We start from the raw sequence: 229555 nt of genomic DNA, 5'->3' as shown, positions 1-229555 counted from the left end.
GTACGGGACGATTTCGTCGCCGCGGCGTGCCGGGCGCGCGACGCCGGCTTCGAGTGGCTGGAGCTGCATTTCGCCCACGGCTACCTGGCCCAGAGCTTCTTCTCCGAGCATTCCAACCAGCGCACCGATGCCTATGGTGGCAGCTTCGACAAGCGCTGCCGCTTCCTGCTGGAGACCCTCGCGGCAGTCCGCGAGGTGTGGCCGGAACATCTGCCGCTGACCGCCCGCTTCGGGGTGATCGAGTTCGACGGCCGGGACGAGCAGACCTTCGCCGAATCCATCGAACTGGCCCGGCGCTTCAAGGAAACCGGCCTGGACCTGCTGAGCGTCAGCATCGGTTTCACCATCGCGGATACCGACATTCCCTGGGCACCCGGCTTCATGGGACCGATCGCCGAGCGGGTACGCCGCGAGGTGGGCATCCCGGTGGCGTCGGCCTGGGGCTTCGGCACCCCGCAGGTCGCCGAGCGGGCCGTCAAGGAAGGCCAGCTGGACCTCGCCATGATCGGCCGCGCCCACCTGGCCGACCCGCACTGGCCGTATGCCGCGGCCCGCGAGCTGGGCATCGAACGTCCGTCCTGGACGCTGCCGGCGCCCTATGCCCACTGGCTGGAGCGCTACCACAACTGAAATCGGCCTTTGTGGCCGCGCCCGGAGGTGCGGCCGTGGAGGGCCTACCCGAAGGCAGGCGGCGACTCAAGGCTGCAGCGCCTCGGCAAAGGACCCGTCGATCACCTCGTCCACCTTGAAGGCCTTGGGCAGGGCGCCGGTTTCCTTGAGGAAGTCGGCGGTCTCCTGGTAGTCGCGGGCGGCCTGCGCGTCCACCGGGGCGACGGTCATGTTGGCCTGGCCGATCCAGTGGCGGGACACCGCCGGGTCGAGGTTGGCCTTCTGCGCCCAGAGCTCGGCGTACTCGCTCTTGTGCGCTTCGACCCAGGCGCGGGCCCGCTTGAGGCGGCCGAGGAAGTCGGCGATGGCGGCGCGCTTGGGTTCGAGGGCGGCGGCGTTGGCGGCGATGCTGGACAGCCCCGGCATCAGGCCCTTGGCGGTGAGCAGCGGCCGCGCGCCGGAGAAGAGGATCTGCTGGGAAATGTACGGCTCCCACACCGGGAAGGCGTCGATGCTGCCCTGCGGCAGCGCGGCGGCGGCGTCGATCGGCATCAGCTTGACGAACTCGACGTAGTCGCCGGGCAGGCCGGCCTTCTGCAGGGCGCGCAGGGTCAGTTGCTGGCTCCAGGCGCCCGGCCAGTAGGCGACCTTCTTGCCCTTGAGGTCCTCGATGGTCTTGGCCGGCGAGTCCTTGGGCACCAGCAGGGCGATGGTGTCCGGGTTCTGCCGGGAAACGCCGATCAGCTTGACCGGTGCGCCCTTGGCGGCGAGGAAGATGAATCCCGAGTCGCCGAGAAAGCCGAGGTCCAGCGCCCCGGCGTCGAGGCCTTCGGCCAGCGGCGCGGCGGACTGGAAGTGTTTCCACTCGACCCGATAGGGCGCGCCCTCCAGCGCGCCGGAGGCCTCCAGCGAGGCGCGCACGTTGTAGTAGTTCTGGTCGCCGATGCGCAGCACGCTGTCGGCGGCCTGGCTCAGGGGCGCGGCCAGCAGCAGGCTGGCGAGGCCGTTACGCAGAAAACGCGGAAACTTCATGGGTACTCCTTGGTGGCCCCGGTTCAGGGCCTGGCCGGCGGCGGGGCCAGGCTCGCCGCCTGTGCGGGCGGGCCGATCCGGAAGCCGTGGTCGAAGGTCGGCGCCACGTCCAGGCGCCTGGGCAGCAGGGCGTGGGCCTGGTAGAAGTCGGCGGTCGCCTGCTGCTGGGCGACGGTCGCCGCGTCCACCGCCTGCCAGCGCAGTTCGCGGCGGGCGAAGGACAGGCGGGCCGCGTCCTCGGGAAAGCCGATGATCCGCGCCAGGGTCCTGGCGTAGTCGTCGAGGTGCGCGTAGGCCCAGTGCTGGGCGTCGTTCAGGCGCTGCAGATAGTCCTGCAGGGCCTCGCGGCGGGCCGGGTCGGCCAGCGCCTTATCGGTGGCGGCGAGGTAGCTGTTGCCGGCCCACAGGCCGCGGCCGTCGACCAGCACCCGGCCCTGGCCGCTGCTTTCGGCCAGGGCGGTGTAGGGTTCCCAGGTCGCCCAGGCGTCCACCGAGCCGTTGGCCAGGGCGATCTTCGCGTCCACCGGGCCGAGGAAGCGGAACTCCACGTCCTGCTCGGCGAGACCGGCCTTTTCCAGCGCCTTGAGGGCGACGAAATGGCCGATCGAGCCGCGCCCGGTGGCGATGCGCTTGCCCTTGAGGTCGGCGGCGGTTTTCAGCGGACTGTCCCCGGCCACCAGCAGTGCGGTGCCGTAGGGGTTGGACTTGTTCACCGCGATGGCCTTGACCTGGGCGCCGGCGGCCAGGCTGAACAGCAGCGGTGCGTCGCCGATGATCCCGGCGTCCACCGCGCCGGCGTTGAGGGCTTCGGCCAGCGGCGCGGCGGCGGGGAATTCCGACCACTGGATGACGTAGGGCAGATCCTTCAGCGCATCGGCCGCCTCCAGCTGGGCGCGCATGTTGCCTTTCTGGTCGGCGATGCGCAGGGTCAGCGGTTCGGCGGCCTGTGCCTGGAAGGCATGCAGGAAGAGGGCGGCGGCCAGTGCGGCCAGGGCGGTGCTTTTCATCACGAGGCTCCTTGCGTCAGAGGGCGAAGCCCGCATCGTCGCGCTCGAGCTGGCGCAGGTAGGCGTCCCAGTGGGATTGCGGGCGGCCCTGGGCGATGGCGAGCTCGAACCCCCGCGCGGCCTTTTCCGCCACCGCCTCGGAGGGGAAGCGCAGCGCCGCGCCGCCGGACTGCGCGGCCAGCTGGGCGGCGCAGGCGCGCTCCAGGAAATAGAGGTTGTAGAAGGCTTCCTCGATGGTCCGGCCGCTGGTGAGCAGGCCGTGGTTGCGCAGGATCAGCGCGTCGTGCTCGCCGAGGTCGGCGATCAGCCGCTGCTGCTCGTCCAGGTCCAGGGCGATGCCCTCGTACTCGTGGTAGGCCAGGCGCTTGTGGAAGCGCATGGCGTGCTGGGAAATCATCAGCAGGCCGTCCCGCTGCGCCGATACGCCGATGCCGGCCGTGGTGTGGGTGTGCAGCACCGCGTGGGTGTGCTCGCGGGCGCGGTGGATGGCGCTGTGGATGATGTAGCCGGCGCGGTTGATGCCAAGGCCGGTAGGGTCGTCGAGCAGGGTGCCGTCGATGTCCACCTTGACCAGGCTGGAGGCGGTGATTTCGTCGAAGGCCAGGCCGTAGGGGTTGATCAGGAAGTGCCGGTCCGGCCCCGGCACCCGCACCGAGAAGTGGGTGTAGATGTGGTCGGTCCAGCGCAGCCGGGCGGCCAGGCGGTAGGCGGCGGCCAGCTTGACGCGGGCTTCCCATTCTGCGGCGCTGACGCGCTCCTTGACCGGGGCGATCCGGGTGATGGCGTTCATGTTGGGGAATCTCCTTAACGGGCCGCCTGCGCGGGCGGCGACTGCAGGTAACGGTTGAAAGAGGCGTCGAACAGGCTGACGGCCGGGTAGCTCTTGATCAGGCCGATCCGGCTGAAGAAATCCACGGTCTTCTGGGCTTCGGCGACCGCCTGGTCGTCGATCGGCCGCACGCGGATGGCCGCGCCGGAGAACCAGCGGCGGGCGATGTCGCGCTCGGCGCGGGTCAGTTCGGCCCTGGTGTCGGCATAGCGCTTGCTGTTGGCCGGGTCCTGGCGGACCCAGTCGCGGGCCTGCTGCAGGCGGCGCAGGAAGTCGCCGAGCAGTTCGCGCTTGTCGGCGATGGACTTGTCGGTGGCGACGACGAAGCTCTGCGCCGGGATCAGGCCCTCGGCGGTGGTCAGGATCCGCGCGCCGTTGCGCACTTGCTGGCTGACGTAGGGTTCCCAGGTGGCGATCACGTCCACCGCACCGCCCTCCAGTGCGTGGGAGGCGTCCAGGGCGCCGAGGTAGCGCAGCTGCACCTCGTCGGGGGAAACCCCGGCCCGCTCCAGGGCGGTGAACAGCAGCTGCTGGCTCCAGGAGCCTTTCCAGATCGCCGCGTTCCTGCCGCGCAGGTCCGCCAGGCTGTGGATCGGCGAATCCTTGCGGACCAGCACGGCCACCCCGTCGAGGTTCTGGGTGCTGACGCCGATCACCTTGATCGGAGCGCCCAGCGCGCCGAGGAACAGCGGCGGCGCGTCGCCCAAAAGGCCCACGTCGAGGCTGCCGGTGTTCAGCGCCTCGGCCACCGGCGAGCCGGCGGTGAACTGCTTCCACTCCAGGGCGTAGGGCAGGTCGGCGAGCACCCCGGCGGCCTCCATGACCGTGCGGTTGTTGAAGCTCTGGTCGCCGACCACCAGGGTGGCGGCGAGGGCCTGGGCGCCGGCGAGCAGGGAGCTGCCGAGCAGCGCGGCGCCGAGCAGGCGTTTGAAGCGTTTTCCGGGCATGGCGTGTCCTCAGGTGTAGGCCCGCACCGGCGGGTACCGGCCGTTCAGGGCGTATTCGCCGACTTCCAGCAGCTTGTGGGCGAGCGGGTCGTGCAGGCTGTGGGTGCGCGTGTCGCGCCAGAAGCGGTCGAAGGCGTAGCGGTTGTGGGTGGCGCGCGCGCCCATCACCTCGAACACCCGGCTGGTGACGTCGAGCGCGGTGCGGGCGGCGAGCACCTTGGCGGCGGCCACCTCGATGGCGGCCTCGCCGCGCAGCTCGGCGGTGAAGGCTTCGTCCGCGGCGAGCAGCTCGTCGACCTTGAGCGCGGCGCGGTCGGCCAGGGCGATGGCGCCCTGCAGGGCGATCCACAGCTCGCCGAACTGGCTGACCAGCAGCGGGTCCTGATGGGCCTTGTCGACTCCGGCGTGCAGCCAGGCGCGGCCTTCGCGGTGCACGTAGGCGCGCGCCGCGCGCAGCGCGCCGAGGGCGCTGCCGAGGTAGAACTGGGTGAAGGCGGACTGGTTGACCGGGGTGCGGATCACCGCGGAGAAGTCGTCGCCGTCCTCCAGGTCGTTGGCGATGATTTCGCCGGGCTCGGCGCGCACCTCGCTGAGGACGAAGCTGCCGCTGTCGCTGCGCTCCACGCCGAAGTGGTCCCAGTCGTCGGCGTAGTGCAGGCCGGGACGGTCGGCGGGGATCAGCGCCATCAGCCGCCGGCCGTCGCGGGCATGCCGCGCGCTGACGCTGAGCAGGTCGGCGAAGGCCGCGCCGCTGCAGAAGCCCTTGCGGCCGTCGAGGCGGAAACCCTCGCCGTCCGGCGTGGCGAGGATGTCGTCGTCGCGCGGGTTGACCACCCCGGCCAGCCACAGCCGGCGTTCGGCGATTTCCGCCAGCAGGCGGTCGCGGCGCGGCTGCGGCTCGCGGCGCAGGTTGACCACGTTGAGCTGGTGGTAGCCGTAGAGCATGCCGACCGAGCCGTCGCCGGCGGCCAGTTCGCGGATGGTGCGGACGATCAGCGACCAGCGCTGGCCGGCACCGCCCAGTTCGCGGGGGATCGCCAGGTTGGTCAGGCCGCTGTCCTTGAGGCGCCGCAGCTGGGCGTCGGGGCGTTCGCGGGTGCGGGTGCGGCGGGCGATGTCGCGGGCGAATTCCTCGCCGATCTCGCGGGCCAGCGCCAGCCAGTCCTCGGCGGTCGTGGGGGTGCCCATTCAGGCCTCCAGGGGGCCGAGGCCCAGGTGTTCGCGCAGGGTCGTGCCCTCGTAGGCGCGGCGGTAGAGACCCAGGCGCTGCAGGTGCGGCACCACGCTCTCGGCGAATTCGGCGAAGGAGCCCGGCAGGTAGCCGGGGGAGATCACGAAGCCGTCGCAGCCGCCGGCGTTGAAGATCTCCGCCAGCTGCTCGGCGATCTGCACGCCGGTGCCCACCAGCTGCGGCACGCGCACGCTGCTGGCGAAGCTTTGCGCGAGTTCGCCGAGGCTCAGCGAGGCGCCCAGCGAGCGCAGCTTCTCGGCCACCGCCGGCGGGGTTTCGGGCTGTGCGGCGATCGCTTCCAGGCGGGTATCCAGGGGGTAGGCGGAGAAGTCGAAGTTGAGCTGCGCGGCCAGGGTCGCCAGGCCGATCTCCGGGCGCGCCAGGGCGTTGTGGCGGTCGCGCCTGGCGCGCGCCTCGGCCTCGCTGCCGCCGATGAAGGGCATCACCGCGGTGAGCACCTTGCACTGGTCCGCCGCCCGGCCCTGGGCGACCACCTGCCGGCGCACGTCGTCGCGGAAGGCGCGCATGGCCGGCAGGTTGCCGTGGATACTGAAGATCGCCTCGGCCCAGCGCGCGCCGAAACGCCGGCCGCGGCCGCTGGAGCCGGCCTGGATCAGCAGCGGGCGGCCCTGCGGGCTGCGCGGGATGTTCAGCGGACCTTCGACCTTGAACCATTCGCCCCGGTGGGCGACGTCGCGGACCCCGGCCGGGTCGGCGAGGATGCCCTGTTCGCGGTCGAGCTTGAGCGCGCCCGGCGCCCAGCTGCTCCACAGCTTCAGGGCGACCTCGACGAACTCGTCGGCGCGGTCGTAGCGCAGGTCGTGTTCCAGATGGCGGTCCTTGCCGAACAGCCGGCCCTCGCTGTCGTTCATCGAGGTGACGATGTTCCAGGCGGCGCGCCCGCGCGACAGGTGGTCGAGGGTGGCCAGCGAACGGGCCACGTGGGCCGGCTCGTAGTAGGTGGTCGAGCGGGTGACGCCGAGGCCGAGCCGGCGCGTCTGGCCGACCAGGTAGGAGAGGATCGGCAGCGGGTCGAGGCGGGTGGCGTCCTGGGCGCCGTAGCGCAGCGCGAGTTCGCGGGCGCCACCCAGCTGGTCGCCGATGGCGAAGCGGTCGGCGAAGAACAGCAGGTCGAACAGGCCTTCCTCCAGCACCCGGGCGCTGCGCGCGTAGTACTCGGGATCGAGGTAGTCGCCGAGGGTGTCCGGGTGGCGCCAGACGGCATGGCTGTGGACGACGGGGCCGGCGAGCAGGAAGCCGGCCAGGTGGATCTGGCGGCTCATCGGTCGGTCTCGCGGTCGGGCAGGGGAAGGAGGCTCGCCGGGGCGAGCAGCGGATCGGTCATCGAGCGTTCTCCACGAAAGGCTGTGGAGCGCTCCGCTGGTGCGGTCGCGCCGGATGTTGCGGCGGGGAAGGGGCTCAGGCGCGGCGGGCGCTGTTCTGCAAGTCGCGTTCGGCCGCCTTGGCGCGGATCAGCGGGATCAGCTCGCGGCCGTAGTCGACGGTGTCGTTGAGCGGGTCGAAGCCGCGGATCAGGATGTTGCGGATGCCCAGGTCGTAGTAGTCGATCAGGGCGTCGGCGACCTGTTCGGGGGTGCCGACCAGCGCGGTGGAGTTGTGGCCGCCGCCGACCAGTCCGGCGATGCCGGTCCACAGGCGCTTGTCGACCCGCTCGCCCTGGGCCACGGTGGCGCGCAGGCGCTGGGCACCGATGCTTTCCGGCTTGAGGGAGAGTTCCGGGCGGGCCACTTCATGGCGCGCGCGGGCGCGGCTCAGGATGACCTCGGCCTTGGCCCAGGCGGCGTCCTCGGTGGCGGCGACGATCGGCCGGAAGGACACGCTGAACTCGATGTCGCGCCCGTGCCTGGCCGCCTCGGCGCGGACCCGCTCGACCAGTTCGCGGGTCTGCTGCAGGGATTCGCCCCACAGCATGTAGACGTCGGCGTGCTTGCCGGCGACGCGGATCGCCGCGTCCGAGGCGCCGCTGAAATACACCGGCAGGTGCGGCTTCTGCTCGCTCTTGACCGCCGAGAAGGCCTGCTCGACCTGATAGAACTCGCCCTGGTGGTCGAACGGCTGCTCGGCGGTCCAGGTCTTGCGCACCACCTCGAGGAACTCGTCGGTGCGCGCATAGCGCCGGTCGTGGTCGAGGAAGTCGCCGTCCTTGCGCTGCTCGGTGTCGCTGCCGCCGCTGATCACGTTCAGCGCCAGGCGGCCGTCGAGCAACTGGTCGAGGGTGGCCAGCTTGCGCGCGGCCAGGGTCGGCGCGACGAAGCCCGGGCGGTGCGCGAGCAAGAGGCCGATGCGGCTGGTGGACAGGCCGGCCAGGGCGGTGACCAGGAAGCCGTCGGGCTGATCGGACCAGTAGCCGACCAGGATGCGGTCGAAGCCGGCGTTCTCGTGCGCCTGGGCGAAGTTGCGGATGTAGTTCTTGTCGAACACCGGACCCACCGGGGCGATGGTTTCCGAGGAAAGTCGATGGCCGATCATGCCGAGAATCTGAACGCTCATGTGCCGGGCTCCTGCCTGTGCGAGGGATGGATAGGACAAGGGCCTGTTCGTCTCTTATAAGAAAAGGATCTTGTCCGGCTGGTTGCTTAGAAGGCTACAGAGCGTGTCTTGATGATGGAAATTCATTTTTTGCATATTCTAATATGTAAAAAATGAATGTAGTGGTGTGAGGAAGGGGCAGAGGGATGTCGCTTTCAACCTCCACTATTGGTGTGAGGTCTGGCTTCGGTGGATGGTGGCCCGTTTCCCGGGGATATGACGAAGCGCTTTCCTCGGCCCCGCCGACAGGTTTCGCCTTGCACGGCGAGTCACTTTTGCCAGTCGCGGCAAAAGTAACCAAAACCGCTTGCCCCTATCATCCGGCCCTGCGCTGCGCTCCGGGTTCCCTCTCTCCGTCGTCGTTCCAGGGGCCCGGCCCGAAAGGCCATCCCTGGCCATCGGGCCTTTCGCCGCATCCATGCGGCTCAACCCCTTCCACGACGACTCCGCTCGGCCTTCTGCAAGGGGCGTTCGGTGCCGCTTGGCAGCTTTGGCGTCAAAAAGCAAAAAGCCAGAAGCCGCCGCCTGAAACCTGAGAGGCTTTGTGAGGGTTCAGCCCACACCCAAGTCCCCTACAGAAGGCCGAGCGCAGGCGCTGTGGAGGGGGACGCGAGGCAGGACGCCGAGCGAGTCGCGAAGGGACAGGGACGTCCCTTCGCGGCGTGCCCCCGGAGCAGTGCCGGAGGGAGGGAACCCGCAACGGAGCGCAGCGCAGTGAAGGGCCGGATGTCGGGTGCCGTTCTTCTTTGGTCACTTTCTTCTTGGGCAAGCAAGAAGAAAGTGACTCGCCGTGCAAGGCGAAACCCGTCGTTGGGGCCGAGGAAAGCGCTTCGTCATGACGCCCGGAAAACGGGCCAACATCCCCAGCCACTCCCCCTGCGTTCAGCCAAGCACCAGCCGAATCAGAGTCCCCTCAGCGGGGAGCGTTTCCCGAAGCAGCTTCATTTGCCGCAGCCCCGGCCGTCGCCGGCGCAGGGGGCGGCGCCGGAACGAGGCTGCCGGCCAGCACCATCGCCACGAACACGGCAATGCACCCCCACACCAGCACCGACAGGCGCTTGGGTACCTGTCCGGTCTTTCGGTTCCTGAACAGCGACGGCGCGATCACGCCGACGATGGTGGCCGCAGCCAGCAGCAGCGCGAGAACGCTGAGAATTCCGGCCAGTAAGGGCATCTACTTTCTCCCGGTTCGAAGGGGTGAGCGCCTGTTCGACTCGCGAGCGCTCGGATCTGTCCGCCCGGGGCCGGTGCTGCAGGGGCTCCAGCCAGGGGGCGGCCTATTCTGGGGGACTGGAGCCGATTTCACCATCCGTGGCCACCGGGGCAGGAAGCCGGGGACGCGGCGCCCGGAAGGCAGCGGCGGGGCGGACGCGGAGGTCGGCGCGGCCCTCAGCCGCGCGCCAGGCGCCAGAGCCGGGCGATGTCGGCGGCGCGCCGGCGCAGCAGGACGGGGGCGTCGGCGAGGGCGGCGGTCAGGCTGATCGGTCCCGGCGCCAGGCTGAAGGCGGCGTCGATGCCGTGGCCGTAGAGGCGCTCGTAGCCCTCGCCGAGCGTGCCGGCCAGGGCGACGACCGGCACGCCGTGGCGCTTGGCGATGGTCGCCACGCCCATCGGCGTCTTGCCGTGCAGGGTCTGCTCGTCGATCCGGCCCTCGCCGGTGATCACCAGGTCGGCGCCGATCACCGCCTGCTCCAGGCCGCTGACCTCGGCGACCAGCTCGATGCCGGGACGGAAGGCCGCGCCGAGGAAGGTCCGCGCCGCGAAGCCGATGCCGCCGGCCGCGCCGCTGCCGGGGTTGTCCCGCGCATCGCGGCCCAGCGCCGTCGCGCAGACGTCGGCGAAGCGGGCAAGGGCGGCGTCGAGCTGGCGCACCTGCTCCGGCGTCGCGCCCTTCTGCGGACCGAACACCTGCGAGGCGCCGCGCGGCCCGCACAGCGGGTTGTCGACGTCGCAGGCGACCTCGAAATCCACCTGCGCCAGGCGCGCATCGAGGCCCGTCAGGTCGATCCGCTGCAGCTGCGCCAGCGCCGCGCCGCCGGGCGGCAGCGGGCGGCCTTCGGCGTCTTCGAAGCACGCGCCGAGGGCGCGCAGCATGCCGCTGCCGGCGTCGTTGGTGGCGCTGCCGCCAAAACCGAGGACGATCCGCTCGGCGCCGGCCTCCAGCGCCGCGAGGATCAGCTCGCCGGTGCCGTAGGTGCAGCTGCGCAAGGCATCGCGGCGGTTCGCCGGCACCCGGTGCAGGCCGCTGGCCGCGGCCATCTCGATCACCGCGCTGCGGTTCCCGGCGACCCAGCCCCAGTGCGCCGCCACCGGCTCGCCGAGCGGGCCGCGCACCAGGCTTTCGCGGCGCTCGCCGCCGACCGCGGCGATCACCGCGTCCACCGTGCCCTCGCCGCCGTCGGCCATCGGCCGGCAGAGCAGCTCGGCCTGCGGCCAGACCTCACCGAGCCCGGCGGCGATGGCCGCGGCCACCTCGGCGGCCGACAGGCTTTCCTTGAACGAATCGGGAGCGATGACGATTTTCATGGCGGACTTCTCTTCTTGTCTTGGAGGATGGGATGCGCGCAGGCGCTGGCCTCATTCTGCGGGGCAAGCATCCGGCGCGCGTCGACGGAACGACCAAGAGCGGCGCGGCATTTCTGTGCAAAAGCACAAAGCCTCAGGCCTCCGGCAGCAGTTGCATGCCCAGGTAGAGGGTCAGCAGGCCATCCAGGCGCAGCGGATCGACCCCGCTCAGCTCGGCGATCCGCTCCAGGCGGTAGCGCAGGCTGTTGCGGTGCACACCGAGGGCATCGGCGCAGGCCTGGCTGTGCCCGCGGTGCTCGCACCAGCTGCGCAGGGTGCCGAGCAACTGGCCGCCGGCATCGCGGGCACGCAGCTGCTGCAGCGGCTGCAGCAGTTCCCTGACCGCCTCGTTGTCGCGGTAGTGCCAGAGCAGTGCCGGCAGGCGATAGCGCGACAGGCCGAGCAGCCGCTGTCGGGAGAGGATCGCCCGGCCGTAGGCCAACAGGTCGCGCACCCGGCGGTAACCGTGGCGCATGCCCTCGACGCCCTCGGCCAGCTCGCCGACGGCGACGCGCAGCACCTGCCAGCCCTGTGCCGCGAGCCGCTCCAGCAGCTGCGTCTGCGCCTGCTCGTCGAGGCTGGCTCCGGGCTGGCACCAGACTAGCGAGCCGGCCGCCGGCGAGACGCACCAGCTGTCCGGATGGCGCCCCTGCAGCCAGTCGCCCAGTCGCTCGGCCGACTGCCCCTCGGCCAGCTCGAACAGCCAGGGCGTGCGCGCCAGCTGCGGCTTGAGACCGAGCAGGCGGGCCTCGTCGAGCAGCCGCGGGGCGTCGCCGCCTTCTTCCAGGAGCAGCGCCATCAGGTCGTCGCTGCGCTGGCGCCGCCAGCGGTGTTCGGCCTGCTGGTGGCGCTGGGCGACCAGCATTTCGGCGGTCATGCGCAGCAGCTCGCCGTAGAGGCGTACCTGCTCCGGGTCGCCGGTGATGCCCAGCACGCCGATCAGTTGCCGGTCGAAGAACAGCGGCAGGTTGATCCCCGGCTGCACGCCCTTCAGGCAGGCCGCCGCCTGGCTATCGATCGCCACCACCCGGGCGTTGGACAGCACCAGCTGCGCGCCCTCGTGGCGGGTGTCGATCCGGCTGGGCTCGCCGCTGGCGAGGATCAGCCCCTGGCTGTCCATCACGTTGACGTTGTACGGCAGGATCGCCATCGCCCGTGTGACGATGTCCTGCGCCAGCTCATGGTCCAGTTCGAACATGCAAGTCCACTCCCGTGGCGAAACCTGTCCAGCCCTCTCGGAAGGGCCTCTTCAATTGTGTACGCCAGTCCCGCGCCGGTGTCCCGAATCCCGATGGGGCGCCCAGCATCGGCTCGTCCCCCGGCAGGGGCATTGTTCATCTGCACAACCGGGCAGGCCGGCTGTCGTGCAGATCGCCGAAGACGATGGCCAGTCGATCGCCGAGACTCCGCAGCCAAGGAGCCCGTGGTGGATAGCGGCTCCGAATAACAACCACAAGAGAGATAAGAAATGTCCCTTCCCGACAGCCCCACAGCCTGTTCCGTCGCTGTCCAGAACGAGCGGAACGCGTTGTATCGAAACGTCTACGGCCTCGGCGCCGGCATCTTCTTCATCGGCTACGTGCTCTGCGGCGTGCCCAGCAACCTGGCGCTGAACCGCTTCGGCCCGCGCCGCTGGATCGCCGTGATGATGATCGCCTGGGGCCTGGCTTCGACTGCCCTGCTGCTGGTCGAGACGCCCGGCCAGCTCTACGCCCTGCGCCTGTTCACCGGTGCCGCCGAAGCCGGCTTCTTCCTGGGCATGGTGCTCTACCTCTCGCAGTGGTTCCCGGCCAGCCGCCGCGGCCGCATCATGGCCCTGTTCATGGCCGCCATTCCGGTGTCCGGCCTGGAGGGCGGGCCGTTCTCCGGCTGGATCCTCAACTATTCGCTCTACGTCACCCTCAGCAGCAGGAAACACTGGCTGTGGCGCGCGCTGGACCAGCACGGCGCGATGCTCGATGTGCTGGTGCAACGCTGGCGCGACAGGCAGGCGGCTCATGCGCAAGCTGCTCAGGAAGCACGGTCGCGCTCCGCGTGTCCTGATCACTGACAAGCTCGGGAGTTATGCGGCGGCGAACAGGAAAATGGGGTTGAACCTCGAACACCGCCAGCACAAGGGGGTTGAACAACCGGGCGGAGAATTCGCACCAACCGACCCGGGTATGCGAGAAGGTGATGCGCCGCTTCAAGTCAGTTGCAACGATTTGCTTCGGTCCATGATCAGGTCGCCAACTTGTTCATGCACTGCTGAGGTTCTGATGGCCCAGGATGGTCTGTACCATTCCCAGCTCGCCCATCGTAGCCAGGAGACGAGGGGCCATTCAGCAGGCCGCCAGACGCCCACCAGCGACGATTTGCGCTCCATTAGAAGGAAAGAAAGCGCTCGAGCTGCCTGTCGCGCCTCCTGTGCGGTCCTGTGGGCCGGCTACGGCCCTTGTCAGAGGTAAGCTGCAGGCACCCTCCGGTATGTTTCAAGCTGCAGCCCGGGGCCGGCTGAGAATGCCTACAGGGGCACAGGCGTATGCGGCGGCTGCCCTGCCGTAAACGCCTCGATATTGGCCAGGACACAGGCCTCCTGCTCCTGCGCCGCCTCGAGGGTGCTACCGCCGATGTGCGGCGTCAGGGCCACGTGAGGAAGCTCGAAGAGTTCGCTGGGGATCGAAGGCTCGTGCTCGTAGACATCCAGCCCCGCGCCGGCGATCTGGCCGGTTTTCAAGGCATGCACCAGGGCCTTCTCGTCCACGGTCGTCCCGCGCGAAACATTGATCAGAAATCCTTGCGGGCCCAGTGCCTGCAGCACAGCAGCGTCGATCGCATGGTAGGTGCTGGCGTCTGCCCGCATGGACACGACCAGCACGTCCGCCCAGGTGACCAGTTGCATGATGGAGTCGAAATACGGATAGGGAGCCTCCGGGCGGGCCTTCCTGCCGTGGTAGCCGACCTCCATGTCGAAGGCCGCGGCGCGCTTGGCGACGTTCAGGCCTATGGCACCCAGGCCGCAGATGCCCAGCCTGCGGCCGGTCAGTCCGCGCACGGGTTGCATGCGCTCGCCGGCGTTGCCTTGCCAGCGCCCGGCCTCCAGGTATGCGCGGGCAGAGGAAAGATTCCTGATGCTCGAGATCAGCAGGCCCATCGCCAGATCGGCCACGCTTCTCGCGTTTGCGCCGGGACTGTTGGTCACGACGATCCCACGTTCCCGTGCGTGATCCAGGTCGATGCCGTCGTAGCCGCTGCCCAGGCAGCAGATCAGTCCCAGTTGCGGGAGCCTAGCCAACGACGCTCCCGGCATGCGCGTCGAGCCGAACGCGACGACGATGCGTATTTCCCCAGCCAGTTCCGGTGGTAGCGCGGCAACTGCCTCGTCAAAGCCGGCGGCCGTTGCCTCGATCACCCTGAAACGGGCTTTCAGGCGTTCATGAAATGGCTCGGAAACACGTGAAGCGAGGAGAATAGTGGGCTGCATGGAGGTTTCTCGTTGGGGGCGATTGCAAGGGTGAGTGCAAAACGACGACTCATAGCATGCCCTCCCATCGTCCCTGCCGTCACCGCTTCGCATAGACGGCACCACGCGCGGCAGAGCAGCCGCGGCGTAAGTCCCAGAGCGTTGGCAAAGCCTCTGCCACTCATGGGAGCCGGGGCTGGGATGCCATATCGCCGCCCAAGGCAGAACTCGCCGGTCCTCCCTCACAAATTTGCGATCCCCCTGCGCTCTGGTCAGTTTTTGACCGCCCCATGCTGGCGCGCATCCCACGTGAGGCCGGCCGCGTTTTCCACAGCCTTATTCACCAAGGCTGGGGATAAAGCCTCATCGAGCTGATGGATGAAAAACACTCAATCCAGCCTTCTACTGCCAAACTTAGCAAAAATTAAAAGTGCTCGAGCATAAGAAATTTATTATGAATTTCTGGCTATCCATTGCTCACGAGCAATTCGATAAAGGCAATGCTCTTGGAGCCAACTACCAATTGGAACTGCTGGGTGCTTAAAAGTCGAAGCACTCTCAATCATACCGAGACGTTTCATTACAGCACGCGTTCTAAAATTGCCGATGGTTGTGAAGGCTACTATTTCTGGCAGTTTCAGCATTTCGAATCCAACTTTAAGTGCGGCATTTGCCGCTTCAGTGGCATAGCCCTTTCCCCAGTAGAGCGATGAAAGCCGCCAACCGATCTTAACACATGGCGAAAAAGGCAACTCAGCAGTTGGGACATGCAAGCCCACAAAGCCAATGAAGCACTTATCTGCTTTTGCTTCAACAGCCCAGAAGCCCCAAGCACGTTGCTCAATAAGTGACTCGCATAGATCAGCCATTGCGTCGCTTTCCTGTCGACTAAGCGTGGACGGAAAATACCTCATTACTTCCTGATCTGCATTGAGCTCTGCAAACGGCAGGTGATCCGAAGTTCTCCATTACCTAAGGAATAGACGGCTAGTCTCAATCTGAATCAACTCAGCCACAAGCATCTCCCTTTCGATAGCTACTAATCTTTTTAAAGGTAATATCATATTGCTGTATATCGGCAGTCCGGGTGGCGGAAAAACGACTTCACCAACTCCGGCAGCTTCTGGATTCTGCGCAGCGCACCCAGGGCCAATTTCTTCATTTCTTCCCGGTTCTGCACAGGACGCCTGGACACACTGCGCCTGACGTGCCCCCAGATCTGTTCGTCCGGGTTCAGGTGCGGCGAGTACGGCGGCAGATGGAAGAGCTTCAGGCGCCCCGCCTGTTCTTCGACAAACGCCCTGACCAGCCGGGCCTTTTGAACCGGATGGCCATCGACGATCACGAAGACCGGTTGCTCGGCACCGACCAGCAGGCGCTTGAGAAACTTGCGGAACACGCTGGCTGTCACCGTCCCGTCGTGCAGCATGAAGCGGAACTCGCCGCGCGTCCCGACTGCCGACAGCATGTTCACCGAGAAGCGCCGGCCGGTCACCTCGAGCACCGGCGTTTCCCCCTGCGCTGTCCAGGCCGTGCCGGCATGGTCGGAGCGAAGGCCCGACTCGTCCGCGAAGTAGATCCTCACTCCCGCCGCGCGGGCCTCGGCCCGAATGGCCGGCCAGATCTCGCTTTCCCACTGGCGCACCAGCGCCGCATCCTGCTGCCAGGCGCGATGCAAGGGTTTCTGTGCGGTGAAGCCGAGCAGCTTCATGATCCGGCTCACCGCCGACAACGACAGCGTCTTGCCGAACTGGTGGTGGATCAGTTCGGCGATCAGCGACAAGGTCCACAGGCCGAATTCGAAGCGGTATTGCAGCGGCGAGTAGTCCCGAACGGCCTGTGCCAGCCAGCGCATTTCCTCGGCACCGATCCTGGGCGGACGTCCGGGAATCGGCTTGGCGAGCAGGGCGTTCTGTCCGCCATTGGCGAAGTCGGACAGCCATCGAAAGACGCTGCGGATATTGACGCCGAAGGCGGCCGCCACGCTTTGGACGGTCTGCCCTTCGCGGACAGCCTTGATCGCCTGTTGACGCATGACCTGGAGGTATGTGAAGACGTGCCGGACGACGAGGTCGCTGCCGTCCGGCTGCTTCGGTATTTCACCAGCTGCTGCCCAGCCCAAGCAGCTCCAGCGCCTGCTGGCGCAGCTCGACCAGGTGCGGGTCGTCGCGGTGGCGCGGGTAGAGGCGCTCGACCTTCAGCTCGGCGAGGATGCGCGCCGGCCGGTTGCTGAACACCAGCACCCGGTCGCAGAGCAGCAGGGCTTCCTCCACGTCGTGGGTGACCAGGAGCGAGCTGTAGCGCTGCTGCTGCCAGAGGCGGATCAGTTCGCCCTGCATGGCGATGCGGGTCAGCGAGTCGAGCTTGCCCAAGGGCTCGTCGAGCAGCAGCAGGCGCGGTTCGTTGACCAGCGCGCGGGCCAGCGCGGCGCGCTGGGCCATGCCGCCGGACAGCTGGCGCGGGTAGGCGTCGCGGAACTCGCCGAGGCCGACCTTGGCCAGCGCCGCGTCGACCCGTTCGCGCTGGCTGTTGATCAGGCCGCGGGCCTGCAGGCCGAGGGCGACGTTGTCCCACACGGTGCGCCAGGGGTAGAGAGTCGGGTCCTGGAACACCAGGATGCGCGACGGATCGGGCGCGCCGATCGGCTGGCCGTCGACCAGGATCTGTCCGGACAGCGGCGCCTCCAGCCCGGCGACCAGGCGCAGCAGGGTCGACTTGCCGCAGCCCGAGGGGCCGAGCAGGGCGACGCTCTCGCCCGGCTGCAGGCTCAGGTCGACCTGGTTGAGCACCGGCAGGCTGGTCTTGCCCAGGTCGAAGGCATGGCTGAGGTTCTTCACTTCCAGGTGCAGGCCCCGCGTCGGGGCTGCGGTCTTCAGGCTGGCGCTCACCATTTCACGGCTCCTTTCTGCCAGGACAGGACGCGGTCGCGGATCAGGAACAGCGCGGTGATCAGCCCCGAGCAGAGCAGCGCCATCACCAGCAGCGCGGCGTACATGTTGGCGTAGGCCGCCCAGCCCTGGGCCCATTGCAGGTACCAGCCGAGGCCGGCCTTGACGCCCATCATCTCGGCCACCACCAGCACCGAGAAGGACGCGCCCAGACCCATGAACAGGCCGACGAAGACGTGCGGCAGGGCCGCCGGAATCGCCACGCGGAAGATCAGGAAGCGCTCGCTGGCGCCCAGGGTGCGGGCCACGTCGTAGTAGGCGCGGTCGACGCTGGCGACGCCCGACCAGGTCAGCACGGTGACCGGGAACCAGGTCGCCAGGGCGATCAGGAACACGCTGGCGCCCCAGCTGCTGGGGAAGATGAAGAAGCAGATCGGCAGCAGCGCGGTGGAGGGCACCGGGCCGAGGATGCGCAGCACCGGGTGCAGCCAGTAGCCGATGCGCTGCGACCAGCCGATCGACACCCCGGCGATGAAGCCGCACGCCGAGCCGAGCAGCACGCCGTTGGCGAGCAGCCAGAAGGAGTGCAGCAGGCTCTCGGCGAGGCGCGGCCAGTCCTCGGCGTAGACCTCCAGCAGTGCCTGCGGCGGGGCGAAGAAGGGCACCGGCAGCAGCCCCAGCTTGGCGGTGGCGAGCTGCCAGAAACCGAGCAGCAGCGGCAGGGCGAGCAGCCACGGGCCGGCCGGGCGCAGGCGCTCGGCGAGCCGGGCGGTCGGGCCGGGGAGCAGGGCGATCAGCGCCAAGAGGGCGGCGATGGCCAGCGAGAGGTTGGCCAGTTCGCGGGTATAGGGCCAGTCGCGGATGGCGTTGGGCGCCTCGCTGCTGTAGAGGGCGAAGGCCAGCCAGCCGGCGGCCGCCAGCAGGCCGGTCTTCCACACGGCGAAGGGGCGGGCGGCGGCCCGGCGCGGCAGTTCAGCTGAATACGTCGGCATGGATGCTCTCCGCGAATTTCCGGGGATCGGTGCTGGCGCGCAGCACTTCCACGGCCTTCAGGTCGCGGGCGTAGACGGCGATCTCGTCGACGAAGGCCTTGCCCACCGAGTAGTGGGCGTGGGTGTGCTCGTTGAGGATGGCGTGGATCTCCTCGGAACTGGTGTTGACCGCGAACTTGAGGAAGTCCTGGGCCACGGTTTCCGGGTGCTGCGCCGCCCAGGCGTGGGCCTGCAGGATGGCGTGGGTGACGGCGGCGGCGACCGGCTTTTCCTTGCGCACCAGATTGCCGCCGACGCCGACCACGCAGCAGCTGAGGTTGGCGTATTCCTCGATCAGGTTGTTGGACAGCTCGCGCTTGCCCGGCTGGTTGCGCAGGCGGTACATCATCGGGTCGGAGCCGCTGGCCGCCTGGATCTCGCCCTTCTCCAGGGCGGTGCCGAGCAGGTCGACCGGGTAGGTCCGCCAGTTCACGTCGCGGACCGGATCTACGCCGTGACGCTTGAGCATCAGCGAGAAGAAGTTCTTGTCCGGGCTGGCCATGTCGGTGACGCCGATGGTCTTGCCCTTGAGTTCCTCGAAGCTGCGCGGGCCGTTCTCCTGGGCGATCAGGCGCAGGCAGCCGCCGTGGGTGCCGGCGGTCAGCTTGACGTCGAAGCCCTGCTCCAGCGCCTTCAGCCAGCGCAGCGCCATGCCGGTGGCGGCGTCGGCCTTGCCGGTGGCCAGGGATTCGAGCAGCACCTCGGTGGAGTGGCCGAAGTTGACGAACTCGACCTCCAGGTTGTGGGCACGGAAGAAGCCCTGGCTGTCGGCCACCGCGACCGGGGCCAGGCAGATGGCGTTGAGGTTGGTCGCCAGCTTGAGCTTGCGTGGCGCCGGCAGCGCCCAGCCCTTGGCGTCGAGCGAGAAGCTTTGTGCCGGCGCGGCATGGCCGGCGTGGGCATGCGGATCGGCGGCCCAGGCGAAGCGGCCGACGGCGGCGGCCGCGGCGGCGGTACCGGCCAGACCGAGCAGGCGGCGGCGGGAGAGGCTGGAGTTGAAGGTCATGCGAATCGCTTCCGTGAGAGTCGGGTGATGGGTTCGGGGTCGGCGGATTTGCTAGAGGCCCAGCGCAGCCTGGCCGGCCTTGACCAGCACGACATCGCTCTGCGGCGTGTGGATGCGTCCGCACAGCACGTCGCGGTAGTGCCGCTCCAGGGGGTTGTTCCTGCTCAGGCCGTGGTTGCCGGAGGCCTGCAGGGCCAGCTCCACGACGCGGATGGCGTTGTCGGTGACCAGGTGCTTGAGCTGGCCGCTGGCTTCGGGCGGCAGGCGCCGGCCGGCGGCGGCCTCCAGCAGGCTGCGGTTGACCAGCAGCAGGCTGTCGATCTCGCCGACCAGCTGCTGCAGGCGCGGCAGGGTGGCGAGCGGCGCACCGAGCGCGCTCGGCGTGCGCTGCTTCAGCCAGTCGATCAGCCAGTCACGGGCGGCGCGGGCGACGCCGTCGTAGAGGGCGCCGAGCAGGGCGCCCATCCACAGCAGGCCCTCGGCGTCGAGTTCGGTATCGGTGCTCCGGCGGCTGGCCGGCGCCACGTTGACTGCCTGCTCCAGCGGCACCAGCACGTCGTCGAAGTCGATGCGGTGGCTGCAGGTGGCGCGCATGCCCAGGTGGTCCCAGTCCTCGACGATGCGGATGCCGGGGCTGTCCTTGCGCACCAGCCAGACGCCGACCAGCGGGTCGGGGTCGTCGCTGCGGGCGAACACGTTGCACCAGGTCAGCCCGTAGCTGCCGGTGGAGTAGAGCTTGCTGCCGCTGATCCGCCAGCCCTCGGGCGTGCGCCGGGCAACGGTGGCCGGCAGGCCGCCGCGCGAGGGCGAGCCGAGCGCCGGCTCGACGCGCAGCGCGTTGATCAGCGCGCCGTCCTCGACGGCTTCGCGGACCACCCGCTGGCGCAGCGCTTCCGGCCACTGCGGGTTGTCCTGCAGGCGGTTGTGGTGGAGGTACTGCATCGCCAGGATCAGCGCGGTGGACGGATCGCCCTTGGCCACCGCGCCGATGGCCTCGACGGCCTCGGCCAGTCCGCCGCCCAGACCGCCCTGGGACAGGGGGATGGTCAGGGCCAGCAGGCCTTCCTGATGCAGGCGGCGGAAATTTTCCTGGGGAAACTCGCCGCTGCGGTCGTAGTCGGCGGCGCGCCCGGCGAATTCCTCGCCGAGACGGTTCAGCAGTGCGGAGAAGCCCGGGCTGCCGGGGCGGACGGGCGAGCCAGCGGTTGCCCGGGAAGGGTTGCGAAGTGGAATGATGCTCATCGGAATGCACCTGGGGCGACTGTCACGATGCCGAGTCGTCCGGTGGTCCGGTGGGCCAGCCATCTGTAGCGCCGGTTCATGGGCCTGCAGGAAGTGGTGGCCCAATACTGCATGCATAAGAGAGCAATCTGAAATTCGATTTTCTTATAAATTAATATTCCTCAGTTTTAACTTTAATCTTCATTAATTTGCTTTATTTGCATTTTGTGCATGGCTTTCATGCGTGCTGCGCGGGTTCGGAGTAGGTAGGGTGGATGGCCGAAGCCATCCACCTTCGTTCGGCTTCGCCATCGGCCTGCTGTTGTTAGGGCGGCGCCCGGATCGGCGTGAATGCGCTTGCATGACAGAAGGCAATACATTGCCTGTTTCGCACGAGTAAGACGTCGAAATGGGTATTTAAATACCTTTTTCATGCTTGGGAAGGCTAAAAATAGGCACTATGATGCCTATCTGGACCGACTCACACGGGGCGCGCAGCAGTCGCTGCCGGACATGCCATGAAGAAGCCGGAAGAAGACCGCGGCGCGGTACTCGACGAAATCCGCCAGCAACTGGCCGACGGCACCCTGAGCTTCGGCGGCGCGATCCGCCAACTGCGCCTGCGCGTCACCGGCCTGAACCAGACCGACTTCGCCCGCATGTGCAAACTCTCCCTGCGTACCCTGCGCCAGCTCGAACAGGACACCGGCAACCCCACGGTAGCGACCCTGGACAGCGTGTTCAGGCTGTTCGGGATGCGGGTGGGGATAGTGGCGGTGAGGAGGAAGGGGACGTGAGGGGGGATCATGATCGGTTCCCCGTTGCCCCCTCAGATGCTGCAGGAGCTGAACGAGGGGGGACTTGCTTGGTCGTGTGGCGCCTCAAGTGGCTGACATCCATTGGCCATTGGCTGCAGTCGACCAGAAGCGGCTAGGCGCGAGAGTACCAATTGACATATAGGCATCATAGCACAATGCCATGTAACTTAATCGGCTGCTACTTACAATGATTACTCTTATAGAAAACGCGGCGGCTTTACAGCGGCAACAGGGGGAGCAGTGTCTATAAAAATCAACGATGAGGTCCACTACAACGCTATCCGCAAAGCATTAGCCAACGGCAATGCCGCAGTCATGGTAGGAGCCGGATTCAGTCGAAATGCAGAAAATGGCGATCAGTTGGCCATGTGGTACGACGTTGCGAAAGAACTATGGCGCGAATTGAACCCGACGGACAGTGATCTGAAGGATTTTTCAGCAGGCATGGTAACGCAACTGGGTGAGCAATATGCCCGCGTTTTTTCTAAGCCCGCACTCGAAGAAGTTTTGAAGCGCCTCATTCCTGACGACAGAGTGCGTCCAGGTATTTTGCACAATCAACTACTTCAGTTGCCATGGTCAGAGATCTTCACTACTAACTACGACACCTTATTGGAACGAGCAGCGGACGACATCGTTGAGCGTGCCCATTATACGGTGATTTGTCGCGAAGACATTCCACAATCGAAAATCCTAGGCAGACGACGCATTGTAAAATTGCACGGATCTTTTCCGTCTCAGAGGCCATTCATCTTTACGGAAGATGACTATCGGCGCTACCCAGAGTTATTTGCACCTTTCGTAAATTTGGTGCGCCAATCATTGCTTGAAAATGTGTTCTGTCTCGTTGGATTCTCCGGTGATGATCCAAATTTCTTGCACTGGATCGGATGGGTTCGTGACATGCTTGATAAACATGCTTTGCCCATCTATTTATTTGTCAGTCGTGCCCCGTCGCTTGGTCAGCGAACGCTACTCGAAGCACGCCAAGTGACCCCAGTGGTTTTGCCTTTGCCAAGTGGGGTAGACGAGTTGGACTACTTCTCCCGATTTGACGCTATGTTTCGGCTATTGGCAAAGCCGCTTGAGGAAGAAGACTCTGAGTGGGGTGACCTTCCCCCTCTGGATCAGGTATCACGCCTTCCTCATCAAGATGTAGACGAACGGCGAAGTCGCCTGTTGAACGTATATGCTCCTGTTGGAAATTTGCGTAGAACTTATCCGGGATGGCTAATAGCACCAATCTCTGTACGCCGGCGCTTTCAGCATAGCATTGATGCAATTCCTGGATTCTTAAATGGCAAAGATCTGCTCGACAAACTAGTACAGGACACGCCGCATGTCGGAGTTGCAGTGCTCGCAGAGTACGCTTGGCACCAGGAAGTACTTCTCCAGTGCTTCGATGACTCATTGGCCTTAGCCGCGCTGGCTTTGATCAAAGCAACAAGCAAGTATTCCGTCACTATGTTCGATAAGCAGAAAACGGAGCTTAAGCGGTTCGGCATTGAATCAACGATAGAATTTCAACGACGCTGGCGTGATCTCGGACTGAGCCTGTTGCGCTGGGCTAGGCAAGAGCTTCGTCGAGATGATTTCAACGCACTGAAAGAACTTCTTGCGTCCGTGCTACCGAAGGATCTTCAGCTTCATGACGAGATTGCGCACGAGTCAATTCTACTTGCACTTTATGAGGGTGACCGTGATATCGCCCACCGTTTACTTAGTGAATGGCACATCCGCTCATCGGACAGCTATATGCGTGTTCGAAAAGGTATGCTTTTGGGAGAGGTTGGCAAACCAGAGGCAGGTATTGCTGTCAGCTTGAAAGGGCTGCAGCAGTTACGCAGCAATCAACGGTTGCGTTCTAATAGCACGCAATATTTATCTCAAGAAGCATGGGCATGCTTGGCGATAAGCTATTTACAAACCTCCAAAAGTTGGCGTTGGCCCTCTACTGAAGAAGACTCGAATAATGCGCTTCCATCCGAGCAGCTTGATCGTCGGCTGGCGGATCTCGCAGCGAAAGGATTTGACTCTCGGCTTGAGCTGCAACAGCTTACCGCTGCCTTAAATGCCGAAACACCTCCCCCATCTCAGCCCAAAAGCTACACTCCCCAATTTGAGTTGGGACGCTATTCAGCAACTGAACAGCTAAACGGCTCTCAGAACTTAAGAGATAAAATATACGCAGCATTCGCCTGGCTAACGTTGAGCGATCGAGTTGCGTTGGTGCCTCGCATTGAAAGTGTGACCTTCGACATTGGCTCATTTGCTCAAGCCGCGTGGTGGGTGCAATACGCGGACTCAATGCAGCGGGTGCTGAGCGTAATGATAAGAGGCCTCAACAAAAATATGTTGAAACCGAGAAATCCAAATCAATTGCTGCACACAGCAGGCTGGCTATCTCGGTACCAAGTTGCTCGCACCGAGGAGTCGCTTGCGCTACAGATTTGCTCTCGCTCTCTAAGCCTTGTCGAGCGTATGTTCAGCGATCCGGTCGATGACGAAGATCTGCAACGTGTGACTGGCTTTCACATGGACGTATTCGCTCGGTTGGTCATCCGCATTAGCGATACAGCAAAAGTATATTCTTTCATGGAACGAGTCATCGCCCTGTACCACCAGCCTTTGCTTTGGCGTCTTCACCTGCTTTGGAAAGAGCTTGCGCTAGTACTTTCACGGTGTTTTGAAGCTCTGCCGGTGGATGACAGGGCGAGAATTGCTCCTTCAATTGCCAGCATTCCTGACGTAACTGCTTTGTTGGTAAGAGATCAGTATTTTGAAGATGATTGGATATGTCTGCACATGCTTCAACGGCGTGACAATGATTTAATTATTTCTAACGAAAATCATAATATTTCGGCCGTTATTGATAATCTAATTTCGAAATTAGAACCGCTACAGCTAAACCAGAATCCGAGCAATGCCCCAAGCACCACAGTGTTGAAGGATGCCTGGCAACGTTTATTCTGGCTGAATAGCTGGGGCTTCATCACAAATAGTCAAAAAGAGGTCATCAGGCAGTTTCTAGTTAAAGGCGAATCCTGGCCACTGATACCTGGCCACTATCCTTGGGCCGCCTTCACTTGGCTAGATGATAATAACGTCGATTTTGACCTCTCTTTTAGACGCTGGATTCTTAGTCAAGAAATAACATCTTTCGCGGCACCATCATCCTTCACGATAAGTTCCCGAAACTCTAGAAAATCCTGGAGTCCCCTTGCTAATAATGACTTGCTACAGAATTGGATTCGTTCACTGGAAAGAAAACCATGGCCGGAAAGCGACATGCTTGCAGGCCTTCAATTAGTAAAGCGGTGGTGGGACAACGAGTGGCAGGACGTACGTGAAGAACTGCTCCATGTAAATGAATTGCGCACAGCAGTCAATCAGCGACTGGACTTATTTGATAGCATTGTCGCAGCGATGGTTGAAAACGAAAACACATCTGGCTCGCTCTGTGACTCAAATATAGGCAAATGGTTTCAGTCAGTCGTTGATCAAAGCGCCGAATTTGGCAATAATTTTTGGCGATTCCGTCTTATGAGAGCATTAAAGCAGCGCGATGAATATGAGCTGCTCCGAGTGGAAGCTGAACTGGTAGAGCACCTCATAGATTCGGATGTTTCCAAAGTAAATAATGCCTCAAACGTAATTTCATACTGGATTCATCGGCCTGATCTAAGTCAGTCTGGGCTGCCAGAGCTGTTGATTAATACGCTTTCTGGAATTATTGCAGCGCGCCGCATGCCAGCACTGCCATGGGGCTTAAGCTTGATGCTAGACATTGCGAAGCACCAGAGCGCATGGATTAGCGAAAGCTCTTTTGCATTAATTGAGTCAGGGCTTAAAAAGATGCTCGTAGAGCTTTCATATGAGCACCGACCGCTTGGCTCGGGAGTGCCAGATGATAATGTACCAACGTTACGCTGGAGTTGCGCGAGACTAGCGCGAGAGCTCGTAAGCAGCAGACCCACGAAAGTTTCTAAAAGCATCACCGCCTGGGTCCAACTAACGTCCTCTGACCCGCTACCAGAATTGCGTTTTCTTGGAGAAACCTCAAAGCTATATTGGGAAAAAACTGATGGCAAATGAGATTCTGAAGTTTTGGTTGACAATGAGAGAGCGTCTGCTTTAGGTCATTGCTGCCAGCGCCGATTGGTAGAAAACCACACCGCGTTTTCTACCAATCCGCTTCCATCCCGTAATGCCCGGTGGAAAAGACCTGCGGTCGTTTTCCACCCTACAGGGCGCCACCCGCCGCGAATGAGTCCGCCCCCCGTTCAGACGCCGCCCGCCACCGGCGGCGAAGCCAGGTGGCGGGCCACCAGGTTGCCGAACAGTTCGATGGCGCCGTGCAGGTTGCCGACGAAGCGCGGCTGCAGCAGCCAGAGGTCGACCGTCGGCTTGAAGTCGGCGAGGGCGACGACCTCCAATTGCTCGCGGTAGCGGCTGGCCAAGAGCAGCGGCTCGGGAACCAGGCCGAGGCCGAGGTTCTTCGCCACCAGGCCGAGCTGCAGTTCGCTGCCGAAGGTTTCCAGGTTGATCCGCAGTTTCAGGCCCTGTTCGGCCATGGCGTGCTGCAGGCCGGCGCGGAAGCCGCAGCCGTCCGGGTTCAGCACCCAGCCGCGGTCGCAGCAGTCGGCGAGTCTGCCGCCGCGCCTTTCCGAGCTGCCGCGGGCGGCCACCACCAAGAGCCGCAGGCGCCCCAGCGAGGTGGCGGCGATGCCCTCGGGAAAGCTCTTGCTGGCGGGAAACAGCGCCGCCACGGCGTCCAGTTCGAGGTTTTCCAGGCGCTCGAGCAAGGTGCTGCCCCAGCCGCTGGAGACCTGGGTCTGTAGGTCGGGATAGGTGTTCCTCAGCTGCTCCAGGGTGTCGAGCAGCACCACGTCGCCGATGGTCTGCGGCACGCCCAGGCGCAGGGTGCCGCTGGGCGGGGCGTCGCGGGCGACGATTTCGCGCAGCACGTCCATGCTGCGCAGCACCTCGCGGCACTGCTCGTAGACCCGCAGGCCCATGGCCGTCGGCTTGAGGGGCTTGGTGTTGCGGTCGAGCAGCAGGGTGCCGAGGTCGTCCTCGAAATTCTGCACGCGGCGGGTGATCGCCGACTGGGTCAGTTGCAGGCTGTCGGCGGCCAGGCTCAGCGACTGGCAGCGGACGACGGCGACGAAGGCTTCGATGTCATCTGTCTTCATGCGTTATCAGCATATTAGCTTATGAATAAAGTGCATTTTGATAATGATATGACGCTTGGTAACGTGGCGCCATCTTGTCACACAATGGATGAGCGACGATGAGTCAATCCCCCCTGCGCCTGGACCGGCTGCGCGATTTCGTCGGTGCCCTGGGCGATCTGCTCGACCGTCACGACGACGAGGAGAGCGTACTGCGCGAAGGCCGGCTGCTGCTGCACGAGCTGGTCCGCCACGACGACTGGCTGCCGGAAGCCTTCGCCCGGCCCGATCCCGAGCGCTACCAGCAGTATCTGCTGCACGCCGACTCCCGCCAGCGCTTCTCGGTGGTCAGCTTCGTCTGGGGACCGGGGCAGACCACCCCGGTGCACGATCACCGGGTCTGGGGCCTGATCGGCATGCTGCGCGGCGCCGAGGACGCCCAGCACTTCGAGGTGAGCGCCGAGGGCCTGCGTCCGCTCGGCGAGCCGCTGCGGCTGTCGCCCGGCCAGGTCGAGGCGGTGTCGCCGCGGATCGGCGACATCCACCGGGTGTTCAACGCCAGCCCCGACCAGCCGTCGATCAGCATCCACGTCTACGGCGCCAACATCGGCGCCGTGCGGCGCGCGGTCTATCTGCCGGATGGCAGCGAGAAGCCGTTCATCTCCGGTTATTCCAACCAAGTCCTGCCCAATATCTGGGATCTGTCCAGGGAGAGTGTTCCCGCATGAGCCGTATCGCCACCCGTTCCTTCGCCGATATCCGCGCCGCCCTGCTGGCGCGCGAGGAGCTGGCCCTGCTGGATGTGCGCGAGGAAGCGCCGTTCGCCGAGGGTCACCCGCTGTTCGCCGCCAACCTCCCGCTGTCGCGCCTGGAGATCGAGGTCTATGCGCGGGTTCCGCGGCGCAGCACGCCGGTGACCGTCTACGACGACGGCGAGGGCCTGGCCGAGCGGGCTGCCGAGCGCCTGCTGGCGCTGGGCTACTGCGACGTCGCCCGGCTGGAGGGCGGCCTCGCCGGCTGGCGCGCCGCCGGCGGCGAGCTGTTCATCGACGTCAACGTGCCGAGCAAGGCCTTCGGCGAGCTGGTCGAGGCCGAGCGCCATACGCCGTCGCTGGCCGCTGAGGAGGTCAAGGCGCTGCTGGACAAGAAGGCCGACGTGGTGGTGCTGGACGCCCGGCGCTTCGACGAATACCAGACCATGAGCATTCCCGGTGGGATCAGCGTGCCCGGCGCCGAGCTGGTGCTGCGCGTGCGCGAGCTGGCGCCGGATCCCGCAACCCGGGTGATCGTCAACTGCGCCGGGCGCACCCGCAGCATCATCGGCACCCAGTCGCTGGTCAACGCCGGGATTCCCAACGAGGTGGCGGCGCTGCGCAACGGCACCATCGGCTGGACCCTGGCCGGTCAGCAGCTGGAGCACGGGCAGAGCCGCAGATTCCCCGAAGTCTCCGCCGAAAACCGCGCGCTGGCCGCCGCCTCCGCCCGCGCGGTGGCGGACAAGGCCGGCGTCGGTCGCGCCAGCCTCGCCGATCTGGCGCGCTGGCGGGAGGAGGCCGGCCGCACCACCTACCTGTTCGATGTGCGCACCCCGGAGGAGTACGAGGCCGGCCACCTGCCGGGGGCGCGCTCCACGCCGGGCGGCCAGCTGGTCCAGGAAACCGACCACTTCGCCAGTGTGCGCGGTGCGCGCCTGGTGCTGGCCGACGACGACGGCGTGCGCGCCAACATGAGCGCTTCCTGGCTGGCGCAGATGGGCTGGGAGGTGCAGGTGCTGGACGGCCTGAACGCCGCGGAGTTCGCCGAGCGGGGCGGCTGGTCGGCGCCGGTGCCGCCGGCGCCGCAGAGCGAGGACATCGCCCCCGAAACCCTGCAGGCCTGGCTGGCCGAGGGCGATACCCTGGTGCTGGACTTCACCACCAGCGCCAACTACGTCAGACGGCACATTCCCGGCGCCTGGTGGGCGCTGCGCGCGCAGCTGCCGCAGGCCCTGGAGAAGCTGCCGCCGGCCGGACGCTACGTGGTCACCTGCGGCAGCAGCCTGCTGGCGCGCTACGCGGTGGACGAGCTGCAGGCGCTGACCGGCAGGCCGGTGTTCGTCCTGGCCGGCGGCACCGCGGCCTGGATCGCCGCCGGCCTGCCGCTGGAGGAGGGCGAAACCGCCCTGGCGGTGCCGCGCAGCGACCGCTACCGGCGTCCCTATGAGGGTACCGACAACCCGCGCGAGGCCATGCAGGCCTATCTGGACTGGGAGTTCGGTCTGGTCGAGCAGCTGGGCCGCGACGGCACCCACGGCTTCTTGGTGATCTGAGCGGCAGCCCTTTCAAGGTCTTTTGCTTTTCGAGGCGTTGATCGTTGCCCGCGCTTCCGCGTGGGCACGCCGCAGGGAGGCGCTCCGGGGGCACTGCGGCGCCGGAACGCCCGGCCCTGGGCTCCCACGCAGGAGCGTGGGAACCATCAACGACGAGGGTGATCGTGCCCACGCTCCTGCGTGGGCACGTTGCAGGGCTGGATCTGAGCGGCCCGCACCGGGCGAGGGACTGTATCGAAAGCGTAAAGAATCACCGCTCGCTGGGTGGCTATGCTCTGATGGGCATCCCCGCATTACCCCAGAGAGGTGAAACATGCTGTACATCCGTCACATCGCGCTGCTGGCCTGCCTGGCCTCGCCTCTGGCGATGGCCGCCGGGGAGGCGCCTGCCGGTCATCCGGGCGGCGAGCACATGGGACCGCCGGCCGCCGCCTTCACCGCCTGCGAAGGCAAGCAGGCCGGCGACACGGCGTCCTTCACCGGTCCCGGCGGCAAGACCATGACCGGCATCTGCCGCGACATGCACGGCAAGCTCGCCGTGATGCCGGAGCACGGCCGCATGGGGCCGCCGCCTTCGGCGGCGGGTTCCGCCAAGGCCTGCGAAGGCAAGAAGGCCGGCGACACCGGCTCCTTCACCGCCCCGGACGGCAAGACCCGCTCCGGCATCTGCCGCGACATGGGCGGCAAGCTGATGCTGATCCCGGAGCCGATGGGCGCGCCGGTCGAGAAGGACTGACGCCACCCGCGGCACAGCCGCCTTCCGCCGGGAGGCGGCTGCCGGGCGTCGGCCCCCGCCTGGCCGACGTCCTTGCCGAAGTGCCGCTCGCCGCAAGGAGCGGTCATTAACTTAGGCAAAAAAGTTATTTAAACAAAAATCTATATTCCATTAGATTGCGCCTGTCGCGTACTTGCCGGTCAACCGCCGAGCCGCATGAAGAGAAATGGATGCGCCATTCGCGTCCACGCCAGTTTCTTCGGGTCATGCCCGATCATGCGTTTGGAGATCCCCATGTCAGCGGTTGAATCCTTGTTGTCCGTTCCTGCCCAGTCGTTCGACGTCCGTCCTTTCGATGGCGTACTGGGTGCCGAAGTCCTCGGTCTGGACCTGTCCCGTCCGGTCAATCCGGAGGATTTCGCCCGTATCCACCAAGCCTTCCTGGATCACCGGGTGCTGGTGTTCCGCGAGCAGCACATCACCCCCGAGCAGCAGATCGCCTTCAGCCGCCGCTTCGGCGAGCTGCAGATCCACGTGCTCAAGCAGTTCCTGCTGGCCGGTCATCCGGAGATCTTCATCATCTCCAACATCGTCGAGAACGGCAGGCCCATCGGTCTGGGTGATGCCGGCAAGCTCTGGCACTCCGACCTGTCGTACAAGGAACTGCCCAGCCTTGGCGCCATGCTGCATGCCCGGCAACTGCCGGCCGAGGGCGGCGACACCCTGTTCGCCGACCAGCAGCTCGCCTACGAGACCCTGCCGGAGGCGCTGCGCAAGGCCGTCGAAGGACGCCGCGCGGTGCATTCCTACACCGCGCACTATGCCGACGAGGTGTTCGAGGGCATCCAGCGGCCGACGCTGACCCAGGCCCAGCTGGAAGAGGTGAAGGAGGTCGTCCACCCGGTGGTGCGCACCCACCCGGAAACCGGACGCAAGGGCCTGTTCGTCAACGAGAACTTCACCACGCGCATCCTCGATGTCCCGGAAGACGAGAGCCGCCGGCTGCTCGCCGAGCTGTTCGCCCACAGCGTCCGTCCCGAACTCACCTACCGCCACCGCTGGCAGGAGCACGACCTGCTGTTCTGGGACAACCGCGCGCTGATCCACCTGGCCACCGGTTGCCCGAACCACCTGCCGCGGCGGATGCATCGCACCACCATCCAGGGCGACGCGCCGTTCTGACCCTGTATGGGGCACGAGTGCGCCGCTGGCCGCTCGCGCCCGTGCGCTCCCGGTCGCACCGGCGCATGAACAGACTCTGACTCTCTATCCCTGTTCGTCACTCATCTATGGAGCTTCCCATGTTTCCAGGCAAACGCTTTCCCGCGATTCGCCGCCTCGCCGGCGGCATCGCCCTGGGCCTCGGCCTTGCCGGCAGCCTGCTGACGCCGGCGGCGGCCCAGGCCGAGGGCCAGATCCGCATCGCCGAGCAGTTCGGCATCGTCTACCTGCTGCTCAACGTGGTGCGCGACCAGCACCTGATCGAGAAGCACGGCAAGGAGCAGGGCCTCGACATCAAGGTCGACTGGAACCAGCTGTCCGGCGGCTCGGCGGTCAACGACGCGCTGCTGGCCGGCACCATCGACATCGCCGGCGCCGGCATCGGCCCGTTGCTGACCGTCTGGGATCGCACCCACGGCAGGCAGAACGTCAAGGGCGTGGCCTCGCTGGGCAACTTCCCGTACTACCTGTTGAGCAACAACCCCAAGGTCAAGACCATCGCCGACTTCGCCGAGAAGGACCGCATCGCCGTGCCGGCGGTGGGCGTCTCCATCCAGTCGCGTTTCCTGCAGTACGCCGCCGCCAGGCAGTGGGGCGACAAGGCCTACGACCGGCTGGACAAGTACACGGTCGCGCTGCCGCACCCGGAGGCCACCGCGGCCCTGACCAGCGGCGCCACCGAGCTGACCGGCCACTTCTCCAACCCGCCGTTCCAGAACCAGGCGCTGGAAAACCCCAACGTACATGTGGTGCTCGACACCTACGAGCTGCTCGGGCCGAACTCGCCGACCGTGCTCTACACCACCGAGAAATTCCGCCAGGAAAACCCGAAGACCTATCGGGCCTTCGTCGACGCGCTGGCCGAGGCGGCCGATTTCGCCCAGAAAGACAAGGCCGCCGCGGCGGACACCTACATCCGCGTGACCAAGGCGAAGATCGACAAGGACGCGCTGCTGAAGATCATCGACAACGAGAAGTTCGAGTTCAGCGTGACGCCGAAGAACACCTATCCGCTGGCCGAGTTCCTCCACCGGGTCGGCGCGCTGAAGCACAAGCCGGCGTCCTGGCAGGACTACTTCTTCCCCGATCCCAGGCTGGCCGAGGGGAGCTGAGACGATGAACGCCTTTCTCCAGAATTCCGCACCCGCCGTGGCGACGGCCTTCCGGCCGCTGTTGCAGGTCGAGGGCGTCAGCCTCGAATACCGCACTGCCGAGCGGCTGGTGCGCGCCACCCACGAGGTCAGCTTCGAGGTCGATCCGGGCGACCGTTTCGTTCTGCTCGGCCCCTCCGGCTGCGGCAAGTCGACCCTGCTCAAGGCGGTGGCCGGCTTCATCCGCCCGCGCGACGGCGCGATCCGCCTGGATGGCCGCGAGGTCCGCGAGCCGGGGCCCGACCGCATTGCGGTGTTCCAGGAGTTCGACCAGCTGCCGCCGTGGAAGACGGTCAGGCAGAACGTGATGTTCCCGCTGCTGGCCACGCGCAGCCTGAGCCGCCGCGAGGCCGAAGAGCGCGCCCTGCATTACCTGGACAAGGTCGGCCTGGCCAGGTTTGCCGACGCCTACCCGCACACCCTCTCCGGCGGCATGAAGGCGCGCGTGGCCATCGCCCGCGCCCTGGCCATGCAGCCGAAGATCCTGCTGATGGACGAGCCCTTCGCCGCGCTGGATGCGCTGACCCGGCGGCGGATGCAGGAGGAGCTGCTCGAACTCTGGCAGGAGGTGAAGTTCACCCTGTTGTTCGTCACCCATTCGATCGAGGAGGCGCTGGTGGTCGGCAACCGCATCCTGCTGCTCTCGCCGCATCCGGGACGGGTCCGCGCCGAAGTCGCCAGCCACGCCTTCGACCTGCACAGCAGCGGCAGCGCCGACTTCCAGCACGCCGCCCGGCGCATCCACCGGCTGCTGTTCGAGGAAGGGGAAAGCCCCGCCGCCGTGCATGCCGCGTGATGGACGGAAGAGGGTGCGGGAGCGGCCATCGCTTTTATGTAGGAGCGGATTCATCCGCGACCTGCCGAAGGCAGCCGGAAACGCCGCGACCTGAGTAACACCCGAAGCCTCGTGCGCATTCGGGTCGCGAATGAATTCGCTCCTGCAAGGGAGCGGGACTCACGTTTTTATCAAGACTCTACGGATACACACCATGAGCCAGACCACGCCTCCATTGCGACCGGAATACGAAATCGCCCTGCAACCCTTGACCGACCTGCCGCTCGAGCGCGAGCTGTCGCTGGCGCAGCGCCTGTGGCAGCAGGGCTGGCTGCGCAAGTCGCTGATCCTCGCCGCGCTGGCGCTGCTCTGGGAGGTGCTCGCCCGCCTGCAGGGCAACGATCTCTTGCTGCCGGGCTTCCTGCAGGTCGCCCGCGCCCTGGCCGAGGGCCTGGCCAGCGGCGAGCTTTTGGAGAAGGTGGCGATCTCCCTGTCGGTGCTGGTCCAGGGCTACCTGATCGGCATCCTGCTGGCCTTCGTCCTGACCAGCCTGGCGGTCTCCAGCCAGCTCGGCCGCGACCTGCTGTCGACCCTGACCGCGATGTTCAACCCGCTGCCGGCCATCGCGTTGCTGCCGGTGGCGCTGCTCTGGTTCGGCCTGGGCGAGGGCAGCCTGATCTTCGTGCTGGTGCATTCGGTGCTCTGGTCGCTGGCGCTGAACACCTACGCCGGCTTTCTCGGCGTCCCGGAAACCCAGCGCATGGTCGGGCACAACTACGGCCTGCGCGGGCTGCGCTTCGTCGCCCTGATCCTGGTCCCGGCCGCGCTGCCGTCGATCCTCTCCGGCCTGAAGATCGGCTGGGCCTTCGCCTGGCGCACCCTGGTCGCTGCCGAGCTGGTGTTCGGCGCCTCGTCCGGCAAGGGCGGGCTCGGCTGGTACATCTTCCAGAACCGCAACGAGCTGTACACCGACAAGGTGTTCGCCGGCCTGGTGGTGGTGATCCTCATCGGCCTGCTGGTGGAGAGCCTGGTCTTCGCCCTGCTCGAGCGCTGCACCGTCAAGCGCTGGGGCATGCAGCGCTGATACAGGCCGTGTGAAAACTACTGCGCTCGGCTATGCCTTCGTTCGCTACGTTTTCACACGGCCTGGAAACCTTCCTTTTTCCCTTTCATGTAGTCGCAACGAGAGCATTGCAGATGAGCAACATCGTCTTCATCACCGGCGCCACCTCCGGTTTCGGCCGCGCCGCGGCGCGCCGTTTCGCCGCCGCCGGCTGGTCGCTGGTCCTCACCGGCCGCCGTCTGGAGCGCCTACAGGCGCTGCAGGACGAACTCGGCGGCCAGGTGCCGGTGCATGTCGCCGCGCTCGACGTGCGCGACGCCGAGGCCGTGCGCCAGGCGGTCGCGGCGCTGCCCGAGGGCTTCCGCCAGGTCAGGGCGCTGATCAACAACGCCGGCCTGGCCCTGGCGCCGCAGGCGGCGCAGCAGGTCGAGCTGGCCGACTGGCACACCATGATCGACACCAACGTCACCGGGCTGGTCAACGTCACCCACGCGCTGCTGCCGACCCTGATCGCCAGCGGCGCGGGGGCGAGCATCGTCAACCTCGGCTCGGTCGCCGGCCAGTGGCCCTATCCGGGCAGCCACGTCTACGGCGCGACCAAGGCCTTCGTCCAGCAGTTCAGCTACAACCTGCGCTGCGACCTGCTCGGCACTGGCGTGCGGGTCACCGACATCGCCCCCGGCATGGCCGAGACCGAATTCACCCTGGTGCGCACCAGGGGCGACCAGGCCGCCTCCGAGCGCCTCTACAGCGGCACCACGCCGCTGACCGCCGAGGACATCGCCGAGCAGATCTTCTACGTGGCGAGCCTGCCCGCGCACATCAACATCAACCGCCTGGAGGTCATGCCGACCCGTCAGGCCTGGCAGCCGTTCGCCGTGGATCGCGACTGATCCGCCGCGCCGTTTCCGTTTTCGCCCGCGCGGGCCTCGCGCGGGTTCGTCCGAGGTTTCCCATGCAGAAAAAACCGTTTTTCCGTCCCGCCCGACTGGCCGCCGGCGTGCTCGCCGGGCTGCTGACCGGCCCGCTGCTGGCCCAGGCCGAGGGCAGCATCGGCATCGCCCAGCAGTTCGGCATCGCCTACCTGCTGCTCGACGTGGTCCGCGACCAGAAGCTCATCGAGAAGCACGGCAATGAGCAGGGCATCGACATCCAGGTGGAGTGGCGCAGCATCTCCGGCGCCACCGCGATGAACGAGGCGCTGCTGGCCGGTGCCCTCGACGTGGTGTCGGCCGGCGTGCCGCCGATGCTGACCATGTGGGACCGCACCCGCGGCCGGCAGAACGTCAAGGCCATCGCCGCGCTGGGCTCGCAGCCCAACTACCTGCTGACCAGCAACCCGGCGGTGAAGTCGCTGGAGGACCTGGGCGAGAAGGACCGCATCGCGGTGCCCGCCGCCGGCGTCGGCTTCCAGTCGCGGACCCTGCAGATCGAGGCGGCCAAGCGTTTCGGCAAGGAGCAGTTCCAGCGCTTCGACGGCATCAGCGTCAGCCTGCCGCATCCCGACGCCACCGCGGCGCTGATCTCCGGCGCCTCGGAGATCAGCGCGCATTTCTCCAGCGCGCCCTTCTATTACCAGGCGCTGGAGAACCCGAAGGTGCGCAAGCTGATCAGCTCCTACGACATCCTCGGCGGACCGGCGACCTTCAACGTGCTCTATACCACCGAGAAGTTCCACAAGGAGAATCCCAAGACCTACCGCGCCTTTTACGACGCCCTTGCCGAGGCCGAGCGCATCGTCAAGGCCGACAAGCGCGCCGCGGCACAGACCTACATCCGCGTGGAGAACTCCAGGCTGGCGCCGGCGCTGGTGGAGAAGATCGTCGAGGACAAGGAAAACGACTTCACCATCGTCCCGCAGCGCACCTTCATTTATGCCGAAAAGCTCCACGAGCTGGGCGTGCTGAAGAACAAGGCGGCCTCCTGGAAGGACTACTTCTTCGAGGAGGCCCACGGCGCCGAGGGGAGCTGAGGTTCAGGGCGCGGGATACTCCGCCACCGCCCGTTCCAGCCACTGCGCCAGGTCGCGGCGCCGGACGCCCTGGCGCCCGGCCTCGGCCAGGCGCTCCAGCATGTAGGCGCGCCGGGCATCGTCGGAGCCGGCCAGCGACAGGGCCAGGTCGCGGTCCATCCAGCGCTTGATGCGTACGTACAGCCACCAGTGGAAATACAGCCCGCTCACGGTGGTGATGAAGATGATGAAGTAGTCCATGGCGATCCTCCGCGCCGCCACCCTAGCCGATCCGCCCGCGGGCGGAAAGTGGGCCGGCGCCGGCCGGAAGTCGTGCGCCCGAGCGCGGACACCGTCCCGGCGCGCCGTGACAACCGCAGGAGGCGGGAGTTAAATGATCGACATGACTTCTGCGGAGTAACTGCAATGCGCAAGCCCCTTCTGTTGATCGCCTCTTTCACTGCCGTGATGCTGACCGTGGGCGGCTGCGTCTCCAGCCTGACCGGCGAATCCTATTCGCGCGGGGAGGCGCGTAGCGTGCAGACCGTGCGCATGGGCACCATCGCGACCCTGCGTCCGGTGCGCATCGAGGGCACCAAGACGCCGATCGGCGCCGGCGCCGGCAGCATCGTCGGCGGCGTGGCCGGCAGCGGCGTCGGCGAGGGTCGTGGCAGCGCCGTGGCGGCGGTGATCGGCGCGGTGGCCGGCGGCCTGCTCGGCGCCGCGGCGGAGGAGGGCGTCACCCGCACCCAGGGCGTGGAGATCACCGTGCGCGAGGATGACGGCAGCATGCGGGCCTATGTGCAGGAAGTGCAGCCGAACCAGGTGTTCCGGGTCGGCGAGCGGGTGCGCATCCTGACCGTCGACGGCACCAGCCGCGTCGCCCACTGAATGCCGTTTTGCTGAGCGATCGGTCGTCTTTGCCGGAAGTCGGCCGGCCGGTCCGTGCTGGCCGGCTTCTGGATAGCTTGTCTGGCGTCTCCTTCCTTTGCCATACCTGTGCCAGCCATGCTTGATTCATACCTGTAATGGAAATCCGAAGCTTCCTTTTTACAAAATAATTCAATTCAAGATGGCCTGCCGATAGATATGGACAATCGCTGAAACCAGTTTCGTTCAGGGCCGGCAATCGGCAGGGGGCTATGCGGGGTCGCGAGTCCGCGTCCGCCGTATGGAAGCCTTGGCGCCACAGGGCCGGTTGCAGGCCAGGACTCAGAAAAGGACGTGCCGATGACGCTTGCATTGATCATTGCCTTGCCGTTTCTCGGCGCCTGCCTGCCGTTGCTGGCAGCTCGCCGCGGGCGTTCGCTGTGCGCGGCGGCCGCTGCGCTGGTTCCGCTGCTGGGACTGATCCTGCTGTTCTCCCAAAGCTCGAAAGTGTTTTCCGGGATGGTCGTCAAGAGCAGTGTCGCCTGGCTGCCGGAACTGGGCCTGAACCTCAGCCTGCGTCTGGACGGCCTTGGGTTTCTCTTTGCCCTGCTGATTCTCGGCATCGGCATCCTGGTCATCGTCTATGCCCGCTACTACCTGGCCAGGCATGAGCCGATGGGGCGCTTCTTCGCCTTCCTGCTGCTGTTCATGGGTGCCATGCTGGGGCTGGTACTTTCGGAAAGCCTGCTGCTGATGCTGATGTTCTGGGAGCTGACCAGTCTCTCCTCGTTCCTCCTGATCAGCTTCTGGCACCACCGCTCGGATGCCCGCCGCGGTGCGCGCATGGCCTTGACCGTGACCGGCGGGGGCGGGCTGGCGCTGCTCGCCGGTGTGCTGCTGATCGGCCACATCGTCGGCAGCTTCGAGCTGAGCGAGGTACTCGTCGCCGGCGAGACGATCCGCGCCCACGGCCTCTATCCGCTGACGCTGATCCTGGTGCTGCTCGGCGTGTTCACCAAGTCGGCGCAGTTCCCCTTCCATTTCTGGCTGCCGCAGGCGATGGCGGCACCGACCCCGGTGTCGGCCTATCTGCACTCGGCGACCATGGTCAAGGCCGGAGTCTTCCTTCTGGCCCGCCTGTATCCGGCCCTTTCCGGCAGCGACTGGTGGTTCTACCTGGTCAGCCTGAGCGGCCTGGCGACCCTGCTGCTGGGCGCGGTGACGGCGCTGTTCCAGCACGATCTCAAGGGCCTGCTGGCCTATTCGACCATCAGCCACCTGGGCCTGATCACCCTGCTGTTCGGTCTCGGCTCGGACCTGGCGACCGTGGCGGCGGTGTTCCACATCATCAACCATGCCATCTTCAAGGCCTCGCTGTTCATGGCCGCGGGCATCATCGATCACGAGACCGGCAGCCGCGACATGCGGCGCATCAACGGCATGTGGAAATACATGCCGCACACCGCCGCACTGGCCATGGTGGCCAGTGCGGCGATGGCCGGGGTGCCGCTGCTCAATGGCTTTCTGAGCAAGGAGATGTTCTTCAGCGAGACGCTCCAGCAGAATCTGCTGGGCAGTTTCCACTGGCTGTTGCCGATCGCCGCGACCATCGCCGGCGTGTTCTCGGTGGCCTATTCGCTGCGCTTCATCCACGAGGTGTTCTTCAACGGCGAGCCGGTTGACCTGCCCAAGGCCAAACCCCACGAGCCGCCGCGCTACATGAAGATTCCGGTCGAGGTGCTGGTGTTCCTCTGCCTGCTGGTGGGCATGCTGCCGGGCTGGACCGTGGCGCCGCTGCTGGCCGTCGCGGCCTCGGCCAGCCTCGGCGGAGAGCTGCCGGCCTATAGCCTGGCGATCTGGCACGGTTTCAACCTGCCGCTGGCGATGAGCATCGTCGCCCTGCTCGGCGGCGTGCTGGTCTATGTCCTGCGCCAGCCGCTGTTCCGCTGGTACGAGGGCCTGCCGGAGCTGGACGCGCAAGGTATCTTCCGCCGCTGCGCCGGCGTGCTGGTGGACTTCTCCCGCGACCTGACCGGGCTGCTGGAGAACGGCTCGCTGCAGCGCTACCTGGGCCTGATGCTGGGCAGCGCCCTGCTGCTGGCGGCGTTCGCCCTGGCGCCGCTGGCCGATATCGACGGCCCCGTGGCGCTGACCCCGATGGACGGCATCACCGTGCTGGGCCTCGCCGCACTGGCCCTGACCGCCCTGCTCAGCGCGGTGTTCCACCGCAACCACCTGGTCGCCCTGATGATCCTCAGCGGCAGCGGGATGATGGTGGCCCTGGCCTTCGCCCGCTATTCGGCACCCGACCTGGCGCTGACCCAGCTGTCGGTGGAGGTGGTGACCATCATCCTGTTGCTGCTCACGCTGTTCTTCCTGCCCGCCCGCTCCCCGGCCGAGTCGAGCAGCCTGCGGGTGATCCGCGACCTGCTGCTGGCGGTCGGCAGCGGCATCCTGGTGGCGCTGCTCGCCTATGCGGTGCTGACCCGTCCCTACGAGAGCATCGCCGCCTTCTTCCTGGAGAACAGCCTGAGCGGCGGTGGCGGCAGCAACGTGGTCAACGTGATCCTGGTGGACTTTCGCGGCTTCGATACCCTGGGCGAGATCAGCGTGCTGGCCATTGCCGCGTTGGGTATCTATGCCTTGCTGTACGGCCTGCATCTGCCCCATCCGGCGCTCGACCACAATGGCCGTCCGTGGTCCACCGACAGCCATCCGATGATTCTCGACAGCCTGTCGCGCGCGCTGCTGCCGATGGCGCTGCTGGTCTCGGCGTTCATCTTCCTGCGCGGCCACAACCTGCCGGGCGGCGGCTTCATCGCCGGACTGATCACTGCGGTGGCGCTGATCCTGCAGTACATCGCCCACGGCGTGGCCTGGACCCATGCCCGCCTGCGCTTCAGCTATCACGCCCTGGCCGGCGCCGGGGTGCTGATCGCCGCCCTCACCGGGCTGGGCAGCTGGGCCTTCGGGCGACCCTTCCTGACCTCGGCGTTCGGCCATTTCAGCCTGCCGCTGGTCGGCGAGTTCGAGCTGGCCACGGCGATGCTCTTCGACCTGGGGGTCTATCTGGTGGTGGTCGGCGCGACCCTGCTGATTTTGTCCAACATCGGCCACGTCAGTCAGGACGAGTCGAGCAAGGAGGTGCCCTGAGATGGAAGCGCTGTTCGCGATCACCCTCGGCGTGCTGACCGCCAGCGGCGTGTACCTGCTGCTGCGCGCGCGGATCTTCCCGGTGGTGATGGGGCTGACCCTGATTTCCTACGCGGTGAACCTGTTTCTCTTCGCCATGGGTCGTCTGCGCACCGGCGTCGCGCCGGTGCTCGGCAAGAGCGCCGAGTATGGCGACCCCCTGCCGCAGGCTCTGGTGCTCACCGCCATCGTCATCGGCTTCGCCATGACCGCCTTCGTGGTGGTACTCGCCCTGCGCGGCCTGGGCGAAGTGCACAGCGACCACGTGGACGGACGGGAGCCGGACCAATGATGCACGCACCGATCCTGCCGATCCTCCTGCCGCTGTTCGCCGGCAGCCTGCTGCTGCTCGGCCATCGCCTGGGGCGCGGCATCCAGCGCCGGCTGTCCCTGGCCGCCACCTGGGCGCTGCTGCCGCTCTCCGTCTGGCTGCTGGTCCTGGCCGGGGACGACCAGCTGCGCGTCTATGCGCTGGGCGACTGGGCGCCGCCCTTCGGCATCGTCCTGCTGCTCGACCGGCTGAGCGCGCTGATGCTGCTGCTCACCGCCCTGCTGGCCGGCTTCGCGGTGCTCTACGCGGTGCGCGGCGACGACGAGCGGGGGCCGAACTTCCACGCCCTGTTCCAGTTCCAGCTGCTCGGCATCAACGGCGCCTTCCTGACCGCCGATCTGTTCAACCTGTTCGTGTTCTTCGAGATCCTGCTGATCGCCTCCTATGCGCTGCTGATGCACGGCAACGGCGCCGCGCGGGTACGGGCCAGCATGCATTACGTGCTGCTCAACCTGCTCGGTTCGTCGTTCTTCCTGATCGGCGTGGGCACCCTCTACGGCCTGACCGGGACCCTGAACATGGCCGATCTGGCCCGTCAGGTGGCCAGCGCCGATGCGACACAGGCACCGCTGCTGGCGGCTGCCGGCTACCTGCTGCTGCTGGTGTTCGGCCTCAAGGCGGCGATCCTGCCGCTGTACTTCTGGCTGCCGCGCGCCTATGCGGCGGCGACGGCGCCGGTGGCAGCGCTCTTCGCGATCATGACCAAGGTCGGCCTGTATGCCATCCTGCGGGTGTTCACGCTGATCTTCGGCAGCGGGGCCGGCGAGCTGGCCGATCTGGCGCAGCCCTGGCTCTGGCCGCTGGCCGCCATAACCCTCGCCGCCGGGGTGTTCGGCGCCCTGGCGGCGCGCAACCTGCAGACGCAGCTGGCCTACCTGGTGGTGGTGTCGGTCGGCACCCTGCTGGTCGGCATCGCCCTGGGCACCGCCGAAGGCTTTGCCGCCGCACTCTACTACCTGCTGCACAGCACCCTGGTCAGCGGCGGCCTGTTCCTCCTCGCCGACCTGATCGCCCGTCAGCGCGGCGAGCTGGGCGGCGAGCTGCAGCACGGGCCCAGCCTGCGCCAGCCGGCGCTGCTCGGCGGGCTGTTCTTCTTCGCGGCGATCTCGGTGGCCGGTCTGCCGCCGCTGTCCGGCTTCCTCGGCAAGCTGATGCTGCTGCGGGCGGTACCGGTCGGTTCCCCGGCACTGCTGATGTGGTCGGTGCTGCTGATCGGCGGCCTGGGGCTGCTGATCGCCCTCAGCCGCTCCGGCAGCACCCTGTTCTGGCGTACCTCCGGGTCGCCGGTGGCCGAGGCCGGCGCCGACCACCTGCGCATCCTGGCCTGCGCCGGCCTGCTGCTCGGCAGCCTGCTGATGGTCGTGGCGGCTGCGCCGCTGCAGGCCTACGTGCAGGCCACGGCACGCCAGCTGCTGGATCTTTCGCCCTATCTGCAGATCGGCATGGGAGGTGCTGCATGAAGGCGCTGCGCGGTTTGCCGCATCCGCTCCTGAGCCTGTTGCTGACGGTCATCTGGCTGATGCTGGTGAACACCCTGAGCTTCGGCCATCTGCTGCTGGGAGCCTTTCTCGGCTGGGCGATCCCGCTGCTCTGCCGCGATTTCCTGATCGAGGTGCCGCGGGTGCGCCGGCCGCTGCAGCTGGGCCTGTTCGTACTCAAGGTGTTCGGCGACATTCTCGTCGCCAACCTGGCTGTGGCGAAGCTGGTGCTGGGGCCGAAGGAGCGGCTGAACCCGGCCTTCGTCGAGGTGCCGGTGGCCATCGAGGACAAATTCGTCCTGGCGGTGCTGACCAGCATCATTTCCCTGACACCGGGCACGGTGTCCGCCGATCTCAGCGCGGATCGCCGGACCCTGCTGCTGCATGCCCTGGACGCGCCGGACCCCGGGCAGCTGGCTGCCGAGGTGAAGCGCCGCTATGAGGCGCCCCTGCTGGAGATCTTCCAATGCTCGCCTACGTGATTCCCTTCTGCCTGGTGGTCATCGGCCTGGCGCTGGCCCTCAACCTGGTTCGTCTGGTCAAGGGGCCGAGCCTGCCGGACCGCATCCTGGCGCTGGACACCCTGTACATCAACGCCCTGGCGCTGATCGTGCTGTTCGGCATCTGGCTGGGCTCGGACCTGTTCTTCGAGGCGGCGCTGCTGATCGCGGTGATGGGCTTCGTCGGCACCGTGGCGGCCGGCAAATACCTGCTGCACGGCGATATCATCGACTGAGGAGTCGTCATTCATGCCCTTCTGGATCGAAGCGCTGGTCAGCCTGTTTCTGGTTCTCGGCAGCCTGTTCGCCCTGGTCGGCGCCATCGGCCTGTACCGCCTGCCGGACTTCTACACCCGCCTGCACGGCCCGACCAAGGCCACCACCCTCGGCGTGGGCGGCATGGTGATCGCCTCCATGCTGTTCTTCGCCGGCCGGCCGGAAGGGCCGAGCCTGCACGAGCTGCTGATCACCCTGTTCCTGTTCATCACCGCACCGGTCAGCGCGCACATGCTGGCCAAGGCGGCGATGCAGAAGAAGCTGCCGCTGGCCGAGCGGACCCGCGGCAAGCCCTGGTGACTCAGTCGTCGCGGCCGCCGCCGAAGTAGGCGCAGCCGCGCTGCACCTGGCCGTCGAGGCGCAGCTCGGCGCTCATATGGCGGATCGCGCCGCTCATCGAGTCGATGCAGTGCTGCGGCGCCACCCAGAGTTCCAGACGCTGGCCATCGGCCTCGCTGGTCAGGTTCAGGCTGCCGCCGGGCAGCTGCTCCTCCAGATAGGGCAGGGCCAGCGGCGGCTGGCCGGGGCGCTGCAGCAGCAGGCCCTTGCTGCCGACGCTGACGCTCCACGACGGCTCGTGGCCCGCCGCGCGCAGCAGCATCCGGGGAAAGTCCGGGTCCTGGCAACTGCGCCCGCCGAGTTCCAGGCGATAGATCTTGCTCGTCTCGAAGCGCCCGTCGACGCCGGGCCTGTCGCTGGAGCCGAGGGTGCCGCGCAGGTCGGCGAACAGCGGGTCGCTGCCGCCGCCCTGCAGGCCGCGGACCTCCTCGGCCAGGCCCAGCTCGCCGGTATCGACCAGCACGAAACGGCGCTGCTCGTCGCACGGGCGCAGCAGCAGCTCGCCGTCGCGCACGCTCAGCTCGCCCTGCAGACGGACCTGTTCGACCCTGGACGCGTCCTTGCTTGCGGCGAACGACAGGCTGGCGGTGAACAGCGGCAGAAGGCAGTACAAGAGGGGGCGGGCAAGGCGCATCGGCGGTCTCCTGGAAGGGGCGCCCACGTTAACCAGCGGGGCGGTCGATCACAAGTCCGGCGACGACTCGCCGGGCGGGCGCAGCCGCGTGCTGTCTACACTGAGCAGGGTGGAGTCCGGGGGGCTTGCCCCCGGCGAGGAGGTTCCCATGTTCAAGCCGGGCCACCTGCATCGCGAGCAGCTGCCAGACAAGTCCAACCCGCAGACCTTCGTCTACGACGTGCATTACGAGGTGCGCGAGGCGCCGGAAAAGAGCCGGGTGCTGCACCTGCACATGGACGGCGAAATCGACGGCCAGCCCTTCGCGGAGGACTGCGAGCTGCCGCGCGACCTGGCCTTCGACTTCATGAACGCGCTGACCCGGATCGCCGTGCGCCACGGCCTGCATCCGCGCTTCGGGCCGATCCTGCGCGAGCATGACGAATACGACGCGATGTTCGAGGACATCCGCCACAAGCTGGAGCTGCAGCCGGGCGAGCCGGTCGACCTCGGCCATCTGCCCGGACGGTAGTCCTTCGCGGCGGCTCAGCCGCCCAGGTAGGCCTCGCACACCCGCGCGTCGCCGAGCAGCTCCTCGCCGCTGCCGTGCATGACGATCCGCCCGTTCTCCAGCACGTAGCCGCGGTCGGCCAGCTTCAGCGCCTGGTTGGCGTTCTGCTCGACCACAAAGACCGTCACGCCTTCTTCGCGCAGCTGCTCGAGGATCGCGAAGATCTGCCGGATGACCAGCGGCGCCAGGCCCAGCGAGGGTTCGTCGAGCAGCAGCAGGCGCGGCCGGCTCATCAGCGCGCGGCCGATGGCGAGCATCTGCTGCTCGCCCCCGGACAGGGTGCCGCCGCGCTGGGCGTAGCGCTCGGCAAGCCGCGGGAAGAGTGCCAGCACCCGCTCCAGGCGCGCCTCGACTTCTTCCCGGCTGGCGAAGAAGCCGCCCATGGCGAGGTTCTCCTCGACCGTCAGGCGGGCGAAGATGCGCCGGCCTTCCGGTACCACGGCGATGCCCTTGCGCATGATCGCGGCGGTGTCCTGGCCGACCAGCTCCTCGCCGCGGTAGCGGATGCTCCCGGCGCTGGCCCGCGGCGTGCCGCAGAGGGTCATCAGCAGGGTCGACTTGCCGGCGCCGTTGGCGCCGATCAGGGTGACGATCTCGCCCTCGCGCACCTCCAGGCTCACCCCGTGGAGCGCCTGGATCTTGCCGTAGCAGGTGGAGACGTTGTCGAAAGTCAGCATCAGGCTTCTCCCAGATAGGCCTTGATCACCTCGGGATGGCAGCGGATCTGTGCCGGCGTGCCCTCGGCCAGCGGGCGGCCCTGGTTGATGACCACGATCCGGTCGGAAATGCCCATCACCAGCGGCATGTCGTGCTCGATCAGCAGCACGCCGAGACCGTGCTCGTCGCGCAACAGGCCGATCAGCGCCTTGAGGTCTTCGGTTTCCCGCGGGTTGAGGCCGGCGGCCGGCTCGTCGAGCATCAGCAGGCGCGGGCGGGTCATCATGCAGCGGGCGATTTCCAGGCGGCGCTGCTGGCCATAGGCGAGGGTGCCGGCCAGGCGGTTGGCGCCGTCCGCCAGCCCGACCCGCTCCAGCCACTGGTGGGCGAATTCCAGGGCCTGGCGTTCGCTGCGGCGAAAGGCCGGGGTCTTCAGCAGGCCGGCGAAGAAGTTGGTGTTCAGGTGGCGGTGCTGGGCCACCAGCAGGTTCTCCAGCGCGGTCATTTCCCTGAACAGGCGGACGTTCTGGAAGGTGCGCACGATCCCCTTGCGGGCGATCCGGTGCCCCGGCAGGCCCTGGATCGGCTCGCCGTCGAGGAGGATCTCGCCGGCGCTGGGCCGGTAGAAGCCGGTCAGGCAGTTGAACACCGTGGTCTTGCCGGCGCCGTTGGGGCCGATCATCGACAGTACCTGCCGCGCGCCGAGACTCAGGCTCACGCCGTCGACCGCCAGCAGGCCGCCGAAGCGCATGGCCAGGTCGCGCACCTCAAGCAGGGCGCTCATGATTTCAGCTCCAGGTGCGGGCGCTGCATGGGCAACAGGCCCTGCGGCCGCCAGACCATCATCAGCACCAGCAGGGCGCCGAACAGCAGCATGCGGTACTCGCTGAACTCGCGCATCAGCTCGGGGAGCAGGATCATCACCACCGCGGCGAGGATCACCCCCAGCTGCGACCCCATGCCGCCGAGCACGACGATGGCGAGGATCACCGCCGACTCGATGAAGCTGAAGGATTCCGGCGTCACCAGCCCCTGGCGGGCGGCGAAGAAGCTGCCGGCGAACCCGGCGAAGCAGGCGCCCAAGGTGAAGGCCGAGAGCTTGATGACCGTGGGATTGAGGCCGAGGGCGCGGCAGGCGATCTCGTCCTCGCGCAGGGCTTCCCAGGCGCGGCCGATCGGCATGCGCAGCAGGCGGTTGATGACGAACAGGGTGAGCAGCACCAGCGCCAGGGCGATCAGGTAGAGGAAGATCACCTTGTCCGCCGAGTCGTAGGGCAGGCCGAAGAAGCCGTGGAAGGTCTGCAGGCCCTCCGCGGCGCGGCGCTCGAAGGTCAGGCCGAAGAGGGTCGGCTTGTCGATGCCGCCGATGCCGTTGGGGCCGCCGGTGACGTCGGTGAGGTTGCGCAGCAGGATGCGGATGATCTCGCCGAAGCCCAGGGTGACGATGGCCAGGTAGTCGCCGCGCAGGCGCAGCACCGGAAAGCCGAGCAGAAAGCCGAACAGCGCGGCCATCGCCCCGGCGATCGGCAGGCAGGTCCAGAAGCCCAGGCCCCAGTACTCCGAGAGCAGGGCGTAGGTGTAGGCGCCGACCGCGTAGAAGCCGACGTAGCCGAGATCGAGCAGGCCGGCGAGGCCGACCACGATGTTCAGGCCGAGGCCGAGCATGGCGTAGATGAGGATCAGGGTGGCCAGGTCCACCGCGCCGCGCGAGGCGAAGAACGGCCAGACCAGGGCCGGCACCAGCAGGGCGAGCAGGCCCCAGCGCTGGGTCGCGGGCAGGCTGAGGACCTCCTTCAGCCGCCCCGGCACGGCGGGCCGCGACGCTGCTCCGCTCCAGAGGGCGGCGAGGCGGTCGCGGCCGAGCTGCCAGCAGAACATGCCGAGGGCCGCGGCGGCGATGCTCCAGAGCATCGCCGGGCTGGCGTTGTGCACTTCCAGGCGGATGCCCACGGTGGTCAGCTTGAGGCCCAGCACCGGCCAGGCCACGGCGAGCACCAGCAGGGCGCTGAACAGGGCGGTCCTCAATCGGGTGCTCATACCTTCTCCACCTCCGGACGGCCGAGGATGCCGGTGGGACGCAACAGCAGCACCAGCACCAGCAGGCTGAAGGCCACCACGTCCTTGTAGGCATCGCCGAACAGGTCGGCGCCGAAGGCCTCGGCGACGCCCAGCAGCAGGCCGCCGAGCATGGCGCCGGGGATGCTGCCGATGCCGCCGAGCACCGCGGCGGTGAACGCCTTGATCCCGGCGAGAAAGCCCATCTGCGGGTTGATCACCCCGTACTGCAGGCCCAGCAGCACCGCCGCCACTGCCGCCAGCACGGCGCCGATGACGAAGGTCAGGGCGATGATCCGGTGGGTGTCGATGCCCAGCAGGCCGGCCATCTTCAGGTCCTCGGCGCAGGCGCGGCAGGCGCGGCCGAGGCGCGAGCGGGAGATGAACAGGGTCAGGCCGAGCATCACCAGCAGGATGACGGCGAAGATGAGGATCTGCGTCCAGGAGATCACCACGCCGTGCATGGCGCTCTCGCCGATCACCAGGTTGCCCGGCAGCAGGCTGGGGATCGCCTTGTCGCGGCTGTCCTGGGCGAGCAGCACCTCGTTCTGCAGGAAGATCGACATGCCGATCGCCGAGATCAGCGGAATCAGCCGGTTGCCGCCGCGTAGCGGACGGTAGGCGAGGCGCTCGATGGAGTAGCCGTAGGCGCTGGCGACCACGATGCTGGCGGCGAAGGCGGCGGCCATCAACAGCGGCAGATGGTCCAGGCCGAGCATGGACAGCCCGGCGATGGCGATGAAGGCCACGTAGGAGGCGATCATGTACACCTCGCCGTGGGCGAAGTTGATCATGCCGATGATGCCGTAGACCATGGTGTAGCCGATGGCGATCAGCGCGTAGGTGCTGCCGACCGTGAGGCCGTTCACCAGCTGTTGCAGGTAGTGGTAGAGCTCGGGCATGGCCTGGTTCCTCGAAGCCCGCGCAGGGCCGGCAATGGGGCAGGATGTAGGAGCCAGTCGTAGGGTGGGTCAGGCCAACGGCCGTAACCCACCAACGGCACCGCAGATGCCGCTTTCGCAGACGGGCGTGGCTCGACCTACTCGACGCGGGTCTTGCTCGCGTCCCGGTGCCACTCATAGACCTCGAAGCCGAAGTCCTTCAGATCGCCTTTGTCGTCGAAGGCGAGCGTGCCGGTCACCGTGTCGAAGGTGTTGCCGCGCAGGGCTTCGGCGACCGCCTCGGGCTCGCTGCTGCCGGCCTTTTCGATGCCCTGGGCGATCAGCTGCACGGCGGCGTAGGCGGGAAACACGAAGGGGCCGCTGGGGTCCTGGTTCTTGGCCTTGAAGGCCTCGACCAGCACCTGATTGTGCGGGTCCCGGTCGAAGGCACGCGGCAAGGTGAGCAGCAGCCCCTCGGAGGCCGGTCCGGCGATGGCGGAAAGCTCCTTGTTGCCGACCCCTTCCGGCCCCATGAAGCGCACCTTCAGGCCCTTCTCCGCGGACTGGCGCAGCAGCAGGCCGAGCTCCGGGTGGTAGCCGCCGTAGTAGACGAAATCGACGCCGGCCTGCTTGAGCTTGGCGATCATCGCCGAGAAGTCCTTGTCGCCGGCGTTGAGGCCCTCGAACAGCGCCACCTCGACGCCGCGCTCCTGCAGGGTCTTCCTGACCGCAGTGGCGATGCCCTCGCCGTACTGCTGCTTGTCGTGCAGCACGGCGACACGCTGCGGTTTGATCCGCTCGGCGATGAAGGCGCCGGCGGTCGGTCCCTGCAGGCTGTCCAGGCCGATGGTGCGGAAGATCAGCTGATAACCCTGGGCGGTGATCTGCGGGCTGGTCGCGGCGGGGGTGATCATCAGCACGCCCTCGTCCTCGTAGATGTCCGCGGCGGGCTGGGTCGAGCTGGAGCAGAGGTGGCCGACGACGAAGGCGATGCCGTCGTTGACGATCTTGTTGGCCACCGCGACGGCCTGCTTGGGATCGCAGGCGTCGTCGTAGACGCTGCCCTCGAGGAGCTGGCCGTTCACTCCGCCGGCCTCGTTGATCCGTTCGATGGCCAGTTTCGCGCCGATGAACTGCATGTCGCCGTACTGCGCCACGGGCCCGGTGACCGGTCCGGCCAGGGCGATGCGGACCGGCTCGGCGGCGGCCGCGTGGAAGGTGGCTCCGGCGAGCGCCAGGGCGGCGAACAGCCGGGAGAGATGTCGGGTGGCCTTGTGCATGGTACTCCTCATTGTTCTGTCGTTGCGGGGGGCGCTCGGCCCGGCCCTCTTCTGCGCAGGGCGTTTGGGCACAGTTTAAGGGGCTGCTTCGCCGCTTGGGAACCTTGCCGGGCGGCACTTGCCTGGCCCGGCCGCGCCGCTATGATGGCGCCCCTTCCGCCCGGTGAATTTGCCATGACAGACACTACCAATCCCCTCTACGCCAAACTGCTCGGCGAAACGGCCCGGATCAGCTGGGAAGAGCTGCAGCCCTTCTTCGCCCGCGGCGCCCTGCTCTGGGTCGCCGCCGAGGCGGATCTGGTGGCGGTGGCGCTGGCCGTCGCCGAGGACGATCAGGCCAGCGTGGCCGCCTGGCTGACCGGCGGCCAGCTGGCCAAGCTGGAGGAGACCCGCGCCGAGGACCTGCTCGCCCGCGATCCGGAGCTCTGGGCGGTGGTGGTGGCGCCCTGGGTGCTGGTGCAGGAGCGTGCCGAGGGGTCGCCGTTGCACTGACCGGCAACGCCCGTGTGGGAGCAGATTCATCTGCGATTGGCCGCGGCGTATGGCCAGGCACTGCTATCGCGAATGAATTCGCTCCTACCCAAACGTCCCGCGCTAGGCGCTTACCCAGCGCTGGCGGCCCCAGCCGCTCAGCGCATCGACGCCCAGCACCAGCAGCAGCATGGCGAGGATCACCGTGGAAGCCTGGGCCTCCTGGAACAGGCTGAGGCTCAGGTAGAGCATCTGCCCCAGCCCGCCGGCGCCGACGAAGCCCAGCACGCTGGCCATGCGGATGTTGTTCTCCCAGCGGTACAGGGTGTAGGCCAGGAGCTGCGGCCAGACGCCCGGGAGGGTGCCATAGCAGAACGCCGCGATCCGCCCGCCGCCGGCCAGGCGCACGGCTTCGGCGGGTTCGCCGGGAGTGTTTTCCAGCGCCTCGGCGAACAGCCGGCCGAGCACCCCGGCGGTGTGCAGGGCCAGCGCCAGGGTGCCGGCGTTCGGGCCGAGGCCGGCGGCCAGCACCATCAGCGCAGCCCAGACCAGTTCCGGAATCGCCCGCAGGGCATTGAGCAGCAGGCGTGCGACGCTGGTCGCCAGCAGCCCGCAGCGGCCACTGGCGGGCAGCGCCAGCAGCAGGCCGAGGCCGGCGGCGAGCAGGCTGCCGATGGCCGACATGGCCAGGGTTTCCAGGGCGCCGCGGCCGGTGGCCTGCAGGTGCGCCGGGGAGAAGTCGGGGCTGAGGAAGCCGCCGGCGTAGTCGCCCATCTGCCGCAGGCTGTCCGCGCCGAACAGTGCGCCGAGGTCGATCTCCAGCCAAATGAAGGAGGCCGCGACGGCCGCCAGCAGGCCCAGCAGGAGCAGGGCGTTGCCCGGGCGCCTCATGTCAGCCTCCCGCGCAGCAGGCGGCTCAGCTGGTCGGCCATCAGCACCAGCAGGAAGAAGGTCAGCAGCATGCTGGCCACCTCGCCGCCGGCGAACATGCGCATCGACAGATCGATCTGCTGGCCCAGCCCGCCGGCGCCGACGAAGCCCATCACCACCGAGGCGCGGATCGCGCATTCCCAGCGGTAGACGGTGTAGGAGAGCATCTCCGCCGCGGCGTTGGGCAGGATGCCGTAGAGGAAGGCGACCAGCCGCGGGCTGCCGCTGCCGAGCAGGGCGCGCGCCGGGCGCGGGTCGACCGACTCGAAGATTTCCGCGTAGACCTTGCCGAGCATGCCGGCGTAGGTGATGGCGATGGCCAGCACCCCGGCGCTCGGGCCGAGGCCCACGGCGCGCACGAAGAGCAGCGCCCAGACGATCTCCGGCACGCTGCGCAGGACGATCAAAAGGCCGCGCACCGGCCAGCGCAGCAGGGCGCCCCACCAGGTCGGCCGGCCGCCGCGGTGCAGCGCGGAGAGCGACAGGGCGCGGCTGGCGAGCAGCGCGGCGGGCAGGGCGACGAGCAGCGCCAGGCTCATGCCGGCGGTGGCGATGGCCAGGGTTTCCAGGGTCGCCCGGCCGAGCAGGTCGAGAAACTCGCGGCCGTGTTCCGGGGGCCAGAAGGCGGCGACGAAATTGCCCATGGTCGCGGCGCTGTCGCCGTGCAGCAGCACGCCCAGGTCCAGCTCGCTGAGCGACAGCCCCGGCCACAGCAGGGCCAGCGCCAACACAGTGAGCAGCAGGCGCGGCAGGGCGGCGGGATCGCGGGGGACGGCGAGGGTCAGCATCGGGGAATGTGCAGTACGTGGGGCGCAGCCGGCGGCATGGCCGGCTGTTGCAGCTGTTCGTTGGCGTAGAGCGCGTCCAGCTCGGCCCGGGTCAGGGCGGCGGCCGGGCGGTCGAAGACCAGGCGTCCGGCGCGCACGCCGAGGATGCGCGGGAAGTGCGCCAGCGCTAGGTCCACCGCATGCAGGCTGGCGAGCAGGGTGATGCCGCGGCGCCCGGCTTCCTCGCTCAAGACGCCCAGGGTGTGGCCGGCGAGCACCGGGTCCATGGCCGAAACCGGCTCGTCGGCGAGGATCAGCTCCGGCTCCTGGTAGAGCACGCGGGCGATGCCGACCCGCTGCAGCTGGCCGCCGGAAAGCTGGTCGCAGTGCTCGAACAGCTTCTCGGCCAGGTCCAGGCGCGCCAGGGCGGCGGCCGCCCCGGCGGTATCCAGCGGATGCAGCAGGTTGAGCAGGCTGCGGCCCAGGGACCAACGGCCGAGCTTGCCGGCCAGCACCGCGGTGACCACCCGCTGGCGCGGCGGCAGGGGCGGCGCCTGGTGGATCAGGCCGATGCGCGCGCGCAGCCGCTGGCGGGCCGCGGCGGAGAGGCGCCAGGGATCGGCGCCGAGCACCTCGATGCGGCCGGCGCTGGGCTGCTGGGCGGTGGCGAGCAGGCGCAGCAGGCTGGTCTTGCCAGCGCCGGACGGCCCGATGATCGCCACCCGTTCGCCGGGGGCGATTTGCAGCTCGATATCGCTCAGCGCAACCTGGCCGTTGGCGTGAGTCAGGCCCACGCCGGACAGGTTCAGGGTCACTTCAGCAGGCCGGCGGCGCGCGCCGCTTCCTCGATGCCCTGGTAGTTTTCCGGCTTGGTCTCGATGAAGCGGCTGGCCGCCTGCAGGTCGAGAATCGCCTTGTGCTCCGGCTTGGCCGGGTCGAGGGCGAGGAAGGCCTTCTTGATCTTCGCGGTCAGTTCGGGATCCAGGGTGCCGCGCACCGTCCAGTTGTAGTCGTAGTAGGTCGGCGTGGTGGCGAACACCTTGACCTTGGCGGTATCGACCTTGCCGGCGGTGACCAGCTTGTCCCACACCGAGGCGTTGAGCACGCCGGCGTCGACCTTGCCGGACTGCACCCAGGCGACGGTGGCGTCGTGGGCGCCGGAATAGGCCACGCGGCTGAAGAACTCCTCGGGCTTGATGCCGTCCTTGAGCATGAAGTAGCGCGGCATCAGGCTGCCGGAGGTGGAGGACACCGAGCCGAAGGCGAAGGTCTTGCCCTTGAGGTCCTGCAGGGATTTCACGTTGGCGTCGGCGCTGATGAACTTGCTGGTGAACTTCTCGTCCTGCTCGCGCTGCACCAGTGGAATGGCGTTGCCGGTCTTCAGGCGGGTCTGCACGAAGGTGAAGCCGCCCAGCCAGGCCAGGTCCACGCGGTCGGCGGCCAGCGCCTCGACCACCGCGGCATAGTCGGCCACCGGCACGAATTTCACCGGCATGCCCAGCTCTTTTTCAAGATAGGCGCCGAGCGGCTTGAACTTGCGCAGCAGCTCGGTGGGCGCCTCGTCGGGAATCGCCGAGACGTTGAGCACGTCGGCGGCCTGGGAGAAAACGCTGGACAGGGACAGGGCAAAGCCGGCGGCGAGCGCCAGGGTACGCTTGAGCATGGGGTTCTCCGGTTCAATAGCGGAAAAAAGGGCGGGCGGATTATAGAGGAAGCACGCCGGCTGCGAAGGGGGCGTGATAGCGAATCGGAGGCGAGCGAGAGCGAAACTCCTCTCCCGCGCCGGGAGAGGATGGAGGGGCGGGACGTTACAGCAGGATCGTCGCCCAGACCGCGGCGATCAGCACCAGGGCCAGCAGCTGGGCGGCGCTGCCCATGTCCTTGGCCCGCTTGGAGAGGGGGTGCAGCTCCAGCGAGATGCGGTCGACGGTGGCTTCGATGGCCGAGTTGAGCAACTCGATGATCGGCGCCAGCAGCACCACGGCGATCAGCAGGGCGCGTTCGATCCGGCTCACGTCGAGCAGGCAGGCGACGGGGATCAGCAGCAGATTCAGCATCACCAACTGGCGGAAGGCAGCTTCGCCGACGAAGGCCGCCTTGAGGCCGGCGAGGGAATAGCTGGTGGCATTGAGAATCCGGCGGAATCCTCGCTGCCCCTTGAGGGCCCGACTGTCAAGCAGATTGGATGGCATGGGGATGTCTCTGTGGCGAATGGGGGAGCGCTGCACGGCCGTTGCGATGGACGATGGTACTCAGAATGGGGTGAAAAAAGCGTAGTTCCAGGGGGGCCGTCATCAATTGTTTCAATTCGGAAAACGATGGCTGGTTATAGTCTTCGGACTTCGACCCAAGGAGCCGACCCATGCAGATCGCCGCCAACCTTTCCCTGCTGTTCAGCGAAAAGCCGCTGATCGAGCGCATCGTCGCCGCTGCCGCGGCAGGCTTCGACGGCGTGGAGATCCAGTTTCCCTACGAGGTTCCGGCCATCCGTCTCAAGGAGGAACTGGAGCGCGCCGGGCTGCCGCTGGCGCTGATCAACCTGCCGGCCGCCGATTTTCTGCAGGGCGGCCCCGGACTGGCGGCGGTACCGCAGCGCCAGGCCGAATTCAATGCCGCGCTGCAGCTGGCGCTGAGCTATGCCGCGATGGTCCGGCCGGACTGCGTCAACGTCCTGCCGGGCCGGCTCGCCGAGGGCGTGACCCGGGAGCAGGCGCTGGCGACCCTTGAGGCCAACCTGGCCAGGGCCGCCGAGGCCTTCGCGGTGCTGGGGATCAGTGTGGTCTGCGAGGCGATCAACCCGCTGGACATGCCGGGCTTTCTGATCAACGACGCCGAACAGCTGGACGCGCTGCTGCGCCGCGTGGATCACCCCAACTGCCTGGCGCAGCTGGACTTCTACCACATGGCCCGCCAGGGGCTGGACCTCCCGGCCTGCATCGCGCGTCTGGCCGGGCGCATCGGCCATGTGCAGTTCGCCGATTGTCCGGGGCGGGGCGAGCCGGGCAGCGGCGGGGTGGATTTCGCTGCGGCGCTGGCGGCCTTGCAGGCGAGTGGCTATCGGGGCTGGCTCGGCGCCGAATACCGCCCGGCCGGCGCGACCCGCGACAGCCTGGACTGGCTGGCGCGCTGGCGGGCCGGCGATTATCGGTAAGGCGCGGAGGGCGGAGGCCTGGGCGCGGGGCGACAGGCGCCCCGCTGGAGAGAGGCTATTCGATCGGCAGTGCAAGTCCCGTCATGTCCAGGATCGGGAGGGCCAGCCGCTCGCTCCAGCCCCGCTCCGCCTCCCGGGTCTTGGGCAGCACCGGCAGCTTCAGGCCGGCGATCGAGTTTCGGCTGCGGAACTCGCTGGGGCTGAGGCCGTAGTGCTGCCGGAAGGCGCGGGTGAAATAGGACGGGTCCTTGAAGCCGCTGGCATAGGCGATGCTGGAAACCGGCATCTGGCTGTTCAGCAGCAGGTCATGGGCATGCTCCATGCGCTTGCTCTGGACGAACTCGAGAAAGCCGACCCCATAGACGTCCTTGAATGCGCGGCTGAAGCGGATCGGCGTCATGTTGCAGAGGTCGGCCATGGACTTCTGGTCGAGCGGCTCGTGGAAATGCTGCTGGATGTGCTGCATGACCCGCTCCAGCGGCTGCTGCTTCTGCGCCCTGGCGGTCAGGCGCACGCTTTCCGGCAACTCCTGGGAGCGCTCCAGGGGGCGCTTCTGCCGGCCGCTCGGCGGGTTGCGGCGCAGCTCGCAGAGCTGGCGCAGGGCCTGCAGGTAGCGCTGGCGTTCCGCGTTGGCCAGCGGCAGCACCAGATAGTCCCAAGCGCCGGAGCGGAAGGCCCAGATCGCCAGCTCCTCGGAGTGCTGCACGGTCAGCATGGTGACGGGAATGGACGGCGCCTGCCGCTTGATCGCCAGCAGCCGGTTCAGGCCGAGGGCATCGGGGCTGTCGTAGTGCAGGCAGATCATGTCGGGGCGCAGTCGCAGGTCCAGTCCGGTCAGGCTGACACCTGGCGCCCTGCTGATCCGGCAGCTGTCGGCGAACTGTCCGGGGATATCGTCGCTGGAGTCTTCCTGCGTGAGGTCGAACCACAGCAGGTGAGGGATGGGAGAGCAGGTATTCATCATGAAAATCGCCCGGTACTTCCTGTTGTGCCTTGATGGTAGCCAATGGCTATGGTGGGCGGGATCATTTCCTTATAAACATGCTTTTTTAAGGGAATAAGTCCTGTTTTCATGGAGTGAGTCGCGTTCGAAGACAAAAGCGAAGGAAGGCGTTCGGCAATCTGCGGGCGGCTTTATAGCGAAATGTCTGGCGATTTGCCATGAGCAGATAGTGGCAAATTGCACCATTGGTCGGCGCGGGCCGTGACGCTAGCGCGCTGCCGGGCCTGTTGCCGCAGGCGCCGGATCGGGCCGGCCAAGGCCGCCACCTCTCCGTTGCGTCTTCCGCGGCGCCCGGTCGCCGCCCCTGTGCCGGGGCGAGCGCCGACGTGCCGATTCAGGAGCGGCGCTCTATCCGCGCCGGGGTGCGGCGCATCAGGATCTCCCCGTGGCGGATGGAGACCAGCGCATGGCCCTGGCTGCGCAGCAGCTCGTAGTCGCTGGCCGCCGAGAGGATCAGCAGGTTGGCCGGCCGTCCGACCTCCAGGCCGTAGCGCTCGCCCAGCTGCAGGGTTCTGGCGCTGTGCCCGGTGACCAGGTCGAGCGCGCGCTGCAGGTCGGCATAGCCGAGCATGTGGCAGATGTGCAGGCCGGCTTCGAGGATGCGCAGGATGTTGCCGTTGCCCAGCGGGTACCAGGGGTCGACGATGGAGTCCTGGCCGAAGCAGACGTTCAGCCCGGCGCGGTCGAGTTCGGCGACCCGGGTCAGGCCGCGGCGCTTGGGATAGGTGTCGAAGCGCCCCTGCAGGTGGATGCTCTCGGTGGGGCAGGAGACGAAGTTGATCCGCGACAGCTTCAGCAGGCGGAACAGCTTGGAGCAGTAGGCGTTGTCCCAGGAGCCCATGGCCGTGGTGTGGCTGGCGGTGACCCGCTCGCCCATCTCGCGCACCCGCGCCTCCTCGGCGAGCACCTCGAGAAAGCGCGACTGCGGGTCGTCGGTCTCGTCGCAGTGCACGTCGACCAGGCAGCCGGTGCGCTCGGCCAGGTCCATGAGGAATTTGATCGAGCTGACTCCCTGTTCGCGGGTGTTCTCGAAATGCGGGATGCCGCCGACCACGTCGGCGCCCAGCGCGATGGCCTCGGCCATCAGCTCGCGACCGCCTTGGTAGGACTCGATGCCTTCCTGCGGGAAGGCGACGATCTGCAGGTCGATCAAGTGGCGGGTTTCCTCGCGCACCTCGAGCATCGCCTTGAGCGCGGCGAGCGTCGGGTCGGTGACGTCGACGTGGGTGCGCACGTGCTGGATGCCGTGCTCGACCAGCATGTCGATGGCCTTCCTGGCCCGGGTCTTGGTGTCCTCGTGGGTGACCAGCGCCTTGCGCTCGGCCCAGCGCTCGATGCCCTCGAACAGGGTGCCGCTCATGTTCCAGGCCGGCTCGCCGGCGGTGAGGGTGGCGTCCAGGTGGATGTGCGGCTCGACGAAGGGCGGCACCACCAGGTTGCCGGTGGCGTCCAGCTCGTCGCCGCCGGCGTCGGCGGGCGCCGGCTGGGCGACGATCGCGGCGATGCGCGCGCCGTCCAGTTCGATGCGGTGGAGGCCTTCGCGGCCGCGCAGGCGGGCGTTGATGATCTTCATGGCGAAGCTTCCTTCTGCTTGTGCGGAGATGACCGCCGGTCCGGCGGGCCGGACCATTCAAGCAGCTGGCAGCGGATCTGGCGAGGGGCGGGCTGGAGGTGCGGCCCCGCCGTGGGGGCGAGGGGCCGGGAAGAGGCGATCAGCCGATGCTGATCGGCGGCAGCTGGGTCAGTTCGACGCTCTGCTGGCGGCGCGGGGCGAGGATTTCCGCTTCGCCGTCGACCACCAGCTCGTCGTGCTGGTTGTAGACGCGGGTGGCGATGCGCACGCGGAACTTCGGCAGCTTCTCGAGGATTTCCAGGCGCACGGTGAGGGTGTCGCCGAGCTTCACCGCGCGGGTGAACTGCATGGTCTGGCCGAGGTAGATGGTGCCCGGGCCGGGCATGGTGCAGGCCACCGCGGCGCTGATCAGCGCGCCGCTGAACATGCCGTGGGCGATGCGCTCCTTGTACGGGCTGCGGGCGGCGAACTCGGCATCCAGGTGTACCGGGTTGTGGTCGCCGGAGAGGGCGGCGAACAGCTGGATGTCCTTTTCCTCCACGGTCTTGCTGTAGCTGGCTTGCTGGCCGACCTCGAGATCGCCATAGGGGACGTTGGTAACCTGGCTCATGCAGTTTCCTTGGTGTTCTGTCTATAAGGGGAAAAGGAATCCCCATCGGGGCGATGGGAGAGGGGGAGATTCGGATTCGTTGCGAAAAGTCCGCATTGTAGTGCCGGGCGCCGTGGTTTTCACGGAAAGGAAGGCCGATTCGCACAGGCTTGAACTTCGCGCACCGAGCGCGCCCGTCTGGCAGGGGCAGGCCCGCGGCGTGCGAGCCTTCCGGGCGCCGGGCCTGCCTGCTACTCTCGGGCCGCCTGCCTGCCAGCGGACAACAAGAATTCAACCTGTGCCGATGCATGAAGTGGAGTGGCATTGCATGACCGAGACCCCCTGGAAGGACCATCACCCCGCCGGCCTCGTCCGCGACATCGATCCCGACCTGTACCCCAACATTCCCGCCGTGCTGAAGGCCTCCTGCCTGCGCTTCGCCGACCGGCCGGCGTTCAGCAACCTCGGCCATACCCTCAGCTATGGCGAGCTGTACGCGCTGTCCGGCGCCTTCGCCGCCTTCCTGCAGGGGCTCGAGGGCCTGCAGCCGGGCGACCGCATCGCCGTGCAGCTGCCCAACCTTCTGCAGTACCCGGTGGTGGTGTTCGGCGCCCTGCGCGCCGGGCTGATCGTGGTCAACACCAACCCGCTGTACACCGCCCGGGAGATGCTCCAGCAGTTCGAGGATTCCGGGGCCAAGGCCCTGGTCTGCCTGGCCAACAAGGCCCATCTGGCCGAGGAGGTGCTGCCGCGCAGCGGCATCCGGCACGTGGTGGTCACCGAGGTCGGCGACCTGTTGCCGCCGCTCAGGCGCGTGCTGGTCAACGGCGTGGTGCGCTACGTCAAGCGCATGGTTCCGGCCTACCAGCTGCCGCAGGCGCTGAAGTTCAGCGCCGCCCTGGCCGAAGGCCGCGGCCGGACGCTGCAGGAGGTCGAGGCGGCGCCCGGCGATGTCGCCGTGCTGCAGTACACCGGTGGCACCACCGGCACGCCCAAGGGTGCCATGCTCACCCACCGCAACCTGGTGGCCAACATGCTGCAGTGCCGGGCGCTGGTCGGCGGCGTCTTCGGCGAGGGCTGCGAAACCCTGGTCGCGCCGCTGCCGCTCTACCACATCTATGCCTTCACCCTGCACTGCATGGCGATGATGCTCCTCGGCAACCACAACCTGCTGATCAGCGATCCGCGCGACCTGCCGGGCATGGTCCGCGAGCTGTCGAAGTGGAAGTTCAGCGGCTTCGTCGGCCTCAATACCCTGTTCGCCGCGCTGTGCCACGACGAGGGCTTCCGCCGCCTGGACTTCTCCGCGCTGAAGCTGACCCTGTCCGGCGGCATGGCCCTGCAGCAGGCCGTCGCCGACTGCTGGAAGGCCACCACCGGCTGCGAGATCCTCGAAGGCTACGGCCTCACCGAAACCAGCCCGGTAGTGACCGGCAACCCCTGCGGGCACATCCGTCCCGGCACCATCGGCCTGCCGCTGGCCTCGACCCTCTGCCAGGTGCGCGACGACGAGGGTCACGAGCTGCCGCCCGGCGGCCGCGGCGAGCTCTGGGTGAAGGGACCGCAGGTGATGAAGGGCTACTGGCAGAACCCCGAGGCCACCGCCGCGGTGCTCGACGCCGACGGCTGGCTGCGCACCGGCGACATCGCGGTGATCGAGCCCGACGGCTACCTGCGCATCGTCGACCGCAAGAAGGACATGATTCTGGTGTCCGGCTTCAACGTCTATCCGAATGAGCTGGAGGAGGTCATCGCCAGCCTGCCGGGGGTGTTGCAGTGCGCCGTCATCGGCGTGCCCGACGAGCGCACCGGCGAGGCCATCAAGGTCTTCGTGGTGGTCAAGCCTGGCGCGACCCTGACCGAGGAGCAGGTGATGCGCCACATGCACGACAACCTCACCGGCTACAAGCGTCCGAAACACATCGAGTTCCGCGACCGCCTGCCGACCACCAACGTCGGCAAGATCCTGCGCCGCGAGCTGCGTGACCAGGAACTGGGCCGGACGGCCGGCGCGGAGCGGGCCGGCTCCTGAGCCGGTGCGGCGGGGCGGAGGAGGCGTCTGCCGCCCGGCTCGCCGGCGCGGAACCTCTGCGCCTCCCGACGGTCGATGCACAGGTTGCGCCACATACCAGTCCGGCTGTCTGGTCCAGGGAAAGACGTCCTGTCCGGGCGTTTCCTGCGCCAGCAGGATGTCTCCCCCGCAATCCCACCGACCATTTCCATTCGGGAGACGCTTCATGGACAGAGTCCGGATCCTGTTCTGCACCACCGTATGCTTCGCGGGCATGGCAGCCGTCGGCGTTCATTCCTCCATGGCTCGGGCCGCAGATGCGCCCGCCAGCCCCTGGGGCGCCAGTTCGTCGGGGAGCTCGTTCAGGACCCACCCGCAGTGGTTCCCGAAAATGGCGGAGGCGGGCGTCGCCACGGTTCGCCTGTTCCCCGAGTGGCGGGCGATAGAGCCGGAGGACGGAACCTGGAAATGGGATGCCGCCGACTCGCTGGTCGGCGCCGCCACCCAGAACGGTCTCAAGATCAGCGGACTCTTGCTGGGTTCCTCGCCGGGAACGGAGGCCAGCCATGCCTTTCCGATGAACGATCTGGACGACTGGTCCGAGTACGTCTCGGCGGTCGCCGGCCGCTACCGCGAGCAGATCCGCTACTGGGAAGTGTGGAACGAGGGCAACGGCTCCTTCAACGATGGCGGCAACACCACGTCAGACTACGCGAAGCTCGCCATCGCCAGCTACGAGGCGGCCAAGCGGGTCAACTCGCAGGCGCAGGTCGGCCTGACGGTCGCCAGCTTCGACCTTCCCTATCTCAACCAGGCGATCCTGGCCATGGCCAAGGCGGGCAAGCCGGACAGTTTCGACTATCTGTGCGTCCACCCCTACGAGGTGGCGGATGGCATCTCCAACGACGTCGACGGCGAGATTCCCTTCCTGTGGATGAGCCATCTTCTGCGCGACATGCTGAAGGACAGCGCACCGGAGCGCAGCGACGCCGAGATCTGGATCACGGAAGTGGGCCGCTGGATCGGCACGCGCAACGAGCGCACCGTCAGCGAGGCGGATGCCGCGAAGGCACTCGTCAAGATCTACACGATGTCCATCGCCCAGGGCATCGCGCGGGTCCAGTGGTTCGAGGCGCAGGCCCCACAGGGGGAGGATCAGGGATTCGGCTTGCTGGAGCAGGACGGCACGGCCCGCGACGCCTACCAGACGCTGGCCTTGCTGAAGAAAGCGCTCGGCGCGAAGCCGGCGTACCAGGGCTGGCTGGCCCTGGGCCGCAATGGCCGGGGTTATGGCTTCGTCTTCCAGGGGCATAGCTATCCCGTACTGGTCGCCTGGATGCCGAAAGGGCTGACCGACAAGTCGCTCTCGTTCGCCAGCGATGTGAAGGTGATCGATCCGTCGAACGGCACGAGCAGAACGCTCAAGGCCAATCAGGCTCTGGAGTTGAACGAGGCTCCTGTCCTGGTGGCCGGCCTGCCGACCGATCTGCGCGATCAGGCCAGGCTCAATGCCGGCAAGCGCTTTCCCTGGGGGGGCGATCATGCGGATGTCACTACGGTGAGCATCCGGCCTGGAACGGCGGATGCGGACAAGGGGGTCTTCCTGCTCGGCGAAGGCGAGCGACGCACCTTCGATTTCTCGGACGGCTCGTCGGGCGTCGAGATGGAGGGCGATATCTCGCATCCGGCGAACTTCTACGTCCATCCCTCGTTCGCCTCGCCGCAGACCCGGGACTACTACATCCGCGTCGCGGTCCGCCGCCTGGGCTCGGGCAATGTCGGCATGAACCTGCTCTACGAGGTTGCCGACAGTCAGGGGCGCACGCCCTACGTGAACAGGGGGAAATGGTTCGGCGCCTCGCAGGACAGCGGCTGGCAGACATATACCTGGCACGTCAGCGATGCGTCCTTCTCGAAGATGTGGGGCTACGACTTCAGCATCCGGCCGGAACAGTCGGTCCCCTTCGTCCTGGGCAAGGTCGAGGTCAGCACCCAGCCATTCAAATAGCGCAATGGCCCCGGGTGCTGGAGCCGGACATTCCTTGTCCGGCATTCCGCCAGGGAGGGGCGCAGGACAATCGCATGAACGTGTAGGAGCGAATTCATTCGCGACCCGCGCCATAGGTGCGGCAAATCGTTGAACATCTACGCCCCGCATGCGGGGCGGTCGCGGATGAATCCGCTCCTACAGGGGCGTATGCATGCCGACATTTCGCTGCATGCGATTGCCCCGGGAGGGGGCGGGTTACAGTCCCTGCTGGTACAGGTGTTCGAAGCAGAAGTTGGTCGCCTCGACGAAGCCCTCGGCGCTGCCGCAGTCGAAGCGCCGGCCCTTGAAGCGGTAGGCCAGCACGCAGCCGCTCTGGGCCTGCTTCATCAGTGCGTCGGTGATCTGGATCTCGCCGCCCTTGCCCGGCTCGGTATCGGCGATCAGCTCGAAGATGTCCGGGGTCAGGATGTAGCGGCCGATGATCGCCAGGTTGGAGGGCGCGTCCTCCGGCCTGGGCTTCTCGACCATGCTGGTGACCCGGTAGATGTCGTCGCGGATCATCTCGCCGGCGATCACCCCGTACTTGTTGGTCTGGTCGCGCGGCACTTCCTGGATGGCGACGATCGAGCAGCGGAACTGGCGATACAGCTTGACCATCTGCGCCAGCACCCCGTCGTCCCCGAGGTTCAGGCACAGGTCGTCGGCCAGGACCACCGCGAAGGGCTCGTCGCCGATCAGCGGCCGGCCGGTGAGGATGGCGTGGCCCAGGCCCTTCATTTCCACCTGGCGGATGTAGGAGAAGGTGCACTGGTCGATCAGCTCGCGCGTGCCGGCCAGATACTTCTCCTTGTCGGTGCCGCGGATCTGATGCTCCAGCTCGTAGCTGATGTCGAAATGGTCCTCCAGCGCGCGCTTGCCGCGGCCGGTGACGATGGCCATGTGCTGCAGACCGGCATCGCGCGCCTCCTCGACGCCGTACTGGATCAGCGGCTTGTTGACGATGGGCAGCATCTCCTTGGGCATCGCCTTGGTGGCCGGGAGAAAACGGGTGCCGTAGCCGGCAGCGGGGAACAGGCATTTGCGGATCATGGACGTCCTTGCAAGTGGATCAGGTGTTATTGAAGGTTCTGGCTCTGGAAGCGAGAGCCCTGTGGGTGGAAGTACGGGCCGCTGGCCCGCAGGATGAAACGGGCTGTCGCCTTACTCCGCGTAGCCTTGCGGATTCTTCGACTGCCAGTGCCAGGTGTCGCGCATCATGGCCTGCAGGCCGCGTTCGGCCCTCCAGCCCAGTTCGCGGGCGGCCTTGGCCGGGTCGGCCCAGCATTCGGCGATATCGCCGGGACGGCGGGGAGCGATGCGGTAAGGGACCGGCTGGCCGGAAGCCTCTTCGAAGGCCCGCACCATCTCCAGCACGCTGTAGCCACAACCGGTGCCGAGGTTCCAGATGTGTACGGCATGCTGCCGTGCGAGGGCGCGCAGCGCCTTGAGATGCCCCTTGGCCAGATCGACCACATGGATGTAGTCGCGCACGCCGGTGCCATCGCGGGTCGGGTAGTCGTCGCCGAACACCAGCAACTCGCGCAACTTGCCGATGGCCACTTGGCTGATATAGGGCAGCAGGTTGTTGGGCACGCCGTTGGGGTCTTCGCCGATCAGTCCGCTTTCGTGGGCTCCCACCGGGTTGAAGTAGCGCAGCAGGGCGATGCTCCAGCGCGGATCGGAGGCGGCCAGGTCGTGCAGGATCTGCTCGACCATCAGCTTCGAGCGGCCATAGGGATTGGTCGGCGTGCCGGTCGGAAAGTCTTCGCGGATCGGCATCTGCGCCGGTTCGCCGTACACCGTGGCGGAGGAGCTGAACACCAGGCGGAACACTTCGGCGCGGGCCATGGCCTGGCATAGCGCGAGGCTGCCGGCCACGTTGTGCTCGTAATAGTCCAGCGGCTTTTGCACGCTCTCGCCCACGGCCTTGAGACCGGCAAAATGCAGCACTGCCGATATGCGGTGCTGATGAAAAAGCCCGTCCAGCAGATCGCGGTCGCGAATGTCGCCCTCGACGAACAAGGGGCGTTTGCCGCAAATGGCCTCGATCTGCCGCAGAGAGCTGGGCGAGCTGTTGCAAAGATTGTCCAGCACCACCACCTCGAAACCGCTCTCGAGCAGCGCAAGGGTGGTGTGCGAGCCGATATAGCCGGCTCCGCCGGTTACCAGAATTTTCTCGGTCACAGGAGTTCCCTCTCCAGATCCAGAGCGCAGGCCCTTACGCCGGGCTGTGCGTGGACGGTCCAGTGTTGAGTGTGTGATGAGGTGTCGCTGATGAAGTGCGGCGGGCCTGGAGGCCGGGCCGCGAGAGGTAATGGCGTCAGGGAGAGCTGGAGGCCTGTTTTTCCTTCGCCTCTGTCAGCCCTTGCCGGACAATCGCTTCGTTTGGCCTGGAGATGTCCTCGAAAACCTTGCGGAACATCGGAATCAGCAGACTTCCGCCGCGTTCGCTCAGGTGGTCGTCGTCGAAGTAGATGGGCTGACCCCCTACATCACCCCGGCAACGGCTATCGCTGCATAGATAGGGAATGGGGTCGAGTATCTTCACGCCACAGCGTTCGGCCGCCATATCCTGGGTTTCGAGGACGAAGGCGTTGCGCTGCCGGTATTCCTCGAGAGAGACCGAAACCTCGGCTGGCCGGCCCAGCATCAGCGCGCGCCCCATGGTTTTGGGGACGTCGATCTTCAGTTCCGGTGTCGGACGTACCATATAGACGGGCCGGGTTTTGGCGAACTCGCAGGCTGCTTCTATCATTCCATCGCGCATGGCCTGGAAGAACTCATGCGTGCGGGATTGTTCGGGTGAGCCAATGTAAAAAAGCGGTACTTTGGCTTTGTCCGTTCGATCGGGCTCGTTCGGGCCGCTGATGTAAGCGGCTGAGCGGTTGATGATGAGCATGGGAACGTCGCTCGGCAGGCTTTTCTGCTTGTTCACCGCCTGAGTCAGGAACTCGTCACAGCGATAGTCGCGCTCCCCGGCTTTCTTTATGCCCAGAATCGTTGGGCAACTGGCCAGCGTCCAATCCAGAACATTCAGTGCCCGATCGGGGAGTGCCTTTTCGACCGAGCGGATCATGGCTCCGGCATGACTGTCGCCGATCACGATGACCCCCAGCGTGTCGCCGCCATAAGTGCACTCGGGGACAGGGAGGCTGAAGGCGAGGCATTCCTTGATCCGGGGATTCTTGTTTTCCGCCTCGTTGAACACCGCGCTGATCTGGGCGGGCAGGCGTCCAGGGATGCCTTGCTGCACGCGAACCAGCAGGCTCGGCAGCGCCACGACGCAAATAGCCGCCAGCAAGGCTCCTGCACCGGCCCACTGCGGCATGCGGGTCAGCGTGGTGCGGGCCGGTGTTTCGACCAGCGAATAGGACAGCCAGCCGAACAGCAGGGTCAACGCCATCCCCAGGCTAATGGCGCCCGCATGATCCTGCAGATGCAGATAGGACAGTGCGACGGCGAATGGCCAGTGCCACAGGTACAGCGAATAGGAGCAGTCGCCCAGCCATTGGGCGATCCGGCTGCCGGTCCATGGCGAGCCCTGGCGAGCGGCGATCAGCACCAGCAGGGTGCCCGTGACCGGAACCAGGGCTCGCCAGCCTGGCCAGTTGCTGCTGGCATCGAACAGCAGGATGGCGGCGATGATCAGGCTGAAGCCGCCCGTTTCGAGGGCGATTTGTGTCCGCGCAGAAAGCCGTAGCGGATTGGCAAGCAGATAGACCAGGCCGCCGGCCAGCATTTCCCAGGCCCGTGTCGGCAACAGATAGAAGGCGAACGTCGGTTCGACGGGCGAAACGAAAATGGAAAGCAACAGGGACAGCAGCAGACCCAGGGCGAGCGTCGCGGTTAGAGGCACTCGACCGGGGCGAATCCTCCAGATCGCAATCAGAACCAGCGGGAGGATCAGATAGAACTGCCACTCGACCGACAGCGACCAGGTATGCAGCAGCAGTTTCTCGTGGGATGCCGCGTCGAAGTAGCCCACCTCACGCCAGAGTTTAATATTCGAGAAGAAGCCGAGTGCGCTGATGACGTGCGTGCCGAGCTCCTTGTACTCGAGATCGGACAGGAAGAACCAGCCTGCGATCATCAGGATGAGGGTTAGAAAAAGCAGGGCCGGGATGATTCGCCTGGCGCGCGACAGGTAGAAACCGACCAGGGAAAATGCCGGGCGGGCTCCTCCCTGTTTTGCGGATGTTTCCAGGCCGCTTGCGATGATTCCTGTCATTAGAAAGCCGGAGATGACGAAGAAAACGTCGACGCCGATGAATCCGCCGGAGAATCCGGTGATCCCGAAGTGATAGAGGATCACCGCCAGTACGGCCCAGGCGCGCAGACCGTTTATGTCTTCTCTGAAACTCTTGCCTGTGGTGGTCATGTGATGGTCGCTTGCTACGAAAAGTGTAGGAATGCCGTAAGGTTGTCCTCTGCCTGCCGAGGAGGAGCGCGCATCGGCGCTACGCTGTGGATGCCTGTGGCTGGCATTGAAGTTTTCCTATCGCTTCCAGCAGTCGCATGGCGGATGTTCTCCAGTTGTAGCGCCCGGCATTTGCACGGCCCTTTTCCCGGAGTGTCCTGGCCAGCTCCGGTGTTGAAATGAGCAGGCCTATCTTTTCGGCGATGTCGTTGACGTCGTATGGCGAGCAATACAGGGCCGAGTCTCCACAGACCTCCGGAAGGCTCGCCGCATCCGATACGATGACCGGGCAGCCACAGGCCTGTGCTTCCAGGGGTGGAATGCCGAAGCCTTCGTAGAAGGAGGGAAATACAAAGGCGTCGGCCCCGCCGTACAGGTTGGCCAGCTCGTCGTCGGAAACCCTGCCGAGCAGTCTTATTCGGGGGTTCGATTCGATTTTTCTGGCCAGGTCGGAGTCCGCAAAGATCTTGTTCATCGCTCCGGCAATGTAGAGCTTGTGGGTGTCCTGCCGGAGCAGGCCGAATGCCTCGACCAGACCGTGAAAGTTCTTCTGCCGGCTTATCGAGGAAACCGCCAGTATGTAGCGTTCGCTGGCGGAGGCCGGCGTTTCCCGAAATGCGCTGGAAACGGCGTTGGGGACGACGGAAACCTTTTCGGGGCGGAGCTGGTAGGCCGTGCAGATTTCGCTTTTGGAGAACTCGCTGACGGTCAAAACTTTCAGCGAGGTTTTCATCATCCTGGGTATGGCCAGTCGATAGGCTGTGCGGAATTGCCAGGAAAAGTTTTCCGGGAATTTCTCGAAGGCTATGTCGTGCAGCGTCGATACCTTGTTCCAGTACAGAAGCGGAGCGGTGTTCGCCAGGTTTATCAGTAGTGGCGAGTTCCGGGTTTTCAGGAGTGCCGGAAGGTCGATCTGCTCCCAGGCGTGTCCGGTACGGCTGCCGATCACTTCGACGCCCAGGGCTCTGGCAGTTTCCTGATGCAGTATGTTCTGCGGGGCCACGAATTTGATGGATGGCATTAGCTCGACCAGTTGCCTGCTGATCTCCAATGCATAACGCTGCACGCCGGTTATGGGCTGCGTCAGGAAGCGGGCATTTACATATACCAATCTGAAGGTCCTTTCTTGATCGGTTCGGGAAAAGCCGAATGATTGCTTTCGATGCTCATGGGTTACAGGGCAAGGTTTCTCTCGGGCGATGGCCTTGCCTTGAGGATGCGCTTGCCGATGTTCTGCCCGGTCGTTTCTATATATCTATATGTGACGGTCGAGCAGAGAATGACTGCCGCCAGGATGGCGAACACGAGGAAGTTGTTCAGGATGAGGTTTCCGAAGTCCAGATAGCGTGCTTCGCCCACCATGTAGGAAAACTCTTTCCCGAGGATTTTCTGCAGGACGATGGAGAGTGCTATGACGCAGAAAATGACGGCAATATGGGTCATATAGATGGAGTAGGACAGTTTGCCCAGCGTGGTCAGAAGCGGAGTTCTCAGCAGGTCGGATATTCTTCCCTGTTCGAAGGCGAAGACGATCGCGATGCAGCAGAACACCAGGCTGGTCAGGATCGATTTGTGGTCGATGTCTGCCGTGACGAGCCAGCAGGCAGCGACCAGCAGGAGCGGCTCGAGCGCCATTGTCAGTGCCCTGCCCGGTGGGGCGTTGTTCTTGACGAAAACAAAGACCAGATAGGCGAGGGCGCCTGCGAAGAAGCTGGACAATCCCCGCATGGCCGCTTCGGTGAAGATCTCGCTGCCCGCATACAGGGCGAGAAACATCGATGCGGAGATAATCGTCCAGGCAATGTATCTCGGCCTTGTTCCACAGAGCGTCAGGGCGGCAAAGAATAGGTACATGTAGTATTCGATGCTTATGCTCCAGGAGGGGTAGTTGAAGGACAGCTTGTTCGTTGCATCGGTCCAGGCCTGGACGAGCAGGAGGTTGGGCAGGATTTCCGAGACGGCCCTGTTCGCCGTGAATGGGGCCTCGCCGAAAGAGACCCCATTGCGGTAGGCAAGCAGTTTTGCCAGCTCCAGGAGGATGAAGACCAGCAGCATCGCTATATGCAGAGGGAATATCCTGAAGGTTCTCGAGATGAGGAACTTCTTGAGGTCGATATTGTGCTTCGTGCCATATCCGTGTGCCAGGACAAAGCCGCTGAGCACGAAAAAGAAGTCGACGAAAAGTTCCGCGTTACGAAAGAAGACAAGTTCCGTGAGACTTTGCGGAACGTGCAGGTGATAGAGGACAACGGACAGGGCGCACAGGCCTCTGAAGCTGTCCAGCACATGAAATCTTTCCGTGTGAAGCATGGTTGGGTTTTGCCTGATGAGGTTGGAGTGGCCCAAAGCAAAATGATCGACGATCGTGCCGAATGAATGGCGCGAAATCAGCGCCACTCTTCCGGACAGTCGACTTTCCAGTCGGCGAATGCCGACTCCAGCGGGTACTGGTACGGATAGCCGTGCTCCACCAGGAAGCCGGGGAGAATGTTGTTCGAGCGCACCAGCTTGCGAATCCGCACCGGGCTGAACGGGTGCCTGATGCCGAGCGGACGGGCGATCAGCTCGATGCCGTAGGCCGCACTCAGCAGCAGCGGGTAGGGGATGGCCGGCACCTTGCGGCGGACGCCGGCCACCTTGCAGACGGCTTCCACGTATTCCTGGATCGAGGGGCCGGGGTTCATCGACATGTTGAACAGCGTGAAATGCTCGCCCCGCTCCTTCTGGCGCTGCAGGGCCCACCACATGGCCGCGCACAGCTCCTTCACATAGGTGCCGGCCTTGCGGGTGTCGCGGTTGCCCATATAGAAGAAGTAGCGCTTGAGCACCGCCTTGATCAGGCGCGAAACGTTGCCACCCTCGCCCGGGCCGAAGACCACGCCGGGACGGACGATGACCAGATGGCGCTGCGCCCGGTCGGCGGCCAGCCAGGCCTGGTGGATCTTCTCCGCGGCCAGCTTGGAGCCGCCGTAGGCGGTCACCGGAACCGGCAGGGAACGCTCGTCCTTCTGCTGCTCGCTCGGGCCATAGGGCGAAATGGAGCTGGTGAAGACGAGGTCGCGGCAGCCCACGCGCTCGGCCCAGGCGCAGACGTGCTCGGCGCCGAGCAGGTTGGTCTCGTAGTACTCGAAATCCTCGTGACCCGGCTCGCGGTGCACCGCGGCGAAGTTGGCGATCAGGGCAACCGGCTCTTCGGGCTGCCAGGCGATTTCCTGACGGACGTCGCCCTTGACCTCGACGATCCCCGCCTCTTCACGGACCAGCCGGGTGCGATAGGGGAAGGGCTTGTCGGCCACCTGTTCCTTGTCGAACAGGTAGACCTTTGCAAAATCGCCGGTGGCGAGCAGTTGTTTGGCGAAGAAGACGCCAATGAAGCCGGAGCCTCCGAAAATGACAGCGCAGCTCATCCGATAAATTCCTCAAGCATGAAAGGAGTCTTGCGACTCGGGTTCCGTGGTCGATGGCCGTTCAGGCCCTGCAAGTCGGGAGGTCAGACCCGCCCGTACACATCCTCGAAGCGCACGATGTCGTCCTCGCCCAGGTAGGAGCCGGACTGCACCTCGATCAGCTCCAGGGGGATGACGCCGGGGTTTTCCAGGGCGTGGATCTGGCCGACGGGGATGTAGGTGGACTGGTTTTCCGCCACCAGGTAGGTGTTTTCGCCGTTGGTGACCTTCGCCGTGCCGCTGACCACGATCCAGTGCTCGGCGCGGTGGTGGTGCATCTGTACCGAGAGCTTGGCGCCGGGCTGCACGGTGATGCGCTTGACCTGGTAGCGCTGGCCGTTGTCGATGGAGTCGTAGACGCCCCAGGGCCGGTACACCTCGCGGTGGTTGAGGTGCTCCTGGCGCCCGGACTCCCTGATCCGTTCGACGATCTTCTTCACGTCCTGGACCCGGTCCTTGTGCGCCACCAGCAGGGCGTCCTTGGTTTCGACGATCACCAGGTCCTCGACCCCCAGGGTGGCGACCAGGCGGCTGTCGGCGTGCACGTAGGTGTTGCGGCTGTCCTGGATGAGCACGTCGCCGCGGAACACGTTGCCCTCGGCATCCTTGGCGCTGACTTCCCAGAGCGCCGACCAGGAGCCGATGTCGCTCCAGCCGGCGTCCAGCGGCACCATGGCCGCATCGGCGGTCTTCTCCATCACCGCATAGTCGATGGAGTCTTCCGGGCAGGCGGCGAAGGCGTCGGGATCGACCCGAACGAAGCACGGATCCTGCGGAGCGACGTCCAGCGCCGCGCGGCAGGCCGCCAGGATGTCCGGACGGAAGCGTTCCAGCTCTTCGAGGTAGCGGCTGGCGCGGAACAGGAACATGCCGCTGTTCCAGAAGTAGTCGCCGCAGATCAGGTAGCTGTGGGCGGTGGCCGGGTCGGGCTTCTCGACGAAGCGGCCGACCGCGAAGCCGCCCGCCTCCAGCGCCGCGCCGCGCTCGATATAGCCGTAGCCGGTCTCCGGATGGGTGGGGACGATGCCGAAGGTCACCAGCCGGCCCGCTTCGGCCAGCGGCAGGGCGGTGCGGATGCTGGCATGGAAGGCTTCCACGTCCTGGATCAGGTGATCGGCGGCCAGCACCAGGAGGATCGGGTCGTCCGCCTGGCCAAGGGCCTGAAGCGCCGCCAGGGCGATCGCCGGGGCGGTGTTGCGGCCGACAGGCTCGAGCAGGAGGGGCGCCTGTTCCAGGCCGAGCCGGCGCAACTGTTCGACGACGAGAAAACGGTGCTGCTCGTTGCAGATCAGGCAGGGCAGGGCGACCTGCAGGCCCTGCAGACGCTGGAGGGTGGCCTGCAGCATGGACAGCTGGGCGTCGGCCAGGGCGAGGAACTGCTTGGGGTTGAGCTGGCGGGACAGCGGCCACAGGCGCGAGCCTGAGCCCCCGGCCATGATGACGGGAAAAAGCATGGAGAACACATCCTGTATTCGGCAGTCAGCGGACTGACTGTGCAAGGCTGGAAAATGGAGTTGGTTTAGCGAGCGGGACTATCGATAAAGTCAGGGCAGGTGCGTGAAGCTGAAGGAAGGCCAATAGCGGGGTTTGTTGTTTTGGGAGCGGATGAATCCGCTCCTATACCAGGCTCAGATCCTTCAGGCGGCTGTTCTGGGAGTCCTGAGTGGTGGTCTGGAAGTACTCCTGGCGAAAGATGAAGTTCTTGATCCGTTGCTTGAAAACGCTCTTGTCGAAGGTGGCGGCATGTTCATGCAGGAGCGCCGGGGCGAATTTGTATTCGCCGTTTTCCAGCTGCTGCACGGCCTGCACCAGGGCCTCCACGCTCTGCTCCTTGAACAGGATGCCGGTCTTGCCGTGGATGACCGTCTCCAGCGCACCACCCTTGCCGTAGGCGATGACCGGAGCGCCCGCCGCCATGGCCTCGACGGGAACGATCCCGAAGTCTTCCATCCCCGGGAAGACCAGGCCCCGGCAGCGTTGCAGCAGGTCCTTGATGACCGGGAAAGGCTGGCGTCCCATCAGTCTCACATTGGGCCGGGCCTTGGCCTGCAGGCTGTCGAACAGCTCGCCTTCACCGATCACGATCAGCGGCAGGCCAAGCCTGTTGAAGGCCTCGACGGCCAGGTCCGCGCGCTTGTAGGCGACCAGCTGCCCAAGGCACAGGTAGAAGTCGCCACGTTGGGCGTCAGGGCTGAAGTCGGAGGTATTGACCGGTGGGTAAATGACCTCGGCCTCGCGGTGGTAGAACTTCTTGATGCGCGAGGCGACGAATTTCGAGTTGGCGACGAAGTGGTCCACGCGATCTGCCGAAAGCCTGTCCCACGCCCGCAGCCGGTGGGCGATCCACGGAAAGAGCATGCGAACGATCCGCCCGGCGCCAGCTTGATACTCATGGTACATGTCCCACACATAACGCATGGGCGAGTGGCAATAGCAGATGTGCAGGGCGTCCGGACGGGTGATGACGCCCTTGGCCGGACCGGACTCGCTGCTGAGCACCAGGTCGTACTCGCTGAGATCAAGTTGCTCCAAAGCAAGCGGCATCAAGGGTAAGTACTTCTGGTAGTGCTTTCTGGCGCCTGGCAGGCGCGAGATGAAGGACGTGTGGATCTGTCCCCGGAAGTTTGCCGGGAGTGACTGGCGTACCATTTTTTCATTGCAGACATGGATGAAGAGGTCTGCTTCCGGGAACAGTTCGACAAGCGCAGAGCAAACGGCCTCGCCGCCACGATTGCTGAGCCACCAGTAGTGGACAATTGCGACTTTCATGGGAACTTCCTTATTGAATAAACAGGGGAGGTAAATATCCAACGGTTGTGGAATTCGATGTGTGTGCAGTGCTTTTCTTCAAGTGTTTGGAGACGCTCGGGAACGAGCGGGACTGTTTTTATTTTGTCAGGGCGCGCGACGGCAGGCTGAACAGGATGCGTCCAAGATGACAGTTCAGCAGGGAGTAAATCTGGATGCACAATACGGCATTCAGCGCGACAAGCACCGGTGGCGCAAAGAGCACAAAGGCTTCCGCGAAAAGAGCAGGAAGTTGCAGGGGTGAAATAAGCTGGGCAGCAATATTGATGATGAAAAAGCTGAGCAGGTAAATGGACAGCGTATGGCGACCCAGCGTGCACAACAGCCTCAGCGGGTAACGCCGCGCCAGCAGCGTGAAGAAGTCGATGGCGGCGATTACCAGACAGGTGGCGACCACAAGATTGGCGCCGGGCAGGCCCATCGCATCGTAGTGACGGCCAAGTGCCAATAGCCCTATGGCGCTCACGCAGGCCAGCGAGAAACGCATCCCGTTGAACTGGCTGGCAAGCCGTTCGACATAGGCTTTGCCATAGCATCCGGCGGTGAAGAATATGGCGTTGCCGGCAAGGCTCAGCAGGTTCCAGTGTTGCGTCGGAATGACTTGCTTATAGAAGACGGCCAGCAGGGCGATGAGCGCGAATGTCAGCCCGATATGGCGACTGCCGAGCTTGCAGGCCACGAAGTAGATGACCAAGGCATAGAGATACCAAATGGGAGTATCCCCGACGAGGGCGTGCCGGGCGAGGTCATCGAGCCCCAGTGGAAAGGGAACATTGCCGGGAACCAGGGCCGGATCGAAGTTCGCTATCAGAAAGGCACGAAAGCCCAGTTCAATCGACATCCACAGCAGATAGATCCACAGGAAGGTGGCGATACGTGGCTGAAAGACATCGCGCCAGTTGCGATTGAAAACGGCCGAATGGGCCAGAAAGCCGGAAATAAGAAAGAACAGCGGCATGCGCAGCCAGCCCAGTCCGACAACCATTATCTGCCACACTTTGAAACTGAGCGTGTCGGACAGGGGCGAGTTCAGGAAGATATAAACGACCGTGTGGTAGAGCACTACCAATATCAGGCATGCGCCTTTGGCAGCATCCAGCCACTCGATGCGTGCCGAGGGGGGACTGGAAGTCACTATTTATTCCTGCGAAGTATTTTTCGTTGCCTGGGCGGGTGCCATGAAAATGCAATTGGCTGATCGGCAGCCTCTCACGAACATCCGCCATGGAGCGCCGAAGGCAGCGGCCTAGCTCAGGGCTTTCGCCATGAGCTGGGCCGACATGCACCAGCTCTGGACCTTGCCCGGAGCGTTCGGCCGCTGGTCGGGCGAAACTGCCAGGATCTGCAGCAGCGCCCCGGCGATTTCTTCGGCATTCGGGGCCACTACCCGGCCCTGGCTGGCAGCGGCTTCCTTCAGCTCGGGCACATTGGAGACGATCACCGGCGTGCCCACGGCGCGGGCCTCGAGAACCGGCATGCCGAAGCCTTCGTACAGGGAGGGCATGACCAGCACGTCGGCCAGGGCGAACACGCCCGGCATCAGTTCGTCCGGCACATAGCCCGGCAGAACGATGTCGTTTGCCGGGTTTTCGGCGATCCGGCGCGCCAGTTCCCGGTTCTGCCAGCCGCGGGCGCCGACCAGTACCAGCTTGTGGCCGGCCAGTTCGCCGCGCTGCTTGAGCTGCACGAAAGCGTCCACCAGCGCACCGATATTCTTGCGCGGCTCCAGCGTCGAGACCGCCAGCACGTAGGGCGGCTCGATGCCCAGCGGCGCCAGGGCGATCTGCGCCGCCTGGCGTTCGGCTGCGTCCAGCGGCCGGAACTCCGCCCGGACGCCCGGGCGTACGATGCCGTCCGCCGCTCTGCCGGCCCAGCGCAGCAGGCGGTTCGACGTGCCCTGGGAGTTCGCCAGGATGGCATCGGCGCTGCGCACGTCGCGGTCGAACCAGACCATGTGCGACAAGCGGGTCGCCCATTCCATGGTTTCCGGCACGAGGCGGTGATTGAGGTCGTGCACGGTCGCCACCACGCGGCGGGCGACTCGCCGCCCCGGATGAATGGTCCGGCCGGCCCAGAACACGTCCAGCCGGTCCCGGCGCGCCATTTCGGCTCCGCGGGTTTTCAGCCAGAGGAATGAGGGCAGCTTGCGGGCGAGCGGCGAAGGCTCGCGGCGCACTATCCAGCGCGCGGCGGGCAGGGCGATCTGTTCGGGGGCAAGGCGCGTGTAGACGAAGAACTGTACGTCCGGCAACAGGCGATCCAGTTCACGACACAGGTTGAACACGTACTGGCCAACCCCGGAGAGCGGCGTGCGCAGGGCATCGCCATCGATCCCCACTCTGCTCAGGGGCAGCGATCGACGCGATGCTGTGGCGGCGGACATGTTTCCGCCAGCGGTCAGACGCTGATGCAATTTGCTTGTCCTTCCTCTGTTGTGGGCGAAACCCGGAATTGGCGCTTCATGGCGGCGCTGCGAATATCCGGGGAGCGAGACGGGCCTGCGGTTTTCATATCTCCAGCACGCGCAGCGGATCGAGTTTTCCCGAGAGGAGATGGAGGCAGGCACGCAGGTTGCCCCGCAGGCGTCCGGGGAAGTCCTTGATGCGCACCCCCGTCAGGGTTTTCAGCAGATTGGAGAGCATGTTCTTCGCCATGAGCGTGACCGCCGTGCGCCAGGACATCGTGCCCTTCCTGGCGAGATAGATCGGATTGGAGATCTGCGAGTATCCGAAGCGCACTCCGCTCGTGCGGCCGGAGCTGGCGCCCATGTGAACCCCCTTGCAGGCAGGTACCAGCGCCACTACGCCATGGCGCCGTGCCCGATTGGCGAAGTCGTAGTCCTCCTGCCAGCCATAAAGCGGAAGGTTTTCGTCGAATCGCGTGTTGCGGGCCACGATGCCGCGAAAGGCCATGTTGCAGCCATAGAGCCCCTCGAGAACCCGGGTTTCGGTCGAGTTGGACCAGTGCGGCTCCGGTTGTCTGATTCCGCCGAGATAGTGCGGCACGTCCTGTTCCGGAATCCCGCGCTCGGTCTTGATGCCGTCGGCCAGCACATGGCCGGTGAGGCCGGCCAGTTCCTTCCAGTCCTGCATCGCCGTCGCGGCAGTTTCCAGCCAGTTCGGCGCGGGCCGGAAATCGTCGTCGAAGAACGCCACGAGCCAGTCGTTCGGCGCCAGGGCATCCACATGGGGCAGCAGGGCATCCAGTCCGGCATTGCGCTGGGTGGTCGCACTGGCGCGCGCCAGCAGCAGGCTCACTTGCCCATCGGCGGTCAGCGGATGGTTATCCAGGCCTTGAATGTCGCTGGGTTCGCTGCCGACCACGATGATATGCGAGGGCATGAGCGTCTGGCGGGCCAGATAGTCGAGCAGGACATAGGTTTCCCTGGCGCGCCCTTTGGTGGCGACGATGACGAATGCTTTCATTGGAGAACGTCCATTTATCTGAAGTCGAAGAGGCGGGCGAGGATGCCCATTTCCCGGCATGAACGAATCAGGCCGACCAGGACGACCAGTTCGCCGGCTATCCGGGCGATGGCCATGCCCTGGGCGCCATGGGCAATGCCCAGCGGGATCGCACATAGCAAGTTCACGGCTGCGCCAAAAAGAGCAACTCTGGCCAGCGTGTTTTCCTTGTGAAGCGGAATCAGTACATAGCTGCTCAATACCAGGCTGATGGCGCTCAGCGGGAATACGAAGGCCAGGTATTGAAGTATCGGCACGCTCCTCTCGAAGCCTGCCCCGAAGATCAGCGGCACGATCCAGTGGCCGAGCAGAAGGCTGCAGGCCAGACCACAAAGCCCTATGCCGACCAGAAGGAACATGGCCTTTCTGACCAGGCCATAGGCGGCATTCGCATCCTGGAGGAACATGGCCGTGATGCGCGGGACGAAGATCTGACCCGCGGGGCCCATCACGCTCAGGCCGACCGCGACCAGGCGTTCTGCCGCACCGAAGGCCCCGACCTCCGCCTGGGTGGAGAGGATGCTGAGCAGATAGGTCGAAGAGGCGATCAGCAGCACGGAGCTGCCGCTGTAGAGAAAGATCGTGCTGGAGGAGCGAATCAGGGCAAAGCCGGCTTTCAGGTCGAGCGGCGGCCGTGCGATTTCGTCCCTTATCCACCAGTGCGCAACGGCAAGCGCCGTGAGCCCCGAGCACAGCAGCGAGGCGAGGACCAGATCGGCATCGTCCTGGTTTCGCACCAGTGTCAATATCAGCAGAAGACTGATGGCGAAGCCCAGGACCTCCAGTTTCACCGAGCTGCGCGGGCGGCCGCTGCCGGTGAAATACCATCCCAGGTTGAAGGCCGACACTATTCCCAGCGCCAGGGCCAGAACCGCGGTCAGCGGGTCCGCCGACAGGACGGGGGACAAGACGATGGCGATGGCCGCGCCGAGCACGGCAATGACGCCAAGGATCGCGCGCGCCATGAAATGCTCGGCGAACAGTTCCGCATAGCGTGCAGGAGCCGCGGTGGCAATGGCGCGTGTACCCGTCGTCGAGAAACCCCAGTTGACGAAGAGCCAGACCATGTTCATCAGCGACATGGCGGCGAGCACCAGTCCGTAGCCTTCGACACCCAGCACTCGCCCGTAAAACGGGATCAGCAGCAGGAGATAGAGGTAGCGGAGCGCGTAGGCGATATAGACGAAAACAAAGTCGGCGCGCGACTGCCGGCTGTCGGTGAGTTCCAGGCTGCTCATTTTTGTAGTCTGTAGCGCAGGTTGAAGGGCGGGGCGATGGCTGTGGCGCTGCCTGGGTTCTCGACAGGGCGATGGCCTTGTTTGGCGGCGCTTATCGTGAGTGCCAGGGACACGCCGTAGAGAAAGGCGTTGTAGCTGCCGAAGTCCGCGGTGGTGCCGGCCAGAAGCCCTATGATGAACGCCGGGATATAGGCGAGATGGACGCCCCTGAGCATCGCCCGGCTGACCCCGTCGGCGCTTGAAGGCAGCCTGCTCAGCAGCGTCTGCAATACGAAGGCGAAATACAGCAGGCCGCCGATCACGCCGGTATTGCTGAACACCGCGGCGGCGAAGTTCGAGGTCCGGGTACTGCCGATGCCCACGCCCAGGCCCCAGGTATCGGCAAGCGCCTGCCAGCCTACGGCGGTCCACATGCTGCGCTCTTCATAGGAGCGGGTCTGGCTTTTGCTGAGCACCATCTCATCGATCTTCTCGACGATGGGGTCGAGCAGGGATGGATTGACCAGGAGTACGAGGCTCAAACCCAGTAGCGCCGAAAAGGCCGTCCAGAATTCGAAACCGAGCCTCCTGCGCGCGAAGGTATCCGCAGACTTCGAATTTTTCCGCCACGCCCACTCCATCGCCGCAATCAGTCCGAACACGGCCAGCCCCACATAGGCGCCGGAGGAGGTCGACAGCCAGATGAACAGCACCAGAAGCGCAGCGAGTGCCGGAGAGGCGCGCTCGCGCAGCCAGCGGTCCGTCATGGCATGGCGGAGGAAATAGATGAGGCACAGGAAGGAAATGCACAGTCCGCCATAGGCGGAAGCCTCCGGCATGAGTCCGACGACCCGCTTGCCGCCGAGCGTTTGCGCCTCCGTCATCAGCGCGTAGGTCGCGGTACGGAAGGGGCTCAGCAGGCCATCGAGCGCGACATATTGGGACAGAAAATCCAGAAGGCCGGTAAACACCGTCAGCGCCGCGCCCAGATACATGGCGGACAGGGCGTGCTGGCGCTGGACGGGGTCACGCAGCATGCGGGCGAAGGCGAACACCGCAAAAATCGAGATCGTCAGGTAGGCGAGCTGCGAGAAATTCTGGGTGGTCGGCTTGAGCGGCTCGCCGGTGGTGGCGACCACCAATTGCTCCAGGCGCACCGGGATGATCGAGACCTCGCCTGCGAAAAAGCGCGGCATGAAGATCGTGGTCACTATCGCCACCAGCCAGAAGAGAAACAGCAGCAACAGGCGTTTTCGTGAATATGCCGCCGCAGCGAAGAACTTCAGGCCGCCCCAGCTGCACAGGCTGCGGATGATGATGAGCAGCGCCAGCATGGGGGTCGGCGTCAGGGTCAGGCCGCCGGTCAGCGCCGGCGGTATTACCGCAAAGGCGCCGAATGGCATGGTGCCGAAGAACAGATACAGCAGCACATGACTCTTGCCGGACAGGCCCAGGAGGGCAAGTCCCCAGAACAGCGCGATAGGGATGGCTTCCATGATTTCGAGGATCTTTACCGTGGGGTGCGAATGCTTTGGCGCTTTTTGGTTGCTGGCTGGCCGTTGGCTCGCCAGCGCCTTGCGGCGTGCTCAGTAGATGTCCTTGGAGAGCAGGCTTAGGGGCGTCTTGATCAGGATCCTGATGTCCAGCCACAGCGACCAGTTGTTGATGTAGGCGAGGTCCAGCTCGACCCGCTGCTGCATCTTGTCCAGGGTTTCGGTCTCGCCCCGGCAGCCGCTGATCTGCGCCAGTCCGGTGATGCCGGGCTTGATGCGGTGGCGGGCCATGTAGGCGTCGATCTTGCCGGTGTAATAGTCGTTGTGCGCCACGGCGTGGGGGCGTGGGCCGACCAGCGACATGCGCCCCTGCAGCACGTTGAAGAACTGCGGCAGCTCGTCGATCGAGGTGCGGCGGATGAAGCGGCCGATCGGGGTGATGCGCGGGTCCTCGCGGGTCGCCTGTTTGACCTGCTCATCGGCGTGCAGGCGCATCGAGCGGAACTTGTAGACCTTGATGACCTGGCCGTTCCAGCCGTGGCGCTGCTGCTTGAAGAGGATCGGCCCCGGCGAGGAGCGCTTGACCAGGACGGCGATGACCAGCATCAGCGGACTGAAGGCGAGGATCGCCAGCAGGGCCAGGGTGCGGTCCATCACCGCCTTGCTGAAGGCGGCGGTCGGGTAGGCGGTCAGCGGGCTTTCGTTGAGGTGAAGGGCCGGCAGGCCGTCGATCTCGCCGACCGAGTGGTTGAGCAGCATCAGGCTGGCCAGGTCGGGTATCCACACCACGTCGACGCTGGCGTCGAGCAGGTCGATGTACAGGCCCTTGATCTGCTCGGCCTCGGCCAGCGGCAGGGCTATATAGAGACGGCGGATGTCGTGCTCGGCGATCAGCTCGCGCAGCTGGGTGGTGTCGCCGATGATCGGATGGAGGCTGTGGCCCGGCCGCGCGCCGCCGATCGGGGCGACCAGGCCGAGCAGCGGCTCGTTGTTGATTCTCAGCCGCTCGGCCAGGTCGAGGGCCAGTTCGCCGGTGCCGACGATCAGCGAGGTGCGTTCACCCTGCAGCCTGCGGTGGTAGCGGCGGGAAAGGCGATGCAGCGGCAGGAAGGTGCCGGCCTGCAGGGCGAGGCCCGCCAGGGCCCAGCTCAGGATGACCTCGCGGGAGAAGAGTTCGCTGGTCTTGGTGACGAAGGCGAGCAGCGTGAGGGCGGCGAGCAGCAGCAGCCAGCCGGCGCACAGGCGGGCGAGGCCGCTCAGGTAGCCGTGCCGCTTGTGGTAGACGCCGAGCAGCGAATAGATCGGCACCGAGGCCAGCACCGCAATGACCGCGAGGATCCGGTACGGGGTGTCGAGTTCGCCGTTCTTGAGCTGGGCGAGGCTGCACAGCAGCAGGGTGGCGAGGCTGGTGGCCACCAGCCATTGTCCCCAGAAGGTCAGGCCGCGGCCGCCGGGCAGGGCGAGGTCGGGTTGGCTGGCGATGTGGCGGGCACCGAGCGGGCGGCCGCCCGCGCCGGTGCTTCCCTGGGCGCGCCGGAGCGAGACGCTGGCCGTGGTGCGCGCATGGGGTTCGCCGGAGGCGGTCCTGTGGGGGTATGCCTTGCCGGTTGCGGGGGCTGCGGTGAAGTTGTCGGCTGTCATCCTGAAACCTGCCTTTTCTGGGTAGGGGCGTTCCGTCTGCGACGGAGTACTGCCGGTCTGCGAATCTGTGGGGGCTCTGCTACGCGGCCCGGGTCGGCTGGCTGGCGAGGCCGCCGCTCATGCGAAGTGGCTCTGGGCGATCTGCCAGGGGATATGCCTCACCAGGCGTTCGGCCCGGGCCTCGCCGACGAGGCGGGCGGCGTGCTCCAGGCCTTCGCCCAGCCGCGGCGGGCGGTGCCGCGGGTCGTGGGCGTCGCTGGCCAGGACGCTGACCAGATCCTGCTCCAGCAGGGCATGGGAAAACGCCTGGACGGCAGGACCGAAGCGTCCGGCAACGGAGTCCGCCGTGACCTGCAACAGGCAGCCCTGCAGCAGCAGGGGCTTGAGCTTGGCCGGGCTGCGCATCAGGGCCTTGTTGCGTTCGGGGTGGGCGATCATGGGCACGACCTTGCGCTCCAGCAGCCACTGGGTGAGGCGTTCGGCGGCGAAGGGAAATTCGCCGGGGGGAAACTCGAGGAGCAGGACCCGGTTGCCCTGCCATTCGCCGAGGAAAGGCAGGGTGCCGCGGCTGAAGCTGTCCATCACTTCCAGGCCGAAACGGACTTCGGCGGCCGCGCCCAGGCGCAGGGGGATGCCGGCCCGTTCCAGGGCCGCAGCCAGTCCGGCCCGCGCGGTTTCGATGCCGGCCGGGCTGTTGTCGTGGCGGCCGGGATGGATGTGCGGGGTGCAGACGACGTGGCTGATGCCGTCCTGCACGGCGAGGCGAGCCAGTTGCAGGGCGCTTTCCAGGTCCGTTGCGCCGTCGTCGAGGCCGGGCAGCAGGTGATTGTGCAGATCGATCATGGCGGTGGTCAGGGTATGGGCAAGTTGCGCTCCCGCGCGGAGGCGAGGGAGCGATCGGCAGGGGAAGAACGGTCGGCTCAGGCTTGCTGGTTCTTGCTGTAGCCGTAGTAGTCGTAGTAGCCGCCGTAGCTGTAGCCGTGTTGGTGCGCCTTCTGCACATCGACCTGGTTGAGCACCACGCCGGTGATCGGCGTGTTGCTCTGCAGCAGCTGGCCGATACCTTTCTGCGCCAGCGGGATCGGCGTGGCCTCGGACTTGATCACGTAGATCAGCGCGTTGGCCTGGGTGGCGAGGATGGTGGCATCGCTGACCGCCTGGGTCGGCGGCGAGTCGATGACGATGCGCTCGTACTTGCTCTTCAGCACCTCGATGACCTTGGCGAAGCGCGGCGAGGAAAGCAGTTCCAGCGGATTGGGCGGGACGGCGCCGGCAGCGATCATGTCGATGCCGTCCACGTGGCGGATGCATTCATCGAGCCGGGCGGTACCGGCGATCAGGTTGGCCAGACCGGGCGTGCCGAGCGGGAAGGCGAAGTTCTTCGCCAGAGTCGGGCGGCGCAGGTCGGCATCGATCAGCAGGATTCTCTCCATCTGGCCGAGGGCGAAGGCCAGGTTGCTGGCCACGGTGCTCTTGCCTTCATTGGGGATGGAGGAGGTGATGACCAGGACCCGGTGCGGCCGGTCCATGCCGGACAGGATCACCCCGGTGCGGATGGTGCGGATCGCTTCGGAGAAGGTTTTTTCCTCGTTGTCGCCGTACAGGTGGGCCAGCTGGCTGCGCTGCTTGTTCCTGATCAGCGGCAGGATGCCCAGTACCGGCATGTAGAGCTTGTTCTCGACGTCCTCGGTGGACTTGAAGGTGTTGTTCAGCGCATCCAGCAGCAGGGTGATGCCGATGCCGGCGAACAGGGCAAGCAGACCGGCCATGGCGACGATCAGGGATTTCTTCGGCTTGATCGGGATGCTCGGCACGGAAGCCATGTCGACCACGCGTGCGTTGGCGGTTTCCAGGTCGGCGGTGGCGGTGGTTTCCTTCAGACGGGTCCTGAAGGTTTCGTAGAGGGCGCGGTTGGCTTCCACTTCGCGCTGCAGTTCGCGCACCCTGAACTCCTTGCGCGAGATGTTCTGGATCTGCGCCTTGTTGGTCTCCACCGAGGCGCGCAGCGAGCCTTCGTTGGCGATGGCTATCTGGTAGTTGCGCTGGATGCCGGCGACCACCTGTTCCACCTGGCCGTGCAGGCTGGCGGAGGCGGCGGCGAGTTCGGTCTGGGCGGCCTCCATGGCCGGATGGCGGGGGCCGTAGCGCTTGGCCAGCTCCTCGACCTTGGCCCGTGCCTGGGCTTCGTTGGCCTTGAACTGCTGGATCAGCGGGTCGCCGAGGACCGCCGGAATGCTGGCCAGGTGTTCCCAGCCGGCGCCGCGGCTGGCCTGGACCTGACGATAGAGGCTTTCGGCCTCGGCGCGCTGGCGGCGGGCGTCGATCATGCGGTCGCTGGTGGCCGACAGTTCCGCGGCGCTGATGGTGGCCACGCCGCCCACGTCCACCAGGTTCTCCTTCTCGCGGAAGGCCTGCAGGCGCTCCTCGGCCTCCTTCAGCTCGTTGTGCAGTTCGCCGAGGCGGCTGTTCATCCAGGCAGTGGCGGTCGCGGACATTTTCATGGTCGCCTCCATCTGGCTCTCGATGAAGCCGGTGGCCAGGGCATTGGCGGCGCGGGCGGCCAGGCGGGCGTCGGCCATGTCGACCTGGACCCTGACCATCTGGCTCTTGCCCATCGGTTCGATGTTGATGCGTGCCATGAGGGCCCGGGTGACCTCGCTGAAGATCCGCAGTTCTGCCGACTCGGGGCTTTCTTCCTGGTCTTCCGGCTGGGGCCCGGGAGCGATCTTGCCGAGGGCAACGGCGAACAGGCCGCGGATGTCGAGCAGCGGCTCGGGCTGTTGGCGCGGATCGAACTCCGGATGGCTGGTCAGGCTGAGTTCCCGCACCACGCGTTCGGCCAGGGCGCGCGACTTGAGCAGCTCGAACTGGGTCTGCAGGTAGCCGCTGCCGCTGCCATCGAGGCCGTAGATCTGTTCGATGGAGACCACCTTGGCCTGTTTCTCCTCGATCATCAGGGTGGCGCCGGCCCGATAGACGGGGGTGATGCCCAGGACGGCGAATATCGCGACCGCCACGGCCACCACGACCAGCGAGAGAATGCTCCATTTGCGGCGCCAGAGGGTCCGCCAGAGTTGCTGCAGATCGGTTTCGTCGTCGTCGGCCTGGCTCCGGGCGAGCCAGGGCCGTGCGGGGATCTGGGCGTTCATGTCCATGCTTGAAAACTCTTGAAGATAGTGGGCAGGCCAGGAGCGGCTTGCGAGGTGCGTTCTGGCGGCTGCTGTCGCTTTCCCCGGCCGGGAAGCGGCCTAGAAGAACCCCTGATCGATGGTGATGCTGTCGCCGGGATGGACCGGGGTGTCCAGGCTGGCCTTTTCCGGGGTGCGGCTCGGGTCCTGCTCGCGGATGATGCTGATGCGTCCGGTCGAGGCCAGCTCGGTGAGGCCGCCGGACAGGGCGATCGCCCGGCGTAGGGTGAGGCCGGGCTGATAGGGGTAGCCGCCGGGCAGCTTGACCTCGCCGCTGATGTAAAACTCGCGGTATTTCAGGACGCTGACCGAGACGCGCGGGTCGATCAGGTAATCGCCCTTAAGTTTGGCCGTCAGCAGTTGTTCGAGTTCGGCGGCGGTCTTGCCCCTGGCCTGGACCTCGCCGATGAAGGGATAGGAGAAGGAGCCGGCGTCGGTCAGGCGGATTTCCTCGATGCTGAGGTCCTGTTCGCCGAACACGTTGATGCGGATGACATCGCCCGAGGCCAGCCGGTAGGTGGCGTTGCCTTCGGCCAGGGCCAGGCTGCCATTGAGCAGCAGAAAGCCCAGTATCGGATAGAGGAAGTGGCGGATGACCATAATGCTTGGTTTCTCTCGAGTTGTGCCGGCGCATGCCGCACGCGCCCGCGGTGGCGTGCGGCAGGCTGTCAGAGGCCGGCCGTGATGCTGAACAGGTAGATGTTGCGGTCGTAGCTTTCGCCCACGCGGCTGGAGTCGTTGCTGGCGTACTTGTAGCCGATGCCGACGTTCAGCCAGCGGCGCAGCTTATAGGTCAGGCCGAGCTCGAAGGCGTCGAAGTCGTCGTCGCGATCGTAGTCCTGGTACTCGCGTTCGCTGCGGGTGTAGCCGGTTTTGGAGGACAGGCGCGCGCTCCAGTCGTGCTTCCACTCCAGGGTGGTGCTGGTGCTCTTGACCGCGGAGGCGCCGATGCCCGACTCGTAGTTCTCGTCGATGGCCTGGCGGGTGGCCAGGCTGAAGGTCGAGCGGCTGCGCGGTTTCCAGTCGATGCCGACTTCCCACATGGAGGTCGACATGTCGTCGATGCCGGACTCCTCGAAGCGCTTCTTCTCGCCGCCGATCTTGACGGTGCCGGTGGTCTTGGCCGTGGCCTCCCAGGCCAGGCCGCCGAGCAGGGCGAGGTTCTCGCTGTTGCGCGCGTCGTAGGAGAGGTAGTTGTGGTCCGTGTAGCGGGCCTCCAGCAGGGCGCGGGTCTTCGGCGCTACCCGGACGTAGAAGACGCCGTTCAGGGTGGTCGACTCGCGCTCCAGATCGTCGTTGACGTGATTGCGGTTTTGGTAGCGCAGCTTCTCGTGCTTGACGCCCAGGTCGATCTGCCCGCGCGCCCCCCGGGCGCCGAAGCTGTACAGGGCGCCGGCGCTGATGATGCTGTACTTGTCGTTCTCGTCGTTCGAGGTGTTGTTCGGGCGGTCGTCGGCGTAGTTGTCCGAGTTCTCGGAGTCGATCTGCTCGATCCGCTGGTAGCCGGCATTCAGCTTCAGGCGATGGCGGACGTCGAACTGCAGGGCCGCCTCGGCCGTCAGGTAGTGGTCGGTGTTGTCGTCGTCATGGCTGGAATGAACGATCTCGCTGTCCGAGCGGTACTTCAGCTCGAAATGGCTTTTGTGGCCTTCCGCCTTCAGGGTGAACGTGGGGCTGACGGTGGTGATCCAGGAAGACTCCACGTGATCTTCGACGGCGCGAAAGTTGTCGTCATACCTTTCGTGGACTTGCAGGCTGGGCGTGAAACGCACGCCATCGGCCAGTTCGATGCTGGGCGATTCGACGGCCCAGGCGGTACAGACACTGGTCGCTGCCGAGATGGCGACCGCCAGTCCGTGGAAGTGATGTCTTTGGCTCATGGGGACCCTGTGGCCTTTCCTTGGTTGGTGCCGGGGAAGGAGATGCATGGCTTCGGGCGGAAAATGCACTGCTGCAATGCGGTTCGGTCGAGTGCTTCAGGTCGTTGCGGCCTCACCGCCTCCAGCGCTGCCCGGCGCGTCGCTGGTCGCGCTGGCTCGGCTCGGCAGCGGTACCGGCCGCGAGGGCCGGGCGCTGCGCGGGGAACAGGCTGGAAAGGGTTTGCATGTCGAACATCCTCGTTGAATGGCATGGACGGGCCTTCAGGCACGCTACCGCCCCAGGATTTGGCGTTCGATCCTGAGGACGTGGAAACACTGTTTTTCGTGCAGGCGAGAGCCTGCAGTGGCTCCCTAGAGAGGAGCTGCATCCGGATGCCACAAGGAAGAAGGGGGCTTGTTTCGGGGAGTCTGGGCTCATGGGCCTGTCGGGCAGGCTCTACTTCGAACTACGCGGTCCTTCGCTTTTCTTGAAGCTCCTAGCGCTTTTTATGCCGGTTTTTTGACGAATCTCTTTCTCTTGCGTCTTATGTGTCAAAAAACATGACGGAGCATAGGGATTTGCGAGGGGCTTTAAAGTTCCGTTGAAAAATCGAGTTTTTATGCTCTGGGCCCATTGTTTTTTTGCGGGAGCCTGGATTCTGGAGCTCGCTACGAGTGCCGTGGCTTTAATAAAAATTCAATAAAATCAAGTTGTTATTTGTGGTTTAGAGATGACTGGCCCTATAGGGGTGCGGCAAAATGACATCTGATGGCGCCGTTTGTCGGAAAATCGCATCCGGACGGATCGTCATGGCGAAGGGATGAATCTGGAGAGGGTGGTGGTCGGGCGGCATTGCTCCGGCTGCAGGGATGCCGGGCATGGGGGGCGAAAAGGCGGGGATGTGTCCGTGGCTGGCCACGGGGAGGGAGGGTCGGGTGGCCGTGGAGGCGACCCTGAACTGCCGGCTACCCCGCGTCCGGCTGCCGCTGGAAACGGGGGCGGAGGAGGGGCGCGTACCGAGGCCGGCATCCCGGAGGCGGCCGGCGATTCGCGATTCGGCCCGCATGCGTACCTGGCCTGCATCCATGCTTGCCGGGCAGAATCATTCGGTTATCGCATCGATGTCATCTCCCACGCCTCTTCCTGTGCTGATGAAGGTGGCCGAGGGGAACAGCTGGCTGATGAAGCGGTTCCAGCGAGTGATGCCCGCCGCACCGACGTAGACCACGTCCTGGGGCTCGATCTGGAAGTGCGCGGCCAGCACCATGGAGACCGGCGAGTCGGCATCCAGCTGGAAGATCTGAGCCGTGTCCCGTTCGGGATCCTGCACTCCGCGGATCACGTAGACGGCCTGTGGATCGGAGGTTTCCTGGCGCAGGCCCCTGACCGAGCCGATCACTTCGGTCAGGTTCATGTTGCGGCTCCTGAAGGATAGCGGTCCGGGCGAGTTGACCTCGCCCAGGACGAAGACCCGCCGGCTGTCGCTGCTGGGCAGGTGCAGCTGGTCGCCGTCCTTGAGGTAGATGCGGTCCAGCTCCGCGCCGCCGCGGTTGAGGGCGTCGAGGTCGAGGCGGTACTCCTGGCCGTCACGCTTGAAGATCAGTCTGGCAATGTCGGCTCCCCCACCTACGCCCGCCTGACCGACGGCCGCCGGCAGCGTCATGGGGACGGTGGTCAGGGGAAACGGGCCGGTGGTGCCGAAGGCGCCGGTGAGAATCACCCGGCGGCCGCCGAAGCGGATCACCGCGACGTCCACCTGCGGGCTTTCGATATAGCGGGCCAGCCGCTCGGCGATGCTGTTGCGCAGTTCCTCGATGGTCAGGCCGGCAGCCTCGATCTCGCCGATGTAGGGATAGAACAGCCGGCCGTCGGGGCGCACCGGGCGTCCGTTGGCGTCGGGTGTCTGCTGCGCGCCGGCCGGGGTGGTCAGTTCCGGGTGCTCCCAGACGGTGATGCTGAGCACGTCGCCGACTCCGATCACGTAGGGGCCGGGGGCGTAGCTGGTCAGTTCGGCAGGCAGTGTCTCGACGATGCGGGCCGCCTTCTGGGTCGCCACCAGCCTCGGGGTGATGGGCACCAGCTCGAAGCGGGGGCTGTCCGGCGGGCCTTTGTGCGGAAGGTCGGAAGTGTCGAGGTGCTGCCCGGGGGAGAACATGCAGCCCTGGAGGCCGACGGTAGCGGCCAGTATGACGGCGAGTGTGCGGTGCGCCGGCGAGCTGCCGGTATGCAGGACGGACAAGGCAAATCCCTCCATGGGCCGTGGTGCGCGGGGATGAAGACCTGTTTCGGATGATCGATGGGGAAATGTGGAACCGGGCGACCGGCACACGCGGATGCCACAACCGACCGGCCTGGTCGCTCCCGCTATGGGGGACTCCCGGTGTCCGTCGAGCCTTGGTGGCCGAGGGTTGCAGTGGCTGCCTCGCCGGCAATGGCCTGGCCGGGAAGGCTCGGCAACAGGCAGGGTGGGAGTGTTTTCATGCTTCAGGCTCCATCGCAGAAAAGGAGAGCCCTTCACACAACGTGGGCCATCAAAGGCTAGGTCGTGTCGCAGGTGGCTGCAAACTGGCCTGACAGTCGGACAGGCAGTTGCCACTGGGCTTGGCCGGTTATGGGCATCTGAAGTCGCCAGCCCGGGCCCGGTTTATGACCGCCGGCCGACTGCTGCCAGTGAATGTGATGAGTCTCATGAGGAGTCCGGGCATTCAAGCCACTTCGTCTTTCTGGCCAGTCTTGTTCGTCGTATTACCCGATATTATTTGTGGAGTTGCCGCTTCATGGTGCTTGGTTTGACTTTCAGGAAAGGCGGGCTGGTTGGGCGCCGAAGGTATTAACAGCTTTCTCATTGTCAGCAGCTCCGGGAAAATATGGGGCACAAATTTTCTTATTTTCCTGGAGGTCGGTCTTGTTCTCGAGTACAGGATGATCAGTTTTTTTCTCATGTCATAGGAGAGTTTACCTCCATAAATCACTCTGTATGTGAGCGACGCACGTCTCAGTATGGATTCGACGAATTGATTCAATGCCGCTCCTGTTTCGCTTTTTTCTTTTGTCAGGTCGAATTTTAGCAGTTCTTCGGCGACGACGAGGAATCCCTCTACATGCTTGTCATGTTTTCTTTGAGTCAAGATCGATTCTGGCCGGACACGCCGATTATAAAGCTTGTCGATGATGCAGGTGACTTTTATGTTGTCGTTCTCGAGCAGCAGCCTAGTCGTGAATAAGCTGTCCTCATGCACTATGCCTGGCTGGAATGTTATGTTGCTCAGCTTGTCTTTTCTGTAGATGTAGAGGCATGCCGAAACCTGGTATCTTCTGAGCGTTATCGATTGGGTGAAGAAAGAGTGTGCCGAGCAGGATTCGTTTTGCAGTACGGCAGCTCTTTCAGCCTTGAGTTGGCTCTCCAGAGCTTCGCTGATTCCGTCAAAGAATAGGGTCGTCGAAAAGAAGACTATATCCGTCTGGTGTTGTCTGAGGTGCCTCATGCAGGTGGATACGGTATGCTTCTCTATGAAGTCGTCGCTGTCCAGGAATAGAATGTATTCGCCGGTCGCCATTTCAAGGCCCGTGTTTCTGGCCGTCGACAATCCCTGGTTCGGAATGCTTTTGACAATCATGTTTTCGTGCTTGCTGCGGAACTCCTTAAGTATTGACAGGCTGCCATCGGTGGAGCCGTCATTGATGGCGATGATCTCTATGTTGTCGTAGTCTTGCTGGATGGCGGAGTTCAGGCATTCGGCAAGGTATTTTTCGACATTATAGACAGGTATGATTATGCTGACTTTTTCTGCGTTCATGGCGTTTTCTGGCGTTATAGAACAAGGGGTGAGGTTGGATTGTTTCGTGCGTATGTTGGCTAGCTATAAGGCCTGCCCGAGTTGTCCTCATCGGTGGCCTGTCATTTACGCCAGGCTGCCAGTCTTACTCCATTTCCGGAAAGCCAGCTCTTCAGTTTCTTTGGCGTTAGCCGTGAAGTGATCCATCCGAGGTATTTTTTTACTACGGAAGTCTGGGGTACTCCTAGAAGATGTCTATATTGTTTTGAGAGTTCCTGATATTCGATGGAAGGCTTCAGTCCAACGAAGTGGCATAGGCTCGGAGAAACTCTTCTTTCTTCTTTTATGAATTCGCAAGTTCCGGGTAGGGGAGTAAATCTATGATCCTTGGATCTTATGGTCGAAATCATCAGGCCGTTTCCGTTTTCATCCGTTATAGGGAATGGCACAAGGTTTTCACGGGCGAAGGCTATTCCGAAATACGGCTCATCAGGAAGACCGGTCCCTCGATGGATATGGCCTGTGAAGTTTCCGAGCTCGGTGACAGCCGATATCGCAGAGGCAAAGAATTTTTCTGAAATTTCATTTTTTTTGAAATAGAAAACACCGCTGTTCATCTTCAGGATTCTAGGGGTCTGCGCAATTTCACATATTTTTTCAATGCGCATTTTGTACCACTCTCCCGTGGAGAGATAGTTCCCAGGGGTTGTGACGTCATAGTTGTTCGAGAGTAGCTCCCAGTAGTGATCGATATCGTTCTTCAATAGCAGGCAGTCGGCGTCGACGAACATTGTTTCGGGGTAGATCGAGTGTTCATACATTTTCAGCTTGATCAGGGGGCCGCAGAAAAAAGAATCTGCAGAAATGATGGTTATCGTGTCGAACAGTTTTTTCAGGGTTTTCTTGGTGAGTGTCTTTGGATTGTCTGTCACTAGTTGTATGGGGCGACTTTTATCCCAGTACTTTATGGATGCTGCGCAGTTTATGGCCAGCTGCAGGTATTTGCTGTCGCCTATGGCGAACAATTGATAGCCTTGTTTTATATTGTTCATGATTTATGTTTTTAGGTTTCGAGTCCGTTTGTGATGTTCCGGTGCCGAAGAGCCTCGCCAGCAGGGTTTTGTTTTTCACATGGAACTAAGGATTGTTCGGTTTTCAACCTTGTGCTTGATCCGATGTACTTGATTGAGCTCGGTACTGAGTAGCTGTGGGGTAAGTGCCAGATAGGGGGCGGTTGCAGAAGCTGAGTGCAACACGGTTACTGGATTGAAGCAGGCACTTCATGCTGCTTCGCCATTACTTCCGTCAAGACTTCGATCGGGCATTTGAAGTCGAAGCGTTTGCGCGGCCGGATGCTCAGCTCATAGGCAATCGCATCCAAATGCTTCTGGCTGTAGACCGACAGGTCCGTGCCTTTGGGCAGGTACTGGCGGATCAGGCCGTTGATGTTCTCGTTACTGCCGCGCTGCCAGGGGCTGTGCGGATTGCAGAAATAGATCGCACATCAGCGCTTGACCAGGGAACATCAGGCGATCCTCGATCTCCGGCGGCCGCATGTGGATGCTGACCATGTCGGTGGGCTGGTTGCGCCGGCTCACCCCACCGGAGCGTGGCTTGCGGGTTGTCCTGCCAGCTCATTGCCAGGCAGCCGCTTTCTGTAGCGGCGGCAGACCAACATGAGCTGTTGAGCCTCATGGGTGAGGTAGTGCCCATGAGCTGTACGGTTGCACCGAATCTCGCGGTTGATGGTGGAAGGGCTGGTTCAGCAGGCGGGCAATCCTGCGCTGGCTGAGCTTTTTCAGTAAGCCGATCTAGATCGTGGTGCGTTCGGCAACGCTGAGTTCGTGATAAGACATGGTAACACCCTACCGAAACAGTCAGGTGTTGCACTCAGAATTTGCTGCCACCGGTAGATTTATTGACTGTAAAAGCTTTTAATAAATTTATTATTTCCAATAGCTCTGGAAAGATATATGGCGCAATGTTTTTTAAGGTTCTCAGGGTTGGTCTTGTTTTTGAGTATAGAATTATCAATCTTTTCCTTATGTGATGAGAAAGTTTGTGGTTATAAACAATTCTATATGTGGTTGATGCGTTGCTCAGCATGACTTGAATAAAATGGTTCAATGCCTTCCCTGTTTCGCTTTTTTCTTTGGTTAGTTTGAGCTTTAGGAGTTCTTCGGCGACGATAAGGTATCCCAAGACATGTTTTTCCTGTTTTTTTTGAGTCATGATGGACTCTGGTCGGACACGCCTGTTGTAAAGCTTGTCAGGAATGCAGGTGACTTTTACGTTGTTGTTTTCAAGCAGTAGTCTGGTTGTGAATAGGCAGTCTTCATATAGTGTCTTAGGGTGAAATTTTATATTGCCAAGTTTGTTTTTTTTGTAGATATATAAGCATGCTGAGACTTGGTATTTTTTTAGGTTTATCGACTTGGTGAAAAAGAGGTGTGCTGGACAGGATTCATTTTGTAGATCTGTAATGCTTTCACTTTTAAATTTACGGCCTACATCTTCGCTGACTCCGTCGAAAAATACGTTTGGTGAAAAGAAGACAATATCTGTCTGATGTTGCCTGAAGTGCTTCAGGCAGGTGGATGCGGTATGCTTCTCTATGAAGTCGTCGCTGTCTAGGAATAAGATGTAATCGCCGGTCGCGATTTCTAGCCCTGTATTTCTGGCAACTGACAGTCCCTGGTTTCTTATGCTCCTGACTATCATGTTATCGTGCTTGGCTTGGAACTCCTCGAGTATGGACAGGCTTGCATCGGTAGAGCCATCGTTGATTGCGATGATTTCTATGTTGCCATGATCTTGGGAAATGGCCGAGTTCAGGCATTCGGCAAGATATTTTTCGACATTATAGACAGGTATGATTATGCTGACTTTTTCTGAGTTCATGGCATTTTCTGGCTTTATAGAGCAAAGGGCGAATTTAGGGTAAATTGAATATTTGTGCATTTTTGATTTAATTAAGGGGCCGCGAAAAAATATTCTCTTGCAGAATTCCGGATTATTTTTCTTCAGGCACTTAGATGCACGTTGACATAAGCCCATCAGTTGAGACTGAGGTTTTTGCCATGATTGACAGAAACCGTCTGAGCGGCACCGACTAGTCGTATTTTATACAGTCGGGAGGGCTTTTCTGGTTTGTTTTTGATTTTTCAATGGTGATTATTATTTTGTCGTGGTGTGGATAATTTGATACTTTGCTTGGTCGATTACTGATTTATGATTTATCAAGTAGCTCTTTATCTATTGTGGAAACTAGTTCTGCGCCTTGGATTGAGTTTACCTTTCGTACAAAATATTTATCTGATCCAGATATTTGGTCCCAGTCTTCTAGGGTGAACCATTTTTTCAATGTTGGACATATTAGGTGGAAATTGACAAGTCGCCATATTCCGCGGCCTTGATAGATTTGTAATCCATCAGAATTTGCGGCAAAAGGAGAGTTTCCAATTATTGTGTGAAAATAATGTTCGTCTGGTGCAAATGTATATTTGTTGACCTTGTAGAACCAAGGATTTTTATTGTGAAATTCTAGGATATATGAGCAGCACTCTGGAGTTAATGCGCACCAGGTATGGCCGCAATATGGTATGATTTTATCACTCCATCTGTTTGGTATTCGTAACCGGCGCAGGTACTTTCTGAGTATATTGTCAATTGACTTGATTGATCTTTTTTCTGATCGAAAAAGAGGCTCGAGAAAATATTTTCTGGTTATAAGCTTCATGTAGTGTTCGGGAGACTCTCGCATGTCGATATAGCGAACAAACTCGTGCTTGGAGTTGTTGGTTAGTTTTGTATATATTTCTTTTGGGCTTTTGATTGGATAGTCTGAGCCCGTAATGAAAACAAAATGAGTGTATTGATCTTTAAATCTAAGCGCTTCTTCGATAAGGTTTAGTAAGGCGTCGACCATTGATATGCCAGCCCAAGTGATAGGGAGTCGCCGTTTTGCAAATGTGACTCCGGCAGGGCATTCTGCTCTAAACTGTTTTTCATCACTTTTTGCATCTATGTGCACGTAAGTGTCAGATTGGTAATCAATGGCCCTTACAAGCTTTCCAAAGTGGATGGGGTCATCGTGGGCTAAGATTAAATAGGCTATTTTTTTCATTCGGCTTGAGGTTTTAAATTTTCAATGTAGTAGTGCTGTTTTATGTTAAATGCCTTCAGGGGATGGTAAGTTTTTTGGTTGAGTGCATGGATTCAACTTTCAATTGGGTTGTTTGTGTTTTAACTGAGGCTTCCCGTGGTGGTGCTGTATATATTAATTTTTCTATGTGGTAGATAAAGGAAACTTCTAGTTTCAGCTTCTTCAAATGTGCTTCGGAAGGGTCATAAGGTTTTTGAGCAAAAATCCCATCTGTTGTATGTATTGGTAATGTTTACAATGACGTTGCTCGACTGTTTGGCGCTCTCTTGGCCAATAGAGTGAGGGTGTTCATGCGTGTCTGCCCCATGTTGCCTGGCATCGGCAGTGGCTGTTGTGCAGCATAGGCCGGCCAGTATCGATCACGGGTTTTCGCTGTTCGGCCGTGCCTCCTGCGGCACGACGAGGTGCATCCAGGCGGGTGCTGTGTGGCCGCCGCCCGGCTGTTCCTGCGGGTGCCGTTCGAGGATTTCCGGGCTCGGCCGGTAGCCGCTGACGGTGCCTTGCAGCAGCTCGCGGATGCGCGGGAAGTCGTCGGCCTCGAGCGCTCCGGCCAGGGCCTCGAGGCGCAGCTTCAGTTCCTGCCAGGGCAGGTGCTCCTCGTGGGCGCGCAGGATCCGGCTGTGGCTGGTCGGCGTCGCGCCGTCGCCGATCAGCAGTTCCTCGTAGAGCTTCTCGCCCGGGCGCAGGCCGATGAAGCGAATCTCGATGTCGCCGTCCGGGTTGCCTTTCGTGCGCAGCGAGAGGCCGGACAGGCGCACCATCTTCTCCGCCAGGTCGAGGATCTTCACCGGTTCGCCCATGTCCAGCACGAAGACGTCGCCGCCTTCGCCCATGGCGCCGGCCTGGATCACCAGTTGCGCGGCCTCGGGGATGGTCATGAAGTAGCGGGTGATCTCCGGGTGGGTGACGGTGATCGGTCCGCCGCTGCGGATCTGCTCGCGGAACAGCGGGATCACCGAGCCGGACGAGCCCAGCACGTTGCCGAAGCGGACCATGGTGAAGCGGGTGCGGTTGGGCTGCGGCGCCAGGCCAGGCTCGTCGAACAGCTCCAGCTCGCGCTCCCGGGAGAAGGCCTGCAGCACCATCTCGGCGAGGCGCTTGCTGCCGCCCATCACGTTGGTGGGACGCACCGCCTTGTCGGTGGAGATCAGCACGAAGTTGCGCACCCCGGCGCGCACTGCCGCCTGGGCGGCGCGCAGGGTACCGAAGGTGTTGTTGAACACGCCCTCGCTGACGTTGAGCTCGACCAGCGGCACATGCTTGTAGGCGGCGGCGTGGTAGAGCGTGTCGACGCCCCAGTGGCGCAGCGTGTCGAGCAGGCGGGCGCCGTGGCGGACCGAGCCGAGGACGGGTACCAGGCGCAGCGTCAGGCCGTCCTGGCGGACCCGCTGCTCGAGTTCGCCGTGGATGCTGTAGAGGTTGTATTCCGAGTGTTCGAAGAGGATCAGCGTGGCCGGGCCGTTGGCGAGGATCTGCCGGCACAGTTCCGCGCCGATTGAGCCGCCGGCGCCGGTCACCATCACCACCTGCTCGCGGATGCAGCGCTCCTGCAGTTCGGGCTGCAGGGGCACCGCATCGCGGCCGAGCAGGTCGGCGATGTCCACTTCCTGAAGGTCGTTCACCGTGAGACGGCCGCAGGCCAGCTTGGCGATGCTGGGCATCGAACGCACCGGCAGCGGATGGGCCTGCAGCATTTCGAGGATCTCGCGGCGCCGGCTGCGGCTGGCCGAGGGGATCGCCAGGACGATCTCCGCGGCGCCGGTTTCCTTCAGCATGCGCGGCAGCTGCTCGGGGGCGTAGACCGGCAGGCCGGCGATCGTCCGTCCGGCGAGGTGCGCATCGTCGTCGATGAAGGCCACCGGGCGCAGCGCATGGCCCATCAGCAACGCATGGGCGAGCTGGTTGCCGGCCGAGCCCGCGCCGTAGATGGCCACCCGGGGCAGGCAGTCGTTCGGGCGCCTGAAGGACAGCTCGCGCAGGTTGAACCAGTCGCCGGTGAAGTACTGGCGCATGGCGAGGCGCAGGCCGCCGATCAGCAGCAGGCTCAGGCCCCAGTAGTTGAAGATCATCGAGCGGGGAATCAGCAGCGTCGTATGGGTATGCAGGATGACCACCACCCCCAGCAGCAGCGCCGACAGGCTGACCGCCTTGGCGATGGTCAGCAGCGCCTCGTTGCCCAGATAGCGCATGACCGCGCGGTACATGCCCAGGCGCACGAAGATCGGCAGGGCGATGGCCGGTGCGGAGAGGAATAGCCAGGCGTGACCGCCGAAGGGGCGGATCAGGCGCATGTCTTCCAGACGGATGTAGAAGGCCAGCCAGAGCGCCAGCCAGACGAGCAGGACATCCACGCTGACCTGGATGAGCCGCTTGTGGCCGTGGGACAGGTCCAGCAGACGCTGTCGAATGGGTTGAGAGGGTTCCTTGAGCGGCGATTTCATCGGGCGATGATCCCCCGTGCGTCTTGGTTTGCGCCGATAAGGGCTGGAATGGCGGCTTCCGGCCCGTCTAGCCGGAGCCGCCTGAAGGGGCGTCGTACGTTCCGATGCAGGCCCGCAGCAGCACCAGCAGCAGCGAGAGGTGGCCCGTGACGGCACCGATCTTGGTCGGCACCTCGTCTCTGGGATAACGCCTGACGGTTGGCAGCTCGATGCAGCGATAGCCAAGCCGGGGCGCGCGGCAGGATAGATAGGCGAGCAGCTCGTAGCTCCTGAAGATGTCCCGGAACGGCGCGATCCGGGGATCGAGCAGCATCTTTCGACTGTAGGCGCGGAAGCCTTGGGTGGTATCGGTCCAGCGGAACCCGGAAAACCAGCTGAGCAGCGGCGCATGCAGCAGTCGGATGGCGAAATACCGCAGCCGCGGCGTGTTCTCCGCGCCGCCCCCCGGGATGAAGCGGGAGGCCTGGACGAAGTCCACCCCTTGTTGGAGGGCCTCTATGAAGCGGGGTATCGCCTCCGGGTCGTCCTTGTCGTTGCCGTCGATGGTGACGATGCCCTCGTAGCCCTGGTCGAGGGCGAAGGCGTAGGCACAGCGCAGCTGGGCGCTCAGCCGGCCCGGGCCGGTCTTGACCAGCAGCCCGCATACGCCTTGCCGCTGCAAGGTTTGCGATTCCAGCGAGCCGTCGGTACTGCCGCCATCCACGATCAGCAGATCGGCGACGGCAGCGACGTCGAGGGTCGCCATGCGGGACAGCAGGCTGCGGATGCGGACGCCTTCGTTGATGACCGGGATCACCACGCACCATCGATGGCGGCGGCCGAGCCAGAAGGGCGTTTCGAAGGCGGGAACCTGCCAGTGGCTGCGGGCGGTAGCCGTGGTATCGGAAGTCATCTTCGTTCTTCCATAAAGAAAGGCTCTGGCAAAGCCTGAGCGGCGCGAGCCGGCATCAGGGCGTGGCAAGCGCGCGTGCAGCTTTTTTCAGGCGATAGCGGACCTCGAACAGCCTGGCGAGAAGGCCGACCGCGAACAGTCCGAATGGCAGCGAAAACACCAGAGTCGCATAGCGGGGATGGAACAGCAGATGCCCCGGCTGGATGAAGAGCCAACTGGTGGAGCCGAGAAGCATGAACAGCAGAAAGCCCATCTCCGCCGCCCGAAGCTGATTTCTCGCATGAATCAGGGCGAGAGCGATCACTAACAGGCACACCCCCAAGGGAATGCCATAGCCATTGAGGTCGATGAAATTCATGGTCAACAACTTGGCGGCCTGAATTCCTGGCGTCAGGCCCCGATCCTCCAAGGTCTGGAAGACAGACCACGCTTGCGAACGCCCGAGAAGATGATCGATTCCGGACAGCCCGAAGTCGGCACGGAACAGCCACTCGTAACAGAGAAAGCTGAGCAGGAAGGCTCCAATACTCGAGGCCCCGACAATTGCTGCCCGAAATGCAGCAGCTTTGCTATGGCGAATGAAAAAATCCCAGGCGTACGGGGTCATGGCGGCCAGCACAATGACGGTGATGAATTCATAGCCGGCAAGGAACTTGACGAAAAAGGCCGGAAGCGTGGCGATGAATAGGACGTACCGGTTGCGGATACCGAGCATGTCCAGCAGGCAGGTGACGGCAAGCGGGAGCAAGAACAGCCAGAGCGACCAATAGAGCGACCCGGCGAAAAGGTTCATGCCGGTCGACAAGGTCAAAAAGGCGAGGCCAGCCAGCGAGGGCAGGGCTCCGAGGTTTTTTCTCACCCAGACCAGAAGCACTGCTGCCAGCAAAGAGGCGAAGAGGACCGACAGGGCCTTCTGGAGCTGATAGCTTCCGTCGCGGATGTCCAGCCACTCGGTCAGCCCGGCCCAGAACCAGGCCTGCACGCCGATCTGCGAGCGGTAGGGTGCTCCGTGGAGTTGGTCGAGCGCCGTATCCGGGAACGGGCCGGTATCCGACTGCCGTTCAGCAGGCCCTGTCTGCCTCGGGCCGCTCCGCCACAGATGGAAGTGGTAAGGATAGGGAATATCCCGGGCGGCGAAATCGATCCGGTTCAACACCAGGTTCTCGCTGTTGCGATCGAAATGCTTCTCCCCGTTGACCGGATAGGTCGGATAGTCCTTGTAGAAAAAAGGCAGGGCATTGCCGTCCCGCTGCAGGAATGCCAGGCCGGCAAATAGCACCAGGGCAAACAGGAAGTAGCTTGTGGCCGCGCTGTGCGTGAGCTGTCTGAACATGTCTCGTTTCTTCCGGAAATGAAGATGAGATGCTGAAAGGTTGCAGGGTTTGGGCAATCCTTCGAACAGGGGCTGCTGGCTTTTCAAGCCATCCGTGCCGTGATCAGCGCCACACCCGCGATGACCAGCACGATTCCGGCCCCTGTCGTCCAGTGGAAGGTCTCGCGGAAGATCAGCAGCGAGAACAGGGCTACGGTCGCCACCGCGCCGGCGGTCAGGATCGGATGCGCCACGTTGAGCGGGAGACGAACCAGCGCGGCGGCGTAGAGCAGGAACGCCGCCCCGTAGAGGCCCAGGCCCAGCCAGAACGGCCAGTTCTGCAGGGCCGCCAGCGGCTTGTCGAGGGAGGGGAACTTGCGCGGCGGCATCATCGCCAGCTTGACCAGCACGCTGGCGGAGGCATTGGCGACGATGCCCAGTAGCAGAATGAGCCACTTCATGGCCTGGCTGCACTCCCATGGTCGCGGTAATGGTGGATGGCCACGTCGAGGGCGCGCCCGATCGCGGCGGCGTGCGGCTCGGTTTCGGTGGCCAGCATCTCGATGGTCGCCACATGCTCGGGCAGGAACCGCGCCAGGGCGCCCGCCAGCCCCGGGTGATCGGTGCCCCCGTCGCCCAGCGGCAGCAGGTCGGGCTCGCTGAGGTGGACATGCCCGATCAATGCCGAGCAGTCCTCCAGCACGGCCCGCGGGTCTTCACCGTTGAGGATCAGGGCCCCGGTATCCAGTTGCATCCGTATCGCCGGGTGGGCGAGCAGCCGCACCAGCTGCGCGGTCTCGACGCTGCCGGTCAGGAAATTCGCGCCGTAGCGGGACGGATTGGGCTCAAGGCAGAGGGTCACGCCCTCGGCTTGGGCAATGTCGCCCAGCTGCCGGAAGAAGGGGATTGCCTGCTCCAGCGCCGTTCGGTCGTCCAGGCCGCTGCGGTCGCGGTTCTTCGGCGAGCCGAACACCAGCCGCCGGGCTCCCAGGAGCGCACCGATGCGGCACACGGCGGCGAGATGCTTCAGCATCGCCTCGCGCACTTGTGCCGGGCCGAAGAGGTTCAGGCCCCGGGTGCCGAACAGCAGCGCCTGCATGCCGGTGATCTCGATGCCGTGTTCGGACCACCAGCGCCTGACGTGGGCGATGTCCTGCGCGCTTGCCTGGCCGGGCTCCGGGAAGTACTTGCCTGGAGCGACATCGATCGCATCGACTCCGCGCTCCTGCAGCAGCCCGGCGATCGCCGGGTCCTCGTCGCGGTCCCAGGCGATGTTGGAAATGGCCAGTCTCATGCCTTCTCTTCTGCGGCGGACGTGCGGGCGAACGGCTCGGACTGCGCATAGGCCCTGATCGCCTGCAGGCTCTCCCGGGCGCTGTACTGGTAGCGGCCGGCAGCGCCGAAAAGCCGTGCATGGCGGGTCTGCAGGTCGTAGCGCGCCGGCGGGGCGGCCAGGCGGTTGTCGAAGGGCCTGCCGAAACCTTGGCGTGCGACCTCGGCCACGCCGAGCGGCTCCGCGGTCAGGTGCAGCAGCGTCAGGCCGGCGGCGAGCGCGGTCCGGAGGTCGTACCAGAGGTTGACCATCGGGTAGAACTGGAAAACGCCGCGGCTATCGATCGCCTCGAGGCTGTTGTCGTTCAGGAGGTCGAAGACGACGTTCTTGCGCAGGCCGGGCCCCACCAGTCCCGGCAGGCGAACGATCAGGTGCCCGGGGAAATGCCGTTCGACGAACTGCTCGAGGCGGCGGCGGTGCAGGCCGTAGGGCTGCAGGCCCGACTCGTCGACAGGGCTGTTTTCGTCCACGCCCGAGGGGTTCCTGAAGACGTCCACGGTGCTGATCAGCACGAACCGGCGGCAGCGCAGTCTTTGCAGATGGGCGATCAGGGCCTCGATGTTCCGCCAGTCCGTTTCCGGGTCGCGGTTGGCGATCCATTTCTGCGCGGGGGCGCCGGCGCAAACGACGCTGTCGAAGGTCCGACCCTCGATTTCCCCGATGTTCGTCGAGCGATAGCGGGCATCGAAGCGGGCCTGGGCCAGCAGGGTGGAGCCGACGAATCCGGAAAAGCCGATCAGTGCGTCAGTCATGGCGAGAACTCTTGATTCTATCGGCGGTGAAAAGGGGATCGCTCCGGAGGGGACAGCGCCCTTCACGCGATCTCCTGCTCATCGAGCTTGTCGAGAGCGTCGTAGATGTTGTCGATCTTGCCGCCCAGCACCGAGTAACAGCTCGGCAGTTCGTGGTGCTGCTCGAAGAGGATGGGCCTTCCGTCGTCGCCCTCGTTCTTGACCAGCACGGTCTTGACCTCGAACAGGGAATCGACAGGGGTCGCCTCGAGCATGCCGGGCATGTAGCGGGCCACGCCCCTGAGCATGCGGTCGACCCGGCTTTCATGCGCGTATCCCTTCAGTTTCCGGTAAGGGTCGATGCCGGGCGCATCGTCCCAGTGCAGATGCGGGGTGTAGCGGACATGGCTGAGGCTGTGCAGGCCGCGCGAGGGAAAGGGCATCAGCGAGAAGAAGGGCCCGTCCATGACCGTGATGCCCAGTCCCTGCAGGGGGGAGGGCATCCGTACCAGGGCGATTTCCGCGATTTCCTGCTTGAGCCCGGTCCGGGTCCTGGAAAAGTCCCCCTGGAACTGATTGAGCCCGCTGTAGGTGCAGTTGAACAGGTAGCGGCAGGAAAGGCTTTCCCGTACTCCCCGATTCGTTTCCGTCGTCACCTGCAGCGTGCCGTTTGCGCCACGGAAGATCGCGGTGGCCTGCGTCTCGTAACGAATCCGGACGCCGCAGGCCTGCAGCTCGCGCTCGGCCCAGCTGGCCAGCCGGGTGGCGTCGAAGGCGTACTCTTCGACCATGAACACGTCCTCGATCAGGTGCGGCTCGAACAGCGCGCGCAGCGTCGGGGTTGCCGGCTGAAGCCTGGCGCCGATCTCCCGGCAGAAGCGCTCGAACTGGCGGGCGGTGACCTTCGAGTTTTGACGGGCGATCGCATACAGCTTGGTGAAGTCCTGCTTCACTGCTTCCGGCCACTGGCGCACGAAGCGGGGCAGGTTGACCCGGCTGCGATAGGCCGTGGTGAAGCTGCGCGGATAGTGGTAGCCGTTGTGCACCCGCGCCTGGTTGTTGTAGGAGGCGCGACTGAGCAGGGCCGGTTCGCGCTCGATCAGGGCGATATGCCTGAGTCCGCGCTGCCGCGCCAGGTAAACGGCGATGACGGAGCCATAGAAACCGCCACCGATCACGATGGCATCCTGGTCTGCTGGAGACGTGGGCATCGGACACTCGCTGGCAGGGGATCGATTAGGACAGCGCTTCCTCGACGTTCAGTTTTTCGCGTCGCGTCATGCGCGCGCTGGTGAACTCCTGGCTGACGTAGACGCGCGGGCCTTCGCTCGACAGGCTGGCCATGGTCAGGATGTATTCGCCCAACACCAGCAGGACCAGGGAAATCAGGAAGAACATGCCGGACTGCTGCAGCGAGACGCTGATCCAGCCGGGGGCGATGTCGGACTTGAACAGGGCCACCGCGATCACGTACACGGAGTACAGGAGATTGGCGACCGCGCCGAACAGCGACAGCGAGGTCACCAGGCGCATGGGCGCGTGCGTCGTCGACACCAGCAGGCGCATGCCGCGGTCGATGCTGTCGAACAGGTGCTTGCTGACCCTGCCTCTGGGGCGTGCGCTGTAGCTGAGGTTGGCGCGGGCGAAGCCTCCGCTGGCGGGAAGATGGCGGTAGGTGATGGCCGGCTGGGGATGCTGCAGGATGAAGTTGACCACGCGCCTGCTGAGGATGCGGTACTGCGGCGCTTCCCTGGCCAGGTGAATGTCATTGAAGCAACGATAGAGAACGTTGAAGAAGGCGTAGGCCAGCCGGTAGGCCAGGCCCTGCGCAGGCTTCTGTCGATTGCTGGCGAAGATCACCTCGGCACCGTTCACCGCGCGTTCGAGCATGGCCGGCAGAAAGCCGATGTCGTCGCACAAGGGATCGATGACCGCGATGTAGTCGCCCAGGGCGTTCTCCAGGCCGACCCAGGAGGCGGTATCCATGTCCACCTCCTTGTTCAGGGCGTAGACCTGCAGGTTGGCCAGCCCGTTTTCGCCGGTGAGTCGCTGGAGGACCGCGAGGCTGTCGTCATGGGAGGCGTTGTCGATGATGACCAGCTCGTAGTCGCTGACGAGCGCCGCGATCTCGGCGGCCGCCTCGGTCAGCAGTCCTTCCAGACAGGACGCTTGGTTGCGCATGACGAAGATCACCGTCAGGAAGACAGGAAACACCATCGCTGGAAGTCCTCCAGAAATAGAATGCTTGGGCCGTCGGCAGGCTCAGCGGGCCGCCTCGTTCATCACGGCGCCCAGCACCGCGCAGGTCCGCTCGATTTCCGCGTCGTTCAGGGTGGGGTGGACGAGAAACATCAGGCTGGTCTCGCCCAGTTCGCGGGCCACCGGCAGGCGCTCGGCCGGCCGCCAGGGGGTGCCCTCGAAGGCCCGCTCCAGGTACAGCTCGGGACAGCTGCCAGAAAAGCAGGGCACGCCGCGCGCGACGATTTCGGCGAGGATGCGCTCGCGGTCCCAGCCGTCGTTCAGCCGCTGCGGTTCGACGAACAGGTAGCACTTGTAGGCGGCGTGCTCGATGTCCGCCGGCAGCTCCGGCACGCGCAACGCCGGCAGGCCCCGCGCGCAGCGCCAGATGCGCTCGGCGTTGGCCAGCCGTCTTGCATGCCAGTCGGGCAGCCGGCGCAGCTGGATGCGCCCGAGCGCCGCCTGCATCTCGGTCATCCGCCCGTTGCCGCCGAAGCTCTCGTGCAGCCAGCGAAAGCCCGGCGGATGCCGGCGGGCGTGGACCGCTTCCCAGCTCTTGCCGTGGTCCTTGAGCGACCAGATCCGCGCCCACAGCGCCCGGTCGTCGGTGGTGAGCATGCCGCCCTCGCCGCCGGTGCTGACGATCTTGTCCTGGCAGAACGACCAGGCGCCGACATGCCCGAGGCGGCCCACCGAGCGGCCCCGGTAGCGCGCACCGTGGGCCTGGGCGCAGTCCTCGATGACCTTGAGGCCGCGCGCTTCGGCCAGCGCCATGATCGGCGCCATGTCGCAGGGCCAGCCGGCCAGGTGCACGCAGAGCAGCGCCCGGGTGCGCGGCGTCAGCACCGCGCGGATGCTCTCGGCGGTGATGTTCTGCGAGTCGCGGTCGACCTCGGCGAACACCGGCACGGCGCCGGCGTTGACGATGCAGGCGGCCGAGGCGAAGAAGCTGCGCGGCGTCACCACCACCTCGTCGCCCGGGCCGATGCCCAGGGCCCTGAGCGCCACGTCCAGGGCCACGGTGCCGTTGGCCAGGGCGATGGCGTGGGCGCAGCCGCTCCAGGCGGCGAACTCCCGTTCGAATTCGCGGCATTGCTCGCCGGTCCAGTAGTTGACCCGGTTGGAGAGCAGCACCGCGCGCACGGCGTCGGCCTCTTCCTCGGTGAAGCTGGGCCAGGGGGAGAAGGGGCTGTCCTGCATCTTCGCAAACCCTCGCGTTCAGAGCGGTCGCGCCGGGATGCCGACCACCGTGGTGTCGTCCGCCACGTCGGTCACCACCGCCGCGCCGGCGCCGACCATCACCCGCCGGCCGAGGCGCAGCGACTGGCGCACGCTGGCGCCGATGCCGATCCAGCTCAGGTCGCCGACCTGCACGCCGCCGGCCAGGTGCGCGCCGGGGCTGACGTGCACCGCCTCGCCCAGGCGGCAGTCGTGGTCGACGCTGCAGGCGGTGTTGAGAATGGCGCCCGGCCCCACCTGGGCATCGACGTTCAGCACCGCGCCGGCGAACACCACCGAGCCTTCGCCGAGCCGCGCGTGGGGGCTGACCGTCGCCGCCGGGTGGATCAGCGTGACCAGCGGCGCCCCGGCGTCGCGCAGGCGGCGCAGCCGGTCTTGGCGGATGCGGTTGTCGCCGATCGCCACCAGCACCCCGTCGAAACCGGCCAGGGCGTCGAACAGCACCGCGCCGTTGCCGATCACCACCCAAGAGCCGTTGTGCTGGCGCTTCGGCCAGGCGTCGTCGAAGAACACCACAGAGCGCCAGCCGCAGCGTTCGGCGGTATCCGCCACCACCTTGCCGTGGCCGCTGGCGCCGAGAATGGCCAGTCTTTTCATGATTTGCTCCCTGTGAACCGTGCCATGGTCGCCTCGCCTTCGGCGTTGATGCCCTCGCGCGCCAGCACCCGCTTCAGGGTCAGCAGGAGAATGCGCAGGTCGAGGCGAAACGAACGGTGGTCCACGTACCAGACATCCAGACGGAACTTCTCCTCCCAGCTCAGGGCGTTGCGGCCGTTGACCTGCGCCCAGCCGGTGATGCCGGGTCGGACCGCGTGGCGGCGGGCCTGTTCCGGGGTATAGAGCGGCAGGTACTCCATCAAGAGCGGGCGCGGGCCGACCAGGCTCATGTCGCCGCGCAGCACGTTCCACAGCTCCGGCAGCTCGTCGAGGCTGCTGGCGCGCAGGAAGCGGCCGAACGGCGTCAGGCGCTCGGCGTCGGGCAGCGGCCGGCCGCGCTCGTCCAGCGCCTCGCGCATGCTGCGGAACTTGAGCAGCTCGAACGGCCGGCCGTGCAGGCCGGGACGCAGCTGGCGGAACAGCACCGGCGTTCCGATCCGCCGGCGCACCAGCCAGGCCAGCACCAGCAAGAGCGGGGCGAGCAGCAGCAGGGCGGTGGTGGCGACGAGGAGGTCGAACAGGCGCTTGGGCATCACAGCCCCATCTCCTGCAGCAGCCGGGCGTTGATCCGCTGCACGTCGTATTTCTCCTCGGCCAGCTGCCGCGAGCGGGCGCCCATGCGCGCGGCCAGCCCCGGCTCCTCGATGAAGCGCTGCATGGCGCGGGCCAGTTCGTCCACCGCCTTCACCGGCACGCGAAAGCCGTTGTCGCCGTCGACCACCGTCTCGCGGCAGCCGGGCGCGTCGGTGGTGATCACCGCGCGGCCCATGGCCATGGCCTCCAGCACGGTGCGCGGGGTGCCCTCGCGATAGGAGGGCAGGACGTACACGCTGCAGGCGGCGATCGCCGGGCGCACGTCGTCCAGGCGGCCGAGGTAGCGCAGCGTGCCATCGGCGATCCAGCCATCCAGTTCCGCCTGATCGATGGCGTCGGGATTGTCGTCGATCCAGCCGACCAGCGCGAAGACCGCCGAGGGGCAGCGGTTCTTCACCTGGCGCGCCGCCGCGGCGTATTCGCGCACGCCCTTGTCGCCCAGCAGCCGGGCGATCAGCAGGAAGTGCGGCCGCGCCGGCACGGGCGCGACGGGGTATTCGAGCAGGTCGACGCCGGAGCCGTTGACCACGCAGGAGGGCGTCGCCGGACCGAGGATGCCCTGGACGCGGAACAGCGCCTGGTCGTCGGGGTTCTGGAAGAACACCTTGTGGGTCCGCCGCAGCGCCAGGGCGTAGAGGCGCGGCAGCAGGGCGTGCAGCAGGCCGCGGGCGCCGCGCTCCCCATCCTCGCCGGTGAAGGCGTAGCCCAGCCCGGTGATCAGTGCGAAGCGCTGCGGCACCCCGGCCAGCGCGGCGGCCAGCGAGCCGTAGATCACCGGCTTGGCGGTGTAGCCGAGGACGTGGGTCGGGCGGATGCGCCGCTTGAGCCGCCACAGGTGCAGCAGGGTGGCGCAGTCCTGCAGCGGGTTCATGCCGGTGCGGCGCAGCGGCAGGTCGTGCACGCGCAGGCCGCGCGCCTCCAGGCGAAGGCGCAGGGGACAGCCGGGCGCCAGCTGCGGCGCCGCCACGTGCACTTCCAGGCCGCGGGCGAGCAGGGTTTCCAGCAGCGGGCCGCGGAAGGCCAGCAGCGAGTCGGCGAAGCCGGCGACGAGCAGGAAGATCATGGCTCGCGCCTCTGCTGTCCGGGACGGATGCCGTAGCGCTGGTAGATCTGCATGACCGGCGTCAGCGGCGGGCTCGTTGGACGCACCTGCTGGCGCACCGTGCCGAGTGCCGAGAGGAGCAGGAGGATCAGCATGGGCGTGAACATCCATTTCTGGCGCAGGGCGATGCCCAGGTTGGCCGTGGTCATGCCCAGCATCAGCCAGGCGATCAGCGCATAGCTCCAGAGGAAGAGGCGGTTCTCCTGGTAGCGCCGGCCAGGGTGGCGCAGCATGGCGCGTCCGCCCATGACGAACAGGTAGAGCAGGATCATGTTGTCGACGGCGGCGGCCAGGGCGAAGATGCTGTTCGCCTCGAACGGCAGCGGGCGGAACAGGTAGGTGAACAGCTGCATGGGCAGGCTCATCGAGGAGATGTCCACCGCGCCGCCGCCCTGCATGTTCTGTCCCTGGCGGCCTTCCACATAACTCATCAAGGCTTCGGTGTCGGGGCTGCTCACCCCGGCGTACTCCAGCCCGAAGGGCACCAGGGCCGCCGCCACGGCGAGCGCGACGCTGCCCAGCAGCACCCGCCTGGCCAGGGACGTCCCGGGGTGCAGCAGCAGGGCCAGGCTCACCCCCATGATCAGCATGCCGGCCATGTGCGGGCGGACCAGCAGCATGATGGCGATGGCAATGGCGATCAGCGGGATGCGTCGCTGCAGGTCCAGCGCCGCCCACAGGGCGAGGCCGGTGGCGAGGAAGGACAGGGCGTCCTTGCCGATCCCCGCCGACCAGAAGCTCACCGAGGGCAGGAACACGATCAGGGTGGCCAGCCGGCGGAGCGTGCGCGACTTGTCGCGGGTGACGACGCGCAGGCTGGCGTCGAAGGCCAGCAGGCCGAGGCTGCCGAAGAGGTTGTAGACCAGGAAGGCGCCGAGCAGGGAAACCCCCAGACCCTCGATCAGCAGGCGGGTCAGGTAGACGACGCCGTAGGTGCCGACATGGAAGTAGCGTGTGCCACCGCGGGCCGTGCGGTAATAGCCGATGGCATCGCCGCCGTATTTCAGGACATACCAGCAGTAGACCAGGCAGAACAGCGTGTGCCAGGCGTAAAGGGCCAGGCTGCGGCGCGAGCCGGTGCCGAAATGGCGGCCGGCCCAGGTGATGAGGAGCGCGCCGGCGAGAAACACCAGAAGGGCGCTGATCACGTGCCAGGCGGTGGAAACCAGTGCCATGGCTATCCTCTCCGATCAATGGGCCAAGGCCTTGCCGGCGGCAGGAAGCGCCGCGGCCAGGGTTTCCAGCAGTACCGGCAGCTGGCGCTGGAGGCAGTAGCGGTTCTCCACGGCCTGGCGCCCGGCCCGGCCTAGCCGTTCCCGCTCGGAAGCCGAGGTCAGCAGCCGGGACAGGGCGTCGCTCCAGCTTTCGCTGGAGTCGGCGAGCAGGCCGGCTCCGCTGTACTCGACGATCTCCCGGTTGGCGCCGGTCGGCGAGGCCACCAGCGGCACGCCGCAGGCCATGTACTGGATCAGCTTGTAGCCGCACTTGCCGCGCTCCCAGGGGCCGTCGGGCAGCGGCATGATGCCGATGTCCATGTGCCGGATCAGCGCCGCCTCGCGCTCCTCGCTCCAGGGTTCGAGCTGCACCTCGATGCCGGGCAGGCAGCTCCGGATCTCCGCTGTGGCGCCGACCAGCAGCAGGCGCGCGCCATGCCGGCGGCAGGCCTGCTGCAGGGGCTCGCGGATGTTCAGCAGGTATTTCTGGGTGGACGGCGAGCCGATCCAGCCGATCACCGGGTGCGCGGTCGGCGCCACGATCCGTGGCCGGTAGCGGTTGTGGTCCACCACGGTGGGAATGATCGCCACCCGGGCCGCGCCGGCAGCACGGGCGCGCTCGGCCAGGTAGCGGTTGCCGACGATCACGCCGCTGGCGCTGCGCATGACCGTATCGATCTTGCCGCCCAACAGCCGGCGCACCAGGGGGTTCTTCGCCAGGTCGTAGTTGTGGAACAGCGCATCGTCGTAGTCGACCACCCAGGGCGTGCCGAGCCGGAGTTCGACCCAGGCGGGCAGGTAGGGGAAGAGCTCCTTCTCGATCCACAGCAGGTCGTGCTCGCCGGCCCTGGCGAGTGCCGTCAGGCGACGCAGGTAGAGCGCCGCGGTCCGCAGCGGCGAACGCCGGCCGCTCTGGTAGAGGCTTTCCAGCCAGGCCTCGTCGAACAGGCTCTGCACCCTGACCTCGTGGCCGGCGGCCTGCAGGTGGGGCAGGTACTGCAGGGTGCGCAGCCGGCTGCTGGCGCCGGTGCGCGGGTAGCGGGTGAGCAGGAGGATCTTCATCTCGGTTCTCCGCAGGGACGGCCGTCGGGCAGCGGCGCCTGCACGGGCGTCCGCAGGGGCATCAGGGCCGCCGCATAGGCATTGGCGCAGGCTTCCAGGGAAAAGTGGCGCAGGCCCGTGTTCCGGCAGTGCTCACGCAAGCCCTCCCGCTGCGGCAGGACCTCGTCGCAGAACCAGCGGGCCGCCCGCGCCAGCTCGGCGTCGTCCAGCCCGGCCAGCAGCCGTCCGGCGCTGGCGGCGATGGCGTCAGTGTCGCCGATGCCGGGGCTGGCCAGCACCGGCAGGCCGCAGAGCAGGTACTCGCCGAGCTTGATCGGCGCCACGGCGCGCATCGAGAAGCTGCTCCGGCGCAGCGCCAGGCCCAGGTCGGCGCAGGCCAGGTAGGCCGGCACCGCATGTCCCGGCAGGCTCAGGCTGGACACCGCCGGCGCCAGCGCGGCGAAGCGCTCCAGCAGGGGTTGCAGGGCTTCCGGCGAACCGCTCAGGACGAGCAGGCGTGCATCGGTGCGGATCTGCCGGACCTGCTCGAACAGGTGGAACATTTCCTCCAGGCAGTACTGCGGGCCGAGCGAGCCGGCGTAGACCAGCAGCGGCGCCTCGGCGGCCAGCCCCAGCTGTTCGCGCATCCGCCGGCGCGAGGCTACGTCTCCCGGGCTGAAGCGTTCGGTGTCGCGGCCGTTGCCGACCACCTGGAACTTGCCGGGCGAGATGCCGGCGCCGGCCCGAGCCAGGAGGATCTCCACCGCCTGCCGCGAGCGGGTCAGCACGCGGTCGGCCTGGCGCACGGCCTGGGCCTCGACGTCGCGCAGCAGGCGCTGGATCAGGCCGGACGGCGACTGGCCGGCGAACTCGACGCGCTCGTCCAGGGGCAGGCCGTCGGCATCGAAGACCATCGGCACGGCGCGGCCGCGCAGCGCCAGCAGGGTGGCCAGGGCCGGCAGCGTGCTGCGCGGCATCACCGCGTCGATGCGCTGCTCGCAGATCGCCCGGCGGATCAGCCGGGCGCCCTCGAGCGCGGTCAGCAGGCCGCCGAGGGCGCGGGGGCGGCGCCAGATCCGCTGCGCCCGGTAGGCCAGCCCGGCCTGTCGGCAGGCCTGGCGGCGCTGCTCGATGAGCGGCTCGTCGCCCCAGGTGAACTGCAGGACATGGACGTGCAGCCCCATGCCGGCCAGGCGCTGGAAGATCGGCAGGAACAGGCTTTCCAGGTAGGTGACCTGCGGGCCGTCCCAGGTGACGAAGAGGATGTTCATGGGCCGATGTGCTGCGCGGCGAGCCGCCGGTAGAGGTGGTCGACGTCGCGGACGTAGCGTTCCGCGCCGAAATTGGTTGTGGCCAGGGCCTGGCCGGCCCGTCCCATGCTCTGGCGCCGGGCGGGGTCGCGCCGCAGCGACAGGATGGCCTCGGCGAGCGCCTGCGGCTGGCCGGGAGGCACCAGCAGGCCGCTTGCGCCCTCGTCGACCACGCCGGGGATGCCGCCCACCCGGGTCGCCACCACCGGCAGTCCGGCCTGCATCGCCTCGACCAGCACCAGGCCGAAGGCCTCCATGGCCGAGGCCAGGGCGAAGACGTCCATGAGCGCGTAGCAGGGCTGCGGATCGGCCTGGTAGCCGGCGAAGCGCACCTGGGCGGCGACGCCGAGCTGGCCGGCCAGTTCGCGCAGCATGCCTTCGTCCGGCCCGCGGCCGACGATCAGCAGGCGCGCCTCGGGGCAGGCCGGAAGCAGCGCGGCCAGCGCCCGGATCAGGTCGCTGACGCGCTTGTGGCGATCGAGCAGGCGGCCGACGGTGCCGATCACGAAGTGTTCCGGCGCCAGCTCGAACTGCTCGCGCAGCGCGCGGATCTGGTTCTCGTCGGGCGGCGCCATCTCGGCCACGCCGTTGTTGATCAGGGTGACCTTGCTGCGCGGGAGATGCAGGCGCCTGAGCAGGTACTGCTCGACGGCGGGGGACACCGCCACCATCTGGTGGCTCAGGGCGCCGAGCAGACGCAGCAGCAGGTGACCGCGCCAGCGGCGGTTGACGGGGTCGGAAGTTTCCTCGCCGATGATCACCGGCACCCGGGCGAGCCGGCCGAGGATGGTGGCCAGGGAGACGCCCTCGAACACCGCGCCGTGGATGATGTGCGGGCGGAACTCGCGCACCACGCGCAGGGCCTGCCGGTAGGGCTCGCGGTCCAGCACGCCGCGGAACACCCCGACGGCATGCAGCGGGCAGCCCGCCTCGGCGAAGCGCGCCGGCAGGGCGCCCACGGCCTTGGTGCAGACCAGCGACTGCTCGTAGCGCGCGCTGTCCAGCTGGCGGGCCAGGGTCAGGCGACGCTGTTCGACGCCGCCGGAGCCGACCGTCTCAAGACAGTGCAGAATCCGTATCTTGTCCATGTTCGCCTTTGGCCTTGCGAGGAGCGAATTGCCGGTACAGGGCTTCCAGCCGGCTCTTGTACTCGGCGGGCTCGAAGCGCCCCGCGACCGCGCTCCGGGCCCGCAGGCCCATGGCCCTCAGCTGCTCCGGGCCGAGCCGCCAGGCTTCTTCGAGGACAGTGGCGAGGGCGCTGGGTGTCGTTTCCGGCAGCAGCCAGCCGGTAACGCCGGGTTCGACGATCTCCGGCGCGCCACCTACTGCGGTGGCGATGACCGGAACGCCGCAACCCATGGCTTCGACCAGCGCCAGGCCGAAGCCTTCGGAGCGCGAGGGCTGGACGTAGACATGGCACTGGCGCACGTACTCGTCGGGATGCGGCTGGTAGCCCGGCAGGTGTACGCACTCGTCCAGTTCCTGCGCGCGGATGGCGGCTTCGAGGCGTGCGCGCTCGCGCCCTTCGCCGATCAGCCAGAGTTCCACGGGAATGCCGCGGGCCAGCAGCAGGTCGGCGGCCTCGACCAGCGCCAGGGGGTTCTTGACGGCTTCCAGGCGGCCGACGAAGCCGACGCGCAGCGCTCCCGGCGTCGCGGCCTGCCCGCTGCGTTCGACCGGCAGCTTGACCGGGTTGTAGACCCGTACCGCCTTGGCCGGCGGCACCTCGCCGCTCTCGACCAGCCAGCCGGTCACCGCATCGGAGATGCCGATGACGCAGTGGGCGCAGCGGTAGAGCTGGCGGAACACCCGGCGAGCCCGCCCGCTGTGCGCCGGGATGCCGATCTCCTCGCCGACCCGCACCGGCACGCCGGCCAGCCGGGCGGCGATCAGACCGTGGAAATTGGCCTCGGCGCCATGGCTGTGCACCACCGTCGGGCGCAGCTGCCGGAACAGCCGGAACAGGGCGAGGATGGCGGCCGGGCTGGGAATCCTCACCGGCTGCTGCAGGCACTGGACCGGGGCTCCCAGGGCTTTCAGGCGACGCTCCGCAGCGCCGCCGCCGCCGATGGCGCAGAACAGGTGCTGCATGTCCCCCGTGGGCTGTTCGGCCAGAAGCTCCATGCGCTTTTCGACGCCACCGAAATTCAGCGAGGTGAGCAGGTGGAGGACCGATGGGCGCTGGGTGGCGAGCGTCATGGCCGGACCATGTCCTTGAGGGCGCTTTTCCAGCCGGCGAAATTCCGGTAGCCGCCCGACAGCCAGAAGCGCAGCAGTTCCGGAGGGCGGCGCCAGCGCGGGCGCGAGGCGATCTCGAGACGTTTTTCGAGTGCCGGGAGCTTGCCTTGCAGGGCGGCAATCGTTTGCTCGACGAATTCGCCGGCGCCCAGGGCCTTCAATTGGCGAGCCCTTTTTTTGAGCCTGCCTATGTACAGGTTCGTGGCGATTATCTGGTGCTTCCAGCCGCCGCTGGCATCCCGGATGCCGTAGTGGGTGAGCTTGCTCAGCCGGGAGAGCTTTCCGGCGCTGCTGGTGAGGCTGTGCGAGGTGTTTTTTTCATGTCTTCGGTAAATCTGCAGCGGCTGCTCCACGATCACCCGGAGTTTGCAGAAGTCACCGATGCTATTGATCCAGGCATCGTGCGTTCCGATCTCGACCGGAATGGGCAGCACGACTTCGAGCCAGGATTTTCTGAGCGCCGTGCAGCAGCCGGCTTTCATGTAGGACTTTTCAAGGCCAAGGGCGCGGATGTTTTCCAGGGTGGTGCCGGTGGAGGATTGCAGGTCTTGACTGGCAATTCTCTGATCGTTGGTGACGATCATTTTTTCGGGGTGGGCAAGAAAGGTCTTTTCTATGGTTTCCAGCTTGTTTTCCAGCCAGACATCATCCTGATCGCTCAGGAAGATGATTTCTCCCGTGCACAGCGAGAGCGCCCGCTCGAAGTTCTTTATGAAGCCCAGGTTCTTTTCGTTCCGAGAAATGAACACGGGAAACGGAGCCCGCTTCTGGAAGTCCGTCAGGATGGCGAGGGTCCCGTCCTGGGAGCAGTCGTCGCAGACCACCAGTTCATCGGGCTGCCGGGTCTGGCGGAGAAAACTGTCCAGCTGCTCCGGCAGATAGCGCGATCCATTGTAGGTGGCCATGGCAATGGAAATTTTCATGGCTTGCTTGAGAGTCCTGTGATTAGTTGTGTTATCCGCTTATTTCGATTGTGCGCCATTGGGGCCGATGTAGATCAGGCTGGTCAGGTGCCTGATTATCTTTCTGCAGGCTTTGCGCATGTAGAATGTCGCCCGATACGTCGAGTAACGGTAGTGGCAGGAATAGCGTTCGGCCGGAGGGCGGCGGAGATGTTTTTCCCGGAAGGAAAAGTATTTGCTATTGCCGCGTGCGTTGTCGTCGCCCATGACAGTGAAGTTGAGGTTGTGCTTGAATGCTATATAGTTGAAGGAAAGCTGGTCTCGCCGGCTTCGATTAAGCACCATTTCCCACCAGGCGTTCATGGCCTGTTCCAGTGCTGCGGTCTTTTTTCTGAGCAGGACGTTGCTTTCAATCAGTCCATTGTTTTCCGGGTAGCCTTGTCTTTTCAGGAATTCGACTTGCTCCTTCACGGCATCGATAGAATCCTTTTTGCGCCTCAGGCAGGCCATGGCCTCATCGTAGATGCAGTTTCTGCTGGGGTGCTTGAAGGTAACCAGGTCATGCTCGTCCAGCAGATGGAGCAGCTCATTGATGTTGCCTATTATGTCGATATTCCCATCTATCCATAGGGTGTAGTCGTAATCGTCGAGGGCCGGATGTCCGATTATCTTGAGCTTTCTTGCTTTCCTGACGCTGTCCAGGTGCGAGTACTTGTCATCGAGAGGAATTATCTTCCAGAATCGGGAGCGGATATCGCAGTCGGTGAAAGCCAGGTAGTCGATGTTTTCTGCTGTGGACTTGTAGGTCGGCTCTTCGAGATGGTCGTAGCCTGCCGTTATAGCCGTATATATGGCTATTTTTTTGCGTATGGCTGTGCTGGTCTGGTCCATGTCGATTGGTTCTTGAAGTGGTGTAAGGTTTTTCTCAGTCCGGCTTGAGTCCCAGGTTTTTCAGTGTCTGGTGCAGAAGGGGGCTCAGTCTGTTTCGGCACTTGCTCATGTGCTGTCGCACGTAGGCGCGTATGGGCGTGGTGTTTTTCTTGTACAGCGTGTTCTTCCACATGTCTGTCAGGGAGAACTCCTTTCTGATCAGTCTTGCGTAAGAGGTCAGGAGATAACTGGATGTCTCGTCATAAATATCCTTGTTTCTTTCGCACAGTTCTTCGAGAGCTATATCCAGTGTGATGTTTCGGGATACTCGCAGTGCATCGACTTCGTGATCGTGATGCATGATGTAAAGAGGCGTTCGTTCCCGATAGAATTTTCCCCCGTATCTGCTGCACAGCCGCAGCCAGGTGTCCCAGTCCTGCAGGCGTCTGACGCCCTCCCTGAAGCCGCCGATGTTTTGCAGCCGAACCGTCCTGGTCAGTACCTGATTGGAGGCCAGGTTCTTGAAGAGCAGTTGCTGGAGCGTGAGTCGGCACTCTTCTGCGGCGTAGTACGGCTTGGCTTCCTGGTCGGGCCTTTTGCTCAGGAAATTGCTGCAGACAAAAGCGTATTGGTCGTCCCAGACCTGGAGCAGGCGTTCAAGCCGCTCGGGGAGGAATTCGTCGTCGTCATCCAGGCCGGTAATGAATTCACCGCGGGCGGCGAAGATTCCCAGGTTGCGTGCACTGCAGGCACCGCGTGGGTCTGGATTTCTGAAATAGCGGATTTTGGGATCGTCTTCGGCCAGTTTCGAAATCCATCCGCACGTTTTATCCGTGGAGCCATCATCGCATATCAATATTTCGTAATTTTCATAGGTCTGGTTAAGTACCGACCGCAAGGCGCGCTCGAGTTTTTCGGCCCTGTTGTGAGTCGGAATGTAAATGCTGACCAAGGGATTCGAGCGCATGCCTTGCAACCTTGACGAATTACGTCTTCGCCACTCAGCGGCCGATCGAGTAGTAGGTGATGCCTTTTCTCTGCAGGCGTCCCGGTTCGAACAGGTTGCGCCCGTCGAAGATCAGCGGCTGTCTGAGTTGCTGCCTGATGAACTCGAAGTCCGGGGCCTTGAAGGCCTGCCAGTCGGTGACGATCACCAGGGCGTCGGCATCCTTCAGGGCGGCTTCCTTGGTGCCGCACAGGGTCAGCTCGGTGCGGTTGCCATACAGGCGCTGGGCCTCCTCCATGGCTTCCGGATCGTAGGCCTGCACCCGGGCGCCGGCGTTCCAGAGCGCCTCCATCAGGGTGCGGCTGGGCGCTTCGCGCATGTCGTCGGTCCTGGGCTTGAAGCTCAGTCCCCAGATGGCGAAGGTCCGGCCCTGCAGGTCGCCCTCGAAGTGGTGGCTGATCTTCTTGTACAGGCTGGTCTTCTGTTCCTTGTTGCGCTGCGCCACCGCCCTCAGCAACTTGGCGTCGAAGTCGATGTTCTCCGCGGTGCGGATCAGCGCCTGCACGTCCTTGGGAAAGCAGGAGCCGCCATAGCCGGCGCCGGCGTAGATGAAGTCGTAGCCGATGCGCGGGTCGGAGCCGATGCCGCGGCGGACCATCTCGATGTCTGCACCGAGCATCTCCGCCAGGCTGGCCATTTCGTTCATGAAGCTGATCTTGGTCGCCAGCATGCAGTTGGCGGCGTACTTGGTCAGCTCGGCGCTGTGCGGGTCCATGACGATGATCTTTTCGTGGTTGCGGTTGAAGGGCGCGTACAGCTCGCGCATCACTTCCTCGGCGTCGCGGCTGGTGGTGCCGATGACGATGCGGTCGGGACGCATGCAGTCGGCGACGGCCGAGCCTTCCTTGAGGAATTCGGGGTTGGACACCACGGCGAAGGTCAGCTCCTCGCGCCCCCGGCGGGCGAGGATCTCGGCGACGCGGGCGGCGACCCGGTCGGCGGTGCCCACCGGAACGGTGGACTTGTCGACGATGACCTGGTGGCGCTCCATGTGTTCGGCGATGGTTTCCGCCACGGCCAGCACGTATCTCAGGTCGGCGGAGCCGTCTTCGTCGGCGGGGGTGCCGACGGCGATGAACTGCACCTCTCCGCGCCTGACACCCTCGGCGGCATCGGTGGTGAAGTTGAGGCGGCCGGCGGCATGGTTTTCCCGGACCAGCGTTTCCAGACCCGGCTCGTACAGGGGCACATGGCCCTGGCTCAGGCGCTCGATCTTTTCCTCGTCGATATCGACGCACAGCACGTCGTGACCCACTTCCGCCAGAACGGTGCTTTGCACCAGTCCGACGTAGCCGATTCCGAATACGGTGACTTTCATGGTTATCCTTCTCTTATATGCGTTGAATGGACCGGTGCCGTGCTTCCTTACGGTTCATGTTGATTGCTAGTGGCCTGTGCGGTTAGTTTGTTAACTCAAGTTCGGATGACCATGGTTCCGAGACAAGGCGCCGCGACGAGTCATAGCAGGGCTATGGCGAGGGGTGGCAACGCAGTATCGGGGCCATGGGCGCCGAAATTGACTAACTGAACTAACCAAACAGGCCACTAGGGGTGGGCGGCCGCAAAAACTGAGTGCAATACCTTGCCGAAACGGTCGGGTGTTGCACTCAGTTTTTGCGGCCGCCACTTTCGAGAAATTTAGTGTTCTAGCCCGGATTTCTCATGAAGAAGGTCGCTAGGCAAGCCCAAGTGCTCTCGCGCTAGTTTAATCATATACTCAAGAGTGGGCTTGCCTTTGATGAGGTCGAGCTCATTGAATTCATCCGCGAGAGTATGTTCGACAAACGATGTTGAAAGCAGAACAGAAGCTACAAAGTGGCCGCTAATGAAGCAGGCGCGCGCCTCTTCCACGAGACGGAGTGTGTCTACTGCCCCGAAGTAGGCTTGCAGGACGGGAGTCGTGTTGAGCAAGCCACTCGATCCTTTCCGCACGTACAGTGCGTGTGGACTCATCACTGCGTGAGAGCGCTTGGATGAGATTCTCTCGGATGGGAGTGTTCTCCATTGGGTATCTAACGCTAAAACTCACCTGCGGGGATGAAGCGTAGCGAAATCTCCGTCAGGTGCAGTGCCGAGTTAGGTGCAAACGACTAGAAGACTGACAGGTTTTTCCATGGCGAAGCCTCATAGCCCTCGCAGCACAACACTTTTGCGCTTTCCCATCCCGCCTCAGGATCATAATCGATAAGTGCAAATACCGGACGTTGTTTGAACCAACCACCTTGATTCTCTTGTGAACGTAGTGCAGATGGCGGCAGAGCGTTCGCAAGGTCACCGTGACATGCAATCAATATTGCTTGGGAATTCTCGTTGCGAATCACTGAGACCAAATCTTCAGAAGTTAATATTCCGTCTTGTTTCTCATCCAGCTTCTCGCTAATGCTGATGTCAGACGTCTTCGTGAGATCCCGTAGCTCATCCGCAAACAGGAGGGCGGTTTCGATGCAGCGGGCCTTGGGTGAACTCAGTATTCTTTCGATGCTTAGCTTTTTATCGTATTGATCTCGTAGGATTCTCATCGCGAGTTCTTGAAACCGATTGGCAGCGTGCCTCACCTCTTCTCGACCCTGCTCGGTCAGACTTCGGAATATGTGTGATGCTTTAGTTCGGCGCGCGTCTGCATGGGTGATGCAAATAATTAACATAGCTCGCCTCCAATATTTCATGGCTTAGATGGAATCGTTCCTAGCCACCCGGCTCTCCAGCACCTAACTATTATTAGGCATGGTTTCTACCTGGGCCATGCGTAAACCACCAGGCTGTTTGTTCTGCTTCTCCCAATTCAATTTTCATTAACTCTTCTTTTGTAGAGTTCAAGTTTTTTAGATTTATCCATTTTACTGGAAAAGCCACGTTAGCAAGTTGATATAAGCTAGGGATTACTAGAGTGCTCCAGTAAGGGCGGTGCTTTATTGTTGGATCAGGGGGGCTTATTATTATTTCAGAGTCATCTAGCACGTCTGGATTGTAATCTGAATCCTTAATTATTAGCGAGCTTTCTGGAAGCAGTGACCAATACTCAATAGCTGCAAGAGGAACCCCAAGTTTTATAATGTTCGGATGCTGCGCTTTGTAGCTGTTTGGGAAGGGATATTTTTTGATTTTTTTTTCGCAGCCCGAAGAGTTTTTTCTCGTACTTGACATTTAAAAAATCAATTTGAATCAAATATAAAATTGCTAAGCTTTTTTGATAAGTCTCTACTCCGCATACACGATCTTTAAAATCTAGTGGCACTGTATCTTTGAATTCATATCTGACAAGCTGACGACTTCTTGATGAGTTTGTTGTTTTGAATTCGGCATTAAAAATATTTTTCACTTTAGATGATTGCTCCTGATTTATTCTCCCTCCAACCTTAAAGTTTTTCCATCTCCAAAATGCCCGGTAAGTTCATTTAATATTTTTGCGATTGATTCAGTTTCAACTATTGATTTTTCAATAGTTTCAGTTTGTTGGAATATTTCGGTCTCGATTTCAACCGTTTTTATTCGCTCTTTAGTCATTCCCTCTGGTTTTCCTAATACGTCAAACTTTTTTCCAATACTTGCTGGCCCAGAAAGATGTCTCGAATTCAAGCGAAAGAATGCTCTGGCAACATGATAGTGTGTTCCTGAGTTATTCTTTATGTCCCACCCCTCACATGAGGTAAGACTTTTAAAGAAAGGAATGTCAAAGTAAATGTCAGTCATTTGTGTTTTCCTATTTGTGAGCGCTTAATGCCTGAATTAGGGGAATACCAATGCCCCCTGTCAAATAACCAAAATACCCCACCAAAGTTGCAGAGCCATTCAGAAAAGTAAGCTGCAAACTAACACAGGACACAAACCTAAACGCCTAAAAATGGAACTACCAGAACTGGCACGTTGGCAAAGCCAAAAATAGCACGGTGCTGGTAATTAAAGTACAGAGCCCACAGAAATCAAGACCAGACCTAACGTAATGGAGCTAAACACCGCTCGCGCGCTTTTTGCGAGTGTGTGTTTGAGCGACTAGTTAGCCGACAATACACTCCGTCCCGCGCAGCGGGCTGTAAATGGGGTAGGCGCTCAAGCGCAATAAAAATCGAAAAATTTGCCTCTTCCCCAGCACGGGGCTCCGGCGTGTGCATTAACTTCGTTATGCTCCGCCGGAGCCCCGTGCTGGGTATAACTGTTTTTTTCGGTTTTTCGGCGATTGATTCCACATCATTTACGTTTCCCTACGCCCAATGGTGGATATTGTTGGTTAACTACTATTAGACACCAACTGGTGCATAACTACCCGAGCAGGCGTGGTGGATAATATTTCTGGTCATGCTCGCTCTTCCTGTCTAGGCCGAGGGTTTCGCGGTCGTGATGACCGTTTCGGGGCGTTAAGTACATGAAAGGAAATTTTCCTGGATTTCCGCTGCCTATGCCAACGCAAGCCCAGGTATTTCAGGGACTTGCGTGGGCATGCGTCGAGAAAATGTCGGATTATTTTTCTTCAGGCACTTACTTATGGTGGAGTGGACCAGTGCCGTGCTACTTACGGTTCATGTTCATTGCCAGGGGTGTTTCGGAGTTGGGCTGATTACGAGTAATTCGATTGTTGGCGGATAATGTCTTTCAGTACGCTCTTCCATCCGGAGAAGTTGTTGTAATCGCCGCTTAGCCAGAGCTTCATTATCCTGGGGAAGCGTTTCAGCCGATTTTGCGTGTTGTTCTGGATTCTGGCTTCCAGTGCGCTTATTCTGCGGTCCAGCTTCTGTATGGCTGTCGCTTGTCGTGACAATAGTCCCAGCGCTTTCAGGTTTTCCGTGCTTTCCTGCAGCCGCTTTCGGGTCCAGCATGTTCTTTTGAGTTCCCGGCGCCAGGCCGCAGTCTTGTCGGCAAGCCCATAGATCCTGATGGAGTCGAGTGAATTCATTTGTTCAGGTTTGCTGGCACGCCACTGGGATACATTCTTGTCGTGGCGGCGATAATACTGTTGCGGCGGCAGGCAAAGAGCCCGAACGTCAAGGGCCGAGGCCAGGTTGTGGATCCAGGTGTCATGGGCCGCGACTTCCGTAGGCATTGGAAGCACGATGGAAAGCCAGTCTCGGCGCAGGGCCGTGGCACACCCAGAGACATAGGTTTCGGCTCTGCAGCCAAGGGCGAGGATATTGCCCAACTGTGTCTGCCGAGAGGGAGTGAGATTTTCGTCAGTGATGACCATGTCGGTGTAAATGACGTAAATGTCCGGTCGAGCTGAAAACAGATTGGTCATCTCCAGAATTTTCGTATCGAACCAGTAGTCGTCCTGGTCGCTCAGGAAAATGAAGTCGCCGGTGCAAAGCGAAATGGCTTTCTCAAAGTTTTTCCTGTAGCCGAGTCGGTTCGGGTTTTGTTCGATTCTTACCTCGAATGGGGCGTTCTTTTGGAATTTGTGAAGAATCGCCATGGTCGAGTCGCTGGATCCATCGTCACATATCACAACTTCGTGAGGTGGTTTTTTCTGTCGGATAAAGCTATCCAGTTGTCCCGGCAGGTGTCGGGCACCATTGCAGGTAGCGATGGCAATTGAGATTTTCACAATGAATCGCCTTGTATTTTTGCCTGGATCGGGGTGCGAATGCCTTTGCCTTACGGGTATTCGACGGCTCGCTGCAGTTTTGAGGGGGATGTCGTTCAGGCCGGAGGCGGTTTTTCGGGCCAGCCGAATCGGTCGCCCAATATCAGGTCCCATTCGGGGGGGCTGAGTCTATAGCCGCCTCCACCCGGGGTGATGGTCAGTTCGCCGATGTATATTTTTCCATCGTACAGATAGAAATCCACGCGCAGATAGCCGAAGGGGGCCGCCAGCCTTTTGGCGATGTCGAGCATTTCCGGAAGTTGTCTGGGAGGGGCCAGTATGCGCGGGTCTGTGCCGGCTTTTTTTTCAACACGCTTGAAGGGGGCAACGGACCAGTCTTCGAGGAACAGATTCTGCGTCAAGTTCGCAAACCGGCCTTGCATGACTTGTATGAATACATAAGGGGGGCCGCCGGTTTCACCGTTGAATACGTTGATCTTGTAATCGTCCGGTGGCTTGTCATTGGAGACCAAGGCCTTTTCGAAGATGACTTTCGGCTGGATGCTGGCATAATGTTTTTCTCTGGCCAGTTTGGAGAAATCCTTTTTCAGCCAGTCATTGGCCATCCGGGCCAGTGCCTCCAGATCCTCCTTGTGCTTTTCGGTGACAATTCTGATTTGCCCGGAGCTGTGGTTGGCTTTCATCACGAAGCTATCGGGTAGCGTTTCGAGGGTTTTCACCGTCACTTGTTCGCAGACAAGATAGGTGGGAACCAAATATTGGCCGCCCACGGTTTTTTCTATGTAGTCGCGGACGCGAACCTTATCGGCCAGGATGGAAAATATAGGGGAAGGATAGCGCATCCTATGGAAGATTTTCTCGGAAAAACGCCTGGGCTCTTTGAAGCTGCAAAACTTTCCATGGAGTATGAAATAGCGCCGCTGATAGAAGATCGGTTCGGGAAGGATCAGATCCAGGAGTTTCTGGGCTTTCCTGTGAAAGATGAGAGCCTTGTAGGGAAGCACTTCCCTGAGCGATGCTTTGATGCTTGGCATTTTTCTATCGTACGTACTGTGTATGTTGATCTTTAGCAAGCTTTTACGCATTCAGGTGGCTAGGTCTTGCGAGACAGGGTGCCGGGTTAGGTTGAAGTGGTAGTAACCTGTCATTTCCAGTCGGTCAGGCAGATGGCAGTTTTTCAGGCCAGCCGAATTTTCGGCCCAGTATTAGATCCCATTCTGGAGGTGATAATTTAAACTCGCCAGCAGCTGGTGTGAAAGTTAGTTCTCCAACATATATTTTTCCATCATAAAGATAGAGGTCCACCCGCAAATAGCTGAAAGGAGCCGCCAGCCTTTTGGCGATGTCGAGCATTTCCGGTAGTTCTTTGGGAGGATATGCTAGATGCGGGTCTGTGCTGGGTTTCTTTTCAACGCGATTGAAAGGGGCAGCGGACCAGTCTTCGAGAAACAGATTCTGCGTTAGGTTTTCAAACCGGCCCTGCATGACTTGTATGAATACATAAGGGGGGCTGCCGGTTTCGCCGTTGAATACGTTGAACTTGTAATCGTCCGGTGGCTTGCCATTGGAAAGCAGGGCCTTTTCGAAGATTATCCTGGGCTGGATGCTGGCGTAATGCTTTTCCCGGAAGGTCCGGGAATAGTCTTTTTTCAGCCACGTATTGGCAGTCTGCGCCAGCCTCTGTAAATTCTCCTGGTGCTTGTCGACAACCAGTATGACTTGCCCGGCGCTATGATTGGCTTTCATCGCGAAGCTGTCTGGCAGCGTTTCGAAGGTTTCCACCGTCACCTGTTCGCAGACGAGATAGCGGGTGGGCAGATATTGGCTGCCCACGGTTTTTGCTATGTAATCACGAGCGCAAACCTTATCGGCCAGGACGGAAAATATGGGGGAGGGATAACGCATTCTGTGGAATATTTTCTCGGTAAAGTGTTGTGGTCTTTTGAAGTTGCAGTGTCTTCCATATAGCAGAAAGTATTGTCGCTGATAGAAAAGTTGATCGGGGAGTCTCTGGTGTAGAAGTTTCTGGACCTTTCTGTGAAGAAGGAGCGCTCGCTGGGGAATTTTTTCCCTGATTGTGTGTTTGATGTCTGACATTTTGTTGGCGTGTGTTGCCTTGGATAAAGGGAGGCTTGATTCAGCATGTGGTGTGCACTGCCCTGGCTTTCCATATGCTTCCTTCGATTGCACCTTCTGACCAAGTCGCAAATATAGAGGCCTACAAATGCTTACTGCGTGCTGGATGTGCTTCCAGGGAGATCCTGGAGCTTGGTCGACGAGCCTTTATCCCTGTTGTCGCAGTGGCCGGCATTCGGCACGGCAAGCCACCAAAACCTCAAGCATCTTTGAAAAATCGTCAGGAACTGATCGGCGAACACAAGATCTGCTGGTAATTGCCTATGCGCAACAGAGTCCCACCTTCAAGCTCGTATATGCAGCCACAATTGCTGAGCGTCGATACGCGGTGTGCAATGATCAGTACGGTCAGATCGCTTCCAAGATTGTCGATTGCATCCATCACATGGCTTTCGGTGAGGTTGTCCAGAGCGCTGGTGGCCTCGTCGAAGATCAGCACGTCGGCCTTCTTGTAGAGCGCGCGGGCGATGCCGATGCGCTGGCGCTGGCCGCCGGACAGGCGCACACCGCGTTCGCCGATCCGGGTGTCGTACTGCTCGGCCAGGCCTTCGACGAACTCGGCGATGTGCGCCTTGCCGGCCGCCTCGCGCAGGCGGTTCCAGTCCAGGTCGCGGCGTTCGACGCCGAAGGCGATGTTTTCGGCGATCGTGGTGTCGGACAGGTAGATGCTCTGCGGCACATGGGCGATGTGGGCCTGCCAGTCGCGCCGGTTGGCCGGGGTCAGGGCGACGCCGTCGATGAGGATCTGGCCGCCGGTGGGCTCCAGCAGGCCCATGAGCAGGTCCAGGGTGGTGCTCTTGCCGCTGCCGGTCTTGCCGACGAAACCGACGCGGCTGCCCTTGGCGATTTCCAGGTTCAGGTGCCGGAGCACTTCGGGACCTTCGGGAGAATAGCGGAAGCAGATGTCCCGCAGCTCGATGCTCCGCTCGAAGGGTATTGGCCGTGGCGGTTCCCGTTTCAGGTACTCGGCGGGAATGGGTTGTGCGAGCAGATCCATTACATCCTCGATATTGCCCCGGCTGCCCATGATGGTCGCCCAGCAGTGATAGAGCTGCTGCATCTGCGGCAGCAGGCGCTGCGCGCCGATCGCCAGGGCGCCCAGTACCGGCAGGGCGGCGGCCAGGCCGCCCTCGCGCTGGCTGAGGCCATAGGCCAGCACGGCGAGGGAGAGCATGCCGATGGCTTCGATCAGGTAACGGGGCGCTCCACCGAGAAAGGCATTGGTCACCTGCGCCTTGCGCAGGTCGGCGTCGACCTTGCGAAAACGCTTGACATAGGGCGTCTGGGAACCGTCGATCAGGATGTCGCGGATGCCGCCGAGACCTTCCTGTATGGCCTGCAGGCGAACATTGTGCGCCTGGGCGATGATCCGGCTGTTTTTCCGCAACTTGCGCCGGGTACCCAGGCTGACCAGCAGGTACTGCAGGCCGAACAGCAGGCCGGCGGCGAGGGCGACTGCCGGGTCGATCAGGATCAGGGCGGTAAAGATCGCCAGCGTCATGAGGCTGGCGATCAGGGCGTTGATCAGCGGCATGAGCAGGCCGCCGACCACGCTCTGGACCTTGCCCATGCCGGCGATGATCTGGCTGGTATTGCGCGCCACATGGTAGCGGTAGGGCTGCAGCAGGGTGCGCCGGTAGACCTCGACGCCCAGGTCGTAACCGATGCCGTGGGTGGTCTTGCTGCTGGCCCAGGTCAGGGTGATGCGGATGAGCGCGGCGAGTACCGCCATCGAGCCGAACAGCAGGCTGGCGGGGAGCAGGATGTTCTCGTGTCGCCAGCCGACCAGGCTGAACAGCTGCTGCAGCAACGGATAGTCCTGCGCCTTCTCCGGGTCGGCCAGCAGCGCGAGGAAGGGCAGCACGGCGCTGAAGGTCGCCAGTTCGGCCAGGATGCCGACCAGCATGAGCAGGATCAGGCCGAGCAGCTGGAGGCGTCGGCGTCTGGACAGATGGGCGTAGAGGCGTTCGAGGATATGGCGTAGTGAAGGGGCGGTATCGTGCATGGGCAAGGGCTTGCTCCGATGGTCAAGAGGTTGGCTGGTGAAGGGCATTCACCTGTCATCGTGCGGCCAGTTGCGTGTGCGGCCAGGATGAGCTGGGCGCCGGCGCGAGGTTCTGGGCGATGTACCAGGGCATGGCCTGGGCGATGCCGGCCTGCAGGTCATATTGCGGGGCGTAGCCCAGCAGGCGCTGCGCCTTGCCGATGTCCGCCAGGGAGTGATGCACGTCGCCGGGGCGGAAGTCGCGGTAGCGCGGCGCCTTGGCGTAGCGCACGCCGTTTTTCGCCAGGCTCTGCTTCAGCTTCCGGAACAACTGTTCGAGGTCGGTGCGCTCGCCGACGGCGATGTTGTAGACCTGGTTGTGCGCTTCGGCTCCGGCGCAGGCGGCGAGCAGGTTGGCCTGCACGGCGTTGTCGACGTAGCAGAAGTCACGGCTGGTGCTGCCGTCGCCGTTGATGAACACCTCCTCGTCGCGCAGCATCGCCGCAATCCATTTCGGGATCACCGCGGCATAGGCACCCTCCGGGTCCTGGTGCCTGCCGAAGACGTTGAAGTAGCGCAGGCCGATGCAGGGCAACCCGTAGTTGCGGGCGAAGGTGTCGGCGTACAGCTCGTTGACGTACTTGCTCACGGCGTAGGGGGAGAGCGGTCTGCCGATCTGCTCCTCGACCTTGGGCAGGCCGGGGTGGTCGCCGTAGGTGGCGCTGCTGGCGGCGTAGGTGAAGCTCTTGACCCCGGCGTCGCGAGCGGCCACCAGCATGTTGAGGAAGCCGTCGACATTGCTGGCGTTGGTGGCGATGGGGTCTTCCAGCGAGCGCGGCACCGAGCCGAGGGCCGCCTGGTGGAGGACGTGCTCGACCGGGCGGGGCGGGCTTCCCGTTGCGGCTGGCACGAAGATCAGCGCCTGGCGGCAGTCGTGCAGGTTGCGGATGTCGCCGCGGATGAGCTGGAACCTGGCCCAGCGCTCGGGGGCGATCCGCTGGCGGACCTCTTCCAGGTTGCGCGGGTGGCCGGTGGCGAAGTTGTCCAGGCCCACCACGCACTGGTCGAGTCCGAGCAGGGTTTCCAGCAGGTTGGAGCCGATGAAGCCGGCCACCCCGGTGATCAGCCAGGTGGCGGGCGTTTGCGGCAGCTCGAGGAGCAGGCGTTGGTAGGGTGTCATAGGCGCAGATCCGCTTCGTCGGGCTTGAACAGATACTTGAGGTCGTAGAGGACGTGGTCGGGCTTGCCAAAGCGGCGGATGCTCGACGCGCCCATGCTGCGGAACTGGTGGTGGGCGACGGCGAGGATGATGCCGTCGTAGGCATTGGCCGGCGGAGCGCTCAGCGGCCTGATGTCGTAGGCTTTCTGGGCCTCGTCGGCATCGACCCAGGGATCGTAGACGTCGACCGAGATGTTGTATTGGCGCAGCTCCTGGATGATGTCGACGACGCGCGTGTTGCGCAGGTCCGGGCAGTTTTCCTTGAAGGTCAGGCCCATGACCAGGGCGCGCGCGCCGTCGATCTGGATGCGCCGCTTGAGCATGGCCTTGATCAGCTGGGACACCACGTAGCTGCCCATGCCGTCGTTCAGGCGCCGGCCGGCGAGAATGATCTCCGGGTGGTAGCCGATGGCTTCGGCCTTGTGGGTCAGGTAGTAGGGGTCGACGCCGATGCAGTGGCCGCCGACCAGGCCGGGACGGAACGGCAGGAAGTTCCATTTGGTGCCGGCCGCCTGCAGCACCGCCTCGGTGTCGATGCCCATGCGGTTGAAGATCACCGCCAGTTCGTTGATCAGGGCGATGTTGAGGTCGCGCTGGGTGTTCTCGATGACCTTGGCCGCCTCGGCGATGCGGATGCTGCCGGCCCGGTAGGTGCCGGCGGTGATGATCTGCCGGTACAGCGCGTCGACCAGTTCGGCCACCTCGGGGGTGGAGCCGGAGGTGATCTTGCGGATGCCGGTGATGCGGTGTTCCTTGTCGCCGGGGTTGATCCGTTCCGGGCTGTAGCCGGCGTAGAAGTCGCGGTTGAACACCAGGCCGGAGACTCGCTCCAGCACGGGCACGCAGCCTTCCTCGGTGGCGCCGGGGTAGACGGTGGACTCGTAGACGACGATGTCGCCCCGCTTCAGCACCTGGCCGATGGTTTCCGAGGCGCGGATCAGGGGCGTCAGGTCGGGCTTCTTGTGGGAGTCGATCGGCGTCGGCACGGTGACGATGTAGAAGTTGCATTCGGCCAGGCTGGCGATGTCGGCGCTGTAGCGGAGCTGGCGGGCCTCGCGCAATTCGTGGTCATCGACTTCCAGTGTGCGGTCGTGGCCGGCCTCGAGGGCGGCGATGCGCGTGCTGTCGATGTCGAAGCCGACGACCGGCCGGCGCTTGCCGAATTCGACCGCGAGCGGCAGGCCGACGTAGCCGAGGCCGATGATGGCGAGTTTCAGGTCTTCCAGGTTGTGCATGGCGGTGCCCGTGGCGGTCGGCTGGGAGGGGCTCGATCCGGCAGCGGCTCGAGCGGAGGGCTGTGCTCAGGCGTTGTCCGGCTTGTACTCGTAGTGGTAGTAGGCGGCGTGGCCGTAGCCGTAGGTGCCGGCGCGCTTTTCCATTCCGTTGAAGATGGCGCCCTTGATCTCGATGCCGTTCTGCGCGAAGCGCCTGACGGTCAGCTCGATCTCGCGGGCGGAGCTCACGCCGAAGCGGGCCACGATCAGGGTGGTGGCCGCCTGCCGGCCGACGATGGCGGCATCGGTGACGGCCAGCAGCGGCGGGGTGTCGAGGATGACCAGATCGTGGCTGGCGCTGGCCTGCTGGAGGACGGCGCTGAAGTTGGAATGCATCAGCAGTTCGGACGGATTCGGCGGAATCTGTCCCCGCGACAGCAGGAACAGGCCTTCGACCGGGGTCGCGCGGATCGCGTCGGCCAGGTCGCAGCGTCCGTCCAGCAGGTCGGACAGTCCCGTGCCGGCCTCTTCCATGCCCAGCAGTCTGTGCAGCTGGCCCTTGCGCATGTCCACGTCGACCAGCAGCACGCGCTTGCCGGTCTGGGCGACGACGGCGGCCAGGTTGGCGCAGACGAAGCTCTTGCCCGCCTGCGGGCCTGGGCCGGAGATGGCCAGGCGGTTGTCCTGTGCGCCGAGCATGATGAAGTGCAGGCTGGTCCGCAGGCTGCGCAGGGCTTCCACCGCCGGATCGTGCGGCTGGCCGAGGGCGAGCAGCGGGGAGACCTGGGCGGGACTGCCGGCTGCCCGGCGGCGCCGGGGCTTGAAGTGCGCCTGGTGTTCGCTGAAGGGTACCGCCGCGTAGACCGGCAGGCCCAGCTGCTCGATGGCCTCCGGGGTCTCCAGACCCGGGTTGAGCAGCTTGCGCAGCAGCACGACGCCGATCGCCAGCAGCGCCCCGACCAGCGTGGCGACCACCAGGATGAAGGTCTTGTCGGGGGCGACCGTTCCGCCTTCGATGACCGCCTGGTCGACGATGCGCACGTTGCCGATGGTGGCGGCGCGGACCAGGTCGAGTTCCTGGGTCCTGCTCAGCAGCTGGGTGTAGATCGCGGTGCTGACCTGGACGTCCCGCGACAGGCGCAGGAGCTCCTGCTGGGTTTCCGGCAGGCCCTGCATCCGCCTGGCGATCTCGTTCCTGCGCTGGGTCAGGCCGTGGATCTGCATCAACAGGGTCTTGTAGGCCGGATGCTCGCGGGTGAACCGGCGGTCGAGCTCGGCCTGCTGCATCCTCAGCTCGGAGAGGCGGGTTTCCAGGCCCACGGCCTGGTTGAGCACGGTGCCGGTTTCCATGCCGATGTCGACGGAGCCGTGGCGCTTGCGGTAGTCGTTCAGCGCGTCTTCGGCCTTTTCCAGGTCGCGGCGCACCTCCGGCAGCTGGGTGCGCAGGAACTCCAGGCTGCCATCGACCTCGGCGGACATGCGCTCGACGTTCTGGCGGACGAACAGGCGGCTGATTTCATCCACCACCCGGCTGGCATGCCGAGGGTCGGGATGGTTCATGGCCACGGTGATCAGACCGGTGTCGCCGCCCACTTCGCTGAGCTGCAGCGCCCCCCGGTAGGTGCGGATGGTGCTCAGCCGGCTCCCCTTGCTCAGGGTGAAGCGGGTGCCCGGCCGCGCCTGCAGTTCATGGATCTGCAGCCGGATGCCCTGCTGGTCGATGGCTTCGCCGACCCGTCCCTGGAGCAGTGGTCTGCCCTCGCCGTCCTGCAGGTTGAAGGCGCCGTTGTCCGCGGCCGTCACTACCAGGCGCTTGCCCGCCCACTGCGGGTCGACCTCGAAGCGGAGGACTTCGATCTTCTCGCCGCCCCAGGCGTATTCCTCCAGGCCGAGGAATGGCTCCGCCAGGCCCGGGCCACGATGGCGGCGGGCGAGGTAGTCGCCGATCAGCGGAAAGCGCTGGGGAGTGGCCCGTACATCGAGATGCAGGTTGTCGACCGCCTGGCCGATCACGCTGCGCGAGCGCAGCAGTTCGATTTCCGTTCTGGCACTGGAGGTCTGGGCGTTGACGTCGCCGCCCATCTCCAGCCCGGGGACGGTACCGCTCTTCTTCTCGATCTGGACCAGGGCCGTGGTGCGGTAGATGGGCGTGGCGAACATGCCGTAGAGCGCGCCGCCCAGGCAGAACAGGGCGGTCACGCCGATGATCGGCCATTTGTGGTCGAGCAGGGCGCCGAGCAGTTTGCGCAGGTCGATGCCGGCATCCTCGTGCTCCTGCTGATGGGGGGCGGAAGTGGGGTACATGATGGATTTCCCTGGAGGAGGCGCTCCGGCTGTCAGTGACCCAGGCGCACGGTCCATGCCTCGACGGCCGTGCGGATCTGTCGATAGGCCTGTTCGAAGGCCGTGCGCTCCCGGCGGAACGGGTCCTGGATTTCCAGCTCGCCCTGCCACTTGCCGAGCAGGAAGGTCTTGCCGCGTGCTTCGGGGGCGATCCGGTAGATGCCGTCGATATGGCGGCGCTCCATGGCCAGCACCAGATCGGCCTGCTGCAGCATGCTGCGCTCCAGCTGGCAGGCCCTGTGTAGCGGAGGACGATGCCGGTGTTCGAGGAGTACCGCGCGGGTGGTGGGCTCCATCGGCAGGCCGACCTGCGCCGCCAGCCCGGCAGAGCCGATCTTCATGTTCCGCTTGTCGCGGGAAAGCGCCTCGTTCATCAATGCTTGGGCGCAGGGACTTCGGCATATATTGCCGATGCAGACGATCAGTATCCGTTCGAGCACTTTATAGGCTTCCAAAGTTGTGGCGCTGGGGCATGGAAATTAAGCGTGGACAGGTTTTGCCGCTGCCCTGAATATTCGGAGCGGGCTTGTCATCAAAGAAGCTTTTGGAACTTCCTGAAGCAGGTGTGCCGAAGAGTTGCAAGCTCTTGCATGTCTACGGTCGATTCGTCCTCTTCTTCGGGTACGCTACCGCCCCAGGATTTGGCGTCGGCCTCCTGAAGACGAGTACAGGGCCATTTCGGGACGTGCGGACAGCGGTGCACCGCCTCGTTCAGGCCTGCGTTCGGTACTTCGATCATGGTCATCGCCGGAACTCTTGCTCGGCACTTAATCCACCGTGCGAACAACAGCAGGGTACTTCGTGGATTACTTTTATATTTATAATTTTACTATGGTTATTCCTGTTTGTTGTTTAGTGTCAACTTAATAGTGCCTTGCTGAACCACAGCAGCATATCCAGTCAGAAGTTGCAAAGTGTAGTTCAGGTTTTTTGGAGGGCTTTCTTGGCTAGCTGCCGGCCGATAAGTGGTCGATGCCGGTGGGAAAGGCAGAAATTCCAGCATTATTCTGATGTCGTTTGGTCAGTTCGAATGAACTTTTCTGCAACTATCAAGTTGGCTACGGTTTCATCGGTGGAAGTGGCTTCACTCTCGTCTGGCCGACAACAATAAGTGCTTCGCTTGTGTTCCAGGTTCGGCTATGGGGAACTCCTCGGAAAGCGAAGCGCCGTTCGAGCGACATCGATGACTGCTCATTGGATGGGCGGAAGCTGCGCCTGATGGTGCGAGGGGCTGGTTCACGGGAAATTTCCGGACGGGAAGGCAGTCCGTCGGAAAAGGCTCAAGCCGCACCGGACGCATGGATGTGCCGTCGTGCGCTGCGGGCCAGGCGGGCGCCGAGCAGGAGGGCGGCGCAACTCAGGCCGATCACCATGCCCTGCCAGAGTCCGCGCGGGCCGCTGGGGTCGCCGAGCCAGCCGGTCAGGCCGAGGCAATAGCCGATCGGCAGGCCGATGCCCCAGTAGGCGAACAGGGTGATCAGCATGATCGCGCGGGTGTCCTGGTAGCCGCGCAGGGCGCCGGCGGCGGTCACCTGGATGGCGTCGGAGAACTGGAAGAGCGCGGAATAGAGGAGCAGGCCGCCGGCAATGGCGATCACCGCCGGGTCGCGGCTGTAGATGTGCGGAATCTGCTCGCGCAGCAGCAGCATGGCGCCGGCCGCCAGGGCGGCGAAGCCCAGCGCGCTGGCCATTCCGGCGCCGACGCCGAAGCGGGCGTCGCGGGGGCTGCCACGGCCCAGGGCATGGCCGACGCGGACGCTGACCGCCATGCCCAGGGAGTAGGGGATCATGAACACCAGGCCGGAGAAGTTCAGGGCGATCTGGTGCCCGGCGACCACCTTGGCGCCCAGGCCGCCGATCAGCAGGGCGATCACCGAGAAGATGCTCGCCTCGGCAAACACTGCCACGCCGATCGGCAGCCCGATCCCCAGCAGGCGGCGGATGACCGGCCAGTGCGGTCGGTCGAAGCGGCCGAACAGCCGGCTCGGCTGGTAGCACGGCGCTCGCCGGGTCCAGAAGAGCATGGCCAGCAGCATGAAGATCATCACCAAGGCGGTCGCCCAGCCGCAGCCGACCCCGCCCATGGCCGGCAGGCCGAACTTGCCGTGGATGAAGATGTAGTTGGCGGGGATGTTCAGCAGCAGGCCGGCGATGCCGATCAGCATGCTCGGCCGGGTATGGCCCAGGCCGTCGCTGAAGCAGCGCAGCACGTGGTACAGCGCCACGGCCGGGATGCCGCAGGCGACTGCGCGCAGGTAGCCCATGGTCGGCCCGATCAGGGCGGGTTCGACCTGCATCAGGTGCAGTACGGGTTCAGCATTCCAGAGCAGGAGGGCGGCAGCGCTGCCGACGGCCAGGGCCAGCCAGAGCGCCTGGCGGACCAGCGGGCCGGTTTCCGGCTGCCGGCCGGCACCGTGAAGGTGGGCGACCTTGGGCGTGGTGGCCAGCAGGATGCCGGTGGTCAGCAGGTAGGTGGGTACCCAGAGCGAGTTGCCGAGGGCGACCGCGGCGAGGTCGGCAGGCCCGACCCGGCCGGCCATCAGGGTGTCGACGAAGCCCATGGCGATGTGCGCCAGCTGCGCGACGATGATCGGCAGGGCGAGGCTGGCGAGGGCGCGCAGTTCGCGGCGCAGCCGCTGCAGGCGCGGTTCGCGTGGCATGTCCGGTATTCGCTGGTGGGGGAGGGCGGCTAGTCTACGCCCTGAAGGGATTGCGGGAAATGCGCGATGCCCCGCGGCCAGTCGCCCTTTGCCATAGAATGAGTCTCCTTGAAAGGAGCCTGCCATGCGAATCCTCGCCGACGAAAACATTCCCCTGATCGATGCCTTCTTTTCCGCCTTCGGCGAGATCCGCCAGTTGCCCGGGCGCGCCATCGAGCGCGCGGCGCTGGCCGATGCCGAGGTGCTGCTGGTGCGCTCGGTCACCCGGGTCGATGCCGGCCTGCTGGAGGGCAGAGGGGTGCGTTTCGTCGGCACCTGCACCATCGGCACGGACCATCTGGATCTCGATTATCTACGCCAGCGCGGGATTGCCTGGGCCAGTGCGCCGGGTTGCAATGCCCGCGGCGTGGTCGATTACGTGCTGGGCAGTCTGTTCAGTCTGGCCGAGCGGCAGGGCGTCGATCTGGCCTCCCGCTGCTATGGGGTGATCGGTGCTGGCCAGGTCGGCGGACGGCTGGTCGAGGTGCTGCGCGGGCTGGGCTGGCGCGTGCTGGTGTGCGACCCGCTGCGCCAGGCGGTCGAGGAGGGCGACTTCGTCGATCTGCCCACCGTCCTGCGCGAGTGCGATGTGCTGAGCCTGCACACACCGCTGACCCGCGAGGGGGCGCATCCGACCTGGCACCTGCTTGGCCGCGAGCAGCTGGCGCAGCTGCGGCCGGGCAGCTGGCTGATCAACGCCAGTCGCGGCGCGGTGGTCGACAACCGGGCGCTGCGCGAGGTGCTCGCGGCCCGCAGCGATCTGCAGGCGGTGCTGGATGTCTGGGAAGGAGAGCCACAGGTGGATGTCGCGCTGGCCGGGCTTTGCCACATCGCCACGCCGCACATCGCCGGTTACAGCCTGGACGGCAAGCTGCGCGGCACGGCACAGGTCTACCGGGCCTTCTGCGAACATCTGGGCGTGCCGCCGAGTGTGCAGCTGGACGAGCTGCTGCCGCCGCCCTGGCTCTACGAGCTGGGGCTGGATAGCGGCGCCGATCCGGCGTGGGCGCTGGCGATGCTTTGCCGGGCCGTGTACGACCCACGCCACGACGACGCCGATTTCCGGCGCAGCCTGGGTGGTGACGAGCTGGCCCGATGCAGCGCCTTCGATGCCCTGCGCAAGCACTATCCGCCGCGCCGGGAAATCGATGGGTTGCGCGTGCGGCTGAGCGGCGAGGCCCCGCTGTTGCGGCAACTGGTGCGGGCGCTGGGGGCCTTGCCGGTCTAGGCGTCAGTCATCCGGCTCGCGGGAGGCTGTAGGAGGTTGGCGCGGAGCCGCTACCCAGTTCCTGTCCAGAAGGCGGCAGGCCTTCTGGATCATGCCTTCGGTGATGGGGATTTCCCGACCCTGCTCGTCGATGAGGGCGCCGCCGCTGGGCTGGCGGGAGCGCGGTCGGGTGGAATGACGCTGGGGGCTGTGCTGGTGCGGGCTCATGGTGCTCGGTCTCCCATCCGTTGATGAGCTGCACTCTGCAGTTTAGCCGGCTGACATGGTGCGAGGGGCGGCGAACCTGCCTGCTGCGCGTAGTGGCTGGCTCGGGGGAAAGGATCATGAGGCTGTGCCGGGGCAGGGTGAGTTGCTGCTGCGGCTCGTTCGTCCCCTGGAGTTCCGGCCGGTGCTCCAGGGGCCGTTTCGGTCAGCGGTATTCGCAGAGATAGGCAGTATCTGTGGCGACCTTCAGCTGGAACTTGCTGTTGGCCGGGACGGTGAACTGGCTGCCGGCCGGGAAGGTTTCCCATTGCTCGCTGCCCGGCAGCTTGACGGTCAGGGCGCCGGCGATCACGTGCATGATCTCCAGCTGGCTGGTGCCGAATTCGTATTCGCCTGCTGCCATCACGCCGATGGTGGCCGGGCCTTGGCTCATGCTGAAAGCGATGGATTTGACGGTGCCGTCGAAGTACTCGTTGACCTTGAACATGCTTGAATCCTCAGGAAAGGGTGAGAAAAGGCCCGCAAGTATGCATAAGGCGTTTTGCCGCGTCATCCGCTTTGCGCGTTGGGCAGGGCTGCCAGTGGCAGCAGGCGGGCCGTGTTGCGGGCATCTTCCAGGGCCCGGTGCTGCTGACCCTGAAAGCTCATGCCGGCAAGCTGCAGGGCGGCCTTCAGGCCGACCGCACGCTTCAGCTGGCGAGTATCGGCGAAACGCTGTTTCAGATTGATATGAGGCGCTGTCGCCAGGCTGCTGGCCAGGCCATGGCGGCGCCATTCCTGCTCCAGTTGTCGGCGGTCGTAGTCGCCCCAGCTGGTCCAGCCTGCCAGGCGTGGGCGGTGGGGGGCGAGCCAATGCTCGAACTGCTTCCAGACCATGGACAACGGGGCGGCGGTGTCGATGTCGGACTGGGCGATGTGCGTGAGTTCGCGGCAGAAGGCGGTCAGGCAGGGGCGGCGCAACGGGCGCACGAAGCGCTTGAAGTGATCCAGTTCATGGCCCTCTCTGTCCACCAGACTGGCACCGATTTCGACGATTTCCATGTCTTTCACCGGCCAGCCTCCCTCGTCTGTCGTGGCTTCCAGATCGATCACCAACCACTTGTCCATGGGCAACTCCTGAGCTCCGTGCGGGGGCGCCTGCCTTGCTGGCGGCTGTAGTGGTTCAGTGTAACCTCTTCCCGAACCCGTACCGGGCCAACGGCTGGGGACGCCGGCAACGAGCCGCATGGTTGCAGGGTCGGTCAGCTGCGAAGGTTGACCCAGGGCTTGCTGTTCAGGGTACGCAGATGGCCGTACCAGGCAAAAGTCATGAAGATGTTCGAAAGACTGAGCAGCAGCGCAGTTTGCAGTCAGACTGACATGAGACGGAACTCCGGAACAGGAGCGAGCGGGCGAATGGTCAAGAAGCGGGAGAGGATATCTGCTGGGATGGGCTTAGCGATTCGTCAGGTCCGGCGGTAGGATACTCGACTTTCCCAGGACGTTGATCGCATTGCGAGGTTCGATCATGAAATGTCGCGCGGGCTGTGGTGCCTGCTGCATTGCCCCCTCCATCAGTTCGCCGCTCCCGGGCATGCCGCTTGGCAAGCCGGCGGGCGAGCGTTGCCTGCATCTTTCCGTGGACAATCTGTGCGCCTTGTTCGACAAGCCCGAGCGGCCGGCGGTGTGTTCTGCCTTCGGGGCGGATGCGGCTGTCTGCGGCAGCAGCCGGGAGGAGGCATTACAGTTGATCGAGTGGCTGGAAGGGGAGACGGGCTGATGCAGGTCTGGGCGATGCTGGCGCTCGATGCCTGATCAACAGCTTCGGCGACAAATAAAAAAGGCTGCGTAAACGCAGCCTTTTTCCCTCCGCGGGAAAGCGCTTAGCGCTTTTCCACCGAGACGAAATCGCGCTTCTCGTAGCCGGTGTACAGCTGGCGCGGACGGCCAATCTTGTACGGACCGGAGAGCATTTCCTTCCAGTGGGAGATCCAGCCGACGGTACGTGCCAGGGCAAAGATCACGGTAAACATGCTGGTCGGAATGCCGATAGCCTTGAGGATGATGCCGGAGTAGAAGTCGACGTTCGGGTAGAGATTGCGCTCCTTGAAATAAGGATCGTTGCGCGCAATTTCTTCCAGCTTCATGGCCAGTTCCAGCTGGGGATCGTTGATGCCCAGTTCGGACAGCACTTCGTCGCAGGTCTGCTTCATGACCTTGGCGCGCGGGTCGAAGTTCTTGTAGACGCGATGGCCGAAGCCCATCAGTTTGAAGGGATCGTTCTTGTCCTTGGCCTTGGCCACGAACTTCTCGATGTTGGAAACATCGCCGATCTCGTCGAGCATGGTCAGCACGGCTTCGTTGGCGCCGCCGTGTGCCGGACCCCACAGGGCCGCGATGCCGGCAGCGATACAGGCGAACGGGTTGGCACCGGAGGAGCCGGCCAGACGCACGGTGGAGGTGGAGGCGTTCTGCTCGTGGTCCGCATGGAGGACGAAGATGCGATCCATGGCCTTGGCGACTACCGGGCTGATCGGCTTCACTTCACACGGAGTGTTGAACATCATGTGCAGGAAGTTTTCCGCGTAGTCCAGATCGTTACGCGGATACATCATCGGCTGGCCGAGGGAATACTTGTAGACCATGGCAGCCAGGGTCGGCATCTTGGCGACCAGGCGAATGGCGGAGATTTCACGATGCTGCGGATCGTTGATGTCGAGCGAGTCGTGATAGAAGGCGGAGAGGGCGCCGACGACACCGCACATGACGGCCATCGGGTGAGCATCACGACGGAAACCGTTGAAGAAGTTCTTCAGTTGTTCATGAACCATGGTGTGGTTCTTGATATTGCTGACGAACTTCGCTTTCTGATCGGCGTTCGGCAGTTCGCCGTTCAGCAGCAGATAACAAGTTTCCAGATAATCGGATTTTTCTGCGAGTTGCTCGATCGGATAACCGCGGTGCAGCAGGATGCCATTGTCACCGTCGATATAGGTAATCTTCGATTCGCAGGAGGCGGTAGACATAAAGCCAGGATCGAAGGTGAAACGGCCCGTTGAGGTCAGTCCCCGTACATCAATCACATCGGGACCGACGGTGCCGGTCAAGACGGGCAGTTCAACGGTTTTGTCCCCGATGTGCAACTGCGCTTTGTTGTCAGCCATGGGTGGCCTCCTTTTTGAGCTTTCTGCTAGGTATCTTCGGCGGGCCCCATGCGGAGCCGCCTCTATTCTATAGAGCGTCACTATAGAGGTGACGAGTCTGAAAGCAATCTGCACCAAAGTAGTAGTGGAGCGCTCGTTTCAGAACGGATTGCACGCAAAAAGAAACTATTTACGTGATTAGTGGCGATCGCGCAATCACTACTTTGTTGAGGGCGCTTGCGTTGTCATTAGTACCCTAACTGTCTATACTCGGCAACCGACCGCCAGAGGCTTTGAAGCCGCGTATTCTGGCGGTTGCCGCTCTCTGGGTGGTGGGTACCTGACCAGTGCACATCCCAACAACTTCGCCCTGCTCGCCAGGGCTCTCACAGTGAATGAAAGCCGTGAAAAGCCAACGACCTGTAAACCTAGACCTTAGGACAATCAAACTTCCTGTCACTGCTTACACGTCCATTCTTCACCGTATCTCTGGTGTCGTCCTCTTCCTGGGGATTGTCGTGCTGCTGTCCTGGCTCGACAAGTCTCTGTCGTCGGAGGAAGGCTTCGAGCAGGTGAAAGGGTATCTGGCCAGTCCGCTGGTCAAGCTGGTGGCATGGGGCCTGGTGTCTGCATTGCTGTACCACCTGGTGGCCGGCGTGCGCCATCTGATCATGGACATGGGCATCGGTGAAACGCTGGAAGGCGGCACCAAGGGCTCGAAAATCGTTATCGGCGTTTCGGTGGCGCTGATCCTGCTGTCGGGAGTTTGGATATGGTAACTAATGTCACGAATTTCTCGCGCTCGGGTCTTTACGACTGGATGGCTCAGCGTGTCTCCGCGGTCATTCTCGCGGTATACACCCTCTTCCTGCTGGGTTACCTGTTCTTCAGCTCGGATCTGACCTACGCCGACTGGCATGGCCTGTACTCCTCTACCGGCATGCGGGTCTTCAGTCTGCTGGCTCTCGTCGCGTTGAGCGTGCATGCCTGGGTTGGCATGTGGACCATCTCGACCGACTACCTGACTCCGATGGCGCTGGGCAAGCTGGCGACCGTTGTGCGTTTCCTCTTCCAGGCCGCGTGTGGCATCGCCATGTTCGCGTTTTTCGTCTGGGGTGTGCAGATTCTTTGGGGTATCTGATTCATGGCTAACATTCGTACGCTTTCCTTCGACGCAATCATCGTCGGCGGTGGTGGTGCTGGCATGCGTGCTGCCCTGCAGCTGGCTCAGGGCGGTCACAAGACTGCAGTAGTCACCAAGGTATTTCCGACCCGTTCGCACACCGTGTCCGCCCAGGGCGGCATCACCTGCGCCATCGCCTCGGCCGACCCGAACGACGATTGGCGCTGGCACATGTACGACACCGTCAAGGGCTCCGACTACATCGGTGACCAGGACGCCATCGAATACATGTGCTCGGTCGGCCCCGAAGCCGTATTCGAACTCGAGCACATGGGCCTGCCGTTCTCCCGTACCGAAACCGGCCGCATCTATCAGCGTCCGTTCGGTGGCCAGTCCAAGGACTATGGCAACGGCGGCCAGGCTGCCCGTACCTGCGCTGCTGCCGACCGTACCGGTCACGCACTGCTGCACACCCTGTATCAGGGCAACCTGAAGAACAACACCACTTTCCTCAACGAGTGGTACGCAGTCGATCTGGTGAAGAACCAGGACGGCGCCGTGGTCGGCATCATCGCCATCTGCATCGAAACCGGCGAAACCGTCTACATCCGCTGCAAGGCCGTGGTTCTGGCCACCGGCGGTGCCGGTCGCATCTACGCCTCGACTACCAACGCCCTGATCAACACCGGTGACGGCGTGGGCATGGCCCTGCGTGCCGGCGTGCCGGTTCAGGACATCGAGATGTGGCAGTTCCACCCGACCGGCATCGCCGGTGCCGGTGTGCTGGTGACCGAGGGTTGCCGTGGCGAGGGTGGCTACCTGATCAACAAGCACGGCGAGCGCTTCATGGAGCGTTATGCTCCGAACGCCAAGGACCTGGCCGGCCGCGACGTGGTGGCGCGCTCCATGGTCAAGGAAATCATCGCCGGCAACGGCTGTGGTCCGGATGGCGACCACGTGCTGCTGAAACTCGACCACCTCGGCGAGGAAGTACTGCACAGCCGTCTGCCCGGCATCTGCGAACTGTCCAAGACTTTCGCCCATGTCGACCCGGTGACCGCTCCGGTTCCGGTCGTGCCGACCTGCCACTACATGATGGGTGGCGTGGCCACCAACATCCATGGTCAGGCCATCACCCAGGACGCCAACGGCAACGACAAGATCATCGAAGGCCTGTTCGCCGTGGGCGAAGTGGCATGCGTATCCGTGCACGGCGCCAACCGCCTGGGCGGCAACTCGCTGCTCGACCTGGTTGTGTTCGGCCGCGCCGCCGGTCTGCACCTGGAGAAGGCGCTCAAGGAAGGCATCGAATACCGCGGTGCTTCCGAGTCCGACCTCGACGAGTCGCTCAAGCGCCTGTCCGGCGTGAACGAGCGCAGCAGCGGCGAAGAAGTCGCTCCCCTGCGCAAAGAGCTGCAGAACTGCATGCAGAACTACTTCGGCGTGTTCCGTACCGGCGAATACATGCAGAAGGGTATCGCCCAACTGGCCGAACTGCGCGAGCGCGTCGCTCAGGTCAAGATCAACGACAAGAGCCAGGCGTTCAACACCGACCGCATCGAGGCGCTCGAGCTGCAGAACCTGCTCGAAGTGGCCGAGGCCACCGCGATCGCTGCGGAAACCCGCAAGGAGTCCCGTGGTGCCCACGCCCGTGAGGACTTCGAGGAGCGTGACGACAAGGAATGGCTGTGCCACACCCTGTATTTCCCGGGTGAGAAGCGCGTGGCCAAGCGTGCCGTCAACTTCGCGCCGAAGACCGTTCCGGCGTTTGAACCCAAAGTGCGTACCTATTAAGGGTTATCGATATGTCGCTGCCCAAGACATTGCAAGTTAGCGTTTATCGCTACAATCCGGAGCAGGACTCTGCTCCCTACATGCAGAATCTGAACGTCGACATCGATGGCAAGGACCTGATGGTTCTCGATGTCCTGGCCCTTATCAAAGAGGGTGACAGCAGCTTCTCCTACCGTCGCTCCTGCCGTGAAGGCGTCTGCGGTTCCGACGGCATGAACATGAACGGCAAGAACGGCCTGGCCTGCATCACCCCGCTGTCCAGCACGGTGACCGACGGCAAGCTGGTGATTCGCCCGCTGCCCGGCCTGCCGATCATCCGCGACCTGGTCGTGGACATGAGCATCTTCTACAAGCAGTACGAGAAGGTGCAGCCCTACCTGCAAAACAATACTCCCGCCCCGGCCATCGAGCGTCTGCAGAGCCCGGAAGAGCGCGAGAAGCTGGACGGTCTCTACGAGTGCATCCTGTGCGCTTGCTGCTCGACCTCCTGTCCGTCCTTCTGGTGGAACCCGGACAAGTTCCTCGGTCCCGCTGCACTGCTGCAGGCCTATCGCTTCCTGGCCGACAGCCGTGACACCAAGACCCAAGAGCGTCTGGCTGCCATGGATGACCCGTTCAGCGTATTCCGTTGCCGCGGCATCATGAACTGCGTGTATGTCTGCCCGAAAGGCCTGAACCCGACCAAGGCCATCGGTCACGTGCGCGACATGCTGCTGCGTAGCGGTACCTGATCGGCTCTTGGCAACACCGTATACCTGTGGCGTCGGGAGCGATCCTGGCGTCGCAGGCAAAGCTGGATCCGCAGCTCATGAAGCCGCGCTCCTATGAAGAATTTGACTAGCAGGGGCATCCGGGCAAATGTCCGGACTATCTGTGGGATCCGTAGTGGCTTTACCAAAGTCGCTGCTCCATGACTTTGGATCGACCATGTGCGGCTCGCGCCGGTGGTGTCCCCTCACAAGGGTGACCAAGCATGCAAGATAGCGTTATGCAGCGCATGTGGAACAGTGCCCACCTTTCCGGTGGAAATGCTGCTTATGTGGAAGAGCTCTACGAGCTCTACCTCCACGACCCCAATGCTGTGCCCGAAGAGTGGCGCACCTACTTCGAGAAACTGCCCGCCGACGCCGGTATCTCCACTGACGTTCCGCACGCTCCGGTCCGTGACCAGTTCGTCTTGCTGGCGAAAAATCAGCGTCGCGCACAGCCGGTCGCAACCTCCAGCGTAAGCACCGAACACGAGAAGAAGCAGGTCGAAGTCCTGCGTCTGATCCAGGCCTATCGCACGCGCGGCCATCAGGCTTCGCAACTTGACCCGCTCGGTCTGTGGGAGCGCACTGCGCCTTCCGACCTGTCGATCACCCATTACGGGCTGACCAACGCCGATCTGGATACCACCTTCCGTACCGGTGAACTCTACATCGGCAAGGAAGAGGCGACCCTACGCGAAATTCTGCAGGCGTTGCAGGAGACATATTGCCGCACTATCGGCGCAGAGTTCACGCATATCGTCGATTCTGAGCAGCGCAACTGGTTCGCCCAGCGCCTGGAAAGCGTGCGCGGTCGTCCGGTGTTCTCCCGCGAGGTGAAGAGCCACCTGCTCGAGCGTCTGACCGCTGCCGAAGGCCTGGAGAAGTACCTGGGCACCAAGTACCCGGGCACCAAGCGTTTTGGTCTGGAAGGCGGCGAGAGCCTGGTTCCGGTTGTCGACGAGATCATCCAGCGCTCCGGCTCCTACGGCACCAAGGAAGTCGTCATCGGCATGGCCCACCGCGGCCGTCTGAATCTGCTGGTCAATGCGCTGGGCAAGAACCCGCGCGACCTGTTCGATGAGTTCGAAGGCAAGAAGCTGGTCGAGCTGGGCTCCGGTGACGTGAAGTACCACCAGGGCTTCTCCTCCAACGTGATGACTCCGGGTGGCGAAGTGCACCTGGCCATGGCGTTCAACCCGTCGCACCTGGAAATCGTCTCCCCGGTGGTCGAGGGCTCCGTACGCGCCCGTCAGGACCGTCGCGGCGACACCACCGGCGGCCAGGTGGTACCGATCTCCATCCATGGTGACTCGGCCTTCGCTGGCCAGGGCGTGGTGATGGAAACCTTCCAGATGTCGCAGATCCGCGGCTACAAGACGGGCGGTACCATCCACATCGTGGTCAACAACCAGGTTGGCTTCACCACCAGCAACCCGGCCGACACCCGCTCCACCGAGTACTGCACCGATCCGGCGAAGATGATTCAGGCGCCGGTTCTGCACGTCAACGGTGACGATCCGGAGGCCGTGCTGTTCGTGACCCAACTGGCCGTCGACTACCGCATGCAGTTCAAGCGCGACGTGGTTATCGACCTGGTCTGCTACCGTCGTCGCGGTCACAACGAGGCCGACGAGCCGAGCGGCACCCAGCCGTTGATGTACAAGCAGATCGCCAAGCAGCGTACCACCCGCGAGCTGTACGCCGACGCCCTGGTCAAGGAAGGCAGCCTGAGCCAGGAAGAAGTCCAGGCCAAGGGTGACGAGTACCGTACTGCGCTGGACAACAGTCAGCACGTGCTCAAGAGCCTGGTCAAGGAGCCGAACACCGAGCTGTTCGTCGACTGGACCCCGTACCTGGGCCACGCCTGGACTGCCCGCCACGACACCAGCTTCGACCTGAAGACCCTGCAGGAGCTGAACGCCAAACTGCTGCAGATCCCGGAAGGTTTCGTGGTCCAGCGCCAGGTCGCCAAGATCCTCGAGGATCGCGACCGTATGGGCGTCGGCGCCATGCCGATCAACTGGGGCTGCGCCGAGACTCTGGCCTACGCCACCCTGCTGAAGGAAGGCCATCCGGTGCGTATCACCGGCCAGGACGTCGGTCGCGGTACCTTCTCGCACCGTCATGCTGCGCTGCACAGCCAGAAGGATGCCAGCCGCTACATCGCGCTGCAGAATCTTTACGAGGGGCAGCCGACGTTCGATCTGTACGACTCCTTCCTCTCGGAAGAGGCCGTGCTGGCCTTTGAATACGGCTACGCCACTACCACGCCGAACGCGTTGGTGATCTGGGAAGCCCAGTTCGGCGACTTCGCCAACGGCGCCCAGGTGGTGATCGACCAGTTCATCAGCAGCGGCGAGACCAAGTGGGGCCGTCTGTGCAGTCTGACCATGCTGCTGCCGCACGGCTACGAAGGCCAGGGGCCGGAGCACTCCTCCGCCCGTCTGGAGCGCTACCTGCAGCTGTGCGCCGAGCAGAACATCCAGGTCTGCGTGCCGACCACCCCGGCGCAGGTCTACCACATGCTGCGTCGCCAGGTGATCCGCCCGCTGCGCAAGCCGCTGGTGGTCCTGACGCCGAAGTCGCTGCTGCGCCACAAGTCGGCGATCTCCACCTTGGAAGACCTGGCTCACGGCTCCTTCCATCCGGTTCTGCCGGAGGTCGACAGCCTCGATCCGAAGAAGGTCGAGCGTCTGGTCATGTGCAGCGGCAAGGTCTACTACGACCTGCTGGACAAGCGTCGTGCCGAGGGTCGCGAGGACATCGCCATCGTCCGCATCGAGCAGCTCTATCCGTTCCCGGAAGAGGAGCTGGCCGAGGTCATGGCGCCCTACACCAACCTCAAGCACGTGGTCTGGTGTCAGGAAGAGCCGATGAACCAGGGTGCCTGGTATTGCAGCCAGCATCACATGCGTCGTGTCGCCAGCGCGCATCAGAAGGACCTGCTCCTTCAGTATGCCGGTCGCGAAGCCTCGGCCGCCCCGGCTTGCGGTTACGCGTCGATGCATGCCGAGCAGCAGGAAAAACTGCTGCAGGATGCTTTCACTGTTTAACGCCTTCTCGCAGAAGCAACGAATCAATAGGAACTTTAGATAATGGCTATCGATATCAAAGCCCCGACTTTCCCGGAATCGATCGCGGACGGCACCGTCGCCACCTGGCACAAGAAGCCCGGCGAAGCTGTCAAGCGTGACGAGCTGATCGTCGACATCGAGACCGACAAGGTCGTGATGGAAGTGCTTGCTGAAGCGGACGGCGTGATTGCCGAGATCGTCAAGAACGAAGGCGACACCGTGCTCAGCGGCGAGCTGCTCGGCAAGCTGACCGAAGGCGGTGCTGCCACTGCCGCTCCGGCTGCTGCTCCGGCTCCGGCCGCCGCTGCTCCGGCCGCTGCCGCTCCGGCCGCTGCCGAGGCGCCGATCCTGTCCCCGGCTGCCCGCAAGATCGCCGAGGAAAACGCCCTCGCTGCCGACAGCATCACCGGCACCGGCAAGGGCGGTCGCGTCACCAAGGAAGACGCGGTCGCTGCCGTGGAGGCCAAGAAGTCCGCTCCCGCCGGCCAGCCGGCTGCCGCCGCCGCTGCTCCGCTGTTCGCCGCCGGCGATCGCGTCGAGAAGCGCGTGCCGATGACCCGCCTGCGTGCCAAGGTCGCCGAGCGTCTGGTCGAGGCCCAGTCCTCCATGGCCATGCTGACTACCTTCAACGAAGTCAACATGAAGCCGGTCATGGAACTGCGCGCCAAGTACAAGGACCTGTTCGAGAAGACCCACAATGGCGTGCGCCTGGGCTTCATGTCCTTCTTCGTCAAGGCCGCTGTCGAGGCCCTGAAGCGCCAGCCGGGCGTCAATGCCTCCATCGACGGTAACGACATTGTCTACCACGGCTACCAAGATATCGGCGTGGCCGTGTCCAGCGATCGTGGCCTGGTGGTGCCGGTCCTGCGCAACGCCGAGTTCATGAGCCTGGCGGAAATCGAAGGCGGCATCAACGAGTTCGGCAAGAAGGCCAAGGCCGGCAAGCTGACCATCGAGGAAATGACCGGCGGTACCTTCACCATCTCCAACGGTGGTGTGTTCGGCTCCCTGCTGTCGACCCCGATCGTCAACCCGCCGCAGACCGCCATCCTCGGCATGCACAAGATCCAGGAGCGCCCGATGGCCGTCAACGGCCAGGTGGTCATCCTGCCGATGATGTACCTCGCCCTGTCCTACGATCACCGTCTGATCGATGGCAAGGAAGCCGTTACCTTCCTGGTGACCATGAAGGATCTCCTGGAAGACCCGGCTCGCCTGCTGCTGGATATCTGATCTAAGACCGCAAGCTGCCCGCACGTGCCTCCGAGGAGGCTCGTGCTGGCGGCTTTACGCCGCTTTAAAGAAGAGGATTCGCTATGAGCCAGAAGTTCGACGTGATTGTGATTGGTGCAGGCCCCGGCGGCTACGTGGCGGCCATCAAGGCTGCCCAGCTCGGCCTCAAGACTGCCGTGATCGAGAAGTACAAGGGCAAGGAAGGCAAGCTTGCGCTGGGCGGCACCTGCCTGAACGTGGGCTGCATTCCCTCCAAGGCCCTGCTGGACAGCTCCTACAAGTTCCACGAGGCACACGAGAGCTTCAAGCTCCACGGCATCAGCACTGGCGAAGTCGCCATGGACGTGCCGACCATGGTCGCCCGTAAAGACCAGATCGTGAAGAACCTCACTGGTGGTGTCGCCTCGCTGATCAAGGCCAACGGCGTCACCCTGTTCGAAGGTCATGGCAAGCTGCTGGCCGGCAAGAAGGTCGAGATCACCGCGGCCGACGGCAGCACCCAGGTGCTCGATGCCGAGAACGTCATTCTCGCCTCCGGCTCCAAGCCGGTGGAAATCCCGCCGGCTCCGGTCGACCAGGACGTGATTGTCGACTCCACCGGCGCCCTGGACTTCCAGAGCGTTCCGGGCAAACTCGGCGTGATCGGTGCAGGCGTGATCGGTCTGGAGCTGAGCTCGGTCTGGGCCCGCCTGGGTACCGAAGTGACCGTGCTGGAAGCCATGGACAAGTTCCTCCCGGCCGTTGACGAGCAGGTTGCCAAGGAAGCCCAGAAGATTCTCACCAAGCAGGGTCTGAAGATCCTGCTGGGCGCCCGCGTCATCGGCACCGAGGTCAAGGGCAAGCAGGTCACCGTCAAGTTCACCGATGCCGAAGGCGAGAAGTCGCTGACCTTCGACAAGCTGATCGTCGCGGTCGGCCGTCGTCCGGTGACCACCGATCTGCTGGCTGCCGACAGCGGCGTGACCATGGACGAGCGTGGCTTCATCTATGTCGACGACTACTGCGCGACCAGCGTGCCGGGCGTCTACGCCATCGGTGACGTGGTGCGCGGTGCGATGCTGGCCCACAAGGCTTCGGAAGAGGGCGTGATGGTCGCCGAGCGCATCGCCGGCCACAAGGCCCAGATGAACTACGATCTGATTCCGGCGGTGATCTATACCCACCCGGAAATCGCCACCGTGGGCAAGACCGAGCAAGCCCTGAAGGCCGAGGGCGTGGCTGTGAACGTCGGTGTCTTCCCGTTCGCCGCCAGCGGCCGCGCCATGGCTGCCAACGACACCGCCGGCTTCGTCAAGGTCATCGCCGATGCCAAGACCGACCGCGTGCTGGGCGTTCACGTGATTGGCCCGAGCGCCGCCGAACTGGTCCAGCAGGGTGCCATCGCCATGGAGTTCGGCAGCAGTGCCGAAGACCTCGGCATGATGGTCTTCTCGCACCCGGCCCTGTCCGAGGCGCTGCATGAGGCTGCCCTGGCGGTCAGCGGACATGCAATTCACATTGCCAACCGCAAGAAGTAATCAAGTAACAAGGCAACACCACGCGGCAGACAATCCGCTGCAGCTCTTGCCAGCTGCAGCGGAGCGTCTGCCGCGCTGTTTTCACTGGTATGGTATGGTCATGATTACCGTGGCAGCATGGGGCAGGAACCCTGCTGTGCAAGGACAGCCCATAAAAACCAGAACGGTAAACAGACATGAATCTCCATGAATATCAGGGCAAGCAGCTTTTTGCCGAATATGGTTTACCCGTATCCCGAGGCTTTGCCGCCGAGACCCCCGAGCAAGCGGCAGAAGCCTGCGACAAAATCGGTGGCAGCAGCTGGGTGGTGAAGGCCCAGGTGCATGCCGGTGGTCGTGGCAAGGCCGGCGGCGTCCGGCTGGTCAAGAGCCGGGAGGAGGCGAGGGACTTCGCCGTTAGCTGGCTGGGCAAGCGACTGGTGACCTATCAGACCGATGCCACCGGACAACCGGTCGGCAAGATCCTGGTCGAGGCGTGCACCGAGATAGAGCGGGAGCTTTACCTGGGGGCAGTGATCGACCGCTCCAGCCGCCGCATCGTCTTCATGGCCTCGACCGAGGGTGGGGTGAACATCGAAAAGGTCGCCCACGACACGCCCGAGAAGATCCTCAAGGCCACCATCGACCCCCTGCTCGGCGCCCAGCCGTTCCAGGCCCGTGAGCTGGCTTTCCAGCTGGGCCTCGAGGGTGACCAGCTCAAGCAGTTCACCCACATTTTCATTGGCCTCGCCAAGCTGTTCCAGGAGCACGACCTGGCTCTGGTAGAGGTGAACCCGCTGGTGATCCAGAAGGACGGCAATCTCCTCTGTCTGGATGCCAAGATCAATCTCGACAGCAACGCCTTGTTCCGCCAGCCCAGGCTGCGTGCGATGCACGACCCGTCCCAGGACGATCCCCGCGAGGTGCATGCGGCGAAGTGGGAGCTGAACTACGTGGCCCTCGAGGGCAACATCGGCTGCATGGTCAACGGCGCCGGCCTGGCCATGGGCACCATGGACATCGTCAACCTCCATGGCGGCAAACCGGCCAACTTCCTCGACGTCGGCGGCGGTGCGACCAAGGAGCGGGTGACCGAGGCGTTCAAGATCATTCTCTCCGACGCCAACGTGAAGGCCGTACTGGTCAACATCTTCGGCGGCATCGTGCGCTGCGACATGATCGCCGAGGGCATCATCGGCGCGGTCCGCGAGGTAGGTGTCAAGGTGCCGGTGGTCGTCCGCCTGGAGGGCAACAACGCCGAGCTGGGCGCCGAGACACTGGCGCACAGCGGTCTGAACATCATTGCGGCCAGCAGCCTGACCGATGCGGCAGTGCAGGTAGTCAAGGCAGCGGAGGGCAATCCATGAGCATCCTGGTCAACAAGGACACCAAGGTCATCTGCCAGGGTTTCACCGGCAGCCAGGGGACCTTCCACAGCGAGCAGGCCATGGCCTACGGCACCCGCATAGTCGGCGGCGTGACCCCGGGCAAGGGCGGCACCATCCATCTCGGTCTGCCGGTATTCAACACGGTTCGGGAAGCCGTGGCGGCCACTGGCGCCGACGCCTCGGTGATCTACGTGCCGGCGCCGTTCTGCAAGGACTCCATCCTCGAGGCGGCCTTCGCCGGCATCCGGTTGATCGTCTGCATCACCGAAGGCGTGCCGACCCTCGACATGCTGCAGGTCAAGCTCAAGTGCGACGAGCTGGGCGTGCGGTTGATCGGCCCCAACTGCCCGGGTGTGATCACCCCCGGCGAGTGCAAGATAGGCATCCAGCCGGGCAACATCCACCTGCCGGGCAAAGTCGGCATCGTGTCCCGCTCAGGGACCCTGACCTACGAGGCGGTGAAGCAGACCACCGACGCCGGTTTCGGCCAGTCCACCTGCGTGGGCATCGGCGGCGATCCGATCCCGGGCTCCAGCTTCATCGACATCCTCCGCCTGTTCCAGGACGATCCGCAGACCGAAGCCATCGTGATGATCGGCGAGATCGGCGGCAGCGCCGAGGAGGAGGCGGCGGCCTACATCAAGGCGAACATCACCAAGCCGGTGGTTTCCTACATTGCCGGCGTCACCGCGCCGTCCGGCAAGCGCATGGGGCATGCCGGCGCGATCATCTCCGGCGGCAAGGGCACCGCGGACGAAAAGTTCGCCGCCCTGCAGGATGCCGGCGTGAAGACCGTGCGCTCCCTGGCGGATATCGGCAAGGCCCTGGCCGAGCTGACCGGCTGGGAAATGCAGCACTCCTGAAACCATCGGCGTTTCTTGCAGGAAAATGCCAGTCGGTTCCGCCGACTGGCATTTTTTCGTTGTACGGGTAAAGTGACGGGCTTCTCGCGTCGCGGCATTCCGATAATAAAAAGGAGCATTGATGTTCAGCGCCGATAGTTATCTACCCCATCTGTTCGCGGTCATCTGGTTCGCGCTCTGCTGGGGGGGATATACCCGCTATGCGATCTGGAAGGGGCGCGATACCCCCTGTCTGGCCAGCATCATGCACCTCTATCGCGAGGACTGGATGCGCCGTCTGCTGCTGCGTGACAGCCGCATCGCCGATGCCAGCGTGATCGGCAGCCTGGAGCGCAGCGCTTCCTTCTTCGCCTCCAGCACGCTGATTATCCTCGCCGGCATTCTCACCGTGCTGGGTTCGTCCGAGCGCGCGGTTTCCCTGCTGGCCGAGCTGCCCTTCGTCCAGGTGGCCAGTCGTGAGCTCTCCGAAATCAAGCTGCTCTGCCTGAGCGTGGTGTTCGTCTATGCCTTCTTCACCTTCACCTGGTGCATGCGGCAGTACAACTTCGCGGCGGTGCTGGTCGGCGCCGCGCCCATGGTGGGCGAGCGGCATGTCACCGAGCAGGAGCGCAAGGCTTTCGCCGAGCGTGTTGCACGGGTCATCTCGCTGGCGGCCAACCAGTTCAACTTCGGTCTGCGCGCCTACTATTTCGGCCTGGCCATGCTGGCCTGGTTCATCAACCCCTGGGTGTTCATGCTGCTCACGGCGGGCGTGGTCATCGTGCTGTATCGCCGGGAGTTCCACTCCGAGGTGCTGGAGGTGATGGTCTATACACCGACCCCACCGCTGGTGCCCCTGAAGGAAGAGAAGTGATTCCCCCCTGCAAGCAGGTCTCCCGATGAAACGGCTGCTGGCCAACCCCTATCTGCTGCTCACCCTGGCGTCGCTGTTCTGGTCGGGAAACCTGGTGATGGGCCGCGGGCTGCGCGCCGACCTGCCGCCGGTGGGGCTGGCGTTCTGGCGCTGGACCACCGCCTTCCTGCTGGTCCTGCCGCTCGCCCTGCCGCACCTGCGCAGCCAGTGGCCGGCCCTGCGTGCCGGCTGGCGGGCGGTACTCCTGCTCGGCGTGCTGGGCGTCGGCGGCTACAACACCTTCTCCTATATCGCCCTGCAGTACACCACGGCGACCAGCGCCATCCTGCTCAACTCCTTCATTCCTGTGGCGACCATCGCCTTGGCCTTCCTGTTCTTCGGCAAGCGCCTCAGTCGTCAGGAGGCTCTGGGCGTGGCCGTCTCGCTGACTGGGGTGATGATCCTGGTGGCCCAGGGCAGTATCGACACCCTGCTGGCCCTCAGCCTGAACATTGGCGATCTGTGGATGCTCGCGGCGGTGCTGTCCTGGGGGCTCTATACCGTGGGCCTGCAGTGGCGGCCGCAGGGCGTGCATCCGATGCTGCTGCTTGGCGCATGCATTGCCGTCGGCCTGCTGGCCCAGGCGCCGGTCTACGCCTGGGAGATCGCGGCGGGACGCTCGATCGTGGTCAATGCGCAGTCCATCGGCGGCATCCTCTACGCGGGCGTGGTGGCGGCCTTCCTCGGCTTTCTCTGCTACAACGCGGGTGTCGCTGCCATCGGGCCGGCGCGGGGCTCGCTGTTCATCCACCTGATGCCGGTGTTCGGCACCATCCTCTCGGCGCTGCTGCTGGGCGAGCGGCCGCAGCTCTACCATCTCGCCGGCATCGCCCTGGTCTTTGCGGGGATCGCGCTGACCATGCGCCGCCCGGCCGTGGCCAGGGGGGCAACGCTGCCAGCCGGCGAATCCCGGCCCTGAGCGGTTCCTGGCTCAGGGCCGGGCGATTTCCTCGCCTGCTGCTTCGCGCGGCAGCAGCAGGTCGAGGAGGATCGCCGTCAGGCCACCGGTGGTGATCGCCGAATCGAACAGGTTGCGTACGATCTCGGGCATCTGCAGTAGCAGTTGCGGTTGTGCGGCGATGCCCAGGCCGACACCGAGGGAGGCGGCGACGATCAGGATGTCGCGGCGGTTCAGGGCGCTGCGGGCGAGTATGCGGATGCCGGCGGCGGCGACGCTGCCGAACATGATCAGGGTGGCGCCGCCCAGCACCGGCTTGGGAATCTGCTGCAGCAGCGCACCGAGCACCGGGAACAGGCCGAGGGTGAAGAGAATGGCACCGATGTACAGGCCGACATGGCGGCTGGCCACACCGGTCATCTGGATCACCCCGTTGTTCTGCGCGAAGGTAGTGTTGGGAAAGGCGCCGAGGCTGGCGGCGATCAGGCAGCTGACGCCGTCGCCGAGCACGCCGCCCTTGAGCCGGCCCAGGTAGGCCGGGCCGGAGAGCGGCTGGCGCGACAGCAGGCAGTTGGCGGTGAGGTCGCCGACCGTCTCGATGGTGCTGATCAGGTAGACCAGCGCCACCGGCACGAAGGCCGCCCAGGCGAAGTCGAAGCCGTAGCGGAAGGGCTGCGGCAGGCTGACAGGTGGCAGCTCGGGCAGCGGCTGTGGCACGAAGCGGCCGCAGAGCCAGGCCGCCAGGCTGCCAAGGGCGAGGGCCACGATGATCGCCGACAGGCGTACCCAGGGTCGCGGCGAGCGGTTGAGCAGGACGATGGTCAGCAGCACCAGCGCACCCAGGGCGAGATTGCCCGGCGCGCCGAAGTCCGCGGCACCGAAGCCGCCACCGATATCGGTGATGCCGACCTTGATCAGGCTGACGCCGATCAGGGTGATGACGATGCCGGTGGTCAGCGGGCTGATCACCCGGCGCAGCTGGCCGATGAAGCGGCTGAGGACGATCTGCACGAAGGCGCCGAGAAAGCACACGCCGAAGATCAGCGCGAGGCTCTCCTCGGGGCCGCCGCCGCGGTTCCTAGCCAGCAGGCCGGCGGCAAGCACCGCGCCGAGAAAGGTGAAGCTGGTGCCCTGCAGGCAGATCATTCCGGCGCCGATGCCCAGCGGCCGCCAGGCCTGGAGAAAGGTACCGATGCCGGAAACCAGCAGCGCCATGCTGATCAGGTAAGGCAGCTGTGCGCCGAGGCCGAGTGTCGCGCCGATCACCAGCGGCGGGGTGATCACCCCGACGAAGCTGGCGAGGATGTGCTGCAGGGCGGCGAACAGCGCCGCAAGCGGGGCGGGGCGGTCATCCAGACCGTAGATCAGTTCGGCGGGGGACTGCTCTTGCATGACGGCATCGACCTCGGGCGAAGGGACGCAAGAATACGGGCACGGAAACGACAATGCCCGCATCCTGCGATACGGGCATTGTCAGCGGTGGCCGCCAGGACCGCCAGCCTTTCAAGGAAGGGCGACTCAGTCTTCCAGCGGACCCATGGCAGTGGTGTTGAAGCCGCCGTCGACATACAGGATCTCGCCGCTGATGCCCGAAGCCAGGTCGGAGCAGAGGAAGGCGCCGGCATTGCCGACCTCCTCGATGGTCACGTTGCGGCGCAGCGGGGTCTGGCGCTCGTTGGCGGCGAGCATCTTGCGGAAGCTGGCGATGCCGGAGGCGGCCAGGGTGCGGATCGGGCCGGCGGAGATGCAGTTGACGCGGGTGCCTTCCGGGCCGAGGCTGGCAGCCAGGTAGCGCACGCCGGCCTCCAGGCTGGCCTTGGCCATGCCCATCACGTTGTAGTTGGGCATGGTGCGTTCGGCGCCCAGGTAGGACAGGGTCAGCAGGCTGCCGTTGCGGCCCTTCATCATCTCGCGGCCGGCCTTGGCCAGGGCGACGAAGCTGTAGGCGCTGATGTCGTGGGCGATCTTGAAGCCTTCGCGGGTGGTGACGTCGGTGAAGTCGCCGTTGAGCTGATCGCCCGGGGCGAAGCCGACCGAATGGACGATGCAGTCCAGGCCATCCCACTTCTTGCCCAGCTCCTCGAAGACCTTGGCGATGTCCTCGTCGTTGGCCACGTCGCAGGGGAAGCACAGCTCGGGACTGGAGCCCCAGCTGGCGGCGAACTCCTCGACGCGGCCCTTGAGCTTGTCGTTCTGATAGGTAAAGGCCAGTTCGGCACCTTCGCGGTGCATCGCGGCGGCGATACCGGAGGCGATGGACAGTTTGCTGGCGACGCCGACGATCAGTACGCGCTTACCGGCGAGAAATCCCATGGATCAGTTCCTCTTCTAGTTAATCGGCGCTGCCGGGTGCCAGGAAGGCGGCTTCCAGCAACTGCCGTGTATAAATATGTTGCGGGTCGGCGAAGATGTCCCGCGCCGGCCCCTGTTCGACCACCTGTCCCTGTCTGACCACTATCAGCTGGTGACTGAGCGCCTTGACCACCGCCAGGTCGTGGCTGATGAACAGGTAGGTCAGCTCGTACTTGCGCTGCAGCGAGCGCAGCAGCTCCACCACTTGGCGCTGCACCGTGCGGTCGAGCGCCGAGGTGGGCTCGTCCAGCAGGATCAGCTCCGGCTTCAGCACCAGCGCCCGGGCGATGGCGATCCGCTGCCGCTGTCCGCCGGAAAACTCATGCGGATAGCGGTGACGGGTTTCCGGGTCCAGGCCGACCTCCCGAAGCGCTTCGACGATCGCCAGCTCCTGCTCGGCCGGCGTTCCCGGGCCATGGATGCGCAGGCCCTCGCCGACGATCTGGCCCACCGACATGCGCGGGCTGAGACTGCCGAAGGGGTCCTGGAAGACCACCTGCATTTCCCGTCGCAGCGGGCGGATCTCGCGCTGCGACAGGCCGTTCAGGGGCTGGCCGCGGAAGCGGATCGAGCCCTGGCTGGAAAGCAGGCGCAGGATCGCCATGCCGAGGGTGGATTTGCCGGAGCCGCTTTCGCCGACGATGCCCAGGGTCTGTCCCCGGTGCAGGGTGAAGCCGATGCCATCCACCGCCTTCACATGGTCGACCGTGCGGCGCATCAGGCCCTTCCTGATCGGGAACCAGACACGCAGATCCTCGACCTCCAGCAGCGGCTCGCCGACTGGGTTGTCCGCCGGTTCGCCGCGAGGTTCCGCACCGAGCAGTTCCTGAGTATAGGGGTGCTTCGGCGCATGGAAGATTTCCTCGCAGCCGGCCTGTTCGACGATGCGACCGCCGCGCATGACACAGACCCGCTGGGCGGTGCGCCGCACCAGGTTGAGGTCGTGGGTGATCAGCAGCAGCGCCATGCCCAGGCGGGCCTGCAGGTCCTTGAGCAGCTCGAGGATCTTCAACTGCACGGTGACGTCCAGCGCCGTGGTCGGCTCGTCGGCGATCAGCAGCTCCGGCTCGTTGGCCAGGGCCATGGCGATCATTACCCGCTGCCGCTGGCCGCCGGAGAGTTCGTGGGGATAGGCCTTGAGGCGCTTGTGCGGTTCGGGAATGCCGACCAGCTCGAGCAGCTCCAGGGTGCGTGCGGTGGCGGCGGCGCCGCGCAGGCCCTTGTGCAGGGCGAGGACCTCGTTGATCTGCTTCTCGATGCAGTGCAGCGGGTTCAGCGAGGTCATCGGCTCCTGGAAGACCATGGCGATGCGGTTGCCACGGATGCCGCGCAGCTGGCGCTCGTCGAGCTTGAGCAGGTCCTGCCCGGCGTAGCGGATGCTGCCGGCCGGGTGGCGGGCCAGCGGATAGGGCAGCAGGCGCAGGATGGAGTGGGCGGTGACCGACTTGCCGGAGCCGCTCTCGCCGACCAGGGCCAGGGTTTCGCCCCGGCGGATGTCGAAGCTGACGCCTTCCACCACGCGCTGCACCCGATCGCCGCCGACGAACTCGACCGCCAGGTCGCGGATCTCGATGAGGTTCTGCGAATCGTTCATCTCACTTCCTAGGATCGAAGGCATCGCGCGCCGCCTCGCCGATGAACACCAGCAGGCTGAGCATCAGCGCCAGCACCACGAAGGCGCTGATCCCCAGCCAGGGCGCCTGCAGGTTGGCCTTGCCCTGGGCGACCAGTTCGCCGAGGGACGGCGCGCCGGGCGGCAGGCCGAAGCCGAGGAAGTCCAGGGCGGTGAGGGTGCCGATGGCGCCGGTGAGGATGAAGGGCATGAAGGTCATGGTCGAGACCATGGCGTTGGGCAGGATGTGGCGGTACATAATCGCGCCGTTGCCCATGCCCAGGGCGCGGGCGGCGCGCACGTACTCCAGGTTGCGGCCGCGCAGGAATTCGGCGCGTACCACGTCGACCAGGCTCATCCAGGAGAACAGCAGCATGATGCCCAGGAGCCACCAGAAGTTCGGCTGCACGAAGCTGGCCAGGATGATCAGCAGGTAGAGCACCGGCAGGCCGGACCAGACCTCCAGGAAGCGCTGGCCGAGCAAGTCGACCCAGCCGCCGTGGAAGCCCTGCAGGGCGCCGACGAGGACACCGATGAGCGAGCTGAGCAGGGTCAGGGTAAGGGCGAACAGCACCGAGATGCGGAAGCCGTAGATCACCCGGGCGAGCACGTCGCGGCCCTGGTCGTCGGTGCCCAGCCAGTTGACCCCCGATGGCGGCGCCGGCGCCGGAACGCTCAGCTCGTAATTGATGCTCGAATAGCTGAAGGGGATCGGCGGCCAGAGCATCCAGCCGTCCTTCTCGGCGATCAGGTTCTGGATGTAGGGGCTCTTGTAGTTGGTGCTCAGCGGGAATTCGCCGCCGAAGGTGGTTTCCGGATAGCGCTTGAGCACCGGGAAGTACCAGCCACCGTCATAGTGCACGACCAGCGGCCTGTCGTTGGCGATCAGCTCGGCACCGAGGCTGGCGACGAACAGCGCGAGGAACAGCCAGAGCGACCACCAGCCGCGCTTGTGCGCCTTGAAGAGTTCCAGACGGCGCCGGTTGAGGGGAGTCAGCTGCATCTTCAGCTCTCCCGGCTTTCGAAGTCGATGCGCGGATCGACCAGGGTGTAGGTGAGATCGCCGATCAGTTTCACGACCAGTCCCAGCAAGGTGAAGATGAAGAGGGTGCCGAACACCACCGGATAGTCGCGGTTGATCGCCGCCTCGAAGCTCAGCAGGCCCAGGCCGTCGAGGGAGAAGATCACCTCGATCAGCAGTGATCCGGTGAAGAACAGGCCGATGAAGGCCGACGGGAAACCGGCGATGACGATCAGCATGGCGTTGCGGAACACGTGTCCGTAGAGCACGCGGTTCTTCGATAGGCCCTTGGCGCGGGCGGTGACCACGTACTGCTTGTTGATCTCGTCGAGGAAGCTGTTCTTGGTCAGCAGGGTGAGGGTGGCGAAGTTGCCGATCACCAGCGCGGTCACCGGCAGGGCCAGGTGCCAGAAGTAGTCGAGGATCTTGCCGCCGAGGCTGAGTTCGTCGAAGTCGTTCGAGGTCAGCCCGCGCAGCGGGAACCAGTCGAAGTAGCTGCCGCCGGCGAACAGCACGATCAGCAGGATGGCGAACAGGAAGGCGGGGATCGCGTAGCCGACGATGATCGCCGAGCTGGTCCAGACGTCGAAGGCGCTGCCGTGGCGAACCGCCTTGGCTATCCCTAAGGGAATGGACACCAGGTACATGATCAGGGTGCTCCACAGCCCCAGGGAGATCGATACCGGCATCTTCTCGAGGATCAGGTCGACGACCGTGGCGTCGCGGAAGAAGCTCTCGCCGAAGTCCAGCTTCAGGTAGCTGGTCAGCATCAGCCAGAAGCGCTCGTGGGCCGGCTTGTCGAAGCCGTACATGCGCTCGATCTCGGCGATCAGCTCCGGGTCCAGGCCTTGGGCACCGCGGTAGTGGGAGCTGCCGGCGGAAACCTCGCTGCCGCCGCCGGAGATGCGCCCGGTGGCACCGCCGGCAGCCGCTTCGAAGCCTTCCAGCCTGGCGATGGCCTGCTCCACCGGGCCGCCGGGTGCGGCCTGGATGATGACGAAGTTGAGCAGCAGGATGCCGAGCAGAGTCGGCACGATCAGCAGCAGGCGGCGCAGGATATAGGCGAACATCTCAGCGCTCCGTGGCTGCCGGCGCGTTCGGAGTGGTGGTTGCCTCGGCCTTGCTCCACCAGGTATACAGGCCGATGTCGTAGCGCGGGGTCACCTTCGGGTGAGCGAGGCGATTCCAGTAGGCCACCCGCCAGGTCTTGATGTGCCAGTTGGGCACCACGTAGTGGCCCCACAGCAGCACCCGGTCCAGCGCCCGGGTATGGCTGATCAGGCGGTCGCGGGTGTCGGCCTGGACCAGGCCGTCGACCAGGCGGTCGATGGCCGGGTCCTTGAGGCCGATGAAGTTGCGGCTGCCCGGGTTGTCGGCGCTGACCGAGTGCCAGTATTCGCGCTGTTCGTTGCCGGGCGAATTGGACTGGGAGAAGCCGCTGACCATCATGTCGAAGTCGCGCGAGCGCAGGCGGTTGATGTACTGGGAAACATCGACCCGGCGGATTTCCAGGTTGATCCCGAGATCGGCGAGGTTGCGCTTGTAGGGCAGCAGGATGCGCTCGAAATCGGCCTGGGCGAGGAGGAACTCGATGCGCACCGGCTGGCCGCCGGCATCCAGCATGCGGTCGCCCTCGACCCGCCAGCCGGCCTCCTGCAGCAGCTGGTAGGCGCGCCGCTGCTGGTCGCGGATGATGCCGCTGCCGTCGCTGACCGGCGGACGGAACTCGTTGTTGAAGACCTCCGGCGGAATCTGCGCGCGCAGCGGCTCGAGGATCTTCAGCTCGGCTTCGTCGGGCAGGCCGCGGGAGGCCAGCTCGGAGTTGTCGAAGTAGCTGCGGGTGCGGGTATAGGCGCCGTTGAACAGCTGGCGGTTGGTCCACTCGAAGTCGAACAGCAGGGCCAGGGCCTCGCGCACCCGGCGGTCCTGGAACAGCGGCCGGCGGATGTTGAAGATGAAGCCCTGCATGCCGGTCGGGTTGTTGTTGGCGATCTCTTCCTTGACCAACTGGCCGTTCTTGACCGCGGGAACGTCGTAGGCGGTCGCCCAGTTCTTCGCGCTGGTTTCCAGCCAGTAGTCGAACTGCCCGGCCTTGAGCGCCTCCAGGGCGACGGTGTTGTCGCGGTAGTAGTCGATCTGCACCGCATCGAAGTTGTAGAAGCCGCGGTTGGCTGGCAGATCCTTGCCCCACCAGTCCTTGACCCGCTCGTAGCGGATGCTGCGCCCGGCCTGGACGTCGGCGATCCGGTACGGACCGCTGCCCAGCGGCGGCTCCAGGCCGGATTTTGTGAAGTCGCGGCTGGCCCACCAGTGCTTGGGCAGCACCGCCAGTTGGCCGAGGATCAGCGGCAACTCGCGGTTGCCGGCATGCTTGAAGTCGAAGCGCACCCGGCGCTCGTCCTCGGCGACCGCCTGGCTGACATCGGCGTAGTAGGCGCGGTACATCGGCGCGCCGTCCTTCATCAGAGTCTCGAAGCTGAACACCACGTCCTCGGCGGTCACCGGATGACCGTCGTGGAAGCGCGCCTCGGGGCGAAGGTGGAAGCGCACCCAGCTGTTGTCCGGCGCCCGCTCGATCTTCTCGGCGAGCAGGCCGTATTCGCTGAAGGGCTCGTCCAGGCCGTGGCGGGTCAGGGTGTCGTAGACCAGGCCGATCTCGTCGGCGGCGACGCCCTTGTTGATGAAGGGGTTGAGGCTGTCGAAGCTGCCGAAGCCGGCCTGGCGCAGGGTGCCGCCCTTGGGGGCGTCCGCTTCGACATAGTCGAAGTGCCGGTAGTCGGCGGGGTATTTCGGCGCCTCGCCATAGAGGGTCAGGGCATGTTGCGGCGCGGCCTGGGCCAGGCCGGCCAGGCCGAGCAGCAGGCTGCCGCCGGCGGCGAGCAGGAAGGAGCGCAGTGGACGCGTCATCGGTCGTTCTCCGTGGACTTCAGCCACCAGGCGCGCAGGCCCAGGGTGTAGGGGGGCGTGGTGACGAAGGCGAACCGGTTGCGGTACGCCAGGCGGTGATGATTGCTGTACCAGTTCGGGATGCTGTAGTGCTGCCAGAGCAGGACACGGTCGAGGGCGCGGGCGGCGGCGACCTGCTGCTCCCGGGTCTGCGCTGCCAGAAGGTTCTCCAGCAGGCTGTCGACCACTGGGTTGGCGATGCCCGCGTAGTTCTTGCCGCCCTTCACGCCGGCCTGGCTGGAGTGAAAGTAGAACCATTGCTCGAGGCCAGGGCTGAGAGTCTGCGGCAGGGTCATCAGGACCATGTCGTAGTCGAAGTGGTCCAGTCGATGCTTGTACTGGGCGCGATCCACGGTGCGCAGCTGCGCCTCGATGCCGAGACTGGCGAGGTTCTCGCTATAGGGCTGGAGGATGCGTTCGAGACCGGGATTGACCAGCAGGATCTCGAAGTGCAGCGGCTGGCCGCGGGCATCGACCAGCTGCTGGCCGGAGAGTTTCCAGCCGCCCTCGCCGAGCAGGGCGAGGGCGCGGCGCAGGGTGTCGCGCGGGATACCGTGGCCGCCGGTCTTTGGCACTGGGAAGGGCTCGCGGAACAGGCGTTCGGGCAGTTGCTGGCGATGCCTGGACAGCAGCAGCCATTCCTCGCCTTCGGGCTTGCCGGTGGCAGAAAACTCGCTGTTCGGGTAGTAGCTCTCGGCACGCCGGTAGGCGCCGTGGAACAGGGTGCGATTGGTCCATTCAAAATCGAACATCAGCCCCAGGGCCTCGCGCACCCGGGGGTCGGCGAACGGGCTGCGCCGGGTGTTCATGAACAGCGCCTGGGTCTGCGTCGGAATCCGGTGCGGGATCTCGGCGCGGATCACCTGTCCCGTTTCCACGGCCGGAAAGCGGTAGCCGCCGGCCCAGTTCTTCGCCTGGCGCTCGATGTAGAAGTCGAAGTGCCCGGCCTTGAACGCCTCGAAGGCGACGCCGCTGTCGCGGTAGAAGTCCACTTCCACCCGGTCGAAGTTGTACTTGCCGCGGTTGATCGGCAGCTTCGCGCCCCACCAGTCCTTGACCCGCTCGAACAGCAGACGACGGCCCGGCTGCACCCGGACGATGCGGTAGGGGCCGCTGCCCAGCGGCGGCTCGAAGGTGGTGGCCTTGAAGTCGCGGCCCTTCCAGTAATGGCGGGGGAGCACCGGCAGCTCGCCGAGGCGCAGGATCAGCAGCGGGTTGCCGGAGCGCTTGAAGACGAAGCGGATGCGCTGGCGCCCGAGGACGTCGACCCGCTGCACCTCGCGCAGCTCGTTGCGGTAGTGGGGGTGGCCTTCCTGACTGAGCAGGCGGTAGGAGAAGGCCACGTCCTCGGCGGTGATCGGCTTGCCGTCGTGGAAGCGGGCTGCCTTGTGCAGATTGAACACCACCCAGCTGCGGCTCTCGTTGTACTCGACGGACTCGGCAATCAGGCCATAGCTGGAGGCGGGCTCGTCCCCGGAGGGGTCGTATCTCCCGGAACCGGCCATCAGCGGCTCGTTCAGCTCGCTGATGCCGTACTGGAGGAAATCGGCCGTCGCCGCCGGGCTGGTACCCTTGAGGCTGTAGGGATTCAGCGTGTCGAAGGTGCCGAGGGCCATCAGGCGCAGCGTACCGCCCTTGGGGGCCTTGGGGTTGACCCAGTCGAGGTGGCGGAAATGGGCGGGATACTTGAGCGCGCCGAACTGGGCGTAGCCATGGCTTTCGGTGATGCGTGCGGCCGCCGGCGCACTCGCGAGCAGACTGAGCAACAGCAGGCAAAGGGGACGCATCGATGGGGGGGTCCGATCCGTGGCGACTTCTGGACATTCGGGCCGCTACAGTAACAGCTTGTCAGTCTTGGAAAAAGCTTGTGCCGCCGGGGGCTTGGGCGCATTCACCGGGCCGCCTGGCCGCCAAGGCCCGCAGGCCTTGGCGGCCAGGCGTTGCTGGATGCTATCAGTTTGCCAGGAAGAGGGTCAGGGTCTGACCCGGGCGGATGGTCCGGCCGTTCAGGGAGTTCCAGCGCTGCAGCGTCTTGGTGTCGACCTGGAAGCGTTGGGCGATGCGATAGAGCGAGTCACCCTTGCGCACCTTGTAGTAGGTCACCGACTGGCGCTTCCTGGCAGTGGCTGCCTTCCGGGGGGGCTCTTCCTCCTCCAGGGCCAGCATCCGTGCGGCGCTGGGCGGCGTGGTGGCCTGCTGCAGGGTGAAGGTCCGGTGCAGTTCCGGCCGGCGCGGACGGGGGGCGCCGGGGTTGGCGGCCAGACGCTGCTGGCGCCATGCAGCCAGCTGCTCGGGGCTGCGGCCCAGGCTGAGCTGCAGCCGCTCGGCCTTTTCGGCCGGCACCAGCAGGTACTGGGGGCCGTCCAGGGTGATGCCGCGCTTGTAGGCCGGGTTCAGCCGGAGCAGCTCGCCCTTGTCGATGCCGGCCATTTCGGCGAGGCGCGACAGCTGCATGCTGCCGCCGATTTCCACCCGGTCGAAATAGGGTTCGTTGGCGATCGGGCTCAGGCTGATGCCATAGGCCTCGGGGGTGTTGATCACCTGGGACAGGGCCAGCAGCTTGGGCACGTAGTCCTGGGTTTCCTTGGGCAGGGGCAGGTTCCAGTAGTCGGTGGGCAGGCCGAGCCGGCGGTTGCGCTCCATGGCCCGGCTGACCGTGCCCTCGCCGGCGTTGTAGGAGGCCAGGGCGAGCAGCCAGTCGCCGTTGAACATCTCGTGGAGCCGGGAGAGGTACTCGATCGCCGCCTGGGTGGAGGCGGTGATGTCGCGGCGGCCATCGTACCACTGGGTCTGGTGCAGGTTGTAGTCGCGACCGGTGGCGGGAACGAACTGCCAGAGGCCCACCGCATGGGCGCGGGAGTAGGCGAGGGGGTTGTAGGCGCTCTCGATGACCGGCAGCAGGGCCAGCTCCAGCGGCATCCCGCGTTCTTCCAGACGCTCGACGATGTAGTGGATGTAAAGCGCGCCGCGTTCGCTGACCTTGTCGATATGCGCCGGATTGCTGACGAACCACAGGCGCTGGCGTTCGATGCGCGGGTTGACGCCGATCTCATCCTGCAGCGCGAAGCCTTCGCGCATGCGCGTCCAGATGTCCTGGGGCTGCGGGGTGGCAGCCTGGTTCAGCCACTGGGTTTCGCGCTTGGGCTTCGCGGCCAGGCGTGCATATTCGTCATCGTTGCGCTCGCCGGTGCTCTGGCAGCCTGCCAGGGTCGCGGCCAGGAAGATGACGATAAATGGAGTGCGCCGCGCCAATATGCCCGGGGCAACATCCTTGTTGAAGGGTGAGTTTGACATGGGCGGATAAGGGGTCCGGGCAAAAAAGTGGGCCGATTCTAGGAAGCACCCCGAAGGGGGGTCAACCCGTCGGGGACTTTCAAACTGTAGGCGGCTACCTAGAAATTGTCCTTCCATCCCCGCAATTCAGCGAAAACTTGATCTGGGTCAATGGATGCCCGGCCACTGCGGCGGGCCATCTTTTCTTTAATGGAGGTTTCCCCGGTGCGCAGGAAGGGGTTGGTGTCCCGCTCCAGGGCCAGGTTCGACGGGAGGCTGCTTCGCCCCGCAGCGCGCCAGGCGCTCACCTCGGCCAGGCGCCGGGCGATGGCCGGGTTGTCCGGCTCCACGGCCTGGGCGAAGCGCAGATTGCTCAGGGTGTATTCATGGGTGCAGTACACCAGGGTCGCCTCGGGCAGCCCGGCCAGGCGGCGCAGCGACTGGTGCATCTGGCTCGGCGTGCCTTCGAAGAGACGTCCGCAGCCGGCGGCGAACAGGGTGTCGCCGCAGAACAGCCAGGGCTGCGCGGCATCGTGGAAGTAGGCGATGTGGCTGCGGGTGTGGCCCGGCACCTCGAGCACCCTGAAGGTGCAGCCGAGGACTTCGATCCGTTCGCCGTCGCGCAGCCTGAGATCCACTGCCGGGATGCGCTCGTCGTCGGGGCCCAGCACCCGGGCCCCGGTCGCCTGCCTGAGGGTTTCCACGCCGCCGATGTGGTCGGCATGATGGTGGGTGATCAGGATGTCGGTGAGCTGCCAGCCGGGGTTCGCCTCCAGCCAGGCGAGCACCGGGGCGGCCTCGCCGGGGTCGACCACGGCGAGGTGCCGGCTGGCCGGGGCCTGCAGCAGCCAGATGTAGTTGTCCTGGAAGGCGGGGAGTGCGTCGATCCGTACCATGCTGTGTTCGCGGGTTTCCCGGTATCGTCGTCGGGCGTTTCCCGCATTCTCCTGTCGAATGTGTCCATCAAGAAGGGAATGCGCCGCCTGGTCCGGTCCGGCGGTGGCATTCGCCGGGGCGTGTTGACGCTGGCGGTCGCTAAACTTAAAAGAATCCGTTTCATCTTAGACCGAGCGTATGCACGCAGGGAGCCTTCATGACCGACCAACCCTTCGCCCACGCCGATCCCCAGTGGCTGTCGCTGATGAGCGACGCCCGCGACTGGTTCGCCACGCCTCTGGGAGAGCAGATGCTGCAGGAAGAGCGGCGTCTGCTCAAGGAGGAGCTGGCGCGCTTCTTCGGCGGCTATCTGGTGCACTACGGTCCGCCGGGCGACTTCGAGGGGGCGGGGCAGATCCGCTGCTGCGTGCGCCTGGGGGCGCCCTTGCCGGGGGTGCAGATCGTCTGCGAGGAGCAGGCCTGGCCGCTGGCCGAGCACGCCGCCGACGTGGTGGTGCTGCAGCATGCCCTGGACTTCAGCCTGTCGCCCCATGCGCTGCTGCGCGAGGCGGCGCGCAGCGTGCGTCCCGGCGGCCATCTGCTGGTGGTCGGCATCAATCCGCGCAGTCTCTGGGGGCTGCGCCGCCATTTCGCCGGCGATGTCCTGCGTCAGGCCCGCTGCATCGGTCCCAGTCGGGTCGGCGACTGGCTGGCGCTGCTCGGCTTCGCACTGGAGAAACGCCGCTTCGGATGCTATCGTCCGCCGCTTTCATCCAGCGTCTGGCAATCCCGCACCGCGCGTCTGGAACCCTGGGGCGAGTCCTGGCGGATGCCGGGCGGCGGCTTCTACCTGCTGGTGGTGCGCAAGCTAGTGGTCGGCCTGCGGCCGCTGCCGCAGACGCGCCGGGAGCCCATCGGCAAGCTGCTGCCGCTGCCGGTGGTCAAGGTCAGCCGGCGCGAGTCTGAACATGGAGCCTGAGTGAGCGACAAGGTCGAAATCTATACCGATGGTGCCTGCAAGGGTAATCCCGGTCCGGGGGGCTGGGGCGCCCTGCTGGTCTGCCGCGGCGTCGAGCGTGAGCTCTGGGGCGGCGAGGCGGAAACCACCAACAACCGCATGGAGCTGACCGCGGCGATCCGCGCGCTGGCCGAACTCAAGCGGCCCTGCGAGGTGCAACTGACCACCGACTCCGAGTATGTGATGCGTGGCATCCAGGAGTGGTTGCCGAACTGGAAGAAGCGCGGCTGGAAGACCGCCGCGCGCCAGCCGGTGAAGAACGCCGATCTCTGGCAGCAGCTCGACGAGCAGGTCAACCGCCATCAGGTCAGCTGGAGCTGGGTGCGCGGGCATACCGGCCATCCCGGCAACGAACGCGCCGACCTGCTGGCCAACCGTGGCGTCGCCGACGCCCGGACGCAGAAGAAGCACAGCGTCTAGACACTTTCCCGAAGATACCGACAGAACATGCGCAGCGTCGTACTGGATACCGAAACCACCGGCATGCCGGTGACCGAAGGCCACCGGATTATCGAGATCGGTTGCGTCGAATTGCTGGGCCGTCGTCTCACCGGGCGGCATTTCCACGTCTATCTGCAGCCGGACCGCGTTGTGGACGAGGGCGCCATCGCGGTACACGGCATCACCAACGAGTTTCTCGCCGACAAGCCGCACTTCGCCGATGTGGCCGACGAGTTCTTCGAGTTCATCAAGGGCGCCCAGCTGATCATCCACAACGCGGCGTTCGACATCGGCTTCATCGACAACGAGTTCGCCCTGCTGGGCCAGACGGAGCGTGCCGACATCGTCGCCCACTGCTCGGTGCTCGACACCCTGCTGATGGCCCGCGAGCGCCACCCCGGCCAGCGCAACAGCCTCGACGCCCTGTGCAAGCGCTACGACGTCGACAACTCCAACCGCGAGCTGCACGGCGCACTGCTCGACGCCGAGATTCTTGCCGACGTCTGGCTGGCCATGACCGGCGGGCAGACGCACCTGTCGCTGGCCGGCGATGGCAGCGAGGACGGCGGACGGGCCCAGGCTTCGGTGATCCGCCGCCTGCCGCCGGATCGTCCGCGCACCCGGGTGATCCGCGCCAGCGAGCCGGAGCTGGCCGCCCATGCCGAGCGGCTGGCGGCGATCGAGAAGACCGCCGGCGGCCCGGCGCTATGGCTGCAGATGGAGCAGGCGCAGCAGCAGTAGCCGCGATTTCCAGCGTGGCTGTGGCAGCTTCCGGCCGGCGCTCTGGCTTATCCTGAGGGCGAATTCCCTCAGGACACGGATCGTGTACAAAGACCTCAATTTCCCGATTCTCATCGTCCACCGCGATATCAAGGCTGACAGCATCGCCGGCGAGCGCGTGCGGGCGATCGCCCGGGAGCTGGAGCAGGGCGGCTTCAGCATCCTTTCCACCGCCACCTCCAGCGAGGGGCGGATCGTCGCTTCGACCCACCACGGCCTGGCCTGCGTCCTGGTCGCCGCCGAGGGGGCGGGGGAAAACCAGCGTCTGCTGCAGGACATGCTCGAGCTGATCCGCATCGCCCGCTCGCGCGCCCCGCAGCTGCCGATCTTCGCCCTTGGCGAGCAGGTCACCATCGAGAACGCCCCGGCCGAGGCGATGGCCGACCTCAACCAGCTGCGCGGCATCCTCTATCTGTTCGAGGACACCGTGCCCTTCCTCGCCCGCCAGGTCGCCCGCGCCGCCCGCAACTACCTGGCCGGGCTGCTGCCGCCGTTCTTCAGCGCGCTGGTCGAGCACACCCTGCAGTCCAACTATTCCTGGCACACGCCCGGCCACGGCGGCGGTGTGGCCTACCGCAAGAGTCCGGTGGGCCAGGCCTTCCACCAGTTCTTCGGCGAGAACACCCTGCGTTCCGATCTCTCGGTGTCGGTGCCGGAGCTCGGCTCGCTGCTCGACCACACCGGCCCGCTGGCCGAGGCGGAAGCCCGAGCAGCGCGCAATTTCGGCGCCGATCACACCTTTTTCGTGATCAATGGCACCTCGACCGCCAATAAGATCGTCTGGCACTCCATGGTCGCCCGCGACGACCTGGTGCTGGTCGACCGCAACTGCCACAAGTCGATCGTCCACGCCATCGTCATGACCGGGGCGATTCCCCTCTATCTGCTGCCGGAGCGCAACGAACTGGGCATCATCGGGCCGATTCCGCTCAGCGAGTTCAGCCGCGAGTCGATCGCCGCGAAGATCGCCGCCAATTCCCTGGCCCGCGGCCGCGAGCCCCGGGTGAAGCTCGCGGTGGTGACCAATTCCACCTATGACGGCCTCTGCTACAACGCCGAGCTGATCAAGCAGACTCTGGGCGATGCCGTCGAGGTACTGCACTTCGACGAGGCCTGGTTCGCCTACGCCGCCTTCCACGAATTCTATGTGGGACGCTACGGCATGGGCACCACGCGCTCGGCGAACAGCCCGCTGGTGTTCAGCACCCACTCCACCCACAAGCTGCTGGCCGCCTTCAGCCAGGCCTCGATGATCCACGTGCAGGATGGCGGACGCCGCCAACTGGACCGCGACCGTTTCAACGAAGCCTTCATGATGCACATCTCCACCTCGCCGCAGTACGGCATCCTCGCCTCGCTGGATGTCGCCTCGGCGATGATGGAGGGGCCGGCCGGTCGCTCGCTGATCCAGGAAACCTTCGACGAGGCGCTCAGCTTCCGCCGCGCCCTGGCCAAGCTGCGCCAGAGCCTGGCGCCGGACGACTGGTGGTTCGACATCTGGCAGCCGCCGCTCGGCGCGGCCGGCGAGCAGGGCTCTGCCGCCGACTGGCTGCTGACCCCGGCGGCCGATTGGCATGGCTTCGGCGCCCTGCCCGAGGACTATGTGCTGCTCGACCCGATCAAGGTCACCCTGGTGACGCCGGGGCTGGATGCCGGCGGTCAGCCTGCCGGGCAGGGCATTCCGGCGGTGGTGGTCGGCCGCTTCCTCTGGGAACGCGGACTGGTGGTGGAAAAAACCGGTTTGTATTCCTTCCTCGTGCTGTTTTCGATGGGGATCACCAAGGGCAAATGGAGCACCCTGCTGACCGAACTGCTGGAGTTCAAGCGCTGCTACGACGCCAACCTGCCGCTGGAGCAGGTGCTGCCGTCCATCGCCCATGCCGGCGGAGCCCGCTATGCCGGCATGGGGCTGCGCGACCTGTGCGACCAGTTGCACGACTTCAACCGGCAGAGCGCACGGGCCAAGGCGCTCAAGCACATGTACAGCCTGCTGCCGGAGGTCGCCCTCAAGCCCGCGGACGCCTACGACAAGCTGGTGCGTGGCGAGGTCGAGGCGGTGCCCATCGAGCACCTCGAGGGGCGTATCGCGGCGGTGATGCTGGTGCCTTATCCGCCCGGCATTCCGTTGATCATGCCGGGTGAGCGCTTTACCCGGACCACCCGGGCGATCGTCAATTACCTGCATTCCACCCGCGCTTTCGATGCGCGCTTTCCGGGATTCGGCCTGGATATGCATGGCCTGCAGCATGAGGACGGCCCGCAGGGGCGCATCTACACGGTCGACTGCCTGCGCTGATGCCCCCTTCATCCTCCGCGGCCAGACGGCCGCGGTTGGCCTCGATGCGCCTGGCACGCGTCTTTGGCCGGTTTCGCACTATTGCGCCGTCAATGCTTTTCGATAATCTGCGCTCATATATACAGCCGCTTTCCAGAACTTGTTCGAGTCTTCCGCTATAACCGGAGTGCCATCAATTTGCCTGTTGCCGTTTCGAATATGTCGTCGCGCAGGCGATTGCCAGGGGTTGCGGGGGCGAGCGCACAACTGTTTCCCGGTCGGCCGGAAAAAATCTTGAAAAACAGAGCGGGTGGCATTTTGATTTTATTGTATTTCGATGTGCGGCGAAGTTCTTGTGTGGATTGTTTCGGATAACTTTTCCTGCTTTGGCATTGGCCTGTATCGGTTTCTGGAGTTTCTCTGTTGGTTTAATGCGGGCAGGTGTCCTGTGTTGAGTGATGGCTATCTGGTCTGTTAGTGGCAATTTGCTGATATCATTGTTGTGATAAAAGATTTTTAATGGCTTTTTATATGCTATTGCATCGCAAAAATACTTTTTATAAAAGTATTTGCTGCCTCGTTTTGTTGGGTATTCAGTGATTTGGCTTTTTGGTTTTGCTGAGGCTGTATGTTTTTTAAAGGCGTATTCATACATTGATGTATGTAGTGTGCAACTGGAGTTATGCTTGTTGGTTATCTGAAAGAATATAAAAATCAAAAACATATATCTTTTTTTGTATTTCTTTAGGCCACCTGGCCTGCATTGCCAGGATCTCGCTGCTGGCTTTTCAAGGTGCGATGCCTTGGTTGGCATGCCATGCAGTTTTTGCTCGTGCCGGTCTTGGCGTAATTTTTCGACATTCCCGTTTTGCTTTCGTTTTTTTATGCCATGCAAAAATGTGCGTGTTTCATATGGTGGTGTCTGCGGCGTGATGATATCAAAGTGCCTTTGCTGATTTGTGCAAATTCGATTTGGATTCGGGATTCACTTTCCTGTTTTGTTCGGAATGAATTACCGGGAATTCAGAGTACGCTTTGTTTTGCCAGTAATGTGAAAACCAAGCATGTTGCTACTACATGCCTGATGGCCAGAGGCTACTTTGCTTGCAGGGGCGAGACGCGAATGCCGCCTCTCCATCGAGAACTCGGTTGGCCTTCGGGTGATGTCAATTGAATGGCATTTCCCGCTTTCCAGGGTAGTCGGGGGCCATGCCAGCCGAACGCGAGCACTGCGTGTGAAGCGCTCGAACAAGGAACAAAAGCTTGCGCCGAAAGGTGCATCTTTTTGAGAGCAGGATGATCAAATGGCTAGTCATATTGCAATAACTCCCGCTGGATATCTCGACTCCAAGATTGCGATTGCTGCCTGTCGTGCCGGGGAAATCGGAATCCTCGACCTGGGCTGTCACAACGATCCGGAAGCCACCCGGACAGCCATCGAGGGCCTGGCCGCCAGCGCCGGGCCGAACGCCCAGTGGGGGATCCGCTGGGATACCCTCGGCTCCGCCGAGCGCGGCCTCGAGCAACTGGCCGAATTCATCCCGCAGCGCGTGCCGATCCTGGTGCTCGCCGGTTTCAAGCCGGATGACCTGGTGTTCACCGGCATGCAGCCCAAGGAGCTGGCCGCGCTGAAGAAGAAGATCAAGCGCCTGGCCCGCAAGATCTTCGTCGAAGTCTGGGACCTGCCCTCGGCGCTGGCCGCGGAAGCCTCCGGCTGCGACGGACTGATCCTCAAGGGACACGAGTCCGGTGGCTGGGTCAGTCGCCATTCGAGCTTCATCCTCCTCCAGGAACTGCACGGCCGGGTCAACATCCCCTACTGGGTGCAGGGCGGCATGGGTACCCACACCGCGGCCGCCGCGGTGCTCGCCGGCGCGTCCGGCGTGGTGCTCTGCGAGCAGCTCTGGCTGGCCGACGAAAGCCCCTTCATCGGCACCCCGCAGGCCCGCGCCTGGGCTGCGCTGGATGGCAGCGAAACCCTGCTGATCGGCCCCGAACAGCGCTCGTTCCGTCTCTTTGGCCGCGGTGCCCGCGAACGGCTCGACGAACTCGAGCAGGCGGTGATCAAGGACGAGCCCTGGGAGGCACTGCTGCTCCAGTCCCTCGCCCAGGCGGATGCCCCGCTGGTGCCGATGGGCGAGGACATCGCCCTGGCCGTCGCCCTGGCGCGTCGCCATGGCACCGTCGGGCGCATTCTCGCCGCGCTCGCGACCGGCACCGAGCAGGCCCTGCGCAGTGCCCGCGCGCAGCAGGCGCTGGGTCCGGACTCCCCGCTGGCGCAGCTGCACGGCACCCGCTATCCGATCGTCCAGGGCCCGATGACCCGGGTCAGCGACGTCGACGGTTTCGCCAAGGCGGTGGCCGATGGCGGCGGCCTGCCGTTCATCGCCCTGTCGGTGATGCGCCAGGATCAGGTGCAGACCCTGCTGGCCAAGACCAAGGAACTGCTCGGCGACCAGCCCTGGGGGGTCGGAATCCTGGGATTCATGCCGCTGGAGCTGCGCCAGGCCCAGCTCGAGGTGGTTCGCCAGATCAAGCCGCGCTTCGCGCTGATCGCCGGCGGCCGTCCCGGCCAAGCCCGCGAGCTGGAGGCCATCGGCATCAGCACCTACCTGCACGTGCCGTCGCCAGGGCTGCTCAAGGGCTTCATCAAGGACGGCGCGCGCAAGTTCATCTTCGAGGGCGGCGAGTGCGGCGGCCATACCGGCCCGCTGAGCAGCTTCATCCTCTGGGAGTCGGCCATCGAGACCCTGAGCTCGGTCGAGATCAATGATCCCGAGTCGGTCCAGGTCCTGTTCGCCGGCGGCATCCACGACGAACTGTCGGCGGCGATGGTTTCCGCCCTGGCGGCGCCGCTGGTCGAGCGCGGCATGAAGATCGGCGTGATCATGGGCACCGCCTACCTGTTCACCCACGAGATCGTCAACAGCGGCGCGATCCTGCCGGAGTTCCAGTCCCAGGCCATCGCCTGCAAGGAAACCACCCTGCTGCAATCCGGCAAGGGCATGTACACCCGCTGCGCGGTGACACCCTTCTGCGACGAGTTCAACCGCACCCGGCGCGACATGCTGCTCGCCCTGGAGACCCCGGAGAAGGTCCTCAAGGTGCTGGAGCTGTTCAACATCGGCCGCCTGCGCATGGCCTCCAAGGGCATCAGCCAGAACCCCGACCGTTCGGCAGCCTCCCGCTACGTGCAGATTCCCCCCGAGGACCAGCGCCGCGAGGGCATGTACATGCTCGGCGAAGTCGCCCGCCTGCGTTCCAAGGCGCTGAGCATTGCGGAACTGCACAGCGCGGTATCGGTAGGCTGCGGCGGGGTGCTGGCCCAGCTCGACCAGCGTCTGCCGCGCAAGCGCGCGGCCAAGCGCGTGGCGGCGGAAAGCGACATCGCCATCGTCGGCATGGCCGGCCTGCTGCCCGGCGCCAACGACCTGCGCACCTACTGGCAGAACATCCTCCACCGGGTCAATGCGATCCGCGAGGTGAGCGAGGAGCGCTGGCGCCCCGAGGACTTCTTCGATCCCAAGCGCGGCACGCCCGACAAGGTGTATTCGAAGTGGGGCGGCTTCATGGACGACATCCAGTTCGATCCGTCCCTGTACGGCATCCCGCCGGCCAGCCTGAAATCGATCGAGCCGGTGCAACTGCTGGCCCTCGACGTGGTGCGCCAGGCCCTGGCCGACGCCGGTTTCGACCGCCGCTCGTTCGCCAAGGACCGCACCGCGACCATCTTCGCCGCCGGCGGGATGAACGAGCTGGGCTGCGACTACATCTTCCGCAGCCTGCTCAGCCATTACCTGCCGCGGATCGAGGGGTTGCCGGAAACCGCCGCCAAGCAACTGATGGAAGCGCTCTACGAGCAGGACCTGCCCAAGTGGACCGAGGATTCCTTCCCCGGCATTCTGGAGAACGTCATCGCCGGGCGGATCGCCAACCGTTTCGACCTGCGCGGTACCAACTACATCGTCGACGCGGCCTGCGCCTCGTCGCTGGCGGCCCTCGATGTGGGCATCCGCCAGCTGCGCAGCCATGACGCCGACGTCGCCGTGGTCGGCTCAGTGGATGCCACCAACAACCCGATCGGCTTCCTCTGCTTCGCCCAGACCCACGCCCTGTCGCCGCGCGGGCGCAGCCGTCCGTTCGACGACAGCGCCGACGGCATCGCCCTGGGCGAGGGCGTGGTGGCCCTGGTGCTCAAGCGGCTGGGCGACGCCGAGCGCGACGGCGACCGCATCTACGCGGTGATCAAGGGCATCGGCGCCTCCAGCGACGGCCGCAACCGCAGCCTTACCGCGCCCCATCCGCAGGGTCAGGTCACCGCCCTGCAGCGCGCCTACGAGGATGCCGCGGTCGATCCGACCAGCATCGGCCTGATCGAGGCCCACGGCACCGGCACTGCGCTGGGCGACAAGTCGGAGATCGAATCGCTCAACCTCGCCTTCGGCAAGACCGACATGGCCAGGCAGTCCTGCGCCGTGGGCTCGGTCAAGTCGATGATCGGCCACACCAAGGTCTCCGCCGGCCTGGCGGCGATGATGAAGACCGCGCTGGCGCTCAAGCAGCGCGTGCTGCCGCCGACCATCGGCGTCGAAACGCCGAACTCGAAGATCGACTTCAGCCGTTCGCCGTTCTTCGTCAACACCGAAACCCGTCCCTGGCTGAACGCCACGGACCATCCGCGGCGCGCCGGGGTCAGCGCCTTCGGTTTCGGCGGCACCAACTTCCACGTGGTGCTGGAGGAGTACACCGGCGCCTACCGCGACAGCGATGTCGTCGATCTGCACCCGCGCGATGCCGAGCTCTTCACCTTCCGCGGACAGGACCGCGCGCAGGTGCGCGAACAGGTGCAGCGCCTGCTCGATGCGCTGGAGCATCCCGAGCAGATCGATGTCGCCCAGCTCGCCTATGCACTGCATCTGGAGCAGGGCGCGGCCCGCGCCGGCGACTGCCGGCTGGCGCTGGTCGCCAGCTCCGGCACGGACCTCAAGGCCAAGCTGGAGCTGGGCCTGAAGGCACTGCAGGGCCGCGAGAGCGAAGTGAAGTATCCGCAGGGCGTGTTCTTCCGCGAGGGGCCGGAAACCACCGGCGGCGTCTGCTTCGTGTTCCCCGGCCAGGGCTCGCAGCGCGTCAACATGCTGGCCGACCTGACGACCTCCCTGCCCGAGCTGCATGGCCTGTTCGAGCGCGCCGACGTGCTGCTCGCCGACCGTCTGGAGCAGCCCCTGTCGCGCTACATCTATCCGGTGCCGGTGTTCAGCGACGAGGAGCGCGCCCGCCAGCAGACCGCGCTGAATGCGACCCAGGTCGCCCAGCCGGCGCTGGGAGTGATCGACAGCGCCGCGCTCAGGGTGCTGGGTGACTACGGGCTCAAGCCGGACTTCGTCGCCGGGCACAGCTATGGCGAGTACGTCGCCCTGCATGCCGCCGGGGTGATCGGCCTGGACGACTTCATCCGCCTGTCGGAGGTCCGCGGCCGGCTCGCCGGCGAGGCCGGCCGGCGCAATCCGGGGGCCATGGCGGCGATCGACGCCGACGAGGCCCGCGTCCGCGCGCTGATCGAGCAGCACGGCCTGAATGTCACCCTGGCCAACCTGAATGCCGCCGACCAGACCATCGTCGCCGGTTCGATGGAGGCCATCGAGGCGGCGGCCAGGGTGCTGGGCAACGAGACGCTGCGGGTCAAGGTGCTGCCGGTCAGCGCCGCCTTCCACTCGCCAGCGATGGCCAGTGCGCGCGAAGGGCTGGCGGCCGAGCTGGCGAAGGTCGAGTTCAAGCCGGCTCAGGTGCCGGTGTTCAGCAACACCACCGGCGCCGCCTATCCGGAAGAGCCCGAGGCCATGCGCGCCCTGCTGGTCGAGCACATGACCGAGCCGGTGCACTTCGTCAAGGAGATCGACCAGCTGTACGACGCCGGCGCGCGGATCTTCGTCGAAGCCGGCCCTGGGCTGGTGCTGACCGGGCTGGTCGACCGCATCCTCGCCGATCGCCCGCACACCGCGCTGGGCATCGAGGCGCCCGGACGTGGCGGCTGGGTGCAGCTCGCCCACGTGTTCGGCCAGCTGTTCGTCATCGGCCTGCCGCTGGAACTGGGCCGCTGGTTCACGGGGCGTGGCTACGCGGCGCTGGCGGTGGCGGAGGTGTTCGCCCGCGCCAAGGCCAGGGCCGTGCCCGGTCCGATGATCTGGCGTGTCGACGGTGCCCACGCGGTACCCTGGAATGCGCCGGCCAAGGCCCGTCCGGCGATCACCCAGGCGCCGGACGCCGCCGCGCCGACGAGTCCGGCCAGCGCGCCCAGCCCGCTGCCGGCGGCAGCGCCTAGGCCCCAGGCACAGCCGGTCGCGAGCACTTCGACCGTCGCCCATGTCTCTTTCGCCCGACCGGCAGTCATTCCGGTCAACGTCAACCGCCACGCGCCACAACGGAGGTTCAGCATGGCAAACGACAACACGCTGCGTACGGGGGATCTCCCGGCAGAGATGGAGGCCCCATCGCTGTTAAACGTCGCACACGTTCAGGAAGTCATCGCGCAGTTCATCGCGCTGCAACGCGACCAGCAGGACACGCTGCGCCGGTTCCTCGATTTCCAGAGCAGCCTCGCAGGGGCTGACCTGGCAAGCGTCGGCGAGCCGCGTCCCAGCCTGCAGGTAGTCTCCCAGGCCGGGCTGGCGCCGGCACCGGCGCCGGTACTGCCGGCCCAGGTGCTGTCGCTGCACGCCGCCGCTCTGCCGGTCGGCCGCGAGCCACAGGTCGCCACCATCGAGGGCTCGGTCCAGCGCAGCGAGGTGCGTACCGAGGCGCCGAAGCTGGCGGTCGCCGCAGCCGCTCCGGCTGCTCCAGCCGCCAAGTCCGCCGCTCCCGCCGGCGTGGCCTCCACCGAGGCGTTCAAGGCCGACCTGCTGCTGGCGGTTTCCGAGCGCACCGGCTATCCGGAGGACATGCTCGACCTGGATGCCCACATGGAAGCCGACCTGGGCATCGACTCGATCAAGCGCATCGAGGTCCTGAGCCAGCTCAAGGATCGCCACAACCTGATGGCGGGCCGCGACGAGGAGACGATGTTCGAGGAGCTCACCGGCCTGAAGACCCTCAACGAGATCGTTACCTGGTACGACAAGCTGCATGGTTCCCCGGCTGCCGGGGAAGGGGCCCAAGCCTCAAAAAAAGCACTGACTCCGCCGTCGGCATTGCCGGCTGAGACGGCGGAGTCCGCAACAGACGTTGCGCCGGAACAAGTAGTGCATTGCTACACCGTCAAGCCCGTCGCCGCGCCCCTGGGCGCGGTCGCCGGTCCGCAGCCCGCAGCCGCTCTGCCGGTCCTGCTGGTGGGAGCCGACTCGGAACTGGCTGCGGCCTTCCGGGCCGCCCTCGGCCAAGCCGGGCATGCAGTGAGGCAGATCGTTCCGGGCAAGGAAAATCGCGTACTGGGTGATGGGCGCTTCGAGTTCGATCCTACCTCGCTGGAGTCGGTGCAGGCGCTGCGCGGTCTGCTCGGCGAGGAGCGGATCGGAACCCTCGTCAGCCTGCTCGGCGTGCCGGCCGGGGAAGGCGACGTCATCGCCCCGGCCAAGGTCCTGTTCCTGCTGTGCAAGGTCTTCGACCAGGACCTCAAGGCCGCCACGCGTGACGGTGCCGGCTGGCTGCTCAGCGTCACCGCGCTGGATGGCCGCTTCGGCCTCGAGCGCTCGCGCGAGCTGCCCATCGAGTCTGCCGGTACCCTGGGCGTCGCCAAGTCGGTGGCGCGGGAGTGGGGTGACGAGGCTCACGTCAAGTGCATCGACCTGTCGCCGGCCCTCAAGGTCGGGGAGATGGTCGAGCGGGTACTGGGCGAATGGGCCGCGCAGACGCCGGTGCTGGAAGTCGGCTACGGCGCCGAAGGGCGCTGCCAGCTGGAGCTGAGCCTGCAGGCGGCTGGCCGTGCGGCCGTCCCGCCGGTCCTCGAAGAGGGTGCCGTGGTGCTGATCACCGGCGGTGCCGGCGGCATCACCGCGGAGATCGCCACCGCCCTGGGCCGGGAGTACCGCCCGCAGCTGGTGCTGGCGGGACGCAGTCCGCTGCCGGAGGAGGAAGCCGAGGACACCCGCGGCATCGCCGACCCGGCGAAGCTCAAGCAGGTGCTGATCGGCAAGCTGCGCGGCGAGGGGGATGCGAAGGTGAAGCCGGCCGAGGTGGACCGGGTCTTCAAGCGCCTGCTCAAGGATCGCGAGATCCGCGACAACCTGGCGCGTCTCGAGGCGACTGGCGCGAAGGTCGAGTATCACGCCGTGGACGTGCGCGACGGCGAGGCCTTCGGCCAACTGATCGACGGGATCTATGCGAAGTGGGGGCGCCTCGACGGCGTGCTGCACGGTGCCGGGGTCATCGACGACAAGCTGATCCGCGACAAGACCCTGGAGTCCTTCGCCGCGGTGTACGACACCAAGGTCGCCGGTGCCCGGGTGCTGGCCAGCCGGCTGCGTCCGGACGGCCTGAAGTTCGTGCTGTTCTTCTCCTCCATCGCCGGCCGTTTCGGCAATGCGGGGCAGAGCGACTACAGCGCGGCCAACGAAGTGCTCAACAAGCTGGCCGACAGCCTCGGCCATGTCTGGCCCGGCGTGCACGCGCTGGCCATCGACTGGGGTCCCTGGAAGTCCGGAATGGTCGGGGACCAGATGCTCAAGTTCTACGCCGAACGCAACATTCATCCGATCCCGTTGGCTATCGGCACCCGTCACTGCCTGGAGCAGATCCGGCGGGGCAACACCGGTGAGACGGAACTGGTGATCACGGCGAGTCTCGAGCAGATCGTCGAGCAGATGCAACCACGCAAGAGGCGTGATTCGGGGCGCCAGTCCTAGGTAGGAACGGCCCGCGGTAGAAGTTATTCCCGCGCGTTCGCGCGCGGGATCGCTGTAGAGGCACCCGCTCAGTCAAGGAGGAAATACCATGAGCAGTCCCCACAACGCAGTTCTTACCGGGTTCACCCCCGTACAACTGGCCAAGCCCATTCCCCAGGCGCTGACCCTGGAGCTGTCGGCCTACGCCTTCGCCCGCGCCTACTGCCTCAAGAACGGCATCGCCGAGGGCGACGAGGCGGGCTTCGCCCAGGTCTACCAGACGGTCAAGGAGAAGTTCGACAAGTACGCCCTGTCGTCCGCGCAGATCAAGCGGCGCCAGCTGATCTTCTTCCCGAAGGTTTCCGACATCCGTTTCGCCAACGGCCACGTCGAGATCGCGCCGCCCGAGCATCCTTACCTGCGGCTGTTCGATATGATCGATGACCCGCGCGGTGCGGACCTCAAGGTGCGCCACGAAAGCTACGCCAAGGTCGTCGATCAGGGGCTGGAGCTGATGTTCAAGGACGTCGCCGAAGCGCCCGACGACCTGATCCACGTGACCTGCTCGGGCTATCTGTCGCCGAGTCCGGTCGAGCGGATGGCGGCCAATCGCGGCTGGTTCGAGACCACGTTGACCCATAGCTACCACATGGGCTGCTACGGCGCCTTCCCGGCGATCAAGATGGCCCACGGCATGCTTTCCTCGTCGCACTTCGGCCTCACCCCGATCAAGGACCGGGTGGACATCGTGCACACCGAACTGCTCTCGGCGCATAACAACATCGTCGATGCGCGGGCGGAAAACATCATCACCATGACTCTGTTCGCCGACGGGCTGATCAAGTACTCGGTGCTGTCCGAGAACGAATTGCACCGCCAGGGCGGGCATGGCCTCAGGATTCTGGCGATGAACGAGCACCTGCTGCCCGACTCCGCCGACGACATGACCTGGATTCCGGGATCGCACCAGTTCCTGATGACCCTCACGCCCATGGTGCCGGTGGTCATCAAGCGCCATGTCCGCGACTTCGTGGTGAAGCTGCTCGAGCGCGCCGGCATCGAATTCGAGCACGAGAAGCGCGAGCTGGTCTTCGCCATCCATCCGGGCGGACCGAAGATCGTCGAGCACATCCAGGAGGATCTGGGGCTCGCCGACGAGCAGGTGGCGATCAGCAAGAACGTGTTCCAGGAGAACGGCAACATGTCCTCCGCCACGGTTCCCCACATCCTCAAGCAGGTCCTCGAGGAGGTGGATATCGGCACGCGTGTCGTGTGCCTGGGTTTCGGTCCAGGACTGACTGTCACCGGAATGGTGTTGGAGAAGATATGAACGACATGGTCAATCCGAACGGTGCGGTCCTGACCGGCTTCACGCCGGTGCAGATGGCCAAGCCGATTCCCCAGCGCATCACGCTCGAACTGACGGCCTATGCATTCGCCAAGGCCCACTGCCTGAACCACGGCATCACCGACGAGGAGAGCTTTCTCGACGTCTACAAGACGGTCAAGGAGAAGTTCGACAAGTACGCCGTGTCGCCTGCGCAGATCAAGCAGCGGCAGCTGGTCTACTTTCCGAAGCTGACCGACATCCGTTTCGGCGAGGGCACCTTCGATGTCGCCGATCCCGAGCCCGAAGAGGCGCACCTGCGGCTGTTCGACATCAAGAAGGATCCGCGCGGCGCGGACCTCAAGGTGCGTCACGAAAGTTTCGCCAGGGTCGTCGAGGAAGGAGTCGAGCGGATGTATGCGGCCGACGCTCCGGCGCCCGACGATCTGATCCACGTGACCTGCACCGGCTATCTGTCGCCGAGTCCGGTCGAGCACGTGGTGTCGAGGCGCAAATGGTTCGAGACCACGGTGACCCACAGCTACACCATGGGCTGCTACGGCGCCTTCCCGGCGATCAAGATGGCCCATGGCATGCTCGTCTCGTCGCGCTGTGGTGTCACGCCGATCAAGCACCGGGTGGACATCGTGCACACCGAGCTGATGTCCGCGCACCACAACATCACCGAATGGCGGGCGGACAACATCATCTCGGCGACCCTGTTCTCCGACGGGCTGATCAAGTACTCGGTGCTGTCCGAGGAGGAGCTGCGCCGGCAGGGATTGCGCGGCCTGCGCATCCTGGCGATGAGCGAGCACCTGTTGCCGGACTCGACCGACACCATGATCGGGGTGCCCGGCCCGTACCAGTACGTCATGAGCCTCTCGCCGCTGGTGCCGGTGATCATCAAGCGGCATGTGCGGGCCTTCGTGGTGGACCTGCTGCAGCGCGCCGGCATTGACTTCGAGCGGGACAAGGACGCCCTGAGCTTCGCCGTCCATCCGGGCGGGCCGAAGATCGTCGAGCACGTCCAGGAGGAGCTTGGCCTCTCCGAGGATCAGGTGGCGATCAGCAAGGGCGTTTTCTTCGAGCACGGCAACATGTCTTCCTCCACGATCCCGCACATTCTCATGCAGCATCTGGAGGAGACCACTGTCGGCACTCGTATCGTATGCCTCGGCTTCGGGCCGGGCCTGACCATCACCGGACTGGTTCTGGAGAAGATATGAGCAGCGCAAGCCTTTCCCATCTGGTACTCGATACCAACAGCGAAATGCCCCTGATCGCCCGCGTCTACGAGGTGGAGTCCGCCGAGGAACTGCGCAGCGAGGAGCCTGTCGAGGAGGCCGTGGCGGTCGTCGCCGAGGTGGAATTCGAAGCCGAATCGACGCGCGCCCGGGAAGCGGTCCGGCCGGCCGCGCGTGCGCCCCAGGCCGAGTCCGGGCCTGCCGCCAAGCCGCTGGAGGAGGGCAGCCTGCCCTTCGTCGGCCAGGTGCTGGCCTACGCTCCCGGCGAGTCGCTGCTGATCCAGCGCCGGCTGCACCTGGACGAGGACCTGTACCTCGCCGATCACGCCTTCGTCCATGCCCCCGGGGTCAAGCCGGTTTCCGCCTGCATGCCGGTGCTGCCGCTGACCATGAGCCTGGAAGTGATGGCCGAGGCGGCGGCCTGTCTGGCGCCCGGCCTGGGGCTGATCGGCTTCGAGGACGTCAAGGCCACCCGCTGGATCGAGGTGTCCGACTGCGACAGCGAGCTGCTGAACATCAGCGCCCGGGTGAAGGAGGTCGATGCCGACGGCCAGGTCTGGCGCATCGCCGTGGCCCTGCAGCTCGAGGGGCAGGACATGCCCTCGACCACCGCGACCGTGCTGTTCTCCACGGCCTACCGGGTCGATCTCGACCTGGCCTTCGGCAGCTTCAGCAACCCCTACCGCCTGCCCCTGACCGGCGAGGACATCTACCGGGAACGCCACATGTTCCACGGGCCGTGCTTCCACTGCCTGACCGGCGAAATCATCATCGCCGACGAGGGCGCGGTGACGGACCTGGTGACCCGGCCGCCGACCGAGCTGTTCCGCTCGATCAGCCAGCCCCAGCTGCTGATCGATCCGGCCCTGTTCGACGGGATCGGTCAGTTCATCGGCGTATGGGCGATGCAGCATGACCGCTACGTGCTGCCGATCGGCTTCGGCAAGCTCGAGCTGTACCGCTCGACGCCGCCGGCCGGCACCCGGGTGCCGATCCGCATCGAGATCGTCCGCGACGAAACCATGACCATGTACGCCAACGTGGAGATCCAGGACGGTTCCGGCGGGGTCTGGCTGCGCGTGCGGGAGTGGGGGAGCATCAAGTTCCGCCATCCGGCCCAGGTGCTCGATTTCCGCCGCCAGCCGACCCGGCATCTGCTGAGTCGTTCTCTCGCGCTGCCGTCGCTGGCCAAGGGCGTGCAGTGCTGCCTGATCAGCAAGGCCGATACCCAGGGATTCGACCCGCTGCTGCTGGCGCGTCACTACCTGCATCTGGACGAGATGGCGGACTTCGTCGCCAAGGCCGGCGTTCCGCCGCGCCAGCAGCAGTGGCAGCTCGGCCGGGTGGCGGCGAAGGATGCGGTGCGCGCCTGGCTCGCCGCCCGCAGCGAGCAGCCGGAGATGCTGCACCCGGCGGCCTTCGTCATCGACAGCGATGCGGCCGGCCAGCCGCTGGTGGCGGCACTGGAAGGCCATGCGCGGCTGCCGAGGATCAGCATCGCGCATTGCGAGGACCAGGCGGTGGCGCTCGCCGGCGAGCAACCGCTGGGCATCGACATCGAGCAGATCCGTCCGCACGCGGCCGGCTTCCTGGAAAGCTTCAGCAAGGCCGGCGAGCGCGAGCTGCTGGACGAGCTGGCGACCGAGGGCGAAGTGCGGGACGAATGGATCACTCGTCTGTGGTCCGCCAAGGAGGCCGCCGGCAAGCTGCTGGGCACCGGTGTGAACGGCGCCCCGCAACGCTTCGAGGCGATCGCCATCGACGGCGCCGGGAACTTCATCATCCAGGTGCGCGACAGTGATCGGCTGATCAACGTGCACAGCGTGCGTGAAGGGAATTTCGTCATCGCCTACGCAGCTACCGAGACAGCGGGCGCATCCGGCCGATAACCGGCGAAGTATCCGGGTCCTGCGGCATACGCCGCAGCCCGGTCACGCCCCGGTTTCGCGGAGTGCAGGGGATTTCAAGGCATTGGACGCATCAGGAAACCCGACCATGAATACCATCACCTCTATCGGAACGGCCCCGCTCGTCGAGCTGCGCCGAGTCACCAGGCACTACCAGATTGGCGAAAATCCGGTGATCGCCCTCAAGGGCATCGACATCACCATCCAGGCGCGCGAGTTCGTCGCGATCTGGGGGCCGTCCGGGTCCGGCAAGTCGACCCTGTGCAACCTCATCGGGATGCTCGACTCGCCCACCTCGGGCACTGTGCTGATCAATGGCCAGGAGGTCAACGATCTGTCGGATAACGCCCGCAGCGAGCTACGCAACCGGACCATCGGCTTCGTCTTCCAGAACTTCAACCTGGTGCCGGTGCTCTCGGCGCTGGAGAACGTCATGCTGCCGCTGCAGATCGCCGGCGCCTCGTCCACGGTGGCCCGGGAGCGGGCGCTCGAGCGGCTGACTGAGGTGGGCCTCGAGAAGCACGTCGCCCACCGCCCGGCCAAGCTCTCCGGCGGCCAGCAGCAGCGGGTCGCCATCGCCCGGGCGCTGGTCACCGACCCGGCCCTGGTGATCGCCGACGAGCCCACCGCCAACCTCGACTCGGGCAACGCCCGGCGGATCATCGAGCTGATGTTGAACATCAACGCCAGCCACGGCACCGCCTTCGTCTTTTCCACCCACGACCAGCGCCTGCTGGAGAGCGTCAAGCGCCGCGTCCTGATGCAGGACGGCGAGATCGGCAGTGACAGCCATCCGACGCGCCCGGCCGTACAGACCCGCATCGCAGGGGGACGTCCATGATCACCTGGTTCAAGCTCGCCACGCGGAACCTGTTCCGCAACGGCCGCCGCTCGCTGTTCACCGTGATGGCGATCGGCCTCGGCTTCGCCGCGGTCAACGCCCTGGGCGGCTTCACCGCCTACATCTTCACCAGCCTGGAGGACTCCTACATCCACATCCAGGGCAACGGCCACATGTCGATCTTCAAGAAGGGCTTCCTCAACGAGGGCAAGCTCGACCCGACGCGCTACCTGCTCAACGAGGAGGATGTGCGGGTGATCGACGAGGTGCTGCAGGCCCATCCGGAGATCCGCATCTCAACCCCCGAGCTGAACATTTCCGGCCTGGTCAGCAACGGCGAGGTGTCGACCATCTTCCTCGCCAGTGGGCGGGTGTCGTCGAAGGTCGATGTCATCCGCAGCCGCTCGCGGACCAAGGTCGGCAACATGCAGCTGTTCGACGGCGAGCCCATGAGCGACGAAACCCCCAACGGCCTGGGCATGAGCCAGGGGCTGGCCGACCAGCTCAGGTTCAAGCAGGGCGATACCGTGGTGGTGATGGCGCCGACCGTGAACGGGCAGATCAACGCCCTCGATGGCCAGATGCTGCAGACCTTCAACTCGCCGGTCGAGGCGCTGGAGGACAAGCTGATGCTGGTCAGCCTGGAGTTCGCCCAGAACCTCTACGACACCACCAGCGTCGACCGGATCAACGTCCTGCTCAATGACGGCCTGCTCACCGAGTCGATGCGCGCGACCCTGCAGAGCGAGCTGGTCGCCCGCGGCCTGGATATCGAGATCAAGACCTGGAACGAGCTGTCGACCTTCTACACCAAGGTCAAGAACATGTTCGACGTGATCTTCCTGTTCGCCTTCCTGATCGTCTTCACCATCGTGGTGATGAGTGTGGTCAACACCGTGGGCATGGCGATCATGGAGCGCACCCGGGAGATCGGCACGCTGCGCGCCCTGGGCGTGAAGCGTCGCGGCATCGTCGGGCTGTTCGCGCTGGAAAGCATGCTGCTCGGCCTGTTCGGCTCGCTGGTCGGGGTGCTGCTCACCCTCGCCGTGTGGTCGAGCATCGCCACCCTGGAGCCGACCTGGATTCCGCCGCAGATTACCCGGCGCATTCCGCTGGAGGTCTACCTGGTGCCCCAGGAAATGCTCTGGAGCATGCTGGCTTTGCTGGTGCTGTCCCTGCTGGCGGCGAGCCTTCCGGCACGCAAGGCGGCGCGGATGGAAATCGTCGGCGCTCTGGGACATGTATGAGCCGCTGGGACAGGTTTTCGAACCGACGGAGATTTTGAGAGATGAAAGGACTTTCCCGCATTTCCGCATTCGGTCTGGCACTGCTGATCAGCACCCTGGCCGTCGCGGAGAACACTGCACCCTCTGCGAAGACTGCCGGGGAGGATGGCCGGGGCTTCTTCAGCCGGCTGTTCGGCAGCGACGATGACGACAAGCCCGCCGAGCGGGCAGCCACTTCCCTGCCGGCGCCGGTGGAGTCGAAGGCCCCGGCGGCCTCCCAGGCCGCCAGCCCGCCCGCCAGTCAGTCTTCCCAGACGAGCGTGCCGGCACGCCCCGAGCCCGAGGCCAAGGCGATTCCGCAGGTGGCCAAGGCCTCCACGCCGACCCCGCTCGCCAGCTCCGCCGAGGATCCCTACCAGATCCTCAAGCGGGCCGACGAGTCGCGCGGCAACCTGCAGGGCATCGCCTGGAACGTGGCGATCGAAGCCAACGAGAGGGGCCGCACCGACAGCATGCTCTACGACATCAAGGCGCGCGGCTTCAACATCTCGGGGCTCAACATCGCGCCGCCGAAGTCCAAGGGGCAGAAGCTGCTCATGCTCGACAACAACATGTGGTTCCACAAGCCGGGCCTGAGCAAGCCGATCCCCATCTCGCTGCGCCAGAAGCTGATGGGTCAGGCCTCCTACGGCGACGTCGCCTCGACCAACTACGCCGAGGACTACGATGCGACGCGGCTGCCCGACGAAACCGTGGATGGGGTGGAGTGCTACGTCTTCGACCTCAAGGCGCGCAATTCGAAGACCACCTACGACCGGATCGTCTACTGGGTGGACAAGAAGCGCATGGTGGGAGTGAAGGCGGACTACTACACGCTGTCGGGCAAGCGCTTCAAATCGGCCAACATGCAGTACGGCAGCACGGTGACGATCAATGGTGAGGCGCGCCCCTTCATCTCCGAGATCGCCATCTACGAGGAGCTGATGAGCGGCGATGTCACCACCCTGAGCATGACCAAGCCAAAACTCGCGCCGCTGCCGGACTTCATCTTTAATATCAATTTGTTCATGAAGTGAGCCTGGTATGGAGCGCTCCGGCATGAGAGAGACGCCACGGATGGCCGGCTCGGCATTGCCTCTGCAATACGGAGCGCTCCATACTTACCCTTTTGGGCTCAACAACCCGTTCAGGGTAGTCAACGCAGTATGGACAACTTCGGATATTACAGGGATGGAAGAGATGGCAAGGATGGCGCATCGTTTGGGACTGGTATTGCCTCTGGCGGGCATGGCAATCCAGGCAGGTGTGGTGGGCGCGGCCGAGCTTCCCGAGCTGGGCGAGGAGCGGATGAGCCTGGCCGATGAGCTGGCAAGCGGCTTCTATTCGCGCGTCAACCTCATGGCCTACACCCTGGTCCAGGAAACCGAGGACTCAACCCTCAACCCCGACAACGCCGCCGAGATACCGCGCTACCAGTGGGTGCTCAACCCGCGGGCGGACCTGAACCTGAACTTCCGCAACTGGGAGTTCGCCCTCAAGCCGCGCGCCGAGGCGATCTGGGAGAAATGGGAGGACGGCCCGCGCGATGGCGACGACCAGGACAGCTCGGAGCTGTTCCTCACCGAAGGCTGGGTGCGCTACCGGCCCTTCGACGAGCTGACCCTCTCCTACGGGCGGGAGAATCTGCAGTGGGGTCCGTCGGTGATCCTCTCGCTGTCCAACCCCTTCACCCGCGACAACGGGCGCAACAACCCGCGCGTCGAGGTTCCCGGCCTGGACTACTACCGGGCGATCTGGATTCCCAACGAAAACTGGACGCTCTCGACGATCTACAACTACGGTCCGGGACGTTCGGACGACGTCGAAGGCTACATGACGGGCCAGCCCTCGGTGGGCACCGGCCGACTCTCGGACGAGGAGTTCGAGAAGATCTACGCGGTGAAGCTCGATTACACCGGCTCCTCCGGCTACGCCTCGATCATCCACTCCTACCGGGAGAGCGACCAGCACCAGACCGGCTTCTTCGCCGGCTGGAACGCCTCGGATGCGCTGCTTCTCTATACCGAGGGCAACGTCAAGCACGAGGGCAAGACCGGCTACCAGTTCGGCGCCTCCTATACCCTCGAGATCGGTCCGACCGTCAACGTCGAGTACCTGCGCGACAACAACGGCTGCGACGACGAGCCCATGATCGGGTGCGTCCTGACCGGCCAGTTCGAAGGCCGGAACGTTCTCCACCGGCAGAGCTACGCGATGGTCCAGGTCACCGACAACACCTCGATCCCGGATCTGGAATACAACATCCGTTACCTGAGAAACCTGGACGACGAGTCCCAGCGTTTCACCGGTATTCTCGAATACGACCTGACCAACCACGTCCAGGCCTATTTCACGGGCAACATCTTCACCGGGGGCGACGACGACGAGTTCGGGACGCTGTTGCGCTACTCGGTGTTTACCGGAGTTAGCTACACGTTCTGAGCGTTCACCGAGCAGGGGAGGCAACGGTCGCGATCTCGTCCGTTGCCATCCTCCCATGGACTGGAGGCCGCATGAGCAAGCCGACTTTTGCGTTCGTCACCATTGGCAGTGGGTCCTACCTGGGCTCCACGATTCGTGACCTGACTCTCGCCAATATCCTGCACCGACGCGGTTACAAGGTGCTGGTCTACTGGATGATGGAGTGGAATCCCGAACTGGCCGATCCGGGGATCGAACACCGGCTGCTCTGCCACGGCACGCGCTACCAGTTCCGGCGGCCCTCGGCGTTCATGGACCAGGTGGTCGGTTCAGCCGCCTTCCTGCTCCCGCTGAAGCTGCGGGTGCGCGTCACCCAGAGCCTCAACGGCTTCGTCGACCGCATGCTCACCCACCTCATCTGTTCGCTGCATGCGGCGCCGGACTCCGATGCCGGCCTGGTCCGCCGCCTGCGCCGCTTCATCGCCCGGGACGGGGTCAGCCATCTGATGATGAGCTTCGCCTCCCTCGGCATGCTCGCCCTGGCCGCCAAGCGCCAGGGCGGACTCGATTTCGACTACGTGCTGACCTTCCAGGGCGACGAGCAGTTCGCCGACTATGCCCGGCGGAGCGGCCTGTTCGAGACCTACCGCAGCCGCCTCAACGAGGCCGTCGCCGGCTCGCGCTGGCCGGCCCTGCTGGTCAGCCACGACTACCTCGAGCGGATCGCCGTCGAGCTGAAGGTTTCCCGGGAGCGCATGTGCGTGCTCTACAACGGCATCGAACTGCCCGCCCCGTCGGCCCAGCCGCTGCGGGCGGGGCTCAGGAAGCTCTTCCCCAGGCTGCGGGAGGACATCCCCATCGTCACCTACTTCGGCCGCCAGGAGGCCGAGAAGGGCATCGACCTGCTGCTCTATGCCGCCCGGCTGCTGAAGGCGCGCGGTGTCCCGCTGCAACTGGTGGTCTGCGGCGCCACCGCCAAGGGCGAATCCTGCAAGAAGGTCATCGCCGATCTCGCCGACCATCTCGGTCTGCCGATACACCAGGCCGGGGCGGTCCCCCGGGAGATCCGCGACACGCTGTTCGCCCACAGCCACTGCGTGGTCTATCCCTCGGTGAATCGGGAGGCCTTCGGCCTGGTGGTGGCCGAGGCGATGAGCCATGGCACGCCGGTGCTGGTGCCCGACTACGGCGGCGTCACCGAAGTGATGCGTGACGGCGAGCGGGCCGGGGGCTTGACCTTCGCCGCCTGGGACAGCGGCGACCTGGCCCGGCAGCTGGAGAGGCTGCTGACGAACGCGACACTCCACCGCGAGCTGGCAGGGAATGCCCGCCCGCTGGCGGAGCGCTTCACGGCCGATCGCATGACCGACCGTGTGCTGCAACACCTGGGCATTACCGACCGGAGGGGGCGGCCGTTGCCGGATGGCGCCATTACCCAGGTGGCATGACGCGCGCGGGCGCCCCCGCGTGTTTGACGGTCCGGGCGGCGATGCCCGGTGCTCGATCCATACAGGGAGTTTTTCCATGAGCCAGGTTTCCAGTCCCAACATCATGTTCGTGTTCCCCGGGCAAGGCTCGCAGTACGTCGGCATGGGGAGCGACATCCACCGGCACTTTTCCTGCGTGCGCGATCTCTACGAGCGAGCGAGCCAGGCGATGGGCTTCGACGTGGCGGAACTGTCCTTCCAGGGGCCGGAAGAACGGCTCAACAGCACCGAATTCACCCAGATCGCGCTGCTCACCCATTCCATGGCCTGCCTCGCGGCGTTCCGCGACCTGACCGGCGGAACATGGGCGCCGAGCGTGCTGGCCGGGCACAGCCTGGGCGAGTATTCCGCGCTGGTCGCCGCCGGCGCCCTGCAGTTCGAGGATGCGCTGCGGCTGATCCGCATGCGCGGCCGGCTGATGTCGGAGTTCGGTCGCGGGCAGATGGCCGCCTTCCGCCTCGACCTCGACTCCATCAAGCCGCTTGCCGAGGCGCGCTACTGCGGCATCGGCGGCTGCAACCTGCCCGACCAGACCGTGGTCTGCGGCTTCGAGAGCGACCTGGAAGCACTCATGGCGGACGTCGTCGCCCGCTTCGGCCGGGCCAAGGCCGGGCGCTACCTGAAGACCGAGGGCGCCTACCACACCTACCTGATGATCGGCGCCGCGGAGTACTACCGTCCCCACCTCGACGCCGTCGCCCTGAGCGCCCCGGCGCTGAAGGTCCTGTCCAACTATACCGGCGACTATCACGCCGACGACCCGGAGCAGGTGCGCGCCGCGCTGTTCTTCCAGATGTTCCACCCGGTGAAGTGGATGAGCGGCCTGCAGCGGGCGATCGACGACGGGGTGAGCCTGGTCATCGAGTTCGGCGGCGGCATCGGTCGCGACCATCCGGGGCGGGTGCATTCGCCGGCGGGCCGCAAGCCCAACCTCGAAGGCATCATGCGCAAGGCCTACGCCGGCTCCGGCCGCCGCGGCCTGTACATGCCGGCCATCAACCAGGAGAGCCTGGAGCAGACGGCGCGCACCCTGGAGCTGCTGCGCAGCGCCTCCCCGCTGGAGCCGGTATGGGTGGACGAGCGGCACTTCTCCCTGCATCTGCCTCTGCACCAGGGCGTCGCCGACGAGGACAGCGTGGGGCTGGGCATACTGGTTCAGGAACTGGGCCTCAAGCGGGTGGTGGAAACCGAGATCGAGGAGGATGACGACAGCCTGCTGACCCTCAAGACCTATTGCGACGAGGGGATCGCGGCCGCCGAGCCCTATCTGGAGGTTCTGGTCGGCGGGGAGACCGGGGCCTTCCTGCACTATCGCGGCGATGCCATCCGCCGCGAGCTGGCCGCCCTGCGCGAGCGGTTGGACCGCCCGCTCCCGGCCGTTCGGGCCATCGCCGGGGGGCGCTGAAATGAACGCCAGGGAGGGCAATTCCCATGCGGCCGTGCGGCGGCTGTGCGTCTGCTGCGCCTTGGTGATGCTGCTGGCCGCCAGCGGCGCCGCCAGCGCCACGGCGAGCGACCCGCTGATCGGACTGTGGATGATCCGCGACGAGCGGACCGGCGAGCCGCGCGCGCTGGTCCGCATCGCCCGGCAGGACGACGAGTACCGGGGCATCATCGAGAAGGGCCTGCGCGGGCCGAACGCCGAATCGTCCTACTGCGACAAGTGCGAGGGGGAGCGTCGCGGCAAGCCGCTGCTCGGCATGACCATCCTCAGCGGCGTGAAGCAGGAGGGCGAGGGCTATGGGGACGGCGAGATCCTCGACCCGGACAGTGGCAAGGTCTACGACTGCCGCCTGACCCTGCAGAAGGGCGGGCGGCAACTGCGGCTGCGGGGCTTCATCGGCACACCGCTGATTGGCGAAACGCGCACCTGGTACCGGGTGGATCAGACTGCGCCCTAAGCCCGCCCCGAGAACAGCGCGGCGCAGCCCAGCGCCTCGACCGAGACCTCGTGGAAGCGCTGGCCAAGCTCGTGCTGCAGGGTTTCCAGATCGTCTTCCCGGTTGGAAAAAATTCCCTTGCGGTTGTACGCGGCCATCAGACCCCGCGCCAGGGCGCTGCGCGGGACGCCGCCCTGCAGCAGGGTGCTGCCGAAGATCACGGCGCCGGGGTTCATCAGCGCCTTGAGGTGATCGAAGACCACAGCCTTCTCGGCGAGGGAACCCGGAAGGCAGTGCAGCAGGTAGTTGACGCCGACCGAGTCGAAGCCTTCGCCGGTGAAGGCGATCGGCTCCAGCACATTGCGCCGGTAAGTCTTTGGCGCGTAGCGGACGATGCGCTGGGCGGCGAACGCCAGGGTGTCCGGGTTCAGGTCCATCAGCGCCACCCGTGGCGCATCCGCGGGAAAGCGGCAGCGGTCGAGGAAATACCCGGTGCCCACCCCGACATCCAGGTGATTGGCGCTGAGGTGGTGCGCATAGTGGTTCTCGAGGCGGCGGGTGGGGCACTTCCAGATGAAGGGGTTGGAAAGTCCGAGCACCACGAAGTCGTAGAGCGCGAGCGTCCGCCGGGTGTAGACGGCCTGGCCGGCCTCCACCTGTTTCTGGGTAACCATCATGACTGGGTTGTCTCTCTGTACTGCCTGGCGAGGCCCGGGGTTTTTTATCGATCCCGGGCAGGGCGCGCAGTGTAACCGCCGGCGCGGGACAGGGGCGAGGCGCCGCTGGCGAGGTCAGGCGGCCGACCAGAGCGCATAGGCCTGCAGCAGCCTGTCCTCTTCCGGAAAGCCGTCGAACGCCTCGGTGCGGGTCTCGACCAGATGCGCCAGCAGCGCAGCAACGGCGCGCCGCTGTTCGGACGTGCAGTAGCAATACAGCTGGTTCCAGGCCCCGCCCGAAGAAAGGTGGAACAGTAGCTGATCGGCATACCAGCCGTACTCGCGGCTTGGCGGAGCGAGGGCGAGGCGGACCAGCGCGGGCAGGTAGTAGGCCTGGCCCAGGGGCAATGCAAAGCACAGCGGGTCCCGGCCCGGATTGCCGACGTGGCGCAGTTCCAGGCTGTCCCGGTCATGGCTGCGCAGCGTCTCGTCGTGCTCGGCGCACTCGCAGCAGTGCCGGTAATCGGTGAAGTGCTCGGGCTTGCCGACGTCGGCGAAGGCGGCATCGATCTGCGCGAGGAGGTCCGCGTCGCTCGTCATGAAGGGCTCAGGCGGCCGCTGGCCCCTTGAGTTCGACGACATTGCCTTGCGGGTCGGTGAGGTAGAGGGATGGCCCCATCCCTTCGGCCCCGTAGCGCGACTCCACGGCGCCGGTCGCGATGCCGTGGGTTTCGAGCCGGGCACGGATCAGCGCCTCGTCGAACGGCTCGATGCGCAGGCAGAAGTGATCGAGATTGCGTCCTTCCTTGCCCGGGGCGGCGCCGCCGGCGCTGCCCAACTGGCCGTCGACGGGAACCAGATCGATCAGCGCACTCCCGGCGCGCAACTGGACCAGGCCGATGTCATCCCGGCGGCGCTCGACGCTGCAGCCCAGCGCCTCGCAGTAGAAACGCAGCATCTTCTCCAGGTCGACGACGCGCAGCACCAGATGGTCGATTCCAAGGATGCGGAACATGGCGGGCTCCAGAGGCGATGGCCGATCTCGCCGAAAGTATCGACGGCGTGGCGGAGCTGTCCAGAGGGAGGGGGCGAGCGCCGCTGGCAGGTCAGCGCGTGCGTGGCGGCCGGCTCCTTGCCGCCTGCTCGGCCCGCGCGCGCAGCTGTCCGCAGCCGCCGTCGATATCCTGTCCTGCCGAGTTGCGCACCTTGGTCAGCACGCCGCGGCTGTGCAGGTAGCGCACCAGCTCGACGATCCGCTCGCCGCCGGGGCGCCGGTAGTCGTCGGCTTCCAGGCTGTTGTAGGGAATCAGGTTCATCACCGCGTACTTGCCCTTGAGCAGGCGCAGGATGCCGTCCATTTCCTCCTGGCTGTCGTTGATGCCCTTGAGCAGCGTCCACTGGTACTGGATCGGATGGCCGGTCTGCCGCGCATAGGCCTCGCCCAGTTCGACCAGCTCCTGCGGGTCGATGCGCGGGGCGCGCGGCAGCAGCCAGTGACGCCGTTCGGCGTCGGTGCTGTGCAGGGACAGGGCCAGCGCCGGCTTGACCGGCCCTTGCGGCAGGCGCTCGAACACCCGCGGATCGCCCACCGTGGAGAACACCAGGTTCTTGTGGCCGATGCCGCCGGCAGTGCCGAGCAGCTCGATGGCTTCCAGCACGTTGTCGAGGTTGTGCGCCGGCTCGCCCATGCCCATGAACACCACTTTCTTCACCGGGCGGAAGCGCCGGGCCAGCGCCACCTGGGCGACGATTTCGGCGCTGCCGAGCTGGCGCAAGAGGCCGCTCTTGCCGGTCATGCAGAACACGCAGCCCACCGCGCAACCGACCTGGCTCGACACGCAGAGCCCGTCGCGCGGCAGCAGCACGCTCTCGACCATCTGCCCGTCGCCCAGCTCGACCAGCAGGCGCGCCGAACCGTCGGCGGCCGGATGCTCCGAGCGCAGTCGCGCCAGGCCGGCGACCGTCTCGCTCAGCTGCGGCATGGCTTCGCGCACGCTGAGCGGCAGAAAGTCCTGGGCCTGCTGGTGGCGCGTGCCGGTGTCCAGCGGCCAGCCCTGCAGCCAGGCACGGTCGATCCGCCCGATATGGCGGGGTTTGGCGCCGAGGTCGGCGAGGCGTTGGTGAAAGTCGGCGATTTTCATGGGGCGCGAATGCTACCACCGGGCGCAGGCGAGCGGCAGTCGGGGCGACGGGGAGAGTGGCACGGATGCGGGCGAGCTGTGGGCAACCAGGCTAGCGTTAGCTATAGCTCCGCCGCCAGCGCATCGGCACGAAGCGGATGGGCGGCAGCGCCGGATGCCGGGACGAGCCGAGCGCCTGCGACAGGTCGAGCAGGATCTCGCGGGACTCCGGCGAGGGCACTGGGGTGTCGAAGTCGATCGACAGGTGATAGCTGCGTCCCGGCTGGTCGAGATGCAGCTCCGTTGCCACGGGGCGGTGCTCCCAGCTTCCGCCTTCCCTGACGCGCATGCCCTGGTGGTCCCAGCGGTCGAAGTCGAATCCGGCGACGCCACCGAGGCGTCGATTCCCAGTCTGGAGCACCGCCTGTGACGGTCGGAACACGAAGCCGGGCTCCGTGGGCGTCACCGTGATGAACACACGGGTTTTCCCGGGGCTGTGGTTCTTCCAGTAGCGCTCGCGCGGGTCGATGTAGAGCGGGAGGACGAACAGGTACAGCTGCGTGTCCCAGGTGCGCAACTGGTTGTCGAGCGTCACCTGCAGGCGCAGGCTGGGGAGCTCCAGCGCAGGAGGGTTCTGCGTTTCCTCGAAGAAGGACGGCGACTCCCGAAGGGCCGGCGGCGTGTCGCCGAGGTAGGCGACGCTCTCCCAGCCACCCCGGAATCCCGCGCAGCCGGTGACGAGCAGGCATCCGAGGGCCAGCAGGGCAAGGCGACGAGCGGCAGCCGGCATGTGTTCACCTTCCACAAACGACCTGCCGGCTACGCCCGCAGGATGCGCACCTTGAACGAGCGTCCCTTGATCTTGCCCTCGTCGAGGCGTTTCAACGCCTGGCGGGCGACGCCGCGCTCGACGGCGACGAAGGCCTGGAAGTCGAAGATGGCGATCTTGCCGACCTGGGCGCCGGGGATGCCGGCCTCGCCGGTCAGCGCGCCGAGGATGTCGCCGGGGCGCAGCTTGTCCTTGCGCCCGGCGGCGATGCACAGGGTCACCATCGGCGGTTGCAGCGGCTCGCCGGTCTGCGCCTTGAGGCTGTTCAGCGGGTGCCAGTTCAGCGGGGCTTTCTGCAGGGTTTCGATGGCCTGGGCGCGGTGCGCTTCGGGCGGCGCGACCAGGCTCACCGCGATGCCCTTCTTGCCGGCGCGGCCGGTGCGGCCGACCCGGTGGATGTGGGTTTCCGAGTCGCGCGCCAGTTCGACGTTGATCACCAGGTCGAGGGCGTCGATGTCGAGGCCGCGGGCGGCGACGTCGGTGGCGACCAGCACCGACAGGCTGCGGTTGGCGAACATCGCCAGCACCTGGTCGCGGTCGCGCTGCTCCAGGTCGCCGTTCAGCGCCATGGCGGAAATGCCCTGGCAGTTCAGGTGCTCGACCAGTTCCTGGCACTGCTGCTTGGTGAAGCAGAACGCCACCGAGGATTCCGGGCGGTAGCAGGCGAGCAGCTTCATTACGGCGTCCATGCGCTGCTCGGGAGCGATCTCGTAGAAGCGCTGCTCGATCTGGCTGTCGTCGTGCAGCGCCTCGGCCTTGACCTGCTGCGGGTCGCGCATGAAGGTCGCGGAGAGCTGCTTGATGCCGGCCGGGTAGGTGGCCGAGAACAGCAGGGTCTGCCGCTTGTTTGGCGTCTGCCCGATGATCTCGGCGATGCTGTCGTAGAAGCCCATGTCGAGCATGCGGTCGGCTTCGTCGAGGACCAGGGTGTTGAGCCCGTCGAGCTTCAGGGTGCCCTTCTTCAGGTGCTCCTGGATGCGACCGGGGGTGCCGACGATGACGTGGGCGCCATGTTCCAGCGAGCCGATCTGCGGGCCGAAGGACACGCCGCCGCAGAGGGTGAGGATCTTGATGTTGTCGGCGGCGCGGGCCAGCCGGCGGAGCTCCTTGGCGACCTGGTCGGCCAGCTCGCGGGTCGGGCAGAGCACCAGTGCCTGGCAACCGAACCAGCGCGGATTGAGCGGCTCCAGCAGGCCGATGCCGAAGGCCGCGGTCTTGCCGCTGCCGGTCTTGGCCTGGGCGATGAGGTCCTGGCCCTTGAGGATGACCGGCAGGCTCTGCGCCTGGATCGGCGTCATCGCCGCATAGCCGAGGGCATCGAGGTTGGCCAGCATGGCGGTGGAAAGGGGCAGGGCGGAGAAGGCGATGGTGGTCACGGGACGGGCCTGAAAGAGCGGAAATGGCACGCAGTCTATCAGGAGACGGGGGCCGGCCTCGCAGTCCGCCGAAGCGTTCGCGAGCCGGGCCTCACGGCCTTGCCGTCGACCAGGGGTTCCTGGCTGGCTTCGATGATGGCACCCGGGCGCGCGCTTTCAACGGAAGCTCACGCCGACCGAAGGCGCACCATCCAGCCCTTCGTACACCACCCGCACCTGCTGGCCGGCCTGCGGGACCAGGGGCCTGGAGAACGAGCCGAGGCTCAGCAGGTCGCCGGTCTGCAGGCGGACGCCGCTGCGGGCCAGGTCCCGGGCGAGCCAGATCGCCGCCGCGAGCGGGTGGCCCATCACGTCGCTGCCGCGACCGCGATCGAGTTCGCGACCCTCGCCGTCGAGCACCCGCACGGTCATGTCGGCCAGTTGCGCGGTCAGCTCCGGCGAGGCCGGCAGGGGCTTGCCCATCACGCCCAGGCGCGCGCCGACGTTGATGTAGGTGATCGTCGCGCCGTTCAGCGTGCCGGGGTCCCGTACCAGCAGGTCGGGCAGTTCGATGAAGGGGATCAGCGCATCGATGTACTGCATCGCCTGCTCGGGTGTGGTCGCCGAGTGGATCTCCGGACTCCCGACGCGCACCAGCAGGTCCGCCTCGAGGCGCGGCTGCGCGCCGAAGCGTGCCGGCAGTTCGGCGCCGTCGGACAGCAGCATGTCCGCGAGCAGCGTGCCGCGCACCGGCTGGTCGTGGTTGAAGCGTTTCTGCACCGCCGGGTTGGTAAGCCCCGCCTTGTAGCCCACCACCCGGCCCATCTGCCGGCCGAGCAGGGCCAGCACTCGGTCGCGTCCGCATTCGGCCTCGGCGAGGGTCAGCGGCGGCGGGTTCTCCAGCACCTGGCGATCCATGTAGAGCGCCACGAGACGGGCGGCTTCGGGCTCGGAGGGGCAGGCGGCCTGCGCCGTCGCCGCGCCCAGTGCGCAGGCCCAGCCGGCCAGCAGAGGCATCCAGCGTGTTTGGGGCATGGGGTCGTTCCGGTGGAGAGAAGGGCCAAGGTTGGCATTTCGCGCAGGGAAACCCAAGGGCTGCGGACGGGGCACCTGCCGCGTTCGGAGTGGAATGGCCCGCGGCGTTTTCTCTCCTGCGGGGTTCCAGGCCCCGCCACCTCCATCCTGGCGGCTACCGGCTCCGCCGCCATAGCCACCAGCTCAGCCGCAGATCGTCGAGGATCGGCAGCGCGGCGAGGAGCATCAGCAGTGCGGCCAGCGGCACGGTGGAGCGGAAGCCGAAGTGGCTGAAGCCGAAGGCACCGATGGCGCTGCCGACGAGGAAGCAGCCGACCAGCAGGGCGTTGATGCGCAGGCGCTCGCGGTTGGCGCGCACCGGCTCCTGATCCGGGAGCGCGCTGCGGTTCACGTAGATCAGCTTGCCCAGTTCGATGCCGATGTCGGTGACCATTCCGGTGATGTGGGTGGTGCGGATCTCGGCATTGGAGATCTTGGTGATAATGGCGTTCTGCAGGCCCATGATGAAGCACAGCAGCATCACCGTCAGCGGTATGTAGAAGCCGGCAATCTCCATCAGCCGTGTGCCAAGCACGCCGAAGCACAGCAGCAGGAGGGCTTCGAGCAGCAGCGGCAGGGCGTACTGGCCGTGCAGGCGGCGCCGGCGGGAGAAGTTGACCAGCAGGGTGGAGGTGATGGCTCCGGCGACGAACGACAGCAGGCCGCCAAGCCCGCCAAGCGCCAGCTCGGTGCTGCCGAGCGCCAGGTTGCCGGCCATCGAGGAGGCGATGCCGGTCATGTGCGAGGTGTACTGCTGCACGGCGAGAAAGCCGCCGGCGTTGGCCGCCCCGGCCACGAAGGCCAGCGACAGCCCCAGCTGCCGGTTGGCGCGCTTGGTACGCTTGCGATCGGTCAGGCGTCGCGCATAGTTGATCGGCATGCTCCGCTGACTCCGTCCGTCCGGACTGGCGAGGTAGAAGGGCGCGGATTATACGCCCCGGGTCGCGGCCGCGATCCTAGCGGATGGTGGAGTGGTGATGTGGATCGCGGCGCTTGCCCGTCCTGCGCGCCCCCGAAACCAGCTGACCGCCCCGGTGACCTTGGTTAAGATCCCGGACATCAATCCGTCCGATCGCCGAAAGGATCGCCATGTCTGCTCAAGCTGCTGCAAAGACCGTTGTCTTCTACGAAAAACCCGGCTGTGGCGGCAACCGCCGCCAGAAAACCCTGCTCCAGGAGCATGGTGTCGAACTGGAAGTCCGGGATCTGCTGAGCACCCCCTGGACCCGCGAACAGCTGGAGGCCTTCTTCGCCGGGCTGGAGAAGGACGCCATGGTCAATAGCGCCGCGCCGAAGATCAAATCCGGCGAGCTGGATGTCGCGGCTTTGAGCCGCGACGAGCTGATCGGCAAGATGCTCGCCGAGCCGTTGCTGATCAAGCGGCCGCTGCTGGAAGTGGGCGAAACCCGCATCTGCGGCTTCGACATCCCGCGCCTGAACGCGCTGCTGGAGGTGGACATGCCGGTGCCCGAGACCATCAACAGCTGTCTCAAGACGGACAAGTGCTCCTCGCACTGAGCGCGTCCACGTTATGGTGGCCATGCTCCTGCGTGGGCACCCGATAGCCTGGGGTCAACCTGCGTCGGGAGCGCCGCGCGAAGCGTCCGTAGGCGCAGCGATCAGCTGGCCATGTCTGTCTGCCGGACTGGCTGGAGCGTCCATGTCGCCCGGGCGCTCCATGCTTAATGGCGGCTGAAGAAGTCCCACATCAGATCCGTGGCGGAAATCGCCACGCGGGAGCGCGGGAACGATCAAAAAGTTCGGCAGTCAATCGGCATTGGCTGCCAGGCAGCGGCTGGTGCGGGTCTTTTGAAGGGAGCCATGGGAGGGAACCGGGAATGCTATCGCGCAAGCGCTGTTTTTATCCGACTCGGCAGAGTGTCGGGCAGGTCCGGTATGGAAAATATTATCGCGTGTGTATCGTCAGATAACTTTTCGTTGAAGCGCACACTCGTACTGCCTGCGAGCGATACTCACCTCATGTCTTGTTATGGATAATGAACCAGGGAGAGAAATGAAAGCACACATATTCAGCATAGTTGCGGTTTGTGTTGTTTCAAATATGCTTGTCGGTGTTTCATGTGCGGCAGGCAATTACACGGAAGAAAAAATAGAATGCAAGTTGCCTGGTTGTCAAGTTAGCTGTGCATACAAGGAAGCAAACTGGAAATCATTTGGTAGTGTCGATGTTGTGACAATGATCATATATGACAGTGGAGCTATCAAGCTATTGCTCGACAAAGGTATTGACGGAAGAACTACAATTGTTACCGGTGCGCAAGGTTATATGTGCAGTGTGGAAAATCAGCGGAATTAGTGGCGCACAACCGGCGCATCGAGTTCGCCCTCCCGTTGGTCTGGCCAGGTCCTCGCACCGCTGTGTGGCGCTCGGCTTCTCATGCGGTTAGCTTTCCGCCGAGTCCTTGTCCTTCAAGATTACAGCTGGTCTCCGTTTGTACGCAAAAGCCGTTCAGTCCATATGAAAGGCCCGCCATCCACGGGCCTCATCGCTCGGGCCATCAACGTTCTGCCCGGCCGGGGGCAGTTCTGGAGCACACCTCGCCAGGGATCGCGGGGAGCCGTTGTTTCGAGATGTCAGGAGAGCCGCGTGACTACCACGCGAAGCGGCCCACCCTTTTCCGGCTCAAGGGGATGGTTGTTGCCATATTTGTCTGGCCAGTCGTTGGCGAAGAAGTAGAGCTGGCGGTCAGACCATTCGGCAGCCTCAGGCGGAGCGCTCCACTCGCACGCCGAGCCGATCGGGAACGCACGCTTTTCGTCCTTTCCCACGACACCACACAGTAAAAACACCCGCCGCCCAGGCAGGCGATTCCTCTTCTGCAGCAGCCAGCCCCACCAGCCCTCCGGACCGCAGGTGATCCAGCTGTCTTTCCATTTGCCGCTGGCTGCGAAGCGATAGCGGGCGTTCGGCGTGATCTCGATGTCAGTGGAGTGATACAGCTCGCGAGGGTCTACCTCGATGGCGGAGCTGGTTTCGTCGATGGCGAGTGGGTGCATGGAGCGCTCTCCGAACAGGTCAGAACTTGTCATGAGTCCGCTCGAAAACGGACTCTTCCAAAAACTTCTTCACTGATCGTGCCAGACTACTGCATTGCCATATCGCGGGATGACCTGGCGTTCAAATGGCGCAATCGTCATCACAAGGTAGGCCCTGAGGATTGGGCGATCCAGCGCAACGAGGCCTGTCAGCGGGGCCTTCGTCGCAAAGCCCGGATGTGCAGTCTCGGGAACCGCGCTCATCGCTCGGGCAGACATCCCGGCAGCGCCGGCTGCCGTCGGGGTGCGGCAGCCAGGCGAGCGGCAGTGCATCAGCGCCCATGCCAGGCACGAAAGCCGAACCAGACTAACTGCATTCCCAGTACAAAAAACACGGCTGCCGGCAACCAAGGACCGATCAGCTTGATAACGATTACGAGCATCTGTCCACGTCTGCCGTCGGGATGATATTGCTCTGTAACCATGAGCCAGGAGAGCCACTCCAGTCCGCAACCAAGAAAAACAAGGAGTGCGCCCAATGGCCTCGGGCTGTTTTCGCGCAGAGGATTGAGCCGGTTTTCCGTATGTTCGCGCAGCAGCAAAGTGAGAAGCAGTAAAAAGAGGAACAATCCGGATGCGGCAGCCAGAGCTTGAGGTTCGAATGGCCGGTGCAGCAGGAATACGAAGAATATGGGTATAAAGAAGGTCAGAATCAGCAGTTGCAGCAGGATGCAGAGCATGTGCATGACAAATTCCCTGTCTGTGCGAGATGGATTTACTTGGCTTGAGTCGGATGATCGATCCGAGAGTGGTCTCAGGGCTTCAGCTCGATAGGCGTTCCATCCGGCACGGCTCTCCAGAGTTCGGCCATGTCCCGATCGGTGACGGCGATGCAGCCCAGGGTCCAATCGGCCAGCCGGTGCAGCTTGCCAATCCAGCCGAAGCCATTGCGTTGGCCATGGATCATGGTGGCGCCGCCGGCAGACAGTCCCTTTTTCCGTGCGGCCTCGGTATCGGCTGCATTCGGATAGGAAATATGCAAGGCACGGTAGTAGCCGCTATCGGCTTTGCGGTAGTCGATCCGATAGCTTTTTGATGGTGCCCACGCTCCTGCGTGGGCACCCGATAAGCCGACCTGCAGCGGGGCGCGGAACATCCCATGGCGGCGTTTCCAGGTGCAGGTGGAAGCGCTCAGCATTCTCCGTCCAATTGGCTGCCACGACGAACGCCGGCGCAAGGTTTCGCTTCAGTCATCCCCCTCGGCACCGATGGCGGCGAAGCATTTCAGCCGGTGTTCGCCTTCCAGTTGCCAGCTGTCATCGGCTGGGTCATAGGCAGCCTCCATCACCTGGTTGTAGCTGAACTGCCAGTGGCGGCGCTCGCGGCCGTCGAGGGCTTCGATGCGCAGTACGGTGCCTTCGCTGGCGAAGGGCTGGTCGGCCGTGGCGGCTGCGTCGGCTTCGTCCAGCAGGGCGTCGTCGAGGCTGAAGTCGCTGGCGTGGAGGCCGTCGATCTCCAGCATGTCGGCGGTTTCCAGCTGGTCGAGCAGATAGGGCGTGTCGGTCATAGGGACTCCTGGCGCGGTGTGGATGCCGCGCCTTGTGTGGTCAGGCTTCGTAGCCCAGATTCGGGGCCAGCCAGCGTTCGCTCACGGCCACATCCTGCCCCTTGCGCTCGCTGTAACTGGCGACCTGATCCTTCTCGACCTTGCCCACGGCGAAGTATTTCGCCTCGGGATGGGCGAAGTACCAGCCGCTGACCGCCGCGGCCGGGTACATGGCGTAGTGTTCGGTGAGGGTCACGCCGCTGGTGCCCTGCGGGTCGAGCAGGGCGAAAAGGGTGGCCTTTTCGGTGTGGTCCGGACAGGCCGGGTAGCCGGGGGCCGGGCGGATGCCCTTGTACTGCTCCTTGATCAGTTCTTCGTTGGAGAGCCGCTCGTCCGCGGCGTAGCCCCAGTATTCCTTGCGCACCCGCTCGTGCAGCCATTCGGCGCAGGCTTCGGCGAGGCGGTCGGCCAGCGCCTTGACCATGATCGAGTTGTAGTCGTCGCCCTTGTCCTGGTAGGCCCTGGCCAGTTCCTCGGCGCCGATGCCGGCGGTGACGATGAAGCCGCCCACATAGTCGGTCTTGCCCGAGTCCTTCGGCGCGACGAAGTCGGCCAGCGAGTAGTTGGGCTTGCCGTCGGGCTTGGCGGCCTGCTGGCGCAGGTGGTGCAGGGTGGCCAGTTTCTCGCCGTTGTCGCCGTAGACTTCCAGGTCGTCGTCCTGCACCTGGTTGGCCGGCCAGAAGCCGAACACCGCCTTGGCCTTGATCAGCTTCTCGTCGATCAGCTTTCTGAGCATCGCCTGGGCGTCGTTGAACAGCGCGGTGGCCGCTTCGCCGACCACCTCGTCGGTGAGGATGCGCGGGTACTTGCCGGCCAGGTCCCAGGACATGAAGAACGGCGTCCAGTCGATGTACTCGGCAAGCACGGCGAGGTCGATATCAGCCAGTTCCTTCACGCCGGTGAAGGCGGGCTTCGGCGGCTGGTAGCCGACCCAGTCGAGCGGCGGCTTGTTGGCCAGCGCCTTCTCGTAGCTCAGACGCTCGGTGCGGGCGCCGCGGTTGGCGGTGCGCTCGCGCACTTCGGCATACTCTTCGCGCAGCTTGGCCACGTAGGCCGGCTTCATTTCCTTGGACAGCAGGGTGGTGGCCACGCCGACGGCGCGCGAAGCGTCGGTGACGTAGACCACCGCGTCGTTGCCGTACTGCGGTTCGATCTTCACCGCGGTGTGCGCCTTGGAGGTGGTGGCGCCGCCGATCATCAAGGGCAGGGCGAAGCCCTGGCGCTGCATCTCGCGGGCGACGTGGACCATCTCGTCGAGCGAGGGGGTGATCAGCCCCGACAGGCCGATAATGTCGCATTTTTCCGCGATGGCGGTCTGCAGGATCTTCTCCGCCGGGACCATCACGCCGAGGTCGACGATGTCGTAGCCGTTGCAGCCGAGCACCACGCCGACGATGTTCTTGCCGATGTCGTGGACGTCGCCCTTCACCGTGGCCATGAGGATCTTGCCCTTGGCTTCCGGCTTGTCGCCCTTTTCCGCCTCGATGAACGGGATCAGGTGGGCCACCGCCTGCTTCATCACCCGGGCGGACTTCACCACTTGCGGCAGGAACATCTTGCCGGCGCCGAACAGGTCGCCGACCACGTTCATCCCGCTCATCAGCGGGCCTTCGATGACCTCGATGGGCCGCGCGCACTGCTGGCGGCACTCCTCGGTGTCCTCGACGATGAAGGTGGTGATGCCCTTGACCAGCGCGTGCTCCAGGCGCTTGCCGACCGGCAGGCTGCGCCATTCCTCGGTTTCGGCTTCCTTGACGCTGCCGTCGCCCTTGTACTGGTCGGCGATGGCCAGCAGCGCCTCGGTGGCGCCGGCATGGCGGTTGAGCACCACGTCCTCGACCTTCTCGCGCAGCTCTTTCGGAATCTCGTCGTAGATCTCCAGCTGGCCGGCGTTGACGATGCCCATGGTCAGGCCGTTCTGGATCGCGTGGTAGAGGAACACCGAGTGGATCGCCTCGCGCACCGGGTTGTTGCCGCGGAACGAGAAGGACACGTTGGACACGCCGCCCGAACTCAGGGCATAGGGCAGGTTGTCGCGGATATAGGCGCAGGCCTCGATGAAGTCGACCGCGTAGTTGTTGTGCTCGTCGATGCCGGTGGCCACGGCGAAGATGTTCGGGTCGAAGATGATGTCTTCCGGCGGGAAGCCGACTTCGTTGACCAGGATGTCGTAGGAGCGCTGGCAGATCTCACGCTTGCGCGCGGCGGTGTCGGCCTGGCCGGCCTCGTCGAAGGCCATCACCACCACGGCGGCGCCGTAGCGCTTGCACAGGTGGGCGTGGTGCTTGAAGGGCTCGACGCCTTCCTTCATGGAGATCGAGTTGACGATGCCCTTGCCCTGGATGCACTTCAGACCGGCTTCGATCACCTCCCACTTGGAGGAGTCGATCATGATCGGCACGCGGGAGATGTCCGGCTCGGAGGCGATCAGGTTGAGGAAGGTGACCATCGCCGCCTTCGAATCCAGCATGCCCTCGTCCATGTTGATGTCGATCACCTGGGCGCCGGCTTCCACCTGCTGGCGGGCCACGTCCAGCGCCTCGGCGTAGTTCTCCTCGCGGATCAGGCGGGCGAACTTGGCGCTGCCGGTGATGTTGGTGCGCTCGCCGACGTTCACGAACAGCGACTGGCGGTCGATGGTGAACGGCTCGAGGCCGGACAGGCGGCAGGCCTTGGGAATCTCCGGAATGGCGCGTGGCGGGTACTTGGCCACCGCCTCGGCGATCGCCTGGATGTGCGGCGGGGTGGTGCCGCAGCAGCCGCCGACGATGTTGAGAAAGCCCGAGGCGGCGAATTCCTCGACCACCGCGGCCATTTCCGCCGGGGTTTCGTCGTATTCGCCGAAGGCGTTCGGCAGGCCGGCGTTGGGGTGGGCGGAGACGTGGGTCTCGGCCTTGTTGGCCAGCTCTTCCAGATAGGGGCGCAGGTCCTTGGCGCCGAGGGCGCAGTTCAGACCCACGGAAATGGGCTTGGCGTGGCGCACCGAGTTCCAGAACGCCTCGGTGGTCTGCCCGGAGAGGGTGCGCCCGGAAGCGTCGGTGATGGTCCCGGAGATCATGATCGGCAGTTCGACGCCGTCCTCCTCGAATACCTGCTGCACGGCGAAGATCGCCGCCTTGGCGTTGAGGGTGTCGAAGATGGTCTCGATCAGGATCAGGTCCGCGCCGCCCTCGATCAGGCCGCGGGTGGCCTCGGTGTAGTTCTCCACCAGCTCGTCGAAGGTGACGTTGCGGTAGCCGGGGTTGTTGACGTCCGGGGAGATCGAGCAGGTGCGGCTGGTCGGGCCGAGCACGCCGGCGACGAAGCGCGGCCTGGCCGGGTTCTCGGCGGTCTTGGCGTCGGCGACTTCACGGGCCAGGCGCGCGCCTTCCACGTTCAGCTCGTAGACCAGCGCTTCCATGCCGTAGTCGGCCTGGGACACGCGGGTGGCGTTGAAGGTGTTGGTCTCGAGGATGTCGGCGCCGGCGTCCAGGTAGGCCTGCTCGATGGCCTGGATCACGTCCGGGCGGGTCAGCAGCAGCAGGTCGTTGTTGCCCTTGACGTCGCTCGGCCAGTCGGCGAAGCGTGTGCCGCGGTAGTCCTCCTCCTGCAGCTTGTAGCTCTGGATCATGGTGCCCATGCCGCCGTCGAGGATCAGGATGCGTTCCTGGAGGGCGTGCTGGAGGGCCTGGAGGCGGGCGGCGCGGTCGGACATGAACGGAATACCTGGGTAAAGCCGGGGGAAAGGCTGCAGATAATAGCAAAGCTGCATGGCTTTCGCGGCAGATGAGGGTTTGCATGAGGATCGCTCATGTTGGCGGGGACTCGGCGCTGCCAGGGCGCTGCGGGCGGGCCACAGCCTTCGTCTTCCTGGTTCTGGCCGCACGGCCGGGAGCCGGCCTGTCCCCACCTCTGGGGCCGTTGCTCCCCCACCTTCGGGGAGGCGTTGCCCCAGCGGGATCTGCCCTTGATGGCACGGCCTTTCATTTTGCCAGCAGATTTGCCGAAGAAACCCTGCAAATGCCGGGTGATTTCTCCGAATACGGCTGATGGCAAACTGCAACCATTTGAAATATCGAAAGTATTTCACCCTGGCATGGCGGTTGCTGAGTGGCTGCAGCGTCCCCCGCATTGGCGCCCGGAATCGAAACCAAGGTGAGCCATGATGAACAGAAACAACATCATGGCCAGCATTGCTCTCCGTCGAGACGACGACGCAGTCAGGTTTTTCGTACGCCTCGGTGGCCTGCTGGTGCTGGCCGCTGCAGGACTACTGCCCGATCGACAGGCCGAGGCCGCCATCGGTTGCGCGCGCACCCTGAGCGCCGACGTGGTGGCGATCGACCAGCCGCTGATGTTCAACCGCCTCGGCGCGCAGAACGTCAACGGCATGCTGTTCGCGCTGCGCCGGGACGTGGTCGACGAGGACGGCACGCCGCTGCACCAGGGCGGCGCGGCGCAGCCCGGGCGGGTCACGCTGCGGCCGGACAAGCGGCCGCGGCCGCTGGTGCTGCGGGTCGCCGAGGGCGACTGCCTGAAGATCAACCTGCAGAACCTGCTGGCCGCGCAGGCCAACCCGAACAACGCCGAGGAGCCCGAGCAGCAGGTCGACGACCAGGTGCGCGGCCGGCAGATCGGCTTCAAGGTCAACGGAATGCAGGCGGTGGGCAGCGTCGGCGACATCGCCGCGAACAGTGGGCGCAACGGCAGCTTCCTGCTGGCGCCGGGCGCCAGCCGCAGCTACAGCCTGTTCGCCGAGCGCGAAGGCGTCTTTCTCGCCACCAGCGACGGCGCGACCTTCGGCGGCGAAGGCACGGCCGGCAATGCCGGCAACGGCCTGTTCGCCCAGGTGGTGGTGGTGCCCAGGGGCGGGCGGATCTACCGCAACACCCTGACCGAGGAGGAGATGCGCCTGGCCAGCACCGGCCGCACGCCGACCGGCCAGCCGATCGTCGACTACGAGGCGCGCTACCCGGACGCCGAACCCTGGCGCAGCGAGGGCAAGGCCGGCGCGCCGATCCTCAACATGATCGACGGCAGCCAGATCGTCGCCAGCCACAGCGACGCCATCGTCATGGGGCCGAATACGGACGGCAGCTTCCCGGCCTCCACCTATCCGCTGGAGCGCCAGGGCAAGCGCAACCCGGCGCTGCCCAACCGGCTGGAGCCGTTCCGCGACTTCGCCGTCGCCTTCCAGGACGAGGCGGTGGCCGCCCAGGCCTTCCCCGGCTACTGGGCCGATCCGCAGTTCGGCCATGTGCTGGAGCCGACCCGCGACGCCTTCATGATCAACTACGGCGCCAACGGCGTCGGCGCCGAGGTGCTCGCCAACCGCCTCGGCGTCGGGCCGATGCACGACTGCCTGACCTGCCACTACGAGGAGTTCTTCCTCAGCGCGCACACGGTCGGCGACGCCGCCATGCTGGTGGACGTGCCGGCCAACGTCGGCCTCGAATCCCTGAGACCGGGCCAGACGCCGCCGGCCGGGGCCATCGGCATCAAGGCCGCCATGGCGCTGTATCCGGCCGAGCCGTCGAACGTCAACCACAGCTACATCGGCGATTTCGTCAAGTTCCGCAACACCCACGTCGGCCACGAGCAGCACGTCTTCCACCTGCATGGCCACCAGTGGCTGTACAACCCCAACGACGACAACTCCGACTACATGGACGCCCAGGGCCTCGGGCCGGGCTCGGGCTACACCTACGAGATCGCCAACGGCGGTTCGGGCAACCGCAACCGGGTGGCCGGCGACGCCATCTACCACTGCCACTTCTACCCGCACTTCGCCCAGGGCATGTGGAGCATGTGGCGGACCCACGACGTGTTCGAGGAAGGCACCCGGCTGGCGGTCAGCGAGGCGGGCGAGGACGGCTTCCACGAGGAGCCCTTCGAGCTGCGCAGCGGCCTGCCGGCGCAGGGCGCACGGGCCCTGCCGGACGGCGAGATCGTCGCCGGCACGCCGATCCCGGCAGTGGTGCCGCTGCCGGGCAAGGCGCTGGCGCCGATGCCGGGCAGGGTCCGGGTGGTGACGAAGATCGGTCAGAGCCTGCCCGACGATGACGGCGACAGTGGCGATGACGACGATGGCCGGGTGGTCGGCTCGGTGGCCCTGGTCGACCGCAGCGAGGCCAACCGCAACGCCGACGGCAGCCTGAAGAACCCGGGCTTCCCGTTCTGGATCGGCGGCATCGAGCACAGCGTCGGCCAGCGCCCGCCGACCCCGCCGCTGGACATGCTCGACGCCGACAAGGCGAGGGCGCTGCGCGCCAGCGGCAACGCGCTGTGGGCCAACCTCGACCCGGCCCAGGCCGGCGGCTGGGACGGCGGCCTGCCGCGCAACGCGCTGCTCGGCTGGTCGGCCGGCGGCGAGGCCACGGTCGTCACCAGTTCCCTGGACTTCAGCAAGCTCGTCAAGAAGGCCAAGCCGGTCTACTTCCCCGAGGAGGGCACCGACGTCGAGCAGGCGGCCATGGCCTTCCATGCCAAGGGTTCCCACGACAGCCATGCGCTGCTGCCCGACGGCAGCGTGCAGCAGAAGAGCTTCCGCACCAATGGCGCGCCGCCGGTGGCCGGCGCGCCCTTCTTCGAGCCGTGCATGGACGACCGCCAGATGCGCCTGACCGCGGCGGCCGGGGCCGGCAAGTTCGCCGGCGGCAGCGGCCTTTCCTTCAGCGGTTCCTCGTCCTTCACCGCCGACCGGCCGCGGGTCTACAAGGGCGCTAACATCCAGTTCGACGCGGTGTTCAACAAGGTCGGCTACCACTTCCCGCAGACCCGCATCCTCACCCTCTGGGAGGACGCGGTGCCGACCATCGACAAGCGCAAGCCGCCGGAGCCTCTGGTGATGCGGATGAACACCTTCGACTGCACCATGTATCACCACACCAACCTGGTGCCGGCGTTCTACGAGCTGGACGACTACCAGGTGCGCACCCCGACCGACGTGATCGGCCAGCACATCCACCTGCCGAAATGGGACCTGACCGCCGCCGATGGCTCGGCCAACGGCTGGAACTATGAGGACGGCGTGCTCTCGCCCGCGGCGGTGGTCGAGACCATCCATGCCATCCGCACGTATAACCGGTGCACGCCGGGTGATGCGCGCAACGGCACGCCGGACTGCCCGCAGGCGAAGATCCATCCCTATTTCGGCCAGTTCAACCGGGCCGACTGGGTCGGTGCGCGGACCACCCTGCAGCGCTGGTTCGCCGACCCGGTGGTCAACACCCACGACGTCGACCGCGGCCTGGGCAACATCTTCACCCACGACCACTTCGGCCCCTCCACCCACCAGCAGGTCGGCCTCTACGCCACCGTGCTGACCGAGCCGGCCGGCTCCAACTGGTACCACGCGGAAACCGGCGAGCCGCTGTACACCCGCGCCGACGGCGGGCCGACCTCTTGGCAGGCGGTGATCGCCACCGGCGACTACGACGGCGACGGCAGGAACGACAGCTTCCGCGAGTTCTTCCTCGAGTACAGCGACTTCCAGCATGCCTACGAGGCCGGCGTCTACGTGGGCGCCGGGCCCGACGGGATTCCCGACCCGATGGCCTACCCGGCGACGGCCGAGACCTTCCGCCATGCGATCAGCCCGCCGGTGCGCCGCAACGCCTCGACGCTGCTGGAGTCGGTGGTGGAAGTCGCCGGCGGCCAGGTGCCGGGCTGTCCGGCGCGGCCCTGCCCGCAGGCCATCTCGGTCGACGATCCGGGGATCTTCGTCGTCAACTACCGGCACGAGCCCGTGGGGCTGCGGGTCTACGACCCGAACCGCAGCGGCCCGGACGGCAAGCCCGGGATGCAGGCCGCGGGGCTGGCCGGGGACCTGGCGCATGCCCTGCAGAGCCGTACCGACCGGGTCATCGCACCGCTCAACCTGGCGCCCTCGGCGCTCCAGGAGGCCGAAGGAACGAGCGGCGGCGTCACGGCCTTCCCGCCGCACGTCAACGTCGCCGGCGACCTGCCGGGCGATCCCTTCACGCCGCTCTTGCGCAGCTATTCCGGCGACAACGTGCGCCTGCGGGTGCATGCCGGCGGCCACGAGGAGGCGCACAACGTCACCCTGCACGGGGTGAAATGGCTGCAGAACGGCACCGGCTACGGCAATGGCTACGGGCGCAGTCCCAACTCGGGCTGGAGGTCCGCGCAGATGGTCGGCATCTCCGAGCAGTTCGGCTTCGTCGCCCCGGTGGCCATGATGTCCGACGCCGTCGCGGAAACCGCCGACTACCTGTACAGCATGAACGCCTCGCTGGAGGGCTACTGGAACGGCCTGTGGGGCGTGATGCGCAACTACACGGTCAGCCGCGACGACCTCCAGCCGCTGCCGAACAACCCGCGGCCGGTGGCAGCGCGCAACACCGCCGCCTTCGACGGGGTGTGCCCGCGCGTCAGTCCCAACCCCAGCGGCAACGGCACCCGCGCGACGCCGCTGCGCAGCTACGAGATCGTCGCGGCGCTGGCCAACGACATCCTCGACAACGCCCTCGGGCTGACCATCGGCGATCCGGCGGGCGAGGGGCAGCACGTCGGCGCGCCGCTGAACCCGGCCGGCGGCACCCTGGTGTTCAACCCGCGGGCGACGACCATCGCGCAGACCACGGTGATCGACGAGGAAACCGGCGCCAGTGTGACCCTCGGCGGCCAGTCCGGGCCGCTGCACGACCCCACCGCGATCCTCTACGTGCACAAGGCCGACCTCGATCCGGACACCGGCAAGCTCAAGGCCGGCGTCCCGGTCGAGCCGCTGGTGCTGCGCGCCGCGGCGGGCGACTGCATCGACGTCACCCTGGAGAACCGCCTGCCCGAGCAGATGCCCGACCTGCCGACCTATGCGGTCATGGCCGGTGTAGTGAAGCGCGACCGCGACGGCGCCGAGGGTTCGACCACCTTCAACAACAACCTGATGCGCCCCTCCGCCCACGTCGGCCTGCACGCCCAGCTGCTGGCCTACGACGTGACCAAGGCCGACGGCTTCAACGTCGGCATCAACCCGGAGCAGACGGTGCCGCCGCGGGTTGCCGGCGGGCAGTACCAGAGCCGCACCTACCGCTTCTACGCCGGCCATCTGGAGCGCGAGGGCAAGCCGGTCGAGGACGCCCAGCGCAACCTCGACAAGATCGAGGCCACGGCCGTCGAGTTCGGCGCTCTCAACCTGCTGCCGGCCGACCCGATCAAGCAGGGCCAGAAGGGACTGGCCGGGGCGATGAGCGTGCTGCCGCTGGCCTCGACCTGGACGGAGGATGCGGGCATGCGCGCGGCGGCCACGGTGAAGCAGTCCGGGCAGGCCGACTATCGCGACTTCTCGCTGGTCTGGCACAAGGGGCTGAACCTGCGCTGGGCGAACGGCCGGCCGGTGGAGAACATGGCCGCCGAGGGCTTCGGCATCCCGGTCGACCCGGAGGACAACTCCGGCATGGCGGTCAACTACCGGAGCGAGCCGCTCTGGTACCGCTTCGGCCTGGCGCCCGACGCCCCCTTCGGCCATGGCGGCTGGGGCGACCTCGAGAACGTCCACATGGCCTATAGCAACGAACTGGTCGGCGGCGATCCGGTGACCCCGGTGCTCACCGCCAGTCCCGGCCAGCCGCTGCGCATCCATGTGACCATGCCCTCGGGCGGCAGCCGGGCGGCGACCTTCGGGCTCGACGGCCACCTGTTCCCGCAGGAGCCCTTCCTCGCCCAGTACACCGAGAACGGCTATCCGATCCCGGATGCCGGTGTCGCCTCGGTGCGCTTCGGCAACAACCCGCTGAGCCGCTACGCCGGCGCCCAGGAAAGCGTGCTGCCGGCGGCGCACTTCAACTTCCTGTACCCCGGCGCCGGCGGCGGCAACGCCGCGCCCGGCGACTATCTGTACCGGGACCAGGCCGCCTTCGGCAACGCCGGCGGGCTGTGGGGCCTTCTGCGGGTGCAGCAGGAGCAGGGCAAGGGCAAGAACGGCAAGGGCAATTCGCGCTGAGCGAGGCGCCCATGACAACGACAAGAATGCGAGGTATCGACCGTGAAAGCCGTGCACAAGGGGTTGGCGCTGCTGCTCCCGTTCGGTCTGGCGTTCGGCGCCGGCCTGTTCCTGTTCGACAGCCGCCCGCCGGCGCCCGGGGAGAAGGCCGGCAACCGGCTGGTGCGCGACGGCATCGCCGTCGAGTTCGCGGTGCAGCCGGTCGACGGCGCGGAGCCGACCGAGGGGATGTTCGCCGACCTGCGCTTCCGGCTGAGCGACGCGGCCAGCGGCCAGCCGCTGGCCGGCCAGGTGCCGGGCGCCTGGCTCGACCTGGCGACCGGCAACGACGATCCGCAGACCGCCTGCCGCAGCCGCATCGGCCTCTACCTCAAGGGCCTGCCGGGCGTGCGCCCGCTGCTCGACCTGACCAGCTACTACCTGCTGATCCTCAACCGGGACCCGAGCATCACGGTGGTCGACCCGCTGACCTCGGTGGGCGGGACGACCAGCATGCTCACCCGCATTCCGCTCAGGCGTCCGCCGATGGACTGGGTGTCCAGCCCCGCCGAGCGGCGCCTCTACGTCTCCATGCCGGAGGCCGGCGAGGTGGCGGTGATCGACGCCGAGCGCTTCCAGGTGCTCGCCAGTGTCCCTGCCGGGGCACGGCCGGTGCGTCTGGCCCTGCAGCCCGACGGCCGCTACCTGTGGGTCGGCAACGACGCCGCCGGGGAAAGCGGCAGCGGGGTGACGGTGATCGACACCCGGACCCTGAAACCGGTACTGCAGGCGGACACCGGCCGCGGCCACCACGAAATCGCCTTCAGCGCCGATTCGCGGCATGCCTTCGTCAGCAGCCGCGAGGCCGGCACCCTGACGGTGTTCGACGTGGCGACCCTGGAGCGAATCCGCGAGATCCGCAGCGGGCCGCATCCGCTCGGCGTGGCCCTGTCGCCGCTGTCCGGGGCGGTCTACGTCAGCGACGGCGAGGCCGGCACGCTCAGCGTGATCGACGCCGTCAGCCTGGAGACGCGCAAGACGATCCCGGTCGGGCGGGGCATCGGCCCGCTGGCGTTCGCCCCGGACGGCCGTTACGGCTTCGTGCTCAACACCGCGGATAACACGGGGACGGTGATCGACGCCGCCAGCGACGAGGTGCTGCATCGCCTGGAGGTCGCCGCCGAGCCCTACCAGATCGCCTTCACCCGCGCCTTCGCCTACGTGCGCGGGCTGGCCTCGCCGAAGGTGTCGATGATCGACCTGGCCTCGCTGGGCAAGGGCCGCGAGCCGGGCGTGCTCGGCTTCGAGGTGGGACCTGCGGCGCCCAGGCTGGCCGGCAACCTGCCGCTGGCCAGCAGCCTGGCCCCGGCCGGCGACGATGCCGCACTGTTCGTGGTCAACCCGGTGGACAACACCATCTACTTCTACATGGAGGGCATGAACGCGCCGATGTCCGGCTATCTCAACCGCGGGCACACGGCCCGCGCGGCGACCGTGGTGCCGCGCAGCCTGCGCGAGCTGGAGCCGGGGCTGTTCGGCGCGCGGGTCCGGCTGCCGGCCGCCGGCCGCCTCGACGTCGCCTTCCTGCTCAACCAGCCGCAGATCGCCCACTGCTTCGCCTTCGAGGTGCGCGCCGACCCGGACCGGCAGCGCCAGCGGACGCGGCTGCAGGTGGAGTACCTGGTCGACGGCCACGGCGTGGTCGCCGGCGCGCCCTTCACGCTGCGCCTGCGCCTGCTGAAGGGCGGCGAGGCGCCCCAGACCGGCGTGGCGGACCTGCGCGTGCGCTACTTCCGCGCCCCGTCCGCGCAGCCGCGGGAGGTCGCCGCGCGGGAGGTGGGCGAGGGGATCTACGAGGCGTCGGTCGAGCTGGCGCAGGCCGGCGCCTACTACCTGCACCTGGGGGCGGCGTCGCTCGGGCTGAAGTTCGGCGATCTGCCCTATCTCGGTCTGCGGGCGCGGCCCGCTGGAGGACAGTGACCATGCAACGACTTCAGGCCGGCCTGGCCCGGGCGCTCTGCGTCCTGTTGGCGATGGCCGGAACGCTGCAGGCCGGCGCGACGGAAGAACATGCCGGCCACCCGCTTCCGCAAACCCGGGCGGAGAGCACCCGGGTGCGCTTCGCCGAGGTGCCGCTGAGCGATCAGCACGGCCGCCAGCTGCGCCTGGCGGATGCGGTGGGCGAACGCATCGTGGTGATGGGCTTCGTCTACACCAGCTGCACCACGGTCTGCCCGGTGATCTCGGCGATCATGCAGAAGGTCCAGGCGCAGCTCGGCGAGCGGGCCGGCGCCGAGGTGGGCCTCTTGTCGATCAGTGTCGACCCGCTGCGCGATACCCCGGCGCGGCTGCTGGAATACTCCCGCGCCTACCAGTCCGGCCCCGGCTGGCGCTGGCTGACCGGGGAGGCCGCGGCGGTGGACGAGGTCCTCAGGGGCCTCGGCGTCCGGTCGGCGGACTTCACCAGCCACCCGCCGACCCTGCTGGTCGGCGACGCCCGCAGCGGGCAGTGGACGCGCTACTACGGCTTCACCGATCCGGCCGTGCTGCTGGCGCGGATCGAGATGCTGGCCGAGGCCCGCGAGCACGCCGGGCACGGACACATGGCCCGGCACGCGACGCAGGAGGGCAGGCCATGAAAACGTTCCTTCGGTCACTTGTAGGAGCGGATTTATCCGCGACCGGCGGCCGGCACAGAAGCATCGCGAATGAATTCGCTCCTACCCGGACGGTATCGATCTCGGTCCCTCTCGGCATCGCCCTGGCGCTGCTCGTCGCGGCCGCCCAGGCCCACGAGGGCCACGCCCCGGCCCCGGCGGCCGGGGCAGCGGCGCAGGAGGTGAAGGGCGGTGTGCCGGATGCGCGCAGCTATTTCACCGACACCCCGCTGCGCGATCAGGACGGCCGCGAGCTGCGCTTCTACAGCGACGTGCTGGCCGGACGGGTGGTACTGCTCAATGTGAGCTACACGCGCTGCAAGGACGCCTGCCCGCTGATCACCCGCAAGCTGCGCGAGGTGCGTGCGGCCCTCGGCGAGCAGGCCGGCCGGGTGCATTTCGTCTCTCTGAGCAGCGACCCCGAGCACGACTCGCCCCAGGCGCTCAAGGCCTTCGCCGCCCAGCAGGGCGCGGACGATCCGAACTGGACCTTCCTCACCGGCGACAAGGCGAACATGGACCTGGTCCTCGCCCGGCTCGGCCAGCTGTCGCAGACGCCCGATGGGCACTCGACCCTGCTGATCGCCGGCGACGTGCCGAACAAGCGCTGGAGCAAGATCCGCCCGGACGCGCCGCCCGCGGCCATCGCCCAGCGCCTGCAGCTGCTCGCCGAGCCGGTGGCCGGCCGCTGATGGGCTTCTTGATGGCTCCCGGGCGCCCAGGTGGGCGCCATCGTCTGCGGGCCTGTCTGCTCGTCCTGCTGCTTGGCTGGACGAGCCTTGCCGGAGCGCTCGCATTGACGGCCGAGGAGGCCGCCGGCCGGCGGCTGTACCGGGAGGGGCTCGGCGCCGGTGACACGCCGGTCGAGGCGCGCGTCGGGCCGGCCGGCACCACGATGCCGGCCAGCGTGCTGCCCTGCGCCGGCTGCCACGGTCGCGACGGGCGCGGCCGGCCCGAGGGGGCGGTCCGCCCGCCGGAGATCACCTGGCGGCGCCTGACCTCGGCCCGGCCCGCCTACGACGCGGCGAGCCTGGCCCGCGCGCTGGGCGAGGGGCTCGATCCGGCCGGCGAGCGCCTGGACCCGGCGATGCCGCGCTTCGTCATGAGCTGGCGCGACCTGGCCAATCTCGGCGCCTATCTCAAGCGCCTCGAAGAAGACCGCGACCCCGGCCTGCATGAGGTGCAGCTGCGCCTCGGCACCCTGCTGCCGTCCGCCGGTCCGCTGGCCGCGGCGGGGAAAACCGTCGGTGCGCTGCTGCAGGCGGCGCTCGACGAGCTGAACCAGGCCGGCGGCATCCATGGCCGCCGTCTGGAACTGGTGATCGCCGACCCCGGCCCGGACCGCGCCTCGGCCGAGGCGGCGCTCGCCGGGCTGCTCGAGGCGCGCGATGTCTTCGCCCTGCTGGCGCCGCTGGCACCGGCGCTGGACAGCCGTTACGGCGAGCTGCTGGCGCCGCGTGGGGTGCCGCTGATCGGGCCGCTGCCGGAGGCGGGCGAGGAGGGCAGCCGGCTGGTCTTCGCACCGCTGGCGGGGCTGCGCGAGCAGCTGTTCGCCCTGGCCGGGTTCGCTGCCGGCGAGTCGCCGCCCGGCAAAAGTCCGGCGCTGATCGCCCATCCGCCGGAGGCCGCCCGGCAGGCCGAGGCGCTGGCGGCTCGCCTGCGCGCGCATGGCTGGAAGCGGGTGCGCCTGTTCGACTACGGAGCGGCACAGGCGGATGGCGAGGCGCCACTGACGGCGGACCTCGAGGCGCTGTTCTTCCTCGGCTCCGGGGAGGCGCTGCTCGCCCTGGGCCGTGCGCTGGACGAGGCCGGACTGGCGCCGCGGCTGTACGCCAGCGCCCAGCAGATAGCCGGCGCGGCGCTGCGCCTGCCGGCGGCCTTCTCCGGGCGGCTGTTTCTCGCCTATCCGCTGCTGCCGGCGGACGTCAGCCCCGCCGGTGCGCAGGCGCTCGAAGCCCTGCGCCGGCGCGCCGGCCTCGATGGGCAGCAGCCGGCGCTGCAGATCGGCGCCTACAGCGCGGCGCTGCTGCTCGCCGAGGGCCTCAAGCGCGCCGGCCGCGACGCCAGCCGCGAACGCCTGCTGCGAGAGCTCGAGAACCTGCACGCCCTGCACACCGGGGTGACCCCGCCCCTGGGCTTCGGTCCGGGCCGGCGGGTGGGCGCGGCGGGGGCGCACATCGTCGGCGTCGATCTGGCCGCCGGGCGTTTCGTCCCCACCGGGCGCTATGTCCGGATCGAGCCCTAGTCGGCGGTCTCCTCGGGCAGTGGGTCGTGCCGCTTACGGGGCGAGTCGAAACCGTGCCTGCCCGTGGAAGGCTTCGAGCCCGTTCCCGCCCTCTATACTTCAAGGGCCTTGGACGAGCGTGCCGGATATTGCGTCGGGACGTGGAGGGGCCGCAAAGACCCCCCGCATGCGCTTCGTCGTGTTGGGAGGGAGGGCCGTCCATCGAGGTCTGCGGAGCTGTCGAATCCCATGAGCAGAGTGAAAGTCCCGGTCGAGACATGCCCGGCGGCGGGTCGTCACCGCTGTCGTTGCAGGCGCTTGCGATGTTGAGCTGGCGCTCCTTGGGTGTCGCCTTGCTGATGGTGATGCTGGCAGGGTGCGCTTCGCGAGACCATACCCCCAGGCGGCAGCCGCCGCCGGTCGTGGTTTCGGAAAGTACCTGGCGGAAGGTCGATAGCGACATCGTCGCCGCCTCGAAGGAGGCGACCAGGCAGACCACGAATTACGCGCGCGACGTCATGCTGGAATGGATGGGCCTCGTTTACCAGCGCACCGATACGAATTTCATTCCCTGGTTTTCCGGCTATTGGACCCAGCAATGGCTGACCATGAAGGTGGGCTGGTACAGGCTGAACGCAGGAAAGGAACAGGATCCGGCCGTGGATCGCCTGGCCATCTATCTGCAGGAGCAATACCACGGTCGCGTGCTGGAGCCCGTCGCTCGGCAGATTGATCCCGACCGGGTCATGGAAAAGGCGATGAAGTTCTACGTCTGGCTCCTCGGCGAGCTGCTCCGGAAAATCCCGCAGCGCTACGGCGTACCCCAGGATCAATTCGAGCGCCGGCTCAAGGGCATTCCGGCGATCGCCCTGGGGCCGCCCCCCACTCATGTCGCTTCGGTCCATCAGATCATCCACAGCGAGCCGATCGACAAGCTGCCGGCTTATGGGGTCCTGGTCGCGCGAATCCGCACGACTTCCGGCAGCGCGAGAGCCTGGAGATCGGACGCGGACATATCCCCGGTCGTGCGGCGGACCAGCAAGAGACTGATGAGCGAACTCGCCACCAGGAGTGCCTCGAGCGTTGTTTCGATGGCGGTCGGCCGGGCGGTGGGCTCGGTGCTTTCCCTGGGCGTGGCGGGTATCAGCGCCATGATGCGCGAGGACGAGCGCCCGGAAATGGAGGCGCTGCTTCGCAAGAGCCTGAACGCCGCCTTCAAGGAAAAATGGGCCGATCTGATGTGGGACCCCGACACCGGGGTGCTGGCAGGGGTCTATTACCTGTCCGGACAGATCGAGGAAAACCTCGCCACGAAGCGGAGGCTGTCGATCCAGTTCGCGCCGGTGCCGCGAAGAGCTCCGATGGCGGGCGGATAGACCCTTCGATACGGAAAACGGCGCTGGCGCCGTGCTCCGTCGGGGCGGCTGCAGCAGCGCATCAACGCCCGCACTCGATCCGCTGCAATTCCCCGTCCCGCACCAGCCGGAACCGCGCGAAGTCCTCCGCCAGAAACAGGCGTCCCCGATACGCCGCCGCGGCCTCGGCACGAATGTCCTCGATGCACGGCCCGCGTTTCGGATCGGCCTGGTAGCGGGCGCTGAAGTGGGTCAGGACCAGGTTGGCGAGGCCGGCCGCCTGGGCGAAGGTGGCGACCGCGGTGGCGGTGCTGTGGCCGAAGTCGGCCCTGGCGTCGTTCGCGACGGCCTGGGTGTAGGTGGCCTCGTGGACCAGCACCTGGGCGCTGCGGCAGGCTTCGGCCAGCAGCTCGGGACGGTCGTTGTCGCCGCCGACCACCACGCGGCGGGGCGGGCGGCCGAAGATCAGGTAGTCGTCGCTGCGCAGCGTGCGGCCCTCGTGCTGCACGTCGATGCCGCGGGCCAGCTGGCCCCAGAGCGGGCCGCGGGGGATGCCGTGCCGGTCGAGTCTGTCGATGTCCAGGCGCGGGTCCGGGCGGGCCTCGGTGAAGCTGTAGCCATAGCTGGGTACCCGGTGGGAGAGGGCGACGGCTTCGACGCGCAGGTTGCCGCCCCGCCATTCGTCCAGGGACTCGACGGCGTGGAAGTTCAGCTCGAACGCCAGCCAGGTCCGGGTGAGGCGCAGCGTGGTGCGGACCCACTCCTCGATACCGTCCGGGGCGACGATCTCCAGCGGCGCCTTTCTGCCCTGCATGCCGGCGCTGGCCAGCAGGCCGGGCAGGCCATAGCAGTGGTCGCCATGGACATGGGTGACGAAGATCGCGCGCAGCTCGTGCAACGAGAGCGGCGTGCGCAGCACCTGGTGCTGCGTGGCCTCGCCACAGTCGACCAGATGCCAGCCCTTGCCGGTCTCCTCCTGCAGCGCCAGTCCGGTGACGTTGCGGGCCCTGGTGGGGGCCCCGGAGGAGGTGCCGAAGAAATATCAGGTCCACGCCGCATGCTCCCGCTGTTGCGTATGGCGCCAGTATGGCGCATGGGATTGGCGAGAGGTCGTGGTCCGGGTGGAAAGAGGCGGGGGCGTCCGGCGCCGCTCCACAGGTTGCAGCGAAGGTGCCTGCGGCCATCCCCCGCAGTGGGGGGAGCGGCGCTGTTTCCCCGAATCTGGGGAACCGGGTATTTTGAAAAATTTCCGTTAAATCAATCAGATATAAATAAATCAAGACTGGCCCGGGCTGTGCATGTGCCGAATCGGGTACGCGTTTTCGCAATTCGGAAGTGGACACGGGTTTCTGAACGGGAGTCAGTCGTCGTGGCGATGATCAGGAAAGTCTTGCTTGTCGAGGACGAGCCGGTCCTTGCGGAGAACCTCAAGGCCTATCTCGAAACGAGGCGCTGCGAAGTGCGCGTCGCCCACGACGGGGCCGGCGCCCTTGCCCTGGCGGCGAGCTTCGGGCCGGACATCCTGGTACTCGACTACTGTCTGCCGGACATGGACGCCTTCCAGCTGCTCGACGCCCTGCGCGGCCGCTACGACGGCGAGCGGGTGCTGATGACCGGCCACCCGAGCGGGGCGGTCTGCGACGACGCGGCGCACCGCGGCATCGTCAACATCCTGCTCAAGCCCTTTCCGCTGGCCGATCTGGGCCGGGTGGTGTGCAAGCCGCAGGTGGCGCGCCGGGAACGTACCCGGTAGTGCCGCTTGGCGCTGGTGTCGAACGAGGAGAGCCGCATGGACAGTCTTTCTCCAGCATCCGCAGCCGGCGCTGATCTGCCCGGTGTGGATGCGGCCGGCGTGGACGAGTCCCGCCCTGCGCGGCTCGAGGCGGCGCTGCTGCGCGAGGCCCGCGAGCGCGCGGCGAGCGAGGGCGGACGGGTGCTCGAGGCGCTGGAGGCGCTGGCCGGGCTGGCGCCGGAGGCGTTCGTCCGCCGCCTGGGGGCGACCCTGCGCTACCCGGTGCTCGACGGCGAGACGCTGTTCGCCTGCCGGCCGGTGTTCGAGCGGCTGGCGCTGGCCCAGGCGCTCAAGCGCGAATTCGCCGTGGTCCGCCTGGACGAGCGCGAGGTCGGGGTGTTCGCCGATCCCTTCGACGACGCCCGGCTGGCCTGGATCGACGCCTGCCTGGAGGGCGCGCCGCTGTACCTGGTGCATCCGGCCGACCTGGCCGGCTACCTGGCGCGCCACGAGGAGGCCTACCACGCCGTCGAGTCGCTGGGCGCCGACGCCGCCGGGGCGGTCGAGGCCGAGGCGGTGGAGAACCTCTCGCTGGCGCGGATCAGCGAGGACTCCAGCGTGGTGGTCAAGCTGGTCAACTCGACCCTCTACGACGCGCTGAAGATGCACGCCAGCGACATCCACCTGGGCATGACCGGCAACGGGCTGGCGATCAAGTACCGCATCGACGGGGTGCTCAACTCCATCGGTCGGGTGCAGGGCAGCGAGATCGCCGACCAGGTGATCTCGCGGGTCAAGGTGCTCGCCGAGCTGGACATCGGCGAGAAGCGGGTGCCCCAGGACGGCCGCTTCAAGGTCGGCATCCACGGCCGGCAGATCGACTTCCGGGTGTCGATCATGCCGAGCATCTTCGGCGAGGACGCGGTGCTGCGGGTACTCGACAAGCAGGACCTGGCCGACCGAGTCAGCGGCGTCAGCCTGGAGGCGCTGGGCTTCGAGGAGGCCACCCTGCGCATCCTGCGCCGGCTGGCCGCCGAGCCCTACGGCATGGTGCTGGTGACCGGCCCCACCGGCAGCGGCAAGACCACCACCCTGTACGCGATGATCACCGAGATCAACCACGGGGTGGACAAGATCATCACCATCGAGGACCCGGTGGAGTACCAACTGCCCGGCGTGCTGCAGATCCCGGTCAACGAGAAGAAGGGCCTGACCTTCGCCCGCGGCCTGCGCTCGATCCTCCGCCACGACCCGGACAAGATCATGGTCGGCGAGATCCGCGACCCGGAAACCGCGCAGATCGCCGTGCAGTCGGCGCTCACCGGCCACCTGGTGTTCACCACCATCCACGCCAACAACGTGTTCGACGTGATCGGCCGCTTCGTGCAGATGGAGGTCGATCCCTACAGCTTCGTCTCCGCGCTCAACGCGGTGCTCGCCCAGCGCCTGATCCGCCTGGTCTGCCCGGACTGCGCGGCGCCCGTCGAGCCGAGCGAGGAGGAACTATTGACCTCCGGGCTGAACCCGGCCGAGGTCGGCGACTTCCGCTTCGTCCACGGCAGCGGCTGCGGGCGCTGCCGCGGCTCGGGCTACCGCGGGCGCAAGGCGATCGCCGAACTGCTGCTGCTCGACGACGAGATCCGCCAGCTGATCGTCGAGCGCCAGCCCATCTCGCAGATCAAGGAGCTGGCCCGCCGCCGCGGCCTGCGCCTGCTGCGCAGCTCGGCGGTGGAGCTGGTACGCAGCGGACGGACCACCCTGGAGGAGATCAACCGTGTCACTTTCGTTGGCTGAGCGGCGCATCGCCGTGCTCGGCGCCACGCGCCTGGCGCTGTTCCGCCGGCGGCGCGGCGAGCTGGAACTGCTCGGCGGCGTCGAATACGGCCCGGCCGAGGGACCGGCCTGGAGCGCTGCGGCGCAGGCGCTCGAGCGCCTGCTCGGCGAGCAGGGCCGGCGGCGCGCCAGCCTGGACCTGCTGCTGTCCAGCCGCTTCGTGCGCTTCGCGCTGATTCCCTGGAGCGAGCAGCTCGCTTCGCCGGAAGAGCTGGAGGCCTATGCGCGCTTCCGTTTCCAGGAGATCTACGGCGCGCTGGCCGACGACTGGCTGCTGCGCCTGTCGCCGGCACCGGCCGGGCAGCCGCGGCTGGCGGCGGCCATCGAGCGGGGCTTGCTGGAGCGCCTGCAGGTCCTGTCGAAGGATGCCGGGCTGCGCCTGTGCTCGGTGCAGCCCTACCTGATGGCGGCCTTCAACCGCTTCGCCGGGCAGCTGCCGGCGGGCGACTTCCTCTTCGTGCTGGCCGAGCCGGGGCGCAGCAGCCTGCTGCTGGCCCGCGCCGGAGGCTGGGCCGCCGTGCGCTCGGTGAGCGGCGGCGACGACGATGCCGCGCTGCTCGCGCTGGTCGAGCGGGAGAGCGAGCTGCAGGGCCTGGAGGACGCGGCGCGTTCGGCGTTCTACCTGCATGCGCCGGGACGCACGGCGCCGCCGCCGGCCGGGCTGCACGCCCTGGAACTGCCGCGCGCCTCGGCGGATACCCTGCAGGCCATGGCCCAGGCGGTGAGCTGAGATGCGTCCGATCGAACTCGATTTCCAGCGCAGATCCATCGCCAGTCCGCTCGGCTGGGCGCTGCTGGCCGCCGGCCTGCTATTGGCCGGAGTGCTGTGGACGCTGCAGCAGCGGATCGATGCGGACCGGGCGCGCGATGCCGAGGCGCTGGCCCGGCTGCAGCCGGGGCAGGGCGGCGAGGTCCGCCAGGCGCCGCTGTCGAAGGCCGACAGCCTCGCCCAGCAGGCCAGCCTGGCGGAGATGCGCCGCGTTTCGGCGGCGCTGAACCTGCCCTGGAACGGGCTGTTCGCCACCCTGGAGTCCTTGCCGCTCAAGGATGTCGCCCTGCTCGGCCTGACCCCGGATGCGCGCAAGCGGCTGCTGCGGATCAGCGCCGAGGCGCGCAACCTGGAGGCGATGCTGGAGTTTCACCAGCGCCTCGAGGACAGCGATGGGCTGAGCGACGTGTCCCTGCTCGACCACGAGGTACTCGTCCAGGTGGCCGAGCGGCCGATCCGCTTCAACCTGCTGGCGACCTGGGAGGTGCCGGATGGCCGTCCATAGGCTGATTCTCCGCGAGCGGCTGCGGCGGCTGGGCTGGCCGGGCGCTGGCGGCGCCGCGCTGCTGGTGCTGGTCGCCGGCCATGGGCTGTTCGGCCTGTGGCCGGCTTGGCAGGAGCGCGAGATGCTGGCCGGGCAGATCGTGACGGCCCGCGAGCGCCAGGGGCGCATCGAGCGGGGCGTCGAGCTGCCGCCCCAGGGGCCAGGCCAGCAGTTGGCCGACTTCCACCGCCAACTGCCGGCGCAGCCGGCGGCAAGCGGGACCATCGACCGCATCTACGCGGCGGCCCGGGCGCAGAACCTGTCGCTGGCGCGCGGCGAGTACTCGCTTGGCATCGACCCGAAGACCCGCCTGGCGCGCTACCGCATCCTCCTGCCGGTGCGCGCCGGCTATCCGCAGCTGCGCCGCTTCCTGCACAGCCTGCTGAGCGAGGTGCCGGCGCTGGTGCTGGAAGATGTCGAGTTCAAGCGCAAGGCCATCCATGAAACCGAACTCGAGGGGCGCATCCGCATGACCCTCTATCTGTCGAGGTGGTGATGGACAGGCGACGGCTGCTGGGCTGGCTGGCCTTCCTCGGTGTTGCGGGACTGCTGGCGCTGCTGCCCGAATTCTTCCCGCAGGAGGAGGCCGAGTCTCTGGCGGTGGTGCCGCGCGGCCGGCCGGTGCCGGCGGCGGAGGGCTTGGCCGTCGCCGCGCCGGAGGCCCGGGCGTTGCGGGGCGGAGCGGCGAGCGGGGCGGTGCCGCAGGCGGATCTGTTCGCCGCGCGCAGCTGGCGTGCGCCGCCTCGCCGTGCTTCCGATGCCGCACCGCCGGTGGCGGCCGCCGCCTTGCCTCCGCCGCCAGCGGCCGCGCCGCCGCTGCCCTTCGAGTTCATCGGCAGGCTGGACGACAGCGTCCGCCTCAGGGTCTTTCTGCTGCGCGGCGACCGCCTGCACACGGTGCAGGCCGGCGACGTGATCGACGGCACCTACCGGGTGGAGAAGATCGCCGCCGACGAGCTGACCTTCGTCTATCTGCCGCTGAAACAGACCCAGTCGCTGTCCGTGGGGGACCATCCATGATCATCGCAACGCGCAAGGCTGCAAGCGCCCTCTGGTTGCCCGTGCTGCTGGGGAGCGTGCTGCTGTCCGGCTGCGCCGGGCAGCCGGGCAAGGAGGGTATCGCCCTGATCGACCAGGGCAAGTACGAGGAAGGCCTGGCGCAACTGGCCGAGGCGGCGCATGAGAATTCGCAGGATCCCGGCGCGCAGATCGCCCTGACCACCCAGCGGGCAGTGGTGGTCACCCGGCTGCTGGCCCAGGCCGAGCAGGCGCGCGCCGCGGGTAACAACGAGGCGGCGCAGGCCGCCTTCCAGCGGGTGCTGGGCATCGAGCCGGGCAACGCCCGGGCCCGCGAGGGCATGCGCCAGATCGTCCAGCTGCGCAATGTCGCCGAGCAGTACCGCCAGGCCGAGCTGGCCCTGGCCCGCGGCGACCTGGCCGGGGCCGAACGGCTGGTGCGCTCGATCCTCACCCTGGAGCCGCGGCACGAGGGCGCGCTGGCCCTGCAGGAGGGCATCGAGGGAACCCGCGCGCAGACCGCCGTCGCCTATCCGCAGCTGCGCTCCAGGCTGCAGAAACCGGTGAGCCTGGAGTTCCGCGAGGCCAACCTGAAGCTGGTGTTCGAGGTGCTGGCGCAGACCGCAGGGATGAACTTCATCTTCGACCAGGACGTGCGCCCGGACCTCAAGGCGACCATCTACGTCCGCCAGGTGGCCATCGAGGATGCGGTGGACCTGCTGCTGCAGCAGAGCCAGCTGAAGCAGAAGATGGTCAACGACAACACCATCGTCATCTACCCGAACACCCCGCAGAAGCTCAAGGACTACCAGGAGCTGGTGCTGAGGACCTTCTACCTGACCAACACCGACGCCAACACCGCACTGAACATGGTCAAGACCCTGCTCAAGACCCGCGACGTGTTCGTCGACGAGCGCCTCAACACCCTGACCATGCGCGACACGCCGGATGCGGTGCATCTGGCCGAGCGGCTGTTCCAGGCCCAGGACCAGGCCAACCCTGAGGTGGTGCTGGAACTGGAGGTGATGGAAGTCTCGCGCAAGCGCATCCTCGACCTCGGCCTGCAGTGGCCGAACACCTTCGGCATCCTCACCGAGGACGGCGGCAGCGCGGTGAGCATCCTCGGCCAGCTGCGCGGGATCAATTCCGACCGCATCAACTTCTCGCCCTCGCCGACCCTGAAGATCAACGCCAACGACAGCGACATCAACACCTTGGCCAGCCCGGTGCTGCGGGTGAGCAACCGCGAGCAGGCGCGCATCCACATCGGCGAGCGGGTGCCGGTAGTCAGCGCCACCTCGACGCCCTCGACCCAGGGGCCGGTGATCACCGAGAGCATCACCTACCTGGACGTGGGCCTGAAGCTGGAGGTCGAGCCGACCATCCACCTGAACGACGAGGTGGCCATCAAGGTGGGGCTGGAGGTGAGCAACGCGACCCAGCAGCCGGCCACCGCGGCCGGGACCATTCCGGTCCAGGTGGACACCCGCAACGCGGTCACCACCCTGCGCCTGCGCAACGGCGAAACCCAGGTGCTGGCCGGGCTGATGCGCAACGACCACGGCAAGTCGGGCGACCGCATTCCCGGTCTCGGCGACATCCCCGGCCTCGGCCGGCTGTTCGGCAGCAACAAGGACACTCTGAGCAAGTCCGAGCTGGTGCTGTCGATCACCCCGCACATCGTGCGCAACCTGCCGTACCAGAGCCCCTACGACATGGAGTTCGAGTCCGGCACCGAGAGCGGCCTGCGCCTGCGGCCGGCCGCGCTGCCCCGCGAGGGCGAGGCCAGCCGGCACCGGCCGGGCGCCGAGCCGCTGGCCGCCGCCGGGCTGGATCAGCCATGAGGAGCAGGGCGCGCGGCTTCTCGCTGCTCGAGCTGGTGATCGCCCTGGCGATCCTCGGGCTGCTGGTCGGCATGGCCGCGCCGCTGACCGAGACGGTGATTCGCCGCGGCAAGGAGCAGGAGCTGAAAACCGCGTTGTACCGCATCCGCGACGCCATCGACGCCTACAAGCAGGCGGCCGACGCCGGCTTCATCGAGAAGTCCGCCCTCGGCAGCGGCTATCCGCCCACGCTGGAGGTGCTGGTGGAGGGCGTCCGCGATCTGCGCAACCCGTCGGGGAGCAAGCTCTATTTCCTCCGGCGGATTCCCCGCGACCCCTTCGCCGAGCCGGGCACAAGCGCGCTGGAGAGCTGGGGGCTGCGCAGCTACGACAGTTCCGCGGAGAACCCGCAGGAGGGCGAGGACGTCTTCGACGTCCATTCGCTGTCCGAAAGCCGCGGGCTCAACGGCATTCCGTACGGGGAGTGGTAGTTATGCGACGACAGGCCGGATTCACCCTGATTGAGCTGCTGGTGGTCATGGCGATCATCGCCAGCCTGCTGACCATCGCCGTGCCGCGCTATTTCTCCAGCCTTGAGTATTCCCGGGAGACCACCCTCAAGCAGAGCCTGGCGGTGATGCGCGATGCCCTGGACCAGTACTATGGCGACACCGGCAGCTATCCGGAGAGCCTCGAGGCGCTGGTGGAGCAGCGCTACCTGCGCAACCTGCCGGTGGATCCGATCAGTGAGCGCAGCGACCAGTGGGTGGTATTGCCACCGCCCGAAGGGGTTCCCGGCAGCGTCGCCGACGTCAGGAGCGGCGCGGACGGGCGGGCCAAGGACGGCAGCCTGTATGCCGAGTGGTGATCCGATGCGCGGCCAGCGGGGCTTCACCTACCTGGGCGTGCTGTTTCTCGTCGCGCTGATGGGCGGCGCGCTGGCCGCGGCCGGCCAGCTGTGGTCGACCGCCAGCCAGCGCGCCCGGGAGCGCGACCTGCTGTGGATCGGCAACCAGTACGCCATGGCGCTGCGCAGCTACTACCGTCACTCGCCGGGCATCGCCCAGTATCCGCAGAGCCTCGAGGAGCTGCTGGAGGACCGCCGGCAGATCAAGCGCCAGCGCCACCTGCGCCGGCTCTACGCCGACCCGGTCACCGGCAGCCGCGAGTGGGGGCTGGTCCGCTCGACCGACGGGCGCATCGCCGGAGTCTACAGCCTGTCCGAACGGCGCCCGCTGAAGAGCGCGAACTTTCCGCCGGGCTGGGAGGATTTCGAGGGGATGACCCGCTATGCCGACTGGCAATTCGTCGCCGAACCGTCGTTCCGGCAGGAATAGGGCGCCGCAAAGCAGGACGCCCCGGCAAAGCGGGGCGTCTGCATCTGCGTCATGGGCGGGGCGGGATTCAGCCCTGCCAGCGCTTGAGCACCAGGGTGGCGTTGGTGCCGCCGAAGCCGAAGCTGTTGCTCATCACGGTGTTCAGGGTGACGTTCTCGCGGGTCTTCTGGACGATCGGCAGGTCGGCCACTTCCGGGTCCAGCTCCTCGATGTTGGCCGAGCCGGCGATGAAGTTGCCTTCCATCATCAGCAGGCTGTAGATCGCTTCCTGCACACCGGCGGCGCCCAGCGAGTGGCCGGACAGGCTCTTGGTCGAGCTGATCGCCGGGGCCTTGTCGCCGAACACGGTACGCACCGCCTTGGCCTCGGCCAGGTCGCCGACCGGGGTCGAGGTGCCGTGGGTGTTCAGGTAGTCGATCGGGGTGTCGACCGTGGCCAGCGCCAGCTGCATGCAGCGCACCGCGCCTTCGCCGCTCGGCGCGACCATGTCGTAGCCGTCGGAGGTGGCGCCGTAGCCGACGATCTCGGCGTAGATCTTCGCGCCGCGCTTGAGCGCGTGCTCCAGTTCCTCGACCACCACCATGCCGCCGCCGCCGGCGATGACGAAGCCGTCACGCTTGGCGTCGTAGGCGCGCGAGGCCTTTTCCGGGGTGGCGTTGTACTGGGTGGACAGCGCGCCCATGGCGTCGAACAGGAAGCTCTGGCTCCAGTGCTCCTCTTCGCCGCCGCCGGCGAAGACCATGTCCTGCTTGCCCATCAGGATCTGCTCCATGGCGCTGCCGATGCAGTGGGCGCTGGTGGCGCAGGCCGAGGAGATCGAGTAGTTCACGCCCTTGATCTTGAAGGGGGTGGCCAGGCAGGCGGAAACGGTGCTGCCCATGGTGCGTGGCACGCGGTACGGGCCGACGCGCTTGACGCCCTTCTCGCGCAGGATATCCATGGCCTCCATCTGGTTGAAGGTGGAGGCGCCGCCGGAGCCGGCGATCAGGCCGACGCGCGGGCTGGAGATCTCTTCCGCGGTCAGGCCGGCATCCTTGATCGCCTGTTCCATGGACAGGTAGGCGAAGGCGGCGGCGTCACCCATGAAGCGGTAGACCTTGCGGTCGATCAGCGCTTCCAGATCCAGGTCGACGGAGCCGGACACCTGGCTGCGCAGGCCCATTTCGGCGTAGGCGGGGTTGTAGCGAATCCCTGGCCGGCCGGCACGCAGGTTGGCGGATACGGTGTCCTTGTCATTGCCCAGGCAGGATACGATGCCGAGGCCAGTGATCACGACGCGACGCATGTGGATGTCCTTCAGAAGCTGTCGGTAGAGGTGAACAGGCCGACGCGCAGGCCTTCGGCACTGTAGATCTCGCGGCCATCGACGCTGACGGTGCCGTCGGCGATGCCGAGGATCAGCGAACGGCTGATGGTGCGCTTGATGTGGATGTTGTAGGTGAGTTTCTTCGCCGTCGGCAGCACCTGGCCGAAGAATTTGACTTCACCCGAGCCCAGGGCCCGGCCACGGCCCGGATTGCCCTGCCAGCCCAGGTAGAAGCCGACCAGCTGCCACATGGCGTCGAGGCCGAGGCAGCCCGGCATGACCGGATCCCCTTCGAAGTGGCAGGCGAAGAACCACAGGTCGGGGTTGATGTCCAGTTCGGCGACCATTTCGCCCTTGCCGTACTTGCCGCCGGTCTCGCTGATATGCGTGATGCGATCGACCATCAACATATTGGGGGCGGGCAGTTGCGCATTACCCGGACCGAACAGCTCGCCGCGAGCGCAGCGCAGCAGGTCTTCCTGGGTATAGGCGTTTTGTTTGGTCATGCAAGTTCCTCAATAGTCCGTTCGTGAAGGCGGACGAAACGTCTGGTGGCCGCAGGCAACGGGGCTATGATTCGGCAGCCTAGTCATAGACTGTTGCCTGATGTTGAAAGTCACAGTGCCGAGCGCGGTCATCCTTGCCCTGGCGTCGCGGCCGGCAGCACAAGGCATGGGGGGCGGAATGACGAGAGTCGGCCGTAATTGTCTAGTTTATCACTTGTTGACCGGAGGAAGGGCCATCGAGCGGCCTGGGGAAGCTTGCCTGCGTTTCAAAATGCTTACGCCAGTGGCTGCGCCCGCACAAGGGACAACCGATGACTGGTCGTCGCGGCCCCGCCCCGTATAATGCCGTCCCATTGCCGTACTGGAGGAACGAGATGACTGCAAGACAACCTATCGCGGTGCTCGGCGGCGGCAGCTTCGGCACGGCGCTGGCCAACCTGCTGGCGGAGAACGGCCACGCCGTGCGGCTGTGGATGCGCGATCCGGCGCAGGCCGAGGCGATCCGCACGCAGCGGGAGAATCCGCGCTACCTGAAGGGGGTCAAGGTGCTTCCCGGCGTCGAGCCGGTCACCGACCTCGCCGCGACGATTGCGGACAGCGAGCTGATCTTCGTCGTGCTGCCCTCCAGCGCCCTGCGCCAGGTGCTGCAGCCGGTGTCCGGGCTGCTGGCCGGGAAGATGCTGGTCAGCACCACCAAGGGGATCGAGGCGCAGAGCTTCAAGCTGATGAGCCAGATCATCGAGGAGATCGCGCCGCAGGCGCGCATCGGCGTGCTCTCCGGGCCGAACCTGGCGCGGGAGATCGCCGAGCATGCGCTGACCGCCACGGTCATCGCCAGCGAGGACGAGGCGCTGTGCCGGGCGGTGCAGGCCGTGCTGCACGGGCGTACCTTCCGCGTCTACGCCAGCGGCGACCGCTTCGGCGCCGAGCTGGGCGGGGCGCTGAAGAACGTCTACGCGATCATGGCCGGCATGGCCGCCTCGCTGGGCATGGGCGAGAACACCAAGAGCATGCTGGTCACCCGCGCCCTCGCCGAGATGACCCGCTTCGCCGTGCGGCTCGGCGCCAACCCGATGACCTTCCTCGGCCTGGCCGGGGTCGGCGACCTGATCGTCACCTGCACCTCGCCGAAGAGCCGCAACTACCAGGTGGGCTACGCGCTCGGCCAGGGCCTCAGCCTGGAGGAGGCGGTGGCGCGCCTCGGCGAGGTGGCCGAAGGGGTCAACACCCTGCGGGTGCTCAAGGCCAAGGCCGAGGAGCTCGGCGTCTACATGCCGCTGGTCGCCGGCCTGCATGCCATTCTCTTCGAGGGACGCACCCTGGCGCAGGTCATCGAGGCGCTGATGACCGGCGAGCCGAAGACCGACGTGGACTTCATTTCCACCAGCGGCTTCTGATTCCGATCCCCAGCCGGCAAGGAGATCCCCATGAAACTCTGGCTGCTGCGACATGGCGAGGCCGAGCCGCACGCCCGCACCGATGCCGAGCGCGAGCTGACCCGGCACGGCCGCAAGGAGGTCCGCCAGGCGGCTGCGCACCTGGCCCACCGGCCGCTGCGGACGATTCTCTGCAGTCCCTATGTGCGCGCCCGGCAGACCGCCGAGCTGCTGGAGGTGCTGCTCGACAGCGCACCGCAGCTGGCGGTGGCGGACTGGCTGACTCCTGACGACGATCCACGCCAGGCCCTCGACCGCCTGGCCGAGCGCAGCGAGGAGGAGCTGCTGCTGGTCAGCCACCAGCCCTTCATCGGCGCCCTGGCCGGCCTGCTGATCCACGGTCACCTGCAGGATCCGCTGCCGATGCAGACCGCCAGCCTGGCCGAGCTGGATGGCGAACTGCCGCTGGCCGGCGCGATGTATCTGCGTGCCCTCAACCACCCGGGGCACCGGCACTGAGGGGCGTGCACAGGTCTACCCCATTCACGCCAGCGGCCACTTTTCGCTGCTTTACTGTCCACGACGGTGCCGACAGGTTTCGTGCAGTCCAGGGGAGTGGGCCGGCGCTGACCCGAAGCTGACACATGGGGCCGCTAGGCTGGCGGCTCTCGTAATAAGCACCGACGTTCATAATCGCCAATCGTGCTTGGGTGCCCATGGCGATGGGCTATAAAGGTCTCAGCAGAAAAACAAAAACCGGATGAGCCAGTCGGGGTCGCAGAGGCATCCTTCTTCGCATGGAGGCGACCAATCTTGGGCGCGGAGATCCCGAAGCGTTTCAACCTGATCAGATGGTTCTCCCTGGTCAGTTTTGCCGTCATCACGACGGTCGTCATCTCGCTGACCATCCTTTCCACCCGTTTCCTGCTGATCGAGAACGTCCGGCGCGATGGTCTGCTGACAGCCCAGGCGGTTCACGCGATCGCCGCCATGGAGCGCTACCATGCCGCGCCGGGGATGGCCATGCCGATGGAGGCGGGGCTTGTCGGGCCGGGGCAGGAGGGCAGCGCTTCCGGGGGGCTGCCGCAGGCGTTCGGGCGGCGCGAGTTCCTCGAGCATGTCGTCAATCTTCCCGATGTACAGTTGGCCAGCCTGTACGGCCCCGACCGGGTCATCTTCTGGTCGAGCGATCCGCAACTGATCGGCAAAAAAGGCGCCAGCCCGGGCCTCGAGGAAGCCTTCGATTGCGGCGATACGGTCACCGCCAGCCATTTCCAGGCGAGCGGCGCGAACATCATCAGCCCGCCCGCAAGCCTCCAGGTCGAGCACTACATCCCGCTGCGGGACGAGACGGGCCGGGTGGAGTCCCTGCTGGAGCTGCACAAGGAGCCGGTCGACCTGCTCGCCCAGCTGCAGCGCAGCTACCTGGTGTTCTGGCTGGCTGCGGTGCTCGGCGGCGTGCTGATCTACCTCGGCCTGTTCTGGATGATCTGGCGGCTGTCGGGGCTGCTCGCCGCCCAGCAGCGGCAACTGGTCGCCAACGAGACGGTGGTGGCCCTGGGGGAAATGTCCTCGGCGGTGGCCCACAGCCTGCGCAACCCCCTCGCGGCGATCCGCTCCAGTGCCGAGCTGGCGCTGGATGCGGAGGCGCTGCCGGTGCGCAAGAACATCGAGGACATCATCAGCCAGGTCGATCGCCTGTCCAAGTGCATCAGCGAGCTGCTGATTTCCTCCCGCCCGCTCTGCGGCGAGCGCGAGGCGGTCGACCCGGTCGCCGCGGTGGACGAGGTGCTGCAGGCCTTCGAGCGGCAGATCCGCAGCGCCAACATCCAGGTCGACTGGCAGGCGCAGCCGGCGCCGGCGGTGCTCAGTCACCGGCTGCTGTTCGCCCAGGTGCTCAACAGCGTGATCTCCAATGCCATCGAGGCCATGCCGCGGGGCGGCTCGCTGCGCGTCCGCATCGCCGTCGACGCCCTCGAGCGGCGTCTGCGCCTGACCATCGGCGACAGCGGCAACGGCATGACCCAGGAGCAGATGGCGATGGCCTTCAAGGCCTTCTACACCACCAAGCGCGGCGGGCTTGGCGTCGGGCTGGTGCTGGTCAAGCGGATCATGGAGCGCTTCGGCGGCGCCATCCGGCTGGACAGCCGGGAAAAGGAGGGGACCGACGTGTGTCTGGTCTTCAGGATTGCAGAAGGGGGATAGCCACAATGGAGCACAGCATTCTGATCGTCGAGGACGACGCGACGCTGGCGAGCAACATTCAGACGTATCTCGAGCGCAAGCACTACGAGGTGCTGGTCTGCAGCTCGGCCGAGGAAGCGCTGGCGATGCTCGGGACCCATCGTCCCGACGTGCTGCTGACCGACCGCTCCCTGCCAGGGATGAGCGGGCTGGAGCTGATCGCCCGGGTGCGCGCCCTGGACCCGCAGATCAAGCCGATCGTGATGACCGGCTACGGCAACGTGGAGGACGCGGTGGCGGCGATGAAGGCCGGCTCCTACCACTACCTGACCAAGCCGGTGGTGCTGGCCGAACTCAAGCTGCTGATCGACAAGGCGCTCGAGGCCCAGCGCCTGGAGCATGCGCTGTCCTTCTACCAGGCGCGCGAGGCCCGCGACGCCGGGCTCGACGCGCTGATCGGCAGCTCGCCGGCGATGCTGGCGATGAAGGCGACGGTGCATCAGTTGCTGGAGGCGGAAAGCCGGATGACCGACGCCGACCTGCCGGTGGTGCTGATCCAGGGCGAGACCGGCACCGGCAAGGAACTGGTCGCCCGCGCCCTGCATTTCGACGGCAGCCGCCGCAACGGTCCCTTCGTCGAGGTCAACTGCGCCTCGATCCCGGCGCACCTCCTGGAGGCGGAGCTGTTCGGCCACGAGCGGGGCGCCTTCACCGACGCCAAAGAGCGGCGGGTCGGCCTGGTCGAGGCGGCGGACGGCGGCACGCTGTTCCTCGACGAGATCGGCGAGATCGAGCTGTCGCTGCAGGCCAAGCTGCTCAAGCTCCTGGAGGACCGCAGCATCCGCCGGCTGGGGGCGGTCAAGGAGCGGCGGGTCAACCTGCGCATCGTCGCCGCCACCAACTGCAACCTGGAGCGGATGGTGCAGCAGGGCAAGTTTCGCCGCGACCTGTTCTTCCGCCTGCGGATCATCGAGATCAGGGTGCCGCCGCTGCGCGCCCGCGGCGACGACGTGATCGCCCTGGCCGAGCACTACCTGGCCCTGCACGGCAAGCGCTACGGTAAGCCCGGCCTGGCCTTCAACGCACAGGCCAGGGAACTGTTGCAGCGCTACAGCTGGCCGGGCAACGTGCGCGAGCTGCGCAACATGCTGGAGCAGACGGCCCTGCTGGCGCCGGGCAACCTGGTCGGCCCGGCCCAGTTGGCCCTCTGCCCGGAACTGATGGAGGGTGGCGAGCCGCGCCCGCCTGCGGCCCGGGACTGCGAGCCGGTGCTGCCGGAGGAGGGACTCAATCTGCCCGAGGTGGAGCGCGACATGGTGCTGCGCACGCTGGACAAGACCGACTGGAACGTGACCAAGTCGGCGCGGCTGCTGGGCCTGACGCGCGACATGCTGCGCTACCGGATCGAGAAGCTGGGGCTGGCCCGGCCGGACCGCCGGCATTAGGGCCTGTTGACGTTTTGGCGTGAGCCGCGTTGCCGCGCCAAATGCCGCCAGGCAAGGCGCGGGGCGCCGGCAATGGTCATTCCCTTGCCAAGCCCCGCAACGCCGCATGGCGGCATTTGCCGCGCAACCCGAAGGGACGGGGCCCGTTTGGCGCAGCACGGCGTCGCTCGTCGTTCATTTGGAATGACCAAACTTCTCTCCTCGTTCCTTGTTCT

Annotated in this window: 192 protein-coding genes and 5 pseudogenes (1 of these 197 cut by a window edge); 75 read left to right on the top strand and 122 right to left on the bottom strand. The window is 65.3% G+C overall.

Translation table 11 applies throughout. The features are described 5' to 3' along the window. A protein-coding gene (locus EV691_RS01010) for an NADH:flavin oxidoreductase/NADH oxidase (protein WP_131297904.1) crosses the window boundary here: on the top strand, positions 1–630 show its 3' portion. Its footprint begins 465 nt before the window's first position; only the last 630 of its 1095 coding nucleotides appear in the window; its start codon lies beyond the left edge, outside the window; its stop codon occupies positions 628–630. 66 nt (positions 631–696) lie between these two features. Here the strand turns inward: EV691_RS01010 and EV691_RS01005 are convergent, their stop codons facing one another. The 10 genes from EV691_RS01005 to EV691_RS00955 all read right to left on the bottom strand — a co-directional run bounded on the left by EV691_RS01005 (position 697) and on the right by EV691_RS00955 (position 11968). Continuing rightward, positions 697–1641, bottom strand: coding sequence for an ABC transporter substrate-binding protein (locus tag EV691_RS01005; protein ID WP_131297905.1), 945 nt, complete (start codon positions 1639–1641; stop codon positions 697–699). 23 nt (positions 1642–1664) lie between these two features. Continuing rightward, entirely contained in the window at positions 1665–2648 is a 984-nt protein-coding gene (locus EV691_RS01000) for an ABC transporter substrate-binding protein (RefSeq protein WP_131297906.1), read from the bottom strand. A 16-nt stretch (positions 2649–2664) separates the two neighbouring features. Beyond that, entirely contained in the window at positions 2665–3438 is a 774-nt protein-coding gene (locus EV691_RS00995; RefSeq protein WP_131297907.1) for a class II aldolase/adducin family protein, read from the bottom strand. A gap of 14 nt (positions 3439–3452) precedes the next feature. Then, entirely contained in the window at positions 3453–4424 is a 972-nt protein-coding gene (locus EV691_RS00990; protein ID WP_131297908.1) for an ABC transporter substrate-binding protein, read from the bottom strand. Positions 4425–4433: 9 nt separating this feature from the next. Beyond that, positions 4434–5612: an acyl-CoA dehydrogenase family protein gene (locus tag EV691_RS00985; protein WP_131297909.1), complete on the bottom strand. Its 1179-nt coding sequence runs from the start codon at positions 5610–5612 to the stop codon at positions 4434–4436. Further along, complete coding sequence (locus EV691_RS00980; RefSeq protein WP_131297910.1) at positions 5613–6938, bottom strand: LLM class flavin-dependent oxidoreductase; 1326 nt, start codon at positions 6936–6938, stop codon at positions 5613–5615. It lies immediately after the preceding gene. A 136-nt stretch (positions 6939–7074) separates the two neighbouring features. Then, positions 7075–8166, bottom strand: coding sequence for an LLM class flavin-dependent oxidoreductase (locus EV691_RS00975; RefSeq protein WP_131297911.1), 1092 nt, complete (start codon positions 8164–8166; stop codon positions 7075–7077). 952 nt (positions 8167–9118) lie between these two features. Further along, the gene (locus EV691_RS00965; RefSeq protein WP_242672511.1) at positions 9119–9379 is read right to left on the bottom strand and encodes a hypothetical protein; all 261 of its coding nucleotides are present in this window, start codon (positions 9377–9379) and stop codon (positions 9119–9121) included. A 215-nt stretch (positions 9380–9594) separates the two neighbouring features. After that, the gene (locus EV691_RS00960) at positions 9595–10731 is read right to left on the bottom strand and encodes a glycerate kinase (RefSeq protein ID WP_131297912.1); all 1137 of its coding nucleotides are present in this window, start codon (positions 10729–10731) and stop codon (positions 9595–9597) included. 133 nt (positions 10732–10864) lie between these two features. Beyond that, entirely contained in the window at positions 10865–11968 is a 1104-nt protein-coding gene (locus EV691_RS00955) for a sugar diacid recognition domain-containing protein (protein ID WP_131297913.1), read from the bottom strand. A 342-nt stretch (positions 11969–12310) separates the two neighbouring features. On the opposite strand from EV691_RS00955, the pseudogene EV691_RS24220 reads away from it, so the two are divergent. Next, positions 12311–12820 (top strand): annotated as a pseudogene (locus EV691_RS24220) (MFS transporter); the annotation flags it as partial. Between the two features lie 453 nt (positions 12821–13273). On the opposite strand, the gene EV691_RS00945 reads toward EV691_RS24220, so the two are convergent. The 7 genes and pseudogenes from EV691_RS00945 to EV691_RS00915 form a co-directional block, all read right to left on the bottom strand. After that, the gene (locus EV691_RS00945; RefSeq protein WP_131297914.1) at positions 13274–14233 is read right to left on the bottom strand and encodes a 2-hydroxyacid dehydrogenase; all 960 of its coding nucleotides are present in this window, start codon (positions 14231–14233) and stop codon (positions 13274–13276) included. Positions 14234–14664: 431 nt separating this feature from the next. After that, positions 14665–15165, bottom strand: a pseudogene (locus tag EV691_RS00940) (GNAT family N-acetyltransferase); the annotation flags it as partial. Between the two features lie 107 nt (positions 15166–15272). Next, positions 15273–16247 carry an IS630 family transposase gene (locus tag EV691_RS00935; protein ID WP_131297915.1) on the bottom strand — a complete coding sequence of 325 codons (975 nt, stop codon included), beginning with the start codon at positions 16245–16247 and terminating at the stop codon, positions 15273–15275. A gap of 64 nt (positions 16248–16311) precedes the next feature. Then, complete coding sequence (locus EV691_RS00930; RefSeq protein WP_131297916.1) at positions 16312–17103, bottom strand: ABC transporter ATP-binding protein; 792 nt, start codon at positions 17101–17103, stop codon at positions 16312–16314. Beyond that, on the bottom strand, positions 17097–18092 hold the full coding sequence (locus EV691_RS00925; protein WP_131297917.1) for an ABC transporter permease: 996 nt from the start codon (positions 18090–18092) through the stop codon (positions 17097–17099). The genes EV691_RS00930 and EV691_RS00925 overlap by 7 nt, the downstream gene beginning before the upstream one ends. Further along, a complete protein-coding gene (locus EV691_RS00920) occupies positions 18073–19137 on the bottom strand; it encodes an ABC transporter substrate-binding protein (protein WP_131297918.1) in 1065 nt (354 codons plus the stop codon). Before EV691_RS00920 ends, EV691_RS00925 begins: the two co-directional genes overlap by 20 nt. Before the next feature lie 51 nt (positions 19138–19188). Next, a complete protein-coding gene (locus EV691_RS00915; RefSeq protein WP_131297919.1) occupies positions 19189–20379 on the bottom strand; it encodes an acyl-CoA dehydrogenase family protein in 1191 nt (396 codons plus the stop codon). A 497-nt stretch (positions 20380–20876) separates the two neighbouring features. On the opposite strand from EV691_RS00915, the gene EV691_RS00910 reads away from it, so the two are divergent. Together EV691_RS00910 and EV691_RS00905 are read left to right on the top strand one after the other, a co-directional pair. Then, positions 20877–21155 (top strand): helix-turn-helix domain-containing protein, encoded by a 279-nt coding sequence (locus EV691_RS00910; protein ID WP_090623024.1) that lies wholly within the window; start codon positions 20877–20879, stop codon positions 21153–21155. 261 nt (positions 21156–21416) lie between these two features. After that, entirely contained in the window at positions 21417–25271 is a 3855-nt protein-coding gene (locus EV691_RS00905; RefSeq protein ID WP_131297920.1) for an SIR2 family NAD-dependent protein deacylase, read from the top strand. A 188-nt stretch (positions 25272–25459) separates the two neighbouring features. On the opposite strand, the gene EV691_RS00900 is transcribed toward EV691_RS00905, so the two are convergent. Further along, entirely contained in the window at positions 25460–26371 is a 912-nt protein-coding gene (locus tag EV691_RS00900; protein WP_131297921.1) for a LysR family transcriptional regulator, read from the bottom strand. Positions 26372–26469: 98 nt separating this feature from the next. Between EV691_RS00900 and EV691_RS00895 the strand changes: the two genes are divergently transcribed. The 9 genes from EV691_RS00895 to EV691_RS00855 all read left to right on the top strand — a co-directional run bounded on the left by EV691_RS00895 (position 26470) and on the right by EV691_RS00855 (position 35555). After that, positions 26470–27078 carry a cysteine dioxygenase family protein gene (locus EV691_RS00895; RefSeq protein WP_131297922.1) on the top strand — a complete coding sequence of 203 codons (609 nt, stop codon included), beginning with the start codon at positions 26470–26472 and terminating at the stop codon, positions 27076–27078. Further along, positions 27075–28658, top strand: a complete 1584-nt coding sequence (locus EV691_RS00890; protein WP_131297923.1) for a rhodanese-related sulfurtransferase — start codon at positions 27075–27077, stop codon at positions 28656–28658. The genes EV691_RS00895 and EV691_RS00890 overlap by 4 nt, the downstream gene beginning before the upstream one ends. A 313-nt stretch (positions 28659–28971) precedes the next feature. Beyond that, entirely contained in the window at positions 28972–29394 is a 423-nt protein-coding gene (locus tag EV691_RS00885; protein ID WP_131297924.1) for a hypothetical protein, read from the top strand. Positions 29395–29667: 273 nt separating this feature from the next. After that, entirely contained in the window at positions 29668–30555 is an 888-nt protein-coding gene (locus tag EV691_RS00880) for a TauD/TfdA dioxygenase family protein (RefSeq protein WP_131297925.1), read from the top strand. Positions 30556–30674: 119 nt separating this feature from the next. Continuing rightward, the gene (locus EV691_RS00875; protein WP_131297926.1) at positions 30675–31706 is read left to right on the top strand and encodes an ABC transporter substrate-binding protein; all 1032 of its coding nucleotides are present in this window, start codon (positions 30675–30677) and stop codon (positions 31704–31706) included. A 4-nt stretch (positions 31707–31710) separates the two neighbouring features. Beyond that, positions 31711–32541 carry an ABC transporter ATP-binding protein gene (locus tag EV691_RS00870; protein ID WP_131297927.1) on the top strand — a complete coding sequence of 277 codons (831 nt, stop codon included), beginning with the start codon at positions 31711–31713 and terminating at the stop codon, positions 32539–32541. Between the two features lie 193 nt (positions 32542–32734). Further along, complete coding sequence (locus EV691_RS00865; RefSeq protein ID WP_131297928.1) at positions 32735–33604, top strand: ABC transporter permease; 870 nt, start codon at positions 32735–32737, stop codon at positions 33602–33604. A 113-nt stretch (positions 33605–33717) separates the two neighbouring features. Beyond that, entirely contained in the window at positions 33718–34476 is a 759-nt protein-coding gene (locus EV691_RS00860) for an SDR family NAD(P)-dependent oxidoreductase (protein ID WP_131297929.1), read from the top strand. A 62-nt stretch (positions 34477–34538) separates the two neighbouring features. After that, positions 34539–35555, top strand: a complete 1017-nt coding sequence (locus EV691_RS00855) for an ABC transporter substrate-binding protein (RefSeq protein WP_131297930.1) — start codon at positions 34539–34541, stop codon at positions 35553–35555. Positions 35556–35558: 3 nt separating this feature from the next. On the opposite strand, the gene EV691_RS00850 is transcribed toward EV691_RS00855, so the two are convergent. Next, positions 35559–35795: a hypothetical protein gene (locus EV691_RS00850; RefSeq protein ID WP_131297931.1), complete on the bottom strand. Its 237-nt coding sequence runs from the start codon at positions 35793–35795 to the stop codon at positions 35559–35561. Between the two features lie 165 nt (positions 35796–35960). On the opposite strand from EV691_RS00850, the gene EV691_RS00845 reads away from it, so the two are divergent. From EV691_RS00845 to EV691_RS00815, 7 genes are all read left to right on the top strand, one after another. Next, positions 35961–36425 carry an outer membrane lipoprotein gene (locus tag EV691_RS00845; RefSeq protein WP_131297932.1) on the top strand — a complete coding sequence of 155 codons (465 nt, stop codon included), beginning with the start codon at positions 35961–35963 and terminating at the stop codon, positions 36423–36425. 339 nt (positions 36426–36764) lie between these two features. After that, positions 36765–39557: a monovalent cation/H+ antiporter subunit A gene (locus EV691_RS00840; protein WP_131297933.1), complete on the top strand. Its 2793-nt coding sequence runs from the start codon at positions 36765–36767 to the stop codon at positions 39555–39557. Between the two features lies 1 nt (position 39558). After that, a complete protein-coding gene (locus EV691_RS00835) occupies positions 39559–39888 on the top strand; it encodes a Na+/H+ antiporter subunit C (protein WP_039803610.1) in 330 nt (109 codons plus the stop codon). Next, positions 39885–41387 carry a monovalent cation/H+ antiporter subunit D gene (locus tag EV691_RS00830; protein WP_131297934.1) on the top strand — a complete coding sequence of 501 codons (1503 nt, stop codon included), beginning with the start codon at positions 39885–39887 and terminating at the stop codon, positions 41385–41387. Before EV691_RS00835 ends, EV691_RS00830 begins: the two co-directional genes overlap by 4 nt. After that, positions 41384–41887 carry a Na+/H+ antiporter subunit E gene (locus tag EV691_RS00825; protein ID WP_131297935.1) on the top strand — a complete coding sequence of 168 codons (504 nt, stop codon included), beginning with the start codon at positions 41384–41386 and terminating at the stop codon, positions 41885–41887. The genes EV691_RS00830 and EV691_RS00825 overlap by 4 nt, the downstream gene beginning before the upstream one ends. Beyond that, entirely contained in the window at positions 41872–42141 is a 270-nt protein-coding gene (locus EV691_RS00820) for a K+/H+ antiporter subunit F (RefSeq protein ID WP_131297936.1), read from the top strand. Before EV691_RS00825 ends, EV691_RS00820 begins: the two co-directional genes overlap by 16 nt. 13 nt (positions 42142–42154) lie before the next feature. Beyond that, positions 42155–42481: a Na+/H+ antiporter subunit G gene (locus EV691_RS00815; protein ID WP_131297937.1), complete on the top strand. Its 327-nt coding sequence runs from the start codon at positions 42155–42157 to the stop codon at positions 42479–42481. Between the two features lies 1 nt (position 42482). Here EV691_RS00815 and EV691_RS00810 read toward each other — a convergent pair whose 3' ends face one another. Next, positions 42483–43154, bottom strand: coding sequence for a COG3650 family protein (locus tag EV691_RS00810; protein ID WP_207390173.1), 672 nt, complete (start codon positions 43152–43154; stop codon positions 42483–42485). Positions 43155–43302: 148 nt separating this feature from the next. Here EV691_RS00810 and EV691_RS00805 point away from each other — a divergent pair, with 148 nt between their 5' ends. Next, the gene (locus EV691_RS00805) at positions 43303–43665 is read left to right on the top strand and encodes a DUF5064 family protein (protein ID WP_039803620.1); all 363 of its coding nucleotides are present in this window, start codon (positions 43303–43305) and stop codon (positions 43663–43665) included. A gap of 14 nt (positions 43666–43679) precedes the next feature. Here the strand turns inward: EV691_RS00805 and EV691_RS00800 are convergent, their stop codons facing one another. From EV691_RS00800 to EV691_RS00780, 5 genes are all read right to left on the bottom strand, one after another. Further along, on the bottom strand, positions 43680–44381 hold the full coding sequence (locus EV691_RS00800; protein ID WP_131297938.1) for an ABC transporter ATP-binding protein: 702 nt from the start codon (positions 44379–44381) through the stop codon (positions 43680–43682). Next, a complete protein-coding gene (gene livG / locus EV691_RS00795) occupies positions 44381–45145 on the bottom strand; it encodes a high-affinity branched-chain amino acid ABC transporter ATP-binding protein LivG (protein ID WP_377802287.1) in 765 nt (254 codons plus the stop codon). The genes EV691_RS00800 and livG overlap by 1 nt, the downstream gene beginning before the upstream one ends. Then, positions 45142–46398 (bottom strand): high-affinity branched-chain amino acid ABC transporter permease LivM, encoded by a 1257-nt coding sequence (locus tag EV691_RS00790; protein WP_131297939.1) that lies wholly within the window; start codon positions 46396–46398, stop codon positions 45142–45144. Before EV691_RS00790 ends, livG begins: the two co-directional genes overlap by 4 nt. After that, a complete protein-coding gene (gene livH, locus EV691_RS00785; protein ID WP_131297940.1) occupies positions 46395–47318 on the bottom strand; it encodes a high-affinity branched-chain amino acid ABC transporter permease LivH in 924 nt (307 codons plus the stop codon). Before livH ends, EV691_RS00790 begins: the two co-directional genes overlap by 4 nt. 137 nt (positions 47319–47455) lie before the next feature. Further along, positions 47456–48577 carry a branched-chain amino acid ABC transporter substrate-binding protein gene (locus EV691_RS00780; RefSeq protein WP_039803626.1) on the bottom strand — a complete coding sequence of 374 codons (1122 nt, stop codon included), beginning with the start codon at positions 48575–48577 and terminating at the stop codon, positions 47456–47458. Positions 48578–48751: 174 nt separating this feature from the next. Here EV691_RS00780 and EV691_RS00775 point away from each other — a divergent pair, with 174 nt between their 5' ends. Further along, positions 48752–49069, top strand: coding sequence for a DUF2288 domain-containing protein (locus EV691_RS00775; RefSeq protein ID WP_131253057.1), 318 nt, complete (start codon positions 48752–48754; stop codon positions 49067–49069). A gap of 102 nt (positions 49070–49171) precedes the next feature. On the opposite strand, the gene phnE is transcribed toward EV691_RS00775, so the two are convergent. The 5 genes from phnE to EV691_RS00750 form a co-directional block, all read right to left on the bottom strand. After that, positions 49172–49939 (bottom strand): phosphonate ABC transporter, permease protein PhnE, encoded by a 768-nt coding sequence (gene phnE, locus EV691_RS00770; RefSeq protein ID WP_131297941.1) that lies wholly within the window; start codon positions 49937–49939, stop codon positions 49172–49174. Beyond that, complete coding sequence (locus EV691_RS00765) at positions 49936–50766, bottom strand: PhnE/PtxC family ABC transporter permease (RefSeq protein WP_131297942.1); 831 nt, start codon at positions 50764–50766, stop codon at positions 49936–49938. Before EV691_RS00765 ends, phnE begins: the two co-directional genes overlap by 4 nt. Continuing rightward, positions 50760–51560, bottom strand: coding sequence for a phosphonate ABC transporter ATP-binding protein (locus EV691_RS00760; protein WP_089168405.1), 801 nt, complete (start codon positions 51558–51560; stop codon positions 50760–50762). The genes EV691_RS00765 and EV691_RS00760 overlap by 7 nt, the downstream gene beginning before the upstream one ends. Beyond that, the gene (locus EV691_RS00755; RefSeq protein ID WP_089168404.1) at positions 51557–52408 is read right to left on the bottom strand and encodes a putative selenate ABC transporter substrate-binding protein; all 852 of its coding nucleotides are present in this window, start codon (positions 52406–52408) and stop codon (positions 51557–51559) included. The genes EV691_RS00760 and EV691_RS00755 overlap by 4 nt, the downstream gene beginning before the upstream one ends. A gap of 145 nt (positions 52409–52553) precedes the next feature. After that, entirely contained in the window at positions 52554–52937 is a 384-nt protein-coding gene (locus EV691_RS00750) for a diacylglycerol kinase (protein ID WP_131297943.1), read from the bottom strand. Between the two features lie 170 nt (positions 52938–53107). Between EV691_RS00750 and EV691_RS00745 the strand changes: the two genes are divergently transcribed. Next, positions 53108–53896 carry a hydroxypyruvate isomerase family protein gene (locus EV691_RS00745; protein WP_131297944.1) on the top strand — a complete coding sequence of 263 codons (789 nt, stop codon included), beginning with the start codon at positions 53108–53110 and terminating at the stop codon, positions 53894–53896. A gap of 55 nt (positions 53897–53951) precedes the next feature. Here EV691_RS00745 and EV691_RS00740 read toward each other — a convergent pair whose 3' ends face one another. From EV691_RS00740 to EV691_RS00730, 3 genes are all read right to left on the bottom strand, one after another. Next, the gene (locus tag EV691_RS00740) at positions 53952–54860 is read right to left on the bottom strand and encodes a response regulator transcription factor (protein ID WP_131297945.1); all 909 of its coding nucleotides are present in this window, start codon (positions 54858–54860) and stop codon (positions 53952–53954) included. A 373-nt stretch (positions 54861–55233) separates the two neighbouring features. Then, the gene (gene codA, locus EV691_RS00735) at positions 55234–56472 is read right to left on the bottom strand and encodes a cytosine deaminase (RefSeq protein ID WP_131297946.1); all 1239 of its coding nucleotides are present in this window, start codon (positions 56470–56472) and stop codon (positions 55234–55236) included. Between the two features lie 139 nt (positions 56473–56611). Then, the gene (locus EV691_RS00730; protein ID WP_039803644.1) at positions 56612–57082 is read right to left on the bottom strand and encodes a MaoC family dehydratase; all 471 of its coding nucleotides are present in this window, start codon (positions 57080–57082) and stop codon (positions 56612–56614) included. A 307-nt stretch (positions 57083–57389) separates the two neighbouring features. On the opposite strand from EV691_RS00730, the gene EV691_RS00720 reads away from it, so the two are divergent. Next, positions 57390–59093 (top strand): long-chain fatty acid--CoA ligase, encoded by a 1704-nt coding sequence (locus tag EV691_RS00720; RefSeq protein WP_131297947.1) that lies wholly within the window; start codon positions 57390–57392, stop codon positions 59091–59093. A gap of 370 nt (positions 59094–59463) precedes the next feature. Further along, positions 59464–61080: an endo-1,4-beta-xylanase gene (locus EV691_RS00715; protein WP_165496530.1), complete on the top strand. Its 1617-nt coding sequence runs from the start codon at positions 59464–59466 to the stop codon at positions 61078–61080. A 237-nt stretch (positions 61081–61317) separates the two neighbouring features. On the opposite strand, the gene galU is transcribed toward EV691_RS00715, so the two are convergent. The 58 genes and pseudogenes from galU to EV691_RS00415 form a co-directional block, all read right to left on the bottom strand. Then, entirely contained in the window at positions 61318–62151 is an 834-nt protein-coding gene (gene galU / locus EV691_RS00710) for a UTP--glucose-1-phosphate uridylyltransferase GalU (protein WP_131297949.1), read from the bottom strand. Between the two features lie 111 nt (positions 62152–62262). Beyond that, positions 62263–63285 carry a UDP-glucose 4-epimerase GalE gene (gene galE, locus EV691_RS00705; protein ID WP_242672513.1) on the bottom strand — a complete coding sequence of 341 codons (1023 nt, stop codon included), beginning with the start codon at positions 63283–63285 and terminating at the stop codon, positions 62263–62265. 136 nt (positions 63286–63421) lie between these two features. Then, positions 63422–65479: an acyltransferase family protein gene (locus EV691_RS00700; protein ID WP_131297950.1), complete on the bottom strand. Its 2058-nt coding sequence runs from the start codon at positions 65477–65479 to the stop codon at positions 63422–63424. A gap of 79 nt (positions 65480–65558) precedes the next feature. Beyond that, the gene (locus EV691_RS00695; protein WP_131297951.1) at positions 65559–66629 is read right to left on the bottom strand and encodes a glycosyltransferase family 4 protein; all 1071 of its coding nucleotides are present in this window, start codon (positions 66627–66629) and stop codon (positions 65559–65561) included. A 62-nt stretch (positions 66630–66691) separates the two neighbouring features. Next, entirely contained in the window at positions 66692–67915 is a 1224-nt protein-coding gene (locus EV691_RS00690) for an acyltransferase family protein (protein ID WP_131297952.1), read from the bottom strand. Next, positions 67906–68925: an NAD-dependent epimerase/dehydratase family protein gene (locus tag EV691_RS00685; RefSeq protein WP_131297953.1), complete on the bottom strand. Its 1020-nt coding sequence runs from the start codon at positions 68923–68925 to the stop codon at positions 67906–67908. The genes EV691_RS00690 and EV691_RS00685 overlap by 10 nt, the downstream gene beginning before the upstream one ends. Before the next feature lie 83 nt (positions 68926–69008). Then, complete coding sequence (locus tag EV691_RS00680) at positions 69009–70418, bottom strand: mannose-1-phosphate guanylyltransferase/mannose-6-phosphate isomerase (protein WP_131297954.1); 1410 nt, start codon at positions 70416–70418, stop codon at positions 69009–69011. A gap of 163 nt (positions 70419–70581) precedes the next feature. Continuing rightward, positions 70582–71775, bottom strand: a complete 1194-nt coding sequence (locus EV691_RS00675) for a glycosyltransferase (protein ID WP_207390174.1) — start codon at positions 71773–71775, stop codon at positions 70582–70584. Positions 71776–71851: 76 nt separating this feature from the next. Continuing rightward, positions 71852–72907: an acyltransferase family protein gene (locus EV691_RS00670; protein ID WP_165496531.1), complete on the bottom strand. Its 1056-nt coding sequence runs from the start codon at positions 72905–72907 to the stop codon at positions 71852–71854. Between the two features lie 111 nt (positions 72908–73018). Then, positions 73019–74155, bottom strand: coding sequence for a glycosyltransferase family 4 protein (locus EV691_RS00665; RefSeq protein WP_131297956.1), 1137 nt, complete (start codon positions 74153–74155; stop codon positions 73019–73021). Between the two features lie 124 nt (positions 74156–74279). Continuing rightward, positions 74280–75197 (bottom strand): glycosyltransferase family 2 protein, encoded by a 918-nt coding sequence (locus EV691_RS00660; protein ID WP_131297957.1) that lies wholly within the window; start codon positions 75195–75197, stop codon positions 74280–74282. 14 nt (positions 75198–75211) lie between these two features. Continuing rightward, positions 75212–76474 (bottom strand): oligosaccharide flippase family protein, encoded by a 1263-nt coding sequence (locus EV691_RS00655; protein ID WP_131297958.1) that lies wholly within the window; start codon positions 76472–76474, stop codon positions 75212–75214. Further along, positions 76471–77949: a hypothetical protein gene (locus EV691_RS00650; protein ID WP_207390175.1), complete on the bottom strand. Its 1479-nt coding sequence runs from the start codon at positions 77947–77949 to the stop codon at positions 76471–76473. Before EV691_RS00650 ends, EV691_RS00655 begins: the two co-directional genes overlap by 4 nt. Positions 77950–78039: 90 nt before the next feature. Further along, a complete protein-coding gene (locus EV691_RS00645) occupies positions 78040–79587 on the bottom strand; it encodes an undecaprenyl-phosphate glucose phosphotransferase (protein ID WP_131297960.1) in 1548 nt (515 codons plus the stop codon). A 117-nt stretch (positions 79588–79704) separates the two neighbouring features. Next, a complete protein-coding gene (locus EV691_RS00640; RefSeq protein ID WP_131297962.1) occupies positions 79705–80430 on the bottom strand; it encodes a tyrosine-protein phosphatase in 726 nt (241 codons plus the stop codon). Positions 80431–80507: 77 nt separating this feature from the next. Beyond that, positions 80508–82742, bottom strand: a complete 2235-nt coding sequence (locus EV691_RS00635) for a GumC family protein (protein ID WP_131297964.1) — start codon at positions 82740–82742, stop codon at positions 80508–80510. Positions 82743–82835: 93 nt separating this feature from the next. Then, positions 82836–83375, bottom strand: a complete 540-nt coding sequence (locus EV691_RS00630) for a polysaccharide biosynthesis/export family protein (protein ID WP_089168385.1) — start codon at positions 83373–83375, stop codon at positions 82836–82838. A gap of 68 nt (positions 83376–83443) precedes the next feature. Continuing rightward, the gene (locus EV691_RS00625) at positions 83444–84655 is read right to left on the bottom strand and encodes an outer membrane beta-barrel protein (RefSeq protein WP_165496532.1); all 1212 of its coding nucleotides are present in this window, start codon (positions 84653–84655) and stop codon (positions 83444–83446) included. A gap of 1082 nt (positions 84656–85737) precedes the next feature. Beyond that, positions 85738–86889: a polysaccharide biosynthesis/export family protein gene (locus tag EV691_RS00615; protein ID WP_131297966.1), complete on the bottom strand. Its 1152-nt coding sequence runs from the start codon at positions 86887–86889 to the stop codon at positions 85738–85740. A gap of 451 nt (positions 86890–87340) precedes the next feature. Next, entirely contained in the window at positions 87341–88432 is a 1092-nt protein-coding gene (locus EV691_RS00610) for a glycosyltransferase family 2 protein (RefSeq protein ID WP_131297968.1), read from the bottom strand. 101 nt (positions 88433–88533) lie between these two features. Beyond that, on the bottom strand, positions 88534–89463 hold the full coding sequence (locus EV691_RS00605) for a hypothetical protein (RefSeq protein WP_131297970.1): 930 nt from the start codon (positions 89461–89463) through the stop codon (positions 88534–88536). A gap of 206 nt (positions 89464–89669) precedes the next feature. Then, positions 89670–90222 (bottom strand): annotated as a pseudogene (locus tag EV691_RS00600) (IS30 family transposase). Positions 90223–90301: 79 nt separating this feature from the next. After that, entirely contained in the window at positions 90302–91312 is a 1011-nt protein-coding gene (locus EV691_RS00595; protein ID WP_131297972.1) for a glycosyltransferase family 2 protein, read from the bottom strand. Positions 91313–91640: 328 nt separating this feature from the next. Beyond that, the gene (locus tag EV691_RS00590; RefSeq protein WP_131297974.1) at positions 91641–92537 is read right to left on the bottom strand and encodes a beta-1,6-N-acetylglucosaminyltransferase; all 897 of its coding nucleotides are present in this window, start codon (positions 92535–92537) and stop codon (positions 91641–91643) included. A 398-nt stretch (positions 92538–92935) separates the two neighbouring features. Beyond that, a complete protein-coding gene (locus tag EV691_RS00585) occupies positions 92936–95017 on the bottom strand; it encodes a polysaccharide biosynthesis protein (RefSeq protein ID WP_207390176.1) in 2082 nt (693 codons plus the stop codon). A gap of 67 nt (positions 95018–95084) precedes the next feature. Continuing rightward, complete coding sequence (locus EV691_RS00580) at positions 95085–95909, bottom strand: glycosyltransferase family 2 protein (RefSeq protein WP_131297976.1); 825 nt, start codon at positions 95907–95909, stop codon at positions 95085–95087. Between the two features lie 55 nt (positions 95910–95964). Further along, the gene (locus tag EV691_RS00575; RefSeq protein ID WP_131297978.1) at positions 95965–97242 is read right to left on the bottom strand and encodes a hypothetical protein; all 1278 of its coding nucleotides are present in this window, start codon (positions 97240–97242) and stop codon (positions 95965–95967) included. An 83-nt stretch (positions 97243–97325) separates the two neighbouring features. Beyond that, on the bottom strand, positions 97326–97682 hold the full coding sequence (locus EV691_RS00570; protein WP_039803658.1) for an EamA family transporter: 357 nt from the start codon (positions 97680–97682) through the stop codon (positions 97326–97328). Beyond that, positions 97679–98515, bottom strand: coding sequence for a sugar phosphate isomerase/epimerase family protein (locus tag EV691_RS00565; RefSeq protein WP_131297980.1), 837 nt, complete (start codon positions 98513–98515; stop codon positions 97679–97681). Before EV691_RS00565 ends, EV691_RS00570 begins: the two co-directional genes overlap by 4 nt. Continuing rightward, complete coding sequence (locus EV691_RS00560) at positions 98512–99306, bottom strand: NAD-dependent epimerase/dehydratase family protein (protein ID WP_131297982.1); 795 nt, start codon at positions 99304–99306, stop codon at positions 98512–98514. Before EV691_RS00560 ends, EV691_RS00565 begins: the two co-directional genes overlap by 4 nt. Before the next feature lie 62 nt (positions 99307–99368). After that, on the bottom strand, positions 99369–100496 hold the full coding sequence (locus EV691_RS00555) for an FAD-dependent oxidoreductase (protein WP_131297984.1): 1128 nt from the start codon (positions 100494–100496) through the stop codon (positions 99369–99371). Between the two features lie 25 nt (positions 100497–100521). Then, entirely contained in the window at positions 100522–101502 is a 981-nt protein-coding gene (locus tag EV691_RS00550; protein WP_131297985.1) for a glycosyltransferase, read from the bottom strand. Between the two features lie 45 nt (positions 101503–101547). Beyond that, positions 101548–102723, bottom strand: coding sequence for a DegT/DnrJ/EryC1/StrS family aminotransferase (locus EV691_RS00545; protein WP_131297987.1), 1176 nt, complete (start codon positions 102721–102723; stop codon positions 101548–101550). Between the two features lie 18 nt (positions 102724–102741). Then, a complete protein-coding gene (locus EV691_RS00540) occupies positions 102742–103359 on the bottom strand; it encodes an acetyltransferase (RefSeq protein ID WP_131297989.1) in 618 nt (205 codons plus the stop codon). Next, the gene (locus tag EV691_RS00535; RefSeq protein WP_131297991.1) at positions 103356–103952 is read right to left on the bottom strand and encodes a sugar transferase; all 597 of its coding nucleotides are present in this window, start codon (positions 103950–103952) and stop codon (positions 103356–103358) included. The genes EV691_RS00540 and EV691_RS00535 overlap by 4 nt, the downstream gene beginning before the upstream one ends. After that, positions 103952–105076 (bottom strand): glycosyltransferase family 4 protein, encoded by a 1125-nt coding sequence (locus EV691_RS00530; RefSeq protein ID WP_131297993.1) that lies wholly within the window; start codon positions 105074–105076, stop codon positions 103952–103954. The genes EV691_RS00535 and EV691_RS00530 overlap by 1 nt, the downstream gene beginning before the upstream one ends. Further along, the gene (locus EV691_RS00525) at positions 105073–106290 is read right to left on the bottom strand and encodes a hypothetical protein (RefSeq protein ID WP_131297995.1); all 1218 of its coding nucleotides are present in this window, start codon (positions 106288–106290) and stop codon (positions 105073–105075) included. Before EV691_RS00525 ends, EV691_RS00530 begins: the two co-directional genes overlap by 4 nt. Positions 106291–106305: 15 nt before the next feature. Then, complete coding sequence (locus EV691_RS00520) at positions 106306–107391, bottom strand: glycosyltransferase family 4 protein (RefSeq protein WP_131297996.1); 1086 nt, start codon at positions 107389–107391, stop codon at positions 106306–106308. Beyond that, complete coding sequence (locus EV691_RS00515; RefSeq protein WP_131297998.1) at positions 107388–108641, bottom strand: glycosyltransferase family 4 protein; 1254 nt, start codon at positions 108639–108641, stop codon at positions 107388–107390. The genes EV691_RS00520 and EV691_RS00515 overlap by 4 nt, the downstream gene beginning before the upstream one ends. After that, on the bottom strand, positions 108638–109768 hold the full coding sequence (locus EV691_RS00510) for a glycosyltransferase (RefSeq protein ID WP_242672514.1): 1131 nt from the start codon (positions 109766–109768) through the stop codon (positions 108638–108640). Before EV691_RS00510 ends, EV691_RS00515 begins: the two co-directional genes overlap by 4 nt. After that, positions 109737–110879, bottom strand: coding sequence for a glycosyltransferase (locus EV691_RS00505; RefSeq protein ID WP_131298000.1), 1143 nt, complete (start codon positions 110877–110879; stop codon positions 109737–109739). The genes EV691_RS00510 and EV691_RS00505 overlap by 32 nt, the downstream gene beginning before the upstream one ends. After that, complete coding sequence (locus EV691_RS00500; RefSeq protein WP_131298002.1) at positions 110876–111841, bottom strand: glycosyltransferase family 2 protein; 966 nt, start codon at positions 111839–111841, stop codon at positions 110876–110878. The genes EV691_RS00505 and EV691_RS00500 overlap by 4 nt, the downstream gene beginning before the upstream one ends. A 39-nt stretch (positions 111842–111880) precedes the next feature. Further along, positions 111881–112711, bottom strand: coding sequence for a glycosyltransferase domain-containing protein (locus EV691_RS00495; protein WP_131298004.1), 831 nt, complete (start codon positions 112709–112711; stop codon positions 111881–111883). Positions 112712–112745: 34 nt separating this feature from the next. Continuing rightward, the gene (locus tag EV691_RS00490; protein ID WP_131298006.1) at positions 112746–113657 is read right to left on the bottom strand and encodes a glycosyltransferase family 2 protein; all 912 of its coding nucleotides are present in this window, start codon (positions 113655–113657) and stop codon (positions 112746–112748) included. 34 nt (positions 113658–113691) lie between these two features. Continuing rightward, complete coding sequence (locus EV691_RS00485; RefSeq protein WP_131298008.1) at positions 113692–115014, bottom strand: UDP-glucose dehydrogenase family protein; 1323 nt, start codon at positions 115012–115014, stop codon at positions 113692–113694. A 772-nt stretch (positions 115015–115786) separates the two neighbouring features. Then, positions 115787–116215: a histidine phosphatase family protein gene (locus tag EV691_RS00475; RefSeq protein ID WP_242672515.1), complete on the bottom strand. Its 429-nt coding sequence runs from the start codon at positions 116213–116215 to the stop codon at positions 115787–115789. Between the two features lie 199 nt (positions 116216–116414). Then, positions 116415–116840, bottom strand: coding sequence for a hypothetical protein (locus EV691_RS00470; RefSeq protein ID WP_131298012.1), 426 nt, complete (start codon positions 116838–116840; stop codon positions 116415–116417). A 195-nt stretch (positions 116841–117035) separates the two neighbouring features. Further along, positions 117036–117386 (bottom strand): hypothetical protein, encoded by a 351-nt coding sequence (locus tag EV691_RS00465; protein WP_131298014.1) that lies wholly within the window; start codon positions 117384–117386, stop codon positions 117036–117038. A gap of 862 nt (positions 117387–118248) precedes the next feature. Further along, on the bottom strand, positions 118249–119229 hold the full coding sequence (locus EV691_RS00460) for a glycosyltransferase (RefSeq protein ID WP_165496534.1): 981 nt from the start codon (positions 119227–119229) through the stop codon (positions 118249–118251). Positions 119230–119324: 95 nt separating this feature from the next. After that, a complete protein-coding gene (locus EV691_RS00455) occupies positions 119325–120263 on the bottom strand; it encodes an ATP-grasp fold amidoligase family protein (protein WP_131298017.1) in 939 nt (312 codons plus the stop codon). 124 nt (positions 120264–120387) lie between these two features. After that, on the bottom strand, positions 120388–121134 hold the full coding sequence (locus tag EV691_RS00450) for an ATP-grasp fold amidoligase family protein (RefSeq protein WP_242672516.1): 747 nt from the start codon (positions 121132–121134) through the stop codon (positions 120388–120390). A gap of 451 nt (positions 121135–121585) precedes the next feature. Then, the gene (locus tag EV691_RS00445) at positions 121586–123370 is read right to left on the bottom strand and encodes an ABC transporter ATP-binding protein (protein ID WP_131298201.1); all 1785 of its coding nucleotides are present in this window, start codon (positions 123368–123370) and stop codon (positions 121586–121588) included. Positions 123371–123425: 55 nt separating this feature from the next. Next, positions 123426–124529 carry an NAD-dependent epimerase/dehydratase family protein gene (locus EV691_RS00440; protein WP_131298021.1) on the bottom strand — a complete coding sequence of 368 codons (1104 nt, stop codon included), beginning with the start codon at positions 124527–124529 and terminating at the stop codon, positions 123426–123428. Further along, positions 124526–125803, bottom strand: a complete 1278-nt coding sequence (tviB, locus tag EV691_RS00435; protein ID WP_131298023.1) for a Vi polysaccharide biosynthesis UDP-N-acetylglucosamine C-6 dehydrogenase TviB — start codon at positions 125801–125803, stop codon at positions 124526–124528. The genes EV691_RS00440 and tviB overlap by 4 nt, the downstream gene beginning before the upstream one ends. A gap of 66 nt (positions 125804–125869) precedes the next feature. Further along, positions 125870–128086, bottom strand: a complete 2217-nt coding sequence (locus tag EV691_RS00430; protein WP_131298025.1) for a polysaccharide biosynthesis tyrosine autokinase — start codon at positions 128084–128086, stop codon at positions 125870–125872. Between the two features lie 32 nt (positions 128087–128118). Next, positions 128119–128565, bottom strand: coding sequence for a low molecular weight protein-tyrosine-phosphatase (locus EV691_RS00425; RefSeq protein WP_131298027.1), 447 nt, complete (start codon positions 128563–128565; stop codon positions 128119–128121). Positions 128566–128657: 92 nt separating this feature from the next. Then, positions 128658–128870: a hypothetical protein gene (locus tag EV691_RS00420; protein ID WP_131298029.1), complete on the bottom strand. Its 213-nt coding sequence runs from the start codon at positions 128868–128870 to the stop codon at positions 128658–128660. A gap of 535 nt (positions 128871–129405) precedes the next feature. Beyond that, positions 129406–130911: an MATE family efflux transporter gene (locus EV691_RS00415; protein ID WP_131298031.1), complete on the bottom strand. Its 1506-nt coding sequence runs from the start codon at positions 130909–130911 to the stop codon at positions 129406–129408. Between EV691_RS00415 and pdxB the strand changes: the two genes are divergently transcribed. Then, entirely contained in the window at positions 130910–132052 is a 1143-nt protein-coding gene (gene pdxB, locus EV691_RS00410) for a 4-phosphoerythronate dehydrogenase PdxB (RefSeq protein ID WP_131298033.1), read from the top strand. The genes EV691_RS00415 and pdxB overlap by 2 nt on opposite strands. 3 nt (positions 132053–132055) lie before the next feature. Here the strand turns inward: pdxB and EV691_RS00405 are convergent, their stop codons facing one another. From EV691_RS00405 to EV691_RS23680, 4 genes and pseudogenes are all read right to left on the bottom strand, one after another. Further along, positions 132056–132259 (bottom strand): PA1571 family protein, encoded by a 204-nt coding sequence (locus EV691_RS00405; protein ID WP_131298035.1) that lies wholly within the window; start codon positions 132257–132259, stop codon positions 132056–132058. A gap of 202 nt (positions 132260–132461) precedes the next feature. Then, positions 132462–132743, bottom strand: coding sequence for a pyrimidine/purine nucleoside phosphorylase (gene ppnP / locus EV691_RS00400; protein ID WP_089168347.1), 282 nt, complete (start codon positions 132741–132743; stop codon positions 132462–132464). A gap of 62 nt (positions 132744–132805) precedes the next feature. Next, positions 132806–133363 (bottom strand): 3'-5' exonuclease, encoded by a 558-nt coding sequence (locus EV691_RS00395; protein ID WP_131298037.1) that lies wholly within the window; start codon positions 133361–133363, stop codon positions 132806–132808. Positions 133364–133512: 149 nt separating this feature from the next. Then, a pseudogene (locus tag EV691_RS23680) lies at positions 133513–133605 on the bottom strand (DMT family protein); the annotation flags it as partial. A gap of 158 nt (positions 133606–133763) precedes the next feature. Here EV691_RS23680 and EV691_RS00385 point away from each other — a divergent pair. Continuing rightward, positions 133764–134015, top strand: coding sequence for a YkgJ family cysteine cluster protein (locus EV691_RS00385; RefSeq protein ID WP_089168345.1), 252 nt, complete (start codon positions 133764–133766; stop codon positions 134013–134015). A 103-nt stretch (positions 134016–134118) separates the two neighbouring features. On the opposite strand, the gene gltA is transcribed toward EV691_RS00385, so the two are convergent. Then, on the bottom strand, positions 134119–135399 hold the full coding sequence (gltA, locus tag EV691_RS00380; protein ID WP_131298039.1) for a citrate synthase: 1281 nt from the start codon (positions 135397–135399) through the stop codon (positions 134119–134121). A gap of 374 nt (positions 135400–135773) precedes the next feature. Here gltA and sdhC point away from each other — a divergent pair, with 374 nt between their 5' ends. From sdhC to EV691_RS00325, 11 genes are all read left to right on the top strand, one after another. Further along, entirely contained in the window at positions 135774–136157 is a 384-nt protein-coding gene (sdhC, locus tag EV691_RS00375; protein ID WP_169531105.1) for a succinate dehydrogenase, cytochrome b556 subunit, read from the top strand. Further along, positions 136151–136519 carry a succinate dehydrogenase, hydrophobic membrane anchor protein gene (gene sdhD, locus EV691_RS00370; RefSeq protein WP_039803699.1) on the top strand — a complete coding sequence of 123 codons (369 nt, stop codon included), beginning with the start codon at positions 136151–136153 and terminating at the stop codon, positions 136517–136519. The genes sdhC and sdhD overlap by 7 nt, the downstream gene beginning before the upstream one ends. A 3-nt stretch (positions 136520–136522) precedes the next feature. After that, positions 136523–138295, top strand: a complete 1773-nt coding sequence (sdhA, locus tag EV691_RS00365; RefSeq protein WP_039803701.1) for a succinate dehydrogenase flavoprotein subunit — start codon at positions 136523–136525, stop codon at positions 138293–138295. Positions 138296–138306: 11 nt separating this feature from the next. Beyond that, on the top strand, positions 138307–139026 hold the full coding sequence (locus EV691_RS00360) for a succinate dehydrogenase iron-sulfur subunit (RefSeq protein WP_039803703.1): 720 nt from the start codon (positions 138307–138309) through the stop codon (positions 139024–139026). Between the two features lie 242 nt (positions 139027–139268). Next, positions 139269–142100, top strand: a complete 2832-nt coding sequence (locus tag EV691_RS00355) for a 2-oxoglutarate dehydrogenase E1 component (protein ID WP_039803705.1) — start codon at positions 139269–139271, stop codon at positions 142098–142100. Between the two features lie 42 nt (positions 142101–142142). Next, positions 142143–143354, top strand: a complete 1212-nt coding sequence (gene sucB, locus EV691_RS00350; protein ID WP_131298041.1) for a dihydrolipoyllysine-residue succinyltransferase — start codon at positions 142143–142145, stop codon at positions 143352–143354. Between the two features lie 83 nt (positions 143355–143437). Next, on the top strand, positions 143438–144871 hold the full coding sequence (gene lpdA, locus EV691_RS00345) for a dihydrolipoyl dehydrogenase (protein ID WP_131298043.1): 1434 nt from the start codon (positions 143438–143440) through the stop codon (positions 144869–144871). 176 nt (positions 144872–145047) lie between these two features. Continuing rightward, on the top strand, positions 145048–146217 hold the full coding sequence (gene sucC, locus EV691_RS00340) for an ADP-forming succinate--CoA ligase subunit beta (protein ID WP_131298045.1): 1170 nt from the start codon (positions 145048–145050) through the stop codon (positions 146215–146217). Continuing rightward, entirely contained in the window at positions 146214–147101 is an 888-nt protein-coding gene (gene sucD / locus EV691_RS00335; RefSeq protein WP_131298046.1) for a succinate--CoA ligase subunit alpha, read from the top strand. Before sucC ends, sucD begins: the two co-directional genes overlap by 4 nt. Before the next feature lie 121 nt (positions 147102–147222). After that, positions 147223–147954 carry a DUF599 domain-containing protein gene (locus EV691_RS00330; RefSeq protein WP_131298048.1) on the top strand — a complete coding sequence of 244 codons (732 nt, stop codon included), beginning with the start codon at positions 147223–147225 and terminating at the stop codon, positions 147952–147954. 25 nt (positions 147955–147979) lie between these two features. Continuing rightward, positions 147980–148912 carry a DMT family transporter gene (locus EV691_RS00325; protein WP_131298050.1) on the top strand — a complete coding sequence of 311 codons (933 nt, stop codon included), beginning with the start codon at positions 147980–147982 and terminating at the stop codon, positions 148910–148912. A 12-nt stretch (positions 148913–148924) separates the two neighbouring features. On the opposite strand, the gene EV691_RS00320 is transcribed toward EV691_RS00325, so the two are convergent. From EV691_RS00320 to gloB, 9 genes are all read right to left on the bottom strand, one after another. Then, positions 148925–150283: a uracil-xanthine permease family protein gene (locus EV691_RS00320; RefSeq protein WP_131298052.1), complete on the bottom strand. Its 1359-nt coding sequence runs from the start codon at positions 150281–150283 to the stop codon at positions 148925–148927. Positions 150284–150409: 126 nt separating this feature from the next. After that, entirely contained in the window at positions 150410–151204 is a 795-nt protein-coding gene (gene fabI / locus EV691_RS00315; protein ID WP_131298054.1) for an enoyl-ACP reductase FabI, read from the bottom strand. 19 nt (positions 151205–151223) lie between these two features. Continuing rightward, on the bottom strand, positions 151224–152837 hold the full coding sequence (locus EV691_RS00310) for an ABC transporter ATP-binding protein (protein ID WP_131298056.1): 1614 nt from the start codon (positions 152835–152837) through the stop codon (positions 151224–151226). Position 152838: 1 nt separating this feature from the next. Then, positions 152839–153858 (bottom strand): ABC transporter permease, encoded by a 1020-nt coding sequence (locus EV691_RS00305; protein WP_039803722.1) that lies wholly within the window; start codon positions 153856–153858, stop codon positions 152839–152841. Positions 153859–153860: 2 nt separating this feature from the next. Beyond that, the gene (locus EV691_RS00300) at positions 153861–154946 is read right to left on the bottom strand and encodes a microcin C ABC transporter permease YejB (protein ID WP_039803724.1); all 1086 of its coding nucleotides are present in this window, start codon (positions 154944–154946) and stop codon (positions 153861–153863) included. 1 nt (position 154947) lies between these two features. After that, positions 154948–156783: an extracellular solute-binding protein gene (locus EV691_RS00295; protein ID WP_131298058.1), complete on the bottom strand. Its 1836-nt coding sequence runs from the start codon at positions 156781–156783 to the stop codon at positions 154948–154950. After that, a complete protein-coding gene (locus EV691_RS00290) occupies positions 156780–158609 on the bottom strand; it encodes an extracellular solute-binding protein (protein ID WP_131298060.1) in 1830 nt (609 codons plus the stop codon). Before EV691_RS00290 ends, EV691_RS00295 begins: the two co-directional genes overlap by 4 nt. A gap of 166 nt (positions 158610–158775) precedes the next feature. Continuing rightward, entirely contained in the window at positions 158776–160116 is a 1341-nt protein-coding gene (locus tag EV691_RS00285) for a lytic transglycosylase domain-containing protein (protein ID WP_131298062.1), read from the bottom strand. Between the two features lie 98 nt (positions 160117–160214). After that, entirely contained in the window at positions 160215–160991 is a 777-nt protein-coding gene (gene gloB, locus EV691_RS00280; RefSeq protein WP_089168330.1) for a hydroxyacylglutathione hydrolase, read from the bottom strand. Between the two features lie 197 nt (positions 160992–161188). On the opposite strand from gloB, the gene EV691_RS00275 reads away from it, so the two are divergent. The 4 genes from EV691_RS00275 to EV691_RS00260 all read left to right on the top strand — a co-directional run bounded on the left by EV691_RS00275 (position 161189) and on the right by EV691_RS00260 (position 165506). Then, positions 161189–161950, top strand: a complete 762-nt coding sequence (locus EV691_RS00275; protein WP_039803732.1) for a class I SAM-dependent methyltransferase — start codon at positions 161189–161191, stop codon at positions 161948–161950. Next, positions 161951–162409 carry a ribonuclease HI gene (gene rnhA, locus EV691_RS00270; RefSeq protein ID WP_131298064.1) on the top strand — a complete coding sequence of 153 codons (459 nt, stop codon included), beginning with the start codon at positions 161951–161953 and terminating at the stop codon, positions 162407–162409. Positions 162410–162436: 27 nt separating this feature from the next. Then, the gene (gene dnaQ, locus EV691_RS00265) at positions 162437–163171 is read left to right on the top strand and encodes a DNA polymerase III subunit epsilon (protein WP_131298066.1); all 735 of its coding nucleotides are present in this window, start codon (positions 162437–162439) and stop codon (positions 163169–163171) included. Between the two features lie 82 nt (positions 163172–163253). Further along, positions 163254–165506 carry an arginine/lysine/ornithine decarboxylase gene (locus EV691_RS00260; protein WP_131298067.1) on the top strand — a complete coding sequence of 751 codons (2253 nt, stop codon included), beginning with the start codon at positions 163254–163256 and terminating at the stop codon, positions 165504–165506. 172 nt (positions 165507–165678) lie between these two features. Here the strand turns inward: EV691_RS00260 and EV691_RS00255 are convergent, their stop codons facing one another. Further along, positions 165679–166299: a hypothetical protein gene (locus tag EV691_RS00255; protein ID WP_131298069.1), complete on the bottom strand. Its 621-nt coding sequence runs from the start codon at positions 166297–166299 to the stop codon at positions 165679–165681. A gap of 490 nt (positions 166300–166789) precedes the next feature. Between EV691_RS00255 and EV691_RS00250 the strand changes: the two genes are divergently transcribed. The 11 genes from EV691_RS00250 (at position 166790) to EV691_RS00195 (ending at position 186694) form a co-directional block, all read left to right on the top strand. Beyond that, positions 166790–174319 (top strand): type I polyketide synthase, encoded by a 7530-nt coding sequence (locus EV691_RS00250; RefSeq protein ID WP_131298071.1) that lies wholly within the window; start codon positions 166790–166792, stop codon positions 174317–174319. Positions 174320–174407: 88 nt separating this feature from the next. Next, positions 174408–175628, top strand: a complete 1221-nt coding sequence (locus tag EV691_RS00245) for a type III polyketide synthase (protein ID WP_131298073.1) — start codon at positions 174408–174410, stop codon at positions 175626–175628. Next, on the top strand, positions 175625–176854 hold the full coding sequence (locus EV691_RS00240; RefSeq protein WP_131298075.1) for a 3-oxoacyl-[acyl-carrier-protein] synthase III C-terminal domain-containing protein: 1230 nt from the start codon (positions 175625–175627) through the stop codon (positions 176852–176854). Before EV691_RS00245 ends, EV691_RS00240 begins: the two co-directional genes overlap by 4 nt. Beyond that, positions 176851–178761 carry a 4'-phosphopantetheinyl transferase superfamily protein gene (locus EV691_RS00235; protein ID WP_131298077.1) on the top strand — a complete coding sequence of 637 codons (1911 nt, stop codon included), beginning with the start codon at positions 176851–176853 and terminating at the stop codon, positions 178759–178761. Before EV691_RS00240 ends, EV691_RS00235 begins: the two co-directional genes overlap by 4 nt. Positions 178762–178867: 106 nt before the next feature. Beyond that, positions 178868–179620 (top strand): ABC transporter ATP-binding protein, encoded by a 753-nt coding sequence (locus tag EV691_RS00230; RefSeq protein ID WP_039803748.1) that lies wholly within the window; start codon positions 178868–178870, stop codon positions 179618–179620. Further along, positions 179617–180867, top strand: coding sequence for an ABC transporter permease (locus EV691_RS00225; RefSeq protein WP_089168322.1), 1251 nt, complete (start codon positions 179617–179619; stop codon positions 180865–180867). The genes EV691_RS00230 and EV691_RS00225 overlap by 4 nt, the downstream gene beginning before the upstream one ends. Before the next feature lie 41 nt (positions 180868–180908). After that, positions 180909–181922: an outer membrane lipoprotein-sorting protein gene (locus EV691_RS00220; RefSeq protein WP_131298078.1), complete on the top strand. Its 1014-nt coding sequence runs from the start codon at positions 180909–180911 to the stop codon at positions 181920–181922. A gap of 172 nt (positions 181923–182094) precedes the next feature. Further along, a complete protein-coding gene (locus EV691_RS00210) occupies positions 182095–183327 on the top strand; it encodes a hypothetical protein (RefSeq protein WP_131298083.1) in 1233 nt (410 codons plus the stop codon). A 71-nt stretch (positions 183328–183398) separates the two neighbouring features. Continuing rightward, entirely contained in the window at positions 183399–184754 is a 1356-nt protein-coding gene (locus EV691_RS00205) for a glycosyltransferase family 4 protein (protein ID WP_131298085.1), read from the top strand. A 76-nt stretch (positions 184755–184830) separates the two neighbouring features. Continuing rightward, on the top strand, positions 184831–186198 hold the full coding sequence (locus EV691_RS00200) for an ACP S-malonyltransferase (protein WP_131298087.1): 1368 nt from the start codon (positions 184831–184833) through the stop codon (positions 186196–186198). A gap of 1 nt (position 186199) precedes the next feature. Further along, positions 186200–186694: a DUF2147 domain-containing protein gene (locus EV691_RS00195; RefSeq protein WP_131298089.1), complete on the top strand. Its 495-nt coding sequence runs from the start codon at positions 186200–186202 to the stop codon at positions 186692–186694. On the opposite strand, the gene EV691_RS00190 is transcribed toward EV691_RS00195, so the two are convergent. From EV691_RS00190 to EV691_RS00155, 8 genes are all read right to left on the bottom strand, one after another. Further along, positions 186691–187350 (bottom strand): class I SAM-dependent methyltransferase, encoded by a 660-nt coding sequence (locus tag EV691_RS00190; RefSeq protein ID WP_131298091.1) that lies wholly within the window; start codon positions 187348–187350, stop codon positions 186691–186693. The genes EV691_RS00195 and EV691_RS00190 overlap by 4 nt on opposite strands. Positions 187351–187464: 114 nt before the next feature. After that, positions 187465–187929 (bottom strand): hypothetical protein, encoded by a 465-nt coding sequence (locus EV691_RS00185; protein WP_131298093.1) that lies wholly within the window; start codon positions 187927–187929, stop codon positions 187465–187467. Positions 187930–187936: 7 nt separating this feature from the next. Beyond that, the gene (locus tag EV691_RS00180) at positions 187937–188344 is read right to left on the bottom strand and encodes a VOC family protein (RefSeq protein WP_039803762.1); all 408 of its coding nucleotides are present in this window, start codon (positions 188342–188344) and stop codon (positions 187937–187939) included. A 91-nt stretch (positions 188345–188435) separates the two neighbouring features. Then, on the bottom strand, positions 188436–189470 hold the full coding sequence (locus EV691_RS00175; RefSeq protein ID WP_131298095.1) for an RNA methyltransferase: 1035 nt from the start codon (positions 189468–189470) through the stop codon (positions 188436–188438). A gap of 97 nt (positions 189471–189567) precedes the next feature. Continuing rightward, positions 189568–190254, bottom strand: coding sequence for a hypothetical protein (locus tag EV691_RS00170; protein ID WP_131298097.1), 687 nt, complete (start codon positions 190252–190254; stop codon positions 189568–189570). Positions 190255–190268: 14 nt separating this feature from the next. Continuing rightward, entirely contained in the window at positions 190269–191654 is a 1386-nt protein-coding gene (gene dbpA / locus EV691_RS00165; RefSeq protein WP_131298099.1) for an ATP-dependent RNA helicase DbpA, read from the bottom strand. Between the two features lie 156 nt (positions 191655–191810). Beyond that, positions 191811–192668, bottom strand: coding sequence for a 2-keto-4-pentenoate hydratase (locus EV691_RS00160; protein WP_207390177.1), 858 nt, complete (start codon positions 192666–192668; stop codon positions 191811–191813). A 154-nt stretch (positions 192669–192822) separates the two neighbouring features. Continuing rightward, positions 192823–193587 (bottom strand): YoaK family protein, encoded by a 765-nt coding sequence (locus EV691_RS00155; RefSeq protein ID WP_131298101.1) that lies wholly within the window; start codon positions 193585–193587, stop codon positions 192823–192825. A 209-nt stretch (positions 193588–193796) separates the two neighbouring features. Here EV691_RS00155 and EV691_RS00150 point away from each other — a divergent pair, with 209 nt between their 5' ends. Together EV691_RS00150 and EV691_RS00145 are read left to right on the top strand one after the other, a co-directional pair. Next, the gene (locus tag EV691_RS00150; RefSeq protein WP_131298103.1) at positions 193797–194225 is read left to right on the top strand and encodes an ArsC/Spx/MgsR family protein; all 429 of its coding nucleotides are present in this window, start codon (positions 193797–193799) and stop codon (positions 194223–194225) included. A 496-nt stretch (positions 194226–194721) separates the two neighbouring features. Beyond that, the gene (locus EV691_RS00145) at positions 194722–195024 is read left to right on the top strand and encodes a hypothetical protein (protein ID WP_131298105.1); all 303 of its coding nucleotides are present in this window, start codon (positions 194722–194724) and stop codon (positions 195022–195024) included. Positions 195025–195302: 278 nt separating this feature from the next. Here the strand turns inward: EV691_RS00145 and EV691_RS00140 are convergent, their stop codons facing one another. The 5 genes from EV691_RS00140 to metH all read right to left on the bottom strand — a co-directional run bounded on the left by EV691_RS00140 (position 195303) and on the right by metH (position 201004). Next, positions 195303–195725, bottom strand: coding sequence for a hypothetical protein (locus EV691_RS00140; protein ID WP_131298107.1), 423 nt, complete (start codon positions 195723–195725; stop codon positions 195303–195305). A 311-nt stretch (positions 195726–196036) separates the two neighbouring features. Further along, on the bottom strand, positions 196037–196450 hold the full coding sequence (locus EV691_RS00135) for a hypothetical protein (protein WP_131298109.1): 414 nt from the start codon (positions 196448–196450) through the stop codon (positions 196037–196039). A gap of 68 nt (positions 196451–196518) precedes the next feature. Beyond that, entirely contained in the window at positions 196519–196902 is a 384-nt protein-coding gene (locus EV691_RS00130) for a L,D-transpeptidase family protein (protein WP_131298111.1), read from the bottom strand. Positions 196903–196950: 48 nt separating this feature from the next. Further along, complete coding sequence (locus tag EV691_RS00125) at positions 196951–197271, bottom strand: DUF5629 family protein (protein WP_131298113.1); 321 nt, start codon at positions 197269–197271, stop codon at positions 196951–196953. 40 nt (positions 197272–197311) lie between these two features. Further along, positions 197312–201004, bottom strand: coding sequence for a methionine synthase (gene metH, locus EV691_RS00120; protein ID WP_131298115.1), 3693 nt, complete (start codon positions 201002–201004; stop codon positions 197312–197314). A gap of 450 nt (positions 201005–201454) precedes the next feature. Between metH and mnxG the strand changes: the two genes are divergently transcribed. The 6 genes from mnxG (at position 201455) to EV691_RS00090 (ending at position 213489) form a co-directional block, all read left to right on the top strand. Further along, positions 201455–207253, top strand: coding sequence for a manganese-oxidizing multicopper oxidase MnxG (mnxG, locus tag EV691_RS00115; RefSeq protein ID WP_242672518.1), 5799 nt, complete (start codon positions 201455–201457; stop codon positions 207251–207253). Positions 207254–207295: 42 nt separating this feature from the next. Continuing rightward, the gene (locus EV691_RS00110) at positions 207296–209212 is read left to right on the top strand and encodes a beta-propeller fold lactonase family protein (RefSeq protein WP_242672519.1); all 1917 of its coding nucleotides are present in this window, start codon (positions 207296–207298) and stop codon (positions 209210–209212) included. Between the two features lie 2 nt (positions 209213–209214). Beyond that, on the top strand, positions 209215–209871 hold the full coding sequence (locus EV691_RS00105; RefSeq protein WP_131298117.1) for an SCO family protein: 657 nt from the start codon (positions 209215–209217) through the stop codon (positions 209869–209871). Beyond that, positions 209868–210581, top strand: a complete 714-nt coding sequence (locus EV691_RS00100; RefSeq protein WP_131298118.1) for an SCO family protein — start codon at positions 209868–209870, stop codon at positions 210579–210581. Before EV691_RS00105 ends, EV691_RS00100 begins: the two co-directional genes overlap by 4 nt. A 104-nt stretch (positions 210582–210685) precedes the next feature. Next, positions 210686–212134 carry an ABC transporter substrate-binding protein gene (locus EV691_RS00095; protein ID WP_341352481.1) on the top strand — a complete coding sequence of 483 codons (1449 nt, stop codon included), beginning with the start codon at positions 210686–210688 and terminating at the stop codon, positions 212132–212134. Between the two features lie 302 nt (positions 212135–212436). After that, positions 212437–213489: a hypothetical protein gene (locus tag EV691_RS00090; RefSeq protein ID WP_131298122.1), complete on the top strand. Its 1053-nt coding sequence runs from the start codon at positions 212437–212439 to the stop codon at positions 213487–213489. A 61-nt stretch (positions 213490–213550) separates the two neighbouring features. Here EV691_RS00090 and EV691_RS00085 read toward each other — a convergent pair. Beyond that, positions 213551–214507, bottom strand: a pseudogene (locus EV691_RS00085) (ribonuclease Z); the annotation flags it as partial. Positions 214508–214843: 336 nt separating this feature from the next. Here EV691_RS00085 and EV691_RS00080 point away from each other — a divergent pair. From EV691_RS00080 to EV691_RS00035, 10 genes are read left to right on the top strand one after another with little or no spacing between them, the layout of a single operon-like run. Beyond that, positions 214844–215221, top strand: coding sequence for a response regulator (locus tag EV691_RS00080; protein WP_039803792.1), 378 nt, complete (start codon positions 214844–214846; stop codon positions 215219–215221). A gap of 36 nt (positions 215222–215257) precedes the next feature. Beyond that, entirely contained in the window at positions 215258–216994 is a 1737-nt protein-coding gene (locus EV691_RS00075; RefSeq protein WP_131298126.1) for a GspE/PulE family protein, read from the top strand. Then, positions 216975–217763 carry a hypothetical protein gene (locus tag EV691_RS00070; RefSeq protein WP_242672520.1) on the top strand — a complete coding sequence of 263 codons (789 nt, stop codon included), beginning with the start codon at positions 216975–216977 and terminating at the stop codon, positions 217761–217763. Before EV691_RS00075 ends, EV691_RS00070 begins: the two co-directional genes overlap by 20 nt. A gap of 1 nt (position 217764) precedes the next feature. Next, the gene (locus tag EV691_RS00065; RefSeq protein ID WP_131298128.1) at positions 217765–218307 is read left to right on the top strand and encodes a pilus assembly protein; all 543 of its coding nucleotides are present in this window, start codon (positions 217765–217767) and stop codon (positions 218305–218307) included. Continuing rightward, positions 218294–218842 carry a GspMb/PilO family protein gene (locus tag EV691_RS00060; RefSeq protein ID WP_131298130.1) on the top strand — a complete coding sequence of 183 codons (549 nt, stop codon included), beginning with the start codon at positions 218294–218296 and terminating at the stop codon, positions 218840–218842. Before EV691_RS00065 ends, EV691_RS00060 begins: the two co-directional genes overlap by 14 nt. After that, positions 218842–219366, top strand: coding sequence for a hypothetical protein (locus tag EV691_RS00055; RefSeq protein ID WP_131298131.1), 525 nt, complete (start codon positions 218842–218844; stop codon positions 219364–219366). Before EV691_RS00060 ends, EV691_RS00055 begins: the two co-directional genes overlap by 1 nt. Then, positions 219363–221207 (top strand): secretin and TonB N-terminal domain-containing protein, encoded by a 1845-nt coding sequence (locus EV691_RS00050; protein ID WP_131298133.1) that lies wholly within the window; start codon positions 219363–219365, stop codon positions 221205–221207. Before EV691_RS00055 ends, EV691_RS00050 begins: the two co-directional genes overlap by 4 nt. Next, positions 221204–221677 carry a type II secretion system protein gene (locus EV691_RS00045; RefSeq protein WP_131298135.1) on the top strand — a complete coding sequence of 158 codons (474 nt, stop codon included), beginning with the start codon at positions 221204–221206 and terminating at the stop codon, positions 221675–221677. The genes EV691_RS00050 and EV691_RS00045 overlap by 4 nt, the downstream gene beginning before the upstream one ends. Positions 221678–221679: 2 nt before the next feature. Beyond that, positions 221680–222054 (top strand): type II secretion system protein, encoded by a 375-nt coding sequence (locus EV691_RS00040; protein ID WP_039803804.1) that lies wholly within the window; start codon positions 221680–221682, stop codon positions 222052–222054. Beyond that, positions 222041–222523, top strand: a complete 483-nt coding sequence (locus EV691_RS00035; RefSeq protein WP_131298137.1) for a type II secretion system protein — start codon at positions 222041–222043, stop codon at positions 222521–222523. The genes EV691_RS00040 and EV691_RS00035 overlap by 14 nt, the downstream gene beginning before the upstream one ends. 67 nt (positions 222524–222590) lie before the next feature. On the opposite strand, the gene fabB is transcribed toward EV691_RS00035, so the two are convergent. Beyond that, entirely contained in the window at positions 222591–223808 is a 1218-nt protein-coding gene (gene fabB, locus EV691_RS00030) for a beta-ketoacyl-ACP synthase I (protein WP_131298139.1), read from the bottom strand. An 11-nt stretch (positions 223809–223819) separates the two neighbouring features. After that, positions 223820–224335 (bottom strand): 3-hydroxyacyl-[acyl-carrier-protein] dehydratase FabA, encoded by a 516-nt coding sequence (gene fabA, locus EV691_RS00025; RefSeq protein ID WP_131298141.1) that lies wholly within the window; start codon positions 224333–224335, stop codon positions 223820–223822. Positions 224336–224709: 374 nt separating this feature from the next. Between fabA and EV691_RS00020 the strand changes: the two genes are divergently transcribed. The 4 genes from EV691_RS00020 (at position 224710) to EV691_RS00005 (ending at position 229340) form a co-directional block, all read left to right on the top strand. Next, complete coding sequence (locus EV691_RS00020; RefSeq protein ID WP_131298143.1) at positions 224710–225732, top strand: NAD(P)H-dependent glycerol-3-phosphate dehydrogenase; 1023 nt, start codon at positions 224710–224712, stop codon at positions 225730–225732. A gap of 30 nt (positions 225733–225762) precedes the next feature. Then, positions 225763–226230, top strand: coding sequence for a phosphohistidine phosphatase SixA (sixA, locus tag EV691_RS00015; RefSeq protein ID WP_131298145.1), 468 nt, complete (start codon positions 225763–225765; stop codon positions 226228–226230). 294 nt (positions 226231–226524) lie between these two features. Further along, positions 226525–227916 (top strand): sensor histidine kinase, encoded by a 1392-nt coding sequence (locus EV691_RS00010; protein WP_131298147.1) that lies wholly within the window; start codon positions 226525–226527, stop codon positions 227914–227916. Positions 227917–227921: 5 nt separating this feature from the next. After that, positions 227922–229340: a sigma-54-dependent transcriptional regulator gene (locus EV691_RS00005; RefSeq protein WP_131298149.1), complete on the top strand. Its 1419-nt coding sequence runs from the start codon at positions 227922–227924 to the stop codon at positions 229338–229340. The last annotated feature ends 215 nt before the right edge of the window (positions 229341–229555 follow it).

Origin of the sequence: Azotobacter chroococcum (assembly GCF_004339665.1) — a bacterium.
GTDB lineage: Bacteria > Pseudomonadota > Gammaproteobacteria > Pseudomonadales > Pseudomonadaceae > Azotobacter > Azotobacter chroococcum.
Note: the sequence above shows the minus strand (reverse complement) of the source record. Positions and strands in the feature narration are given on the sequence as shown.

Bases quoted from the DNA above. Each gene is read 5' to 3' on its own strand.
- EV691_RS01005 (WP_131297905.1), bottom strand. From the start codon at position 1,641: ATGAAGTTTCCGCGTTTTCTGCGTAACGGCCTCGCCAGCCTGCTGCTG.
- EV691_RS01000 (WP_131297906.1), bottom strand. From the start codon at position 2,648: ATGAAAAGCACCGCCCTGGCCGCACTGGCCGCCGCCCTCTTCCTGCAT.
- EV691_RS00995 (WP_131297907.1), bottom strand. From the start codon at position 3,438: ATGAACGCCATCACCCGGATCGCCCCGGTCAAGGAGCGCGTCAGCGCC.
- EV691_RS00990 (WP_131297908.1), bottom strand. From the start codon at position 4,424: ATGCCCGGAAAACGCTTCAAACGCCTGCTCGGCGCCGCGCTGCTCGGC.
- EV691_RS00985 (WP_131297909.1), bottom strand. From the start codon at position 5,612: ATGGGCACCCCCACGACCGCCGAGGACTGGCTGGCGCTGGCCCGCGAG.
- EV691_RS00980 (WP_131297910.1), bottom strand. From the start codon at position 6,938: ATGAGCCGCCAGATCCACCTGGCCGGCTTCCTGCTCGCCGGCCCCGTC.
- EV691_RS00975 (WP_131297911.1), bottom strand. From the start codon at position 8,166: ATGAGCGTTCAGATTCTCGGCATGATCGGCCATCGACTTTCCTCGGAA.
- EV691_RS00965 (WP_242672511.1), bottom strand. From the start codon at position 9,379: ATGCCCTTACTGGCCGGAATTCTCAGCGTTCTCGCGCTGCTGCTGGCT.
- EV691_RS00960 (WP_131297912.1), bottom strand. From the start codon at position 10,731: ATGAAAATCGTCATCGCTCCCGATTCGTTCAAGGAAAGCCTGTCGGCC.
- EV691_RS00955 (WP_131297913.1), bottom strand. From the start codon at position 11,968: ATGTTCGAACTGGACCATGAGCTGGCGCAGGACATCGTCACACGGGCG.
- EV691_RS00945 (WP_131297914.1), bottom strand. From the start codon at position 14,233: ATGCAGCCCACTATTCTCCTCGCTTCACGTGTTTCCGAGCCATTTCAT.
- EV691_RS00935 (WP_131297915.1), bottom strand. From the start codon at position 16,247: ATGCGTCAACAGGCGATCAAGGCTGTCCGCGAAGGGCAGACCGTCCAA.
- EV691_RS00930 (WP_131297916.1), bottom strand. From the start codon at position 17,103: ATGGTGAGCGCCAGCCTGAAGACCGCAGCCCCGACGCGGGGCCTGCAC.
- EV691_RS00925 (WP_131297917.1), bottom strand. From the start codon at position 18,092: ATGCCGACGTATTCAGCTGAACTGCCGCGCCGGGCCGCCGCCCGCCCC.
- EV691_RS00920 (WP_131297918.1), bottom strand. From the start codon at position 19,137: ATGACCTTCAACTCCAGCCTCTCCCGCCGCCGCCTGCTCGGTCTGGCC.
- EV691_RS00915 (WP_131297919.1), bottom strand. From the start codon at position 20,379: ATGAGCATCATTCCACTTCGCAACCCTTCCCGGGCAACCGCTGGCTCG.
- EV691_RS00910 (WP_090623024.1), top strand. From the start codon at position 20,877: ATGAAGAAGCCGGAAGAAGACCGCGGCGCGGTACTCGACGAAATCCGC.
- EV691_RS00900 (WP_131297921.1), bottom strand. From the start codon at position 26,371: ATGAAGACAGATGACATCGAAGCCTTCGTCGCCGTCGTCCGCTGCCAG.
- EV691_RS00895 (WP_131297922.1), top strand. From the start codon at position 26,470: ATGAGTCAATCCCCCCTGCGCCTGGACCGGCTGCGCGATTTCGTCGGT.
- EV691_RS00890 (WP_131297923.1), top strand. From the start codon at position 27,075: ATGAGCCGTATCGCCACCCGTTCCTTCGCCGATATCCGCGCCGCCCTG.
- EV691_RS00885 (WP_131297924.1), top strand. From the start codon at position 28,972: ATGCTGTACATCCGTCACATCGCGCTGCTGGCCTGCCTGGCCTCGCCT.
- EV691_RS00880 (WP_131297925.1), top strand. From the start codon at position 29,668: ATGTCAGCGGTTGAATCCTTGTTGTCCGTTCCTGCCCAGTCGTTCGAC.
- EV691_RS00875 (WP_131297926.1), top strand. From the start codon at position 30,675: ATGTTTCCAGGCAAACGCTTTCCCGCGATTCGCCGCCTCGCCGGCGGC.
- EV691_RS00870 (WP_131297927.1), top strand. From the start codon at position 31,711: ATGAACGCCTTTCTCCAGAATTCCGCACCCGCCGTGGCGACGGCCTTC.
- EV691_RS00865 (WP_131297928.1), top strand. From the start codon at position 32,735: ATGAGCCAGACCACGCCTCCATTGCGACCGGAATACGAAATCGCCCTG.
- EV691_RS00860 (WP_131297929.1), top strand. From the start codon at position 33,718: ATGAGCAACATCGTCTTCATCACCGGCGCCACCTCCGGTTTCGGCCGC.
- EV691_RS00855 (WP_131297930.1), top strand. From the start codon at position 34,539: ATGCAGAAAAAACCGTTTTTCCGTCCCGCCCGACTGGCCGCCGGCGTG.
- EV691_RS00850 (WP_131297931.1), bottom strand. From the start codon at position 35,795: ATGGACTACTTCATCATCTTCATCACCACCGTGAGCGGGCTGTATTTC.
- EV691_RS00845 (WP_131297932.1), top strand. From the start codon at position 35,961: ATGCGCAAGCCCCTTCTGTTGATCGCCTCTTTCACTGCCGTGATGCTG.
- EV691_RS00840 (WP_131297933.1), top strand. From the start codon at position 36,765: ATGACGCTTGCATTGATCATTGCCTTGCCGTTTCTCGGCGCCTGCCTG.
- EV691_RS00835 (WP_039803610.1), top strand. From the start codon at position 39,559: ATGGAAGCGCTGTTCGCGATCACCCTCGGCGTGCTGACCGCCAGCGGC.
- EV691_RS00830 (WP_131297934.1), top strand. From the start codon at position 39,885: ATGATGCACGCACCGATCCTGCCGATCCTCCTGCCGCTGTTCGCCGGC.
- EV691_RS00825 (WP_131297935.1), top strand. From the start codon at position 41,384: ATGAAGGCGCTGCGCGGTTTGCCGCATCCGCTCCTGAGCCTGTTGCTG.
- EV691_RS00820 (WP_131297936.1), top strand. From the start codon at position 41,872: ATGCTCGCCTACGTGATTCCCTTCTGCCTGGTGGTCATCGGCCTGGCG.
- EV691_RS00815 (WP_131297937.1), top strand. From the start codon at position 42,155: ATGCCCTTCTGGATCGAAGCGCTGGTCAGCCTGTTTCTGGTTCTCGGC.
- EV691_RS00810 (WP_207390173.1), bottom strand. From the start codon at position 43,154: ATGCGCCTTGCCCGCCCCCTCTTGTACTGCCTTCTGCCGCTGTTCACC.
- EV691_RS00805 (WP_039803620.1), top strand. From the start codon at position 43,303: ATGTTCAAGCCGGGCCACCTGCATCGCGAGCAGCTGCCAGACAAGTCC.
- EV691_RS00800 (WP_131297938.1), bottom strand. From the start codon at position 44,381: ATGCTGACTTTCGACAACGTCTCCACCTGCTACGGCAAGATCCAGGCG.
- livG (WP_377802287.1), bottom strand. From the start codon at position 45,145: ATGAGCGCCCTGCTTGAGGTGCGCGACCTGGCCATGCGCTTCGGCGGC.
- EV691_RS00790 (WP_131297939.1), bottom strand. From the start codon at position 46,398: ATGAGCACCCGATTGAGGACCGCCCTGTTCAGCGCCCTGCTGGTGCTC.
- livH (WP_131297940.1), bottom strand. From the start codon at position 47,318: ATGCCCGAGCTCTACCACTACCTGCAACAGCTGGTGAACGGCCTCACG.
- EV691_RS00780 (WP_039803626.1), bottom strand. From the start codon at position 48,577: ATGCACAAGGCCACCCGACATCTCTCCCGGCTGTTCGCCGCCCTGGCG.
- EV691_RS00775 (WP_131253057.1), top strand. From the start codon at position 48,752: ATGACAGACACTACCAATCCCCTCTACGCCAAACTGCTCGGCGAAACG.
- phnE (WP_131297941.1), bottom strand. From the start codon at position 49,939: ATGAGGCGCCCGGGCAACGCCCTGCTCCTGCTGGGCCTGCTGGCGGCC.
- EV691_RS00765 (WP_131297942.1), bottom strand. From the start codon at position 50,766: ATGCTGACCCTCGCCGTCCCCCGCGATCCCGCCGCCCTGCCGCGCCTG.
- EV691_RS00755 (WP_089168404.1), bottom strand. From the start codon at position 52,408: ATGCTCAAGCGTACCCTGGCGCTCGCCGCCGGCTTTGCCCTGTCCCTG.
- EV691_RS00750 (WP_131297943.1), bottom strand. From the start codon at position 52,937: ATGCCATCCAATCTGCTTGACAGTCGGGCCCTCAAGGGGCAGCGAGGA.
- EV691_RS00745 (WP_131297944.1), top strand. From the start codon at position 53,108: ATGCAGATCGCCGCCAACCTTTCCCTGCTGTTCAGCGAAAAGCCGCTG.
- EV691_RS00740 (WP_131297945.1), bottom strand. From the start codon at position 54,860: ATGATGAATACCTGCTCTCCCATCCCTCACCTGCTGTGGTTCGACCTC.
- codA (WP_131297946.1), bottom strand. From the start codon at position 56,472: ATGAAGATCATCAACGCCCGCCTGCGCGGCCGCGAAGGCCTCCACCGC.
- EV691_RS00730 (WP_039803644.1), bottom strand. From the start codon at position 57,082: ATGAGCCAGGTTACCAACGTCCCCTATGGCGATCTCGAGGTCGGCCAG.
- EV691_RS00720 (WP_131297947.1), top strand. From the start codon at position 57,390: ATGACCGAGACCCCCTGGAAGGACCATCACCCCGCCGGCCTCGTCCGC.
- EV691_RS00715 (WP_165496530.1), top strand. From the start codon at position 59,464: ATGGCGGAGGCGGGCGTCGCCACGGTTCGCCTGTTCCCCGAGTGGCGG.
- galU (WP_131297949.1), bottom strand. From the start codon at position 62,151: ATGATCCGCAAATGCCTGTTCCCCGCTGCCGGCTACGGCACCCGTTTT.
- EV691_RS00700 (WP_131297950.1), bottom strand. From the start codon at position 65,479: ATGACCACCACAGGCAAGAGTTTCAGAGAAGACATAAACGGTCTGCGC.
- EV691_RS00685 (WP_131297953.1), bottom strand. From the start codon at position 68,925: ATGAGCTGCGCTGTCATTTTCGGAGGCTCCGGCTTCATTGGCGTCTTC.
- EV691_RS00680 (WP_131297954.1), bottom strand. From the start codon at position 70,418: ATGCTTTTTCCCGTCATCATGGCCGGGGGCTCAGGCTCGCGCCTGTGG.
- EV691_RS00665 (WP_131297956.1), bottom strand. From the start codon at position 74,155: ATGTCCGCCGCCACAGCATCGCGTCGATCGCTGCCCCTGAGCAGAGTG.
- EV691_RS00660 (WP_131297957.1), bottom strand. From the start codon at position 75,197: ATGAAAGCATTCGTCATCGTCGCCACCAAAGGGCGCGCCAGGGAAACC.
- EV691_RS00655 (WP_131297958.1), bottom strand. From the start codon at position 76,474: ATGAGCAGCCTGGAACTCACCGACAGCCGGCAGTCGCGCGCCGACTTT.
- EV691_RS00650 (WP_207390175.1), bottom strand. From the start codon at position 77,949: ATGGAAGCCATCCCTATCGCGCTGTTCTGGGGACTTGCCCTCCTGGGC.
- EV691_RS00645 (WP_131297960.1), bottom strand. From the start codon at position 79,587: ATGACAGCCGACAACTTCACCGCAGCCCCCGCAACCGGCAAGGCATAC.
- EV691_RS00640 (WP_131297962.1), bottom strand. From the start codon at position 80,430: ATGATCGATCTGCACAATCACCTGCTGCCCGGCCTCGACGACGGCGCA.
- EV691_RS00635 (WP_131297964.1), bottom strand. From the start codon at position 82,742: ATGGACATGAACGCCCAGATCCCCGCACGGCCCTGGCTCGCCCGGAGC.
- EV691_RS00630 (WP_089168385.1), bottom strand. From the start codon at position 83,375: ATGGTCATCCGCCACTTCCTCTATCCGATACTGGGCTTTCTGCTGCTC.
- EV691_RS00625 (WP_165496532.1), bottom strand. From the start codon at position 84,655: ATGAGCCAAAGACATCACTTCCACGGACTGGCGGTCGCCATCTCGGCA.
- EV691_RS00615 (WP_131297966.1), bottom strand. From the start codon at position 86,889: ATGGAGGGATTTGCCTTGTCCGTCCTGCATACCGGCAGCTCGCCGGCG.
- EV691_RS00610 (WP_131297968.1), bottom strand. From the start codon at position 88,432: ATGAACGCAGAAAAAGTCAGCATAATCATACCTGTCTATAATGTCGAA.
- EV691_RS00605 (WP_131297970.1), bottom strand. From the start codon at position 89,463: ATGAACAATATAAAACAAGGCTATCAATTGTTCGCCATAGGCGACAGC.
- EV691_RS00595 (WP_131297972.1), bottom strand. From the start codon at position 91,312: ATGAACTCAGAAAAAGTCAGCATAATCATACCTGTCTATAATGTCGAA.
- EV691_RS00590 (WP_131297974.1), bottom strand. From the start codon at position 92,537: ATGAAAAAAATAGCCTATTTAATCTTAGCCCACGATGACCCCATCCAC.
- EV691_RS00585 (WP_207390176.1), bottom strand. From the start codon at position 95,017: ATGAAATCGCCGCTCAAGGAACCCTCTCAACCCATTCGACAGCGTCTG.
- EV691_RS00580 (WP_131297976.1), bottom strand. From the start codon at position 95,909: ATGACTTCCGATACCACGGCTACCGCCCGCAGCCACTGGCAGGTTCCC.
- EV691_RS00575 (WP_131297978.1), bottom strand. From the start codon at position 97,242: ATGTTCAGACAGCTCACGCACAGCGCGGCCACAAGCTACTTCCTGTTT.
- EV691_RS00570 (WP_039803658.1), bottom strand. From the start codon at position 97,682: ATGAAGTGGCTCATTCTGCTACTGGGCATCGTCGCCAATGCCTCCGCC.
- EV691_RS00565 (WP_131297980.1), bottom strand. From the start codon at position 98,515: ATGAGACTGGCCATTTCCAACATCGCCTGGGACCGCGACGAGGACCCG.
- EV691_RS00560 (WP_131297982.1), bottom strand. From the start codon at position 99,306: ATGACTGACGCACTGATCGGCTTTTCCGGATTCGTCGGCTCCACCCTG.
- EV691_RS00555 (WP_131297984.1), bottom strand. From the start codon at position 100,496: ATGCCCACGTCTCCAGCAGACCAGGATGCCATCGTGATCGGTGGCGGT.
- EV691_RS00550 (WP_131297985.1), bottom strand. From the start codon at position 101,502: ATGGTGTTTCCTGTCTTCCTGACGGTGATCTTCGTCATGCGCAACCAA.
- EV691_RS00545 (WP_131297987.1), bottom strand. From the start codon at position 102,723: ATGCAGGACAGCCCCTTCTCCCCCTGGCCCAGCTTCACCGAGGAAGAG.
- EV691_RS00540 (WP_131297989.1), bottom strand. From the start codon at position 103,359: ATGAAAAGACTGGCCATTCTCGGCGCCAGCGGCCACGGCAAGGTGGTG.
- EV691_RS00535 (WP_131297991.1), bottom strand. From the start codon at position 103,952: ATGCCCAAGCGCCTGTTCGACCTCCTCGTCGCCACCACCGCCCTGCTG.
- EV691_RS00530 (WP_131297993.1), bottom strand. From the start codon at position 105,076: ATGATCTTCCTGCTCGTCGCCGGCTTCGCCGACTCGCTGCTGGCCTTC.
- EV691_RS00525 (WP_131297995.1), bottom strand. From the start codon at position 106,290: ATGGCACTGGTTTCCACCGCCTGGCACGTGATCAGCGCCCTTCTGGTG.
- EV691_RS00520 (WP_131297996.1), bottom strand. From the start codon at position 107,391: ATGAAGATCCTCCTGCTCACCCGCTACCCGCGCACCGGCGCCAGCAGC.
- EV691_RS00515 (WP_131297998.1), bottom strand. From the start codon at position 108,641: ATGAACATCCTCTTCGTCACCTGGGACGGCCCGCAGGTCACCTACCTG.
- EV691_RS00510 (WP_242672514.1), bottom strand. From the start codon at position 109,768: ATGGACAAGATACGGATTCTGCACTGTCTTGAGACGGTCGGCTCCGGC.
- EV691_RS00505 (WP_131298000.1), bottom strand. From the start codon at position 110,879: ATGACGCTCGCCACCCAGCGCCCATCGGTCCTCCACCTGCTCACCTCG.
- EV691_RS00500 (WP_131298002.1), bottom strand. From the start codon at position 111,841: ATGAAAATTTCCATTGCCATGGCCACCTACAATGGATCGCGCTATCTG.
- EV691_RS00495 (WP_131298004.1), bottom strand. From the start codon at position 112,711: ATGGACCAGACCAGCACAGCCATACGCAAAAAAATAGCCATATATACG.
- EV691_RS00490 (WP_131298006.1), bottom strand. From the start codon at position 113,657: ATGCGCTCGAATCCCTTGGTCAGCATTTACATTCCGACTCACAACAGG.
- EV691_RS00485 (WP_131298008.1), bottom strand. From the start codon at position 115,014: ATGAAAGTCACCGTATTCGGAATCGGCTACGTCGGACTGGTGCAAAGC.
- EV691_RS00475 (WP_242672515.1), bottom strand. From the start codon at position 116,215: ATGAGAATCCTACGAGATCAATACGATAAAAAGCTAAGCATCGAAAGA.
- EV691_RS00470 (WP_131298012.1), bottom strand. From the start codon at position 116,840: ATGTCAAGTACGAGAAAAAACTCTTCGGGCTGCGAAAAAAAAATCAAA.
- EV691_RS00465 (WP_131298014.1), bottom strand. From the start codon at position 117,386: ATGACTGACATTTACTTTGACATTCCTTTCTTTAAAAGTCTTACCTCA.
- EV691_RS00455 (WP_131298017.1), bottom strand. From the start codon at position 120,263: ATGCCAAGCATCAAAGCATCGCTCAGGGAAGTGCTTCCCTACAAGGCT.
- EV691_RS00450 (WP_242672516.1), bottom strand. From the start codon at position 121,134: ATGCGTTATCCCTCCCCCATATTTTCCGTCCTGGCCGATAAGGTTTGC.
- EV691_RS00445 (WP_131298201.1), bottom strand. From the start codon at position 123,370: ATGCACGATACCGCCCCTTCACTACGCCATATCCTCGAACGCCTCTAC.
- EV691_RS00440 (WP_131298021.1), bottom strand. From the start codon at position 124,529: ATGACACCCTACCAACGCCTGCTCCTCGAGCTGCCGCAAACGCCCGCC.
- tviB (WP_131298023.1), bottom strand. From the start codon at position 125,803: ATGCACAACCTGGAAGACCTGAAACTCGCCATCATCGGCCTCGGCTAC.
- EV691_RS00430 (WP_131298025.1), bottom strand. From the start codon at position 128,086: ATGTACCCCACTTCCGCCCCCCATCAGCAGGAGCACGAGGATGCCGGC.
- EV691_RS00420 (WP_131298029.1), bottom strand. From the start codon at position 128,870: ATGACCATGATCGAAGTACCGAACGCAGGCCTGAACGAGGCGGTGCAC.
- pdxB (WP_131298033.1), top strand. From the start codon at position 130,910: ATGCGAATCCTCGCCGACGAAAACATTCCCCTGATCGATGCCTTCTTT.
- EV691_RS00415 (WP_131298031.1), bottom strand. From the start codon at position 130,911: ATGGCAGGCTCCTTTCAAGGAGACTCATTCTATGGCAAAGGGCGACTG.
- EV691_RS00405 (WP_131298035.1), bottom strand. From the start codon at position 132,259: ATGAGCCCGCACCAGCACAGCCCCCAGCGTCATTCCACCCGACCGCGC.
- ppnP (WP_089168347.1), bottom strand. From the start codon at position 132,743: ATGTTCAAGGTCAACGAGTACTTCGACGGCACCGTCAAATCCATCGCT.
- EV691_RS00395 (WP_131298037.1), bottom strand. From the start codon at position 133,363: ATGGACAAGTGGTTGGTGATCGATCTGGAAGCCACGACAGACGAGGGA.
- EV691_RS00385 (WP_089168345.1), top strand. From the start codon at position 133,764: ATGAAATGTCGCGCGGGCTGTGGTGCCTGCTGCATTGCCCCCTCCATC.
- gltA (WP_131298039.1), bottom strand. From the start codon at position 135,399: ATGGCTGACAACAAAGCGCAGTTGCACATCGGGGACAAAACCGTTGAA.
- sdhC (WP_169531105.1), top strand. From the start codon at position 135,774: ATGAAAGCCGTGAAAAGCCAACGACCTGTAAACCTAGACCTTAGGACA.
- sdhD (WP_039803699.1), top strand. From the start codon at position 136,151: ATGGTAACTAATGTCACGAATTTCTCGCGCTCGGGTCTTTACGACTGG.
- sdhA (WP_039803701.1), top strand. From the start codon at position 136,523: ATGGCTAACATTCGTACGCTTTCCTTCGACGCAATCATCGTCGGCGGT.
- EV691_RS00360 (WP_039803703.1), top strand. From the start codon at position 138,307: ATGTCGCTGCCCAAGACATTGCAAGTTAGCGTTTATCGCTACAATCCG.
- EV691_RS00355 (WP_039803705.1), top strand. From the start codon at position 139,269: ATGCAAGATAGCGTTATGCAGCGCATGTGGAACAGTGCCCACCTTTCC.
- sucB (WP_131298041.1), top strand. From the start codon at position 142,143: ATGGCTATCGATATCAAAGCCCCGACTTTCCCGGAATCGATCGCGGAC.
- lpdA (WP_131298043.1), top strand. From the start codon at position 143,438: ATGAGCCAGAAGTTCGACGTGATTGTGATTGGTGCAGGCCCCGGCGGC.
- sucC (WP_131298045.1), top strand. From the start codon at position 145,048: ATGAATCTCCATGAATATCAGGGCAAGCAGCTTTTTGCCGAATATGGT.
- sucD (WP_131298046.1), top strand. From the start codon at position 146,214: ATGAGCATCCTGGTCAACAAGGACACCAAGGTCATCTGCCAGGGTTTC.
- EV691_RS00330 (WP_131298048.1), top strand. From the start codon at position 147,223: ATGTTCAGCGCCGATAGTTATCTACCCCATCTGTTCGCGGTCATCTGG.
- EV691_RS00325 (WP_131298050.1), top strand. From the start codon at position 147,980: ATGAAACGGCTGCTGGCCAACCCCTATCTGCTGCTCACCCTGGCGTCG.
- EV691_RS00320 (WP_131298052.1), bottom strand. From the start codon at position 150,283: ATGCAAGAGCAGTCCCCCGCCGAACTGATCTACGGTCTGGATGACCGC.
- fabI (WP_131298054.1), bottom strand. From the start codon at position 151,204: ATGGGATTTCTCGCCGGTAAGCGCGTACTGATCGTCGGCGTCGCCAGC.
- EV691_RS00310 (WP_131298056.1), bottom strand. From the start codon at position 152,837: ATGAACGATTCGCAGAACCTCATCGAGATCCGCGACCTGGCGGTCGAG.
- EV691_RS00305 (WP_039803722.1), bottom strand. From the start codon at position 153,858: ATGCAGCTGACTCCCCTCAACCGGCGCCGTCTGGAACTCTTCAAGGCG.
- EV691_RS00300 (WP_039803724.1), bottom strand. From the start codon at position 154,946: ATGTTCGCCTATATCCTGCGCCGCCTGCTGCTGATCGTGCCGACTCTG.
- EV691_RS00295 (WP_131298058.1), bottom strand. From the start codon at position 156,783: ATGACGCGTCCACTGCGCTCCTTCCTGCTCGCCGCCGGCGGCAGCCTG.
- EV691_RS00290 (WP_131298060.1), bottom strand. From the start codon at position 158,609: ATGCGTCCCCTTTGCCTGCTGTTGCTCAGTCTGCTCGCGAGTGCGCCG.
- EV691_RS00285 (WP_131298062.1), bottom strand. From the start codon at position 160,116: ATGTCAAACTCACCCTTCAACAAGGATGTTGCCCCGGGCATATTGGCG.
- gloB (WP_089168330.1), bottom strand. From the start codon at position 160,991: ATGGTACGGATCGACGCACTCCCCGCCTTCCAGGACAACTACATCTGG.
- EV691_RS00275 (WP_039803732.1), top strand. From the start codon at position 161,189: ATGACCGACCAACCCTTCGCCCACGCCGATCCCCAGTGGCTGTCGCTG.
- dnaQ (WP_131298066.1), top strand. From the start codon at position 162,437: ATGCGCAGCGTCGTACTGGATACCGAAACCACCGGCATGCCGGTGACC.
- EV691_RS00255 (WP_131298069.1), bottom strand. From the start codon at position 166,299: ATGCCAACCAAGGCATCGCACCTTGAAAAGCCAGCAGCGAGATCCTGG.
- EV691_RS00250 (WP_131298071.1), top strand. From the start codon at position 166,790: ATGGCTAGTCATATTGCAATAACTCCCGCTGGATATCTCGACTCCAAG.
- EV691_RS00245 (WP_131298073.1), top strand. From the start codon at position 174,408: ATGAGCAGTCCCCACAACGCAGTTCTTACCGGGTTCACCCCCGTACAA.
- EV691_RS00240 (WP_131298075.1), top strand. From the start codon at position 175,625: ATGAACGACATGGTCAATCCGAACGGTGCGGTCCTGACCGGCTTCACG.
- EV691_RS00235 (WP_131298077.1), top strand. From the start codon at position 176,851: ATGAGCAGCGCAAGCCTTTCCCATCTGGTACTCGATACCAACAGCGAA.
- EV691_RS00230 (WP_039803748.1), top strand. From the start codon at position 178,868: ATGAATACCATCACCTCTATCGGAACGGCCCCGCTCGTCGAGCTGCGC.
- EV691_RS00225 (WP_089168322.1), top strand. From the start codon at position 179,617: ATGATCACCTGGTTCAAGCTCGCCACGCGGAACCTGTTCCGCAACGGC.
- EV691_RS00220 (WP_131298078.1), top strand. From the start codon at position 180,909: ATGAAAGGACTTTCCCGCATTTCCGCATTCGGTCTGGCACTGCTGATC.
- EV691_RS00210 (WP_131298083.1), top strand. From the start codon at position 182,095: ATGGCGCATCGTTTGGGACTGGTATTGCCTCTGGCGGGCATGGCAATC.
- EV691_RS00205 (WP_131298085.1), top strand. From the start codon at position 183,399: ATGAGCAAGCCGACTTTTGCGTTCGTCACCATTGGCAGTGGGTCCTAC.
- EV691_RS00200 (WP_131298087.1), top strand. From the start codon at position 184,831: ATGAGCCAGGTTTCCAGTCCCAACATCATGTTCGTGTTCCCCGGGCAA.
- EV691_RS00195 (WP_131298089.1), top strand. From the start codon at position 186,200: ATGAACGCCAGGGAGGGCAATTCCCATGCGGCCGTGCGGCGGCTGTGC.
- EV691_RS00190 (WP_131298091.1), bottom strand. From the start codon at position 187,350: ATGATGGTTACCCAGAAACAGGTGGAGGCCGGCCAGGCCGTCTACACC.
- EV691_RS00185 (WP_131298093.1), bottom strand. From the start codon at position 187,929: ATGACGAGCGACGCGGACCTCCTCGCGCAGATCGATGCCGCCTTCGCC.
- EV691_RS00180 (WP_039803762.1), bottom strand. From the start codon at position 188,344: ATGTTCCGCATCCTTGGAATCGACCATCTGGTGCTGCGCGTCGTCGAC.
- EV691_RS00175 (WP_131298095.1), bottom strand. From the start codon at position 189,470: ATGAAAATCGCCGACTTTCACCAACGCCTCGCCGACCTCGGCGCCAAA.
- EV691_RS00160 (WP_207390177.1), bottom strand. From the start codon at position 192,668: ATGCCCCAAACACGCTGGATGCCTCTGCTGGCCGGCTGGGCCTGCGCA.
- EV691_RS00155 (WP_131298101.1), bottom strand. From the start codon at position 193,587: ATGCCGATCAACTATGCGCGACGCCTGACCGATCGCAAGCGTACCAAG.
- EV691_RS00150 (WP_131298103.1), top strand. From the start codon at position 193,797: ATGTCTGCTCAAGCTGCTGCAAAGACCGTTGTCTTCTACGAAAAACCC.
- EV691_RS00145 (WP_131298105.1), top strand. From the start codon at position 194,722: ATGAAAGCACACATATTCAGCATAGTTGCGGTTTGTGTTGTTTCAAAT.
- EV691_RS00140 (WP_131298107.1), bottom strand. From the start codon at position 195,725: ATGCACCCACTCGCCATCGACGAAACCAGCTCCGCCATCGAGGTAGAC.
- EV691_RS00135 (WP_131298109.1), bottom strand. From the start codon at position 196,450: ATGCACATGCTCTGCATCCTGCTGCAACTGCTGATTCTGACCTTCTTT.
- EV691_RS00130 (WP_131298111.1), bottom strand. From the start codon at position 196,902: ATGCTGAGCGCTTCCACCTGCACCTGGAAACGCCGCCATGGGATGTTC.
- EV691_RS00125 (WP_131298113.1), bottom strand. From the start codon at position 197,271: ATGACCGACACGCCCTATCTGCTCGACCAGCTGGAAACCGCCGACATG.
- metH (WP_131298115.1), bottom strand. From the start codon at position 201,004: ATGTCCGACCGCGCCGCCCGCCTCCAGGCCCTCCAGCACGCCCTCCAG.
- mnxG (WP_242672518.1), top strand. From the start codon at position 201,455: ATGAACAGAAACAACATCATGGCCAGCATTGCTCTCCGTCGAGACGAC.
- EV691_RS00105 (WP_131298117.1), top strand. From the start codon at position 209,215: ATGCAACGACTTCAGGCCGGCCTGGCCCGGGCGCTCTGCGTCCTGTTG.
- EV691_RS00100 (WP_131298118.1), top strand. From the start codon at position 209,868: ATGAAAACGTTCCTTCGGTCACTTGTAGGAGCGGATTTATCCGCGACC.
- EV691_RS00090 (WP_131298122.1), top strand. From the start codon at position 212,437: ATGTTGAGCTGGCGCTCCTTGGGTGTCGCCTTGCTGATGGTGATGCTG.
- EV691_RS00080 (WP_039803792.1), top strand. From the start codon at position 214,844: ATGATCAGGAAAGTCTTGCTTGTCGAGGACGAGCCGGTCCTTGCGGAG.
- EV691_RS00075 (WP_131298126.1), top strand. From the start codon at position 215,258: ATGGACAGTCTTTCTCCAGCATCCGCAGCCGGCGCTGATCTGCCCGGT.
- EV691_RS00065 (WP_131298128.1), top strand. From the start codon at position 217,765: ATGCGTCCGATCGAACTCGATTTCCAGCGCAGATCCATCGCCAGTCCG.
- EV691_RS00060 (WP_131298130.1), top strand. From the start codon at position 218,294: ATGGCCGTCCATAGGCTGATTCTCCGCGAGCGGCTGCGGCGGCTGGGC.
- EV691_RS00055 (WP_131298131.1), top strand. From the start codon at position 218,842: ATGGACAGGCGACGGCTGCTGGGCTGGCTGGCCTTCCTCGGTGTTGCG.
- EV691_RS00050 (WP_131298133.1), top strand. From the start codon at position 219,363: ATGATCATCGCAACGCGCAAGGCTGCAAGCGCCCTCTGGTTGCCCGTG.
- EV691_RS00045 (WP_131298135.1), top strand. From the start codon at position 221,204: ATGAGGAGCAGGGCGCGCGGCTTCTCGCTGCTCGAGCTGGTGATCGCC.
- EV691_RS00040 (WP_039803804.1), top strand. From the start codon at position 221,680: ATGCGACGACAGGCCGGATTCACCCTGATTGAGCTGCTGGTGGTCATG.
- EV691_RS00035 (WP_131298137.1), top strand. From the start codon at position 222,041: ATGCCGAGTGGTGATCCGATGCGCGGCCAGCGGGGCTTCACCTACCTG.
- fabB (WP_131298139.1), bottom strand. From the start codon at position 223,808: ATGCGTCGCGTCGTGATCACTGGCCTCGGCATCGTATCCTGCCTGGGC.
- fabA (WP_131298141.1), bottom strand. From the start codon at position 224,335: ATGACCAAACAAAACGCCTATACCCAGGAAGACCTGCTGCGCTGCGCT.
- EV691_RS00020 (WP_131298143.1), top strand. From the start codon at position 224,710: ATGACTGCAAGACAACCTATCGCGGTGCTCGGCGGCGGCAGCTTCGGC.
- sixA (WP_131298145.1), top strand. From the start codon at position 225,763: ATGAAACTCTGGCTGCTGCGACATGGCGAGGCCGAGCCGCACGCCCGC.
- EV691_RS00005 (WP_131298149.1), top strand. From the start codon at position 227,922: ATGGAGCACAGCATTCTGATCGTCGAGGACGACGCGACGCTGGCGAGC.